Annotated in this window: 235 protein-coding genes, 5 tRNA genes and 1 pseudogene (1 of these 241 cut by a window edge); 137 read left to right on the top strand and 104 right to left on the bottom strand. The window is 57.6% G+C overall.

The genetic code is table 11. From position 1 onward, the window contains the following. Positions 1-145 (bottom strand): annotated as a pseudogene (locus tag A7976_RS14845) (class 1 fructose-bisphosphatase); the annotation flags it as partial. A 201-nt stretch (positions 146-346) separates the two neighbouring features. On the opposite strand from A7976_RS14845, the gene A7976_RS08765 reads away from it, so the two are divergent. Continuing rightward, positions 347-1,114, top strand: a complete 768-nt coding sequence (locus tag A7976_RS08765; RefSeq protein ID WP_082878058.1) for a VacJ family lipoprotein — start codon at positions 347-349, stop codon at positions 1,112-1,114. 60 nt (positions 1,115-1,174) lie between these two features. On the opposite strand, the gene pmbA is transcribed toward A7976_RS08765, so the two are convergent. Next, positions 1,175-2,470, bottom strand: a complete 1,296-nt coding sequence (pmbA, locus tag A7976_RS08770; RefSeq protein ID WP_082878059.1) for a metalloprotease PmbA — start codon at positions 2,468-2,470, stop codon at positions 1,175-1,177. An 84-nt stretch (positions 2,471-2,554) separates the two neighbouring features. On the opposite strand from pmbA, the gene yjgA reads away from it, so the two are divergent. Next, positions 2,555-3,058, top strand: coding sequence for a ribosome biogenesis factor YjgA (gene yjgA / locus A7976_RS08775; RefSeq protein WP_067110314.1), 504 nt, complete (start codon positions 2,555-2,557; stop codon positions 3,056-3,058). A 52-nt stretch (positions 3,059-3,110) separates the two neighbouring features. Here yjgA and A7976_RS08780 read toward each other — a convergent pair whose 3' ends face one another. After that, a complete protein-coding gene (locus A7976_RS08780; RefSeq protein ID WP_067110317.1) occupies positions 3,111-3,848 on the bottom strand; it encodes a PDZ domain-containing protein in 738 nt (245 codons plus the stop codon). An 83-nt stretch (positions 3,849-3,931) separates the two neighbouring features. On the opposite strand from A7976_RS08780, the gene mog reads away from it, so the two are divergent. The 11 genes from mog to A7976_RS08835 all read left to right on the top strand — a co-directional run bounded on the left by mog (position 3,932) and on the right by A7976_RS08835 (position 14,191). Next, positions 3,932-4,522, top strand: coding sequence for a molybdopterin adenylyltransferase (gene mog / locus A7976_RS08785; protein ID WP_067110320.1), 591 nt, complete (start codon positions 3,932-3,934; stop codon positions 4,520-4,522). An 82-nt stretch (positions 4,523-4,604) separates the two neighbouring features. After that, positions 4,605-5,561: a thiamine-phosphate kinase gene (gene thiL / locus A7976_RS08790; protein ID WP_067110323.1), complete on the top strand. Its 957-nt coding sequence runs from the start codon at positions 4,605-4,607 to the stop codon at positions 5,559-5,561. Next, positions 5,545-6,033 (top strand): phosphatidylglycerophosphatase A, encoded by a 489-nt coding sequence (locus tag A7976_RS08795; protein WP_082878062.1) that lies wholly within the window; start codon positions 5,545-5,547, stop codon positions 6,031-6,033. Before thiL ends, A7976_RS08795 begins: the two co-directional genes overlap by 17 nt. Continuing rightward, complete coding sequence (locus A7976_RS08800; protein ID WP_067110329.1) at positions 6,012-6,509, top strand: CinA family protein; 498 nt, start codon at positions 6,012-6,014, stop codon at positions 6,507-6,509. Before A7976_RS08795 ends, A7976_RS08800 begins: the two co-directional genes overlap by 22 nt. A gap of 97 nt (positions 6,510-6,606) precedes the next feature. Beyond that, a complete protein-coding gene (locus tag A7976_RS08805) occupies positions 6,607-7,704 on the top strand; it encodes a tetratricopeptide repeat protein (RefSeq protein ID WP_067110333.1) in 1,098 nt (365 codons plus the stop codon). Then, positions 7,694-8,473 (top strand): J domain-containing protein, encoded by a 780-nt coding sequence (locus A7976_RS08810; protein ID WP_205633485.1) that lies wholly within the window; start codon positions 7,694-7,696, stop codon positions 8,471-8,473. Before A7976_RS08805 ends, A7976_RS08810 begins: the two co-directional genes overlap by 11 nt. Before the next feature lie 91 nt (positions 8,474-8,564). After that, a complete protein-coding gene (gene recA, locus A7976_RS08815) occupies positions 8,565-9,599 on the top strand; it encodes a recombinase RecA (protein ID WP_067110336.1) in 1,035 nt (344 codons plus the stop codon). Next, complete coding sequence (recX, locus tag A7976_RS08820; RefSeq protein WP_067110339.1) at positions 9,580-10,029, top strand: recombination regulator RecX; 450 nt, start codon at positions 9,580-9,582, stop codon at positions 10,027-10,029. The genes recA and recX overlap by 20 nt, the downstream gene beginning before the upstream one ends. Positions 10,030-10,071: 42 nt before the next feature. Then, on the top strand, positions 10,072-12,696 hold the full coding sequence (gene alaS / locus A7976_RS08825; protein WP_067110342.1) for an alanine--tRNA ligase: 2,625 nt from the start codon (positions 10,072-10,074) through the stop codon (positions 12,694-12,696). A gap of 114 nt (positions 12,697-12,810) precedes the next feature. After that, complete coding sequence (locus A7976_RS08830) at positions 12,811-14,040, top strand: aspartate kinase (protein WP_067110345.1); 1,230 nt, start codon at positions 12,811-12,813, stop codon at positions 14,038-14,040. A gap of 57 nt (positions 14,041-14,097) precedes the next feature. Beyond that, positions 14,098-14,191: transfer RNA gene (locus A7976_RS08835), tRNA-Ser, on the top strand. Positions 14,192-14,290: 99 nt separating this feature from the next. Here A7976_RS08835 and A7976_RS08840 read toward each other — a convergent pair. From A7976_RS08840 to A7976_RS08870, 7 genes are all read right to left on the bottom strand, one after another. After that, complete coding sequence (locus tag A7976_RS08840; RefSeq protein ID WP_067110347.1) at positions 14,291-14,653, bottom strand: hypothetical protein; 363 nt, start codon at positions 14,651-14,653, stop codon at positions 14,291-14,293. Between the two features lie 68 nt (positions 14,654-14,721). Next, positions 14,722-15,948, bottom strand: coding sequence for a DUF3095 domain-containing protein (locus A7976_RS08845; RefSeq protein WP_067110350.1), 1,227 nt, complete (start codon positions 15,946-15,948; stop codon positions 14,722-14,724). Next, positions 15,949-16,365, bottom strand: coding sequence for an alternative ribosome rescue aminoacyl-tRNA hydrolase ArfB (gene arfB / locus A7976_RS08850; protein WP_067110353.1), 417 nt, complete (start codon positions 16,363-16,365; stop codon positions 15,949-15,951). 16 nt (positions 16,366-16,381) lie between these two features. Continuing rightward, entirely contained in the window at positions 16,382-18,343 is a 1,962-nt protein-coding gene (locus A7976_RS08855) for an ATP-dependent DNA helicase (protein ID WP_067110356.1), read from the bottom strand. A gap of 44 nt (positions 18,344-18,387) precedes the next feature. Then, entirely contained in the window at positions 18,388-18,576 is a 189-nt protein-coding gene (locus A7976_RS08860; protein WP_067110358.1) for a DUF1289 domain-containing protein, read from the bottom strand. A gap of 2 nt (positions 18,577-18,578) precedes the next feature. Next, complete coding sequence (gene recN, locus A7976_RS08865; RefSeq protein WP_067110361.1) at positions 18,579-20,234, bottom strand: DNA repair protein RecN; 1,656 nt, start codon at positions 20,232-20,234, stop codon at positions 18,579-18,581. Positions 20,235-20,245: 11 nt separating this feature from the next. Further along, entirely contained in the window at positions 20,246-21,109 is an 864-nt protein-coding gene (locus tag A7976_RS08870; RefSeq protein ID WP_067111085.1) for an NAD kinase, read from the bottom strand. Between the two features lie 263 nt (positions 21,110-21,372). Here A7976_RS08870 and hrcA point away from each other — a divergent pair, with 263 nt between their 5' ends. Genes hrcA through A7976_RS08905 form a run of 7 tightly spaced genes read left to right on the top strand, consistent with a single transcriptional unit; the run spans position 21,373 to position 28,360 of the window. Further along, the gene (hrcA, locus tag A7976_RS08875) at positions 21,373-22,392 is read left to right on the top strand and encodes a heat-inducible transcriptional repressor HrcA (RefSeq protein WP_205633486.1); all 1,020 of its coding nucleotides are present in this window, start codon (positions 21,373-21,375) and stop codon (positions 22,390-22,392) included. Positions 22,393-22,404: 12 nt separating this feature from the next. Continuing rightward, entirely contained in the window at positions 22,405-23,505 is a 1,101-nt protein-coding gene (gene hemH, locus A7976_RS08880) for a ferrochelatase (RefSeq protein ID WP_067110363.1), read from the top strand. Between the two features lie 52 nt (positions 23,506-23,557). Then, positions 23,558-24,526 carry an ADP-glyceromanno-heptose 6-epimerase gene (gene rfaD, locus A7976_RS08885; protein ID WP_067110366.1) on the top strand — a complete coding sequence of 323 codons (969 nt, stop codon included), beginning with the start codon at positions 23,558-23,560 and terminating at the stop codon, positions 24,524-24,526. Positions 24,527-24,534: 8 nt separating this feature from the next. After that, positions 24,535-25,098: a D-sedoheptulose 7-phosphate isomerase gene (gene gmhA / locus A7976_RS08890; RefSeq protein ID WP_067110368.1), complete on the top strand. Its 564-nt coding sequence runs from the start codon at positions 24,535-24,537 to the stop codon at positions 25,096-25,098. Positions 25,099-25,100: 2 nt separating this feature from the next. Beyond that, positions 25,101-26,567, top strand: coding sequence for a bifunctional D-glycero-beta-D-manno-heptose-7-phosphate kinase/D-glycero-beta-D-manno-heptose 1-phosphate adenylyltransferase HldE (hldE, locus tag A7976_RS08895; protein ID WP_067110371.1), 1,467 nt, complete (start codon positions 25,101-25,103; stop codon positions 26,565-26,567). Positions 26,568-26,576: 9 nt separating this feature from the next. Continuing rightward, positions 26,577-27,593 (top strand): lipopolysaccharide heptosyltransferase II, encoded by a 1,017-nt coding sequence (gene waaF, locus A7976_RS08900; protein ID WP_067110374.1) that lies wholly within the window; start codon positions 26,577-26,579, stop codon positions 27,591-27,593. Next, positions 27,590-28,360, top strand: a complete 771-nt coding sequence (locus A7976_RS08905) for a lipopolysaccharide kinase InaA family protein (protein ID WP_067110377.1) — start codon at positions 27,590-27,592, stop codon at positions 28,358-28,360. The genes waaF and A7976_RS08905 overlap by 4 nt, the downstream gene beginning before the upstream one ends. A 6-nt stretch (positions 28,361-28,366) precedes the next feature. Here A7976_RS08905 and A7976_RS08910 read toward each other — a convergent pair whose 3' ends face one another. Continuing rightward, positions 28,367-29,338, bottom strand: coding sequence for a glycosyltransferase family 9 protein (locus tag A7976_RS08910; RefSeq protein ID WP_067110380.1), 972 nt, complete (start codon positions 29,336-29,338; stop codon positions 28,367-28,369). Between the two features lie 113 nt (positions 29,339-29,451). Between A7976_RS08910 and galE the strand changes: the two genes are divergently transcribed. After that, a complete protein-coding gene (gene galE / locus A7976_RS08915) occupies positions 29,452-30,459 on the top strand; it encodes a UDP-glucose 4-epimerase GalE (RefSeq protein ID WP_067110384.1) in 1,008 nt (335 codons plus the stop codon). Between the two features lie 4 nt (positions 30,460-30,463). Here galE and A7976_RS08920 read toward each other — a convergent pair whose 3' ends face one another. Genes A7976_RS08920 through A7976_RS08955 form a run of 8 tightly spaced genes read right to left on the bottom strand, consistent with a single transcriptional unit; the run spans position 30,464 to position 39,759 of the window. Beyond that, positions 30,464-31,621 carry a hypothetical protein gene (locus A7976_RS08920; protein WP_067110387.1) on the bottom strand — a complete coding sequence of 386 codons (1,158 nt, stop codon included), beginning with the start codon at positions 31,619-31,621 and terminating at the stop codon, positions 30,464-30,466. A gap of 6 nt (positions 31,622-31,627) precedes the next feature. Beyond that, complete coding sequence (locus A7976_RS08925; RefSeq protein WP_067110389.1) at positions 31,628-32,875, bottom strand: capsule biosynthesis protein; 1,248 nt, start codon at positions 32,873-32,875, stop codon at positions 31,628-31,630. Continuing rightward, the gene (locus A7976_RS08930) at positions 32,872-34,002 is read right to left on the bottom strand and encodes a glycosyltransferase (RefSeq protein WP_088178408.1); all 1,131 of its coding nucleotides are present in this window, start codon (positions 34,000-34,002) and stop codon (positions 32,872-32,874) included. Before A7976_RS08930 ends, A7976_RS08925 begins: the two co-directional genes overlap by 4 nt. Then, complete coding sequence (locus tag A7976_RS08935; RefSeq protein WP_067110392.1) at positions 33,999-34,556, bottom strand: hypothetical protein; 558 nt, start codon at positions 34,554-34,556, stop codon at positions 33,999-34,001. The genes A7976_RS08930 and A7976_RS08935 overlap by 4 nt, the downstream gene beginning before the upstream one ends. A 28-nt stretch (positions 34,557-34,584) precedes the next feature. Beyond that, positions 34,585-36,312 (bottom strand): carbamoyltransferase, encoded by a 1,728-nt coding sequence (locus tag A7976_RS08940; protein WP_067110395.1) that lies wholly within the window; start codon positions 36,310-36,312, stop codon positions 34,585-34,587. A gap of 9 nt (positions 36,313-36,321) precedes the next feature. Then, positions 36,322-37,794, bottom strand: coding sequence for a lipopolysaccharide kinase InaA family protein (locus A7976_RS08945; protein ID WP_082878064.1), 1,473 nt, complete (start codon positions 37,792-37,794; stop codon positions 36,322-36,324). Next, positions 37,787-38,620: a lipopolysaccharide core heptose(I) kinase RfaP gene (gene rfaP, locus A7976_RS08950; protein ID WP_088178409.1), complete on the bottom strand. Its 834-nt coding sequence runs from the start codon at positions 38,618-38,620 to the stop codon at positions 37,787-37,789. Before rfaP ends, A7976_RS08945 begins: the two co-directional genes overlap by 8 nt. Then, a complete protein-coding gene (locus A7976_RS08955; protein ID WP_067110401.1) occupies positions 38,617-39,759 on the bottom strand; it encodes a glycosyltransferase family 4 protein in 1,143 nt (380 codons plus the stop codon). The genes rfaP and A7976_RS08955 overlap by 4 nt, the downstream gene beginning before the upstream one ends. 223 nt (positions 39,760-39,982) lie before the next feature. Between A7976_RS08955 and A7976_RS08960 the strand changes: the two genes are divergently transcribed. Beyond that, on the top strand, positions 39,983-41,305 hold the full coding sequence (locus A7976_RS08960) for a UDP-glucose/GDP-mannose dehydrogenase family protein (protein WP_067110404.1): 1,323 nt from the start codon (positions 39,983-39,985) through the stop codon (positions 41,303-41,305). Between the two features lie 8 nt (positions 41,306-41,313). On the opposite strand, the gene A7976_RS08965 is transcribed toward A7976_RS08960, so the two are convergent. After that, positions 41,314-42,333 (bottom strand): NAD-dependent epimerase, encoded by a 1,020-nt coding sequence (locus tag A7976_RS08965; protein WP_067110407.1) that lies wholly within the window; start codon positions 42,331-42,333, stop codon positions 41,314-41,316. Between the two features lie 136 nt (positions 42,334-42,469). On the opposite strand from A7976_RS08965, the gene waaC reads away from it, so the two are divergent. The 4 genes from waaC to dnaJ all read left to right on the top strand — a co-directional run bounded on the left by waaC (position 42,470) and on the right by dnaJ (position 47,586). After that, on the top strand, positions 42,470-43,447 hold the full coding sequence (gene waaC, locus A7976_RS08970; RefSeq protein WP_067110409.1) for a lipopolysaccharide heptosyltransferase I: 978 nt from the start codon (positions 42,470-42,472) through the stop codon (positions 43,445-43,447). Positions 43,448-43,853: 406 nt separating this feature from the next. Further along, positions 43,854-44,390, top strand: coding sequence for a nucleotide exchange factor GrpE (gene grpE / locus A7976_RS08975; RefSeq protein ID WP_067110411.1), 537 nt, complete (start codon positions 43,854-43,856; stop codon positions 44,388-44,390). 75 nt (positions 44,391-44,465) lie between these two features. Next, the gene (gene dnaK / locus A7976_RS08980) at positions 44,466-46,391 is read left to right on the top strand and encodes a molecular chaperone DnaK (protein ID WP_067110413.1); all 1,926 of its coding nucleotides are present in this window, start codon (positions 44,466-44,468) and stop codon (positions 46,389-46,391) included. A gap of 73 nt (positions 46,392-46,464) precedes the next feature. Continuing rightward, positions 46,465-47,586 (top strand): molecular chaperone DnaJ, encoded by a 1,122-nt coding sequence (dnaJ, locus tag A7976_RS08985; RefSeq protein ID WP_067110416.1) that lies wholly within the window; start codon positions 46,465-46,467, stop codon positions 47,584-47,586. A 103-nt stretch (positions 47,587-47,689) separates the two neighbouring features. On the opposite strand, the gene A7976_RS08990 is transcribed toward dnaJ, so the two are convergent. The 3 genes from A7976_RS08990 to gloA all read right to left on the bottom strand — a co-directional run bounded on the left by A7976_RS08990 (position 47,690) and on the right by gloA (position 48,762). Next, a complete protein-coding gene (locus A7976_RS08990; RefSeq protein ID WP_067110419.1) occupies positions 47,690-47,923 on the bottom strand; it encodes a hypothetical protein in 234 nt (77 codons plus the stop codon). 210 nt (positions 47,924-48,133) lie between these two features. After that, positions 48,134-48,325 (bottom strand): hypothetical protein, encoded by a 192-nt coding sequence (locus tag A7976_RS08995; RefSeq protein WP_067110423.1) that lies wholly within the window; start codon positions 48,323-48,325, stop codon positions 48,134-48,136. A gap of 41 nt (positions 48,326-48,366) precedes the next feature. Then, positions 48,367-48,762 carry a lactoylglutathione lyase gene (gene gloA / locus A7976_RS09000; RefSeq protein ID WP_067110426.1) on the bottom strand — a complete coding sequence of 132 codons (396 nt, stop codon included), beginning with the start codon at positions 48,760-48,762 and terminating at the stop codon, positions 48,367-48,369. A gap of 61 nt (positions 48,763-48,823) precedes the next feature. Between gloA and A7976_RS09005 the strand changes: the two genes are divergently transcribed. Then, complete coding sequence (locus A7976_RS09005; RefSeq protein WP_067110428.1) at positions 48,824-49,588, top strand: zinc-dependent peptidase; 765 nt, start codon at positions 48,824-48,826, stop codon at positions 49,586-49,588. On the opposite strand, the gene A7976_RS09010 is transcribed toward A7976_RS09005, so the two are convergent. From A7976_RS09010 to A7976_RS09030, 5 genes are read right to left on the bottom strand one after another with little or no spacing between them, the layout of a single operon-like run. Further along, positions 49,589-49,846, bottom strand: a complete 258-nt coding sequence (locus tag A7976_RS09010) for a YfhL family 4Fe-4S dicluster ferredoxin (RefSeq protein ID WP_067110431.1) — start codon at positions 49,844-49,846, stop codon at positions 49,589-49,591. It lies immediately after the preceding gene. A gap of 14 nt (positions 49,847-49,860) precedes the next feature. Continuing rightward, positions 49,861-50,346 (bottom strand): pantetheine-phosphate adenylyltransferase, encoded by a 486-nt coding sequence (coaD, locus tag A7976_RS09015; RefSeq protein ID WP_067111096.1) that lies wholly within the window; start codon positions 50,344-50,346, stop codon positions 49,861-49,863. After that, complete coding sequence (rsmD, locus tag A7976_RS09020) at positions 50,343-50,891, bottom strand: 16S rRNA (guanine(966)-N(2))-methyltransferase RsmD (RefSeq protein WP_082878066.1); 549 nt, start codon at positions 50,889-50,891, stop codon at positions 50,343-50,345. Before rsmD ends, coaD begins: the two co-directional genes overlap by 4 nt. Further along, positions 50,872-52,176 (bottom strand): pitrilysin family protein, encoded by a 1,305-nt coding sequence (locus tag A7976_RS09025; protein ID WP_067111099.1) that lies wholly within the window; start codon positions 52,174-52,176, stop codon positions 50,872-50,874. Before A7976_RS09025 ends, rsmD begins: the two co-directional genes overlap by 20 nt. Positions 52,177-52,216: 40 nt before the next feature. After that, on the bottom strand, positions 52,217-53,509 hold the full coding sequence (locus A7976_RS09030) for a pitrilysin family protein (protein ID WP_067111105.1): 1,293 nt from the start codon (positions 53,507-53,509) through the stop codon (positions 52,217-52,219). A 195-nt stretch (positions 53,510-53,704) separates the two neighbouring features. Between A7976_RS09030 and ftsY the strand changes: the two genes are divergently transcribed. Genes ftsY through ftsX form a run of 3 tightly spaced genes read left to right on the top strand, consistent with a single transcriptional unit; the run spans position 53,705 to position 56,219 of the window. Further along, positions 53,705-54,664, top strand: a complete 960-nt coding sequence (gene ftsY / locus A7976_RS09035; protein ID WP_067110434.1) for a signal recognition particle-docking protein FtsY — start codon at positions 53,705-53,707, stop codon at positions 54,662-54,664. Beyond that, a complete protein-coding gene (ftsE, locus tag A7976_RS09040; RefSeq protein WP_067110448.1) occupies positions 54,661-55,311 on the top strand; it encodes a cell division ATP-binding protein FtsE in 651 nt (216 codons plus the stop codon). The genes ftsY and ftsE overlap by 4 nt, the downstream gene beginning before the upstream one ends. Then, the gene (gene ftsX / locus A7976_RS09045) at positions 55,308-56,219 is read left to right on the top strand and encodes a permease-like cell division protein FtsX (protein WP_067110451.1); all 912 of its coding nucleotides are present in this window, start codon (positions 55,308-55,310) and stop codon (positions 56,217-56,219) included. Before ftsE ends, ftsX begins: the two co-directional genes overlap by 4 nt. Before the next feature lie 34 nt (positions 56,220-56,253). Here the strand turns inward: ftsX and A7976_RS09050 are convergent, their stop codons facing one another. The 7 genes from A7976_RS09050 to A7976_RS09080 all read right to left on the bottom strand — a co-directional run bounded on the left by A7976_RS09050 (position 56,254) and on the right by A7976_RS09080 (position 62,304). Then, positions 56,254-57,177, bottom strand: coding sequence for a LysR family transcriptional regulator (locus A7976_RS09050; protein ID WP_067110454.1), 924 nt, complete (start codon positions 57,175-57,177; stop codon positions 56,254-56,256). Positions 57,178-57,292: 115 nt separating this feature from the next. After that, positions 57,293-58,327: an N-acetyl-gamma-glutamyl-phosphate reductase gene (argC, locus tag A7976_RS09055; RefSeq protein WP_067110456.1), complete on the bottom strand. Its 1,035-nt coding sequence runs from the start codon at positions 58,325-58,327 to the stop codon at positions 57,293-57,295. After that, complete coding sequence (locus A7976_RS09060) at positions 58,314-58,907, bottom strand: hypothetical protein (RefSeq protein ID WP_131801012.1); 594 nt, start codon at positions 58,905-58,907, stop codon at positions 58,314-58,316. Before A7976_RS09060 ends, argC begins: the two co-directional genes overlap by 14 nt. Beyond that, on the bottom strand, positions 58,904-59,536 hold the full coding sequence (locus A7976_RS09065; RefSeq protein ID WP_067110459.1) for an SCO family protein: 633 nt from the start codon (positions 59,534-59,536) through the stop codon (positions 58,904-58,906). The genes A7976_RS09060 and A7976_RS09065 overlap by 4 nt, the downstream gene beginning before the upstream one ends. Next, on the bottom strand, positions 59,533-60,165 hold the full coding sequence (locus A7976_RS09070; protein ID WP_205633487.1) for a cytochrome c: 633 nt from the start codon (positions 60,163-60,165) through the stop codon (positions 59,533-59,535). The genes A7976_RS09065 and A7976_RS09070 overlap by 4 nt, the downstream gene beginning before the upstream one ends. Beyond that, the gene (locus A7976_RS09075) at positions 60,166-60,804 is read right to left on the bottom strand and encodes a cbb3-type cytochrome c oxidase subunit II (RefSeq protein ID WP_067110461.1); all 639 of its coding nucleotides are present in this window, start codon (positions 60,802-60,804) and stop codon (positions 60,166-60,168) included. A gap of 3 nt (positions 60,805-60,807) precedes the next feature. Then, positions 60,808-62,304, bottom strand: coding sequence for a cbb3-type cytochrome c oxidase subunit I (locus A7976_RS09080; RefSeq protein ID WP_240483844.1), 1,497 nt, complete (start codon positions 62,302-62,304; stop codon positions 60,808-60,810). Between the two features lie 252 nt (positions 62,305-62,556). On the opposite strand from A7976_RS09080, the gene A7976_RS15170 reads away from it, so the two are divergent. Next, a complete protein-coding gene (locus A7976_RS15170; RefSeq protein ID WP_165601731.1) occupies positions 62,557-62,715 on the top strand; it encodes a hypothetical protein in 159 nt (52 codons plus the stop codon). A gap of 436 nt (positions 62,716-63,151) precedes the next feature. Here the strand turns inward: A7976_RS15170 and A7976_RS09085 are convergent, their stop codons facing one another. The 3 genes from A7976_RS09085 to A7976_RS09090 form a co-directional block, all read right to left on the bottom strand. Next, positions 63,152-63,544, bottom strand: coding sequence for a hemerythrin domain-containing protein (locus A7976_RS09085; RefSeq protein ID WP_067111114.1), 393 nt, complete (start codon positions 63,542-63,544; stop codon positions 63,152-63,154). Between the two features lie 124 nt (positions 63,545-63,668). Further along, positions 63,669-64,100 carry a DUF2231 domain-containing protein gene (locus tag A7976_RS14850; RefSeq protein WP_082878068.1) on the bottom strand — a complete coding sequence of 144 codons (432 nt, stop codon included), beginning with the start codon at positions 64,098-64,100 and terminating at the stop codon, positions 63,669-63,671. After that, positions 64,101-64,445 carry a hypothetical protein gene (locus tag A7976_RS09090; RefSeq protein WP_067110471.1) on the bottom strand — a complete coding sequence of 115 codons (345 nt, stop codon included), beginning with the start codon at positions 64,443-64,445 and terminating at the stop codon, positions 64,101-64,103. Positions 64,446-64,560: 115 nt separating this feature from the next. Between A7976_RS09090 and A7976_RS09095 the strand changes: the two genes are divergently transcribed. After that, on the top strand, positions 64,561-65,199 hold the full coding sequence (locus A7976_RS09095) for a metalloregulator ArsR/SmtB family transcription factor (RefSeq protein WP_067110475.1): 639 nt from the start codon (positions 64,561-64,563) through the stop codon (positions 65,197-65,199). Between the two features lie 69 nt (positions 65,200-65,268). On the opposite strand, the gene A7976_RS09100 is transcribed toward A7976_RS09095, so the two are convergent. Together A7976_RS09100 and A7976_RS09105 are read right to left on the bottom strand one after the other, a co-directional pair. Then, positions 65,269-65,742, bottom strand: coding sequence for a nuclear transport factor 2 family protein (locus A7976_RS09100; protein WP_067111117.1), 474 nt, complete (start codon positions 65,740-65,742; stop codon positions 65,269-65,271). A gap of 108 nt (positions 65,743-65,850) precedes the next feature. Beyond that, positions 65,851-66,498 (bottom strand): hypothetical protein, encoded by a 648-nt coding sequence (locus A7976_RS09105; protein WP_067110478.1) that lies wholly within the window; start codon positions 66,496-66,498, stop codon positions 65,851-65,853. A 284-nt stretch (positions 66,499-66,782) separates the two neighbouring features. Here A7976_RS09105 and A7976_RS09115 point away from each other — a divergent pair, with 284 nt between their 5' ends. Together A7976_RS09115 and rpoH are read left to right on the top strand one after the other, a co-directional pair. Then, the gene (locus A7976_RS09115) at positions 66,783-67,445 is read left to right on the top strand and encodes a cytochrome b/b6 domain-containing protein (protein WP_067110496.1); all 663 of its coding nucleotides are present in this window, start codon (positions 66,783-66,785) and stop codon (positions 67,443-67,445) included. A 240-nt stretch (positions 67,446-67,685) separates the two neighbouring features. Next, entirely contained in the window at positions 67,686-68,543 is an 858-nt protein-coding gene (rpoH, locus tag A7976_RS09120) for an RNA polymerase sigma factor RpoH (RefSeq protein WP_082878069.1), read from the top strand. A gap of 196 nt (positions 68,544-68,739) precedes the next feature. On the opposite strand, the gene ccoS is transcribed toward rpoH, so the two are convergent. Then, entirely contained in the window at positions 68,740-68,943 is a 204-nt protein-coding gene (gene ccoS, locus A7976_RS09125) for a cbb3-type cytochrome oxidase assembly protein CcoS (RefSeq protein WP_082878070.1), read from the bottom strand. Continuing rightward, positions 68,940-70,904: a dynamin family protein gene (locus A7976_RS09130; RefSeq protein ID WP_067110499.1), complete on the bottom strand. Its 1,965-nt coding sequence runs from the start codon at positions 70,902-70,904 to the stop codon at positions 68,940-68,942. Before A7976_RS09130 ends, ccoS begins: the two co-directional genes overlap by 4 nt. A 159-nt stretch (positions 70,905-71,063) precedes the next feature. Here A7976_RS09130 and A7976_RS09135 point away from each other — a divergent pair, with 159 nt between their 5' ends. The 4 genes from A7976_RS09135 to ubiB are packed head-to-tail and all read left to right on the top strand — an operon-like array spanning position 71,064 to position 74,282. Next, positions 71,064-71,444, top strand: coding sequence for a gamma-butyrobetaine hydroxylase-like domain-containing protein (locus tag A7976_RS09135; RefSeq protein ID WP_067111126.1), 381 nt, complete (start codon positions 71,064-71,066; stop codon positions 71,442-71,444). Continuing rightward, positions 71,441-72,178 (top strand): bifunctional demethylmenaquinone methyltransferase/2-methoxy-6-polyprenyl-1,4-benzoquinol methylase UbiE, encoded by a 738-nt coding sequence (ubiE, locus tag A7976_RS09140; protein WP_067110505.1) that lies wholly within the window; start codon positions 71,441-71,443, stop codon positions 72,176-72,178. The genes A7976_RS09135 and ubiE overlap by 4 nt, the downstream gene beginning before the upstream one ends. Beyond that, positions 72,175-72,744, top strand: coding sequence for an SCP2 domain-containing protein (locus A7976_RS09145; protein ID WP_082878071.1), 570 nt, complete (start codon positions 72,175-72,177; stop codon positions 72,742-72,744). The genes ubiE and A7976_RS09145 overlap by 4 nt, the downstream gene beginning before the upstream one ends. After that, a complete protein-coding gene (gene ubiB / locus A7976_RS09150) occupies positions 72,744-74,282 on the top strand; it encodes a ubiquinone biosynthesis regulatory protein kinase UbiB (RefSeq protein ID WP_067110512.1) in 1,539 nt (512 codons plus the stop codon). Before A7976_RS09145 ends, ubiB begins: the two co-directional genes overlap by 1 nt. Here the strand turns inward: ubiB and A7976_RS09155 are convergent. Then, positions 74,257-75,084: an HDOD domain-containing protein gene (locus A7976_RS09155; RefSeq protein ID WP_067110514.1), complete on the bottom strand. Its 828-nt coding sequence runs from the start codon at positions 75,082-75,084 to the stop codon at positions 74,257-74,259. The two genes, ubiB and A7976_RS09155, sit on opposite strands and share 26 nt — an antisense overlap. 121 nt (positions 75,085-75,205) lie before the next feature. Here A7976_RS09155 and A7976_RS09160 point away from each other — a divergent pair, with 121 nt between their 5' ends. After that, positions 75,206-76,648 (top strand): sodium:solute symporter family protein, encoded by a 1,443-nt coding sequence (locus tag A7976_RS09160; protein WP_067110517.1) that lies wholly within the window; start codon positions 75,206-75,208, stop codon positions 76,646-76,648. Between the two features lie 59 nt (positions 76,649-76,707). Here the strand turns inward: A7976_RS09160 and mutM are convergent, their stop codons facing one another. From mutM to A7976_RS09185, 5 genes are all read right to left on the bottom strand, one after another. Next, the gene (mutM, locus tag A7976_RS09165; RefSeq protein ID WP_067110519.1) at positions 76,708-77,520 is read right to left on the bottom strand and encodes a bifunctional DNA-formamidopyrimidine glycosylase/DNA-(apurinic or apyrimidinic site) lyase; all 813 of its coding nucleotides are present in this window, start codon (positions 77,518-77,520) and stop codon (positions 76,708-76,710) included. A 270-nt stretch (positions 77,521-77,790) separates the two neighbouring features. Next, a complete protein-coding gene (locus A7976_RS09170; protein ID WP_067110522.1) occupies positions 77,791-78,666 on the bottom strand; it encodes a DUF4340 domain-containing protein in 876 nt (291 codons plus the stop codon). Beyond that, positions 78,663-80,012, bottom strand: coding sequence for a Gldg family protein (locus A7976_RS09175; protein WP_067111129.1), 1,350 nt, complete (start codon positions 80,010-80,012; stop codon positions 78,663-78,665). Before A7976_RS09175 ends, A7976_RS09170 begins: the two co-directional genes overlap by 4 nt. A 16-nt stretch (positions 80,013-80,028) precedes the next feature. Beyond that, entirely contained in the window at positions 80,029-80,772 is a 744-nt protein-coding gene (locus A7976_RS09180) for an ABC transporter permease (RefSeq protein WP_067111132.1), read from the bottom strand. Positions 80,773-80,774: 2 nt separating this feature from the next. Next, complete coding sequence (locus tag A7976_RS09185; RefSeq protein ID WP_067110525.1) at positions 80,775-81,710, bottom strand: ABC transporter ATP-binding protein; 936 nt, start codon at positions 81,708-81,710, stop codon at positions 80,775-80,777. 192 nt (positions 81,711-81,902) lie between these two features. Here A7976_RS09185 and A7976_RS09190 point away from each other — a divergent pair, with 192 nt between their 5' ends. From A7976_RS09190 to A7976_RS09240, 11 genes are all read left to right on the top strand, one after another. Next, entirely contained in the window at positions 81,903-83,588 is a 1,686-nt protein-coding gene (locus A7976_RS09190) for a tetratricopeptide repeat protein (protein ID WP_067110538.1), read from the top strand. Then, positions 83,585-84,190 carry a lipoprotein insertase outer membrane protein LolB gene (gene lolB / locus A7976_RS09195; protein ID WP_067110541.1) on the top strand — a complete coding sequence of 202 codons (606 nt, stop codon included), beginning with the start codon at positions 83,585-83,587 and terminating at the stop codon, positions 84,188-84,190. Before A7976_RS09190 ends, lolB begins: the two co-directional genes overlap by 4 nt. Next, the gene (ispE, locus tag A7976_RS09200; RefSeq protein ID WP_067110544.1) at positions 84,187-85,029 is read left to right on the top strand and encodes a 4-(cytidine 5'-diphospho)-2-C-methyl-D-erythritol kinase; all 843 of its coding nucleotides are present in this window, start codon (positions 84,187-84,189) and stop codon (positions 85,027-85,029) included. The genes lolB and ispE overlap by 4 nt, the downstream gene beginning before the upstream one ends. Before the next feature lie 6 nt (positions 85,030-85,035). Continuing rightward, positions 85,036-85,112 (top strand) — tRNA-Gln (locus A7976_RS09205). A 77-nt stretch (positions 85,113-85,189) separates the two neighbouring features. Then, a complete protein-coding gene (locus A7976_RS09210; protein WP_067110547.1) occupies positions 85,190-86,125 on the top strand; it encodes a ribose-phosphate pyrophosphokinase in 936 nt (311 codons plus the stop codon). 84 nt (positions 86,126-86,209) lie between these two features. Beyond that, complete coding sequence (locus A7976_RS09215) at positions 86,210-86,827, top strand: 50S ribosomal protein L25/general stress protein Ctc (protein WP_067110548.1); 618 nt, start codon at positions 86,210-86,212, stop codon at positions 86,825-86,827. Positions 86,828-86,901: 74 nt separating this feature from the next. Beyond that, on the top strand, positions 86,902-87,486 hold the full coding sequence (gene pth / locus A7976_RS09220) for an aminoacyl-tRNA hydrolase (RefSeq protein ID WP_067110556.1): 585 nt from the start codon (positions 86,902-86,904) through the stop codon (positions 87,484-87,486). Between the two features lie 4 nt (positions 87,487-87,490). Continuing rightward, positions 87,491-88,576: a redox-regulated ATPase YchF gene (gene ychF, locus A7976_RS09225; RefSeq protein WP_067110558.1), complete on the top strand. Its 1,086-nt coding sequence runs from the start codon at positions 87,491-87,493 to the stop codon at positions 88,574-88,576. A 118-nt stretch (positions 88,577-88,694) separates the two neighbouring features. Further along, positions 88,695-88,771: transfer RNA gene (locus tag A7976_RS09230), tRNA-Met, on the top strand. Between the two features lie 216 nt (positions 88,772-88,987). Further along, positions 88,988-91,102 (top strand): 5-histidylcysteine sulfoxide synthase, encoded by a 2,115-nt coding sequence (ovoA, locus tag A7976_RS09235; protein ID WP_067110561.1) that lies wholly within the window; start codon positions 88,988-88,990, stop codon positions 91,100-91,102. After that, positions 91,099-92,259, top strand: coding sequence for a MalY/PatB family protein (locus tag A7976_RS09240; RefSeq protein WP_067110564.1), 1,161 nt, complete (start codon positions 91,099-91,101; stop codon positions 92,257-92,259). Before ovoA ends, A7976_RS09240 begins: the two co-directional genes overlap by 4 nt. Positions 92,260-92,277: 18 nt before the next feature. Here A7976_RS09240 and A7976_RS09245 read toward each other — a convergent pair whose 3' ends face one another. The 6 genes from A7976_RS09245 to A7976_RS09270 form a co-directional block, all read right to left on the bottom strand. After that, a complete protein-coding gene (locus A7976_RS09245) occupies positions 92,278-92,919 on the bottom strand; it encodes an FMN-binding negative transcriptional regulator (RefSeq protein WP_067110567.1) in 642 nt (213 codons plus the stop codon). A 38-nt stretch (positions 92,920-92,957) separates the two neighbouring features. Further along, the gene (locus tag A7976_RS09250; RefSeq protein ID WP_067110569.1) at positions 92,958-93,284 is read right to left on the bottom strand and encodes an antibiotic biosynthesis monooxygenase; all 327 of its coding nucleotides are present in this window, start codon (positions 93,282-93,284) and stop codon (positions 92,958-92,960) included. A gap of 186 nt (positions 93,285-93,470) precedes the next feature. Then, positions 93,471-93,956: a VOC family protein gene (locus tag A7976_RS09255; protein ID WP_205633488.1), complete on the bottom strand. Its 486-nt coding sequence runs from the start codon at positions 93,954-93,956 to the stop codon at positions 93,471-93,473. 76 nt (positions 93,957-94,032) lie between these two features. Beyond that, positions 94,033-95,136 carry a DNA topoisomerase IB gene (locus A7976_RS09260; protein ID WP_067110574.1) on the bottom strand — a complete coding sequence of 368 codons (1,104 nt, stop codon included), beginning with the start codon at positions 95,134-95,136 and terminating at the stop codon, positions 94,033-94,035. A 6-nt stretch (positions 95,137-95,142) separates the two neighbouring features. Further along, positions 95,143-96,669, bottom strand: coding sequence for an FAD-dependent oxidoreductase (locus tag A7976_RS09265; protein ID WP_067110578.1), 1,527 nt, complete (start codon positions 96,667-96,669; stop codon positions 95,143-95,145). A gap of 149 nt (positions 96,670-96,818) precedes the next feature. Next, the gene (locus tag A7976_RS09270; RefSeq protein WP_067110581.1) at positions 96,819-97,274 is read right to left on the bottom strand and encodes an SRPBCC family protein; all 456 of its coding nucleotides are present in this window, start codon (positions 97,272-97,274) and stop codon (positions 96,819-96,821) included. 212 nt (positions 97,275-97,486) lie between these two features. Here A7976_RS09270 and A7976_RS09275 point away from each other — a divergent pair, with 212 nt between their 5' ends. From A7976_RS09275 to A7976_RS09300, 6 genes are all read left to right on the top strand, one after another. Continuing rightward, positions 97,487-97,957, top strand: coding sequence for an Rrf2 family transcriptional regulator (locus tag A7976_RS09275; protein WP_067110583.1), 471 nt, complete (start codon positions 97,487-97,489; stop codon positions 97,955-97,957). 81 nt (positions 97,958-98,038) lie between these two features. Then, positions 98,039-99,025 carry a serine/threonine protein kinase gene (locus A7976_RS09280; RefSeq protein WP_067111136.1) on the top strand — a complete coding sequence of 329 codons (987 nt, stop codon included), beginning with the start codon at positions 98,039-98,041 and terminating at the stop codon, positions 99,023-99,025. A 25-nt stretch (positions 99,026-99,050) separates the two neighbouring features. After that, positions 99,051-99,476 (top strand): GNAT family N-acetyltransferase, encoded by a 426-nt coding sequence (locus A7976_RS09285; RefSeq protein WP_067110586.1) that lies wholly within the window; start codon positions 99,051-99,053, stop codon positions 99,474-99,476. Further along, a complete protein-coding gene (locus A7976_RS09290) occupies positions 99,473-100,009 on the top strand; it encodes a DinB family protein (RefSeq protein WP_067110588.1) in 537 nt (178 codons plus the stop codon). The genes A7976_RS09285 and A7976_RS09290 overlap by 4 nt, the downstream gene beginning before the upstream one ends. Positions 100,010-100,023: 14 nt before the next feature. Further along, on the top strand, positions 100,024-100,719 hold the full coding sequence (locus A7976_RS09295; protein ID WP_067110596.1) for an SDR family oxidoreductase: 696 nt from the start codon (positions 100,024-100,026) through the stop codon (positions 100,717-100,719). Positions 100,720-100,906: 187 nt separating this feature from the next. After that, entirely contained in the window at positions 100,907-101,977 is a 1,071-nt protein-coding gene (locus A7976_RS09300) for a cytochrome D1 domain-containing protein (RefSeq protein ID WP_067110598.1), read from the top strand. Between the two features lie 119 nt (positions 101,978-102,096). Here the strand turns inward: A7976_RS09300 and A7976_RS09305 are convergent, their stop codons facing one another. Continuing rightward, on the bottom strand, positions 102,097-102,303 hold the full coding sequence (locus tag A7976_RS09305; protein WP_067110601.1) for a DUF6494 family protein: 207 nt from the start codon (positions 102,301-102,303) through the stop codon (positions 102,097-102,099). Between the two features lie 42 nt (positions 102,304-102,345). Continuing rightward, positions 102,346-102,951: a Yip1 family protein gene (locus tag A7976_RS09310; RefSeq protein ID WP_067110604.1), complete on the bottom strand. Its 606-nt coding sequence runs from the start codon at positions 102,949-102,951 to the stop codon at positions 102,346-102,348. A gap of 308 nt (positions 102,952-103,259) precedes the next feature. Here A7976_RS09310 and A7976_RS09315 point away from each other — a divergent pair, with 308 nt between their 5' ends. The 5 genes from A7976_RS09315 to A7976_RS09335 are packed head-to-tail and all read left to right on the top strand — an operon-like array spanning position 103,260 to position 107,963. After that, a complete protein-coding gene (locus A7976_RS09315; RefSeq protein ID WP_067110608.1) occupies positions 103,260-103,745 on the top strand; it encodes a DUF2244 domain-containing protein in 486 nt (161 codons plus the stop codon). A gap of 12 nt (positions 103,746-103,757) precedes the next feature. Next, a complete protein-coding gene (coxB, locus tag A7976_RS09320) occupies positions 103,758-104,948 on the top strand; it encodes a cytochrome c oxidase subunit II (protein WP_082878075.1) in 1,191 nt (396 codons plus the stop codon). A gap of 11 nt (positions 104,949-104,959) precedes the next feature. Continuing rightward, on the top strand, positions 104,960-106,534 hold the full coding sequence (gene ctaD, locus A7976_RS09325) for a cytochrome c oxidase subunit I (RefSeq protein ID WP_067110610.1): 1,575 nt from the start codon (positions 104,960-104,962) through the stop codon (positions 106,532-106,534). A gap of 21 nt (positions 106,535-106,555) precedes the next feature. Further along, entirely contained in the window at positions 106,556-107,401 is an 846-nt protein-coding gene (locus A7976_RS09330) for a cytochrome c oxidase subunit 3 (protein WP_067110613.1), read from the top strand. A 40-nt stretch (positions 107,402-107,441) separates the two neighbouring features. Then, positions 107,442-107,963, top strand: coding sequence for a hypothetical protein (locus A7976_RS09335; protein ID WP_067110616.1), 522 nt, complete (start codon positions 107,442-107,444; stop codon positions 107,961-107,963). A gap of 48 nt (positions 107,964-108,011) precedes the next feature. Here the strand turns inward: A7976_RS09335 and A7976_RS09340 are convergent, their stop codons facing one another. Then, positions 108,012-108,674: a TetR/AcrR family transcriptional regulator gene (locus tag A7976_RS09340; RefSeq protein WP_067110619.1), complete on the bottom strand. Its 663-nt coding sequence runs from the start codon at positions 108,672-108,674 to the stop codon at positions 108,012-108,014. A gap of 130 nt (positions 108,675-108,804) precedes the next feature. On the opposite strand from A7976_RS09340, the gene A7976_RS09345 reads away from it, so the two are divergent. From A7976_RS09345 to A7976_RS09395, 11 genes are all read left to right on the top strand, one after another. Further along, positions 108,805-109,548, top strand: coding sequence for an SDR family oxidoreductase (locus A7976_RS09345; RefSeq protein ID WP_067110621.1), 744 nt, complete (start codon positions 108,805-108,807; stop codon positions 109,546-109,548). 69 nt (positions 109,549-109,617) lie between these two features. Next, entirely contained in the window at positions 109,618-109,860 is a 243-nt protein-coding gene (locus A7976_RS09350) for a DUF2798 domain-containing protein (RefSeq protein WP_067110624.1), read from the top strand. Between the two features lie 63 nt (positions 109,861-109,923). After that, positions 109,924-111,000 carry a glycine cleavage system aminomethyltransferase GcvT gene (gcvT, locus tag A7976_RS09355; protein WP_067110627.1) on the top strand — a complete coding sequence of 359 codons (1,077 nt, stop codon included), beginning with the start codon at positions 109,924-109,926 and terminating at the stop codon, positions 110,998-111,000. Between the two features lie 78 nt (positions 111,001-111,078). Further along, positions 111,079-111,462, top strand: coding sequence for a glycine cleavage system protein GcvH (gene gcvH, locus A7976_RS09360; RefSeq protein ID WP_067110629.1), 384 nt, complete (start codon positions 111,079-111,081; stop codon positions 111,460-111,462). A gap of 282 nt (positions 111,463-111,744) precedes the next feature. Beyond that, positions 111,745-113,112, top strand: coding sequence for an aminomethyl-transferring glycine dehydrogenase subunit GcvPA (gcvPA, locus tag A7976_RS09365; protein WP_067110632.1), 1,368 nt, complete (start codon positions 111,745-111,747; stop codon positions 113,110-113,112). Continuing rightward, the gene (gene gcvPB / locus A7976_RS09370) at positions 113,106-114,548 is read left to right on the top strand and encodes an aminomethyl-transferring glycine dehydrogenase subunit GcvPB (RefSeq protein ID WP_067110634.1); all 1,443 of its coding nucleotides are present in this window, start codon (positions 113,106-113,108) and stop codon (positions 114,546-114,548) included. Before gcvPA ends, gcvPB begins: the two co-directional genes overlap by 7 nt. Positions 114,549-114,666: 118 nt before the next feature. Continuing rightward, positions 114,667-114,963: an acylphosphatase gene (locus A7976_RS09375; RefSeq protein WP_067110636.1), complete on the top strand. Its 297-nt coding sequence runs from the start codon at positions 114,667-114,669 to the stop codon at positions 114,961-114,963. Between the two features lie 39 nt (positions 114,964-115,002). Beyond that, positions 115,003-115,329: a DUF2004 domain-containing protein gene (locus A7976_RS09380; protein ID WP_067110638.1), complete on the top strand. Its 327-nt coding sequence runs from the start codon at positions 115,003-115,005 to the stop codon at positions 115,327-115,329. A gap of 619 nt (positions 115,330-115,948) precedes the next feature. Then, the gene (fusA, locus tag A7976_RS09385) at positions 115,949-118,030 is read left to right on the top strand and encodes an elongation factor G (protein WP_067110641.1); all 2,082 of its coding nucleotides are present in this window, start codon (positions 115,949-115,951) and stop codon (positions 118,028-118,030) included. A gap of 93 nt (positions 118,031-118,123) precedes the next feature. Continuing rightward, on the top strand, positions 118,124-119,545 hold the full coding sequence (locus A7976_RS09390; RefSeq protein WP_205633489.1) for a multicopper oxidase domain-containing protein: 1,422 nt from the start codon (positions 118,124-118,126) through the stop codon (positions 119,543-119,545). Further along, positions 119,542-119,964 (top strand): hypothetical protein, encoded by a 423-nt coding sequence (locus A7976_RS09395; RefSeq protein ID WP_067110646.1) that lies wholly within the window; start codon positions 119,542-119,544, stop codon positions 119,962-119,964. The genes A7976_RS09390 and A7976_RS09395 overlap by 4 nt, the downstream gene beginning before the upstream one ends. A gap of 83 nt (positions 119,965-120,047) precedes the next feature. Here A7976_RS09395 and A7976_RS09400 read toward each other — a convergent pair whose 3' ends face one another. Together A7976_RS09400 and fae are read right to left on the bottom strand one after the other, a co-directional pair. Continuing rightward, complete coding sequence (locus tag A7976_RS09400) at positions 120,048-120,539, bottom strand: hypothetical protein (protein WP_067110649.1); 492 nt, start codon at positions 120,537-120,539, stop codon at positions 120,048-120,050. Between the two features lie 154 nt (positions 120,540-120,693). Then, complete coding sequence (gene fae, locus A7976_RS09405) at positions 120,694-121,251, bottom strand: formaldehyde-activating enzyme (RefSeq protein WP_067110651.1); 558 nt, start codon at positions 121,249-121,251, stop codon at positions 120,694-120,696. A 223-nt stretch (positions 121,252-121,474) separates the two neighbouring features. Between fae and nuoI the strand changes: the two genes are divergently transcribed. Next, positions 121,475-121,963, top strand: a complete 489-nt coding sequence (nuoI, locus tag A7976_RS09410) for an NADH-quinone oxidoreductase subunit NuoI (protein ID WP_067110654.1) — start codon at positions 121,475-121,477, stop codon at positions 121,961-121,963. A 9-nt stretch (positions 121,964-121,972) separates the two neighbouring features. Here the strand turns inward: nuoI and A7976_RS09415 are convergent, their stop codons facing one another. The 8 genes from A7976_RS09415 to A7976_RS09450 are packed head-to-tail and all read right to left on the bottom strand — an operon-like array spanning position 121,973 to position 128,416. Beyond that, positions 121,973-122,290, bottom strand: a complete 318-nt coding sequence (locus A7976_RS09415; RefSeq protein WP_067110656.1) for a non-heme iron oxygenase ferredoxin subunit — start codon at positions 122,288-122,290, stop codon at positions 121,973-121,975. Between the two features lie 30 nt (positions 122,291-122,320). After that, positions 122,321-122,674: an SUF system Fe-S cluster assembly protein gene (locus A7976_RS09420; protein WP_088178412.1), complete on the bottom strand. Its 354-nt coding sequence runs from the start codon at positions 122,672-122,674 to the stop codon at positions 122,321-122,323. A 3-nt stretch (positions 122,675-122,677) separates the two neighbouring features. Beyond that, positions 122,678-123,118, bottom strand: coding sequence for a Fe-S cluster assembly sulfur transfer protein SufU (gene sufU / locus A7976_RS09425; RefSeq protein ID WP_067110659.1), 441 nt, complete (start codon positions 123,116-123,118; stop codon positions 122,678-122,680). Next, positions 123,115-124,365, bottom strand: coding sequence for a cysteine desulfurase (locus A7976_RS09430; RefSeq protein ID WP_067110662.1), 1,251 nt, complete (start codon positions 124,363-124,365; stop codon positions 123,115-123,117). The genes sufU and A7976_RS09430 overlap by 4 nt, the downstream gene beginning before the upstream one ends. 24 nt (positions 124,366-124,389) lie before the next feature. Beyond that, the gene (sufD, locus tag A7976_RS09435) at positions 124,390-125,706 is read right to left on the bottom strand and encodes a Fe-S cluster assembly protein SufD (RefSeq protein WP_067110665.1); all 1,317 of its coding nucleotides are present in this window, start codon (positions 125,704-125,706) and stop codon (positions 124,390-124,392) included. Then, positions 125,707-126,471: a Fe-S cluster assembly ATPase SufC gene (gene sufC / locus A7976_RS09440; RefSeq protein ID WP_067110667.1), complete on the bottom strand. Its 765-nt coding sequence runs from the start codon at positions 126,469-126,471 to the stop codon at positions 125,707-125,709. It lies immediately after the preceding gene. A gap of 12 nt (positions 126,472-126,483) precedes the next feature. Next, a complete protein-coding gene (gene sufB, locus A7976_RS09445) occupies positions 126,484-127,932 on the bottom strand; it encodes a Fe-S cluster assembly protein SufB (RefSeq protein ID WP_067110670.1) in 1,449 nt (482 codons plus the stop codon). Beyond that, a complete protein-coding gene (locus tag A7976_RS09450) occupies positions 127,904-128,416 on the bottom strand; it encodes an SUF system Fe-S cluster assembly regulator (RefSeq protein WP_067110671.1) in 513 nt (170 codons plus the stop codon). Before A7976_RS09450 ends, sufB begins: the two co-directional genes overlap by 29 nt. A 140-nt stretch (positions 128,417-128,556) precedes the next feature. Here A7976_RS09450 and A7976_RS09455 point away from each other — a divergent pair, with 140 nt between their 5' ends. After that, positions 128,557-128,919, top strand: coding sequence for a 4a-hydroxytetrahydrobiopterin dehydratase (locus A7976_RS09455; RefSeq protein WP_067110674.1), 363 nt, complete (start codon positions 128,557-128,559; stop codon positions 128,917-128,919). 136 nt (positions 128,920-129,055) lie between these two features. Here A7976_RS09455 and A7976_RS09460 read toward each other — a convergent pair whose 3' ends face one another. Next, complete coding sequence (locus tag A7976_RS09460; protein ID WP_067110676.1) at positions 129,056-129,301, bottom strand: hypothetical protein; 246 nt, start codon at positions 129,299-129,301, stop codon at positions 129,056-129,058. Positions 129,302-129,380: 79 nt separating this feature from the next. After that, a complete protein-coding gene (locus tag A7976_RS09465) occupies positions 129,381-129,872 on the bottom strand; it encodes a hypothetical protein (protein ID WP_131801013.1) in 492 nt (163 codons plus the stop codon). Between the two features lie 299 nt (positions 129,873-130,171). Between A7976_RS09465 and ompR the strand changes: the two genes are divergently transcribed. Both ompR and A7976_RS09475 read left to right on the top strand, forming a co-directional pair. Further along, positions 130,172-130,897, top strand: a complete 726-nt coding sequence (gene ompR / locus A7976_RS09470) for a two-component system response regulator OmpR (protein ID WP_067110682.1) — start codon at positions 130,172-130,174, stop codon at positions 130,895-130,897. Then, positions 130,894-132,195: an ATP-binding protein gene (locus tag A7976_RS09475; protein ID WP_240483845.1), complete on the top strand. Its 1,302-nt coding sequence runs from the start codon at positions 130,894-130,896 to the stop codon at positions 132,193-132,195. Before ompR ends, A7976_RS09475 begins: the two co-directional genes overlap by 4 nt. Before the next feature lie 23 nt (positions 132,196-132,218). Here the strand turns inward: A7976_RS09475 and cysG are convergent, their stop codons facing one another. Beyond that, a complete protein-coding gene (gene cysG / locus A7976_RS09480) occupies positions 132,219-133,610 on the bottom strand; it encodes a siroheme synthase CysG (protein ID WP_067110684.1) in 1,392 nt (463 codons plus the stop codon). A 136-nt stretch (positions 133,611-133,746) separates the two neighbouring features. On the opposite strand from cysG, the gene miaB reads away from it, so the two are divergent. From miaB to A7976_RS09505, 5 genes are all read left to right on the top strand, one after another. Further along, on the top strand, positions 133,747-135,081 hold the full coding sequence (gene miaB / locus A7976_RS09485) for a tRNA (N6-isopentenyl adenosine(37)-C2)-methylthiotransferase MiaB (RefSeq protein ID WP_067110687.1): 1,335 nt from the start codon (positions 133,747-133,749) through the stop codon (positions 135,079-135,081). A 4-nt stretch (positions 135,082-135,085) separates the two neighbouring features. Then, on the top strand, positions 135,086-136,036 hold the full coding sequence (locus tag A7976_RS09490) for a PhoH family protein (RefSeq protein WP_067111148.1): 951 nt from the start codon (positions 135,086-135,088) through the stop codon (positions 136,034-136,036). Further along, the gene (gene ybeY / locus A7976_RS09495) at positions 136,029-136,511 is read left to right on the top strand and encodes an rRNA maturation RNase YbeY (RefSeq protein WP_067110688.1); all 483 of its coding nucleotides are present in this window, start codon (positions 136,029-136,031) and stop codon (positions 136,509-136,511) included. Before A7976_RS09490 ends, ybeY begins: the two co-directional genes overlap by 8 nt. Then, positions 136,501-137,346, top strand: coding sequence for an HlyC/CorC family transporter (locus A7976_RS09500; RefSeq protein ID WP_067110691.1), 846 nt, complete (start codon positions 136,501-136,503; stop codon positions 137,344-137,346). Before ybeY ends, A7976_RS09500 begins: the two co-directional genes overlap by 11 nt. 89 nt (positions 137,347-137,435) lie before the next feature. Further along, a complete protein-coding gene (locus tag A7976_RS09505) occupies positions 137,436-137,798 on the top strand; it encodes a hypothetical protein (RefSeq protein WP_067110693.1) in 363 nt (120 codons plus the stop codon). A 3-nt stretch (positions 137,799-137,801) separates the two neighbouring features. On the opposite strand, the gene mscL is transcribed toward A7976_RS09505, so the two are convergent. Continuing rightward, positions 137,802-138,248 (bottom strand): large conductance mechanosensitive channel protein MscL, encoded by a 447-nt coding sequence (mscL, locus tag A7976_RS09510; protein WP_067110696.1) that lies wholly within the window; start codon positions 138,246-138,248, stop codon positions 137,802-137,804. Positions 138,249-138,393: 145 nt separating this feature from the next. Between mscL and A7976_RS09515 the strand changes: the two genes are divergently transcribed. The 7 genes from A7976_RS09515 to A7976_RS09545 are packed head-to-tail and all read left to right on the top strand — an operon-like array spanning position 138,394 to position 145,889. Next, positions 138,394-139,245 carry a radical SAM protein gene (locus A7976_RS09515; protein ID WP_067110699.1) on the top strand — a complete coding sequence of 284 codons (852 nt, stop codon included), beginning with the start codon at positions 138,394-138,396 and terminating at the stop codon, positions 139,243-139,245. A 50-nt stretch (positions 139,246-139,295) separates the two neighbouring features. Further along, entirely contained in the window at positions 139,296-140,771 is a 1,476-nt protein-coding gene (lnt, locus tag A7976_RS09520; protein ID WP_067111151.1) for an apolipoprotein N-acyltransferase, read from the top strand. Positions 140,772-140,809: 38 nt separating this feature from the next. Then, entirely contained in the window at positions 140,810-141,727 is a 918-nt protein-coding gene (gene glyQ, locus A7976_RS09525; RefSeq protein WP_067110702.1) for a glycine--tRNA ligase subunit alpha, read from the top strand. 2 nt (positions 141,728-141,729) lie between these two features. Then, entirely contained in the window at positions 141,730-143,832 is a 2,103-nt protein-coding gene (glyS, locus tag A7976_RS09530) for a glycine--tRNA ligase subunit beta (protein WP_067110705.1), read from the top strand. Positions 143,833-143,869: 37 nt separating this feature from the next. Beyond that, on the top strand, positions 143,870-144,427 hold the full coding sequence (gmhB, locus tag A7976_RS09535; RefSeq protein ID WP_067110708.1) for a D-glycero-beta-D-manno-heptose 1,7-bisphosphate 7-phosphatase: 558 nt from the start codon (positions 143,870-143,872) through the stop codon (positions 144,425-144,427). A 44-nt stretch (positions 144,428-144,471) separates the two neighbouring features. Next, entirely contained in the window at positions 144,472-145,182 is a 711-nt protein-coding gene (locus A7976_RS09540; RefSeq protein WP_067110710.1) for a 1-acyl-sn-glycerol-3-phosphate acyltransferase, read from the top strand. Then, positions 145,179-145,889: a M48 family metallopeptidase gene (locus tag A7976_RS09545; protein ID WP_067110713.1), complete on the top strand. Its 711-nt coding sequence runs from the start codon at positions 145,179-145,181 to the stop codon at positions 145,887-145,889. The genes A7976_RS09540 and A7976_RS09545 overlap by 4 nt, the downstream gene beginning before the upstream one ends. Positions 145,890-146,440: 551 nt before the next feature. On the opposite strand, the gene A7976_RS09550 is transcribed toward A7976_RS09545, so the two are convergent. The 10 genes from A7976_RS09550 to A7976_RS09595 all read right to left on the bottom strand — a co-directional run bounded on the left by A7976_RS09550 (position 146,441) and on the right by A7976_RS09595 (position 157,021). Then, positions 146,441-148,858 (bottom strand): heavy metal translocating P-type ATPase, encoded by a 2,418-nt coding sequence (locus tag A7976_RS09550; protein ID WP_067110716.1) that lies wholly within the window; start codon positions 148,856-148,858, stop codon positions 146,441-146,443. A 17-nt stretch (positions 148,859-148,875) separates the two neighbouring features. After that, complete coding sequence (locus A7976_RS09555) at positions 148,876-149,649, bottom strand: FixH family protein (RefSeq protein WP_067111155.1); 774 nt, start codon at positions 149,647-149,649, stop codon at positions 148,876-148,878. A 14-nt stretch (positions 149,650-149,663) separates the two neighbouring features. Then, positions 149,664-151,091: a cytochrome c oxidase accessory protein CcoG gene (gene ccoG / locus A7976_RS09560; RefSeq protein WP_067110718.1), complete on the bottom strand. Its 1,428-nt coding sequence runs from the start codon at positions 151,089-151,091 to the stop codon at positions 149,664-149,666. A 112-nt stretch (positions 151,092-151,203) separates the two neighbouring features. Further along, positions 151,204-152,136 (bottom strand): cytochrome-c oxidase, cbb3-type subunit III, encoded by a 933-nt coding sequence (gene ccoP / locus A7976_RS09565; protein WP_067110721.1) that lies wholly within the window; start codon positions 152,134-152,136, stop codon positions 151,204-151,206. Positions 152,137-152,138: 2 nt separating this feature from the next. Next, complete coding sequence (locus A7976_RS09570; RefSeq protein WP_067110724.1) at positions 152,139-152,321, bottom strand: cbb3-type cytochrome c oxidase subunit 3; 183 nt, start codon at positions 152,319-152,321, stop codon at positions 152,139-152,141. A 12-nt stretch (positions 152,322-152,333) separates the two neighbouring features. Continuing rightward, complete coding sequence (gene ccoO / locus A7976_RS09575; RefSeq protein ID WP_067110726.1) at positions 152,334-153,086, bottom strand: cytochrome-c oxidase, cbb3-type subunit II; 753 nt, start codon at positions 153,084-153,086, stop codon at positions 152,334-152,336. Positions 153,087-153,112: 26 nt separating this feature from the next. After that, positions 153,113-154,546: a cytochrome-c oxidase, cbb3-type subunit I gene (ccoN, locus tag A7976_RS09580; protein WP_067110729.1), complete on the bottom strand. Its 1,434-nt coding sequence runs from the start codon at positions 154,544-154,546 to the stop codon at positions 153,113-153,115. 70 nt (positions 154,547-154,616) lie between these two features. Continuing rightward, entirely contained in the window at positions 154,617-155,195 is a 579-nt protein-coding gene (locus A7976_RS09585; protein ID WP_067110732.1) for an SCO family protein, read from the bottom strand. Positions 155,196-155,338: 143 nt separating this feature from the next. Next, on the bottom strand, positions 155,339-156,022 hold the full coding sequence (locus A7976_RS09590) for an OmpW family protein (RefSeq protein WP_067110734.1): 684 nt from the start codon (positions 156,020-156,022) through the stop codon (positions 155,339-155,341). Positions 156,023-156,169: 147 nt separating this feature from the next. Next, a complete protein-coding gene (locus tag A7976_RS09595) occupies positions 156,170-157,021 on the bottom strand; it encodes a PfkB family carbohydrate kinase (protein WP_067110737.1) in 852 nt (283 codons plus the stop codon). Between the two features lie 91 nt (positions 157,022-157,112). On the opposite strand from A7976_RS09595, the gene A7976_RS09600 reads away from it, so the two are divergent. Both A7976_RS09600 and A7976_RS09605 read left to right on the top strand, forming a co-directional pair. Beyond that, on the top strand, positions 157,113-158,027 hold the full coding sequence (locus tag A7976_RS09600) for a branched-chain amino acid transaminase (protein WP_067111158.1): 915 nt from the start codon (positions 157,113-157,115) through the stop codon (positions 158,025-158,027). Between the two features lie 9 nt (positions 158,028-158,036). Then, positions 158,037-158,228, top strand: a complete 192-nt coding sequence (locus tag A7976_RS09605) for a zinc-finger domain-containing protein (protein ID WP_067110740.1) — start codon at positions 158,037-158,039, stop codon at positions 158,226-158,228. Positions 158,229-158,236: 8 nt separating this feature from the next. Here A7976_RS09605 and murI read toward each other — a convergent pair whose 3' ends face one another. Both murI and A7976_RS09615 read right to left on the bottom strand, forming a co-directional pair. Continuing rightward, positions 158,237-159,025: a glutamate racemase gene (gene murI / locus A7976_RS09610; RefSeq protein ID WP_067110742.1), complete on the bottom strand. Its 789-nt coding sequence runs from the start codon at positions 159,023-159,025 to the stop codon at positions 158,237-158,239. After that, positions 159,022-159,570 (bottom strand): YaeQ family protein, encoded by a 549-nt coding sequence (locus A7976_RS09615; protein ID WP_067110745.1) that lies wholly within the window; start codon positions 159,568-159,570, stop codon positions 159,022-159,024. The genes murI and A7976_RS09615 overlap by 4 nt, the downstream gene beginning before the upstream one ends. 140 nt (positions 159,571-159,710) lie before the next feature. Here A7976_RS09615 and A7976_RS09620 point away from each other — a divergent pair, with 140 nt between their 5' ends. After that, complete coding sequence (locus A7976_RS09620) at positions 159,711-160,250, top strand: cob(I)yrinic acid a,c-diamide adenosyltransferase (RefSeq protein ID WP_067110748.1); 540 nt, start codon at positions 159,711-159,713, stop codon at positions 160,248-160,250. A gap of 19 nt (positions 160,251-160,269) precedes the next feature. Here the strand turns inward: A7976_RS09620 and A7976_RS09625 are convergent, their stop codons facing one another. Genes A7976_RS09625 through queA form a run of 3 tightly spaced genes read right to left on the bottom strand, consistent with a single transcriptional unit; the run spans position 160,270 to position 163,035 of the window. Beyond that, positions 160,270-161,361: a tetratricopeptide repeat protein gene (locus A7976_RS09625; protein WP_067110750.1), complete on the bottom strand. Its 1,092-nt coding sequence runs from the start codon at positions 161,359-161,361 to the stop codon at positions 160,270-160,272. A gap of 29 nt (positions 161,362-161,390) precedes the next feature. Beyond that, on the bottom strand, positions 161,391-161,993 hold the full coding sequence (locus A7976_RS09630; RefSeq protein WP_240483846.1) for a histidine phosphatase family protein: 603 nt from the start codon (positions 161,991-161,993) through the stop codon (positions 161,391-161,393). Further along, positions 161,986-163,035: a tRNA preQ1(34) S-adenosylmethionine ribosyltransferase-isomerase QueA gene (gene queA / locus A7976_RS09635; protein ID WP_067110753.1), complete on the bottom strand. Its 1,050-nt coding sequence runs from the start codon at positions 163,033-163,035 to the stop codon at positions 161,986-161,988. The genes A7976_RS09630 and queA overlap by 8 nt, the downstream gene beginning before the upstream one ends. Before the next feature lie 41 nt (positions 163,036-163,076). On the opposite strand from queA, the gene A7976_RS09640 reads away from it, so the two are divergent. From A7976_RS09640 to A7976_RS09665, 6 genes are all read left to right on the top strand, one after another. Next, positions 163,077-163,163: transfer RNA gene (locus A7976_RS09640), tRNA-Leu, on the top strand. A 292-nt stretch (positions 163,164-163,455) separates the two neighbouring features. Continuing rightward, positions 163,456-163,917 (top strand): DUF2244 domain-containing protein, encoded by a 462-nt coding sequence (locus A7976_RS09645; protein ID WP_067110755.1) that lies wholly within the window; start codon positions 163,456-163,458, stop codon positions 163,915-163,917. Positions 163,918-163,940: 23 nt separating this feature from the next. Further along, on the top strand, positions 163,941-165,110 hold the full coding sequence (gene coxB, locus A7976_RS09650; protein WP_067110758.1) for a cytochrome c oxidase subunit II: 1,170 nt from the start codon (positions 163,941-163,943) through the stop codon (positions 165,108-165,110). A 20-nt stretch (positions 165,111-165,130) separates the two neighbouring features. Further along, a complete protein-coding gene (gene ctaD / locus A7976_RS09655; protein WP_067110761.1) occupies positions 165,131-166,717 on the top strand; it encodes a cytochrome c oxidase subunit I in 1,587 nt (528 codons plus the stop codon). 167 nt (positions 166,718-166,884) lie between these two features. After that, positions 166,885-167,433 (top strand): cytochrome c oxidase assembly protein, encoded by a 549-nt coding sequence (locus A7976_RS09660; RefSeq protein WP_088178414.1) that lies wholly within the window; start codon positions 166,885-166,887, stop codon positions 167,431-167,433. Between the two features lie 71 nt (positions 167,434-167,504). Beyond that, on the top strand, positions 167,505-168,413 hold the full coding sequence (locus A7976_RS09665; protein ID WP_067110768.1) for a cytochrome c oxidase subunit 3: 909 nt from the start codon (positions 167,505-167,507) through the stop codon (positions 168,411-168,413). 63 nt (positions 168,414-168,476) lie between these two features. Here A7976_RS09665 and A7976_RS09670 read toward each other — a convergent pair whose 3' ends face one another. Beyond that, the gene (locus A7976_RS09670; protein ID WP_067110771.1) at positions 168,477-168,680 is read right to left on the bottom strand and encodes a twin transmembrane helix small protein; all 204 of its coding nucleotides are present in this window, start codon (positions 168,678-168,680) and stop codon (positions 168,477-168,479) included. 63 nt (positions 168,681-168,743) lie between these two features. Between A7976_RS09670 and A7976_RS09675 the strand changes: the two genes are divergently transcribed. The 5 genes from A7976_RS09675 to A7976_RS09695 all read left to right on the top strand — a co-directional run bounded on the left by A7976_RS09675 (position 168,744) and on the right by A7976_RS09695 (position 173,152). Beyond that, complete coding sequence (locus tag A7976_RS09675; protein WP_240483847.1) at positions 168,744-169,460, top strand: SURF1 family protein; 717 nt, start codon at positions 168,744-168,746, stop codon at positions 169,458-169,460. A 36-nt stretch (positions 169,461-169,496) separates the two neighbouring features. Continuing rightward, complete coding sequence (locus tag A7976_RS09680) at positions 169,497-170,060, top strand: hypothetical protein (protein WP_082878078.1); 564 nt, start codon at positions 169,497-169,499, stop codon at positions 170,058-170,060. After that, positions 170,060-171,046, top strand: coding sequence for a heme A synthase (locus A7976_RS09685; protein ID WP_067110779.1), 987 nt, complete (start codon positions 170,060-170,062; stop codon positions 171,044-171,046). Before A7976_RS09680 ends, A7976_RS09685 begins: the two co-directional genes overlap by 1 nt. A gap of 6 nt (positions 171,047-171,052) precedes the next feature. Next, positions 171,053-171,967, top strand: a complete 915-nt coding sequence (cyoE, locus tag A7976_RS09690; protein WP_067110782.1) for a heme o synthase — start codon at positions 171,053-171,055, stop codon at positions 171,965-171,967. A 171-nt stretch (positions 171,968-172,138) separates the two neighbouring features. Further along, positions 172,139-173,152: an alcohol dehydrogenase gene (locus A7976_RS09695; RefSeq protein WP_088178415.1), complete on the top strand. Its 1,014-nt coding sequence runs from the start codon at positions 172,139-172,141 to the stop codon at positions 173,150-173,152. 51 nt (positions 173,153-173,203) lie between these two features. Here the strand turns inward: A7976_RS09695 and A7976_RS09700 are convergent, their stop codons facing one another. The 3 genes from A7976_RS09700 to ffh form a co-directional block, all read right to left on the bottom strand. Next, a complete protein-coding gene (locus tag A7976_RS09700) occupies positions 173,204-173,728 on the bottom strand; it encodes a DUF3617 domain-containing protein (protein WP_067110785.1) in 525 nt (174 codons plus the stop codon). 679 nt (positions 173,729-174,407) lie between these two features. Next, positions 174,408-174,482, bottom strand: a tRNA-Lys gene (locus tag A7976_RS09705). Between the two features lie 47 nt (positions 174,483-174,529). After that, on the bottom strand, positions 174,530-175,882 hold the full coding sequence (gene ffh / locus A7976_RS09710) for a signal recognition particle protein (RefSeq protein WP_067110787.1): 1,353 nt from the start codon (positions 175,880-175,882) through the stop codon (positions 174,530-174,532). Positions 175,883-175,974: 92 nt separating this feature from the next. On the opposite strand from ffh, the gene A7976_RS09715 reads away from it, so the two are divergent. Further along, the gene (locus tag A7976_RS09715) at positions 175,975-176,781 is read left to right on the top strand and encodes an inner membrane protein YpjD (RefSeq protein ID WP_067110790.1); all 807 of its coding nucleotides are present in this window, start codon (positions 175,975-175,977) and stop codon (positions 176,779-176,781) included. A 94-nt stretch (positions 176,782-176,875) separates the two neighbouring features. Here A7976_RS09715 and A7976_RS09720 read toward each other — a convergent pair whose 3' ends face one another. Then, positions 176,876-177,541 carry an HAD family phosphatase gene (locus A7976_RS09720; protein ID WP_067110794.1) on the bottom strand — a complete coding sequence of 222 codons (666 nt, stop codon included), beginning with the start codon at positions 177,539-177,541 and terminating at the stop codon, positions 176,876-176,878. Positions 177,542-177,609: 68 nt separating this feature from the next. Here A7976_RS09720 and A7976_RS09725 point away from each other — a divergent pair, with 68 nt between their 5' ends. Beyond that, positions 177,610-178,278 carry an energy-coupling factor ABC transporter permease gene (locus A7976_RS09725; protein ID WP_067110796.1) on the top strand — a complete coding sequence of 223 codons (669 nt, stop codon included), beginning with the start codon at positions 177,610-177,612 and terminating at the stop codon, positions 178,276-178,278. A gap of 76 nt (positions 178,279-178,354) precedes the next feature. Here the strand turns inward: A7976_RS09725 and A7976_RS09730 are convergent, their stop codons facing one another. Together A7976_RS09730 and pssA are read right to left on the bottom strand one after the other, a co-directional pair. Continuing rightward, positions 178,355-179,890, bottom strand: coding sequence for a 2-isopropylmalate synthase (locus A7976_RS09730; RefSeq protein WP_067110797.1), 1,536 nt, complete (start codon positions 179,888-179,890; stop codon positions 178,355-178,357). 260 nt (positions 179,891-180,150) lie between these two features. Then, positions 180,151-180,936 carry a CDP-diacylglycerol--serine O-phosphatidyltransferase gene (pssA, locus tag A7976_RS09735; RefSeq protein WP_067110800.1) on the bottom strand — a complete coding sequence of 262 codons (786 nt, stop codon included), beginning with the start codon at positions 180,934-180,936 and terminating at the stop codon, positions 180,151-180,153. A 135-nt stretch (positions 180,937-181,071) separates the two neighbouring features. Here pssA and tgt point away from each other — a divergent pair, with 135 nt between their 5' ends. The 8 genes from tgt to A7976_RS09775 all read left to right on the top strand — a co-directional run bounded on the left by tgt (position 181,072) and on the right by A7976_RS09775 (position 190,319). Then, on the top strand, positions 181,072-182,169 hold the full coding sequence (gene tgt, locus A7976_RS09740) for a tRNA guanosine(34) transglycosylase Tgt (RefSeq protein WP_067110803.1): 1,098 nt from the start codon (positions 181,072-181,074) through the stop codon (positions 182,167-182,169). Positions 182,170-182,234: 65 nt separating this feature from the next. Next, entirely contained in the window at positions 182,235-182,555 is a 321-nt protein-coding gene (yajC, locus tag A7976_RS09745; RefSeq protein ID WP_067110806.1) for a preprotein translocase subunit YajC, read from the top strand. A gap of 21 nt (positions 182,556-182,576) precedes the next feature. Then, positions 182,577-184,406, top strand: a complete 1,830-nt coding sequence (gene secD / locus A7976_RS09750; RefSeq protein ID WP_067110809.1) for a protein translocase subunit SecD — start codon at positions 182,577-182,579, stop codon at positions 184,404-184,406. A gap of 9 nt (positions 184,407-184,415) precedes the next feature. Next, positions 184,416-185,348: a protein translocase subunit SecF gene (gene secF, locus A7976_RS09755; protein WP_067110811.1), complete on the top strand. Its 933-nt coding sequence runs from the start codon at positions 184,416-184,418 to the stop codon at positions 185,346-185,348. A 56-nt stretch (positions 185,349-185,404) separates the two neighbouring features. Further along, a complete protein-coding gene (locus A7976_RS09760) occupies positions 185,405-186,664 on the top strand; it encodes an HlyC/CorC family transporter (RefSeq protein ID WP_067110813.1) in 1,260 nt (419 codons plus the stop codon). 100 nt (positions 186,665-186,764) lie between these two features. Further along, entirely contained in the window at positions 186,765-187,070 is a 306-nt protein-coding gene (gene clpS / locus A7976_RS09765) for an ATP-dependent Clp protease adapter ClpS (protein ID WP_067110816.1), read from the top strand. Positions 187,071-187,148: 78 nt separating this feature from the next. Further along, positions 187,149-189,437, top strand: a complete 2,289-nt coding sequence (gene clpA / locus A7976_RS09770; protein ID WP_067110818.1) for an ATP-dependent Clp protease ATP-binding subunit ClpA — start codon at positions 187,149-187,151, stop codon at positions 189,435-189,437. A gap of 147 nt (positions 189,438-189,584) precedes the next feature. Continuing rightward, the gene (locus tag A7976_RS09775) at positions 189,585-190,319 is read left to right on the top strand and encodes a hypothetical protein (protein ID WP_067110821.1); all 735 of its coding nucleotides are present in this window, start codon (positions 189,585-189,587) and stop codon (positions 190,317-190,319) included. 6 nt (positions 190,320-190,325) lie between these two features. Here A7976_RS09775 and A7976_RS09780 read toward each other — a convergent pair whose 3' ends face one another. Beyond that, on the bottom strand, positions 190,326-191,336 hold the full coding sequence (locus A7976_RS09780) for a quinone-dependent dihydroorotate dehydrogenase (protein ID WP_067110823.1): 1,011 nt from the start codon (positions 191,334-191,336) through the stop codon (positions 190,326-190,328). Beyond that, entirely contained in the window at positions 191,336-192,706 is a 1,371-nt protein-coding gene (gene cysS, locus A7976_RS09785; protein ID WP_067110826.1) for a cysteine--tRNA ligase, read from the bottom strand. The genes A7976_RS09780 and cysS overlap by 1 nt, the downstream gene beginning before the upstream one ends. 107 nt (positions 192,707-192,813) lie before the next feature. On the opposite strand from cysS, the gene A7976_RS09790 reads away from it, so the two are divergent. The 5 genes from A7976_RS09790 to A7976_RS09810 are packed head-to-tail and all read left to right on the top strand — an operon-like array spanning position 192,814 to position 197,020. Continuing rightward, a complete protein-coding gene (locus A7976_RS09790; protein WP_067110829.1) occupies positions 192,814-193,878 on the top strand; it encodes a tetratricopeptide repeat protein in 1,065 nt (354 codons plus the stop codon). 44 nt (positions 193,879-193,922) lie between these two features. Then, positions 193,923-195,122, top strand: a complete 1,200-nt coding sequence (locus A7976_RS09795) for a L,D-transpeptidase family protein (RefSeq protein WP_067110832.1) — start codon at positions 193,923-193,925, stop codon at positions 195,120-195,122. Between the two features lie 29 nt (positions 195,123-195,151). Beyond that, positions 195,152-195,802 carry a peptidylprolyl isomerase gene (locus A7976_RS09800; RefSeq protein WP_082878079.1) on the top strand — a complete coding sequence of 217 codons (651 nt, stop codon included), beginning with the start codon at positions 195,152-195,154 and terminating at the stop codon, positions 195,800-195,802. Beyond that, positions 195,795-196,286 carry a peptidylprolyl isomerase gene (locus tag A7976_RS09805; protein ID WP_067110835.1) on the top strand — a complete coding sequence of 164 codons (492 nt, stop codon included), beginning with the start codon at positions 195,795-195,797 and terminating at the stop codon, positions 196,284-196,286. Before A7976_RS09800 ends, A7976_RS09805 begins: the two co-directional genes overlap by 8 nt. Further along, positions 196,283-197,020, top strand: coding sequence for a UDP-2,3-diacylglucosamine diphosphatase (locus A7976_RS09810; protein ID WP_067111168.1), 738 nt, complete (start codon positions 196,283-196,285; stop codon positions 197,018-197,020). Before A7976_RS09805 ends, A7976_RS09810 begins: the two co-directional genes overlap by 4 nt. Positions 197,021-197,097: 77 nt before the next feature. On the opposite strand, the gene A7976_RS09815 is transcribed toward A7976_RS09810, so the two are convergent. After that, the gene (locus A7976_RS09815) at positions 197,098-197,868 is read right to left on the bottom strand and encodes a tetratricopeptide repeat protein (RefSeq protein WP_067110837.1); all 771 of its coding nucleotides are present in this window, start codon (positions 197,866-197,868) and stop codon (positions 197,098-197,100) included. Between the two features lie 185 nt (positions 197,869-198,053). Between A7976_RS09815 and A7976_RS09820 the strand changes: the two genes are divergently transcribed. The 4 genes from A7976_RS09820 to A7976_RS09835 all read left to right on the top strand — a co-directional run bounded on the left by A7976_RS09820 (position 198,054) and on the right by A7976_RS09835 (position 203,310). Beyond that, complete coding sequence (locus A7976_RS09820) at positions 198,054-198,470, top strand: BON domain-containing protein (RefSeq protein WP_082878081.1); 417 nt, start codon at positions 198,054-198,056, stop codon at positions 198,468-198,470. 206 nt (positions 198,471-198,676) lie between these two features. After that, positions 198,677-198,967, top strand: a complete 291-nt coding sequence (gene groES, locus A7976_RS09825) for a co-chaperone GroES (protein ID WP_067110843.1) — start codon at positions 198,677-198,679, stop codon at positions 198,965-198,967. Between the two features lie 33 nt (positions 198,968-199,000). Beyond that, positions 199,001-200,638, top strand: coding sequence for a chaperonin GroEL (gene groL, locus A7976_RS09830; RefSeq protein ID WP_067110845.1), 1,638 nt, complete (start codon positions 199,001-199,003; stop codon positions 200,636-200,638). Positions 200,639-201,126: 488 nt separating this feature from the next. Next, the gene (locus tag A7976_RS09835; RefSeq protein ID WP_067110848.1) at positions 201,127-203,310 is read left to right on the top strand and encodes a UvrD-helicase domain-containing protein; all 2,184 of its coding nucleotides are present in this window, start codon (positions 201,127-201,129) and stop codon (positions 203,308-203,310) included. A 64-nt stretch (positions 203,311-203,374) separates the two neighbouring features. Here the strand turns inward: A7976_RS09835 and A7976_RS09840 are convergent, their stop codons facing one another. The 4 genes from A7976_RS09840 to A7976_RS09855 form a co-directional block, all read right to left on the bottom strand. Then, entirely contained in the window at positions 203,375-204,124 is a 750-nt protein-coding gene (locus A7976_RS09840) for a BPSS1780 family membrane protein (protein ID WP_067110851.1), read from the bottom strand. A gap of 18 nt (positions 204,125-204,142) precedes the next feature. Beyond that, positions 204,143-205,093 carry a homoserine kinase gene (locus A7976_RS09845; protein ID WP_067110856.1) on the bottom strand — a complete coding sequence of 317 codons (951 nt, stop codon included), beginning with the start codon at positions 205,091-205,093 and terminating at the stop codon, positions 204,143-204,145. Positions 205,094-205,130: 37 nt separating this feature from the next. Next, positions 205,131-205,472, bottom strand: a complete 342-nt coding sequence (locus tag A7976_RS09850) for a DUF2782 domain-containing protein (RefSeq protein WP_067110859.1) — start codon at positions 205,470-205,472, stop codon at positions 205,131-205,133. A 97-nt stretch (positions 205,473-205,569) separates the two neighbouring features. Then, positions 205,570-206,298: a TIGR00730 family Rossman fold protein gene (locus tag A7976_RS09855; RefSeq protein WP_067110862.1), complete on the bottom strand. Its 729-nt coding sequence runs from the start codon at positions 206,296-206,298 to the stop codon at positions 205,570-205,572. 16 nt (positions 206,299-206,314) lie between these two features. Here A7976_RS09855 and polA point away from each other — a divergent pair, with 16 nt between their 5' ends. The 8 genes from polA to A7976_RS09885 all read left to right on the top strand — a co-directional run bounded on the left by polA (position 206,315) and on the right by A7976_RS09885 (position 213,753). Then, positions 206,315-209,047, top strand: coding sequence for a DNA polymerase I (gene polA, locus A7976_RS09860; RefSeq protein WP_067110865.1), 2,733 nt, complete (start codon positions 206,315-206,317; stop codon positions 209,045-209,047). A gap of 242 nt (positions 209,048-209,289) precedes the next feature. Then, positions 209,290-209,673: a hypothetical protein gene (locus tag A7976_RS15065; protein ID WP_131801014.1), complete on the top strand. Its 384-nt coding sequence runs from the start codon at positions 209,290-209,292 to the stop codon at positions 209,671-209,673. Between the two features lie 120 nt (positions 209,674-209,793). Further along, positions 209,794-210,255, top strand: coding sequence for a DUF4265 domain-containing protein (locus tag A7976_RS09865; RefSeq protein ID WP_067110868.1), 462 nt, complete (start codon positions 209,794-209,796; stop codon positions 210,253-210,255). A 64-nt stretch (positions 210,256-210,319) separates the two neighbouring features. Next, the gene (locus A7976_RS09870) at positions 210,320-210,697 is read left to right on the top strand and encodes a hypothetical protein (RefSeq protein ID WP_067110870.1); all 378 of its coding nucleotides are present in this window, start codon (positions 210,320-210,322) and stop codon (positions 210,695-210,697) included. 74 nt (positions 210,698-210,771) lie between these two features. Continuing rightward, complete coding sequence (locus A7976_RS15070) at positions 210,772-211,140, top strand: hypothetical protein (RefSeq protein WP_131801015.1); 369 nt, start codon at positions 210,772-210,774, stop codon at positions 211,138-211,140. Between the two features lie 174 nt (positions 211,141-211,314). After that, positions 211,315-211,899 carry a carbonic anhydrase gene (locus A7976_RS09875; RefSeq protein ID WP_067110872.1) on the top strand — a complete coding sequence of 195 codons (585 nt, stop codon included), beginning with the start codon at positions 211,315-211,317 and terminating at the stop codon, positions 211,897-211,899. A 169-nt stretch (positions 211,900-212,068) separates the two neighbouring features. Continuing rightward, positions 212,069-212,635, top strand: coding sequence for a YigZ family protein (locus tag A7976_RS09880; protein WP_067110875.1), 567 nt, complete (start codon positions 212,069-212,071; stop codon positions 212,633-212,635). Between the two features lie 149 nt (positions 212,636-212,784). Then, positions 212,785-213,753: a 1-phosphofructokinase family hexose kinase gene (locus tag A7976_RS09885; protein ID WP_067110878.1), complete on the top strand. Its 969-nt coding sequence runs from the start codon at positions 212,785-212,787 to the stop codon at positions 213,751-213,753. Between the two features lie 25 nt (positions 213,754-213,778). Here the strand turns inward: A7976_RS09885 and A7976_RS09890 are convergent, their stop codons facing one another. From A7976_RS09890 to edd, 4 genes are all read right to left on the bottom strand, one after another. Then, positions 213,779-214,288, bottom strand: a complete 510-nt coding sequence (locus A7976_RS09890) for a DUF1456 family protein (protein WP_240483848.1) — start codon at positions 214,286-214,288, stop codon at positions 213,779-213,781. Beyond that, positions 214,276-214,788: a M48 family metallopeptidase gene (locus tag A7976_RS09895; RefSeq protein WP_067110884.1), complete on the bottom strand. Its 513-nt coding sequence runs from the start codon at positions 214,786-214,788 to the stop codon at positions 214,276-214,278. Before A7976_RS09895 ends, A7976_RS09890 begins: the two co-directional genes overlap by 13 nt. 100 nt (positions 214,789-214,888) lie before the next feature. Beyond that, positions 214,889-215,512 (bottom strand): bifunctional 4-hydroxy-2-oxoglutarate aldolase/2-dehydro-3-deoxy-phosphogluconate aldolase, encoded by a 624-nt coding sequence (gene eda, locus A7976_RS09900; RefSeq protein ID WP_371440613.1) that lies wholly within the window; start codon positions 215,510-215,512, stop codon positions 214,889-214,891. 11 nt (positions 215,513-215,523) lie between these two features. Beyond that, positions 215,524-217,341, bottom strand: a complete 1,818-nt coding sequence (gene edd, locus A7976_RS09905) for a phosphogluconate dehydratase (RefSeq protein WP_067110890.1) — start codon at positions 217,339-217,341, stop codon at positions 215,524-215,526. A 207-nt stretch (positions 217,342-217,548) separates the two neighbouring features. On the opposite strand from edd, the gene dusB reads away from it, so the two are divergent. The 8 genes from dusB to A7976_RS09945 all read left to right on the top strand — a co-directional run. Next, positions 217,549-218,577 (top strand): tRNA dihydrouridine synthase DusB, encoded by a 1,029-nt coding sequence (dusB, locus tag A7976_RS09910; protein ID WP_067110893.1) that lies wholly within the window; start codon positions 217,549-217,551, stop codon positions 218,575-218,577. Next, complete coding sequence (locus A7976_RS09915; RefSeq protein ID WP_067110896.1) at positions 218,574-218,810, top strand: helix-turn-helix domain-containing protein; 237 nt, start codon at positions 218,574-218,576, stop codon at positions 218,808-218,810. Before dusB ends, A7976_RS09915 begins: the two co-directional genes overlap by 4 nt. A 48-nt stretch (positions 218,811-218,858) precedes the next feature. Continuing rightward, positions 218,859-220,427: a bifunctional phosphoribosylaminoimidazolecarboxamide formyltransferase/IMP cyclohydrolase gene (gene purH, locus A7976_RS09920; RefSeq protein ID WP_088178416.1), complete on the top strand. Its 1,569-nt coding sequence runs from the start codon at positions 218,859-218,861 to the stop codon at positions 220,425-220,427. Between the two features lie 86 nt (positions 220,428-220,513). Then, the gene (gene purD / locus A7976_RS09925; protein WP_067110899.1) at positions 220,514-221,779 is read left to right on the top strand and encodes a phosphoribosylamine--glycine ligase; all 1,266 of its coding nucleotides are present in this window, start codon (positions 220,514-220,516) and stop codon (positions 221,777-221,779) included. 21 nt (positions 221,780-221,800) lie between these two features. Next, complete coding sequence (locus A7976_RS09930; RefSeq protein ID WP_067110901.1) at positions 221,801-222,343, top strand: L-threonylcarbamoyladenylate synthase; 543 nt, start codon at positions 221,801-221,803, stop codon at positions 222,341-222,343. 129 nt (positions 222,344-222,472) lie between these two features. Further along, positions 222,473-223,372: an oxygen-dependent coproporphyrinogen oxidase gene (hemF, locus tag A7976_RS09935; protein ID WP_067111176.1), complete on the top strand. Its 900-nt coding sequence runs from the start codon at positions 222,473-222,475 to the stop codon at positions 223,370-223,372. 57 nt (positions 223,373-223,429) lie between these two features. Next, entirely contained in the window at positions 223,430-224,782 is a 1,353-nt protein-coding gene (locus A7976_RS09940; RefSeq protein WP_067110902.1) for a sodium:alanine symporter family protein, read from the top strand. Between the two features lie 56 nt (positions 224,783-224,838). Further along, positions 224,839-226,114, top strand: the 5' portion of a protein-coding gene (locus A7976_RS09945; RefSeq protein ID WP_067110903.1) for a sodium-dependent transporter. Its footprint extends 83 nt past the window's final position; 1,276 of the gene's 1,359 nt are visible here — the first part of the coding sequence; the start codon lies at positions 224,839-224,841; the stop codon falls past the right edge of the window.

A 226,114-nucleotide genomic window follows, 5' to 3' on the forward strand; every position in this document is an offset into this window, starting at 1 on the left:
GCAGCGCGCCCGTGTTCACCTGGTTGGCGATCTTCTTGCAGGCGGTGACGACGTCGTTCAAGAGCAGCGTGAATTCGCCCGTGGCGCCGGAAAAACGCCGCTGTTCTTCGATGATGAATTGGGTGAGGGTCAGTCCGCTCATGATGATCTTTCCGAATAGAATTTAAACGAAGATGGCAGGGCCACAAGGGATGTCACATATTTGCCACAGAATTCTAGCACGCTGCGGCGGAGACCCCGAAAGGGCTGGACAATTCCACTACCCTTCCATTAAAGTTCACGCTAATTGTAAAGCGGCGTGAAGACCGCCTCCCCCCGCATTAAAATAATTACTCAGAGGTTACGCATGCGTATGAATGGCACCAAGGGTTTACTCGCTGGCATCTTGTTAGCCGGCATGCTTGGCGGATGCGCCACGCAAGGCAACAAGGATCCGCTGGAAAGCATGAACCGCGGTATCTACAAGTTCAACGACACCGTAGACAAGGCTGCCATCAAGCCCGTTGCCGGCGCATACAAAGCCGTCGTCCCGAGCCCGCTGCGCACCGGTGTAAACAACTTCTTCACCAACCTTGGCACCGTGGTCACGCTCGTCAACGATCTGCTCCAGTTCAAGCTCGATAAGGCGATGACCGACGCCGGCCGTCTGGCGATTAACAGCACCTTCGGTATCGCTGGCCTGATCGATGTCGCTTCGATGGACAATATTGAAAAAAATAATGAGGATTTCGGCCAGACGCTCGCCTACTGGGGCTGGAAAGACAGCACCTACCTCGTTCTGCCGTTCCTTGGCCCGAGCACGCTGCGCGATACTGGCGGCCTGATAGTCGATACCGCATTCATCGATCCGATCTATTACATTGAAGATGTTCCGGCACGCAACTCGGCAATAGCGCTCAAGTTCGTCGATCGTCGTTCGCAATACCTGCCGGCCAGCGATCTTCTGGACGAAGCCGCGCTCGATCCTTACGCATTCATGCGCGATGCCTACATGCAACGCCGCAATAGCCAGATTCTTGATGGCGATGTGCCCCATGAGGAATGGGACGACACGGAAATGGATGACGAACCGGCCCAACCGGCACCGGCTGTAGCCAGCGCCGAAGCTAGGTAACAGCTTCCGCATCAACAAAAAAGCCCCGCAATGCGGGGCTTTTTTGTTTCAACCGACGGGTTACTCGCCAGCGACGGTCATGCGCTCTATCAGTATCGACCCTGTCTGCCTAGAACCCTGAACCAGGATATCGCTGCCCACTGCAACAACTTCCCGGAACATGTCCTTCAGATTGCCGGCGATCGTGATCTCTTCCACCGGGTACTGGATCTGGCCGTTTTCCACCCAGAAACCCGCCGCGCCACGGGAGTAATCGCCGGTCACCGGATTGATGCCATGCCCCAGCAACTCGGTCACCAACAAACCTGTTCCCATCGTCCGCAGCAATGCTTCGAAATTCTGATCGCCACTCTTCAGGATGAGGTTATGGTTGCCGCCCGCATTGCCGGTAGTCGTCATGCCGAGCTTGCGTGCCGAATAGCTGGAAAGCATGTAACCCTGCAGTATGCCGTCCACGACCAGGTCGCGCGATTGCGTCGCGACGCCTTCATTATCGAACGGTGCGCTAGCCAGACCGCGCAGCAGGTGGGGACGCTCGCTGATCACGATCTGCGGCGCGAATACTTGCTGGCCGAGACTATCCAGCAGGAATGAAGATTTGCGATAGAGGTTGCCGCCGGATACTGCGGATACAAAATGCGACAGCAGCCCGGAAGCAATGCTGGCTTCAAACAGCACAGGCACCTGCGCGGTTTTGAGGCGTTGCGCGCCGAGTCGTCGCGCCGTGCGCTCGCCGGCCTTGCGGCCGACCAGTTCGGCGGATTCGAGGTCTGCGGCGGCGCGAGCCGAGGTATACCAGTAGTCGCGCTGCATGCTGTCGCCCTGTTCGGCGATGACCGAGCAGCTCACTGAATGGCGCGAAGTGAAATAGCCGTTGTTGAAGCCGTTGCTGTTGGCGTAGGAAAACAATCCGCCGTAAGTGGAAACGCTCGCCCCTTCGGAATTGTTGATGCGGCTGTCCGCCGCCAGTGCCGCACCTTCACAGCGTCTTGCGAGGAGGATGGCTTCGTCGACCGAAATATCCCAGGGATGATATAGATCCAGGTCAGGAATGTCCTGCGCCAGCAGGGCAGGATCGGCCAGGCCGCAAAACTCGTCATGCGCGGTATAACGCGCGATACTGCACGCCGCCGCAACCGTATCCTTCAGCGCCTGCACCGACAGGTCGGAAGTATTCGCATGGCCGCGCCGCTTTCCGAAATACACCGTCACCGATATGCCCTTGTCGCGGTTGTATTCGATGGTTTCCACCTCATCCAGCCGAACCGAGACATTCTGGCCGATGCCCATGCTGATTTCCGCTTCGGCAGCGGTTGCGCCTGCGGCGGCGGCCAATTGCAGCACATCCGCGCTCATCTGCTGCAGATCATCCAGGGAATGGCTAAAACGGGGGTCGCTCACGGAAAAGGCCTTAGCAAAAAGCTGCTATCATACCGCAGCATGAACAAGTCAGATGAAACCACGGATCAGGAACCCATCAGCAAAACCCAGCGCAAGGCGGCAATGCAGGAATTGCAGTCGCTGGGCGAAGAGCTGATCGAACTCAACAACGGACAACTGGCGCAGCTCGATTTGCCCGAAGCGCTGCTGGATGCCGTCAAACAGGCCCAACGCATTACGTCAAACAGCGCCATTGCCCGTCAGCGGCAATATATCGGCCGCCTGATGCGCGAAATCGATACCGCGCCCATCTCCGCGATGCTGGATAAATGGAAAGGCACGAATCGGGAAGAAAACGCGCATTTTCATCAACTGGAAAAACTGCGCGCCCGCCTGCTGGATGACGACAACGCCCTTTCCGAATACCTGGCCGACCACCCGGAGGCCGATAGTCAGCAGATCCGCACTTTGATCCGCAACGCGCGCAAGGAAGCCGCTGCCGGCAAGCCGCCGAAAAGTAGCCGCGAACTCTTTAAGCTGCTGCGCGAATACAGCAATCACTAAGAGCTCGTTTCATTTGGACTCAACGCGAGGGATGTATCCAATTGAAACGGCTCTAATGTGCGTTCAGCGTGACCATCTGATGCTGCTCGGCGCCCATGCGGACAAAGACCACATCGGTTTTCTGGCCGGCATAGCGCTGCGCCGCCTGGGATAGCAACTCCGGCTTGTCGAGCTGCATTTCACCCAGGCGCAGCAGAGTGTCGCCTTTCTGCAGCCCCGCCGCCGCAGCCGGCGAGCCCTTGATGACGGCGATCACTTCCAGCCCCTGCGCCGGCACGCCCTCTTCCTGCACCTGCTTGACATGCACTCCGAGCAGCGGCGTCGGCAGTTTGGTCCAGAAGGAGGCAAAATAATTGTAGAACTTGTTGTCGGCTGACTTGGCGGCTTCTTCCTGGGCCTCATTGTCCGGCTTGTTCAACTTGTCCCTGGCCTGATCCAGCTTGACGCTGGCCGGGGTTTCGCCCGATCGGGCAGTGTATACAAGCGCCAGATCGGCATTGATCTTCCGCGCCTGTTCAGTCAACTTTTCCGGCGGCACGTCGGCGGCTTCAAACGAGGAATAGCCCAGCAAGTCATAGCCGTCTTCCAGCAAGGTCTGATAATCCGCGACGCGATCCTGCCCGCGAAAAACCTGGGGCTCGCCCGCAAGGCTCGCCTTGGGCGAGGCCATGCGAGTCTTGTAATTTTTGGTATAGGGATTGAGGGCTGGCTCGTCTTGTGGCTCCGCCAGGCTTGCCGGAGCGTACACGGTCAACAGAAAAATAAGCAATAAAGGCAGTGAGCGGCGCATGAGTTTTCCTCTTTCGACATCCGTTATCCGGCATCTGAATGGTATGATAAATCCTCTTAAACGCAGCTTCTGTGACAGCATCCATGACTGAAAAATTCATCAAGATCGGACTGGTATCCATCAGTGACCGCGCTTCTTCCGGCGCTTACGAGGACCAGGGCATTCCCGCATTGAAGGAATGGCTGGGATTGGCGCTGAAAACTCCGTGGGAACACGTCGCGCGCATCATTCCCGACGAACAGGATGAAATCGAGGCCACGCTGTGCGATCTGGTGGATCAGGAAGCATGTTCGCTGGTATTGACCACTGGCGGCACCGGTCCCGCCTTGCGCGACGTCACGCCGGAGGCGACGCTGGCCATCGCCGACAAGGTGATGCCCGGCTTTGGTGAGCAAATGCGCCAGATCAGCCTGCAATTCGTGCCGACCGCCATTCTCTCGCGCCAGGTCGCCGTCATTCGCAAGCAGAGCCTGATCATCAACCTCCCCGGCCAACCGAAATCCATACGCGAAACGCTGGAAGGATTGAAGGATGCCGATGACAAACAACGGGTACATGGCATTTTCGCGGCCGTACCGTACTGCCTGGACCTGATAGGCGCGCCTTACATCGAAACGAACGAGGCTGTGACCAAGGCTTTCCGGCCAAAATCGGCGCAAAAACCACAGGCATGACCTCCCTCCGTAGCGCAGGCCTCCTGCCTGCAACACCCGATTCAATATTGACGATGCAGGCGAAGACGCCTGCGCTGCGGGCATGAGCTCCGAATTCAACCTGATCGAACGCTTTTTCACCAAACCCACGCCGCAAGCAGTGCTGGGCGTCGGCGACGATGCCGCGCTGCTGGCGGCAAGTCCGGACATGGAGCTGGCGGTATCCACCGACATGCTGGTTTCAGGCACGCACTTCTTTCCCGATGCCGACCCGCGCAAGCTCGGCTGGAAAACCCTGGCCGTGAATGTTTCGGACATGGCCGCGATGGGCGCCCGGCCGCGATGGGCCACGCTGGCCATCGCGCTGCCGCATGCCGATGAACCCTGGCTTTCCGCCTTCGCCAGCGGCTTTTTTGCTTGCGCCAGGGAATTCGGCGTCGATCTCGTCGGCGGCGATACCACGCGCGGCCCCCTCAATCTTTCGGTCACGATCTTTGGCGAGATTCCGCGCGGGCAGGCCTTGCGACGCAACGGCGCGCAGCCTGACGACGATATCTGGGTTTCCGGTACGCTGGGCGGCGCGGCGTTGGCACTGGCCGCATTGCAAGGCAATACCGCACTCGACGAAGACGATCTTGCCTCTTGCCGCCGCCTGCTCGATACGCCGCAGCCGCGTGTTGAACTCGGGATGGCTCTGCGCGGTATCGCGAATAGCGCCCTGGACATCTCCGATGGCCTGATCGGCGATCTCGGCCATATTCTCGAACGTTCCAATGTCGGCGCAGAGCTCTGCTTCGATGCGCTGCCGGCGCATACGGTGCTTGAGTCGCATCTTGCAGATGAATGGGCGCAACGCTGTCTGCTTTCCGGCGGCGACGATTATGAATTGTGCTTCACCGCTCCACGGGCGCGGCACGATGATATCAAGGCCCTGGAAGACAGACTGGGGCTAAAGCTGAGCCGCATAGGAAAAATTACTGCCGATTCAGGATTGCAGATGCTCGATGCAGCCGGGCAAACCATGCCGAAACCGGAGAGCGGCTATGACCACTTTGCCTGATCGCCGCTTTCTGCTGCAGCATCCAGCCCATCTGCTGGCTTTGGGCTTTGGCAGCGGGCTTGCGCGCATTGCGCCCGGCACGCTCGGCACTGTCGTCGCCTTCCCGCTTTTCTACGGCATGATGGCACTACCGACCGCCTTTCACCTGCCGTTGATTGCCCTGCTCTTTGTGGCCGGCATTCCCATTTGCGCCCGAACCAGCCAGGCCCTCGGCGTAGAAGATCACGGCGGCATCGTCTGGGATGAAATCGTCGCGATGCTGCTGGTGCTGGAATTCACACCGCGCACCTGGCCGTGGTGGCTGGCCGCATTCGTGCTGTTCCGCCTGTTCGATATCTGGAAGCCCTTCCCCATCCGTCTGTGCGACACCCGGCTGAAAGGCGGCTTCGGCGTGATGTTCGACGACCTGCTGGCGGCTATTTATACCCTCCTGACGCTTTATGCACTGCAATGGCTGACGATCCACTTGTAACCCTCGCGGCACAACTCGGCACCACGCTCACCCAGCGCGGCTGGATGATGGCGCTGGCCGAATCGTGTACCGGCGGCATGGCGGCGCAATACGTCACCGCCGTACCCGGCAGTTCTTCGTGCTTCGAGCGCGGATTCGTCACCTACAGCAATAGCGCCAAGATCGAACAGCTCGACGTCCGCCCGGAAACCCTGGAGCGCTACGGCGCCGTCAGCGAAGAAACCGCGCGCGAAATGGCGAAGGGCGCGCTCAACCATAGCCATACGCAGCTCACCGGCGCCATTACCGGCGTCGCCGGACCGGACGGCGGCACGCCGGACAAGCCGGTCGGCATGGTCTGTTTTGCCTGGGCCGGGCCGGATGGGTCGCTGCATAGCGAAACACACTATTTTCCGGGCGATCGCGATGCAATACGTCGCCAGTCGGTGGAAACCATCTTCCAAGGGCTGCTCAGGCTGGCAAATGGTTCTACTTGACCGCGCTCCCCGGCTCGCCTGTAAAATCGACGCCATGCTTCGCCTGAATTCAGCTCTCCACTCCCCGCAAGCTCGTTTCCGCTTGCAGTCCTGACCGATGTACGAGCAACTCCCCGCCAGAACCTCCATTCGCCACGATCTGGCGCTGCCGTCGGATGACGACAGCCTGATCGCGCGCGGGTTGGCGGCACTGCGCGCCAACCGGGAAGCCTTCGACGACGAGATATACAGCAAGGCCCGAGCGCAATTCCTCGAAATCGCCCGGCCACTGCTGCTGCGTAACCTGGCCTACAACGATTTCGTCAAAATCTTTTTCCGGGATGTGATCGAAAAATTCGGCGACGGCGTCAAGCCCTACGCGATCCGTTTCACCAAGGAATGCGAAGCCGGATTCACTCAACGCGACAAAAATCAGCAACAGCGCAGGAAACCGTCCAATCTCGTCAACAGCACCGACCGCGCCAGGCAAGACGAACGTTATCGCGTGGCACGCGCAGTGTTCGACCGCGAAACGGCATTCGGCAACTGGCAGCTGGGGAATTCGGCCATCGCCTCGGCCCTGGCCGCGTTCCGGCAATTGGCGGACGAGCAATACGAACAGGCCTATTATCCGCTTTCGGTACTGATACGCGCCGGACGCAGGGGCGATGAAGACCTTGCCCAGTCGCAGCATCTGGCACAACTGGCTTTCGAATGGAGTCTCGCCCGACAGACTGACCACGATGCGGAGCGCTGGTGCGACCTGGGCGACATGTACAAAAACGGCCATGGCGTTGCGCAGGATTTCAAGCAGGCCGAAGCCTGGTATCGCAAGGCGGCCGAACTGGGCGACCGGCGCGGCCAGTGGGCGCTAGGCCTGTGCATTTACGATTGCGACGGTTATGCCAGCCGCAATGACGAAGCATTGGAATGGATGGGCTGCGCCGCCGCGCAGGGCGGGCCTTTCCTGCAATGCTGGCTGGGCGATTTCTACCGCATGAACGGACGCTTCGAGGAAGCCTTGCACTGGTATGGGCACGCCGCCGCGCAGGACGACAAGGAAGGCCTGTTCAAGCTGGGCACGATGTACGAGGAAGGCAACGGCGTGCCGCAGGACGGCGACGCTGCTGCTTTCTGGTACCGCAAGGCCGCGAAGCAAGGTCACGCGGAAGCGCAATGGCAGCTCGGCCAGATACTGGAATACGATGGCTACTGAATCCGGCGAAAATATGCTGGCACTGCCCGAGGAGCAGGAGCTCTATCGCCTGGCTGCGGAACAGGCCGAACTCGAAGAGCAGGTCGCCCAGGCCGAACTGGCGCTCGAAATCGCCAAGACCGACACTGAGCGCTTCCGGCATCGTTATTACGAAGCTGTCGGTCGTCTCTATGCCGAGCTGGACGAACTCGACGCGCAACTCGCTTACGAACGCATGCTGCGTGCGCCCGGCGACCCCGTCGCCCAGACCCAGGCCCAAACCGCGCAGGCCCGCGCGGAGAAATCCGCAGAAGAAGCCGGGCTGGTCGGGGCGCGTCCCGAACCGCCTCCCGACACCTCCGCGGAATTGAAGCAGCTTTACCGCAAAGCGACCCGGCTGATGCATCCCGACCGCGCCACGACCGAATCCGAGCGCCTGCGCCGAACGGAGCTGATGTCGCGCGTCAATCGCGCTTACGAACGCGGCGACATGCGCGCCATCGAGAAACTGATCGTGGAATTCGGCCACGACCCGGAGGCCATCGAAGGCGAAGACGTGGCTTCGCGCATCGTGAAAACCATACGCCGTATCGCCCAGTTGCGCCGCCGCCTCGGCGAAGCGCAGCGCGAGCTGAAAGCACAGCAGCAAACCAGCACGTTCAAACTCAAGAAGACCATAGACACCGCCGAGGCCATGGGCGGCGACCCGCTCGGCGACCTGGCGCGGCAACTGGCGCAGTCCATCGCCGAACGGCGGATACAGCTGGCAATCGCAAGGCAGCGGGCTTAGGCATTGAATCCCATTTCAAAGGGCTTTCCGTCCTTACCTTACCTGCTGATTTATGAAATAATTCAGGATTTTTCAGAGCAGAGGATTCGAGATGGACGAGAATAAGAGCAAGGCGCTGGCGGCGGCCCTGTCACAGATCGAAAAACAGTTCGGCAAAGGCTCGATCATGCGCATGGGCGACGGCAATATCGCGCCCGATCTGGAAGTTGTCTCGACCGGCTCGCTCGGCCTCGACCTGGCGCTCGGCGTTGGCGGCCTGCCGCGCGGCCGTATCGTTGAAATCTACGGCCCGGAATCCTCCGGCAAAACCACGCTGACCCTGCAAGTCATCGCCGAAATGCAAAAGCTCGGCGGCGTCGCGGCCTTTATCGATGCCGAACACGCGCTCGACCCGCAATACGCGCAAAAGCTGGGCGTCAACGTCGGCGACTTGCTGATTTCCCAACCCGACACCGGTGAACAGGCACTGGAAATCTGCGACATGCTGGTGCGCTCCGGCTCGGTGGACGTCGTCGTGGTCGACTCCGTCGCCGCGCTGACGCCCAAGGCCGAAATCGAAGGCGAAATGGGCGACTCGCACATGGGCCTGCAAGCTCGCCTGATGTCGCAAGCGTTGCGCAAGCTGACCGCCAACATCAAGCGCGCCAACACGCTGGTGATCTTCATCAATCAGATCCGCATGAAGATCGGCGTGATGTTCGGCAACCCGGAAACTACCACTGGCGGCAATGCGCTCAAGTTCTATGCCTCGGTGCGCCTCGACATCCGCCGCACCGGCGCGATCAAGAAGGGCGACGAAGTCATCGGCTCCGAAACCCGCGTCAAAGTCGTCAAGAACAAAGTCGCACCGCCTTTCAAGCAAGCGGAATTCGACATTCTCTACGGCGAAGGCATCTCGCTCGAAGGCGAAATCATCGAGATGGGCGTCAACCTGAAACTGGTCGAGAAGTCAGGTGCCTGGTATAGCTACAAGGGCGAAAAAATCGGCCAGGGCAAGGATAATTCCCGCGAATATCTGAAAGAACACCCGGAAGTCGCCAAGGAAATCGAAGCCAAGATTCGCGCGCACTCGAACACGGCCGTCGTCGCGCCGGTAGCGCTGGTGGATGAGGAAAGCGACGCCTAGCCTGCGCGAACGCGCGCTGGGTTATCTCACCCGGCGCGAGTATTCGCGTCAGGAGTTGCATCGCAAGCTGCTGCCCTACGCCGGAGAAGAAGACCTCGACGGCCTGCTGGACGAGTTCAGCAAGCGCGGCTGGATTTCCGATGCGCGCTATGTCGACCAGATGGTGCATGCGCGCAAGGGCAAATACGGCAGCCTGAAAGTGGCGCACGAATTGCGTGCGCAAGGCGTTGCCGAAGAACTGGTCGACAAGGCAGTAACAGAAGTACGCAAGGAAGAACTGGAAACCGCCCGCAATTTATGGCGCAAGAAGTTCGGCGCCCAGCCCGACAGCCGCGAGGAATGGGCAAAGCAGGCGAGATTCCTGCAAAGCCGGGGCTTCGGCATGGACACGATCAAGGCCGTGCTGCGCGGCGAACCGGATGACGAGTAAGACTTTGCAGGCGATAACGCCTGCGCAACATTAAAGACACAGATGAACAGCAAACAGATCCGACAGGCATTTCTCGACTTTTTCGCCTCCAAGGGCCATACCGTCGTGGCGTCCAGTTCGCTGGTGCCGGCGGGCGACCCCACCCTGCTTTTCACCAACGCGGGCATGAACCAGTTCAAGGACGTCTTCCTCGGCTTCGACAAGCGCCCTTACACCCGCGCCGCATCCAGCCAGAAATGCGTACGCGCCGGCGGCAAGCATAACGACCTCGAAAACGTCGGTTACACCGCGCGCCACCACACATTCTTTGAAATGCTGGGCAACTTCAGCTTCGGCGACTACTTCAAGCGCGACGCGATCCATTACGCCTGGGAATTGCTCACCGTCGTATTCAAGATTCCCGCCGACAAACTCACCGTCACGGTCTACGCCGAGGACGACGAAGCCTACGATATCTGGGCGAACGAGATCGGCGTACCGAAAGAGCGCATCATCCGCATCGGCGACAACAAGGGCGCGCGCTACGCCTCCGACAACTTCTGGATGATGGGCGACACCGGCCCCTGTGGCCCCTGCACCGAAATCTTCTACGATCACGGCGCGCACATCCCCGGCGGGCCTCCCGGCAGCCCGGATGAAGACGGCGACCGCTTCATCGAGATCTGGAACAACGTGTTCATGCAGTTCAACCGCGACGAAGCCGGCGTGATGCATCCGCTGCCCAAGCCCTCGGTCGATACCGGCATGGGCCTGGAGCGTATTGCCGCCGTGCTGCAGGGCGTACACGCCAACTACGAGATCGACCTGTTCCAGAGCCTGATCAAGGCCGCCGCGCGCGAAACCAATACCGCCGACCTCGACAGCCCATCGCTGAAAGTGCTGGCCGACCATATCCGCGCCTGCTCCTTCCTCATTGCCGACGGCGTGATCCCCGGCAACGAAGGCCGCGGCTACGTGCTGCGCCGCATCATCCGCCGCGCGATCCGCCACGGCTACAAGCTGGGCGCGCGCGCCGCGTTCTTCCACAAGATGGTGCCGGACCTGGTAGCCGAGATGGGCGAAGCCTATCCCGAGCTCAAGGCCGGCGAAAAACGCGTCATGGATATGCTGCGTCAGGAAGAGGAACGCTTCTTCGAGACCATCGAAAACGGCATGGCGATCCTGGAAGCCGAACTGGCTGCAATGGGCACCACCGGCAGTACCGTATTCAACGGCGAAACCGCATTCAAGCTGCATGACACCTATGGCTTCCCGCTGGACCTCACCGCCGATATCTGCCGCGAGCGGAATGTCACGGTCGATTCCGCCGCATTCGACGCCGCGATGGCACGGCAGAAGGAACAGGCCCGCGCTGCCGGCAAGTTCAAGATGGCGGCCAACCTGGAATACAGCGGCCTGCCGACCACCTTCCACGGCTACGAAAAACTGGAAGCCGCCGCCAGCGTACTGGCGCTGTACAAGGACGGCATCGCCGTCGACGGACTGGACGAGGGCGACCTCGGCGTGGTGGTGCTCGATCACACGCCGTTCTATGCCGAATCCGGCGGCCAGGTCGGCGACCGCGGCGAGCTGCGCGGCGATAACGGCATTTTTGCGGTGGAAGACACCCAAAAAGTCCAGGCCACCGTGTTCGGCCATCATGGCGTGCTGAAGACCGGCAAATTGGCCGTCGGCAACCCGGTCAGCGCCCGCGTCGATACGCAGGCGCGCGCCGCGACTATGCGCAACCACTCCGCCACCCACCTGATGCACAAGGCGCTGCGCGAAGTGCTGGGCGAACACGTGCAGCAAAAGGGCTCGCTGGTCGATGCCGACAAGACCCGTTTCGACTTCGTCCACAACGCGCCGATGACCGACGAGGAAATCCGCCAGGTCGAACAGATCGTCAACGCCGAAATCCTTGCCAACGTCGAAACGCAGGCGCGCGTGATGGATATCGAATCGGCGCAGAAAACCGGCGCGATGATGCTGTTCGGCGAAAAATACGGCGATGAAGTGCGCGTGCTGGATATTGGCTCTTCACGCGAGTTGTGCGGTGGTACGCATGTCTCGCGTACCGGCGATATTGGCCTGTTCATGATCATTTCCGAATCCGGCGTTGCCGCAGGCGTGCGTCGCGTGGAAGCCACTACCGGCGAAGGCGCGCTGAAACTGGTACAGGCGCAGCAAATGCTGCTGGCCCAGGCCGCCAGCGAATTCAAGGCGCCGGTGCACGAGCTTCCGGCCAAGATTGCGCAGGTAATGGACAACGTCAAGGCACTCGAAAAAGAACTGGCGCGGCTTAAATCGAAACTGGCCGCCAGCCAGGGCGACGACCTCGCCGGCCAGGCAATGGATATTGCAGGCATCAAGGTACTGGCCGCGATGCTGGATGGCGCAGATGCCACTGCATTGCGCGAGACCATGGACAAGCTGAAAGACAAGCTGAAATCCGCCGCCATCGTGCTGGCCTCCGTCAGCGACGGCAAGGTCAGCCTGGCCGCCGGCGTCACCGCCGATCAAACCGGCAAGATCAAGGCCGGCGAACTGGTTAACTTCGTCGCCCAGCAGGTAGGTGGCAAAGGCGGCGGCAAGCCGGATATGGCAATGGCAGGCGGCACCGATGCAAGTAAATTACCGCAGGCACTGGCCAGTGTTTCTGGCTGGGTCGGCGAAAAACTGAATTAACCACGGAGAACACAGAGGCCACGGAAGAAGCACCCTTGTTCGAATCTGGATGGATGATTTTTTCTCCGTGTCCTCCGTGCGCTCTGTGGTGAAAGATTTTTTGAAGGAATTTGCATGGCATTAATCGTACAGAAATACGGCGGCACTTCCGTCGCCAATCCGGAACGCATCCGCAACGTGGCGAGCCGCGTCGCACGCTACAAGGCGCTCGGCCACCAGGTCGTGGTGGTGGTCTCGGCGATGTCGGGCGAAACCAACCGGCTGATCGGTCTCGCCAAAGAGATCATGCCGGATCCCGATCCGCGCGAACTGGACGCGATGGTTGCGACCGGCGAGCAGGTGACGATCGCGCTGACCGCGATGGCGCTGATGGACATGGGCATCAAGGCCAAGAGCTATACCGGCGCCCAAGTGCGCATCCTGACCGACGATGCGTTCAACAAGGCGCGCATCCTGAACATTGACGAAGACAAGATTCGCAACGACCTCAACACCGGCCATGTGGTCGTGGTCGCCGGTTTCCAGGGCGTGGATGAGCAAGGCAATATCACCACACTGGGCCGCGGCGGTTCGGACACCACCGGCGTTGCGCTGGCGGCGGCATTGAAGGCCGACGAATGCCAGATCTACACCGACGTGGACGGCGTTTACACTACCGACCCGCGCATCGTGCCCGAGGCGCGCCGCCTGAAATCCATCACCTTCGAGGAAATGCTGGAAATGGCCAGCCTCGGCTCCAAGGTGCTGCAGATCCGCTCAGTCGAGTTCGCCGGCAAATACAAGGTCAAACTGCGCGTGCTTTCCAGCTTCGAGGAAGAAGGCGAAGGCACGCTGATTACATTCGAGGAAGAAGACAACATGGAACAACCCATCATCTCCGGCATCGCCTTCAACCGCGACGAGGCCAAGATCACCGTGCTCGGCGTGCCCGATCGCCCCGGCATCGCCTACCAGATCCTGGGACCGATTGCCGACGCCAACATCGACGTGGACATGATTATCCAGAACGTCGGCGCCGACAGCACCACCGACTTCACCTTCACCGTGCACAAGAACGAGCTCAACAAGGCGCTCGCCATCCTGCGCGATAAAGTCCAGGGGCATATCGGCGCACGCGAGATCACCGGCGACGACAAGATCGCCAAGGTATCGGTGGTCGGCGTCGGCATGCGCTCGCACGTTGGCATCGCCAGCGAGATGTTCCGCACGCTAGCTGAAGAAGGCATCAATATCCAGATGATCTCGACCTCCGAGATCAAGATTTCCGTCGTGATCGACGAAAAATACCTGGAATTGGCCGTGCGCGTTCTGCACAAGGCTTACGAGCTGGAAAACGCCGCATAAAATCGCAATCCGCGTTTGATTTTGGGGCGGAAGAAGGGTATTCTTACGCCCGTTCGCGGAGAGATGGCCGAGTGGTCGAAGGCACTTCCCTGCTAAGGAAGCATACGGGCTTAAATCTGTATCGAGGGTTCGAATCCCTCTCTCTCCGCCACCTGTTTCAGCAAAAGCGCCTTTTTGAGGCGCTTTTTTGTTGTCCGCAAAAAACCCGCCGAAGCGGGTGATCGAATTTATATCACTAAGCTTTGATGACCTACTTCGTCGAGTCGGTCACACATTTCTTGGTAAAGCTGTTCTTGGCAGCACCGGAAAGCTTCTTCTCCGCCGCTTTCGATTCGCAAGCCATTTGCGCATTGGAAACCATCGTGTCGTTTACGCATTTCCTGGTGAAACTGGTTTTGGCCGCACCCGAAAGCTTCTTTTCCGCAGCTTTGCCATCGCAGACCTTCATCGCCTCGTTCGTTTTTGCGTCCCGCTCGCACTTCTGCATGAAACTGTTCTTGGCCGCGCCGGCCAGTTTCTTTTCAGCCGCCCTGGCTTCGCAAGCGCCATCCGCCGCAAAAGCCGTCTGGCTGAACAGCAAGGCCGCCATCAAGGCAAATATCGTTTTCATCATCGTTCCTCCTTTTCTTCTGTTCAGGGAAAACTACACCGGGACTATATACCGAAGAGCTTACACAGGCATTACGGAATGATACCTGCGCGCAAAACCGTGTCCAGGCGTTGCTTCAACTCCCGTGCTGCCAGCGCATAGCCGCCGTCGCTGCCATCCACGAAATGGAGGTGATTGCCGGTGTAGGACTGCACGATGCAGGTCACCAGCGCTTCGCGCGATTTTTGCATCCCGTACACCAGCCGCCGTTCGCGGTACTCCTCTTCAAGAAACGCCTGCAATCTGGCTGCCTGGCTTTCGCTGCCGTCCATGATCATGCGTAGCATGCCGTCAAATTTCCGGAAGTCAGAATTCTGCACAAGCTCGTCGCGGTAATGGCTCCATTTGACCGACTCGGTATCAATGTTGCGCGCAAAGAATATGCGGCCAGCAAGGTTTTGCAGCAGCATGCGCATCAGATAAGCGAGGCGTTTTCGCCAGCCAGCGCCTGCCGAACGAACGCGCCACTCGTGCGTCAGCAAGCGGGGGTTGAACGTGAGCCGCATGCGATCGCTGCGCAGGGGATGGTAATGCGCCACATCGCCATAAATTTTCTGGATCTCCTGCAGCAGACGCTGGTAAGTCGCGAGATTAGCATCGGCATCCGGCGAAATCGCCGCCACCAGCAGTGAAAGCTTGTGATCGTAAAAACTGGGCACGCCCTGCCAGCGGCATTCGAATCCTTCGAAACTGGCCTTGGCAGGCCCTTCATTCTCGACCACTTTCAACGCGCCCGGCATACCGTACTGCTTGACGCGCCCTTCCGCCTCCTCCCACCCGCGGCCGGATAAAGCGGGCTGCGTCACATGCGGCGACAACCGGACTTTTGCCATCCTCACCCAGTATCCTTGCTGCGTCAGTTCGCTCACCTGCACCAAGCCCACGCGCAAATCCAGGCCGAAACTTGTACGCGCAAGCCGCTGGGCGCCGCGCAACGCGCAAATCACCCGCTCGCGCAGCATTTCCGGAATCGCGAAAGTGGCGCCGTCGCCGCCAAATATAAATGGCAGATCGATACCGCGATCGACATTCGTCACCGCCGCGATGCAGGCAACCCCCACGGTATTGACCTTCTTGTAGGCTCCGGATTCGATGGCTTGCGTCGACTCGGCGACATCGGCAATCGCAATCCACCAATCGCCTGGAAGAGCGACATGCAGACGCCCTTCCGTGGCTTCGGCAAAAGAAGCGAGCGACGCAAGATCGTGATAGAAATTAACCGACGCGTGGCCGGACGGCGAAGAGCCGGCCAACGGCATTTATGATTCCTCCACCTTGCCGCGCAACGCCTTGATACGCCCACGCTGAACTTTTCCCTCGACCCGTTTGCGCTGCGAACTGCGCGTGGGCCGCGTGGCCCGGCGCTGGGCAGGCACTATAGCTGCCTTGTGCACCAACGCATGCAAACGCGCGATTGCATCCTCGCGGTTCAGTTCCTGGCTACGATAGCGCTGCGCCTTGATGATCACCTCTCCATCCGCAGTGATGCGGTGATCGCGCATGACAAGCAAACGCTCTTTTACTGCATCGGGTAGAGACGAAGCACGAATATCGAAACGCAAATGGATTGCACTGGAGACTTTGTTGACGTTCTGCCCACCCGCACCTTGCGCGCGGATGGCGGTGATTTCGATTTCGTTATCGGGAATCAGGTAGTCGGATGACATAGCGTGCATCTTGCCATGGCCAGCTTCACTCTGCCGAGTTCTGCCCTTCGGCAAGTTCGGCGCAATCAGTAGCGAAAAACATCTCTACATCCGCCACATCCCGCGTCCGCCTCATCGGCGGCAAGCTCTGCCAGATTCTCCGTCCATAATGCTTTTCCACTATCCGTGGATCGCAAATCATCAGCACCCCGCGATCCGTCTCGTCGCGGATCAGCCGTCCAGCGCCCTGTTTGAGGGTAATCACCGAATACGGCAATTGATATTCCATGAAGGCGTTCTTGCCCTCGGCATTCATCTTGTCGATGCGCGCCGCCAAGACCGGATCGTCCGGCGGCGCGAAAGGAAGCTTGTCGATCACGACCAGCGATAAAGCCTCGCCGCGCACGTCCACGCCTTCCCAGAAACTCTGCGAGCCCACCAGCACGGCATTGCCCAGCTTGCGGAAGCGATCCAGCAATTCGGTGCGCGAGGTGTCGCCCTGCATCAGCAGAGGATAATCGAGGCCATCGCGCTCGAAAGCATCCTTGAGCAGCGCGCAGATCTCGCGCATTGCCCGCAGGCTGGTGCACAGCACAAATGCACGTCCGCGGCTGGCCTTGATTGCGGGCAATGCCGTCGCGGCAACCGATGCGATATAGCCCGGGCTGTTAGGCGCGGGCATGCCCTGCGGCACATACAGCACCGATTGCGCCGGGTAATCGAAGGGGCTGTCCCAGCGTGCGGTAATCGCCTCCGGCAAACCCATCTGGCCGAGGTAATGGCCGAAATCGCTTTTGACGGCGAGCGTTGCGGAAGTGAATATCCAGGCACGCGGGTGCCCCTCCATCTGTTTGCCGAAGATTTCGGCGATGGAAAGCGGCGTCGCATGCAACTGGACCGACTGGGTAAATACTTCTACCCAGCGCACGAGATTGGGGTCGGTTCCCGCACGCCAGCTTTTCACCTGGGCTTCTAGCGCCAGCGCGCGCTGCCAGCAGTTTTCCAGCGCCGGGTCGCGTTCCGCCTGGGTTTCCAGCACGGCGGCCAGCGCCTTGAGTTTTTCCGCCATGAGGTCAAACGCATCATTGAAACCGTTGCGCTCCAGCGCTTTCTGCACCGGCATGCGCACACCATCCAGGCCGAACACCAGGCGGAAATCGCGCACGGCTTTTTCCAGCGCGGCAGTCGCCTCCGGCAACGCGACGCAATCCTTGGCAGTCGTCAGATATTCGGCGTGGGCATCGCGCGCCAAGTCCATGAGTTGCGTGGTCGAAACATCTTCGCCGAAGAACAGCCCGGCGGTTTCCGGCAGTTGGTGGGCTTCGTCGAAGATCACCGTATTGGCGGCTGGGAGCAGCTCGGAAACGCCTTCGTCGCGCAGCATTACATCGGCAAAAAACAGGTGATGATTGACCACCACCACATCTGCAGCGAGCGCTCGCTTACGCGCTTCCATGACGAAGCATTCCTTGTAAAAGGCGCATTCCTGCCCAATACAGTTGTCGCGCGTGGAGGTCACCGCCGGCCAGATGGTCGCCGTCTCGGGCACTGCCGAAAGCTCGCTTTTATCGCCCGTGGCGCTGCGCTCGGCAAAGCTGCGGATAAGGTGAATATACTGCGCATCGTCGCGGTTGAGGAAACGCCCTTCGTTGGCGGCACGCTCCAGATGAAAGTGACAGACGTAATTGGCCCGGCCCTTCAGCATCGCCACCGTGACCGGGACTTTCAGCGCATCGCGCACCGCCGGCAAGTCGCGGTTGAACAATTGGTCCTGCAAGGTCTTGGTGCCGGTGGAAATGATGACCTTGCCGCCGGACAGCAAGGCGGGAACGAGGTAAGCGAAAGTTTTTCCCGTGCCGGTGCCGGCCTCGGCCACCAGGACGCTGCACTTGTCGATGGCATCGGCGATGGCCTGTGCCATCTCCACCTGCTGCACGCGCCTGCGGTAACCGGGAATGGTCTCGGCCAATGCGCCTTCAGCGGAAAAAATATGAGTAAGGTCGGACAAGGAGAAATTGGGAAAACGGTAAGTAATGGTCGCTAAACAGGAGTTCAGTCGAAACTGACACTCTCCGCCAAGCGTCGTTCAAGTACCTGCAGCAACTGCCGCTTTTGCTCGTCCGGCATCTTGGACCAAGCGGCAATTTCGTCGCGCGTGCGCAGGCAGCCCGAGCACACTCCGGCCTCGCTATCCATGCGGCAGACCCCGATGCACGGAGATGACAGACCAGGATCAGACATTTTCAGACTCCAAGCATTTCCGCCGCATGGCGGCGCGTTGTTTCCGTAATTTCCATGCCGCCCAGCATGCGGGCAACTTCCTCGATGCGCTCGATCGGATCCAGCGGCTCGATGCGGCTCAGCGTGCTGCCGTGGGCGGCGGACTTGCTGACGCGCAAATGGCGCACGCCCTGCGCGGCGACCTGCGGCAGGTGAGTAATCACCAACACCTGACGCGAAGCTCCAAGTGACTTCAGCAACTGGCCGACTACCTCGGCCACGCCGCCGCCGATGCCGACATCCACTTCGTCGAAAATCATCGTCGGCGTCGCGCCTTGCTGCGCGGTAATCACACGGATGGCCAGACTGATACGCGACAGTTCGCCGCCTGAAGCCACTTTTGCCAGCGCGCGCGGCGGCACGCCAGCATGGCCGGCGACGAGAAATTCCACCTGCTCCAATCCGTGCGCGCCACCTTCGGGTAACGGCTCCAGCGCCACGGCGAAGCTGCCGCCGGATAGAGCGAGACGCTGCATTTCGGCACTGACCAGCTTGCCCAGCCGGGCGACGGCCTTTTGGCGGCCAGCGCTCAGTTCAGTGGCAAGTTTCATGTATTGCTCATGTGCGGCCGACTCTTCCCGCGCCAACGCGCCATTATCACCCACGCCGTCCAGCTCCGTCATGCGCTCCTGCCATTTGACCAGCAGCTCCGGCAGCTCTTCCGGCCGCACGCGGTGTTTGCGCGCGGCGGCATGGACGGCCTGGATACGGGATTCGACCTCGTTCAGCCGCTCCGGGTCGAGCTCGGCGCGACTGAGGTATTTCTTCAGGAAGCGGTCCGCTTCCTCGATCTGGATCGCTGCGGCATCCAGACTGTCCAGCGCTTCCTGCATCGCCGGGTCGTATTCGCTCAATTCCTGTAGTTTGTGCTGCGCGACGTGCAGCTGACGCAGCACAGAAGCTTCGTTCTCTGCCAGCAGTTCGCGGCATTCCTCGCCACCGGCGAGCAGGCTCGCGGCGTGCGCAAGGCGGCTGTGCTCCTGCTGCAAGGTTTCCCACTCTTCCGCCGACGGGTTGAGTTGGGCGAGTTCGCGCACCTGGTCGCGCAGTTCGGTGAGCTCTTCGGCGTAGGCGGCTGCGTTGCGCTCCATTTCGCTGCGTTTTTCATGCAATTCTCGCCAGCATTTGTGAGCGATCACTACCTGTGCCGCCAAAGCGGAAACACCGCCGAAGTCGTCGAGCAGCGCGCGTTGGCTTGCAGTTTTCAGCAGTGAGTGATGCGCATGCTGGCTGTAGATATCGACCATGAAATCGCCAGCCTCGCGCAATTGCTGCATGGTGGCGTTGAAACCGTTGATGAACGCACGCGAGCGGCCATCGGCATAAACGATGCGACGCATGAGGCAGATGCCGTCATCCCCGGCCAGTTCATGGTCCTTGAGCCAGGCATGCAGTTGCGGCAAGTCGGTCACGGAAAATTCGGCGCTGATTTCGGCTTTCTCGCAGCCTAGTCTTACCAGCCCCGACTCTCCTCGCTCGCCCAATGCCAGCGACAAGGCATCGATCAGGATGGACTTGCCTGCGCCGGTTTCGCCGGTAAGGACGGTAAATCCCGCGTCAAACTCAAGATCGAGCCGGTCGACGATAACGAAATCACGTAAGGAAAGCGAACGCAGCATAGTTCCGGCGTTTATCCCCAATGCAGCTTTTCGCGCAGCATCGCGTAGTGGCTATGACCGCGCGGATGCAGCAGGGTGACGGTCTTGTCCAGGCGTTGCACTACGACCTTGTCACCGGGATGCAGGTCGGAATGCAGTTGCCCGTCGAAATGCACGCGGGCGTCGTCGGCGTGCAGCAAGGTGATTTCGACCTTGCTGGCGCTGTTGATCGCGAAAGGCCGGTTGGACAGGGTATGGGGACAGATCGGCACCAGCGCGATCGCTTCCAATGTCGGGTGCAGGATGGGGCCGCCGGCCGACAAGGCATAGGCGGTGGTGCCGGTAGGCGTCGACAGGATCAAACCATCGGAACGCTGGCGATGGACAAACTCCCCATCGATGGTCAATTCCAGTTCGATCAGACGCACCGTGGCAGCCTTGCTGACCACCACGTCATTGAGCGCGCGGCCTTCGCTTAGAACGGCGCCATCGCGCATGATGCAGGCGCCCAGAAGCATGCGCTGTTCTTGCACGTATTCGCCGTCGAGTATGCTCTCTACGGTTTGCAGCATGGATTCGGTCGTGAGGTCGGCAAGAAAACCGAAGCGGCCGCGATTGACACCGACCAGCGGGATGCCGTGATCCACCAGGCTGCGCGCCACGGTCAGCATGGTACCGTCGCCGCCGAGCACAACGGCCAGCCCCGCATGCGCGCCGATATCAGCCATCGCCACCTTGCGGTAACCCTGGATATCGAAAAATGCCGCGGTATTATCCTCGATCAGTACGCCAACCCCGCGCTCGCTCAAAAAGTGCGCCAGCGCCAGCACGTATTCGCGTATTTCGGGATTGGTGATCTTGCCGATCAGGGCAATATGGTGAAATGCATCCTTCATGGCCGCATTAAACCACAGAAGCACCCCTCGAAAAAGATTTGCCGCAGCAGCGGAACTCGAATGCATCGCGGCGATTCCAAGATACGCTCATTGAATGATCGAATTCCTCATATGCCGGCTGCATCAATGAATGGAAACACCTTGCGGCGCATTGCCCGGCATCGGGTCTTGCCTCATAATTCGGGCATGATGCATTCCGCTCCGTACTCCGTGACCACGTTCCTTTTCGCTGCTGCATTTTCAAGCCGCGCCCACTGATAGCCATGCTGGAAAAACGCGCCCAAGTTCTGCTGAAAACCCTGATCGAGCACTACATCAGCGGCGGCCAGCCGGTGGGGTCACGCACGCTGTCAAAATGCTCGGGGCTCGATCTCAGCCCCGCCAGCATCCGCAATGTAATGTCGGACCTGGAAGAGCTGGGCTTCATCACCAGCCCGCACACCTCGGCCGGACGCATTCCCACGCATCGCGGCTACCGCTTGTTCGTCGATACGCTACTCACCGTACAACCCTTGCGCCAGGATGAAATCCTGCGACTCGAACACCGCCTTTCTTCGCCCGACCCGCAGGAGCTGATTTCCTCGGCGGCCAGCGTGCTGTCCAATCTGACGCAATTCGCCGGCCTGGTGATGATCCCCAAGCGCAAAGGCATTGCCTTCCGCCAGCTTGAGTTCCTTCCGCTATCGGACAAACGCATACTGCTGATCATCGTCACGACTGACGGCAATGTGCAAAACCGTATCATTATCGCCGACCGCAATTACAGCCCTTCCGAATTGACGCAGGCGGCCAACTTCTTCAACCAGAACTACACCGGCCAGACCTTCGAGGAGGTCCAGCGCAAGCTGCACGACGAACTGCGCCAGATGCAATCGGACATGACCCGACTGATGACTGCCGCGCTCGAAGCAAGCAACAAGGCGCTGGCAGACGACCACGACGACGTCGTCATTTCCGGCGAGCGCAATCTGCTGCAGGTAGACGATCTTTCGACCAACGTCACCTCGCTGCGCAAACTGTTTGAAGTTTTCGAGCGCCGCACCACGCTGCTGCAGCTGCTGGACACCAGCCAGAAAGCGGCCGGCGTGAATATCTTCATTGGCGGCGAATCCGGCCAGGTGCCGCTGGACGAATGCAGCGTGGTCACCGCTCCTTATGAAGTCGATGGCCAAGTGGTTGGCACACTGGGCGTGATCGGTCCGACGCGCATGGCTTACGAGCGCGTGATTCCCATTGTGGACATCACCGCAAAACTGCTTTCCAACGCACTATCCAATCACTAGCTAGCAAAATCAATGGCCAAATTTCTCCCCGAACCGCCTCACCAGCACGGCTCGCCCGCGCGCATCGGCATCCTGCTGCTTAACCTCGGCACACCGGATGCGCCCACGGCCAAGGCATTACGCCCTTATCTGAAACAGTTTCTCAGCGATCCGCGCGTCGTTGAAATCCCGCGCGTCGTCTGGTGGCCCATCCTCAACGGCATCATCCTGAATACCCGCCCGGCCAAATCGGCCGAAAAGTACGCACAAATCTGGACGAACGAAGGCTCGCCGCTGCTGGTGCATACCCAGCGCCAGGCGAAAATGCTGCAAGGCTATCTAGGCACGCGCGGCGTTTCCGTCGAAGTCGAGTTCGGCATGCGCTACGGGAACCCTTCCGTCGGCTCCGCGCTGGAAAAACTGCGCGCGCGCAACTGCGACCGCATCCTGGTAATTCCGCTTTATCCGCAATACGCCGCCAGCAGTACCGCCTCGGCCCTGGATGCGGTGTGGCAGGAGTTGCAGCGCATGCGCAACATGCCGGAAATCCGCTCGGTAAGGCACTACCATGACGACCCCGGCTATATTGCATCGCTGGCCGCCAGCGTACGCGAATACTGGATGCGCCACGGTCGCCCGGACAAACTGATCATGAGCTTCCACGGCATTCCGCGCCGCTCGCTGACCTTGGGCGATCCTTATCACTGCGAATGCCAAAAGACCGGCCGCCTGCTGGCGGAAGCGCTGCATCTGGAGAAAAGCCAGTACCAGATCTGCTTCCAGTCGCGCTTCGGCCGGGCAGAATGGCTGAAACCCTACTTCGCGCCGACGCTGGAAGAACTGGGCAAGGCGCGCGTCAAGCGCGTGGACGTCATCTGCCCGGGTTTTGCCGGCGACTGCCTGGAAACGCTGGAAGAAATCGGAATGGAAGGCAAGGCCACATTCCTGGCGGCTGGCGGCAGCGAATATAACTACATCCCCGCGCTTAACGAGCGCAATGACTGGCTGCACGCGCTGAGCGACATCGCCGCACGCCATCTGCAAGGCTGGCTGGACGAAGCGCCGTCTGCCGAAAAGAAAGCCGAACTCGAACTTTCGTACCAGCGCGCGCTGGCCATGGGCGCGAAGCAATGAGCGCGTGCCATGCCTTTGCTATACTAACGTTTTGCATGAGACACTCCGCACCATGATCGTCATTACCGGCGGCGCAGGCATGATAGGCAGCATGATTGCCTGGCAACTCAACCAGGAAGGTCGCGACGACCTGCTTATCGTCGATCGCCAGAAACACTCCGACCAATGGCAAAACCTCTGCCATCGCCGCTACGAGGAATACCTCGACAAGGAAGAGCTGCTGCCCTGGCTCGAAGCCGGTGCGGAGCTGGATGCCGTGATCCACATGGGCGCCATCAGCGCCACTACCGAGCGCGACTGGAACCGTCTGCTGGAAGACAACATCCGTTATAGCCAAGGGCTGTGGCAGTGGTGCACCGACAACGGCGTGCCCTTTCTGTATGCCAGTTCTGCGGCCACCTACGGCGGTGGCGAGCAAGGCTACGACGACATGAACGTCGATAGCCTGCGCCCGCTCAATGCCTACGGTTATTCGAAGCACTTTTTCGACCAATGGGCGCAGCGTCAGGCCGATGCAGGCAACGCGCCGCCGCTGTGGGCCGGTTTCAAGTTCTTCAATGTCTACGGCCCCAATGAATATCACAAGGAACGCATGGCGAGTGTGGCTTTCCACAGCTTCAACCAATACCGCGATACCGGCACCGTAAAGCTGTTCAAGAGCGACCGCCCGAACGTGGAAGACGGCATGCAGCTACGCGACTTCGTCTATGTGAAGGACGCCGCCAGCGTGGTGACATGGTTCCTGCAAGGCCGGGGCGAGAGCGGCATCTATAATGTGGGCACCGGCCAGGCGCGCGCGTTCAAGGATCTGGCAACGGCCGTCATGACCAGCGCCGGCGGCACGCCCAACATCACCTGGATAGCCATGCCGGACGACCTCAAAGGCAAGTACCAGTACTACACTCAGGCCAGCATGGAAAAACTGCGCGCCATCGGCTATGACAAGCCCTTTCACACATTGGAAGAAGGCGTGCGCGACTACGTGCAGAATTACCTGATGCAGCCCGACCCCTATTGTTAGGAACCATCGTGAACAGCCAAGACACTATCCGCGCCCAATTGACCGAACACCAGTCGGTCATCGCACAACTCGAATCGCTGATACCCGTGATCGCACAGGCCGGAGAGCGCATGCGCCAATGTCTGAAGGACGGCGGCAAGATCCTGCTGATGGGCAACGGCGGCAGCGCGGCGGACAGCCAGCATATCGCGGCCGAAATCGTCGGGCGCTACAAGAAGGAACGCAAGGGCATGCCGTCGATTGCGCTGACGACCGACACCTCCATCCTGACCTCCGTCGGCAACGATTACGGCTTCAACTTCATCTTCTCCCGCCAGGTGGAAGCGCTGTGCTACGAGAAGGACATCGTCATTGGCCTCTCGACCTCCGGCAACAGCGCCAACGTGGTCGCCGGCATCGAGAAAGCCCGCGAAATCGGCGCCTACACCATCGGCATGACCGGCGCCAAGGGCGGAAAACTGGCTGAACTGTGCGACCTGAACCTGGCGATGCCGTCCACCGACACGCCGCGCATCCAGGAAGCACACATCATGATCGGCCACATTCTGTGCGACCTGATTGAGGCAGACTGAGCTTGCAGCACCACCTGATCGAAGTCGTAAAAAGCGGTTTCGCCGCAAAGGATGCCTGGGCGCTGGTTATCGGCGACCTGATGCTGGATCGCTATCTGTGGGGCGAGGTCGAGCGCATTTCTCCGGAAGCGCCAGTCCCCGTCGTGCTTCTCAAGAATGAAACCGAATGCGCCGGCGGCGCAGCCAACGTCGCGGCCAATCTGGCTGGGCTGGACATCGCGACGCGGTTGATCGGCTTCATTGGCGACGATGACAATGGCGTCCGCTTGCAACGCGCCATCGGCGACCTCGGCGTCAATGCCGATGGCTTGCTACGCGCCGAACGCCACCCGACCATCGCCAAGACACGCATCATCGGCGGACATCAACAGATGATGCGGCTGGATCAGGAAGATCGTGCGCAATACTCCGAAGCCGACATGCAAAACCTGCTGGCCGCCACGCACCGGCAGCTGTCGGAACGCCCGGCCGTCGTGGTGCTTTCCGATTACGCCAAAGGCGTGCTCACGCCCCGGCTTTGCCAGGCAGTGATTACCGAAGCCCGGGCGCTCGGCATCCCCGTGCTGGTTGACCCCAAAGGCCGTGATTACTCGAAATACCGCGGCGCGACCGCATTGACCCCGAACAAGCGCGAAGCCGCCGACGCTTGCGGCGTGAGCATTCATGACAACGAAGCGCTGCTGACAGCTGCAGCCACGATGCGGGAAAACCTGCAGCTCGACTTTCTTGCGCTGACACGCGGCGAAGAAGGCGTTTCGCTGATCGAACACAATCATTCCCTGCACATTCCGGCAACCGCGAAACAGGTTTTTGACGTCTCAGGCGCCGGCGATACGGTTATCTCGACACTGGCTGCCGGCCTCGTCGCAGGACTGGAACGCAAGGAAGCCCTGCATCTCGCCAATCTCGCTGCCGGTGTTGTGGTCGGGAAGGTTGGCACCGCGCCGATCAAGCTCGCCGAATTGCTGCACGAACTGACATTGGAAGATTCCACGCAACAGGCCGACAAGGTATGCGACCTCAATACCCTGTTGTTACGCGTCGCCGGCTGGCGTGCTGCCGGCCAGCGTATCGTGTTCACCAACGGTTGCTTCGACCTGCTGCACGCCGGACACGTCACCTATCTTGAAGGCGCCAGCAAGCTGGGCAATCGCCTCATCGTCGGACTGAATACCGACCGCTCGGTTTCCGCACTCAAGGGCCCTACCCGACCGGTCATCCACGAAGCCGACCGCGCGCGCGTGATGGCCGCACTGGAATCCGTGGATGCAGTCGTGCTGTTCGATGAAGATACGCCTCTGAATCTGATCCGCGCCATCAAACCCGACGTGCTGGCCAAAGGCAGCGACTACACCGAGGACCAGGTCGTCGGCGGTGAGGATGTCAAATCCTGGGGCGGGCGCGTGGCGCTGGTCGATCTCGTCCCCGGCCGCAGTACAACAAAAATCATCGGCAAGCTCGCCGGTTAAGCGATTCCAATGGCGGAACAGGTTCTGGTCATCGGCCCCTCCTGGGTGGGGGACATGATTCTCGCGCAGAATCTGTTCAAACTGCTGAAGCAGGAGCGTCCCGGCGTGCAGATCGATGTTGCCGCACCTGCCTGGACCTTGCCCTTGCTGGAACGCATGCCGGAAGTACGCAAGGGCATCCCCTTGCCCTTCCGCCATGGCAAGTTCGACCTGATTGCGCGCATCCGCATCGGTCGCGAGTTGCGCAGCAAGCATTACGACCAGGCCATTCTGCTCACCAACTCCCTGAAGTCAGCCATCCTGCCTTTCTTTGCGAATATTCCGCAACGCACCGGCTTTCTCGGTGAATTTCGTTACATTTTGCTGAACGACATCCGGCCGCTGGACAAGGCACGACTCCCGAAAACTGTAGATCGTTTTGCGGCACTGGGTTTGGGAGTCAATGATACGACTCCGGTATTGCCCGAGCCGACATTGGTCGCATCGCGCGAAAACGCTTACGCCGCACTGGATAAACTTGACCGAGCCGTACCGCAAGGCCCTGTGCTCGCCTTGTGTCCGGGCGCCGAATATGGCCCGGCGAAGCGCTGGCCGGCCGAATACTTTGCGGAAGTAGCCACATGGGCACTGGCAGAAAACTGGGAAGTCTGGCTGTTCGGCTCCGGCAAGGACGTCGAAGTCACCCAGAAAATCAACGAACTCACCGGGCATCGCTGCCTCGACCTCGGCGGCAGAACGTCGCTGGCGGAAGCCATCGATCTGATGGCGCTCAGCACGGTGGCCATCACCAACGACTCCGGCCTGATGCACGTCGCGGCGGCACTCGATCTACCGCTGATCGCGCTGTTCGGCTCCTCCGATCCGCACCACACGCCCCCGATGAGCGACCAAGCTGACATCCTTTATCTCAATCTGTCATGCAGCCCATGTTTTAAACGCGAATGTCCGCTGGGGCACTTCAAATGCATGCGCGATATGAAGCCGCAGAACGTGATAGGCCGTTTGCAGGCCTTGTCGAAGGTATGACGCACGATTACGTCAATTCCGAATGGCGCCAGACGCTGGAGGCCAACGGGATGGAAAGCTTTGAGCAGATTTGGCCGGTGGGCGGCGATGCCTGGTTCGAGCCGCCCAATCATGCGCGTGGCGGCTGGAGCGGCGTCACGCGGCAAGTGTTGATCATGCCGAACGGAGATCAGGTTGGTATTTTCGTGAAGCGACAAGAAAACCATGCCTACCGCTCCTGGCGCCATTTTTTTCGCCTGGCGGCAACGCTGGAGCGCGAACTCCGCAATTGCCGGCGCTTCTGCGAACTCGGCATCCCGTCCATGGAGCCAATCTACTATGCAGAACGCAAAGTTGACGGCAAACTGCGCGCCATCCTTATCACGCGTGAACTGGAAGGTTATCACTCTCTAGACAGCGCCGAGTACCGGCCGATCCGACAGGTGGCGCGCGCTGAACGTCAACACCTGATCGCAAGCCTCGCCGGCATTATCCGCCAGATGCATGCGCACCGTTTCCAGCACACCTGCCTGTATCCCAAGCACTTGTTTGTGAAGAAAAATCCTGACGGCTCCTTGGATGCGCGCTTTATCGATCTCGAAAAAACACGTTGGTTGCCCTTTAGGCGCCGGATCGCGACCCGCGACCTGGATTCGCTGCAGCGCCACGCGGAAGGCTGGAGTCGCACCGACTGCTTGCGGCTTTTTCTGGCTTATCGGCAGGAAAAGAAGCTCAGCCCGGCGTCGAAAAGATTGCTACGGACAATACTTGGCAAGCGCAAGCGCTAGATCGCTTCAGACAGTCGGCACATTGCGCGGATAAGCCACGATCAGCGCGAAAGCGGCATCTACCACTTCGGGCACCGTAATCTCTGCCATTTCCGTTTTCTTGATCAACGTATGCTGTGGTCTGACCGGGTACGGGCCTGTCAGCACATGATTGGTCGGACCGAACAACCCGACGATAGACACATCGGACGCGGCTGCGACATGGAACACGCCGCAATCGTGTGCGATGAACAAATCGACGCGTTGCATCAGGCTGTGCAGGTCGGCCACCGAGGTCTTGCCGACCAGGTTGATCGTTCCAGGCACTTCATGCTCGAACTGCCTGGCCAGGAAGGACTCGTTGCGCGTGCCAGTAATGATGATGCGCACCTTGGGGTTGGCCGCCATCAGTGCCTTGCTCAGCTTGATGTATTCATCCACCGGCCACAGCTTCTTGTCGTCGGCACGTTTGGAATAGAAGAATTTCCAGCCGTGTAGCTTGGTGGTGCCGCAACCGAGATGGATGGTAATCAGCAGGTTGTCCGAAGCAATGACAGCATCCTTCAGCAAAGCTGTAGCCAGATCCGGCGTTGAGTGAATGAAATAAAGTCTGTCTTCATCCGCCACCTCGCGCTGCAGTAGCCCGCCCATGAACTGCAGCAACTGCTCCGCGTGATGGCTATTGCCCGATAGATTGCCGATGGTCGTCATTTGTGTCTGCGCGTCACCCAGCTTCTTTTTTGCATTGGCGTTCAGGCAGATCACCCTGTCGTATCCTTTCGCCAGTTTGTCGAACGCACGGCTACTGTCGAGGACGAAGACTTCGCCTATGCTGGGATTCCCGTCGAATACCTCTGCGCACAATTTATTCAGCGCAACCACATCGATACGTGCTTGCGGCAAATGCTTCTTCAGAAAGCGAATCGCGGGCGTACAGAAAATGTTGTTGCCGGTACTGTTGGAAGTGAGGATCAGGATTTTTTCGGATGGCGAATTCATGGGTGAAAACATTTGATGGATAATCAGCCGCCGATTATAGCGTAAGCCTATTGGTTGACTTGCGCTCAACAGGGATAATAACAACCAACTCCATCAAAGTATTGCAAACAAACATGATCCTCGTCACCGGCGGCACAGGCTATATCGGCTCTCACACTGTAGTGGAACTGCTCTCAGCGGGCCACGAAGTCGTCATTCTCGATAATCTCTCCAACAGCCAGCGGGAAGTGTTGGACAAGATTGAGCAGATCACCGGAAAACAACCTGAATTTGTCGAAGGCGACATACGTGATAGCAGCTTGGTGAATAATTTGTTCGAACGCCACCATTTCAGTGCCGTGATCCATTTTGCTGGCCTGAAAGCCGTCGGCGAATCCGTTTCCAAACCACTGGAATACTACGAGAACAACGTCTATGGCAGCATGGTGCTATTCCGTGCCATGGCCAAGCATGGCGTCAAGCATCTGGTATTCAGCTCCTCGGCAACCGTATATGGAGATCCGGCATCCCTGCCGGTTAAAGAAGATGCACCGCTACAGGCGACCAACCCTTATGGCCGCACCAAGCTGATGATCGAAGAGATGCTTGCGGATATTGCTCTGGCCGATCCCGATTGGCACATTGCCATATTGCGTTATTTCAATCCGATAGGTGCGCACAAGAGTGGACTGATCGGCGAAGCGCCGAATGGCATTCCCAACAATCTCCTGCCTTATGTTGCGCAAGTAGCAACTGGAATATTGGAATACCTTTCCGTATTCGGCAATGATTATTCCACGCCGGACGGCACTGGCGTACGCGACTTCATTCACGTCGTCGATCTCGCGCTAGGTCACCTCAAGGCTCTGGATTTCCTCAAGCTCCACCCCGGCCTGCATGCATACAACCTTGGCACCGGCCAGGGATACAGCGTGCTGGAAATTGTCAGTGCATTCGAAAAAGCATCTGGGAAAGCGGTGTCTTATCGCATCGTCGAACGACGCCCCGGCGATATTGCAAGCTGCTATGCAAATGCCGACAAAGCCTTCACGGAACTGGGATGGAAAGCCGAGCGTGGACTCAATCAGATGTGCGCCGACGCATGGCGCTGGCAATGCCATTACAGCAGGCTGAATCGCTGAACCATTACGTCTTCGTAGGGCATCTCGCGATGAGATAACGATCCACCTGCTCACGCCTGATCTGGATGACTGTCAGCAGTATCGGAATCCAGAAGTAGGCCCAGAATGCCTTGGGCGGCCCGAGCAACCATCCGGTATTCGTCATCAAACCCCCAATACCGATCATGGACAGCAGGAACCATGGAGACTTCAACTTGACGCCGTCGCGCACGTAAAAGAAAACAAAAATTCCTATCAAGGTCAGTCCGACCAGTCCGTCGTTGTACAAAATTCCGAGCGGCAAATTATGTGTATGGGTGAACTGACCGATGAACCTGTAACCATCCTGACCACAACCGAGTACGATTCCGCAAGTATCGACCAAACGGTACCAGGCATCGGCCCAAATCTCTGGCCGGTAGCTCATGCCACGCTGGCTAAGCATCTGGTCGGCGCCGGCCAGATAGCCGATCAGAAGCACGCCCAGCAGCGCCAGAAACCCCACTGCCCACAACCTGCGCATGAGAACGTACACCGCCATGAACATGCCGAAACCCATCAATGCAGAGCGCGATTGAAACACGGATGCCGATAGCAACACCGCGATGGACAGAACGAGCAATCCGATCAGCAGATAAGGCTTGGCAAGCGCGATAAGCCGTGGCTCCATGACTGTCAGCCAGATAAAAACCATACCGCAGGTAATGAACAGCGCGGTATTGTTCGGGTCCATACGCCGACCGAAAAGATGATCGTAACGAATCCAGTTTCCCGTCTGCTGCCATATCCAGAGCCATTCGGAGGTTGCATACAACAAAGCAAAAACACCGAACCAGGCAAACACTTTATATACACGCTCCGCCCCCCATTCGCTCCGTTCGACCATCACGCAACAAGCAAGGAAAGCCACCATGAACACCCACAACCTGATTTCTGCCACCTCCCGGATATTGAGCAGTTGAATCGCGGCCAGAGGCAACAGCAACAGGCCGAATGCCTTGAAAAACGCCGGCAGGGCAGCAGGGCGCCATAGCAGCCAGGCAAGACCGGGAAGCATCAGTCCGATATAAAACACCGATTTGGGGGAGACTGGCACAAAGAAGCTGAGATTGAAAAGCAGAAATAAGCCTGCCATCAGCCGATAGGGAAGACCCACCAGATTATTGTTATTTGAGGAATTCATATACTTCTAGATGGTCGTTTCGATGCGCTCTGTATGCGCCTCGGGAGGAAGCCCTGCCAGCAACCGCTCCAGGTTATGGATGTTGTGCTGAAGCCCGTTTGTGCCCGAAGCAAGATGAAATTCTGCAAATGCCGCTGAGCGCTGCCGCGCCAAAGCATAGTCCTGCTCGAGCGACTGGATGCCTTGCTCCAAAGCCTCCATACTTGCGATCTGCCCACCAAAAAACCGGCCCTGCGAAAGAATGTCCTGCGCATCTCCGCAATTGACGAAAAGTACCGGTCGCGCCGACAGGGCCGCCTCGATCACGGCATTGGACATAATATTGATCACGATGGATGCCATGCCCAGCGCCTGCGCCAGCGTGCACTCCCGAGGCAACACACGCACATTCGGCAGGCGATGCTCGGTCTCGCCCCAGAACTCCTTGCGGCTGCGCGGGTGTGCTTTCACCAGCACTTGGTATGCGGGGTGACGTTCGGACCAGTCGCGCAAAAGCACATACGTAGCCTGATAGCCCGACACCTTCTCCTTGTCCGGACCCAGCCCGAGCACCAGCACCGTCTTGAGAGCGGGATCAGGGTCTGGTAGTGCGTAGCTCTCGTCGATCATGTGCGAGCCAGCAAGCACAGCCTCAGTATCGCCGAAACGCAGTTTGCGTGCCTGCAAGGCTTCCAGAGAGCTGCGCCCGAACAGAAAGTAATAATCATAGTCGTTCATTCCAAGACGACGCGAAGCCTCAACCGTCGTCGAATGCGCCAGTTGCACCAGCAGGCGCCCTTCTGCGTTTAGTGCAAGCCTGAGAAAAGGGGAATAAAAACTGCCGTTCCGGTCATTAAGCAATATCTTCGGCTGATACTTCGCTACCAGCCAGGTCGCGTGGGCGGCATAAACGAAATACCGCAAAGGCACAGCATATGATGGGCGCTTGAGCTGCCGGGATGCGAGCAGATCGTGCATTTCAGGCAATGCCGTCTCAATCAGTCTATGCCCGCGACTCTGCAAGGCTGCGGTGAACGACTTCTTGCGTTGCAGGAGAATGACTCGCGAAGAGGATTGCAGGAGCAGGAAATCGCAGGGTTCGGATTCAATGGATGAGGCCAAACGCCACTTTGCAATCAACCCATACCACGTCTCAATCATCGCGTCGCGTAGAAATCTCAGCGCACTTCCTGTCCAGCCATGTCCCTCGCGTAACACCTGCCAGCGATAACGGTCGAGCGCACGCGCTTTTTCAGCCCAGGAATTGCCTATCACTCTGGTTGCTCCGCCTCGATCATGCGCTGCAACGGGAAAGACCAGAATCTCCGGCGAGCAGCATCATCGGTAAAATCTCTCTTGATCCGCTCCAGCATGCGTATTTTCAGTCCATCGAAATCCGCACCATTGCGTGAAGCTGCAATGAGCACTTTCGCCAGCACATCGGCGTTACCCAGCGGAAACAGTTGGCCAACGCCTTCCGCAACTTCGCGGCCACCTCCGCAATTCGAGCAGATCAGCGGCACCCCTGCCGCCATCGCTTCCAGCAGCACCATACCGAAGGGTTCGTGATTGGAAGTAAGCGCAAAAATGTCGAATGCCCTGAAATATCGCCGCGCTTCCGGCACCTTGCCGAGAAAGCGCACACTCTGCTCGAGTCCGAGGTCGCAAGCCTGCTCTTTCAATGGCTGCTCGAGCGGGCCAGTCCCCATGATGGCAAGCAGGCTTCCCTGTGGTAGCAGTGGCAGCGCACGAGCGAACCCGCGCAACAACGTCGCTTGATCTTTGTCTGGGTGCAGGCGTCCGACGTTCCCGACGATCCAGGCGTCGTCCGGAAGCCCAAGTTGTGCCCGAGCCTCGCTACGTGAAAGCAGCCCCTGTTGGGCAGCCGCAATGTCGACCCGGTTGTATAGCGTCTCGATACGCTCCGCGGGCCAGCCTGGCAGGCGTTTTCGCATGTCATCGCGGACAGCATTCGATACACCGATCAGGAATAACCGGTTCCTGAAAAGATTGGCGAATAATCTACGGGACCGTCGTTTGTAGTCGTCGAAAGCATGATGGATACTGATGACCGGCAATCGCGTGGCGAGCAGCGCTACGTAGGTCGGCTTGGCACGGTGCGCAATACAGAAGCGCACGTCGCGCTTGGCGACGATCTGTCTGAAACGTTTAATTGCGGCCAGCTTGAGGCCATGCACCTGCTTACTGGTAAAATCAAGGAAGATCACCTCGTCCGATGCTGATCCGTGTATCACTTCGTCGCTGGACTTGCCGGTTAGGTAAACCGTTGTGACCTTGTACGGCGTGTCACGGAACAGCGCGGCATATTGCCGTGCGCAATCGAGAAAAGGCGCATCGTAGCTATGGCAGAACTGAATGACGCGCGGATCGCTCTTGTTCACAAGCGCCCCTCCCGCAAAGACCACACATCGAATAAGCGCGCTGCTTTGCTGGAAAAAGATTTCTCGCTGCACAACCGCAGGCGGGCAGTCTCTCGATACGTCCGCAGAAACAGTTCCCAACCCTCTTTTCCGAATACCAGCCGATCCGGCGCAAGACGGCACAGATGCCGGAAATTCCGCCGTGCAGTGCAGCTCAAAGCGAAAGGTTGGATGCTGAGGTCGGCGATGTCGATCAACCCCAACGAACCTTCCGGACGCAAAGTTTTGCCGGGCAAAGGCTGGTAGAGCACCGCCGAATGAATGCGATCAGAAGAATGGTACAGCTGACGGATCGTGACGGTAGGAATGCCGAGCGCCCGCAGCCGCTCGGCATTGCGACAGAAACTGCGCACATGCGAATAGAGGCGTACACTGCTGACCAGACGCTTGACTCGGAACAGTTTAAGGATGTCGCCGTTTGGCATGCACAGCACCTTGAGGCCATGCGCATCCTGCTCCAGCACCTCAGCGCCCGTTTTCAGCCGCTCGAACTCGTCCACGGTCAGGAGATCCATCCAGTCAAAAAAACGGGTTTGTGCAATCTCAGACCTTGCTGATCAGTATGTCTTCCATGATGAGATATTGCAGGTCCGAACCGAAAAACATGTTGAGTGCATCGGTCGGGGAGCAGATCATGGGTTCGCCACGGCGGTTGAGCGACGTGTTGAGCACTACGCCATTACCGGTAAGTTTTTCCAGTTCCAGCATCAGGTCGTAGTAGCGCGGGTTGTACTCGCGCTTCAATACTTGCGCGCGCGAGGTGCCGTCCTCGTGCACGACTTCCGGCACGCGAGATTTCCATTCTTCAGCCACTTCAAAGGTGAAGGTCATGAACGGCGCGGGATGGTCGGTCTGCAACATGCTCGGACCGACGGTATCCAGCATGCTGGGGCAGAAGGGACGCCAGCGTTCGCGGAACTTGATCTGCTCGTTGATGCGGTCGGCCACGCCAGGAACGCTCGGGCAGCCCACGATAGAGCGTCCGCCGAGTGCACGCGGACCGAACTCCATGCGCCCCTGGAACCAGGCGACGGGATGGCCGTCGGCCAGCAACCGGGCGATGTGCGCCGGAACATCGGCGATTTTCTGCCAATTCGGGTTTGAAGGATGTTTCGCGCAGGCCGCGATTACTTCCTCGTTGCTATAGCTGGGGCCGAGGTAGACATGCTCCATTTTCTCAACCGGCACGCCGCGCTGCACCGAGACATAGGAGGCCGCGCCCACGGCCGTGCCGGAATCGCCGGAAGCCGGCTGCACGAAGAGCTCCTTCAGTTCGGGACGCGCGATGATCTTCTGGTTCAGCTTGACGTTGAGCGCACCGCCGCCGGCGAAGGCCAGCTTGCCGGTTTCGCGCAGAATATCGCCGAGGTAGTAATCCATCATTTCCAGCGCCAACTTCTCAAACAGCGCTTGCATGCTGGCAGCGTAATGGACGTAAGGATCGTCGGCGATGTCGCCCTCGCGCATCGGCCCCAGCCACTCGATCAGCCGGGGCGAGAAATAGTAGCCCTTGCCCTTTTCCTTGTAGCGGCGGAAGCCGATCACGTTGGCGTAGTCGGTATTGATGACCAGCTCGCCGTTCTCAAATTTTGCAAGACGTGAAAAATCGTATTTCGCGGCGTCGCCATAAGGGGCCATGCCCATGACCTTGTACTCGCCATCCAGCATTTCGAACCCGAGGTATTCGGTCAGCGCGCCGTATAGCCCGCCCAGCGAATCCGGGTCGTAGAATTCCTTGATTTTGTGGATCTTGCCGTTTTCGCCGTAGCCGAAGAAGGTGGTCGCGTACTCGCCCTTGCCATCGATGCCCATGATCGCGGTTTTTTCGGTGAAGCCAGAGCAATGGTAGGCACTGGAGGCATGCGTCAGGTGATGCTCAACCGGGACGATCTCAATCTTTTTGAGATCGAAGCCGAGTTGTTGCAGACACCACTGGATGCGCTTCTTGTAGCGGTAGAAGCGGCGGTTACCGGCAAAGATCGCATCGAAGCCGCGATCCGGTGCGTACCAATAGCGGGTGGCGTAGTGCCAGCGCGCCTTGCTGCCGAACAGGGGAATGGGCGCATAGGGAATCGCGACCGCATCGACCTGCGACGGTTTGATACCTGCAAAATCCAGGCAGAACTTGGCCGATTCGTAAGGCATACGATTCTTGGCATGCTTGTCCCGAACGAAGCGTTCCTCTTCCGCAGCAGCCACCAGTTTCCCGTCGATATACAGCGCGGCGGAAGGATCGTGCGTCAATGCACCGGATAATCCCAGAATAATCATTTGTACTCGCTAGTGTCGTGTTTGGGCGATGCCGGCCATTTTCAATACCGGATCGTTTCCATACGCAGTCATCAGTGCGGATTCCAGCATCCGCAAAATATCCGGCGCATTGTGCCAGTTTTTCAGAAACCGCCGCAAATCGCGTGCATGCCGGCGGCGAAACCACAGCTCGCAGCCATGTTGTTTCATCGTGTCCAGGTCGAGCAGCAGCGGTTTTCCATCTACCAGTTTCAGATTGGTGGCCTTCATGTCGCCGTGCTCGATTTTCAATAAATAAAGCTTGTAAAGCAGCGCGGCTACATCCGCCGCAATTTCCTGTTTACGCGTATCGGGCAGGCCGGAATCGGCGAAGACCTCGGTGATATCAGGCCCTGTCACATAATCGGTCAGGCAATATCCCTGACGGCGAAACGGGCCCCACCGCCGCTCTATCAATGCCAACGGCGCCGGCGTGGCAATTTCGAAGGCACGCAACAAATGCGCGTTCGACCATGAAATGCTGGCTCGGGTTTTGCGCAATGCGCGGTTCAGGCCATGCCAAAAATTCTTGATATTGTACCGCTTGATGACGATCTGCCGCTTGCCGGCTTGCACCAGCCCAACGGTGCAGGTGTTGCCGTTCTTCAGGCGTTGGCAGTCTGGCGCATCCAGAAAGACATCCGTCGCTTCGATGACCTGCTGCAAATCGTCATCCTGCTGATTTCTGACGACGGCCAGAAACCGGTTAAAACGTTTTTCGACGCGAACCTCGCTGCAATCCCGCAGTACCTTGCTATACACATTTTTCTGCGCCAAGGTGCGTCGCAATGCTTGAACCTGGCTATGCAGCGCATCCGAAGGAAGAGCATTTTGCGACCAACCTCGTTCTTCCGTGTAAATTCGCAGCAGTTCGGGAATACGCACGTCGTCCAGCACATCGAATTTCGAGAGCAGCAAGGCCAGATTCGTCATGGCTGGCCGGCGCGGGATGGGGTGGCGATGAATGCGGATGCCGTCGCCGTCGAGGGTGTAAATGCCGGTATCGGTACACAGAAAATTACGCGGGTAAAGATCGGTTTGCACCAAGCCGGCCGCATGATGCCGCGCCAGCGTCCTCACCAATGCATCGGCAAGCAGATTGCGCTGCTGCGTACCGGCATCCTGCCACACAGCCTCCGCGTTCTGGCTTTCAGCCACATAGGCATAAATCAACGCAATCCCCGACTGACCGGCGATATTACCTTCATGCAACAACTCCGGCGCAAGCAACTGGTGCGAGATCAGCGCCCTGGCACCATTTGCGTCGCGCTCGGCATAACGCCGCGCGCCATTTCCGATGAACAGCTTGGCAAACACCGCCTGCCCTTGCCACACGCCTCGGCACACCAAGCGCCGGCCGGAAATACGACGTACGACCTCTAGGCAATGCAAGGCCGACGTCCCTTCCAGGGGAACATCGAAATTCGAACCGCCTTCGCGACTGATACGCTGCAAATCAGGCATTGCGGTCGAAGGGCGTCACCGGCCAGCGGCCATGGAGCTTGTGGTACAGCCTGCGTGCTCGACGGTCGACCTTGTCCCAGAAGACAGATTCGTTGCGAAGCATCTCGCGCAACTTGATACCGCGATACAGTCTGAGAAAACGCAAGCAATCGCGGCGCGTCAACCCGATGTCCAGCGCGGAAAAATACAGCGCGGCCATGTCCTTCATGCGTGCCGATGACGGAATAGCAGAGCGCACCTGCATGCGATGCAGGTCGATCAAATAAAGATGAATGTCGCCTGTCGCCAAGCGGTGATTGTCGAGACACAAATGACAAATATAGAAATCGCGGTGATTGAGCCCATGGTCGTGTATGCCCCGGGCGATCTCTGCTACGCGGCGCAGCAGTTTGCGTTTCAATAATAACGGCGGCGGGTTCATCGGCCAGTCGCGGCAGTAATCTTCCAGCGAAACGATATCGCCGAGGTCTTCGGTAATGATGAACGAGCGCAATCTTGCGGGGCTCAACCCGCGGCACCCATAAGCCACGGCGGGTGTAGTGGCGATGCCAAGTTCGTTCAGCCTGTGGATTGCCCGCCATTCGGTGGAGGCACTCACGATAGGCAACCGGAATGTCAGCAAATTCTTGAAAATCTCGCGCCAACCCACGCCGTCGTGCAATTTGGCGAAATAAGACTTTCCGTCAAGCTCGAAGCGCAAGGTACGGCGACCAGGCATGTCACGATATACCTGGCCTTGCAGCTGCATCACGCGTTCGAACGGCTCTCCATCGCCGATTTTCGTTGCGATTTCCTGCGGCAGGACCAATATGTTGCACCCGATCACGCAACCGACTCCTGCTTGCGCCGCGCAAAATTCTGCAGCATCACTGCTTCTGCACTGCCGTCGTTAGCCGCCATGAGGGCACGAGCATAGTGCAAACCGCGCTCGCGCCACTCCGGCTGCTGTACCGAAGTCAGCATGCTCGCCAACTGCTTATTGAAGGCTATCTGATCGAAAGGCGAATTCGCAAGTGCGCCTGCCTCTGACTGCGTGATATGAAAAGCATAGCCGCAGACATCGCTCGCCAACACTGGCAAACCCGAAGCCATGGCTTCGAGCAGTACCAGTCCGGTATTTTCTCGATAGGCGGGGTGCACCAGCAAATCGGCCGCCTGCATCAAGCGCGGCACATCGTTACGGCCGGCAACGATATGCACCTGCGCGGCAACGCCGGATCGCTCCGCCATTTTTTGGAAAAGACAGGGGTTATCCTGACCGACAGCCAGCAATCGTGTGCGAGACCTCAAATCTTGCGGTAGCGCTGCCAACGCCAGAATCGCTCGATCCAGCCCTTTGGTCTTGAATCCGGAGCCGACCAGCAGCAGCAAGCGATCATCAACTTCGAAACCGAATTCGGCACGCACCTCGGCCCGCATTAAAGTACGATCACCCAGTGCAAAACGCTCCGAAGAAATGACGGGGGGCAGCAAGTGAAAACGCGCTTCGGGCGTTGCATACCAGCGCTGGAAGACTGTCTTTTCGTTGAGCGACAGCAAAAGAATTTCGCACTTGGCCCTTGAAGAAAACACCGCTCTTTCGCATTCGGCAAAAAAACGGTAGCGACCGGTCAATCTGTAAAACCATCCGCGCTCAGCATGGGATCGCTCGATAAAACAAGGGTCGGCTGCGAAGTAAACATCCAAACCCGGCATGCGGTTAAACCCCATGACAAGATCAAAATGCGCCGCCGAGATTTCTGCCTGGGCTCGACGAATGAAGTCTTGGTAGCGACGATGATTCGTCCACCCTTGCCCCTTGACCACATGCACATGAATACCATCCGCCGATGGCGGGCCTTGCCAGGACAGGGTGTACACATGCACCTCGTGGCCTCGCTTCACGCATTCGTGGGCAATGCGCATCATGTCGCGCTGGGCGCCGCCAAACGGGAAGTATTTGAAAATAACGAAGGCGAACTTCATGGAGGTTGTGTTCTGGAAAAGGATGAATTGTATGCGAAAATACGGGCCAACCCATATGAAGCACTTAAACCCGGTAATTTAAAATCCGTTCGGACCATTCAAAAACAGACACTTATTCGGCAAACTCGAGCTCAACGGCCTCTGGCGCGGCATGCGCCAAAGTCCGGATTTCATGTCTGCCTTGCTGCATTCAATACATTATTGATCAGGAGACAAAAACATCATGAAAATAAGCGTCATCGGCACCGGCTATGTTGGCCTCGTGACCGGCACCTGTCTGGCAGAGGTTGGCAACGACGTATTATGTCTCGACCTCGACTTGCGCAAGATCGAGACTCTGAATAACGGCGGAATTCCCATCCATGAACCCGGCCTGCTTGAAATGGTGCAGCGCAACGTCGCCGCCGGTCGGTTGCGGTTTACTACCAACGTGGAAGAAAGCGTGGCCTGGGGTCAGGTGCAATTCATTGCGGTAGGTACGCCGCCGGATGAGGACGGTTCCGCCGACTTGCAATATGTCACCGCCGCCGCACGCAGCATCGCCAGGCACATGACCGAATTCAAGGCAGTGGTCGACAAGAGTACGGTGCCGGTCGGCACGGCGGACAAAGTCAAAGCCGCCATGGCGGAAGAACTGAAGGCCCGTGGATCTGACATTCCTTTTGCCGTTGCCTCCAACCCCGAGTTCCTGAAGGAAGGTGCGGCGGTCGAGGACTTCATGCGTCCGGACCGGATTATCGTGGGTGCCGAAGATGAGCGCGCGATTGCGCTTTTGCGCGAAATTTACGCCCCCTTCAACCGCAACCGCGACCGCATGGTGCTGATGGACATCCGCAGTGCCGAACTCACCAAGTACGCCGCAAACTGCATGCTGGCGACGCGCATTTCCTTCATGAACGAGCTTGCCAACCTGGCCGACAAGCTGGGTGCCGACATCGAACAGGTCCGCCTCGGCATCGGCTCCGACCCGCGCATCGGCTATCACTTTCTCTACCCCGGCTGTGGCTATGGCGGCTCCTGCTTTCCCAAGGACGTGCAGGCGCTGATCCGTACAGCCGAATCCATCGGACAACCGCTGAAAGTTCTGAATGCGGTGGAAGAAGCCAATAACATCCAGAAAGGCGTATTGCTGGAAAAAATCGCCGCGCGCTTCGGCCCGGATCTCAAGGGCAAGCATTTCGCGCTGTGGGGGCTGGCGTTCAAACCCAATACCGACGATATGCGCGAAGCATCCAGCCGCATCCTTATCCAGGGGCTGTGGGAGTTAGGCGCCACCGTCGCGGCCTATGACCCGGTCGCGATGGACGAATCCCGCCGCATTTTCGGCGACGATGCCCGCCTGCGTTACGCGGACAATCCCATGGCGGCGCTTGAGGGCGCGGATGCGCTGGCGATTGTCACCGAATGGAAGGAATTCCGCGCGCCGGACTTTGCCCGGGTCAAGGCCACGCTAAAAACGCCGGCGATCTTCGACGGGCGCAACATGTATACGCCCGACATCGTCAAATCGTACGGCCTGGAGTATTCCGCGATAGGCCGTCGCTAAAGTAAGAATCACCGGCTGGCATCGATGCTGTAAAAGGCCTGATACCAGTCGGTAAACTGCTTCAAACCGTCTTCAATGCTGGTCGCCGGCTTGAAACCGACATCGCGCATCAAGTCATCCACATCGGCATAAGTCGCCGGCACGTCACCGGGCTGCATCGGCAGAAAATTCTTGGCGGCGGTTTTCCCGAGATTGCGCTCCAGCACCTCGATCATGTGCATCAGTTTTACCGGGTTATTGTTGCCGATGTTGTAAAGCTTGTAGGGCGCCTTGCTCGATCCCGGGTCCGGCGCGCCCCCTCTCCAGCCCGGATCGCCTTGCGGCACCTTGTCCAGCGCGCGCATCACGCCTTCGACGATGTCATCTATATAAGTGAAGTCGCGCTGCATGTCACCATGGTTGAAAACATTGATGGCACGGCCTTCAAGGATATCCCGGGTAAAGGAAAAGTAAGCCATGTCCGGCCGGCCCCAAGGGCCATAAACGGTAAAGAACCGGAGCCCGGTAGTCGGTATGCCATAGAGATGGCTGTAGGTATGGGCCATCAGTTCGTTGGCCTTTTTGCTGGCGGCATACAGGCTGACCGGGTGATCGACATTGTCATGCACCGAAAACGGCATGCGCGTATTGGCGCCATACACCGAGCTGGACGAGGCATACACCAGATGCTCCACCTCATGATGGCGGCAGCCTTCCAGGATATTGACGAAGCCGAGCAGATTGGAATCGACATAGGCGTAAGGATTCTTGAGCGAATAACGCACGCCGGCCTGAGCCGCAAGATTGACGACACGCTGCGGCCTGTACTTTAAAAACACTTCCTCCATCGCCGCGCGATCATGCAGGCCGATCCGGATTTCGGTGAAGCCGGGATGATGCCTGATGCGCTCCAGCCTGGCCTCTTTCAGCCGCACGTCGTAATAATCGTTGACGTTATCGATGCCGATAATCTCATCGCCGCGCTCCAGCAAGCGAATGGCGAGCGCGTTACCGATGAATCCGGCCGTGCCGGTGACGAGCACCTTCATGAGGTTTCTCCGCTTTCAATTAAACCTAGGAGCCAATTTTCGACATATTCGGCATAGTTTGTCCAAATAGCAATGGCCTGAGCAGGCCACTCAAGAGCAAGAGACAACGCCGAATCTATGCGAAAATGCGCACGCCATGCCTAGAATCCTGCTCGTCAAAACCTCATCCATGGGCGATCTCGTGCACAACATGCCGATGATTGCCGACATCCGCGCACATTTTCCGGAGGCCGTGATTGATTGGGTCACCGAGGAAAGTTTTGTCGAGATCGCACGTATGAATACGCATATAAACCGCATCATCCCGGTCAATATGCGGCGCTGGAAGCGCAATCTCTGGCAATGGCAAACCTGGCACGACTTTTCCGCATTCAAACGCACTCTGCAATCCTTTGACTACGATGCCATTCTCGACACTCAGGGCTTGCTGAAAAGTGCGATGATCTGCCATTGGGCGAACGGCCCTTCCCACGGGCAAGACAAGCATACCGCCCGGGAAAGCATCGCCGCACGCATTTACACGCACGCTTACGATATCCCACGCGATATGCATGCAGTCGTGCGCAATCGGCTCTTGGCGGCCAAGGCGCTGAGCTATGTATTGCCTCAAACGCCTCCTGAATATAACCTGAACCCGCCCAAAGCGGTGTTGCCATTATCCTCCTCAGCCCCATATGCCATAGTGCTGCATGGCACCTCACGCGATGAGAAACTGTGGCCAGAAATGCACTGGATCGATTTTTGCAATCGTATCGCGGGTGAATATCCACCGATTCTGCTGCCGTGGGGTAACGATACCGAACGGCAGCGGGCAGAACGTATCGCATCGCAAATCCCTCACGCTATAGTGCTGCCACGTCTGAATCTTACTCAACTGGCCCAGTTGATACAGAAATCAAAGGCTGTCATTGGGCTGGACACCGGACTGATGCATCTTGGCGTGGGCTTAGGGATTCCGACTCTTGCCATTTTCTGCAACACCAATCTCTCCCAGGTCGGCCCCTACCCTCCCCAAGGCTGCCGTGTACTGGCAATAGGAGGCGACGGAATAACGCCGACTGTCCATGAGGCGCTGGCAGGTCTCCGGGCATTAGAGGCTACAAACCATGCTTAGAGCCATTGCATGGAAATTTCCTAATAATTTTTAAAGACAGCCTCATTTTTGCCGATAAATCAGGCATGAAGAGCGCAGAATCAACCATCATTCTCGAAAGTCAGTACGCCAGTGCCACCCTCGCGCAAAGCAGTGTCGGCGCATTGTATTCGGCCAACGCAAGCACCCCGTTTTCTGTTAATCGACTGGCAACCAGAATCTCGGCCAGGTTCGCAGCAGCGGCATTTACCTTTATGAGAACGGCACTGCCGGAACGCTGCAGCAAGTTGACTTAACCGTTTAACGCTCATCTCCAGAGTAAAAACGGCCTCCGACGCCCGCGTCCAAAAATTCTTCCGGCGCGGGCTTGTTTTTTCTCATGCTGCCCCCATGTTCCCCCGTATCGAAAACTATCGAGGAAATTTTCATGTCGAAAAAAGAGCAAAATCCGCAACCCGAGCAAGAGCAGCACCATGCCGATGTCGAGCATGAAATTGAAGTGATGCCCGGCTTGGAAGAGATGCTCAAGGAAGCCGAGCGCAAGGCACAGGAGCACTACGACGCCTGGATGTATGCCAAGGCCGAATCCGAAAACATTCGCCGCCGCGCCCTTGAAGATATCGACAAGGCACGCAAGTTTGCACTGGAAAAATTCTCCTCCGAATTGCTGGCGGTAAAAGATAGTCTCGAGGCCGCCCTCAATGTCGAAAGCGCCACGATCGAGAGTTACAAGAGTGGTGTCGAATTGACGCTGAAGCAGCTCTCCAGCGTATTCGAGAAATTCAATGTCGCAGAAGTACACCCAGCCGGTGAAAAATTCGATCCGCACAAGCATCAGGCCATCAGCATGGTGGAAGCCGAAGCCGAGCCGAACACCGTTGTCCAGGTGCTGCAAAAGGGCTACACCCTGCATGATCGCGTGCTTCGCCCGGCTCTGGTCATGGTAGCGAAGCCCAAGGCTTGAAATCGGCGGAACCATCCCCATTTCTGAAACATCGGTTCACCGAATTCTTGAAAATATTTATTGAGGAAAGACACAATGGGAAAAATTATCGGTATTGACCTGGGTACGACCAACTCCTGCGTCGCCGTCATGGAAGGCGGCAAGCCGCGCGTGATCGAGAACGCCGAAGGCGCTCGCACCACCCCATCCATCATCGCTTATCAGGACGACGGCGAGATCCTGGCCGGCGCACCGGCCAAACGCCAGGCCGTCACCAATCCGAAGCACACCTTGTACGCCGTCAAACGCCTGATCGGCCGCCGCTTCGAAGAAAAGGAAGTGCAGAAGGACATCGACCTGATGCCTTACACCATCGTCAAGGCCGATAACGGCGATGCCTGGGTCGAAGTCAACAGCAAGAAGATGGCCCCGCCGCAAATCTCCGCCGAAGTGCTGCGCAAGATGAAGAAGACCGCCGAGGATTACCTGGGCGAAGAAGTCACCGAAGCCGTGATTACCGTACCGGCTTACTTCAACGACTCCCAGCGCCAAGCCACCAAGGACGCCGGCCGTATCGCCGGCCTGGAAGTGAAGCGCATCATCAACGAACCGACTGCGGCCGCGCTGGCTTTCGGCATGGACAAGCAGGAAGGCGATCGCAAGATCGCGGTGTATGACCTGGGCGGCGGCACGTTCGACATCTCCATCATCGAAATCGCCGAGCTCGACGGCGAACACCAGTTCGAAGTGCTCTCCACCAACGGCGACACCTTCCTCGGCGGCGAAGACTTCGACAACCGCCTGATCGACTATCTCGCCGACGAGTTCAAGAAGGAAAACGGCCTCGACCTGCGCAACGACCTACTGGCCAAGCAGCGCCTGAAGGAAGCTGCAGAAAAGGCCAAGATCGAGCTCTCTTCCGCGCAACAGACCGAAGTCAATCTGCCCTACATCACCGCTGACGCGACCGGTCCGAAGCACCTGGTAGTCAAGATCACCCGCGCCAAGTTCGAATCGCTGGTCGAAGACCTGATCGAGCGCACCATCGCGCCGTGCCGAACCGCGATCAAGGACGCCGGCGTCAAGATCGACGACATCACCGACGTGATCCTGGTCGGCGGCCAGACCCGCATGCCCAAGGTGCAAGAGAAGGTTAAGGAAATCTTCGGCAAGGAACCGCGCAAGGACGTGAACCCGGACGAAGCCGTGGCTGTTGGCGCCGCGATCCAGGGCGGCGTGCTGCAAGGCGAAGTGAAGGACGTGCTGTTGCTGGACGTGACCCCACTTTCCCTGGGTATCGAAACCCTGGGCGGCGTGATGACCAAGCTGATCCAGAAGAACACCACGATCCCGACCAAGGCGAGCCAAGTGTTCTCGACCGCCGAGGACAACCAGTCCGCCGTGACCATCCAGGTGCTGCAGGGCGAACGTGAAATGGCTGCCGGCAACAAGAGCCTGGGCCAGTTCAACCTGTCCGACATCCCGCCTGCACCGCGCGGCATGCCGCAGATTGAAGTCACCTTCGACATCGACGCCAATGGTATCCTGCACGTCTCGGCCAAGGACAAGGCGACCGGCAAGGAAAACAAGATCACCATCAAGGCCAACTCCGGCCTGTCGGAAGAGGAAATCCAGCGCATGGAGGCCGATGCCGCCGCGCATGCCGAGGAAGACCACAAGCTGCGCGAGCTGGTTGACGCCCGCAATGCCGCCGACGGCATGGTACACAGCGTGAAGAAATCGCTGTCCGAGCACGGCGACAAGCTGGATGCCGACGAAAAGGCCAAGATCGAATCCGCGATTACCGAAGTCGAGGAAGCGCTGAAGGGCGACGACAAGGATGCCATCGAAGCCAAGACCAATGCGCTGATGGAAGCATCGCACAAGCTGGCCGAAAAGGTTTACGCGCAGCAACAACCGGAAGGCGGCACTGAATCCGCCGGCGGCGCGCAATCCGAGAAAGCCGCCGACGACAATATCGTCGATGCGGAATTCGAAGAAGTCAAAAACGACAAGCAGTAATCGACCAACCCAACGGGAGCGGGGAATGGACAGGAATCTCGCGAATCCTTCCATTCCCCGTCATGCTTAGAGAATGGCAAAAAAAGACTTTTACGAAGTACTGGGCGTCAACCGCGACGCATCGGACGACGAGCTCAAGAAAGCCTATCGCAAACTCGCGATGAAACACCATCCGGACCGCAATCCGGATAACCCCAAGGCCGAGGAGCACTTCAAGGAAGCCAAGGAGGCATACGAAATTCTTTCGGATAGCCAGAAACGTGCAGCCTACGATCAATACGGCCATGCCGGCGTCGATCAGCAGGCGGGCATGGGCGGCGGCGGTCAGGGCTTCGGCAACTTCTCCGACGCATTCGGCGATATCTTCGGCGATATCTTCGGCGGCGGTGGCGGCGGTCGTCGCTCCAATGTCTATCGCGGTGCAGATCTCCGTTACAACATGGAAATCTCGCTGGAAGAAGCGGCGCGCGGCACCGAAACCAAGATTCGCATTCCCGTCATGGCCGAATGCGAAACCTGCCATGGCTCCGGCGCACGCCCCGGCACCAAGCCCGTTACCTGTACCACCTGCGGCGGCCATGGCCAGGTACGCATGCAACAAGGCTTTTTCTCCATCCAGCAGACCTGCCCCAAGTGTCACGGCAGCGGCAAGATGGTGAAGGACCCCTGCCCCACCTGCCACGGCGACGGCCGGGTCAAGCAGCACAAAACGCTGTCGGTCAAAATCCCCGCCGGCGTGGATGAGGGCGATCGCATTCGCCTGTCGGGTGAAGGCGAAGCCGGCGTCAACGGCGGTCCTCCGGGCGACTTGTATGTCGTCGTGCATTTGAAGGAACACACTATCTTCAAGCGCGACGGCGGCGACCTGCATTGCGAAATGCCGATCAGCTTCAGCACGGCAGCCCTGGGCGGCGAAATCGAAATCCCAACGCTCGACGGCCACGCCAAGGTGAAGATTCCCGCCGAAACGCAAACCGGCGCCGTCTTCCGCCTGCGCGGCAAAGGCATCAAGGCGCTACGCAGCAGCGAACACGGCGACCTGATGTGCCACGTCGCAGTGGAAACCCCGGTGAAACTGACCGAACGGCAGAAGGAAATTCTGCGCGAACTGGAGGAAATCAACCAGTTGGACGCACAGAAACATAGTCCCAAGGCCAAGTCGTGGATGGAGAAGGTGAAGGACTTTTTTCAGTAACTCCTACAACTCAAGAGTATTAAAGAAAGCCCGCATCAGCGGGCTTTCTTGTATGCAATTCGGGTGACGGAGCAGGCAGAGAAATCGAGCCGTACTAACTCAGTTAGGCACGATCGCACAGATCATTCACGCCCTCTTGTTCGGCGCAATGGTCGCAGCAGAACATTCGACCGCTCTTCTCCAGACCGTGGCCGATGATGCGCACGCCACAGTGCTCGCAGGTAGGCGCCAGTGCATGAATGGCACATTCAAAGCTGTCGAACGTATGGGTCTTGCCTTGCAGCAAAACCTCAAAGGATTTGTCGTAGTCGTTTCCGCACGCCTCGCATTTAGCCATGGTGAACCTCCTAATTGGACCGTTACCCCTTACTTTAATATTTTCAGCGACGAGTGAATCGCTGTCCGTGCGCCGGCGTACATATGACAGGTGTATGCCACATCATTCGCGTGGAGCAGGTTTCCCATACCGCATACAACGCGACTTCAGGCGATACGACACAAAAAAGCCGGCAATCGCCGGCTTTCCTATTCCATTCTTCACGCAAACTCAACGACAAATGCCCACATAATCCCCATGCTTCAAATGCGCATCTACTGCGGAATCCCCCACATAAAGCGTCTTCTTGCCCTTGTGGCACACCGGTGTCTTGTTATCCTGCTGCGGCTCCGCTGGGACAATCACGCAACCAGCCACCAAGCCAAACAAAGCCACTGCGGAAGCATATTTGATTACCGTCATTTCGATCTCCGAAATAAATTATTGATGTTGGCCGCCGAAACTTAATATCCGGCAGTACCTTTCTGTATGAACTCGATCTTGTAGCCATCCGGATCCTGGATGAACGCGATCACCGTCGTGCCGTGCATCATCGGCCCGGCCTCGCGGATCACCTTGCCGCCTGCCGCCTTGACCTTGTCGCACGCCTGATAAGCGTCTTCGACCTCGATGGCGATGTGGCCGAACGCATTGCCGTGATCGTAGCTTTCGGTACCCCAGTTATGGGTCAGCTCAAGCACGGTATGATCGCGCTCGCCGCCATAGCCGACAAAAGCCAGTGTAAACTTGCCGTCGGGATAGTCTTCCCGGCGCAGCACCTGCATGCCGAGGATTTCGGTGTAGAACTTGATCGAGCGGTCCAGGTCTCCGACGCGGAGCATGGTATGAAGAATGCGCATGGATTTTTCTCCTTTGTTCCCAGTTGCATGGATGTTCGTATTATCCCCGTAAAATAGCGTCATGGGCATCTTCAAAAACTGGCTGCGCAAACGCACCCTCGCACGACATGCTATTCCGCCATCCGCCTGGCTGGCGGCGGTCAATGGCTTGCCGCTGCTTGCCGGACTGGACGCACAGGCGCTGGAGCGCTTGCGCGCTCTGGCCAGCCTGTTTCTGCGTGAGAAAAGCCTGGAGCCGGTGCAAGGGCTGGCACTCACGGAAGCAATGCGCATACACCTCGCCGCGCAAGCCTCGCTCCCCATTCTGAATCTCGGTATCGACTGGTACGGCGGCTGGAAATCCATTGTCCTGTATCCGGGCGAGTTCGCCACACGCCAGGAGTGGACGGATGAATATGGTCTCGTCCATTCCAGGCGCGAAATCCGTATCGGCGAAGCCTGGCAGCGCGGGCCGGTAGTATTGTCCTGGGCGGATGTCGCTGCCTCGGGCGGATGTGAAGGCTATAACGCGGTGATCCACGAGCTGGCGCATAAGCTGGACTACAGCAGCGGCAGCGTCAATGGCTGTCCGGCATTGCATGATGGCATGCGCGTGCGGAACTGGCGGGCGGCGTTCGAGCCGGCCTATGAGGATTTACGCAAACGCGTCGACCGCGGCGAGGATACCGCACTCGATCCATACGGGACAGTAGCGCCGGAAGAGTTTTTTGCGGTGATGAGCGAACATTTTTTCGAAACGCCGAGCTTGCTGAAACGCGAATATCCGGCGGTGTATGAACAACTGAGATTGTTCTACCGGCAAGATCCGGCAGAACGTCTTGGATGATTACTTCTTGCCGCTACCCACCAGCCGCAAATACTTCGCCATCAACTGGTCGTGCGTCTCGCGCACGTCCGGATTGAACGGAATGCAATCGATGGGGCAGACTTCCTGGCACTGCGGCTTGTCGTAATGCCCAACGCATTCGGTGCACTTGTCCGGGTTGATCTCGTAGATTTCCTCGCCTTGCGAAATGGCGCTGTTCGGGCATTCAGGCTCGCATACATCGCAATTGATGCATTCATCGGTAATCATTAAAGCCATAGTTCAAAACTCCATCAGCGGTTGCGCATCTTGCGCTGCAACGATTCCTGCACCAGCGGCGAAACAAACTGGGATACGTCGCCACCCAGCACCGCAATTTCCCGCACCAGGCTGGCGGAAATGAACATGTACTGCTCCGCCGGTGTGAGGAATAAGGTTTCGACTTCGGGATAGAGTTTGCGGTTCATTCCCGCCAGTTGAAATTCGTATTCAAAATCGGATACCGCACGCAGGCCGCGCACTACCACGCTGGCACCCTGCTCCCGCACAAACTGCATCAGCAGGCCGGAAAAACCCATCACGCGCACATTGGGACAATCGGCGAGAACTGCCGTCGCCAGCTCGACGCGCTCCGGCAAGTTAAAAAATGACTTCTTGGAGGTGTTGTCCGCCACCGCCACCACCACTTCGGAAAACAGGCCCGCGGCGCGGCGGACAATATCCTCATGGCCGCTGGTCAGCGGGTCGAAAGTACCGGGATAGACGGCTTTTGAATTCATGGATGACATTTTAACAGGTGATAGTGCACGCTACCCGCCTTACCGTGCTTGTAGACTTGCCAATCCGGTCCATCCTGCAATGGTGATTCAGATTCGGCATAAACAACCCCATCGGGAGCCAGGTGCGGCGCCAGCAGCGGCAGGAGCTTTTCCAGCCAGCCCTGACCGAATGGCGGATCGAGGAAAATCACGTCGAACGGCTGCGTATCCTGAGCCAGGAATTGCAAGGCATCCATGCGGAGCAAGCGCACCTGGCCGGCTTTCAGCAATGCGGCATTGTCAGCCAATGCACGATGCACCGCCGGATTCTGCTCCACCATCGTCACTGAGGCCGCATAACGCGAGGCCGCTTCGAACCCGAGCGCTCCGCTGCCGGCAAACAAATCCAGGCAAGCCTTGCCGTGCAGCTCCTGTCCCAGCCAATTGAATAGGGTTTGGCGCACACGATCAGGCGTCGGACGCAGCCCGAGCGCATCCGGAAAACGCAGCATGCGGCTGCGCCATTCCCCGGCGTTGATGCGGACCTTATTTGCCGTTGCCGCCAACGATCACCGTCACCATGTTCTGCGGCTTGACGCGCCGCGCAAATGCATCCTTGATCTGCGCCGTGGTCACCTTGGCGACTTCCTTGTTGAAGTCATCGAGGTAGGTCAGCGGCAAGCCATAGAAGCCGATCACCGCCAGGTAATCCAGGATCTTGCCATTGCTGTCGATACGCAACGGGAATCCGCCGATGATATTGTCCTTGGCCGCTTTCAGCTCCTTGGGCGTAGGGCCGGACTGGATGAATTTATCCAGCGTTTCGCGCACCACCTTGAGCGCGGCATCGGTCTGTTCGCGCTTGGTCTGCAAGCCGATCTGGAACGGCCCCGCTTCGCGCATCGGCATGAAGTAGCTGTAAACACTGTAGGCCAGCCCGCGCTTCTCGCGCACTTCTTCCGTCAGCAGCGACACGAAACCGCCGCCGCCCAGAATGTAGTTGCCGACATAGAGTGGGAAATAATCGGGATCGCCACGCTTTACGCCGGGATAACCGAGCAGGATGTGCGATTGCGCGGCAGGATGCGAAATACGCGTTTCAACCGGGGCGCTCGGCAATGGCACAGGCGGAATCGCCGCTGCGGCTGCGCCTTCCGGCAGTCCGGAAGCCAACTGCTCGGCAATTGCTTCGGCCTGAGCACGAGTCACATCACCGATGATGGCGACTACCGCATTACCTCGCGTGTAGTGACTGCGATGAAAGGCGATCAAGTCGTCGCGTGTGATTTTTTCGACGGTTTCCGGCTCCATCATTTCGTCCAGCGCGTAGGGATGGCTGCCGAACAGAGCCTTGGAAAATGCCTTGCCGGAAATGCTCTCCGGCTGGGTGGCGGCTTCGCGCAGGCCAGCGATGGCGCGCGCTTTTTCGCGTTCGAGCACGGCTGCCGGAAAGTCAGGCTTTTGCAATAGCGTGGCGAGCAGTTCAAGCGCCGCGACACGCTCCCGCTCACTCGACAAGGTACGCAATTTGAGGCCCGCACGGTCCAGGTCGAACTCGCCGCCAGGCTGTGCGCCTATATCGGCAAAACGGTTGGAAATCTGGTCGTCGGTCAGCCCGCCCGCGCCGAGCGAAAGCATGCCCTGCGTCAGCCCCGCCACTCCAGCTTTTTCGGGCGTATCGAAGCTGCTGCCGGCAGCAAAATTGATACTCACGTCGAGGATGGGCAAGTCGTGGTTTTCCACGAAATACACCTTGGCGCCGGAAGCGCTTTGCCAATGCTGGATAGGCAGTGCCGCCTGCGCGGCCGCAGACATGGCCAGCGCAATAATCCCGAAAAACAGTCTAGTCATCGCATCCACTATGTTCTTGTTGGAAATTCCCCACGAAAAATTAGTGCACATGCGGCACCTCCGGGGCTTGCGGCTTGTTTTCGTCTATCGGCTGCGGATCGAGGACGGCAACCGTCAACTGATCGTCAACCAGATATTTATTGGCGACGGCTTTGACCTGCTCGGCCGTCACGGCCTGCAAGCGCTTCGGGAACTCGTCAAGATCGCGCCATGAAAATCCGGTGCTTTCCAGCATGCCGATCTGCATGGCCTGGTAGAACATCGAGTCGCGCTGATACACATCGGCCGCGATCACCTGCGCCTTGACGCGCTGCAATTCGTCCTCGGTAATTCCATCTTCCTTCAGCTGCTCGATCTGGCTGCGAATCGCGAGTTCAAGATCCTCCACTGAGTGGCCTTCGCTCGGGGTACCGTCGAATTCGAACAAGGCCGGGCCGCGATTGACCGCGTCGTAACCGGCACCGACATTGACGGCGATACGCTCGCGGCGCACCAACTCTCGGTTAAGGCGGGATGCCGGGTTGCCATCCAGCACGCCGGCGAGGATTTCCAGTGCATACGGCTCCCAGTCGTCGGCCTTGCTCAGCGATGGGGCATGGTAGGCCATTGCAATATAAGGCAGCTTGGCCGGCGCCTTGACCGTCACTCGCCGCTCACCCTTCTGCTCAGGCTCAACTTGCGGCTTGCGCTCGGGCAGCTTGCGCGCCTTCAGCGGGCCGAAGTATTTCTTCGCGAGACGGAAAACTTCCTGCGGCTTGACGTCGCCTACCACCACCAGCGTGGCATTGTTGGGCGCATACCAGCGCTTATACCAGTCGCGGGCGTCCTGGGCATTCATGTTTACGAGATCGTTCATCCAGCCAATGACCGGGCGGGCGTAAGGATGCGCCTGCAAGGTTGCAGCCATCAACTGCTCGCCGACCAGCGCCTGCGGCTTGTCATCGGTGCGCCAGCGGCGCTCTTCCATGACCACCTGGATTTCCTTGGCAAACTCCTTGTCGGTCATGTTGAGATTGACCATGCGGTCGGATTCCAGCTTCATGGAAAGCTCAAGGTGAGATTTTTCCAGTTGCTGGAAGTACACGGTGTAATCGCGGCTGGTAAAGGCGTTTTCCTTGCCGCCTGCCGCCGCGACGATGCGCGAAAACTGGCCGGCCGGGACTTTTTTGGTGCCCTTGAACATCATGTGTTCCAGTACGTGCGCCACGCCGGTCGTACCGTTGAACTCATCCACGCTTCCCGCCCGGTACCACACTTGAGACACCACGACAGGTGAACGGTGGTCTTCCTGCACCACCACCTTGAAGCCATTGGGAAGTTTCATTTCCTGCATATTTCCGGCAAACGCCGCCGCCGGCAGGAATGCCAGCAGGATCAACCACCATCGAATCAGCACGTTCAGTTCTCCGTTTTTTGTCGATTATACCTTCTGCACAGCTCAGTCTCGGCACTGCGCAGGCTTTATGACTGAGTATCCGTCCTCAAGTTCTGATTAGCGCGCAACTCCCATTCCGAATAAAATAGCCACATGCTTAATTTCTTCAAAAAGAACAAGGACGAATCCCCTTCCCCTGAACCCAAGGCCAGTTGGGCCGAACGGCTCAAGCAAGGGCTCACTCGCACCCGCACCCAGCTGGGCAACCAGCTCGGCGGACTATTCGGCGGCGGCAAGATCGACGAAGAGGTCTACGAGGAACTCGAATCCATCCTGCTCACTGCCGATGTCGGCGTCGGTGCAACGCAAGCGCTGCTCGAACAGGTGCGTACCACGGTCAAACGCCAACATCTGACTGATACCACGCAATTGCGCGAGGCGTTGCAACAAGCCCTGATCGGGTTGCTCGAGCCTTTGGCGCAGCCGCTGGATACCGGCACACACAAGCCCTACGTGATCATGCTGGCCGGCGTCAACGGCGCCGGCAAGACCACGACCATAGGCAAGCTTGCCTGGCGATTGCAGGCCGAAGGCAAATCCGTGCTGATCGCCGCCGGCGACACCTTCCGTGCCGCCGCCCGCGAGCAACTCGCCGAATGGGGCGAGCGCAATCAGGTGCAAGTCATCTCGCAAACCGGCGGCGATCCGGCTGCGGTGATTTTCGATGCGGTCAACGCCGCCAAGGCGCGCGGCATCGATGTCGTGCTGGCCGATACCGCCGGACGCCTGCCGACCCAGCTCAACCTGATGGAAGAAATCCGCAAGGTGAAGCGCGTGATCGACAAGGCCTATCCCGGCGCCCCACACGAAATACTGCTGGTGCTGGACGCCAACACCGGGCAGAACGCCATCGCACAGGTCAAGGCTTTCGACGATGCGCTCGGCGTCACCGGGCTAGCATTGACCAAACTGGACGGCACCGCGCGCGGCGGGGTGATTGCTGCCATCGCCAAGGAGCGGCCGATTCCGATTCGCTTCATCGGGGTTGGCGAACAACTCGACGATTTGCAGCCATTCGATGCGAAGGAATTCGTGGAGGCGCTGTTCTCGTGATCAAGTTCGACCGTGTCGGCAAGCTGTATCCAGGTGGTTACGAAGCGTTGAAAAACCTCTCCTTCGAAATCGAAAAAGGCGAGCTGGTGTTCGTCACCGGCCATTCCGGTGCCGGCAAAAGCACACTCTTGAAACTCATTGCCGCGCTGGAGCGCCCCACCGCCGGCACCGTGCTGATCGGCAACCAGAATGTCAGCAAGCTGCGCCGGGCAGCCGTGCCATTCCTGCGGCGCAAATTCGGGCTGGTGTTCCAGGATCACAAGCTGCTTTACGACCGCACGGTGTTCGATAACGTCGCCTTGCCGCTGCACATCAATGGCGTCGTCGGCCATGAGGCCGGCAAGCGCATTCGCGCCGCATTGGACAAGGTTGGCCTGCTGAGCCGCGAAAAAGCAATGCCGATTACGCTGTCCGGCGGCGAGCAGCAGCGGCTCGCCATCGCCCGCGCAGTTGTCAGTCGGCCGGCGATTCTGATCGCGGACGAACCGACGGCCAACCTCGACGAAACCTATGCATCTGAAATCATGAAGCTTTTCCACTCCTTTCATCAGGTCGGTGTCACCGTATTGATCGCTACGCATGACGCGCATGGCAGCACGGAATTCGGCGGGCGTACGCTGCATCTGGCGCAGGGAGAACTACGATGATCGGCCAAATGCTTGCGCAGCATCGTCTGGCCTTTTCGCTGGTTACCGCCCGCATGCGCCGCGCACCCTTGGCATTGCTGATGATGATTGCGGTCATCGGCGTCACGCTGTCGCTGCCGGCAATGCTTTACGTCGCGCTGGAAAACCTCCAGCGCCTCGCCGGCGGCTTCCAGACCGCGCCGCAAATCAGCCTTTTCCTCGCGATGAGCGCACCGGAGGATCAGAAAAAAGAAATCGACGCCCGTCTGGATAAGCACGATGGCATTGCGACGTACCGCTTCGTCAGCCGCGACGAGGCATGGCAGAAAATGCAGCAGAGCACGGGGCTGGCGGAGATTACCGGCGGGCTGGAGCAGAACCCGCTTCCCGACGCCTACGTCATTGAGACCAAGACCGGCGATCCCGCCGCCATAGAACGGCTGCAGCAGGAAATACAGCAATGGCCGGGCGTGGAGCATGCGCAACTCGATGCCGTCTGGATCAAGCGTTTGCATGGTCTGCTGGAACTCGGCAACAAACTGGTGCTGGTCATCGCCGGATTGCTGGGTTTCGCGCTGCTGATCATCACCGGCAACAGCATACGCCTGCAAATTGCCACCCAGCGCGAGGAAATCGAACTGAGCCGCCTGATCGGCGCGACCGACCGTTTCATCCGCCGCCCATTTCTATACGCCGGTACGCTTTATGGCATCGGCGGCGGCCTGTCGGCTTTGCTGATCCTGGTTGGCGCGGTCTGGCTGTTCAACGAGTCAGTCGCCGAACTCGCTCGACTGTATGCATCGGACTTTCGGCTATTGATGCCGACCGCCGATGTCAGCCTCGCGCTGGTAGGCGGCTCGGCACTGCTGGGCTGGATAGGCTCCTACGTCGCCGTGAATCGTGCGCTAGCCGACATTGAGCGCTATTAGCGCCGTAGGCGTCATCGCTTATACCGGCTCATTGTCACGGAATCTGGGATCTGGTTTGCACCAGATCGCTGCTCTCGAAAAGCTCGGCAATCCAGTCAATGAACGCCCGGACTTTGGTGGAAAGATGCCGGTTCTGCGGATACAGGGCATATATCGGCAAATCTTCGGAGAGATAGGTGCCGAGAACAATAACGAGTTTCCCCGATGCAATGCAGTCCTGCACCATGAAGGTAGGCAGCTGGACAATGCCAGCGCCTGCCAGCGCAGCCGCTGCACATGCATCCCCGTCGTTAAGCATCAGCCGGCGGCGGCCGGAGACCAGGGTTTTGCTGCCGTCCTTGGAAAAATCGAATTCGAAAACCTTGGCGGTTTTTGAAGAAAAATAATGCACGCCCATGTGGCGTTCGATATCCGCCGGCGTCTCGGGCATGCCGAACTCCGCCACATAAGCCGGACTGGCGCAGGTAACAAATTTGAGCGACCCCACCCTTCGCGCCACCAGCGAGAGATCGGTAATCTCGCCGCCCCGGATCACGCAATCGACACCCTCCTCCAACAGATCGACCGGCCTGTCGTTGCAGCCAACTTCCAAATCGATCTCTGGATACCGACGGAAAAAATCCGCCAACGCCGGAATGATGATGCGCCGGCCAATCGACCCAGGCACATCCACGCGCAGCCGTCCTTTCGGGCTCGCCGTCGCCTGGCTGACCAGCGATTCAGTTTCCTCGAGTTCTTGCAGCAATCGCACGGCGCGCTCGTAGTAGGCGGCGCCGTCGGTAGTAACACTGACGCGCCGGGTCGTCCGGTTGAGCAATTTGACGCGCAACCGCGATTCCAGCGCCAGCACCTGCGCCGAAACCGTGGTTTTAGGCAGGCTCAGTGAAAGCGCCGCCTTGGTGAAGCTCGCCAGTTCCACAACCCGGGTAAACGCAAGCATGGCATCAAAGCGGTCCATTTAGCCAACCCCTATTGTTCAATCTTATTGGACAGAATTGCTAATGATAGCGCTTTTATACATATTTAATGCATAAGTGGAGTTTTGCAGTGCAATCCTGAAGGGCCAAGACCCGTCATGGCAACAAAGGAATTTCCTTCAATCCGGCGCCTTCATCGAAACCAAACATGATGTTCATATTCTGAATAGCTTGCCCTGCAGCACCTTTAACCAAATTATCAATGACGGACATCACTACTACGGTCTCATTCCCCTCCCTTGAATGCACAGCGATGCCGCATCTGTTCGATCCACGCACACCACGAGTTTCCGGATGGGAACCACATGGAAGGACATCGACGAAAGCTTCGTTTTTATACGCATTCTCGAATAGCATTTGCAAATCCACATGCTTATTTAACCTTGCATAAAGCGTGGCATGAATACCCCGAATGGCAGGCATCAAGTGCGGAATAAAAGTTAGTTTGACCGCGTTATTGCACATGGCAGTTAGCCCTTGGCAAATTTCCGGCAGATGGCGATGGCCTGAGACGCTGTATGCTCTGAAGTTGTCCGAAACCTCCGGAAACAGTAACTGCTTTTCTTTTTTCCGGCCACCGCCGCTGGCACCTGAGACCGCATCCGCAATCAGCGTATCCGCATCCACAACCCCGGCCTGCAATAACGGCTTGAAGCCTAATTGAATTGCGGTTGGAAAGCAGCCGGGGTTGGCGACAATTTGCGCCTTTCTGATCGAGTCTCGGTTTAGCTCCGATAGGCCATAAATGGCTTCGGAAACCAAGGCAGGGCAGGCATGCGGCATGCCATAGGATTTTTCCCATACTGGAATGTCCTGGATGCGAAAATCCGCGGACAAATCGATGATCCTTGCCCCCGAACCCAGCAACGCAGGAATCTGCCGCATGGCCGTACCATGGGGTGTCGCAAAGAAAATGACATCACAGGCACTGAGATCGGCACTCTCCGGATCGACAAACACCAGGTCGACATGATTTCGAAGATTCGGAAACAGGTCGCTCACTGGACAGCCTGATTCACTTCGCGAGGTGGTCATTACGACCCTTGCTCGCGGATGCCGACAAAGAATTCTTAATAGTTCCGCACCGGTATAACCGGACCCGCCTACGATCCCTACATCAATCGATCGCATTTCGTTGATTCATTTCGTTTGCATTGGTCTGGAGATATGTGTCGGCGCCCCAAAGACACAGCACTGCAATCGCAAGAAATATAAGCCCTAAACCCGTATCAGACTGCTGTTCGCTGAGATAAGCTGCGCAGAGTTGCCTGGGTGCATCTCGATATAAAAATCCGGCCGTCAACGTCATCCAGACCCAGTTCAAGACAAAAAATGCCTTCAATACGGGGATCGACTTTTTCCAAGCCGCCCCCAGAAGGAGCCCGGCGAATAGCAGGCTGGCCACTTTGACAGTAGCGATATCCCAATTCAGGACTGCGAGATCAAGTGCCGAAGGGAACATCCAGTACGAGGTGATCAAAAAAGACGCGAGCAATGCCGTCACGCCGTCTCGATTCCATGGAGCCAGCATGCGACCAAGCGTGTTATCGCATATGCGGGCTGCCAGCCAACCGATGCAGAACAATCCCGGCAACTCCAGCACCATATGGCGAGCCATTGATTCCTCCAGCCATGGCCGAAGCAATCCAAGCGCAGCCAGTAAAATCCCTGGAACAAAAAGAGCTAAAGGGGCTGTGAGATATTTGTTCATCCATGGAGTGATTCTGCTAATGCCGTAGCGGGCTCATCCATAGCGTAAGCGCCTGCCAATCTTCCTTGCCGATCGACCAGAAAAATGGCGGCATTATGCGCATAACCACCCAAACCATCTGGCAATACCGTAATTTCAAATGCTCTAAGCAGCGACGCCAGGTCAGACCTGTCGGCGACAGTAGCGAATTTCCATATGTCCTGATCGGCCTTCATGGTGTCCGCATACCGCCTCAAAACAGCCGGTGTGTCGCGCGCCGGATCGAAGCTCAACGTCAACAGCTTGATATGGCTGCTCCATCCATTGTCCTGAATCAACTTTTCAAGATGCAGTTGATCGATGGCTCCGGCCCGGCATATCGTGCGACAGTTTGTATAGATGAAGGTGATGAGCGTAACTTGTCTGCCGTCCGGGTTGGAACGGCCTATTTGCGCCAGGCTCAATGTTTCACCCGAACTGTCGATGAGTTTGATATCCGGCAACGGTTTAGGGAATTGCTTCAGGTCCAGACGGCGGGCCTCCTCGGTAGTCACGGCTCTAAAATTTCTCGTAACGCTGGCAAAAGCCGCTAGCGCCAATACGACGATCAACAGGCAGGCAAAACCGGTTTTATGATTGGCGAGACTCATGGCGCGGGAGAGCCCGGAAGGAAGTCGATGAATGTTTTGATTTCGTCGGTACCAGTCCATGGTGCCGAGCGCGTCGCCGATGCCGCCCTGCCAGTAGCGACAACCTCAGCGGCGATGGGCTGCGCCTTATTCCCCCATTGGCTTCGTACATGAGTCAATACCGCAGCCATTTCACTGTCGCTCAATTGGCTTCCGAAGGCTGGCATCGAACCTTGATAGGTTTTTCCAAGAACCTCAACCTTCCCCGAAAGCCCATGCAATAGAATCTGGCTTAACACCTTTTCATCGCCCAGTACCCACTCGGAACCCGCCAGTGGAGGAAAAACTCCCGAAAGCCCTTGGCCGTTCGCTTGGTGGCAGGCTTGGCAATTGGCCGTGAACAATTGCATGCCATTTGCAGTATCTTTTGACGCAACCACATCGGCTTTCACCAGGGTCTCAGGATCGCGTCCATCGCCCAGAGAAGCGACACCATCGGGCCGCTGCGTAAAAATGTATCCTGCACTCCATAGCGCCAACCCCAGCACGAGACCCACAACTACGCGGGGAACAGGGTTCGTCTGTTCGAGCGGTTCTATGTTTTCCTTGTTATTTGCATGTAATGGTTTCATTTTTTCAAGCGCTTTCAATTAATCGTTGGTAGGGACGCGAGCTTTTCTCAGGGCGGCCAATTTGGCCTCTTCAGGCGTCAATACCGGGTAGTTGTGCTTCATGCCAGTGAGATAGGCCACCAGGTTCAAAGCTTCTTCGCCAGCCACGACAACCTTGCCGTCTGGAATGGCTCCTTCCGGCAAGGAAACAACACGGTCACCCTTGGTCGTCTCGGCTTTGTTCTTGATCTCAAACAGATATGGGAATCCTGGCATCACGCTCCCGGGAACATACAGCCGCGGCTGGTAAAGATGCCCCAGATGCCAATCTTCGCTAGGCTGACGCTCGCCAATGTTGAAAAGATCGGGGCCGGTACGCATGGTCCCGAGAAGAGGCGGCGAGTCATAGTGATAATCCGCGGCGACGGATGCCCGTCCCCAGCCACGCTGGGCATCGGCAATACCGGCACCTGTGGTGCTCGGTTGTTGCGTATGGCATGCAATGCAGCCATTGGCAATATAGGCATTTCTGCCTCGCGCCTGCCCCGGGCTATAAGGTTTCAGCGCTTCTGGCGCGGGGACATCCTTCAACTGCAGGAAAGGCAGAGCTACCAGGGCGCAGGTTGCAAATGACAGTGTCACCATGGATCCGGCAATCAGTTTCAGGCTATTTTCCATGGCTCAACCTTCCGTCGTCAGACTCAGTTTTTGAAATGGCTTGGTTGATAAGGCAAAGACCACCATGCTGGCAAAATGAAAGGCAAAAACCAGATGTCCTGCGACCATCAAAGAGCCTCCCAGAGAACGGCCTTTCAACCATGGCAGAGTCACGGTTACGGAATCCATAAAGGGTTTGGAAGCATCCTGTAACGCAAGACCCTGTAGTACCCCAGCAGTCATTAAAGAAATCATGTAAACGCTGAACCCTGCGACGACCAGCCAGAAATGCCAGCTGATCAGTTTTGGGTAGGGCCACGAAAACTTCAGAATCTGCGGTAATACGAAATAGATACCCCCGAAAATCACCATCGAAACGAACCCGTACATTCCAAGGTGCGCGTGCGCAACAGTGAAATGGGTAAAGTGCGTCACAGCGTTGAAGGAGCGCAACGCCTCAAACGATCCCTGGACCGATGCAAGCGTGTACATCATCGCCCCGAAGACAATGAATCTCAGCGTCGGGGAATGCTTCAGTGCCTGGAAATGCCCCTTCAGCGTCAAATGCTGGTTAAGGGAGAAGGCAACCACGGGAATCAGCATCATCATGCTTTGCACAATGGAAAGAGTGAGCAACCATTCCGGAACAGGGCCGCCTATGAGGTGATGGGCTCCAACCTGTCCGTAAAAGAAAGCCAGCGTCCAGAATCCAAGCAAAGACAGGTTATAGGAATGCACCGGCCGCCCGATCACTTTAGGCAGGAAGTAGTAAACGGCGGCAATGGACAAAGGGGTATAAAAAAGCCCCAGTACGTTGTGCGCAAACCACCAATTCGTCGTGGCTTGCTCAATTCCGAAATGAACGCCCGGCATCTTTGCTACGATGTACAACACGGGAAACCAGAACAATGCCGCACCGATGTACCACACGGACACATAAAGGTGATGCACCTTATGCGTGAATAATGTGAAGACCATCGACAATCCGATCATCATGCCGCCTAAGGCAAACAAAACGCCGACCTGCCAGGGAATTTCAAGCCACTCCATCCCCGCGTTTTTCCCATTGGCGATCGCCGCGATGCCTGCTATCAAGGCAATATTCCAGATTACCGCGCCCGCAATGGCGAATCTCCCTCCCACCAGCGGCGCACGAAGAAGCCGCGGCAGCATCCACATCGCCAAACCCAGCACCCCAAGCGGTGCCCAACCGTATGCAACAAGATTGAGATGAATGGTTCGCATCACACCAAACGTGAGCGCCAGAGAATGCGTCAGGAAATCAGGATTGTGCAGCTTGTATGAGCTGACCAGCCCTGCCAGCGATGCGAAAACGAGCCAGAAAACCGCGCTGCCAAACAAAACAAAACACGGAAGCGTACTCGAATGATCATGGGGACGATTAGCAATATCGCTGTGACTTATGTTGCGTCGGCCAGTCTGAATATTAAGGGTGTCGATTTCATGGGGGTCGGCAGCAGGGTCATGGTAGTGACCGATGTCATCTGGGGTGAAGATCACTTTAGACCCCGAGGTTTCCACATCGAATAAGCCTTTACGTAGAGACCATATGAAGACAAATAACCCGGCTATGGATAATATGAAAGTGGCCAGGAGCAAACTCGTAGGATTCATTGATAGTTACCTGTGCTAGATACGGCGAATTGGATGGATCTCTTGGTAGCGCTATGTCGGATGTTTGCCAATACTCAACAACCAGCGATAGCTGCTTTGAAACAAGCAGCGCTTTATGGGTTATTGGAGTGTTGAGGAATGAGTGATACCGATCATTTCGCGCTGCATGACGCCAATGATCATTGGTGCCTGACCATAGCTGTTGGACCAACAGTTCATCGTGTTCCAGCATTCATTGCCACAGACAATGAATATTTCGATATATCGCCAATCTTGATTTTCATTCCAAAGGCATAAGCGAATAAATCGTCGTTGAACTGCCCGACATAAATCACTTCCACCTGACGAAATGCAGTATGCAATTAAATTATTTTTATGGAAAATGAATTAATTTGCCATTTAATATTAATATTTTTGATATTAATAGAAATCAGCATGCGGGACATTGATGTGGCCGTATTTTTCTGAATTGTTCGAACTGGAGGATTTATAGCGATTACGAATGATCGCTTGCGCCTAATCAGAAGAGTGATGGGTTGTCGCTGGAAAAACTCTCGCCCAGCTTGATCGCCTCCGGCACCGCTGTCGTCAAGTACTGTCTTACTAATGGGCGATAAAAAAGAAGAATGTAGGGATTATTGGGATATTAGTGGCCTAATCTCCACCATTCCCGGAATCTATTCAAAGCTTAAATTTACGATCTGTGGATCATAAATCCCCAAAGCCTATCAGATCACTCAAGATGCAATATCTTTTCGGCGACATTGAAGAGCTCCCTCTCCTCAAATCTGACATGGGCAATTAAGAGGGCTCCAAAGGCTGCAAGCTCGGCCGGGGGTTTCTCGGTATTTATCGTGGTTATCATTTCCCTGAGCGCCGCATGATCCTTCAACGCGCGTTTAACCAACTCGGCTGCCCCCGCCAGTTCCATCCGCGGAAACAAATCTTTCTCTTCAAGGTTGAAATGAGGCTCCAATTCATTACGGAATGCCCGATTTAATTTTTCACACACCGCCGCGATACTTTCCTTGTCACCGGATTCAGCGGCGCGAATAAATGCCGTGCCGAGGGATAGGGCCGAATGGTGTTCCCGAGATAGAGGTTTTAGAAATTCGCTCCGCTTCATCTTCAAATTATCTTCAAATACCTACGCGACAGTACCAGGATACAACATGGCAATAGAGATAAAGCTTATGAATTAATAGTGAAAGCCACCATACAAATATGTGGAATCCAAGAGTGGGTAAATACTATGCTTTCTTTACCCCGACTCCATTTTCATAAACCAGTTTTCCTCCATACCACCCGGAACAAAAAAGTGAGATCAATCCAAGTCCCGAAAGTATTAACTCGATGGAGCCTGGCGCACCTAGCTGTTGAAAACTATCTACTCGCAAGAAAAGACTTGTCCCGTATAGAGTACATGTCACAAGGACTAGCTGCATGTGCGTATTAACTACGCGAAGCACCTTATCGTCATCCGTCACTTTTCTTAATTCGAAAACTCCGGAAATCATTGCGGCAATAGCTGCAATTGTTCCTATGGTGAGCATCCATCCAGATGCCCACCACATGCACTCCCCCAACCAGATACTTGCAAAATCACCCAGCGTTGTGAGTGTCCAGCAAACAATCGGGAAATGAACAATCGCCGGATGAATGGGGTGAGTCATTCGTTGCATTTAAATACCCAGCAAAACAGTCAGTAGTATCAAAAAACCGATTACCGCAAGGCTTGCATGAATAATGACGAAGCCTTTTGGAGCGATTTTTTCCCGGATATGATAGGAGGCCAGATAAAAGCCGCCCAAGGCAGCCATGATGAGCAACGCAAGGGAAGCCGTTACGCGTGATCCCCCTGTTCCATGAATGGCCTCAATGATAAGCAGGATCAAACCTGCAGCCCCTGCCGAGGCATGCAGCAGAGAGATCGTCCATGAAGCAAACTTGCCACCAAGCACCTTTGATGCAAGGATTAACCCGCCCACAGCGGTAATCGCAAAAAGTAGAATAGCGGATATCAACACAAAAATTTCTCCTTAACTTAACAATCGAGAATGCAGTGTAAATATATTAATTATCTTTATCAATATAAATATTGAATAAGTGACATTACAAATTTTAATTTGGTAGAATACGAACATGTCTGCTTTATCAAACATAGGTCAACGACAGCAACTCCTGCTCAAGGCGTTGTTGCATAGCCCCAAGGGATTGACTGTCGATCAACTGGCTCAAGAGCTCTCCATTTCAAGAAATGCCGTTCATCAACATCTGGCAAGCCTTGAAGGCCAGCGCTATGTAGAAAACTCCTTGCAATCGAGCACGGGAGGCCGGCCAGGGAGAATTTACAAGCTCTCGGCAATTGGACAAGAGCTTTTCCCCAGGCACTATTCGTTATTCTCCAGACTTCTTTTGCAGTTGGTTCAGCAAAAGCTTGGAGATGCGACGCTGAAAGAATGCATGTCCAGCCTGGGTGAGCAGTTGGCGTCCGAATACAAGACTCGAGTCCAGAACAAGGGGTCGACGGCTGATCAGATCCGCGAAGTCAAACTGATTATGTCTGAGTTAGGCTATGAAACCCAACTCGGCGCAGATGAAGCGAATCCTTTGGAAATCGTTGCAAGCAACTGTGTTTTTCATCAGCTGGCAGCAGATTGCAAAGAGGTTTGCGAACTGGATTTATCCCTAATGGCTTCTTTGCTGGATGCAAGCATCGAACATAAGGAATGCATGGTCAGAGGCGGAGAGTGTTGCCGGTTTGGTGTATCGATAAAATAAACTCGCCTCCCCGGCCATGGTGGAGTTGGCCGCAAAGCGCATCTCTCCGCCTGGAGAACAGCAACACTCTTAAAGCCCTAATTCTGCCAATCCTGGATGATCGTCGGGACGACGACCGAGAGGCCAGAAAAACTTACGCTCCGAAGCGCTTATAGGAAGGTCATTGATGCTGGCGTATCGCTTCTGCATCAACCCTTGGCCATTAAACTCCCAGTTTTCATTGCCATAAGAGCGAAACCACTGTCCCGAATCGTCATGCCACTCATAAGCGAACCTGACCGCGATGCGATTGTCTGAGTAGGCCCACAGCTCCTTGATCAGCCGGTAATCCAGCTCGTTTATCCATTTACGCCGCAGAAACTGGCCAATTTGCTCGCGACCGACGGGAAATTCGGCACGGTTGCGCCACTCCGTATCCTTGCTATAGCCGAGTACTACAAGCTGGAGATCTCGGGTATTCCATGCATCCTCAGCAAGACGCACTTTTATCGAAGCCGTCTCTTTCGTAAACGGGGGAATCGGGGGTTTAATTTCCACAAACATGTCCTCATTCTGGTTGTCGACAGCCCGGCAATCCAAGCGGAACCAGACTCAACTGAAAATCAATCCTCCAAGAACAATCTTGTCTTTGGAGGATTTCCGAATACGGCTTTAGAACTTATCTGGGAACTGTTTCGCCAAGGCTCCCGTCAAGGCATCTGCGATGACATACATGTGATCCTTCATCGCACTCCATGTCCTGGCTTCTTCTGCGTACTGTTTGGCCTTGATTTGTTGAATTTGCTGGACGTGATGTCCACCGTGGGCCAACAGCAAGCTTTTCAGGGTTTCGAAAGGCAAATTCGGGTTCGCGCCGCTGAGAAAGGTTGCGATCTCGTCCACATTACTCGTTAATACCTTCATGGCCGCATCCTGCTTTGACTTGCTGCCTTCAGTCGTTGCATCGAGGTATTGCTTAACGGCTCCATAATGCCCTGCCAGCAGTTTAAAGAGCTTTTCCGAGGCGGCTTTTCCATAAAACGGCTCGATGGAAGCGGCAATTTGTTTGGCGTTGGCCACGACTCCCTGTTCAGCGGCGCTTGCGCCTGCTTTATTGCCACGCAGCGTTTCAACCACTACGTTACGAACCCAGAACGCGTGCCCTACCCATAAGTCCCTCAGAACGGCATTTGTCTGTACTGTTTTCGTTGCTTCAGGAATGTTTGCATGACCTTCGTGCGCATAACTGGGCACTGCCATGGCAAACAATAAAGTGGAACAAACGGCTGCTACATAGGGTTTTAATTTAGGGAAGTTCATTTTTATCTCCAGGAAATTGAGGGGAGAACCCAGAATGCCCCTGGAGGAATACTTTGTCAACTTTAATATGTTATATGTAATTTATATTGCATTAGTCGGCCACAATTTCGTTGAGTGCGGCCTATCGCTTATAATGCATAGTCTGTTCCAATGCATGCGCCTCCCGACAACCTCACAAAAGGCTGCGGTAAACCGCGCATGGGTTCAGGACTAATCCACGCCACAAGCGTTTTTACAATTACTGAGGCTCGGCAATCCCGGGTTTCGTGTATTTGGAGCTACAAATGCAGAACAAAATCAAAGTATGGCCGCTTTCAGTGCGTACGCTGCACTGGGGATTGGCTGCTTCCTTCGCGGTCGCTTTCTACACCCGACACCTGGAACTGATGCGAGACATCCACGTCCTGGCTGGATATGGCGCTGGAGCCATCCTGGCCACCCGATGGCTGATTGGTTTCATTGCTCGGGATCACTCCGGTTTCCGTCGCTTTCCGCTTAATATCAAGCAGGCCGCAATTTATCTTTACGGTCTTTTCTCAGGAGAAGCAAAGCGGTATATCGGCCATAATCCGGCAGGAGCCGTGGCTATTTACCTAATGCTTTCATTGGGGATATTGTCCGTAGTGACTGGATATATGTCGTTTAACGATATCGCCTTGCCATTTCTCGGCGATTTGGTCACGATCAAGGAGGCACATGAGGCGCTCGCCAATGTATGGACGATTACCATTGTGGTCCACGTTGCCGGTGTCGTCGTGGCCAGCCTTGCTCACCGCGAGAATTTGGTGGCCGCCATGATCACTGGAGACAAACTTCGTCAGATTCAACACCGGCAATCCGATCTCATTGGCGAAGTTTCAGTCACCCTTTTAAAGGCGGTGATTTACGTGATTGACATTGTCATGCGTGCCATAGGACGCAAAGGTGTCATCCTGCACTGCTCTTAACACAAGGCCCTTGATCAGGATGAGATCAGGGGCTTAATCATTCCCCGTATCCCATCCATCCGAATGCTCGACATCAAGACTGAATCTCTACAAAAGCCATGTAGCCCCTCTTTCACAACCTGATTTCCGGTGCATTAAAAAAGAAGCCACGCAAGGTGGCTGAGGGCAAGAACTTTTAGTCGCTAGCACTCTCCAATTGTGAGTGCTAAAATGGTTTCGAACCCAGGAGGTTAAAACGCAATGAGTTATTCCCTGTCTTTACCGATGCCATCGGCGGTTGAAAGTATTGATCGTTACATGCAAACGATCCGCTCTTTTCCTGTGCTCAGCGCAGAAGAAGAGTACGACTACGCCACCCGCCTGCAACGTGACAACGATCTGGAAGCAGCCAAGCAGTTGATTCTTTCGCATCTGCGGCTCGTGGCCAGCATCGCACGCGGCTACTCAGGCTATGGCCTGCCGCAGGCCGACCTGATTCAGGAAGGCAATATCGGTCTGATGAAGGCGGTGCGCCGCTTTGACCCGGAACGCGGCGTTCGGCTGGTTTCGTTTGCCGTGCACTGGATCAAGGCTGAAATCCACGAATTCATTCTGCGCAACTGGCGCCTGGTCAAGGTGGCCACCACCAAGGCGCAGCGTAAACTGTTCTTTAACCTGCGCAGCATGAAAACCCATAGCGGCAGCCTGCATCCCGATGAAGTGCTGGAAATTGCGCGCGAATTGAAGGTTAAACCGGAAGAAGTCATCGAAATGGAATCCCGCATGGGTGGCCAGGACATCGCGCTGGAATCCCACGGCGAGGATGACGGCGAAGAAAGCTGGAGTCCGATTGCCTATCTCGAAGACCACCGCCCCGAACCGTCGGAAATGCTGGCCGAACAGCAAATCGAAGTGTTGCAAACCGTTGGCCTGGAAACCGCATTGAACAGCCTGGATGATCGCAGCCGCCGTATTGTCGAGGCACGCTGGCTAAAGGACGATGGCAGCGCCACGCTGCACGAACTGGCGGCCGAATATGGCGTTTCTGCCGAGCGGATTCGCCAGATTGAACAAAAAGCCATGCAGAAAATGAAGGGGATTATCGGCGCAACGATGTAATCGCTGCCAGGTTTTACCCATTAAAAAAGGCTGCGTTTGCAGCCTTTTTATTTATTCGCACGATGGCGTCATCAAGCCAGAATCACGGAGAAGAACGCAATCCAGGACCAGGCAATCAAACCAACGATGACGGTCATCGGCAGGTTTTCCCAAGTAAAAAAACGCATTTCCAAATTCCCCAATTGAAATAAAGATATTACTGTCTTATTTTATTCGTTTCATCATCCGATTTCAAGCGTTGAAATGGGATCATCGGATCATCGTCATCCATCAATATCCGCTGGGCCGGACCTTCAAGGTCGTCAAACTGCCCCGTCTTGATCGCCCATAGCACGCCAACTGCAGCAAAGCCCACGAAAACAAGCGTCAAGCCGAAGAGAAAGAGAAGATTTCCGGTCATGCTGCCAACACCTCGGGAGCCGGACTTTCCTCAAAGGCCAGCGCATTACCAATGTGCTGACGAATCACCTTGAGATCGGCAATCTGGTTGCGGATGCCCTGCTCGAAACTTTCCAGCTCGGCGATGCGATCTTCCAGCGTGTCCGTCGCCTTATAGATGCGCTTGATACTTTCCATGCGACGGCGCAATTGCAATTGCTGCTCGCGAACTTGCGACTCCATCGGCGCCATGACGGCTTTTAGCCAATTCTCGACGTCTCGGTTGGCGATTTCATACACATTCACCACGCGATTCGCCATCGTCTCGAAGAATTTCGTGGTAAGCGTCATTTTCTCGTTCACGATCATATTCAAGGCCGTATCGAATTGCTCTTTGTAGGCACGTTCCAGCTTGCCAAGTTCCTTCTGATAGCGCGCCGTGGAGAAATTAGGCGCATTGACCGGCGCCGTGCCGTGCTCCTGCGCATATTTCTGGTACATGGCGTCCATCATGCTCTTGATTTCAGATATCTGCCGGTCGGAACTGGCCATGCGCTCATTAATATCCTTGAAAAAACCTTCCATCGCGGCACGAATACTCTTGGTGAAGTTGGCCGCCACCATCGCATGGCGCGTCTTGGCGACCTCCATGCGCAACCGCTCCATGCCCAGATAGGCAAACAGCGTATTGGTATGCTGCGAAAACACGCTGCGCAAGGCCTGGAAACGCTGCAAGCCGCGCTCGAAGCTCTCCTTGTCGGCCTTGACCTTGTTCATCATGTGTTCTACCACATCGGCGTTCTTGCCACGTAGACCCTTCAACTCCGCCAATTGTTCCGAAAGTCCTTGAAGCCGCGACTGCAGGATAAGACCGGAATTGGCGATCAGGTCTTCGATCTCGCTTTCGGTATTGTCGCGCACGATTTCCTTCTTGGAAGGAATCAGCTCGTCAGACAAGGCTTTCTGCAATTCAGGAAGGCGGCTCTTGACCAGCAGCCCTTCATCATTGTTCACTTTGGCCAGCAGGCCCTTCTGTGCCGAAACCGGAAAAATCTGGCTGGAATCGAGGTCCAGCAACTCGGCGCTAACCTTGATCTGCTTGGCGATTTCCTTCTCGACTTCGCGCTCGCTTTTCAGCTCGTCCCACAAACCGTCAATCTTGTTAAGCACGGCCATGCGGCCCTTCTGCTTCCAGCGCGTGCCGCTGATGTACTGGCGCCAGACGTCGCTCTCCGACTTGGTCACTCCCGTATCGGCCGCAAGAATGAAAAGCACCGCATGTGCATTCGGCAGCATGTTGAGCGTCAGTTCGGGTTCGGTGCCGATGGCATTCAGCCCCGGCGTATCCAGGATGACGAGGCCTTGCTCAAGCAAAGGATGCGGGAAGTTGATGATCGCGTAACGCCAGCACGGAATATCGATCGTGCCGTCCTCGTTGAGATTCATCGCATCGTCGGGATTATTCGGGTCGTAAAGTTCATAGCGCTGCGCTTCCTCGACCGAAACGCGTTTGGTGCGGCTCACCTCCTTGAAGGCATCGACCATGCTGTCGCTGGAATTGACGTCGAACTCGAACACCGTCCATTCGGCGGGGAAACGCTTGAATTCCGTGGTGGTGGTATCGGTACCGCGCGTTTCGATGGGCAGCAGCCGCAAGGAAGTGGGCTTGTCGGATTCGAACAGAAGTTCGGTAGGACACATGGTCGTGCGGCCCGCACTCGAAGGCAGCAGCCGCTGACCATAATCGGCAAAGAAAATCGCGTTGATCAGCTCGGATTTGCCCCGCGAGAACTCGGCTACGAAAGCCACATTCAGCTTGTCCTCATGCAGGCGATCCAGTAAGTGCTGGACACGCAGATCGACCTGCGCATCATTCAACTCCTGCTCATTCAGCCAACTGCGGTAATCGCAGATGGTATCGATCAGCGCCTTGCGCCATGTGCTGTATGCAGCAAACTGATCGGCAAGCTTGTTTTCAACCATGTATGTTCTCGCCTGAATACCCCGCTGCTACTCTAGCATGATTCATAAATTAATCAAAAAATCAGGCGGGTATATGCGATGCGGCGGCCCGAACGCAAGCTCCTGATGAAACCGCGATTCTGCTATCATTTTGACTTAGTCAAATCATATGCCACGAACATGACCGGCCTCACATCCAGCACTCCACGCCCGACCGATATTCGCCTTCACCAAGCCTCCCGCAAACTGGAAATCGTGTTCGACGACGGCGCGCACTTTCATCTGTCCTGCGAATTCCTGCGGGTCTATTCCCCTTCTGCTGAAGTGCGCGGCCACGGCGCCGGGCAGGAAGTGCTGCAGGTGGGTAAAGAAGACGTCAACATTGTCAACATCGAGCCGGTCGGCCAATACGCAGTCAAGCTGAGCTTTTCCGACGGGCATAGCACCGGGCTGTACTCCTGGGATTATCTTTACGATCTCGGCGCCCGCCAGGCCGAACTGTGGCAAACCTATCTCGCGCGGCTTGCCGCCGCCGGCATCCAGCATAAGGATCAGGCATGAGCGAAAACACCACGCACTTCGGCTTCAAGACCGTTGCCGAATCCGAAAAAGCACACAAGGTTGGCGAAGTTTTCCATTCCGTCGCCAGCCGTTACGATTTGATGAACGATGTCATGTCCGCCGGGCTGCATCGGCTCTGGAAGCGCTTTACCATTGAATCCAGCGGCGTGCTGCCGGGTAACCGCGTGCTGGATATCGCTGGCGGCAGCGGCGACCTTTCCCGCCTGTTCGCCAAAAAGGTCGGCAAGCTGGGCAAGGTAATCCTGACAGACATAAACGCCTCCATGCTTTCGGTCGGCCGCGACCGCATGCTGGATGAAGGCCTGGCAGTGCCCGCTGCGCAATGCGATGCGGAAAAGTTGCCGTTCCCCGACAATTATTTCGATTGTGTTTCGGTTGCATTCGGCCTGCGCAACATGACGCACAAGGATCTCGCACTGAAGGAAATGCTGCGCGTGCTCAAACCCGGCGGCAGGCTGCTGGTGCTGGAGTTTTCACACGTCTGGAAACCGCTGCAACCGGCTTACGATGCCTACTCTTTCAAGCTTCTGCCGGTGATGGGCAAGCTGCTGGCAAGTGACGCGGATAGCTATCGTTACCTCGCCGAATCCATCCGCATGCACCCCGATCAGGAAACCCTGAAGCAGATGATGCTGGATGCCGGGTTCGATAAGGTGGATTACCACAACCTGACCGCCGGCGTCGTCGCGCTGCACAAGGGCGTCAAATATTGAAGCTGACTGCCGATGCACTCAATCATCTTCTGCGCCAGAACGCCTGGGCGAGCGAGCAGCTTCGCCCCTACGCCGGAAAAATCGTCCGCATTTCCATGCCGCCTCTCGGCGCTACGCTGGCGATAGACCGTGCCGGCGAATTCTCCACTGCCCCGCATGATGCCGAGATCGATGCTGAAATCGGCCTGACTCCAGGCGCGGCCCTGCGCATGCTGCTGGAACCCGACGCCGCGAGCGGTCTCGCCACCTTGCAGGGCGACGCCGAGTTGGCCGCAGCAGTCGGCAAAGTTCTGCACGGACTGCGCTGGGATGCCGAGGAAGACCTGAGCCGCATCGTCGGCGACATCCCAGCCCACGAACTGAGCCAGGCCGGCGCGCGCATTCGGCAGGAAATTGCGCGCCAAGCCATGTCCATGGCCGGCATGCTTTCCGAATTCTGGCTGGAAGAGCAGCCGCAGATTGCCAAAAAGCGTCATCTGGATAATTTCTCCAGGGACGTCGACGCCTTGCGCGACGACGTCGAGCGCTTCGCCAAACGGTTGGAGCGGTTGGAGAAAAACATCTGATGCGTTTTCTGCGGTTGTTCAAAATCATCTTCGTCAGCCTGCGCTTCGGGCTGGACGAGCTCATATTCAGCCACGCCCGGCTGCGCGGCCTGCAAGCATTGACGCGCGGCCTGTTCTTCTGGCGCCGCTTCGATCAGCCGCGCGGAGTACGATTGCGCCTGGCATTGGAAAATCTTGGGCCCATCTTCGTCAAATTCGGCCAGATGCTTTCTACGCGCCGCGACCTGATTCCGCTCGATATCGCGGACGAATTGGCCAAGCTGCAGGACAGCGTGCCGCCGTTTTCCGCGCCGCAAGTGCAAGCCGTTTTACAGCAGGCTTATGGTGCGCAGGCGACGGAAATATTCGCCAGCTTCGACCCGACGCCCGTCGCCAGTGCCTCGGTTGCGCAAGTCCACTTTGCCACTTTGCCAGATGGTCGCCCGGTCGCCGTCAAGATACTCCGCCCGGGAATCGACGCCGTGATCGACAAGGACCTGGCGTTACTCGACGTCGCGGCGATGCTGCTGGAAAATCTGTCGTCCGACGGCAAACGCCTGCGCCCGCGCGAGGTAGTCGCGGAGTTCGGCCGGCATATCCATAACGAACTCGACCTGATGCTGGAAGCCGCGAATTGCAGCCAGTTGCGGCGCAATTTTTCCGATGGCCGATTGCTGCTGGTACCGGAAGTATATTGGGATGCGTGCCGCGAACAAGTCATGGTGATGGAGCGCATGACCGGCACGCCGATCAGCCAGGTAGCGCGTTTGCGCGAGCTCGGCGTGGACATTCCCCGGCTTGCGCGCAATGGCGTCGAAATCTTTTTCACGCAGGTCTTCCGCGACAGTTTCTTTCATGCCGACATGCACCCCGGCAACATTCTGGTTGAGAATGATGGGCGTTATGTCGCGCTCGATTTCGGCATCATGGGAACGCTAAGCGATACGGATAAACAGTATCTGGCGCGGAATTTCCTGGCGTTTTTCCGGCGCGACTACCGCGAAGTCGCCCGCGCGCACATCGAATCAGGCTGGGCACCGAAAGACACCCCGCAAGACGAATTCGAAACCGCGATTCGCGCCGTGTGCGAGCCAATATTCGACAAGCCGCTCAAGGACATCTCCTTCGGGCGCGTGTTATTGCGGCTGTTCCAGACCTCGCGCCGCTTCGGGGTGGTCATCCAGCCGCAGCTGGTGATGTTGCAAAAGACATTGCTGAATATCGAAGGCCTGGGACGCGAACTCGACCCGGAACTGGATCTGTGGAAAACGGCCAAGCCCTATCTGGAACAATGGATGAGCGAACAGATGGGCTGGCGCAGCATCATCGAGAATTTCCGCGCAGAAGCGCCGCACTGGGGAAAAATACTGCCGCAGTTGCCGCGCCTGGTGCATGAAAACCTGTCGCGCAACGACATGGCTATTCTGACGGAAAAAATGGAAGCGCTCGCAACGGAGCAGAAACGCCGCAACCACCTGCTTTTCTGGGCAACCTCCGCGCTGGTACTGCTTGCCCTGCTGCAGCTTGCAGGCTTTATGCTGTTGATGGGCTGGGGCTAGCACCCACCATTGCCATAACCTTCTCCGGATCGACCCGCAATAACGCCGCGATGTCGCGATAATCGTCCGGCAGTGCCGCATCATCCCAGCCATTGGCGGAATGGCGCGCCAGATTGAGTGCCAGCATCACGTTGCGCACCCGCGTATTCTGCGAGTGTGCCGGATCCATCAGCGTCAGCAGTAACTCCGGCAGTTTCCATTCAAGGGCAAGAGCATGCTGCAACTCGATGCCCTTGAACCCCAGCACCTCCTGTTGAACCGCCGCACTGCGTAAACTTTTATCGGCCTCCTGCATCGCATGGATTTTCAGCATCGCGTCCGGATTGAAGCACCACATCAGCATTTCGGAAAGATAGCTCAGTAGCGCCGCGATGCGGACTTCTTCGGCATGCAGGTCGTGCAGCAGCAGTGCCCAGTCAAAGGCGTAGCGCGAGGCGCGTTGCGCACGACGCACGGTACGCAGGAGATTGGTCAATGCAGCAAGATGACCGTGCAGTACATCCTCTACCCGCGGTTCAGGTCTGATTTCGCGAAAAAAGGCATTGAAGCCCATCATCATGATGCCCTGCTCCACCTGCACGAGTTCCTGCGTATGGCTGCGTCTGTGCGCCTGCAGGAATCGCAGCAGTTTGACCGTCATCATGGGATCGCTGGTAATCACGTGTGCAACGCTGCGCGCATTGAGATTTTCTTCGTCGGCATGCATGCGCTCCAGCTCGCGCGCCGTATGCTTCAACACGGGCAATTCGGCATTGCTCAAGTAAGCTACCCACCCGGCCAGATTCTGTGGTTGCTGCACCATTGTTTTTCTCCAGCAAAAGCTTTTCGGCCGATTGTAGCACCACTATTATTTAGTAGATCGTTTGCTAGAATAGCCGCGATTCAAACGCATTCTTTCAATCAAAAATTTTAAGGATAAAACCTTGCTGCTCGGATTCGTCATTCTCTATCTGGTCATTTCCATCGGCATCGGCGTCTATGCTGCGACGCGCGTCCACAATACCCGCGATTACGTGACTGCCGGTCGCAGCCTGCCGCTGGTCATGGTGATTGCGATGGTGTTTGCCACATGGTTCGGCGCAGAAACGGTGTTAGGCATTCCTGCGACCTTCCTCGAAGAGGACCTCGGCGGCCTGATTTCCGACCCTTTCGGCGCATCGCTCTGCCTGGTGTTATTCGGCCTGTTTTTCGCCCGGCCGCTGTACCGGATGAATTTACTGACCATCGGCGACTTCTACCGTAAAAAATATAATCGTTTTGTTGAAGTGGTAGTCTCGATCGCCATTGCACTGTCTTATCTCGGCTGGGTTTCAGCGCAGGTGACGGCACTCGGGTTGGTATTCAACGTGCTTTCCGATGGCAGCATTACACAAGCGCAGGGCATCCTGATCGGCGCTGCGGTCGTGCTGCTATATACCTTGTATGGTGGCATGTGGTCGGTTGCGCTGACGACCTTTTTCCAGATGATCATCATCGTGCTGGGATTGTTCTGGATCGCCTACCTGGTATCGGATATGGCAGGCGGAGTCGGCACGGTGGTCGCGCATGCGCAATCTGCGGGAAAATTCAACTTCTGGCCAAAGTTGAATACCGTCGCGATGATTGCTTTCATTTCGGGGCTGCTCACGATGGGTTTCGGCTCCATTCCGCAGCAGGACGTTTTCCAGCGCGCGAATGCATCGCAAAACGAAAAGGTTGCGGTCTGGGGCTCAGTGCTTGGTGGCGTGTCCTATTTTCTGTTTGCCGCAGTGCCGCTTTTTCTTGCCTATGCCGCAACGCTGATCGATCCGAACATGGTGACCGGCCTGCTAGCCAAAGGCGATTCCCAGCATATCCTGCCTTCACTGGTTGTCGGCCATCTGCCGCTGTATGCCCAGGTTATCTTTTACGGAGCCCTGCTCTCGGTCATCATGAGCACTGCCTCCGGCACATTGCTCGCACCATCCGTCACGATTTCGGAAAACATTCTGAAAGGCTTCATGAACCGGCTGGATGACAAACATTTTCTGTGGGTTACACGCGGCGTTGTCGCCGCCTTTAGCATCTGCGTAACGATTTATGCCCTGTGGTCGCTCGAAACCGAGACGGGCATTCATCAAATGGTAGAAAACGCTTATAAAGTTACGCTGGTAATTGGATTTACGCCGCTTGTGGCAGGCCTGTACTGGAAGCGCGCCAGCGCCCAAGGCGCCATACTGGCAATTCTGCTGGGAACATTGACCTGGATTCCCATGGAAATTTTCATGCCCGAAGGCGAAGGCATGATCCCGCCTCAGTTTGCCGGTTTCCTGATGAGCGTGCTTGGTATGTTGATTGGCTCGCTGATGCCAAAAATGTGGTTGGCACATCGACACTCCGGCAACTAATACTGGATTCTAAGTCGACCACGTAGCGCGGACGGGGAATCCCTGCATTGGAAAATCGCCTATCGCTGGCAACGCGGGCAATAAAACGTCGAGCGCTGCCCTTGCCTGATCATCGCGATAGGCGTACCGCAAACCTTGCAGGGTTCCCCGGTGCGCCCATAGACGAAATATTCCTGCTGGAAATACCCCGGATTGCCGTCCGCGCCAAAGAAATTCCGCAGACTGCTGCCACCGGCCTTGATGGCGTCCGCCAGAGTCGCCTTGATTTCCTGCACCAGCCGTTCGCAACGTGCCACGCTGAGTTTGTTGGCGGCCGTTTTTGGATTGATGCCTGCGCGGAATAGCGATTCGCTGGCATAGATATTCCCCACGCCGACTACCAGTTTTCCATCCATTACTACCTGCTTGATCGCTGCCGTGCGCGTGCGAATATTCCGATGCAGCCACTCGCCATTGAAGGTATCGAGCAAAGGCTCCACGCCGAGACTGCCTAGAATGGGATGCAGCAAAGGGTCTTCAGCCCACAACACTGCGCCGAAACGGCGCGGGTCGCGCAGGCGGACCAGCGCACCGTTATCCAGCACCAGATCAAAGTGATCGTGCTTCTCCGGCAGCTCGTTTCCGATCAGATGGCACAGCCTGCCGGACATGCCGAGATGCAGGATTAGCGTACCGTGATCGAAATGAATTAACAGGTATTTAGCGCGGCGCGACAAGCTGCGTATGGGTTTTCCCACCAGCAGCTCTTGCAGATTGGCAGGAACCGGCCAGCGCAATGCTGCGTTGCGCACGACCACCGCGGCGACGGTACGTCCCGCCAGCGGGCGTTCGAGGCCACGCAGCGTGGTCTCGACCTCCGGCAATTCAGGCATTCTAGAGCCTCCTTCAATAGGTTTCATACTCCGCGCAGCTTGCCTGCGGGATGCAGTGCAAGGCGCGGGCTGCGCCGTGGAGCCATTCTCCACAAGCAGCCTGCCACGCCGCAATGCGCCTGCAGGCAAGCTGCCCTCCGGGTTGAGTCAGGACGCGGCGTCTGCCGCGTTGCACCGCTTGCCAAGGGAGTGACCCTTGGCTGCACGGCACGCCTTGCATCCATCCGCGCCCTGACTCAACGCGAAGTATGAAACCTATTGAAGGAGGCTCTAATGCGCGCCGACCGGCGGATTAAGCAGGGAAAATCCGAGATCGGGCGGGAAATGGTAGAGCATGCCTTCATCGGGTCGCGCCAGCAGCATCTCGGGCGATTCGAGTTGCTTGTCGACATGAATGCGCTTGCCATTCTTGAGGATGATTTCGAAGTAAGGATAAACCGTCTTGCTATCGACCCGGTAAGGCTCGACGGAGTTGGCACTTAGCGTCTTCCAGCCATCGCCAAACCACTCATCCAGCTCAGCGCGGACGGGCTTGGCGCCCGGAATGGAAACCTTCCATTCGCTGCCCTTGCGCTCCAGACGCAGGCCGGTCGCTTCCCATTGTTCCAGGTGCGAGAAATCGAAGCCGACCACTTCTTCACCCGGCCCCAGCAGTTTTTTGTCCAGCAGTTCAACCACCTGGGTTGCGGCCGCGTCCGAATAAGACGTTGAAATCAGGTAGACCGAGTTTCCAAAGGCCACATACTGCTGGCCATTGACGGGATTGAACGTGCCGAACAGCAATTCCTTGTCGTCCAGCTTCAGCCGTAGCGAGGGGTGATCCAGACCGAAACGCGCAAGATCGGAAGTATCGAACTTGTCGACACTGTCTGCATTGAGCACGGCGAGTATCCGGTTGACCGCCTGTTCGCCTGCACGCGCCGCATATGGCTGCACCAGGAACCAGTTGCCGTCGCGCTTTTCCAGCACCACCGGCTTTTTGGCGGAAAACTCGATTTCAACCTTGCGGACATCCGCCTGGCTGAGCTCGGAAACCTTCACCGAATTGGGCGATTCCTCTTCCTTTTTCGGATTCAGATAGAGGAACAGCGCGAGGCCTGCAATGACGACCAGCAGGCCAAGATTGACGAGCCAGCGCGATTTCATCGTGTGCGTCTCCGGCGCCAGATCACAATGCCGGCAACCAGCAAGGCCAGCGGCAGCAGGATGACAAAGCCGCCGAAAATCAGGATGCCTTCCGTCGCCGTGTAGGTCACCGTCACGTCCTTGAGCGGCTTGGGCTGAATGCTGATCAGTTGATCATCGCCAGCCAGCCAGTTGACCATGTTGATGCCGAGGTCGAGATTGCCGCCGTTAGCGACAAAGGAGTTCGCAAGGAAATTGCCGTTGCCGACCACGACCACGCGCTGGGTAATGTTCTCCGCCTTGCGCTGCATCGCTACCGCGATGTTTACCGGACCGGGCACGTCGGTCTTGTCGTCGAAGCTGATCTTGCCATCGAGCTTGCCGGTTTCCAGCCAGCCGTTATGCGCCACCGAAATCAGGCGAGTCACTTCCCAGTCGCCGGTCTGGTCATTGACATCGACCGCGCGCGCCTCGGGGAAAGCCGTCAGCAACGTGAATTCCTTGGTAATGGGGTGCTCGGTGTATTGACGGCCGATGACGGTACGCGGATCGACACCGTTCTGCGACGAGGTCGGATCGACCGCGACGCCGGGGGTCAGCACCAAACCAAGATACTCGGCCAGCGGCTGCAGGCCATGCAGCGACTCCTGATCGATCATCCACAACAGATTGCCGCCAGTGGCGACGTAATGCACGATCTTCTTCACCTCGGCTTCGGTCACATCGACCTGCGGCCCGGCAATCACCAGCATTGCGCCGTTGCGCGGCACTTCCTGTGCAATCGTCAGGTCCGGATTGGCCAGCTTGAAACCCTTGGTGCCCAACTGATGACCGAACTCGCCCAGATCGAAATTCTTTTCGCCGATCAGGCTGCGCTCGCCGTGACCGTCGAGATACATTACGGCACGGGATTGCGAGCGTTGCAAACGCACCAGCACGTTGGTCAGGTCGCGCTCGGTGTAATTCGGCACCAGATTTTCGGTGCGCTTCTGGAATTCCACCACCAGTTCGCCATCCTTGCGGATGCCGGCTTCCTGGGCGCGTTTCGGCTCCTTGGTGGAGTTGACGAACGTCAGGTTGATATCGGATTTGGCACGCTGATAACGGGCAATAAAGTCGTGTATGGTCTTCTTGCGCTCGGGATCGTCGTTTTCAACGAAGGCGGTGATGTTGACCGGCCCTTTCATCTTCTTGACCACGTTGGCACTGCCTTCTGTCAGCAGATTGCGCGCGGCTTGCGTGACATCGCGCTCGATGCTGTATTCGCGTGTCAAATAGCCCAGCATTCCGACCAGCGCAAGAAAGAGAACGACGAACAGCCAATTCTGTACGAACAGCTGGAAACGGATTTTACGATTGATCTTCATCTTGAATTCTTTCCCGTTATCCGCGCAGCCGGTCGGCATCGAGGCGGCGCACGGTCAGCACCAGGAACGTCGTTATGAACAATGCGAAGTAGGCGATATCGGTCGTGCTCAGGACGCCTGTCGCCAGCGGCTCGAAATGGCGCATTAACGAGAGGTAATTGAGCGGGCTTTCCGGATCGGCGGCGAAATTGTCGATGATCACCAGCCCCAGCAGGGCGATAAAGCTCAGGATCGCCGCGATAATGGGCTGCTGCGTCAGACTGGACATGAATATTCCCAACGCGGCGAAAGACGCTGCCATCAGCCACAACCCCAGGGCATTGGTAAGGAGATGCGCAATATCGAGATCGGTGGCCACATTCATCGATAACGCCATCATCAGCACCATGACGGTGACGATGCTGATGAATGTCATCAGGCCGACGAATTTGCCAAATACGATTTCGAACAGAGAAACCGGAGAGGAGAACAGAAACACCATGGTGTGGTTTTTGCGCTCTTCGGCGATCTGACGCATGGTCAGCAGCGGCACAGCCGTCAGCAGCACCAACACGGCGACTCCGAACACCTGCGGCATCACGAAAGCGGTAAAGCCGATGCGCTGCTCGGGCAGCATCGAGCCCTGCATCGCCTCGAAATAGCGGCCGACGGAATTGGTAAAGAACAGCCCCAGCAGCAATTGCAGCAACGCCAGGATCACCCAGGCCATCGGGGACGCAAACAGGCTGCGTAGCTCCTTGCCTGCAATGGTCAAAATCATCTTCATGCTAACGCCTCTTCCTGTTGGGTCAAATGCAGGAACACATCTTCGAGCGATGTCACGTCCGGGGCGATCTGATACAAGCCCCAGTCACCTGCCACGGATGCCTGCACAATGGCTTCCGGAACGCCGGCAGCGCCATCGGAAAACTGCACGCGCAGCAGGCCTTCGGCCTCTTCGACCGCCGCCACGCCGGGCAGTGCCAGCAGCGCGTCGTTCGCCGGCGGACGGCGCAAGCCGACACACAATCGATTGCTTTCTCGACTACGTTTCAAGGCTTCGATCTCGCCGCTGAATACCAGCTTGCCCTGATGAATGATCTGGACGCGGTCGCAGACCATTTCGACCTCGGGAAGAATATGGGTGGACAGCACTACGCTGTGCTCGCCGCCCAATTCCTTGATCAGCGCGCGGATGTCGCGAATCTGAATCGGATCGAGGCCGCGCGTCGGCTCGTCCAGCACCACCACCATCGGGTGATGGATGATCGCCTGGGCGATGCCCACGCGCTGCTGGTAGCCGGTTGAAAGGTTTTCGCACAGGCGCTTGCCCATTTCGGTGAGGCCCGTGCGCTCCTTGGCCTGCTCGACCGCACGTTGCACCTTGGCGCGTGGGATGCCGTGAATACGGGCGGCCAGCGCCAGCATTTCGTCAACGGTCAATTCGCGATAGAGCGGCGGCGTTTCCGGCAAATAGCCGATCAGCGCCTTGGCTTCCTTGGGGTTTTCGATCATGTCGATGCCGCAAATCTTGACGGTGCCCGCAGTGGGCGCCAGATTGCCGGTAAGCATCTTCATCGTGGTGGATTTGCCCGCGCCATTCGGGCCTAGAAATCCGAGCACTTCGCCCTTGTTCAGGGTGAAATTCACATCGCTGACGACAGCACGGCCTCCATAGGCTCGCGTCAGATCGCTAGCCTCGACGGTAACAGTATTCATAGGATTGAACGTCCGGATTCGTGAAGTAAGCTGCAAAACTTATAAAAAACGCCTGACAGTTGTCAAGCGTTGCACTGATTGGAAAATCCATATAAACAAGCTATATTGAGCAGGCATTATGGATGAACTTGGTTGGCCTGTCACGGACTAACCAAGCATCCATACAACAGGTAACGGACCCGGCTTCAACCCATGAAAAATTCACCGCATTCGCTGAGGCGCGCCTCACTCGCCCTTGCAATTCTTTTTGCCAGCCTGGGCGCCCAGGCGCAGGAAGCCGCACCCCCTCCGACAGAAGGGCTAACCAGTGAATTCATTTTCAAATATCTGGTTGGCGAAGTCGCCGGGCAGCGCGGCGATATCGCGCTGGCAAGCTCAGTCTTCTTCGAATTGGCAAAATCCACCCGCGACCCGCGCCTGGCCGAACGTGCCGCCCGCGCGGCCGTATATGGCAACCAGCAGCAACTTGCCATCCGTTCTGCCGGGCTGTGGGCCGAACTGGACCCCGATTCCGTCGAAGCCCAGCAGGCCATGGCGCAACTGCTGCTGAGCACCGGCAACCTCGAAGACGCGCGTCCATTCCTTGAAAAACTGCTGGTCGCAAACGATACGCGCGCCAACGGATTTCTCTACCTCAATGGCGTGCTTTCGCGCCACCCGGACAAGGATGCCGCGCTTGCCCTAGTTCAGGACCTGGCCGCTCCCTACCCCAAACAAGCCGAGGCCAAATTCGCGGTGGCGCACATGGCGTTCAATGCCGGACAGAACGAGCTAGCCCTGCAAGAGCTCGGCGCCGCAGAAACGTTGCGCCCGGGCTGGGAGTCCGCAGCGGCACTCCATGGCGAGATTCTCCTGCGCGAATCGCCGGACAAGGCGCTCGCGTTTTTCCATAGCTTCCTTGAAAAATACCCCGAGACCAGCAATATCCGCCTGACCTATGCCAAGCTGCTGGTCAACGAGAAAAAACTCGACGAAGCCCGCACCCAGTTCACCAAGCTCGCTGATGCCGTCCAGGAAAATCCGGAAATGGCCGTGGTGGTCGGTCTCCTTGCCGGCCAGCTCGGCGATTACGCGCAAGCCGACAAATATTTCAAGCAAGCGCTGGAGCACAATTACAAGGAGCCCGAGCAGCTCTACCTGTATCTGGGCCAATCCGCGGAGAAGCAAAAACGCAACGATCAAGCCTATGAGTGGTACAAGCAGGTTACGAGCGACGAACTGCGGTTCGATGCCCAACTGCGCATCGCCTCCTTGCTTGCCAGCGAGAAAAAACTTCCCGAAGCGCGCAAGATGCTGCAAGCCTTGCCCAACCTGACCAGCGAACAGCAAGCGGTGGCCCTGCAAGTGGAAGCAAACCTGCTGGTGCAGGAAAAGCAGTATGCCGAGGCCTACGCCATTCTCGATCGTGCCATCAACACGCTGCCAAACACGCCGGAAATGATTTACGACTTCGCGATGCTGGCGGAGAAAGTGCTGCGTTTCGATGTCATGGAGCAGCAGTTGCGCAAACTGATCACGCTCAAGCCGGACTTCGCACAAGCCTACAATGCCCTGGGCTACACCCTGGCCGACCGCAACGAGCGCCTCGACGAAGCCGCGGGCCTGATCGAAAAGGCGCTTGCCCTCAGCCCGGACGACCACTACATCCTCGACAGCATGGGATGGGTGCAATACCGGCGCGGCATGCTGAATGAGGCTGCGGATTATTTGCGCCGCGCTTATTCCGAAAAGACCGACCCCGAAATCGCGGCGCACCTCGGTGAAGTGCTGTGGCAACAAGGCAAACGCGATGAAGCAGTAAAAACCTGGGAAGAAGCGCTGCGCGCCCATCCCGACAACGAGGTACTGCTCAACACGACGAAGAAATTCCGTCAGTGAGTTTTTTCCGTTACTTTCTACTGGCGGCCGCCTTGTCGCTGGCCGGTTGTGCCAGCTTGCCTCCGCCAACGCCTACCGACCCGGAAGCGCAGGCCAGGCATCTGCGTAACCTTGAGCAGATCGGCGCATTCAGCCTTTCCGGCCGCATGGCGGTCCAGACCGAGAAGCGCGGATTCTCAGGCTCCCTGCGCTGGAAACATACCGAGGACGGCGATCATTTCGCGCTTTACTCCCCTCTCGGGGCCCAGGTCGCGGATATCCAATCCAACGGCGGCGGCGTAACGCTGGTTACCAATGACCGTAAAACCTATCAGGCAGACAACGCGGAAACCCTGCTGCAACAGACCATGGGCTGGAGTCTGCCGCTGACCGGCCTGTCGGACTGGATCGTCGGCCGTCCCACTTCCAGCAGTTACGAGACCATCGTGCGGGACGCACAGGGCCGGCTGTCGCGCCTAAAACAGGACGGTTGGGATATCGAATACTCCGCCTACCAGACGGTGGAAGGCACCGACCTGCCAAGCAAGGTGTTGCTGAGAAGTCCGCAGCTCGACCTCAAGCTGCTTATCGATCAGTGGGGAACGCTGGCGCGCGAACCATGACAGACCAGTTTCACGCTTTTCCAGCCCCGGCCAAGGTCAATCTTTTTCTGCATATCACGGGACGGCGTGCCGACGGTTACCACTTGTTGCAATCCGTATTCCGCCTGATCGACAAAAGCGATGTCCTGCATTTGCGCCCTACCGATGACGGCGTAATCCGTCGCATGCAAGACATCCCCGGCGTTCCCGAAGAAAATGACCTATGCGTTCGCGCGGCACGCCTGCTGCAGAAACATTCCGATTGCCGGCAAGGCGTCGATATCCGGCTGGAGAAAAATCTGCCCATGGGCGGAGGGTTGGGCGGTGGCAGTTCCGATGCAGCCACCGTGCTGCTGGCGCTGAACCGCTTGTGGAATCTGGATTTGCCGCGCGAGGAGCTTCTGGCGCTGGGCCTGCAGCTTGGTGCCGATGTTCCGATTTTCATCTTCGGCAAAAATGCCTGGGCGGAAGGCATCGGCGAACAATTGCAGTCAATTTCGCTGCCTGACGCCTGGTACGTGGTGCTTACTCCGGACGTGCATGTATCGACCGCGGAGATATTTTCCAGTCAGGAATTGACAAGGGACACGATTACCGCGAAAATGGCGGCCTTTTTCAAGGGCTACGGTCACAACGACCTGGAACCCGTAGTGTGCCGACACTATCCCGCAGTTGAAAGCTGTCTTGCCTGGCTAAAGAAATTTGGCGATGCGAGAATGAGCGGGTCCGGCGCCAGCGTATTTCTGGAAGTGGAAAGTGAAGCCGAAGCACAGCGCATATTCGCGCTGAAACCCGAAAATTTTTGCGGGTTCGTCGCGCAGGGGTTGGATAAACATCCTTTGCACGATTTTGCAGATTGAGATTATTGGGGAGTCGCCAAGCTGGTTAAGGCACCGGATTTTGATTCCGGCATGCGAAGGTTCGAATCCTTCCTCCCCAGCCACTAATAAAATAGCGTGTAGCCTTACACGCTATTTCTTTTTTGAGAGTAAAGGAACCGCGGTCTTGGCTAACGGCGACATGATGGTTTTTACCGGCAATGCCAATCCCAAGCTTGCCGAAGAAGTAGTCGCTCATCTCAACATCAGCCTGGGCCGTGCCACCGTCGGTCGCTTCAGCGACGGCGAAGTGATGGTCGAACTACTGGAAAACGTACGCGGCAAGGACGTGTTCATCCTGCAGTCCACCAGCGCGCCGACCAATGACAACCTGATGGAAGTCATGGTCATGGCAGACGCCCTGCGCCGTTCCTCCGCCGCCCGTATTACCGCCGCCATTCCTTACTTCGGCTACTCGCGCCAGGATCGCCGCCCGCGCTCCGCCCGTGTCGCGATTACCGCCAAGATCGTCGCCAACATGCTGACCAGCGTCGGCGTCGACCGCGTGCTGACGATGGATTTGCACTCCGACCAGATTCAGGGCTTTTTCGATATCCCGGTCGATAACATTTACGCTTCCCCCATCCTGCTGGGTGACGTGTGGAAGCACAATTACAGCAACCTCGTGGTGGTTTCGCCCGACGTCGGCGGCGTGGTTCGTGCCCGCGCGCTTGCAAAACAACTGAGCTCCGACCTCGCCATCATCGACAAACGCCGCCCGAAGCCGAACGTCGCCAAGGTCATGAACATCATCGGCGAGGTCGAAGGCCGCACCTGCGTCATCATGGACGACATGGTGGATACCGCCAACACCCTCTGCGAAGCCGCCAACGCGCTCAAGGAGCAAGGCGCAGTCAAGGTAGTCGCCTACTGTACGCATCCGGTGCTTTCCGGCTCGGCCGTCGAGCGCATCACCAATTCGCGCCTGGACGAGCTGGTGGTTACCAATACGATTCCGCTGCGCTCCGATGCCGCCTCAAGCTCGAAAATTCGCCAGCTCAGTACCGCTGAAATTCTGGCGGAAACGATACGTCGCATCAGCCGCGAGGATTCGGTCAGTTCGCTGTTCATGGAATAAGAATTCTGCTGCCAGCCGTTTGGCTGGCGGCGAATAAGAGTTGCCTGGTCGCGGGCAGCCTTTTCAACTACTAGGAGTTTCAACATGCAAATCGAAATCAATGCCAAGAAGCGCGAAGCGCAAGGTACGGGTGCGAGCCGCCGTCTGCGTCGTTCAGGCAACGTTCCCGGCATCGTTTACGGTGGCGGCAAGGACGCTGTCAACGTCGAGCTCAATCACAAGGAACTGTTCCTGCAATTCCGCCACGAAGCTTTCCACGCTTCCATCCTGAACCTGAACCTGGATGGCAAGAAGGAACAAGTGCTGCTGCGCGACTACCAGATGCACCCGGTCCGCAATGAAATCCAGCACATCGACTTTCAACGCGTCAGCGCTACCGAAAAGATCCACGTGAAGGTACCGTTCCACTTCATCAACGCCGAAGTTGCTCCGGGCGTGAAGCTGGCACACGGCATCGTCACCCACGTGATGACCGAAGCCGACGTGAACTGCCTGCCGAAAAACTTGCCTGAGTTCATCGAAGTCGACCTGGCAACCCTGGAAGCCGGCCACTCCATCCACTTGTCCGAACTGAAGCTGCCCAAGGGCGTGGAATTCGTACAACTGGCACACGGCGAAGATGCTGCCGTGGCATCCATTCCGGTGCCGCGCGGTGGCGTAGTTGCCGAAGAGGGCGAAGAAGAGGCTCCGGCTGCAGAGTAAGCCGGTCTCGGCATGAAAACAACGCGCGTTGCGGAATCCCGGACGCGCGTTTTTTATTGATGGAACGCTAACGCATGAATGGCATCCGGCTGTTTGTCGGTCTGGGCAATCCCGGGCCGCAATATGAAGCGACCCGGCATAACGCCGGATTCTGGTGGATAGACGAAGTCTGTCGTGCCACGGGCAGCCGTTTGTCCGTCGAAGCAAAATTTTTTGGCTTGGCAGGCCGGATAAAATCGGGCGCACATGAAGCCTGGCTGCTTGCGCCGACCACCTTCATGAACGCCAGCGGCCGCTCCGTTGCGGCATTGGCCCGTTTTTACAAGATCGCGCCGGAAGAAATCCTCGTGATTCACGATGAGCTTGACCTGGCACCCGGCACCGCCAAGATCAAGAAAGGCGGCGGCAACGGCGGGCATAACGGGCTCAAGGATATTTCCGCCCATCTCGGCACGCCGGATTACTGGCGCCTGCGCCTCGGCATCGGCCATCCCGGCGAGAAAAGCGCGGTGGTCAACTTCGTGCTGCATGAGCCTTCGCGCGACGAAGCCAACCTGATCCAGGACACCATCGACCAAAGCGTGAAACTGCTGCCATTGCTGCTGGAAGGCAGCATGGAAGCAGCCATGCTTAAATTGCATACCAAACCAAAGGGTTAATACTATGAAGTGCGGAATCGTCGGACTCCCGAATGTCGGCAAGTCCACCCTGTTCAACGCCATCACCCGTGCCGGCATCGAAGCGGCCAATTATCCTTTTTGCACCATCGAGCCCAATGTGGGCATCGTTGAAGTGCCGGATGCGCGCCTCGACGCGCTGGCCAAAATCGTCAATCCGCAGAAACTGCAGCATGCCATTGTCGAATTCGTCGACATCGCGGGCCTGGTGGCTGGCGCCTCCAAGGGTGAAGGCCTGGGCAACAAGTTCCTCGCCAACATCCGCGAAACCGACGCCATCGCCCACGTGGTGCGCTGCTTCGACGACGGCAATATCGTGCATGTCGCCGGCAAGGTCGATCCGCTGGCCGACGTGGAAGTGATCAATACCGAACTCGCGCTGGCCGACATGGAAACCGTGGAAAAAGCCAACGCCCGCGAAAGCAAGAAAGCCAAGTCCGGCGACAAGGAAGCCATCGTACTTTGCGCATTGCTGGATAAAGTCCAGAAACACCTGGATCAGGGCCAGCCGGTGCGCACCATGGGCCTGGACGAGGATCAGCTCTTCCTGCTGAAGCCGCTATGCCTGCTGACCGTCAAGCCGGTCATGTATCTCGCCAACGTCGAGGAAAACGGCTTCGAGAACAACCCCCTGCTCGCCAAGGTCGAGGAAATGGGCAAAAAGGAAGGCGCGCCCGTCGTTGCCATCTGCGCCAAGATCGAATCCGAAATCGCCGACCTGGAAGACGAAGACAAGGCGATGTTCCTGGCTGAAATGGGCCTGGAAGAACCCGGCCTCAATCGCGTCATCCGCGCCACTTACGACCTGCTCGGCCTGCAAACCTATTTCACTGCCGGCGTAAAGGAAGTCCGCGCCTGGACGATTCATAAAGGCGACACCGCCCCGCAGGCCGCCGGCGTCATCCACACCGACTTCGAAAAAGGCTTCATCCGCGCCCAGACCATCGCTTACGCCGACTTTGTCACTTGCGGCGGCGAGCAAGGCGCCAAGGAAGCTGGCAAGATGCGCTCGGAAGGCAAGGAATACGTCGTGCAGGACGGCGACGTGATGAACTTCCTGTTCAACGTCTGATTTTCCTGGCAAAAACTTCGGGCGCAAGAATCCGCCTTTGCAGCGGAATGCCGAGACAACGCAATCTGCTTTGACAATCGGCCCGTTAAAAAATAAAATGTCGGACTTTGCTGGATCCGGTGATGTAGCTCAGCTGGTTAGAGCGACGGATTCATAATCCGTAGGTCGAGGGTTCAAGTCCCCCCATCACCACCAATAAAAAACGGCTCCCAGAAATGGGGGCCGTTTTCATTTGTGAATCAATATAGCCTTCTCATCTGAACTAATCCGTCAGCTCACTCGCAATCATCTCAGCCTGCTTCAAGACTGTTTCCGAGGTTGAGACCGCATTAATCGCGACTTCTACATGACATCGTCATCAGCATGATGTTTAATCGAACCATTACCGCTATCGATTGACTATGTTTGACCATGAGAACCCTTTTTAACCGCACGCCTTTACTTAACGGCTCCGATGCCGAGCGCAAACGACAGGAAATCCGCGAATACTTTCATGCAACATGCGACCGCTACGAGCAGCTCTTTGAAACGCTCGCCAGCGACGAGGCTTTTTACCGCAAGTCGATTTCGCTGCGCCATCCGCTGATTTTCTATTTCGGCCATACCGCGACGTTTTTCATCAACAAGCTCGTGCTGGCCGGGTTGGTTCCGCAGCGCCTCAATCCCGATTTCGAATCGATGTTCGCTATCGGCGTCGATGAAATGAGCTGGGACGATCTCGACGAGACCAATTACAAATGGCCGACAGTCGCCGAAGTGCGCGCTTACCGCGCTGAAATGCGGCGCGTGATCGATGAGGTGATCGCAAATACGCCGCTCGTGCTGCCCATAGATTGGGATCATCGGTGGTGGCCCATATTGATGGGTATCGAGCACGAGCGCATCCATCTTGAAACCTCGTCTGTGCTGATCCGGCAACATGCCCTGCATTACGTGAAACCGCACCCGGAGTGGCAGCCTTGCCGTATCAGCGGCGAAGCGCCGCGCAACGATGTCGTTAGTATCCCCGCCGGGCAGGTCAAGCTCGGCAAGCCGGCGTCGGACCAGACTTACGGCTGGGACAACGAATACGGCAGTCATGAAGCGGAAGTCCCGGCGTTCCAGGCCAGCCGCTATCTGGTAAGCAACCGCGAATATCTCGGCTTTGTCGAAGCAGGCGGTTACGGCAATGACAGTTACTGGGAAGACGAAGGCCGCCACTGGAAGGAATTCACCAAGGCGCAGCACCCCACTTTCTGGGTGCCCGACGGCAGCGCCTGGAGGTTGCGTTTGATGACGGAAGAAGTCGCGATGCCGTGGGATTGGCCGGCGGAAGTGAATTATCACGAGGCCAAGGCCTTCTGTAACTGGAAGAAAGCCGAAACCGGGCAACCCGTGCGGTTGCCGATCGAAGATGAGTGGTATCGCCTGCATGAAGTTGCCGGGCTTGCAGAAATCCCAGCCGATCGACCTGCTACGGCCAACCTGCATCTCGACCATTACGCCTCGTCCTGCCCGGTAACCGAATTCCGTCACGGCGAACTGTACGATGTTGTCGGCAACGTGTGGCAATGGACGGAAACGTCGATTTACCCGTTCGACGGCTTCAAGGTGCATCCGCTCTACGACGATTTCACGGTGCCCACCTACGACAATCGCCACAACCTGATGAAGGGCGGCTCATGGGTTTCGTGCGGCAATGAAGCACTGAAAAGCGCACGTTACGCATTTCGTCGCCACTTTTTCCAGCATGCCGGATTCCGCTATGTGATTTCCGAGTATGACGCACCCGAAGCGATGCCTGCCTCGCATTACGAAACCGACAAGATGCTGTCGGAATACGCCGAATTCCATTACGGCGATACTTATTACAACGTACCGAACTTCTCGAAAGCATTGAGCGAAATCGCCATCGCGGCCATGCAGGACAAACCGGCTCGCCGTGCGCTGGATCTCGGCTGCGCTGCCGGACGCGCCACCTTTGAATTGGCAAAGCATTTCGAGCACGTCACCGGCATCGATTTCTCGGCGCGCTTCATCGGCTTGGGCGTGCAACTCGCGCAGCAGGGCGTGCTGCGCTATACCCTCGCCGATGAAGGCGAGCTGGTGTTCTACAAGGAGCGCCGTCTCGCCGATCTCGGCCTCGACGGCGTGCGCGACAAGGTGGAGTTTTTCCAGGGCGATGCCTGCAACCTGAAACCGCATTTCTCCGGTTACGACCTCATCCTCGCCGCCAACCTGATCGACCGCCTCTACAGTCCGCGCAAATTTCTCGGTAGCGTGCACGAACGGCTCAACCTCGGCGGCCTGCTGCTGATTGCCTCGCCCTATACCTGGCTGGAAGAACACACTCCGCGCGAAGAGTGGATAGGCGGATTCAAGCAGTCTGGCGAAAACCTGAGCACGCTCGACGGGCTGAAAATCGAACTCGGCCCGCATTTCCGGCTGGTACAAGGTCCGCTGGAGGTGCCCTTCGTGATTCGCGAAACACGCCGCAAATTCCAGCACACCATTTCCGAAGTCACGGTGTGGGAGAAAGTGCGTTGAGTTTCGATTTCGACCGCGTGATTCCGCGGGAAGGTACCAGCGCGCTCAAATATGACGGCCGGACAGCCTATTTCGGCACCAGCGACGTGCAGCCGCTGTGGGTGGCCGACATGGATTTTGCCGCACCCGAAGCTGTTACCCATGCACTGATAGCACGCGCCACGCATCCCATCTATGGTTACACCCTGCCGCCAGAGAGCGTGTACGACGCGCTGATCGGCTGGATGAAAAAGCGCCATGCGTGGGTTATCGAACGCGAATGGATCGTGCTCGTGCCCGGCGTGGTGCCCTCGCTCAATGCCGTGGCGATGGCACTGACGGAGCCGGACGAAGGCGTTATCGTGCAGCCGCCGGTGTACTTCCCCTTCTTTTCCGCCGCCACCAAGACCGGGCGGCGGCTCGTGCAGAATCCGCTCAAGCTCGACAACGGGCGCTACAGCATCGATTTCGAGCACCTGGAGCAATGCGCGCAGGAGGCCAGGCTGCTGCTGCTCTGCTCGCCGCACAACCCGGTCGGCCGCGTGTGGCAGCGGGAAGAACTCACGCAGGTGCTCGACATTGCCCGCCGCCACGACCTCACGGTACTCGCCGACGAAATCCACGCCGACCTGATCTATCCGGAATACCGGCACCGTGCTCTCGCCACGCTAACCGATGACACAGCGAATATCGTCACCGCCGTTGCCCCGAGCAAAACCTTCAATATCCCCGGCCTCGGCCTTTCCGCGTTGATCATTCCCGACTCCGCGCGCCGGACCAGGATCAACCAGGTGCTGGACATGGTGCATATGACCGCCGGCAATCCTTTCAGCCTTACCGCCTTCGAAGCTGCCTACCGCGAAGGCGCGCCGTGGCTGGAAAGCCTGATGGCATACCTGCAGAAAACCCGCGACGAAGCAGCACGCTACATTGAACTGGAGCTGCCGCGAATCAAGCTGATCCCGGCGGAAGGTACTTACCTGCTTTGGCTGGACTGCCGCGAACTCGGCATGCGCGACGACGAACTGAAACGCTTCATGATCCACGAAGCCGGCCTGGGGCTCTCCCCCGGCATCGCCTTTGGCATGGGCGGATCGGGATTCATGCGCATGAATATCGGCGCGCCACGAAGCCTGGTGATGGAAGCGTTGGAAAAATTGAAAGCAGCGCTTCGGTAAGTGTCTGGCGTTTAGCCCTTAGCGCCCATGGTTGATGCCCTCGACCAGAGCAGCCATTTCCAAAGCCTCCTCGCTACCGCTGGCCCGCAAGCCCTGAATGACGCCGGCCTGGTTCTCGGCAGGCTGGTTTTGGCTCGTTTTCCATTTGCCGGACAGGCGGGTGATCACGATCTCGATACCGACAACGCCACCCATCATTTTTTCTATGAAATCGGAAGGCGCATCCGCGAGGTGCCACGGCTCGGCAAACGCGGCCTCGTTATGCGCCGTGAGCGATTCGAGGTGATCACGCAACCACGCGGCATCGTCGATGACACGAAGCGTACCGTAGGCATGTGCCACCACGTAGTTCCAGGTGGGGACGACCTTTCCCGTTTCTGCTTTGATCGGGTACCACGATGGCGTGATGTAAGCGCTGGGGCCGTGGAAGATTGCCAAGGCCTCAACGCCCTTGGCGATATCGCTCCAGATCGGGTTGGCACGGGCTACATGGCCGCGCAAAGTACCGAACGGGCCGGGTTGCTCGGACAGATGCAACGGAATGTGATTGGCATTGAGCCCGCCCGAAGAAAGCGTGACCAGGCTGGCAAAAGGGCGCGAGCGTATGAACTGGTGCAGAACATCAACTCTCGGCTCATCGAATTGCTTGGGTATGTACATGTGAATGCGCGCTATGTTGGAAGGGAAAAGCGAAAAAATTAACCCGCCTTGGCTATAGGCAAGCTCGTCAGCCTGGCATCGCCATAGGTCTTGATAACCTCGGAAATAATCACTTGATAGCCATCCAGCCAATTTTCCTGAGCGGCTTTCGCCTCCAGATGCTTGGGATGCGTCACCAAAGTTTGCAGCGCCTCCAGAGTTTCCCAATAGTAGACATTCGAAACCAGCCCGGTAGTTGGGTTCTCCCAAGCCTCTTCGCCCAGATATCCGGGAATTTCCTTTGCCGCCTCTGCAATGGCCTGATCAAGACGATAGAAGTCATTGTCATATTGCTTCTTGGCAAAGATGAATGTCGATGAATACATTCTTGCGGTGTCTCCGGCGAGGGGTGGTAAATGGCTAGTTTGCCATCAAGCGCACGCTTTAGGGCGTCCGCTTGACTGAATTGCTGGCTGCAGGCAAGTGAAGCTTGCCGGATGATGTCAGCCAAATGGAAGATTAGTCGGCTGTTCGATCAATGAAATGGCCGGCCATGGCTGAGCCCTTGAGCGTCAGCCGCGCCGGGCCGCTTCGATCGCCGCGATGTCGATCTTTCTCATTTGCATCATCGCCTCGAAAGCGCGCTTGGCTGCGGCGCGATCGGGATCGGCGATTGCGTCAGTGAGCGCGCGCGGCGTGATTTGCCACGACAGGCCCCACTTGTCCTTACACCAGCCGCAGGCGCTTTCCTGACCGCCGTTGCCTACGATCGCATTCCACAAGCGGTCGGTTTCGGCTTGGTCGTCAGTCGCAACCTGGAATGAAAAAGACTCGTTGTGCTTGAACGCCGGACCGCCATTCAGACCGAGACAAGGGATGCCGATTACGGTGAATTCGACCGTCAAGACATCGCCCTGCTTGCCCGCCGGATAGTCGCCGGGGGCATGAAGGACCTTTCCTACTGCGCTATCCGGGAACGTCTCGGCGTAGAACCTTGCTGCATCCAGGGCGGCGCCTTCGTACCAGAGACAGATCGTATTCTTGGGGACCATTTTCATTCTCCATTCGTAACCGTTAAGTACATCCTATCCTCGCAAGCTTACACGTGAGCCGACCAATAGGGCGAGGTCTGGACTATGTGGCCGCTTGACGCATCAACGCATGCTGCAATAACTCCAGCGTAAACGCTTCTTCCTTATCGATGAGCGTTTGCATTTCGTTTCCCTTCTTCTCCATCAACTCATGCAAATCCCCATTTGCATAAGCCTCCAGCACCGTCGGATGCACATAGCATTTCCTGCAGATCGTCGGCGTATTTCCGAGCTTGTTTGCGGCAGTTTCGATAGCTTCGCGGGTCTTCTGCTTAGCTTCCGCGAGGGTTTCGGCGGGGCCGAGCGCCTTGAGGGCGATGACGGTCTGGACGGTGCCGGACCAGGTGCGGAAATCCTTGGCGGTGTAGTTTTCGCCGGTGATGGTTTTGAGGTAATCGTTGACGTCGGCGGAGCCGATGGAGTGGCGCGCGCCTTCGCTGTCGACGTATTGAAAGAGCTCCTGCCCCGGCAACTCGCGCATGCGGCGGACGATGCGCGCAAGGCGCGGTTCGCTAATGCGGATGTTGTGCGAAATGCCGCTTTTACCTTTGAAATTGAATTCGATGGCGGCGCCGTCGATGGTGACGTGGCGGTTTCTTAGCGTAGTGAGGCCGAAGGATTTGTTGGCCTGGGCGTACTCTTCGTTGCCAACGCGGATCATGGTGACGTCGAGCAGGCGGATGATGGTGGCGATGACTTTTTCGCGGCTCAAACCGGGACGGCGGATGTCTTCTTCCAGCCGGGCGCGGGTGGCGGATAACTGCGTGGCGAAGGCTACCATGCGTTCGTACTTGGCTTCGTCCCGCACTTCGCGCCAATTCTTGTGATAGCGGTATTGCTTGCGGCCGCGTGCATCGCGGCCGGTGGCTTGCAGATGGCCGTTTTTATCGCGGCAGATCCATACATCCGTCCAGGCGGGTGGGATAGCAAGTGATTTGATGCGGGCGAGCTCGGCGGGGTCTTTTAGTGGATTGCCAGCGGCATCCAGATATCGAAAGCCGCTTCTCGTCCGCTTGCGGTTGAAGCCCGGAGCGCTGTCGGCAACGTAGCGCAATCCTCCTGCCTCTGCCGCCAGCACCCGCTCTGCCATGAGCGACGCATCTGCAGCAGCCGGTTCCGGTTCGATGTCGACAATGGCATCGGACATGTAACTCTATGCGGCTTTTTCGCGTGGCTTGACTGCCGCGAGCGGCGTTGTGGCCGGGCCGTGCATGACCTCACCATCGATGCCGAAGCGGGAGCCGTGGCACGGACAATCCCAGGATTTCTCGGTGGAATTCCAGGAAACCTCGCAACCCAGGTGCGTGCAGACAGCCGAGACGGCGTGCAGAACCCCTTCCTCATCACGATACACGGCTTGCTTGCCGAAGCCGGCCTTCACGATAGCACCTTCTCCCGGCGGGATTGCATCCGCGGAGTTGGCATCGGCGCCGGTGATCCATTTGCCGTATTGCGCCACGACATTAGCCTGTTCGCGCAGAAATTGCGCCGTGCCGTGGATGACCATGCGCGAGGGCGAATACAGCTCCGCCCACGGAGTGGGGCGGCCCATGATGAGATCGGTGATGAGCATGGCGCCGGCGGTGCAATGCGTCATGCCGTTGCCGGAGTCGCCGGTGATGATGTACACGTTTTTTTCGTTCGGGTTTTTCCCGAGGAATGCCATGCCGTCTGCAGGCTCCATCACCGTGCCGGACCACTGGTACTCGATCTGTTTCGCCATGGGAAAACGTTCGCGCGTCCATTGCTCGATGGCGGTGAAGCGACTTTCCGGCGATCCGTCCTGGCCGCTTTTATGGTCCGCGCCGCCGACGATGAGAATGTCGTCTGCAGAATTTTCCGGGGATTCCAGCCGGATGTAATAGTAAGGATCGCCGTCGTCCCACAACAGCAGACGCGGCACCGAACCGCGCGGCACGGCGATACCCAGCACATAAGTGCGGTAAGCGGATTGCTTGGTATGCATGACGACATGGTTGTTGAAAGGCGTATTGGTGGCGACTACGACATCCCGGGCGCGCACGTTGGCGCTGCCGGTGGTGACGATGCGCGCATCGCGCTCGTTATCGATCTGGAGCGCCCGCGTGCGGATGTAAATCTTGCCGCCGAGGCGCTCGATGGCCGCACACAAGCCTTGAAGGTAATGCAAGGGATGGAACTGCGCGAGGTTGTGGAATTGGATGCATGGGCCGGTATCGAACGGGAGTTCCGGCACATGTTCCAGCATCTCCACCGAAGCGCCGGCGCGCAAGGCTGCCTCCGACTCCTTCCGGAGATTGCTAGCACCGGCGTGATTCAGTGAAAACAGATAGCCTTCGAGCCGTTCAAAACTGCACTGTATGCCTTCCTCGCGCACGATCGCCTCGACGCGGTCGGTGGCCTTGGCGAAGCTGTCGACCACAAGCCGCGCGGCTTCGGCGCCGAAGACTTCTTCGATCCAATAATAGCGGTCGTCCGGCGGTGCGAAATGCGCTGTCGTGCGCCCGGTTTCGCCGCTGCCGATGTCGTCGGCCTCGATGAGCACGACCGACTTGCCTTCCTTGGCCAGCAAGTAGGCTGCGGTCAGTCCGGCGATGCCGCCACCGACAACGCAAACGTCGGCGGCGGCATCCTGTTCAAGGGAAGTGAAAATTGCTGGTTGCGTCGTCGCCATCCATACTGAGGTCGATCCATGTCGCATGTGATCTCCTTATCGGGCTTGCAATTGATAGCAAACCCATTTTGCGCCAGCCAGTTTGGGTCGGGCACGCGAGGTTGGATGAGCGAGCGAGACCTCCGCACCGCCACAACCCAAACTGGCACTGCACAATACCGGTATGCGCCTAACGATCAGGAGGGACGAATCGTGCCTCTCCAACCTCCCGTTTCACTGCCGCGGGACTCAAGGAATTCTTTGAATCGTTCCAGGTCGCCTTCGAGACGATGGGAGACCAGGCCGACGGCATCGCCAGCGTTTTCCATCATTCCTTCCGGGTCGTAATCCATTTGCAGCATGACGCGAGTTGAACCGTCGTTCAGTTTGTGAAAGCTGACAACACCGGCATTCTGGCTGCCGTCCAGGCTGCGCCATGCGATGCGCTGATCAGGAATCTGCTCGGTGATCTCGGCATCCCACTCCACATCCTTGCCGGCAATTTCGGCGCACCAGTGGAGGTGTGCATCGTCCATCTGACGCACTTCCTTCACGCCCTCCATGAAAGCCGGAAACTCTTCGAACTGTGTCCACTGGTTGTAGACGGAAGTTACGGGGGCGTTGATATCAATGGATTTTTGCAATGTAGACATGATCTTCCTCCAGTCAGTTTTGGCTTGTTTGCGATGATTTAAATTCGATGTAGCAAGTTAAAAATTCTAGGTTGATCACCTCGTGTTTTACGTCGGAAACGTCTGATTTGACTGTAGGAAGCGCGCGATAAAAACACCTGAAATAAGTGCTTGGGCTAGCGAGGGTTTTCCTATAAAATCAAAAGCGGACATAAATATCCTGAGTTCTTAATATGTTGCTTTCACATACCAGCCAATACGCCATACAGTCCCTGGTTTATATCGCGCTTCACGGCGACGATGGGCCATTGCTGAGCCGCGAGATTGCTGCGCGGCTGGGCGTGCCTTCTGCCTATCTGGCCAAAATCCTGCAATCGCTTTGCAAGGGCGGCCTGCTCATTTCCCATCGCGGTCGATTGGGCGGGTTCAGCTTGTCCGAATCCCCGGACAAAATGAGTTTGATGCGCGTGATCAACATTACCGAAGGCGCGGGCTTCACCAAGGAATGCCTGCTCGGGCTCAAGGTATGCAGCGACGAAACCGCCTGCCCGATGCATCCGATCTGGAAGCCGATCAAGGAACGCATCATGCAAATGATGGAAAGCCAGAATCTCACGACGGTGGCGGACGCGGTGCGCGAGGGAAAATACCGGCTGACCGATCTGCCGGGTTCGCTTTGCCCCGAAATGGAAACGGTCAAATAAGCCGCTGCGGCGCTTTCGAGCCGGCAAAACCGGCCTCCACTTCTTGACGCGGCCCGGCCCGCCACCTTGTAGAATATGGGCATGGCCGATCATCCAACACCTTTTTCCGAGCTTACGCCCGACTTCATCCTGAACGCACTGGAAAGCCTGCATCTGCGCTGCGATGGCAGGCTGCTGGCGCTCAACAGTTACGAAAACCGCGTCTATCAAGTCGGGATGGAAGACGCGCCGCCTTTCGTGGCGAAATTTTATCGGCCTTTCCGCTGGAGCGATGCGGCGATCCAGGAAGAGCACGACTTCTCGCAAGCCCTTGCAGCGCAAGAGATTCCCGTTGTTCCGCCATTGGAGCTGGCCGGAAGAACGCTGCATCATTTCAACGATTTTCGTTTTGCCGTATTTCCGAGGCGCGGCGGACGCGCGCCGGAGTTAGGCGATCCTGATACGCTCGAATGGCTGGGGCGTTTCATCGGCCGTATCCATGCGATCGGCGCTACCTCCGATTTTGTGCAACGGCCGACCCTGGATATTGAAAGCTTCGGCGTGGAACCGCGCGAGTATCTGCTCACCCACGGATTTATCCCGGCCGATCTGGATGCAGCCTATCGCAGCGTATCCGCCCAGGCGCTGGAAGGCGTGCGCCACTGCTTCGACCGCGCCGGCGATATCCGTCGTATCCGGCTGCACGGCGATTGCCACCCCGGCAACATACTATGGACGGATGACGGCCCGCACTTTGTCGATTTCGACGATTGCCGCATGGGGCCGGCCATCCAGGATTTATGGATGCTGCTTTCGGGAGAGCACGGCGACATGGTGCGCCAGCTTTCCGACCTGCTCGCCGGTTATGAGGATTTTCATGAATTCGATCCGCGCGAGCTGCATCTGGTCGAAGCCTTGCGCACCCTGCGCCTCATTCATTACTCCGCGTGGCTCGCGCGCCGCTGGGACGACCCGGCTTTCCCGAAAAACTTTCCCTGGTTCAACACCCAGCACTACTGGCAGGATCGCATCCTGGAATTGCGCGAGCAGATCGCACTGATGGACGAACCACCGCTGTGGCCGGGATAATCGATTAAAAACAACAGGAACGCGCATGAATATCCGTACCGCCATCACCGAATCCGAGATTCGCGCCTGCTACCCTGCAATGCGCGAATTGCGACCGCATCTGAGCGAGGAGGTGTTTGTCTCGCAAGTACAGCGCCAGATGCAGAACCACGGCTACGTGCTGATCTATATTGCCGCAGAGGGAGAAGTCATGGCGGCCGCCGGTTATCGCGTCGCGGAATTTCTTGCCTGGGGCAAGGCGTGTTATCTCGACGATCTCGTCACACTTGAGTCAGCGCGCAAGCATGGCTACGGCGGCATGCTGCTGGATTGGCTGATGAACAAGGCCGAAGAGCTCGGCTGCCGGCAATTCCATCTCGATTCCGGCGTGCAGCGCCATGACGCGCACCGGCTATACCTCGGCCGCAAGATGCAGATCACTTCGCATCATTTTGCGAAAGCGCTGGCATGAACGATTGCAAGCAAGTCATCCTGCTGGCCGCGTATAACGCATGGATGAATACCAAGGTTTTCGAGGCTGCCAGTCGCCTGCCGCATGAGGAAGTCGTACAGGATCGCGGCGCGTTTTTCGGCTCGATACTCGGCACGTTGAATCATATCGCCGTGGCCGACACCATCTGGTTGCGGCGTTTTTCGATCCTTTCCGCCGAGCAGGCCGCTCTCAAGCCTCTCGACGACATGCCGATTCCCACCGCGCTGAATACCGTATTGTTCAGTGAACTTGCAGGGCTGATAGCCTATCGAAAAAGACTGGACGGCATGATCAACGCCTGGGCAGCAACGCTGACGGATGCGGACTTATCGCGTGAACTGCGTTATGCCAGCCTGAAGGGCATCGCGTCCAACAAGCGTCTGGGCGCCGCGCTCATGCATTTCTTCAATCATCAGACGCACCACCGCGGCCAGGCCACGACCCTGCTACACCAGGCAGGGCAGGATGTCGGGATAACCGACCTGATCGCGCTCATATCCGACACAGACTGAATACTGGAGAACACATGTTTACCTTATTGATCACCGGCGCCAATCGCGGCCTCGGACTTGAATTCGCCAAGCAATATGCCACCGCCGGCTGGCGCGTACTGGCCTGCTGCCGCGCACCGGAAAATGCCGACAAACTGCAGGCGCTGGCGGACGCGGCGCAAGGGCGGGTGACGCTGCATGCACTCGATGTAGCAGACCTGAGCGCCATCGATGATCTGGCGCAGCAGCTCCGCGGCACGCCTATCGACCTCATCATCAACAATGCCGGCATATATCCGGATCGCACCGGCGGCTTCGGGCAACTCGATTACGACGCATGGATGATGGCTTTCCTCGTCAATACAATGGCACCGATGAAAATCACCGAGGCCTTCATTTCCAATCTTGAGTCGGGCAAGGGCAAAACCGTCGCCACGGTCAGCAGCAAGATGGGCAGCCTGGACGACAACACCAGCGGCGGCTGTTATCTCTATCGCTCCAGCAAGGCCGCGGTCAACATGGTGATGAAAAGCCTGTCGCTCGACCTTGAATCGCGTGGCATACGCGCGGTGATTCTGCATCCCGGCTGGGTGCAGACCGACATGGGCGGCGCGAACGCGCTGATCACTGCCGAGACCAGCGTTGCCGGCATGCGCAAGGTGCTGGATCATGCAACGGCCGATGACTCCGGCCGCTTTATCGGCTACGACGGCATCGAAATCGCTTGGTAACCAAGGGCATCCGGTTAGTGCAGCCGGAGCCGCCTGCGGCTTGCACCCGACGGCTTTCTGGTCCAGAATCCCCCGGCCCTTTCGGGGAACCTTTTACCCCTGATCGATTCTCAACACCAGGTACATGGCGCCGGGCTTGGAAGCGTTCATGGTCTGTGGCAACCCCTTCAATACGGAGATTATCTGCATGAAACATCCGCAAAATAAATACAAGATTACTGCTGCATTACTGTTCGCCCTGGGCATGGGCAGCACATCCGCAATGGCCGGCGACAAAGGCGTGGCCTATGTTTCCAACCAGGACGGCGGCGTGACGATCATCGATCTTGCTACCATGGAAACCAAAGGTTCCCTCGATATCGGCGCCAAGGGCCCGCGCGGCATTGGCGTCACGAGCGACGGCAAATTTCTCGTCACCGCCAACCGCGACGACGGCAATATCTCCGTCATCGATCTTGCTGCCGGCAAGGTCGTGAAGCATATTCCCATCGGCAAGAATCCCGAATTCGTACGTGTATTGGGCGACAAGGTGTATATCTCCTATGAACCCAGCTCCAAGGGCGGCCCGCCCCCGAAACCTGGTGCCGCGCCTGTGGAAGACGATGACGACGACGAGGAAAAGATTCCGGCCAAGATTTCGGTCGTCGATCTGAAGCAAGGCAAGGTTGTGCAGGAAATCACCGGCGGCCCGGAAACCGAAGGCATCGAGTTTTCCAAGGATGGCAAGAAACTGGTGATCACCAACGAAGCCGACAACACCATAACCGTACACGATATCCAATCCGGCAAGCTGCTGAAGACGATCCATACGCATAAGTACGGCGATCGCCCGCGCGGCATCAAGGTTTCGCCGGATGGCTCCTTCTATGTTTCCACGCTGGAATACGGCAACAAGTTCATGGTGCTGGACAAGAACTTCAATCCGGTGAAGACGGTTAATACCGGCAAGACGCCTTACGGCATTTCGTTCGACCCCGAAGGCAAGAATATCTATGTCGCCGCTTCCAAGGAAAAGACCATGGAAGTATATAACGCCAAGACTTTCAAGAAAGTGAAGAGCGTGACCACCGGCGACCGTTGCTGGCACTTCAGCTTCACCCCCGACAAGCAGAACGTGTTGCTCGCCTGCGGCAAGTCCGATGAAGTGCTGGTGATCGATACCCAAAAACTGGAAGTCACCAAACGCATCGGCGACAAGCAAATGCCTTGGGGGATTGTGACGTACCCGAAATCAGCCGGCACGCTGGATAAGCCCTGATCGATAGCCCGGCTTGGCTCCCAGGCCGGGCATGTAGCGCAGGCGTCCTCGCCTGCATCAGCCCATGTGTCTACGGGGAATGCAGGCGAGGACGCCTGCGCTACGAAAATCAGCCTGGATTACTCCAGGCTGATTTCACCATCAAAGCTGACGTTGAGATTCAACTCCCCTATCATCAGCGTCATTTTTGCCGGCAGTTTCTCATAGCCTTTGAGCTGCCCGCTGGAAATAGCGGCGGTAACGGCCTTTTCAATTTCGTGCTGCGAATGCACGCCGACCATCTTGAGATACTTGCGTATGCTCATGTTGAAAGTTTCTTCGTTCATGTCGATATCCTTTCATCTTAAAGGATGGCGTGCGCTCAGCTGTCACGCCAATAGCGGCATGGAATATTGCAGATTCTGGATACTGCCCCAGACCACCAGCGTGCACACCATCAGAAAGCCCAAGGCCACCGTGCCGGCGATCAGCACCGCGCCGAATACAAGCGTGGCATGTCCTTGCTCCTTCATCCTGAATACAACCGGAATGCCGTAATACAGCAGCCCAGCCGTCGCCATCAGCGCCATGGCAATGACAACCACGTTGACAAGGGCGTTCGGAACGAGCAGAAAAATCGGCGCCATCCATAACGGTGTTGGAGCCACGGCCGCAATGATGAACGAATCTTTGAAGGACGGATGAATTTCACCCAGTTCGCCCAACTGCCGGATCAACGTCGCCATGACAGGCACCACCGCCAATTCCACCAGAAAAAACACCATACCGATCAGTAACAGCTTGGAGGAGTTCATGCTCGGGAAAAACTGGCCGCCGTATTTGCCGCCCGCCAGGAAAAGCATCAATGGGGGGATCAGCGAAAACGGAATGACATGCAGGAAAAAGATGCTGGATATCGTGGGCTTGCTGCGCACCAGACGGCTCCAGCCCTTGGCAGGTGTTGCAAATAGCGAGAACAGGGTTAACGGATTCATTTATGTCTCCTCCTAATTCATTGCGAAGTCGCCTGAAAATGCAGCGAGGAAGACGTGATATCGGCGCTTGCAACCCGTGCGCATGACACTGACGGAGCTTCTCACCACATTCAAAAACAGCTTACAAGAGCTTGTTTTGATGCTCAGTTTACTATTTCGCCCTGCGTTGTACAGTGTTTTTAAAAGAGTTGCCACTCACCAAATATCATACTAACATTGTCGGGTATTGAGCTGTTTCAACAGGCTCTTACGGGGTGTAGCACGAGTACTAGCGAAGAACTTCTTTGCTGTAGAAAGTGAGGCACGACATGGTCGATGTCAGCGGTTCGACATCATCAGTGCACTACTCCATCACCGCCAGGCCAAATTGTTCATTGTCCCCGGCAGGCACTCTTTGCGCCTTCTGCATCATCGCTTTTGTCACGCTGGCGGTCGCGCTGGCTTTCACCTTACTCGGCGCATGGCCCATCCTGCCTTTTGCCGGCCTTGAACTGCTCATCCTCTGGTTCTGCTTCCGCCATATCTGGCGGCATGCCCATGATTACGAACGCCTCACCATAGACGACCACAAGGTCATCGTCGAAAAGCACGATCCTACGTGCGACAGCCATGTCGAGCTGAACGGCTACTGGGCTGCCGTCGTCCTGGAGTTCATGCCCGATGGCGACTGCCGCCGGCTTGCATTGCGCTCACACGGCAAGGAAATCGAATTCGGAAGACTACTCAATAGCGAAGAAAAACTCGATCTCGGGCGAGTGCTGCAATCCCGCCTGGGTTCTTACCCGACGACATGAAAGGATAAAAATATGCCCTGCAATATCCGATCAGCTCTACCAACAATAACGATCAGCTTATCCGCCACTTCGGCATATGCAGACTTCCGATTCAACCTTCAACCCGCAGTAACTCCGATTGCTACGGAAATCTATGATCTTCACAACCTGATCCTGCTGGTTTGCCTGGCGATCTTCATTGTCGTGTTCGGTGTGATGTTCTATGCGCTGTACAAGCATCGAAAATCGGTCGGGCATTCGCCAGCGCAATTCAGTCACAACACCAAGCTGGAAGTCGTCTGGACCATCATTCCGTTTTTCATCCTGGTCGGCATGGCCTACCCCACAACCCAGACTATCTTGCGAATGAAAACCGTCGAAAACACCGACATGAGCATCAAGGTGACGGGGCGCCAGTGGTATTGGGAATATGAATACATGGACGCGGGCGTCAACTACGTCAGCAATCTCGCCACCCCGCGCGATCAGATCGACAACAAGGCGGCAAAAACCCCGCATTACCTGCTGGAAGTCGACCAGCCGATGGTCGTTCCCACCGGCAAGAAAGTCCGGCTGCTGCTGACGGCTTCGGATGTGATCCATTCATGGTGGATTCCGGCTTTCGGCGTCAAGCAGGATGCGATACCCGGTTTTATCAATGAAGCCTGGTTCCAGGTGGATAAACCCGGCATTTATCGCGGCCAGTGCGCCGAGCTGTGCGGTGTCGGCCACGGCTTCATGCCCATCGTCGTCGAGGCCAAGCCGCAGGAGGAATACGACGCATGGCTCAAGAATCAAAAAGCCCAGCTTGCCGCGACCGCGGAAGCAGCGACCAAGGATTACACGCTGGACGAATTGAAGACACGCGGCGAAACCATTTTCAATTCCCGCTGCGCCGCTTGCCACCAGGCCAACGGGCAGGGTATTCCGGGCGTATTTCCGCCGTTGGTCGGAGGCGCGGCATTCGCCAACCAGGACACCCTCAAACGCCTTGCGGAACGGGGGTTCGCGAAAGACGGCAAGATTGTGCTGGGGCCGAAAGACAAGCATCTGGACATCGTGATGCACGGCATCCCCGGCACGGCTATGCAAGGGCTAGGCGCACAAATGACGGATCTGGAAGTGGCAGCCGTGATCACTTACGAACGCAATAGCTGGGGCAACAAGACGGGCGATATGCTTCAGCCCAAGGAAGTCGCCGCAGTACGCAAATCAAAAGGATAAGGAGAGGACGAATGGCTACGACGACCCTGCACGATGCGCATCACGACGCACATCCGACCGGCGTGATGCGCTGGCTGACTTCCACCAACCATAAGGATATCGGTACGCTGTACCTCTGGTTCAGCTTCATCATGTTCCTGTTTGCCGGCGGACTGGCGATGCTGATCCGCGCGGAACTGTTTCAGCCCGGACTGCAATTCTTCCAGCCCAATCTGTTCAATCAGTTCACCACCATGCACGGCCTGATCATGATTTTCGGCGCGATCATGCCGGCCTTCGTCGGCTTCGCCAACTGGCAGATTCCGATGATGATAGGTGCGCCGGACATGGCTTTCCCCCGGCTCAACAACTGGAGTTTCTGGCTGCTGCCGGCGGCGGCCTCGCTGCTGCTGATGTCCTTCCTGATGCCCGGCGGAGCGGCTGCGGGCGGCTGGACAATGTATCCGCCACTGTTTATCCAGGGCGGCATGTCGTATGACATGACGATATTTGCGATACATATCATGGGGCTATCATCGATCATCGGTTCGATCAATATCATCACTACCATACTCAACATGCGCACTCCGGGCATGACGATGATGAAAATGCCGATTTTCGTGTGGACCTGGCTGATTACCGCCTTCCTGCTGCTTTCGGCCATGCCGGTGCTGGCTTCGGCGGTTACCATGCTGCTCACCGACCGTCATTTCGGCACGTATTTCTTCAATGCGGCCGGCGGCGGCGACCCGGTGATGTTCCAGCACATTTTCTGGTTCTTCGGGCATCCTGAGGTGTACATCATGATCCTGCCTGCGTTCGGCATCCTGTCGAGCATCATCCCGACCTTCTCGCGCAAGCCGCTCTTCGGCTACGACTCGATGGTGTATGCCACGGCCGCCATCGCGCTGCTGTCTTTCCTCGTCTGGGCGCACCACATGTTCACCGTGGGCATGCCGGCGGCTTCGCAGCTGTTCTTCATGTATGCCACGATGCTGATCGCGATCCCAACCGGGGTAAAGGTATTCAACTGGACGGCGACGATGTGGCGCGGATCGATCACCTTCGAAACGCCCATGCTGTTTGCCATTGCCGTGGTCTGCCTGTTCACCATCGGCGGATTCAGCGGCCTGGTGCTGGCGATCGTGCCGGTGGATATCCAGTTGCAGGACACTTATTACGTCGTCGCGCATTTCCATTACGTGCTGTTTTCCGGCGCGGCGATGAGCATCATGGCGGGCGTGTACTACTGGCTGCCAAAATGGACCGGCCACATGTACGACGAGCGGCTGGGCAAGATCCATTTCTGGCTGACGACCATTGCGTTCAACGTCACGTTCTTTCCGATGCATTTCATCGGCCTGGCCGGCATGCCGCGCCGCATTCCCGATTATGCGTTGCAATTTGCCGAATTCAACATGCTGCAATCGATAGGCTCTTTTGTGCTGGGCGCGAGCCAGCTGCTATTCCTGTATACGGTCATCAAGTGCATACGCGGCGGAGCAACCGCGGGAGACCGACCATGGGAAGGCGCGGACAGTCTGGAGTGGACGCTCACATCGCCGCCGCCTTATCACTCGTTCCAAACCGCACCGGCGTTCAAATAACGAATAACGGAAGGATTTGTAATGGAAACCATCGAACATGTAGATACCGAGCGCTATTACGTTCCGGCGCCATCCTGGTGGCCGCTCATCGGCTCGATTGCCCTGCTCCTGCTGGCGTCCGGTTTTGTCGTCCTGCTACAGAACAATACTTTCGGCGCCTACGTGATGATCGCCGGCGCACTGATTCTCGTCACCATGCTGTTCGGATGGTTCGGGACAGTCATACGCGAGAGCATCGGGGGCTTGTTCAACGATCAGGTCGATACTTCCTACCGCTGGGGTATGGGCTGGTTCATTTTCTCTGAAGTGATGTTCTTCGGAGCATTGTTCGGCGCCCTCTTCTACTCACGCATCATTACCATCCCGGAATTGGGCGATACCGATCTGCTATGGCCGGGTTTCGACGCCGTCTGGCCCAGCGCCGGACCGGGGGTAAAAGAAGCATTCGCGCCGATGGGAGCCTGGGGCATCCCCGCCATCAATACGCTGATTTTGCTTAGCTCCGGCGCAACCATTACCTGGGCGCACTGGGGTTTGAAAAACAACAACCGCACCCAGCTCAAGGCCGGCCTGATACTCACCATCCTGCTCGGCGCACTTTTCATCGGCCTGCAGATACATGAGTACTCTACCGCCACCTTTACCTTCAAGACCGGCATCTACGGCGCCACCTTTTATATCCTGACAGGATTCCACGGCGCGCACGTCACCCTAGGAGCCATCATGCTCTCGGTCATTCTTGCCCGGGTTTATGCCGGCCATTTCACGCCAGAACGCCACTTTGCCTTCGAAGCGGTGTCCTGGTACTGGCATTTTGTCGATGTAGTCTGGCTATTGCTGTTCGTCTTCGTTTACTGGCTGGTTTAGCCAACCCTGATGTTTTTCATACAACGAAAGGGACTGGAAAATGAATCGCAGACTTTATTTCATGCTTCCGGATACCGAGAGCGCACACGCGATGATGAATGATTTGCTCCTCGCGCGCGTCAACGCTAACCGTATCCATTTTCTTGCAAAACCTGGCGTGGAGATCGGCGACCTGCCCGAAGCATCCATTGTCGAACGCACCGACTTTCTCGAAGGCTGGGAAATCGGTACGCTTCTCGGCGGTGTGTTTGGCTTGGTGGCCGGGCTGCTGGCGGTATGGATTCCTCCTTGGCCGTTCGAAAATCCGGTGCCGCTGCTCGCCATCCCCATTTGCATTGTCGTTGGCCTGATTTCCGGCGGCCTGTGGACCGGGATGGTCGCGAGCGCCATTCCCGATCACCGGCTGAAACCTTTCGAAGGAGAAATCGCGAAAGGCAAGGTATTGATGATGGTGCTGATACCGTTCCATCGCGTCGAGGAAATCCGGGCGCTAGTCGTCAAGAAACACCCGGAGGCCGTTTATGACGGGACATGGCCTTCGGAGCATGTGATTTTTCCGTAACGCTCAGGGAGAAACTGCCGGATGCGTGCCCCCCACGCATCCGGTACTTCAGGCGCTCGATTCAAGCACCTGGGGTTGGCTTGCCCCAGCCCCGCCCCGTTCGACGACGGGCCAATGCTTCAACACTCTGCCTACGACTTCCAGAAGCTCGCCCTTGCTCGCGCCACTCGTCGCCTGCACAGACATCCCTTGATGGATAGTCGCCACATATTTGGCTAATTCCGCAGGGCTCTCATCCGCCGGTAAATCATCTTCTGCCCTGGCCCGTTCAAAACGCTGCTGCAGGCCATCCTCGTAGGCGCTTCGTCGCGCCCTTAATTCCTGTTGAATCAATTCCGCGCCTTCGCCGCAGGTCAACGCGCCCTGGATCACCATGCACCCTCGCGGGTTCTGATCGTGCGTCAGAAATTCTGCCGACATAGTCAGCAGCTTCTCCACCACCCGGTATGCCGTCGGCTCGCTCAAGGCTTCACCGATATACGCCACCGGTCCGGCAAGATATTTCTGAACCACTTTCCGGAACAATTCCTCCTTGCCGCCGAAGGCTCCGTACAGACTCGGTTTGTTGATGCCCATGGCTGCCGTGAGCGCGGCCATCGACGAACCTTCGTAGCCGTGCGACCAAAATACGTGCATTGCTTTGTTCAATGCTTCGTCGTGATCAAACGCGGGTGGGCGGCCCCGTTGCCTGACTATTTTAGAAGTGTTCATGGCATGCCATTCATGGTTGGACATTAATATCATACTACTCGGTAAATAAATTGTTGACAACCTTCTGAGTGCCGCCTAATATTAATTTACCAATCGGTACATATAAACCAAACATCTGGAGAGTATCAACATGAATACACATGACGAAAAAGTAGCCTTCGTTAGCGGCGCCAATCGCGGCATCGGCTTTGAAACCGCCAAAGGGCTGGGTGAAGCGGGCATTACCGTGGTCATCGGGGTGCGTGACATCGCCAAAGGCAATGCTGCGGTCGAACAATTGCAAGGCCTTGGAATAAAGGCAGAAGCGATCCACTACGACGCGGCCCAGCCTGGCTCGGAGAATGCCGTGTTCGATCATCTGGCAAATCGTTACGGCAAGCTCGATATCCTGGTCAACAACGCCGGGATACTCAAGGAACAGCTCGTCGGCGGCAACAACAGCAGCTCCGTCGAGCAGGAAGTGCTCAAGGAGACGTTTCAGACCAACCTTTTTTCGGTCATTGCCCTCACGCAGAAACTGCTGCCTCTGCTACGCAAGGCGAAAGCCGGCCGTATCGTCAATCTTTCCAGCATCCTGGCATCGTTGACGCTGCACAGCATGCCCGAATCGCCCATAGATCCTGCCAAGGGCTTTGCCTACAACGCCTCCAAAACCGCGCTCAACGCCTACACTATCCATCTGGCACATGAGCTCAAGGACACACCGATCAAGGTAAATTCCGCCCATCCGGGATGGGTTAAAACCGAACTCGGCGGCGCGAATGCGCCGATGGAAGTCGCAGATAGCGGCAAAACCAGCGTGCGTCTGGCCACTCTGGACGCAGCAGGACCGAGCGGCGGATTCTTCCACGAGTCCGAAACGCTGCCCTGGTAACAATGAGTGCGCATGCATGCCCTGATCATGTCATCAGGGCTTGCTTGTACTAGTCTTATGGAGTCATGAATGAAGGCAAAAATACCGTATCGGTATCGCAACATCCTGTTCGCGTTGATCATGTCCGGCACGACTTCGTTAATTGTTTCCGCCATCATCATTTTTACCCATGCGCACACCAACGGAAGATTCATCGCCACCTGGCTCTTGGCGTTCTCGACCGCATGGCCTATCGTATTTGCGGCAATACTCGTCATTGCGCCACAGGTGCACAGGCTGCTGGACGTGATAGTTGATGAAGCAAGGAAATGATTGAACCCTTCCATTTGCAGCCGGTCTCGTACAATGATCCTTCATTAGCGCACAGGACCCGGCATGACAAAAACAACGCCATTCAATTCCGCGCATCATCTTCTGAATGCCCGCATGGTCGATTTTCATGGCTGGGAGATGCCGCTACATTACGGTTCGCAGATCGAGGAACATCACGCCGTGCGGCGCGATTGCGGGATGTTCGATATTTCGCATATGTGCGCGATCGACGCCATCGGATTGGATGCCAAGCCATTTATGCAACGGCTGCTGGCCAATGACGTCGAGAAATTGCGGGCGGGCAAGGCGCTCTATAGCTGCATGCTGAACGAAGCCGGCGGCGTGCTGGACGACCTGATCGCCTATTACCTTGGCGGCGGGCGCTACCGCATTGTGGTGAATGCCGCCACAGCCGAGAAAGATATCGACTGGATGAAGGCCTGCGCAGCCGGCTGGAAAATGCAGCTGGCGCTAACGCCGCGCTGTGATCTTGCGATGCTGGCAGTACAAGGACCGAATGCCCGCGAAACCGTGTGGCAAGCATTGCCGGATATCCGCGACGCCACCACCGCAATGGCGCCTTTTCATGCGCAGCAAGTGGGTGATTACTTCGTCGCGCGCACAGGCTACACGGGCGAGGATGGATTCGAACTCACTTTTTCTGCCCAGCATGCAGAAACGCTCTGGCAGCGCCTGCTCGAACTGGGCGTGCGGCCTTGCGGATTGGGGGCACGCGACACCCTGCGTCTGGAAGCAGGCATGAATCTCTATGGTCAGGATATGGACGAGTCGGTTTCGCCGCTGGATGCCGGGCTGGGCTGGACGGTGGTATTCGATACAGCCCGCGAATTCGTAGGACGAAGCGCACTGCTTTCCCGGCCAAGGCAGTCGCAGTTTCTCGGATTGGTACTCGACGGCGGCGGGGTGCTGCGCCCCCAGCAGAAAGTGTTTACCGCCACCGGCGAAGGCCTGATCACCAGCGGTACTTTCTCGCCGACCATGGAAAAATCCATCGCACTGGCACGGCTGCCGCTCGACTCCACGATGGGCGACACGGTTGAAGTGGAAATTCGCGGCAAACGTCACAGTGCCCACATCGTGAAACCGCCGTTCGTACGCAACGGCAGGATTTTGGTCTAAACTTCCAGTCATGCAGGGCGGATAATCGCAGCGTTATCTACTCTACGGAAAAAACCGTAACGTCAGGAACAACAACCCATGTCCAATATTCCAGCCGATCTCAAATACGCCAAAACCCATGAGTGGTCACGCCTGGAGGCTGATGGCACAGTCACCGTCGGCATCACCGATCATGCGCAATATCTGCTCGGCGACCTGGTGTTCATCGAGCTGCCGGAACCCGGAAAGCAAGTAAGCGCAGGCAAGGAAATCGCCGTTGTCGAATCGGTGAAAGCGGCCTCGGATATCTACGCGCCGCTTTCCGGCACGATCAGTGCAGTCAATCAGGATGCCGCCGACATGCCGGAACGAGTGAATAATGATGCCTACGCTACCTGGCTGTTCAAGATACAGCCGGACAACGCGGCAGACCTCGACCAGTTGCTCGATGCGGCCGGCTACCAACAGGAAATCGGCGAATAGTAGCCTAGAGAGCCTGTTTCAGCAGGAAACGACTGATGCGATATGACACAAAGGCGATGGATGCAAGGCGCACCGCGCAGCCAATGGCCGCCCATTGGCAAGCGGTGCAACGCCGCAGACGCGCTTTTGTGTCATACCCCGGAGGGGCAGCACTGCCTTGCGCGCAGAGCGTTGTTGCTCGCCACTTATTTGGAATAACCAAACCGCGCGGCTCACGCCTAGCTCTTCACGCAAGGCAGTGCTGTCGCACAGCCGTTTCCTGCTGAAACAGGCTCTCCATCGATGCCGTTCATTCCGCACACGCCTGACGACATCGCCCAAATGCTCAGCGCGATCGGCGTCGAGCGCATCGCCGATCTTTTCGATGAAATCCCTGCCGAGCTGCTGAACGGCGATCTCGGCGCAATTCCACCCGGCCTCAATGAAATGCAGGTCACGCGCCTGATGCAGGAGCGCGCCGCCTATGACGGCGGACAGCTCAGCTTCATCGGCGCGGGAGCCTACGAACATCACATCCCCGCTGCCGTCTGGCAGATTGCGACGCGCGGCGAATTCTATTCCGCCTATACGCCCTATCAGGCCGAAGCCAGCCAAGGCACGCTGCAGCTGCTGTACGAATGGCAGACGATGATGGCTTCGCTCACCGGCATGGAGGTTTCCAATGCTAGTTTGTACGACGGCGCGAGCGCAGTAGCCGAGGCGGTGCTGATGGCGGTCCGCGTCAACAAGGCCGGCGTGCATCGCGTGCTGGTGCCGGCGAATCTCCATCCACTCTATCGCGCGGCATTGCGCACCCTGCTCTCGCCGCAGAAAATCGCCATTGCCGAGATCGCATTCGACCCCGCCACCGGCCGCATCGACCAGACCGCACTGGAAGCCGCCGGCCACGAGCCTTTCGCGGCGCTGATAATCAACCAGCCCAATTTCTTCGGCGTGCTGGAATCGCCCGATGCGCTGATCAACTGGGCACACGACAAGGGTGCGCTGGTCGTCGGCGTATCCAATCCACTCGCGCTGGCGCTAATCAAACCGCCCGGCGAATGGGGAGCAGGCGGCGCCGATATCGCCTGCGGCGAGGCGCAGCCGTTCGGCATTCCGCTGACCAGCGGCGGGCCCTATGTGGGGTATCTCTGCTGCAAGCAAAGCCTGGTGCGCCAGATGCCCGGGCGCCTGGTCGGGCGCACGGTCGACCTCGACGGCAAGCCCGGTTTCACGCTGACACTGCAGGCGCGGGAACAGCACATCCGCCGCGCCAAGGCCACCTCCAACATCTGCACCAATCAGGGCTTGATGGTTACGGCAGCCACCATCCATCTCGCATTGCTAGGCGCGCAAGGCATCGAAGCAGTGGCAGCAGCCAGCCATGACAATACCCGAGTCTTAATCGACAAGCTCACTGCCATACACGGCATAGCGCGCATTTTCGACGCGCCGTACTTTCATGAGGCGGCGATTCGCCTGCCTTGTCCTGTGGCGCCGGTTCTGGAAAAACTGCGTCAGCACAATATCCTCGGCGGCCTCGATCTGGCCCCGTACTACCCCGACCTCGGCAATGCGCTTCTGGTCTGCACCACCGAAACCAAGACCGAGGATGACCTAAACATCTACGCCGATATTCTCCGCTCGGTGCTGGAGGAGCTGGCATGCTGATCTTTGAACATTCACGCCACGGACGCGCCAACGCGGCGCAGCTCGCATCCAGGCAGCATGTATCCGATCTTCCGGAAGAGTTGCGCCGCACCTCGCGGCCATTGCTGCCGGAAGTCTCCGAACTCGACGCGGTGCGGCATTACACGCGCTTGAGCCAGCAGAATTTTTCCATCGACACGCACTTCTACCCGCTCGGCTCGTGCACGATGAAATACAACCCGCGCGCGGCCAATGCGCTGGCGATGCTGCCGGGTTTTATCGGACGCCATCCGCTGGCACCTGACGACACCGGACAAGGTTACCTTGCTTGTCTGTGGGAATTGCAGGAAATGCTCGCCGAAGTGACCGGCATGGCCGCCGTCAGCCTGGCACCGATGGCCGGCGCACAGGGCGAATTGGCGGGCATCGCGATGATCCACGCCTATCATGCGGCTCGCAACGACACTGCACGCAACGAAATCATCGTGCCAGACGCCGCGCACGGCACCAACCCGGCGACCGCGACGATGTGCGGCTACAACATCCGCGAAATCCCCACCGATGCCAACGGCGACGTCGACCTCGAAGCGCTGAAGGCCACCTGCGGACCGCAGACAGCCGGGCTAATGCTGACCAATCCTTCCACCTTGGGCGTGTTCGAACGCAGCATCGGCGAAATCGCGCGCATCATGCACCAGGCCGGTGGCCTGCTGTATTACGACGGCGCCAACCTCAATGCGATCCTGGGCAAGGTGAAACCCGGCGACATGGGTTTCGACGTCATCCACATGAATCTGCACAAGACCTTCTCCACGCCGCACGGCGGCGGCGGGCCGGGCGCAGGCGCGGTCGGCGTGAGCAAGCGGCTGGAACCTTTCCTGCCGGTGCCGGTGGTCGCGCGCGAAGAAAATCATTACCGCTGGCTCACGGAAAAAGACCGGCCGCAAAGCATCGGCCGGCTATCGGCCTTCATGGGCAATGCCGGCGTGCTGTTGCGCGCCTATGTATACGCCCGTATGCTGGGCCGCACCGGCATGCAGCGCGTTGCGGAATTCGCCGCGCTCAATGCCAATTACCTGATGGACCGCCTGCGCGCATCCGGCTTCGAACTGGCCTTCCCCACGCGCCGCGCCAGCCATGAGTTCATTATCACGTTGCAAAAGCTGAAGGAAGAAACCGGCGTCAGTGCGATGGACGTCGCCAAGCGTCTGCTGGACAAGGGCTTTCACGCCCCCACCGCCTACTTCCCCTTGCTGGTGCCGGAATGCCTGTTGATCGAGCCGACCGAAACCGAGTCGAAGGAAACGCTGGATGCCTTTGTGGAAGCCATGCGTGAGATCATGGCAGAAGCCCGCACCGTTCCCGATTTACTCAAAACGGCACCGCACACTATGCCGGTATGCCGCCTGGATGACGTCAAGGCCGCGCGCGAGCCGGATCTGGTATGGAAGGCCTAGCACCCACGCTCCAGTTTCCCGGGCACTCCTTCCGTAGCGCAGGCGTTCCCGCCTGTATCCCCCCGATCCTCATGGTTTGTTGCAGGCGAGGACGCCTGCGCTACAAAGTCTGCGCCGTATGAGTCAGCAAGGCAGCATCCTTATAGCCAAACTGCTGCGCATCCACGGCCAAGTGCAAGGTGTTGGTTACCGCGAGTCGATGCGGCGTGAAGCGGAGCGATTACATTTGTACGGCTGGGTACGCAACCGCCGCGACGGCACGGTAGAAGCGTTGGTCTGCGGTGAAGCCAACCAAGTCGAACGGATCGTGGAATGGGTCAAACAGGGGCCGCGCTTTGCCACAGTGGACCGGGTGGAAATAAGCGAGGCTGAAATCACGACCAGCGGCAGGTTTGAAATAGTATTCACCGAATGATTGGATGCCTACTTCATGTTAGGCAGACAAGGATCATCAATGACCATAGTTGAATCTGAGAAGCGGCAGAAGCTTGCTCTTGAAGCTATCAAACAAGCGTTTGGTACGGAATCCGGCGAAGACAACGTCAATTTGTTTGTCGAGCATCACATCGAGGAACTTCCGCAGAACTACTGGCAACAATATCTTGGCGGTGACACGCCAGAACCCGCGGCAGTAGTCGACCTGCTTCAACTTCGCTCGTCTTGGGGTCAAAACGACATCGAATACTTTGACTTCACTCTCCCCGGTGAGGTGACCGACTACGTCGTCTCGGTGCATTTCGATAGTTCAGGCGATGTTGATGGCGTATCGATGGAGAGCTGACGTGCAATATCTGCCTAACAACTCCTTGCAGCGAACCGCCTTCGGCGGCCGCAAAAGTCAGGCGTAAGCGGCACACCATGCCTCCGCGATACTTCATAGCCCTACTGGCCGTTTTCCTGATCGGCGTCACCATTGGCGGCTACGTTTTCTCGCGCAGCCTGCCCCGATCATTTCTGACGATAACCGAATGTGAGCAGCAATGCTTGCGCCCAAGTGAGCTGGCCGGCTTATTGGTTTCTGCCGGCATACAGCGCATGCCAGCCGCACTTCCGCGAGTCGAGTACGAATCGGACAAATGCATCGCCATTGCCCATCCATCGCCTCAAACCCGTATCCATCTCGTACTTTTCCCGAAGCGGGACATCAAGAATATTGGCGCCTTGTCGGTCGGCGATGCGCCCTACGTGCTGGATTGCTTTGCCATGGTTCGCGAGATCAGCCAACGCACCCAGATAAACACTATCGGCTACTCACCAATGGCCCGGCACGTCAGCATGTGGCGTATCTGCATTTCCATTTCATGGCAAGGTAAGAGGCGCAAAGCGCAATACCACGCAAGCCGAAATCGGTTTTATACTGATTGCTCGGGGTTACCCTTGATTGCATGGAGGTTGTCGGCATGGCTACCACCCGCATTCCGCTGGATCGCGTACGCAACATCGGCATCATCGCGCACATCGATGCGGGGAAAACCACGGTCACCGAGCGCATCCTGTTTTATACCGGACGCACCCATCATATCGGCTCGGTGGACGACGGCAACACGGTCACCGACTGGATGGCGCAGGAGCGCGAGCGCGGCATCACCATCGTATCGGCCGCCATCACCACCGACTGGCGCGACCATCGCATCAACCTGATCGACACCCCCGGCCACATTGACTTCACCGCCGAAGTACAGCGCTCGCTGCGCGTGCTGGACGGCGGCATCGTGGTATTCGATGCAGTGCATGGCGTAGAACCGCAGAGCGAAACAGTGTGGCGGCAGGCGGATCGCTTTCGCGTGCCACGCATTTGCCTCGTCAACAAGATGGACCGGCCCGGCGCCGATTTCGACCATGCGCTGCAAACGATAGAACAGCGCCTTGGGGCGAACGCCGTGGCGGTGCAGCTGCCCATTGGCCGCGAACGCGAATTCGAGGGTGTGATCGACCTGCTGCGCATGCAGGCCATCTACTGGCCGGAGGAAAGCGGCGTGCAGCCGGAAATCCGCGACATTCCAGATGCCTATCGCGAGGCAGCGGAAGCCGCGTGGACGAGATTAATCGAAAAAGTCGCCGAAACCGACGACGCGCTGCTCGAGCTCTACCTGCAAGGCGAGACACCGACCACCGAGCAGCTCATTGCCGCGCTGCGTAGCGCCACCATTGCAAACAACCTGTTTCCGGTATTCTGCGGCGCGGCCTTGCGCAACAAGGGCATCCAGCCGGTGCTGGACGGCATCATCGACTACCTGCCTTCGCCGCTGGATATCGGACAGGTCGCCGTAACCGACCCCGCTACCCACGCTGAAACCTTCCGCCAGCCGGACGATGACGAACCCTTGGCAGCGCTAGTGTTCAAGATCGTGCGCGACCCGTATGTCGGCCATCTGACTTACTTCCGGGTTTATTCCGGACGGCTGCATTCCGGCCAGCAGGTTTATAACGCCACGCGCGACCGCCCGGAACGTATCGGCCGGCTGGTGCGCATGTATGCCGACCGCCGTGAGGACATCGAGGAAGTGCACGCGGGCGACATCGTCGCAGCGCTGGGCATGAAAACGGCGCAGACCGGCGATACGCTGTGCGCCCCGGAACAGCCGGTGCTGCTGGAGCGCATCGCCTTCCCCGAGCCGGTGATCCGTGTCTCGGTCGAACCGAAAACCAGCGCCGACCAGGACAAGCTCACCGACGCATTGCGCTATCTGGCGGAAGAAGACCCGACATTCAAGGTGACGGTGGACGAAGACACCGGCCAGACCATCATGGCCGGCATGGGCGAACTGCACCTGGAAATCCTCGCCGACCGCATCAAGCGCGAATACGGCGTGCAGGCCAACCTCGGCCGACCGCGTGTGGCTTACCGCGAAACCATCACGAAAGCGGTGCCCAAGGTGGAGGGACGCTACATCCGCCAGACCGGTGGGCACGGCCAGTATGGCCACGTGGTCGTGGAACTGCGTCCGGCCGAGCCGGGGACCGGCATCCGCTTCGAAAACGCGATCACCGGCGGCGCCATCCCGCGCGAATTCATCCCCGCCATCGAACAGGGCTTCATCGAGGCGGCCGAAAACGGTGCCGTGGCGGGCTATCCGGCTACGGACATGACGATACGCCTCGTTGACGGCTCCACCCACCACGTCGACTCCAGCGAGATCGCCTATCGGAACGCTGCCATCGCCGCCTTCCGGGAAGGCATGCCGCAGGGCGCGCCCATTCTGCTCGAACCGTATTCCAGGATCGAAATCGTGGTGCCGTCCGAATACCAGGGCGCCGTTGCCGCGCAGTTATCCGCCCGACGTTGCGAAATCGAAAACTCGGAATCCCGACCCGGCGGCGTGCAAGCGATACGCGGCATGGCGCCTCTGGCAGAAATGTTCGGCTACGCCACAGATTTGCGCTCCGCCACGCAGGGGCGCGGGCTGTTTACGCTGGAATTCGACCACTACGCGCCGGTGCCGACGACGGTGGCGAAAGAGGTATTGGCAGGAAGGCTGTAACGCAGGCGAGACCGCCTGCTCCCGGTTTTACAATCAAGAACAACGACAAGGGAGAAATACATCATGAGAACCATATCGAGCTCACGCTCATGCATGTTAATCGCCGCAGCACTGCTTCTTGCCTCCTGCGACCGGCAGACGCCCCAGGCTGACCCCTACGATCAGAGCAAAATGGATCTGCATCTAGTGCCGGCCAAGTTAACGGACGAGCGTCATCAAGGCGCCTTCGCGGAAGGCAATGCGCTGAGCATGGGCGCGGAACTCAAGCCGCTCGACCCCGCGCCGGTCAAAACAATTCGGCTGGACACCACACACAAGATCATTGACATCGCGCCGGGCGTGAAATTCAGCGCCTGGACCTTCGGCGACCAGGTACCGGCGCCGACCATACGCGCACGTGTCGGCGACAAGATCAAATTCAGCATGAGCAATCGCAGCGACGAGCCGGTGCCCGGCGTGCAGTTGACGGCGGCGCCGATGATGCATTCCATGGATTTCCACGCAGCCATGGTCTCTCCGCAGGACAAATACCGCTCCATCGCCCCCGGGCAGACCATTGAGTTCGAATTCACGCTCAACTATCCGGGCATTTTCATGTACCACTGCGGCACGCCGATGATCCTGGAGCATATTGCCTCGGGCATGTATGGCGCCTTGGTGGTCGAGCCGCGTGACGGCTATCCGACCAAGGTCAACCGCGAATACGTGATTATCCAGAGCGAGTTCTACGCCAAGCCCGACCCTTCCGGGCGCAAGGTCGATACTGCGCCGCTTTATGTGCTGGACGGCGACCGTTTGCGCGTCTCGCAGCCGACCCATATCGTGTTCAACGGCACCCACAACGGCATGGTGAAGCACCCCCTGCCGGCCAAGCCCGGCGAGCGCGTCCGTCTGTATGTGCTCAATGTCGGCCCCAGCAAGACCTCCAGCTTTCATGTCGTCGGCACCATCTTCGACCGCGTCTGGATCGAAGGCAATCCGGACAACCAGTTTCGCGGCATGCAGACGGTACTGCTCGGTTCTTCCAATAGCGCCGTCGTTGAATTCGTGATCCCCGAAGAAGGCTCCTACATCATGGTCGACCACCATTTCGCCAATGCCTCGCAAGGCGCAATCGGGCTCATCTCCACCACAGCTGCGGCTCAGGAGAAAGACATCGAACACCATAATATTCCGGCCTCGGCCACCCCCACCGATCCGGACGCGGCGCAGGGCAAGCTCGACTTCGAAAGCAAGTGCCTCGCCTGCCATACGGTGGGCGGTGGCGACAAAGTCGGCCCCGATCTCGCCGGCGTTACAAAGCGACGCAGTGACGACTGGCTCGCCCGCTGGCTCAAGGAGCCCGAAAAAATGCTGGAGATCGATGCCGACGCCAAAGCCATGCTGAAGCAATTCAACAACCTGCCGATGCCCAACCAGAACCTGACCGACAAGGAAATCAGCCGGTACATCCAGTACTTCCACTGGATAGATACACAACCGGCGGGCACAGCCAAAATTGCGGAGACGCATTGAGCATCTTCACGCCCTTTGCCGCTCTTCTGATGCTGGCCCTGCACAGCACTGCCATCCTCGCCTGTGGCCACTGCGTCGAGGACAAGATCGCAGCGGTGTACGACCATGCCAATGTGATGCAGGCGCTGGAACGAAAACACCCTATCGCCTTCTTCGCCATCGACGGACCTCTTGCCGATGGCACCGGGCGGACGCTGGAAACGCTTGCAGAATCGGTTACCGGCGTGGACAAGGGCAGCACACGCGTTTCGATGGAGTCCGCGGCGATGGCCGTGGCCTTCAATCCCGAGCGAACAACTTTCGCGAAAGTGCAAAAAGCGCTGGAACGAAAATTCAGCGGCAAGAAATTGACGTTGCAACCATTACGCATCATGGATAAGCCGGCGCAATTGAAGCCGGCCAGCCAACGCCAGGATTGATTCGATAAAAAGAAAGGCCGCGAACCTCTCGGATCGCGGCCTCCCGAGCTGCGGCGTCTGCCTGCAGCTCTCCCCCGGGCGGCTCAATGCTTGTCGTTGCCTTTTCCCGGCCCTCTGTCGTGGCCTTTACCTCCCTTGTCATGTTTCATTCCATGGTCGCCATGATCGCGGCCCCCATGGTCGCGGTCGCCCCTGGAGTGCTTGGACCCGCCGCCATGATGGCGCTCGCGATATTCCGGCACATACACGTCGTTGTACCAATGATCCTGCACGAAATACACCGGACGTCCGCAAGCGTTGTACTGGCCGCAATAGCTGCGCCATTTCTTCGCGTGCCCCGGAGGCACATGCAAATAAATCGGCTCGTACGCCACACCTACCGGCCGTACGATGATCGGCTCCGGATAAACCAGTACCGGTCGAGGAAAATCGCCGATATCGATACGTCCGTAAAAGCCCGGCTGGCCAACCGTAACGGAAACGCCGACATCGGCGGCCGAAGCGGGCATGCCAACAAAAGCGGACACCGCGAACAAAGCGCCTGCCAGAAATTTCTTGCGGTTATGACCTTTCATATTTGATCCTTTTTCGATGAGGTAATGAAATAACGGATAATTGCTCTTTTTGGATGACAAACGCTTACCGACCCGTTTGCAGGGCCATCAAGGCAAGCTGTCATTCGCTATCACAACTGCATCGGTGCCTCCCCAATCAAATTAAACCCCGTAATCAATGCAAGGCCCCCATCGCCTGTATCGCGGCGTTCGGGTAGTCGTGTGCGGCAAACGGGTGATGCGCCGTCGATTCCTTCGCAATCACCTCGGTCGGCAGCGGCAAGCCCTCGACTGCACGCCGAATAGCGAGTTTGGTTGCTTCGTAGTTCCAGTCCTGGATCTTGGCATCGTCTACTGCATCCCAGTGAATGAATACGCCGACGCAGACAAACAGGTCGTTGGCTTCGTCGATCGGGATGATGCCCTCCTTGACGCTGTCGGCGACCGCTTCTGCCACGCCGCATTGGGCAGGGCCGAACATCTGCACGGCCTGCTTGGCGTTTTTGATATCCACCTTGTTGAACATTACGGTGGGCGGTTTGGCCATCATGTTGGGTGCCAGAACGGCGAGCAGTGCATTGTCGCCGCGTTTCTGGTTGGTAAGAGCGATACAAAATGCCGTTTCGGCGCCGCTACCGCGCGGGCCGATGATCAGATCGACGTGAGCGACTTCATTTCCGTCTCCCACCAGCGCCTCTCCGATCATAACTTTATTGATTTTGGCTGTTTCCATGGTTTCACCTCCTTTCCATCAAACACAGCCCATGCCGCGCAAAGAATGCGATATGAGCGTGCGAAAGCTGCAAAACCAGGACTATTTTTTAGAACGCTAATTTAGCGGCAAGTTCTGATTGCCGCGTAGGACGCCGCCGACGGCAGCAGGATGAAAATATTATCGGCCGGGTGCGGCAGGAATTAAATCAACCTTGATGGGTCGAAATGTTCAGAGGTTATCGATGCGCTATCTCCGAGAACTTTTCAATACCTGGTTTCTGACCGAACTGCTGCGCGGCATGGGTGTGACCGGAAGAAGTTTTTTCCGGCGCAAGGTCACCGTGCAGTATCCGGAAGAAAAAACCCCGCTTTCGCCACGATTCCGCGGCCTGCATGCGTTGCGCCGCTACCCCAATGGCGAGGAGCGCTGCATTGCCTGCAAGCTGTGCGAGGCAGTCTGCCCCGCAATGTGCATCACCATCGACTCGGAAGAGCGGCCCGATGGCACGCGCCGCACGACGCGCTACGATATCGACCTTTTCAAATGCATCTATTGCGGCTTTTGCGAAGAAGCCTGCCCGACAGACGCGATTGTAATGACGCGCTACTTCGAATTCCATATGGAAGAGCGCAATCAGGCCGTCATCGACAAAAACGGCTTGTTGAAACACGGAGACAAGTTCGAACGGCAGATCGCCGCCGACCGGGCGCAGGACGCACCCTATCGCTGAATGGCGAGGCTACACGCCCTCGGCATCCACTTCCACCCAGCCGTCGGTAACGCGCACGGGAAATGTCCGCAGATTTTCGATCGCGGGCGGCGCCAGTACCGCTCCGGTCACCACCGAAAATCGCGCTCCGTGCAACGGGCAAACGATCTCTTCGCCTTCCAGCTTGCCCTCGGAAAGTTCGGCGTACTCATGGGTGCAGGTATTCTCGATCGCGTAGTAGCGCCCGTCGAGGTTGACCACGAGAATGGGAAAGTCGTCAGTGTCGATCTTGCGGCAAGTGCCGGGCAAGAATTCATCCACTGCCGCCACATCAATCCAGTCGCTCATGCGCTTCTCCTTTTCTGCAAAGCCTGTGCTTCAAAGCATGCCAAGTTGCAATCGCGCGGCCTCGGTCATGTTGTCCCGGCTCCATGGCGGATCCCACACCAGCTCCACATTCGCGGCGCTGACGCCGCCCACGCATAGCAACGCCTCCTTCACGGTACCGGGAAAGCTTTGCGCGACCGGACAATTGGGCGCGGTCAGCGTCATGCGCACATGCACTTCTCCCTGGGGCGAGATAGCGAGATCGTAGATCAGGCCGAGATCATAGATATTCACCGGGATTTCCGGGTCGTAAATGCTGCGCAAAACATCGATGACGCGCGCCTTGAGCTCATCGCCGGTAGCCGGTTTTTCCTGCTGATCCATGAGTGTTTTCCAATCGAGCATGACTTACTCCGTCGTCACCGGAACGCGCTGGTTTTCCAGCGCTGCCAGCAAGGTATGCCAGGCCAGCGTCGCGCATTTGACGCGTGACGGAAATTCACGCACGCCTGCCAGCGCTTCCAGCTTGCCCAGGCCTTCCGGCTCGCCAGTGCCGGTTACCAGCTGCTGAAACTCTTCCATCAGGCGCATCGCCTCTACTTCGTCCTTACCTTTCAGGACTTCCGTCATCAAGGAGGCAGAAGCGGTTGAAATGGCGCAACCGGAACCTTCGAAATGCACATCGCGAATGATGCCGTCTTCGACCTGCAAATGGAGTTTCACGTGGTCGCCGCACAAGGGATTGTGGCCCTCCGCATCGCGATTCGCGGAAGGCAGCGGGCCATAATTTCGCGGCGAACGGTAGTGGTCGAAAATGACTTCCTGGTAGAGATCGCGTAGTTCGTTCATCGCTTGAATAGCTCCACTGCGCGCTGCAAGCCCGCTGCCAGCGCGTCGGCTTCTTCCTGCGTGTTGTAAAGCGCGAACGAGGCCCGCGCGGTGGCCGCCACGCCGAAACGCTGCATCAACGGCATCGCGCAATGATGGCCGGCGCGGATGGCGATGCCCTGGCGGTCGAGAATAGTGCCGATATCGTGGGCGTGCACGCCCTCCAACAGGAAGGAGAGAATGGCGGTTTTTTCCTTTGCCGTGCCGATCAGGCGTATACCGGGGATTGTTTCGACAACGCGCGTGGCATGGTCCAGCACTTCGTGCTCGTAGGCGGCGATCGTTTCCAGCCCTATCCCGGACAGGTAATCCAGCGCGGCCCCGAGACCGATGGCCCCCGCCACGTTCGGCGTGCCGGCCTCGAATTTGTAAGGCAGCACGTTGTACTCGGTATGCTCGAAAGCCACCGTGCGTATCATGTCGCCGCCGCCCTGGTAAGGCGGCATTTCTTCCAGCAGCAAGGCCTTGCCATACAGCACGCCTATGCCCATGGGCGCATAGATCTTGTGGCCCGAAAACGCATAGAAATCGCAGCCCAGCGCCTGCACGTCGACCGGCAGATGCGCAATGGCCTGCGCGCCATCCAGCAATACCGGTACGCCATGGGCATGCGCCTTGGCGATCATCGCCCGTACCGGATTGATGGTGCCGAGTGCATTGGAGACATGCGCCAGAGCCACCAGCTTTGTACGTTCATTCAGCAATTTTTCGTAGGCGTCGATATCCAGTTCACCAGCATCGCTGACCGGAATCACGCGCAATACCGCGCCGGTTTGCTGACATACCATCTGCCACGGCACGATGTTGGAGTGGTGTTCGAGCGCGGAAATAATGATCTCGTCGCCTTCACGCAAGCGCGGTCTGGCATAGCTTTGTGCGACGAGATTGATTGCCTCCGTGGTGCCGCGCACAAAAACGATTTCATCCGGACGGGCGGCATTAATGAAGCGCTGCACCTTTATTCGCGCCCCTTCGTAAGCGTCCGTCGCACGCTGGCTCAGCATATGCACACCGCGATGCACGTTGGCATTATCCTCGCTGTAATAACGCGCCTCGGCGTCAATGACCGCCTGCGGCTTCTGCGTCGTGGCGGCATTGTCCAGATAGACCAGAGGCTTGCCGTGAATCTCGCTTTCCAGGATAGGAAAATCGGCTCGCCAGCGCTCTACTCGCATTTCGTCCATCGTCGGTATTTCAACAAGCTTCATCACGCAAGCTCCTTTTGGGCTTCGTTAAAGACTCAGGTTCTCCCCTTGCGGCAAACGATCGAGCACCAGACCCTCGATACGGTTGCGCAGGGTAGGATTTTCGATTTTCTCGATGATGTCGTTGGCAAAGCCATACATCAGCATCGATTTCGCCAGATTGGCGTCTATGCCGCGCGAACACAGGTAGAACAAGGCATCGTCATCCAGCTGACCCACCGTCGCACCGTGCGTGCATTTCACATCATCGGCGAATATCTCCAGTTGCGGCTTGGTGTCGACTTCCGCCTGGCGGGACAACAGCAAATTATGGTTGGACTGGTCGGCATCTGTTCTGACGGCGCCCGGATGCACAATCACCTTGCCGTTGAACACACCGCTCGATGCCCCGTCGAGGATGCCGCGATAGGCCTCGCGGCTGGTTCCGTCGGGCGCCAGGTGGTCGATGCGGGTATGGTGATCCATGTGTTGCTTGTCATCCAGCAGATACAGACCGTTCATGGTGCAATGGCAATGAGGGCCGAGCAGGCGCGATGTAATATCATTGCGCCCGAGGTGGCCTCCCAGTGCGTAGGAATGCGATGCAAACCGGCTATCCGCCTGCTGATCGGCATGAATGCCGGCGATATGCACGGCTGCCGGCCCTTCCTGCAACAGCTTGTAATGCCGGATATCGGCCGCGGCACCCAGGTTGAGCTCGGTTACCGCATCGGTGAAGTTGTGCGAGTCCAGCGTGCCCATGTAGTGCTCGATAATCGTCGCGCGCGCACCGGCACCGGCCAGCACGATATTGCGCGGATAAATGGCGACGCCGTGGCCGCTGGCGATGAACAACAGATAGATCGGTCCATCCACGACGGTATTCGGCGGCAGGGAAATAACGGCGCCGTCGGTTGCAAAAGCATTGTTGAGCGCGCCGAACACGGTGTGCTCTTCGCCCTCGAAATAAGGCCGCAGCAATTCGTCTCCATCCTCAAGCCGTTGTGCAAGGCTGCCCAGATGAACGCCTTCCGGCAATTCGCCCATGGCCGACAATTCTTCCGAAAAATGCCCGTTCACGAACACCATCAGGTGCGTGCCTTCCTGCGCCAGCGACCAGGCATGCAGCGCTGCTTCGGAAGAAGGATCGGGCGGAATATCGTCGGGGGCCAGTGAGGCACGGCGCGTGAGCACGGAAACGTCGGTATATTTCCACTCCTCGTCGCGGCGCGTCGGGAAACCCTGCGCGGAAAAACGTGCAAACGCTTGCTGACGCGCCCGAATCACCCAGGGCACATCGTGGCCGGCGAGCCCCGTGGGGACGCGCTCCAGCTCATCGCTATGCGTGATTTCCATGACGTTCATTCAAGCCACCTGCCTTGCCCCGTTTTTGGCCTCGACCCAGCCATAGCCATGCAGCTCCAGTTCCCGCGCCAGTTCCGGCCCGCCGGATTTGACGATACGGCCTTGTGACAGCACATGCACATAATCCGGCACGATGTAATCCAGCAGGCGCTGATAGTGGGTCACCACCACAATCGCCCGCTCCGGCCCGCGCATCGCGTTGACGCCGTCCGCGACCGTCTTGAGCGCATCGATATCCAGCCCGGAGTCGGTTTCGTCCAGTATGGCCAGCAGCGGCTCCAGCACGGCCAGCTGCAATACCTCGTTGCGCTTTTTCTCGCCGCCGGAGAACCCCTGGTTCACGGCGCGCGTGAGAAAAGCTTCATCCATGCCCAGTCGTTTCATCCGTTCGCGCACCAGCCCGAGAAAATCCATCGCATCCACTTCGGGCAGACCGCGCTCCCGGCGGATCGCGTTGAGTGAGGTCTTGAGAAACAGCGCGATGCTGACGCCCGGGATTTCCACCGGATACTGGAACGCCAGGAACACACCTTCCCGCGCGCGCGCTTCGGGCGGCATGGCGAGCAGATCGTGGTCGAGGTAGGTAACCGATCCTTGCGTCACCTGATAGCCTTCACGCCCGGCCAGCACCTGTGCCAGCGTGCTCTTGCCGGAACCGTTGGGGCCCATGATGGCATGCACTTCGCCGGCGCGGACATGCAGATCAATGCCGTGCAGGATTTCCTTGCCGTTCACGCTTGCATGCAGATTCTTGACTAGCAGCATTGCATTCCTCCTTTATCCGGTACTGCCTTCCAGGCTGACGCCCAGCAGTTTTTGCGCTTCCACCGCGAATTCCATTGGCAGTTCCTTGAAAACCTCCTTGCAGAATCCGCTGACGATCATCGACACCGCATCTTCCGGAGCGATGCCGCGTTGCGTGCAATAAAACAGCTGATCCTCGCCGATGCGCGAAGTGGAAGCCTCGTGCTCGACTTTCGCCGTGGGATTCTTCACTTCGATGTAAGGGAAGGTATGTGCGCCGCAGTGGCTGCCCAGCAGCAGCGAATCGCATTGGGTATAGTTGCGCGCGCCTTCCGCGCCGGTCAACACCTTGATCTGGCCGCGGTAGGTATTCTGGCCGCGGCCGGCCGAAATACCTTTCGAGATCACCGTACTGCGGGTATTACGCCCGAGATGGATCATCTTGGTGCCGGTATCCGCCTGCTGGTAATGGTTGGTCAGCGCCACCGAATAGAACTCGCCGATGGCGTTGTCGCCGCGCAGGATCACGCTGGGGTATTTCCAGGTGATGGCCGAGCCGGTTTCGACTTGCGTCCAGGAAATATGCGAATTCGCACCGCGGCAATCGCCACGCTTGGTGACGAAGTTATAGATGCCGCCCTTGCCCTCCTTGTCGCCCGGATACCAGTTTTGCACCGTCGCGTACTTGATACGCGCGCCTTCCAACGCCACCAGCTCGACTACCGCCGCGTGCAATTGGTTTTCGTCGCGCATCGGCGCAGTACAGCCTTCCAGATAGCTCACATAAGCATCCTTGTCGGCGATGATCAGCGTGCGCTCGAACTGGCCGGTATTTTTCGCGTTGATGCGGAAATAGGTAGACAGTTCCATCGGGCAGCGCACCCCGGGCGGGATATAGCAGAACGAACCGTCGCTGAACACTGCGGCATTGAGCGCGGCATAAAAATTATCGGTGTGCGGCACGACGCTGCCGAGATATTGACGGACCAGATCGGGGTGATTCTGCACCGCTTCGGAAAACGGACAGAAGACGATACCGAGCTCGGCCAGCTTTTCGCGAAAAGTCGTCGCCACCGAAACGCTATCGAATACCGCATCCACCGCTACGCCGGCCAGCATGGCCTGCTCCTTCAGTGGAATGCCGAGGCGCTCATAGGTGCGCAGCAATTCGGGGTCCACGTCATCCAGGCTACGCGGCCCGGATTTATCCGATTTCGGTGCGGAATAGTAGACGATATCCTGATAATTGATGGCCGGATGATGCACGTTGGCCCACTCTGGTTCCTTCATCGTCAGCCAATGCCGATAGGCTTTCAGGCGCCATTCCAGCATAAAATCGGGCTCGTTCTTTTTGGCCGAGATCAGCCGGATGATGTCTTCGTTGAGGCCAGGCGGGACCGTGTCGGTTTCGAGCAGCGTATAGAAACCGTGCCGGTATTCGCGGCCGATCAATTCATCCAGTGACTTGGTTGCGGTGTTCATGAAGCGCCTCCATTGATTCGTTCATGCTGTCGGGTGATGTGGTTCCTTCAATATGCTTGCGCCAGGAGATGGCTTGCGGCTCCGGCAATATCAGATCGTTCAACTTCACGTCTGCCAGGATGCCGCGTATCGACTGGCTGATTCGTTGCCAGTTGGCTCGCACCGAGCACGTCGATTCGCGTGTGCATAAACCGGGCGTACTGCCGCATTCCGTCAGCCCCATCGGCGCGCCCTCGATAGCATCGATAATGTCTGCCACCGAGATGCTCTGCGGAGATCGAGACAAGCTATATCCGCCCATTGCTCCGCGCCGCGATACGAGCAATCCGGCATGCGTCATCAGCTTGAGCAATTTGCTCACCGTAGGCTGCTCCAGGCCAATGGCATGGGAAATTTCACCCGCGCTGATCAAACGCTCGGGCTGCTTTGCGATGTAGCTCATCACAACCGTTCCGTAGTCAGCCAGCTTGCTCATGCGCAACATGCAAAATCCTCCTTCAGCAAATTGGACTGAATTGGTCCTGTATGGTTCAACACAGAGAAGAACCCAGGCGGCAAGCCATGGTCATATTGTTCAGAACAGATTAAATCGTTGAGGGGAGTTGCAACAGAGGACACATCGTCATGCTTGAAACTGAATTGACCGACAAGAAATGCACCCCTTGCCAGGGCGGCATCCCACCGCTCAAGCGCAATGAAGCAGAAGCCTATCTAGATCGCGTTCAGGGCTGGGAATTGCAGGACAACGCCACCAAGCTGAAACGGACTTTCGCTTTCATGAATTTCATGGATGCGCTGGAGTTTGCACGCAAGGTGGGCGAACTGTGCGAAGCGGAAGGGCATCACCCCGATCTCGCCTTGGGCTGGGGCTATTGCCGCGTGGTATTCCAGACCCACAAAATCAATGGCCTGCACGAGAATGACTTCATCATGGCCGCCAAGGTGAACGAGCTGGCCAATAGACAGGAATTTCTCAAGGCTGCATGACTTGCCGGGCTGAAATGCTTGGCAAGAGAAACCGACGAGTTCCCTAATCGGTTTTGCAACCCGGTCTTTCTATGACAGGGAAGTACGTCCGCGCCTGTGTCACCAGTCATGAGGCCCAACAGCAAAAGGTGACGCCTCAGTCGCCACCTCCGCCATCGCTGCCGCCAGAAGAGTCGGGGCCGTTCCAATCGCCGCTGGCACCGCCACCGCCGAAGGCGCCGCCGCCCCCGCTAAAAGGCTCGGACGAAGTACCTGAATATTCGCTGTCGTCGACATAGCCATCCGCGCCTGAATAAGCATCACGAGTTCGCCGCGGGCGCCTTCTTTGCAGCAAGTACCAGACAAGTGCCAGCCCTGCCACCAGCAACAGAAATGCAGTCATGAGCAATGCCCAACAAGGATGTCGAGGAAGTGTGCCTCAAATTAAGCAGGCGCAGCAACATGCGCCTGAGGCGTAATAACTATTGGGATTTGGTGGAGCGGGAATCGGTGCCGGGATTATCCACGCGCGCGGTTTCGCGCCTCTCCATCGCTGCGCGGTCGCGTGCAGCCTGTATTTCCTCGCGGGTGACGATGTTATCGCCGTTGGTGTCGATCTGGTCGAATTGGCGCGCCAGACGCGGCATGCGCAATTGAGCCTCGCTGCGTGAGATGGAGCCGACGCCACTTTTATCGGCATTATTCAGGCGCTCCTGCATGCGGTCGTGCATCAGACGGCGGCGTTCGGCCAGTTGCTCGCCATCGGGATAAGCCTGGCGAGAATAGCTGTCGAGCACTTCACGCAGGCGCTTGCGGGCTTCCGGAGGGAGTTTTTCTTCGAGTACCTGGCGGTCTTCCACCTGGTCTTCATTGGCAGATCGGGAAGAATTCGAGGGCAAATTCAGAGGGTCCGTCCACGCTGAACGGGTAAACACAAGCAATGCCAGACATGCCAACAGTGAAGGTTTTTTCATGCAGCCTTTAATTGCTACTTGTCAGTTGTGAATATTTTCGGGCGGGGAGGGGCACAACCTCACCGCCCGAACATGCGCAACAGCAGCACTTTTCGTCATCGCTCCAACCGGGAGCGGATAACTCTTTTTAACTACGGAGACCTTGTGGAGATCAAGGTGTGATCAGAATATCGTCAGGATGTAACCAGGATATTTCCGTCTCCGGAAAATTTGTAACGATTTGTAACAAACTAGAAAGATTGCAATAGTTTTGTTACCAAAATCGTGATCAGACTTATTTTCAGCGCTACCATAGCGCCATGCAAAAAAGAATCCTCATCGTGGATGACGACCAGCGCCTGCGCGAGCTGCTGATGCGCTACCTTACCGAGCAGGGCTACGAGGTTCAATCGGCAAGCGACGCGTCCAGCATGGATGCGCTGCTTGCGGATAACCAGTATCAAATAATGGTACTCGATTTAATGCTGCCTGGCGAGGATGGATTGGCAATCTGCCGTCGCCTGCGCGGCAGTGGCAACAATATGCCGGTCATCATGCTCACCGCGCGCGGCGACGAGGTGGATCGTATCGTCGGCCTCGAAATGGGCGCGGACGACTACCTGCCCAAGCCGTTCAACCCGCGCGAATTGCTCGCCCGCATCAACGCGGTACTGCGCCGTCACAAGTCGCAAGCCGCCCATGCGGCACATCATGAAAACATTGCATCCACCATTCAATTCGGCGAATTCGTGTTCGATCCTGCCGCCCGCAGCCTGCTGCGTAATGGCAGCCCCATCGCGATCACCAGCGGTGAATTCGCGCTACTCAATGCCCTGGCAAGTCACCCACGCCAACCGTTGTCGCGCGACCGCCTGATGGAACTGGCGCGAGGGCGCGAACTGGATGCCTTCGACCGCAGCGTGGATGTACAGGTGTCGCGTCTGCGCAAACTGATCGAGAGCGATCCTGCGCAACCTCGCTTCATCCAGACAGTGTGGGGCTACGGCTACGTTTTCGTCCCGGATGGCGGATCCCCCACGACATGAGCTTCATGCCCCGCACGCTGCTGGCGCGGATCATGCTGCTGATTGCTTTCCTCCTGATGGCGGGACAATATGCGGCGTTTCGCCTGTTCGAATACGTTGAACGTGAACCGCGCGCCTCGGCCGCGGCCTTGCAAGCGGTCAGCATCGCCAATCTGACTCGCGCCGCCCTGCTGGCCGCACATGAAGACCGCCGCCTGCAACTGCTGACCGAGCTTTCGCAAACCGAAGGCGTGCGGGTTTATCCCATCGAAATCTTCGAAATCGTAGAGCCCTTGCCCGACGACCCGCTGCTCCGGCTGATTGCACACAAAATTATCCAGCAAATGGGTGCCGGCACCGTGGTCAGCATCAACCATCTCGGCCTGCCCGGCCTGTGGGTCAGCTTCTCCATCGACGACGAGGATTTCTGGGTCGTGATCCCCAAGATCCGCACCGAGCGGCCAGCGCCCTGGCAATGGGTGGAATGGGCTGCGCTGATGCTGGTTCTCTCGTTGGCGGGCGCTTACTTTATCGCCGCACGCATCAATCGCCCGCTCCATCTGCTGGCCAAGGCCGCCGACCAGGTGGCACGGGGGCAAACAGCCGACCGGCTGCCTGAATATGGGGTGCAGGAATTACAACGCGTGAGCCACACCTTCAACGAAATGACCGAAGCGCTGGCACGCCTGGATGCAGAGCGGACCTTGCTGCTGGCGGGCGTATCGCATGACCTGCGCACGCCTTTGGCGCGATTGCGGCTGTCCGTTGAAATGCTGTCGGCATCCGACTCGCTCAAGGCTGGCATGATCCAGGATATCGAGGACATGGACGGCATCATCCGGCAGTTCCTCGATTTCGTACGCGGGCTGGAAGGTGAAATGGAGCAAAAGGAAGATCTCAATGCACTGATCGAATCGACGGCCGACCGCTACGCGCGCAGCGGCCATACGCTGCATCTCAACCTCGGCCCGTTGCCGGAGCTGATGCTGCGTCCGCTGGCGATGCAGCGTCTGTTGGGCAATCTCATCGACAATGCATTCGCCTACGGCGGCAAGAAGGTCGAACTCATGACGCGCCAGCAAAACGGCACCATTGCATTGAGCGTTCTGGACAACGGTCCGGGAATTCCCGCAGAGGACATGGAAAGAGTATTGCGCCCTTTCGAACGGCTGGATTCCGCTCGCGGCCAGGAGGGCGGAAGCGGGTTGGGGCTTGCCATCGCCGACCGCATCGCGCGCCTGCATGGAGGCCATCTTTCGCTCCATAACCGCGACAGCGGTGGCCTGGAAGTGCGAATCACCCTGTCCCGTAAAAGCTGAGCCCGACCGCGAGGGCGGTTACATCAGTCGCCTTCGGGCTCGAACCAGTTCAGCTTGCCGCGCAAGCTGACCACGGTACCGATGATCGTCAGGCAAGGCGCATGCAAGCCGGCCGCCTCAACCTCGTGCGCAAGGCCGGCCAGATCAGACACCACCACACGCTGCTGCGGCAATGTGCCCTGCTGCACCACTGCCGCAGGCGTCGAAGCCGGCAAGCCATGGGCCACCAGCTGGCGGCAAATCTCGGGCAGGCCCACCAGCCCCATGTAGATCACGATGGTCTGGCGAGGCCGCGCCAGTACCGGCCAGTCCAGGTCGACCGTACCGTCGCGCAGATGCCCGGTCGCGAAAACGCAGGACTGGGCATGGTCACGGTGCGTGAGCGGAATGCCGGCATAGCTGGCCACCCCGGACGCAGCGGTAATACCGGGCACGACCTGGAAAGGAATGCCGTTTTCCATCAAGGTTTCGATTTCTTCGCCGCCGCGACCGAAAATGAACGGATCGCCGCCTTTGAGGCGCAGCACGCGCTTTCCCTCTTTTGCCAAACGCACCAGTAGCTGATTGATATCTTCCTGTGGCAGAGTGTGCTGGTCGCGCTGCTTTCCCACATAAATACGTTCGGCATCACGGCGCACCAGCTCCATGACCGGCTGGCTCACCAGCTTGTCATACACGACTACATCGCACTGCTGCATCAAGCGCAATGCCCGAAACGTCAGCAGATCGGGATCACCTGGCCCGCCGCCGACAAGATATACCTCGCCGCGGTGGATTACGTCCGACGCTCCCTCCAGCACGGCGTGCAACTCCTGGCGAGCGGCTTGCTCCTGCCCGGAAAATACACGCTCGGCAATCGGGCCTTGAAATACGCTTTCCCAGAAGATACGGCGTTGCTGGGAAGTCTGAAAACGCGCCTTCACCTTGTCGCGAAATTCGCCCGCCAGTTGCGCCAGCCGGCCATACGATGCCGGGATCAGCGTTTCGAGACGCGCACGCACCAGCCGCGCCAGTACCGGCGCCTTGCCGCCGCTGGAAACCGCGATCACGATCGGTGATCGGTCTACCACCGAAGGAACGACAAAGGTGCAAAGCTCGGGTGCATCGACGACATTCACCGGAATATTGCGGGCCTGCGCTGCGATGGAAACCTGACGATTCACCTCTTCGTCATCGGTCGCGGCAATCACCAGTTGCGCGCCATCCAGCTGCGGCGGCTCAAACCGTGCGGCGACGTGGATGACCTTGCCCTGCGCATGCCAGTCGGACAGCTCCGGACACAGTTCGGGTGACACAACGGTAACGTTAGCGTCTGCCTTGAGCAGCATGCCTATCTTGCGCAATGCCACTTCGCCGCCGCCGATGACCACGCTGGCACGGCCGCGCAAATTCATGAATATAGGTAAATAGTCCATCCATACATTTTACCCTGTCTACCTCAAACCCGCGTTGCCATCCTCGCTTGCGTTAACTATAATGGCGCCTTACTCGACTGTTTTATAGAGACATTTTGCAACTCACCAACCCCTTGCGCAGATCGGCGAACCGGCCATGAGCGCAACCAAAAAAGTATTTATCAAAACCTTCGGCTGCCAGATGAACGAGTACGACTCGTCGCGAATGGCGGACCTGATGCAGGCCACGGAAGGCATGCAGCAAACCGAGAATCCCGAAGAAGCCGACCTCATCCTGATCAACACCTGCTCGGTGCGCGAGAAACCGCAGGAGAAGGTGTTCAGTCAGCTCGGCCACTACCGGCAGTTGAAGCAGAACAATCCCAACCTCGTAATCGGCGTCGGCGGCTGCGTGGCCAGCCAGGAAGGCCAGGCCATCGTCGACCGCGCGCCTTATGTGGACATCGTATTCGGCCCGCAAACCCTGCACCGTTTGCCAGAATTGATCGCCGAAAAGCGCAATTCCGGGCGCTCGCAAGTGGACATCCGCTTTCCGGAAATCGAAAAATTCGACCGCCTGCCGCCGCCGCGCGTCGAAGGCGCCACCGCCTTCCTGTCGATCATGGAAGGCTGCAGTAAGTACTGCACTTTCTGCGTAGTGCCCTACACCCGCGGCGAAGAAGTCTCGCGCCCGTTCGACGACGTGCTGCTTGAAGCCGCGCAACTGGCGCAGCAAGGCGTGAAGGAACTGACCCTGCTGGGACAGAACGTGAACGGTTATCGCGGCACGATGGAGAATGGCGAAATCGCCGATCTCGCGCTTCTGCTCGAATATCTGCATGAAATCCCCGGCATCGAGCGCCTGCGCTACACCACCTCGCACCCGAACGAAATGAGTCCGGCACTGATCGAGGCGTTCGCCAGGCTGCCCAAGCTGGTGTCGCACCTGCACTTGCCGGTTCAAGCCGGTTCCGATCGGATACTGGCAGCCATGAAGCGCAACTACACCGGGCTGCAATACAAATCCATCATCCGCAAATTGCGCGCCGCGCGGCCCGATCTGCACCTGTCGTCGGACTTCATCATCGGCTTCCCCGGCGAAACCGATGCTGACTTCGAAGCGACGATGAAACTGATCGAGGATGTCGGATTCGACTACAGTTTCAGCTTCATCTACAGCCCGCGCCCCGGCACCGGCGCCGCCTATCTGTCTGACGATACGCCGCAGGAAGTGAAACAGGCGCGGCTGGAACGCCTGCAGGCCTTGATCGAAAAAATGGGCTTTGAAAATAGCCAGAAAATGGTCGGCACCATGCAGCGCGTGTTGATCGAAAGCACATCCCGCAAGGATGCAAACCAGCTGGCTGGCCGCACCGACAACAATCGCATCGTCAATTTCGACGGCCCGGCCGAGCTGATCAACAGCTTTGCCACAGTACGTATCACTGAAGCGATGCCGCATAGCTTGCGCGGCGAGCTGGTCAATGGATAGCGCCTTGGAAATCGACTTTACCCCCGAAGACAATCTTCGCCTGGCAAACCTTTGCGGCGTGCTGGACGAAAACCTGAAACAGATCGAAGACGCACTCGAAGTCGGCATTGCCCGGCGCGGTGCGAATTTCAAGCTTTCCGGCGACACGACCAATATTCGCCTGGCTTCGCAACTGCTGCAGGATTTTTACGGTCGAGCCAGAAAACCGATCAGCCTGGAAGACGTCCAGCTCGGCCTGGTGGAAGTTGGCAAGCTCAATCCGGAATCCATTGCGACCGCCGCGATGCCGGTGCTGATGACGCGCCGCTCCGACCTGCATGGCCGCACGCCGCGCCAGATCGAATATCTCCAGCAAATTCAGGAGTTCGACATCACCTTCGGCATCGGCCCGGCCGGCACAGGCAAAACCTACCTCGCCGTTGCCAGCGCCGTGGATGCGCTGACGCGCGACCGCGTGAAACGCATCGTGCTGGTACGCCCCGCGGTGGAAGCCGGCGAGCGGCTGGGCTTTTTGCCCGGCGATCTCGCACAGAAGGTCGACCCCTATCTGCGCCCGCTGTACGACGCGCTTTACGACCTGATGGGCTTCGACACCGTACACAAGATGTTCGAGCGCAACGCGATCGAAGTCGCCCCGCTCGCCTATATGCGCGGCCGCACGCTGAACCAGAGCTTCATTATTCTCGATGAAGCGCAGAACACCACGCCGGAGCAGATGAAGATGTTCCTGACGCGTATCGGTTTCGGCACCAAATCCGTCATTACCGGCGACGTGACGCAGATTGACCTCGCCCGCGGCCAGAAGAGCGGCCTGGTGGAAGCGCAGAAGGTGCTGAAGGACGTGCGCGGCATCGCGATGACCCAATTCCTGTCGGACGACGTGGTGCGCCATCCGCTGGTGCAGAAAATCATCAACGCCTACGAGCGTTATGAGCAGGGCCAGACACATGAGTAGTCCTGCCGCGAAAAAACCCAGGCTCGAATTGGCCGTGCAATATGCAGTAAAGCCCGAAAACGCCCCGACACGCGCCCAATTCAGGAAATGGGCGCTTGCTGGGCTGGAAGAAGACGCCGAAGTCGCGCTGCGCCTGGTCGATGAAGCCGAAGGCCGCGAACTTAACCGCGACTATCGCGGCAAGGATTACGCCACCAACGTGCTTACCTTCCCACTCGCTGATGAGCCGGTACTGATGGGCGATATCGTCCTGTGCCATGCCGTGATCGAAAAAGAGGCGCTGGAGCAAGACAAGCCGCTTGAGGCCCATTACGCGCATCTCACCGTACACGGCGTGCTGCACTTGCAGGGCTATGACCACGAAACCGATGAAGAGGCCTCCGTGATGGAATCTCTTGAAACACAAATCATCACAAAACTGGGCTATGCTGACCCTTATCATATTGAAAAGGAAGCCATAACACATGGCGGATGACAGTAGTAAACACACCTGGCTGGAACGTATTTCGCACCTGCTTCTGCGGGAGCCGGAAGACCGCGAACAACTGGTAGAACTCCTCCATTCTTCTTACGAACGCAACCTGCTCGATGCAGACGCCCTCTCGATGATCGAGGGCGTGCTTCAAGTTTCTGAAATGCAGGTGCGCGACATCATGATCCCGCGCTCGCAGATGGATGTGATCGACATTACCGATCCGCCCGAAAAATTCATCCCTTTCGTCATTGAAACCGCGCACTCGCGCTTTCCCGTGATTGGCGAAAACAAGGACGACATCCTCGGCATCCTGCTCGCCAAGGACTTGCTGCGCTACTACGCAGGCGAAGACTTCGAAGTGCGCGACATGCTGCGCCCGGCGGTGTTCATCCCCGAATCCAAGCGCCTCAATGTGTTGCTCAAGGAATTTCGCGGCAACCGCAACCATATCGCCATCGTCGTCGACGAATACGGCGGCGTGGCCGGCATGGTGACCATTGAAGACGTGCTGGAGCAGATTGTCGGCGATATCGAGGACGAGTACGACTACGACGAAACCGAGGACAATATCTTCCGCGATGCCAGCGGCCGGTTCCGCGTCAAGGCGCTCACCGAAATCACCGATTTCAACGAGGCCCTGGGCGTGGAATTCAGCGATGAGGAGTTTTCGACTATCGGCGGCCTGGTGGTAAGCAAATTCGGTCATTTACCCAAACGCGCGGAGCAGGTGGTTTTCGATGGATTCAGGTTCACCGTACTGCGCGCTGATAGTCGGCGCGTGCATTCGCTGCTGGTCGAACACATCGAGGAAACCCCTGCGGCAGCAGAAGCCTGATATATAACGTTTTCCCCACAGGCCAGAGGGAACTTTCCTGATGCGGAATCCTCCTATCAAGGACATTGCACTCTTTCCGGGAGCAGACCATGAGAGTCCTTACCGCAGCATTTCTCGCCAGCCTGTCCGGCGTAGCCATGGCAGGCGGCGATGAAATTCCCTTGAGTGAACATGAATTCGTTGCGCACATCCAAACCGCCAACAAAGCCCAGATTATCGAGCACCTGGGCGAGCCGGCCCGCGTCGTTGATGTGAAAGATGACGAAACCGGCGAGGTCATGGGTTCCATCTGGCATTACCACTATCTGAACACCGCCGTAAACGGCGATTACTACAAGACAACCGAACTTGATTTCGTGGGGGACCAGGTGGTTACGGTTGTTTTCAGCACGATGGATGACGACGGTTCGGGAGAGCCGACCGCCGTCGATCCTGAGATTATTCAACAGTAATTTTTAAAGCTCTGAAGTACAGTTGGGGCACCGCTTCGCCTTGATCGGGATTGCAGTAAAGCAATAGGGGCAATCCTTGGTTGCAGGCTCGGCCGGTGCCTCTTCTTCTGCAGCTTTGAGTTTGTTCACCGCACGCACCAGCATGAACACCGCAAATGCGACGATGGTAAAACTTACGATGGCATTGATGAACACTCCGTAATTCAGCGTCACCGCCCCCGCCTTCTTAGCCGCATCCAGCGAAGCATAAGGTTCGGGCGTCGCTCCTTCCTTCAGCACCAGAAAGAGGTTGGCAAAATCGACATTGCCAAGCAACAAACCGATGGGCGGCATGATCAAATCATCCACCAGGGATTTGACAATGGCACCAAATGCCGCGCCGATAATGATACCGACCGCCATATCCACCACATTGCCACGCATGGCAAACTTTTTGAACTCCGTGAACATTGAAACCTCCCTCATGTGCCAGAAAAAAATGATAACAATGCAACCCGCGCATAACGCAGAGTTTTGCATCCCTTTCGATTAATATATTCGCTTGATCAGGATTTAAATTACTCCAAATTTTGCGTTTTGCACAAGCGATGCCGTCATGAACACACCCAAGCCGCAACTCGACACCACGGATCACGACCGCGACAGCGCCGGCATGACCTATGTCTATCCGGTTGTCTCGCGGCGCGCGCACGGCATCTCCATCGGCATCAACCTCAATCCGAACAACGCCTGCAACTGGCGCTGCATCTACTGCCAGGTACCCGACCTCACGCGCGGTGCAGCCCCTGAAGTCGACCTGGCGCAGCTTGAGCGCGAATTGCGTCAGATGCTGAACGACGTGCTGAACGGCAGCTTCATGCAGGAACGTGTGCCAGAGGAAAGGCGCCGCCTGAAAGACATCGCGTTCTCCGGCAATGGCGAGCCGACCAGCTCTCACGAATTCGCACAGTCCATCGTCATCGCAGATCGTGTCATGCGCGACCTCGATCTCGCGGGAGAAATCCGCCTGCGCCTGATCACCAACGGCAGTCTGATAGAGAAACCCGGCGTGCTCGACGCCATCGCCCATCTCGGCAAATGCAATGGCGAAGTCTGGTTCAAGGTAGACGCAGCCACACAAGAAGGCATCGCCCGCATCAACGATGTCCGCCTCAACCCGCAAGGAGTGCTCGAACGGCTGCGGCTGTGCGCGCAACAATGCCCGACATGGGTACAGACCTGCATTTTCGCGCTCGACGGCGAGCCGCCGCAAGACCACGAAATCGAAGCCTATCTCGATCTGCTGCGGCAAGCGGCCGATGTCATCGCCGGTGTTCATCTTTACGGCCTGGCGCGCCCATCGATGCAACCCGAAGCACCGCGCTTGTCTCGCCTGACGGAAACCTGGATGAATACGCTCGCAGGCCGCATAAGGCAACTTGGCCTGATCGTAAACGTCAGCCCTTGAACACGCATTTCCGGGATAATGGGGCTATCAAAAACAACACCGCCTTAACCGTGCACAAACTCCTTGCAACACCTTTCCGCCAGCGTCTGGCGGCATTCGGACTGGGTGCGTTGGCCGTGCTGGGCTACGCGCCGTTTTACCTCTACCCCATTCCCATCCTGACGCTGGCCGGGCTGTTCATGCTCTGGCACAAGGCCGAATCTCCCAAGCAGATATTCCAACTCGGCTATTTCTACGGCCTGGGATTGTTTGGCGCCGGCGTTTCATGGATTTACGTCAGCCTGCATGATTTCGGCGGCATGCCGATGCCGGCAGCGGTCTTCGCGACAGCGGCATATTGCGCGTTTCTGGCGCTGTTTCCGGCGACTGCCGGATGGGTGAGCGCACGCTTCGTTCATCTTCGCGCCTATGCCATGCCCTTCGCCTGGGTGTTGATGGAGTGGGTGCTCAACTGGATTTTTACCGGCTTTCCATGGATGACCCTGGGCTATTCGCAAGTGCCCTACAGCCCGCTGGCCGGACTGGCGCCCATTGTTGGGGTGTTCGGAATTTCGCTGGCAGCCGCAGCAAGTGCTGCGATTGTGGCCGGTTTATTGGGCGGAGCTAGCCGGCGGCCGTTGCTGATTGCGCTGTTTTCTTTCTGGGTCGGCGGCAGCGGGCTGAAGCAGATCGCCTGGAGCACGCCCGTCGGTGCGCCTGTCACGGTCAGCCTGCTGCAAGGCAATGTTTCGCAGGACATGAAATGGCAGCCGGAGGAAATCCGCAACACGCTGCGCACTTACCTGAGCCTCGCCCGGCAATACCCTGCGCAACTGGTCGTACTGCCGGAAACCGCATTGCCGCTGCTGTGGCATCAGGTGCCGCAGGACTATCTGCAAGCGCTGGCCGAGCCCGCCAAGGCGTTAGGCGGCGACACGCTCGTTGGCGCGCCAGAGGCAGTTGGCGATGAATATTTCAACAGCATGTTCAGCGTAGGCAACGCGCCCACGCAGAAGTACAGCAAATTCCATCTAGTGCCATTCGGCGAATTCATTCCATTCAAAGCGGCGCTGGGCTGGATTTACAACGATTTGCTGCACATTCCGCTCTCCGATCTTTCGTCCGGCCCCAAATATCAGCAACCGCTTGCCATCGCCGGGCAGAAAGTCGCCGTCAATATCTGCTACGAAGATGTCTTCGGCGAGGAGATCATCCGCCAGCTACCCGCTGCGACGCTGTTGGTCAACGCCAGCAACGATGCGTGGTACGGCCGTTCGCTGGCGGCGCACCAGCATTTGCAGATATCGCAGACGCGCGCGATGGAAACCGCCCGCATGATGCTGCGCGCCACCAATACCGGCGCTACCGCCATCGTCGCACCCAATGGAATGATCGTCGCCGAAGCGCCGCATTTCACCACGACAGCCCTCACCGGCATGGCGCAGGGCTATACCGGCACGACGCCCTACGTGCGATTCGGCAACTGGCCGGCGGTGACGCTGATCGTGCTGGCATTCGGGCTTTTGTGGGGGCGCAAAAAGAAGTAAAATCAAGCCCTTTTGCAAAACAAGAACAGCCACCTCCAATGCTGACTTTCCAACAGATCATACTCACCCTGCAACAATACTGGGACAAGCAAGGCTGCGCCCTGCTGCAACCCTATGACATGGAAGTCGGGGCCGGCACCAGCCACACCGCGACCTTTCTCCGCGCGCTCGGCCCCGAGCCGTGGAAAGCCGCCTACGTGCAGCCCAGCCGCCGCCCCAAGGATGGCCGCTACGGCGAGAATCCGAACCGCTTGCAGCATTACTACCAATTTCAGGTGGTGCTGAAGCCGGCACCGGCCAATATCCTCGAACTCTACCTCGGCTCGCTCGAAGCGCTGGGTTTCGACCTGCGCAAGAACGACATCCGCTTCGTCGAAGACGACTGGGAAAATCCCACGCTGGGCGCATGGGGCCTGGGTTGGGAAGTCTGGCTGAACGGCATGGAAGTCACGCAATTCACCTATTTCCAGCAAGTCGGTGGCATCAACTGCCGTCCGATCACCGGCGAGATCACTTACGGTCTAGAACGTCTGGCGATGTATCTGCAAAGTGTGGACAACGTGTTCGACCTCGATTGGACCGAGGGCCTCAAATACCGCGACGTCTACCACCAGAACGAAGTCGAGCAATCCGCCTACAACTTCGAGCATAGCGATGTCGATTTCCTGCTCGGCGCCTTCGGCAGTCACGAGAAAGAAGCGCAATACCTGATGGAACAGCAACTGGCGCTGCCCGCCTACGAGCAAGTGCTCAAGGCCGCGCACACCTTCAACCTGCTGGATGCCCGCGGCGCGATTTCCGTCACCGAGCGCGCCGCTTACATCGGCCGTATCCGCAACCTGGCACGCAGCGTCGCGCAGGCCTATCTGGAAAGCCGCGCGCGGCTCGGATTCCCGATGGCGCCCAGAAACTGGGCCGATGAAGTACTGGCGCAAATGGACAAGAAAGCCGCATGAGCATGAGTATCCGCAATCTATTGGTCGAATTGTTTGTCGAAGAGCTGCCGCCCAAGGCCCTGAAAAAGCTGGGCGAAGAATTTGCCGCGAAGCTGTTTGAGAGCCTGAAAGCGCAAGGTCTCGCGAGCGATCAATCCGCTGTCACTCCATTCGCCTCTCCCCGTCGCTTGGCGGCCCATGTCACCGACGTCGCAGCACAAGCCGCCGACAAGCCGGTCTCGCAAAAACTGATGCCGGCAAGCGTCGGTCTGGATGCCAACGGCCAGGCAACACCCGCCTTGCTCAAGAAACTGGCTGCGGTAGGCGCCGACGCGGCCGTTGTGTCGCAACTCAAGCGCGAATACGACGGCAAGACCGACGTGCTGTTCCTCGATGTCATCATGCCCGGCGCAAAACTGGCCGACGGCCTGCAAAAAGCGCTGGACGAAGCGCTGGCCAAACTGCCGATTCCTAAGGTGATGACCTATCAGCTGGACGACGGCTGGAGCAATGTCAACTTCGTGCGTCCAGCGCACGGCCTGGTGGCCCTTCACGGCGACGACGTGGTGCCCATCGCCACGCTGGGCCTGGCTTCGAGCAACATGACGCAAGGCCATCGCTTCGAGGCGACGCATCATCCGGTACGCCTGAAGAATGCCGACACCTACGCGACGCAACTGGCCACCGAAGGCGCCGTGATCGCCGGCTTCGATGCGCGCCGCGCTGAAATCGTACGCCAGCTGACCGAAGCCGCCGCGAAGGAAGGGCTCGCCCCCATCGAGGACGACGCGCTGCTGGACGAAGTCACCGCGCTAGTCGAACGCCCCAATGTGCTGCTCGGCCAGTTCGAGGAAGCCTTCCTCGAAGTGCCGCAGGAATGCCTGATCCTGACGATGAAGGCCAACCAGAAATACTTTCCGCTACTGGACGGCAACGGCAAGCTGACCAACAAGTTCCTGATCGTCTCCAACATTCGTCCGGTCGACACCAGCGCGGTGATTGGCGGCAACGAGCGCGTGGTGCGCCCGCGCCTCGCCGACGCCAAGTTCTTCTTCGATCAGGACCGTAAAAAGACGCTGGAGTCGCGCGTCGCCGGGCTGGACAAGGTGGTTTACCACAACAAGCTAGGCACGCAGGGCGAACGCATGGAGCGCGTGCGCAAGATCGCTCGCGCCATCGCCCAGCAGATTGGCGACGACGCGCTGGCGGCTTCCGCCGACCAGGCCGCGCAACTGGCGAAAACCGACTTGCTGACTGACATGGTCGGCGAATTTCCGGAGCTGCAAGGCATCATGGGCGCTTACTACGCCCGTCACGACGGCCTGTCGGAAGACGTCGCCGATGCGATCGAAGACCACTACAAGCCGCGCTTTGCCGGCGATGCATTGCCGCGCAACGCCACCGGTACCGCCGTCGCTCTGGCGGATAAACTGGAAACGCTGGTCGGCCTGTTCGGCATCGGGCAGATTCCCACCGGCGACAAGGATCCGTTTGCCCTGCGCCGCCACGCGCTGGGCGTGATCCGCATCCTGATCGACAAGCAACTGCCGCTGTCGCTGGATACGCTGCTGCAACATGCTGCCGAAGCGTTCGGCGACAAGATCCAGAACCCGACGGCCCAACTTACGGACTTCATCTTCGAACGTCTGGCCGGCAACCTGCGCGAGCAAGGTTACACGCCGCAGGAAGTGGACGCCGTTATCGCCCTCCATCCGCAAGTACTGCAAGACATCGCGCAACGCCTCGAAGCCGTGCGCGCATTCTCCACGCTGCCCGAGGCCGAAAGCCTCGCTGCCGCGAACAAGCGCGTCGGCAATATCCTGAAAAAAGCCGAAGGCACGGTGGAGGCGAAGGTGAACGCCGCATTGCTGAAGGAAACCGCCGAATCTGCACTGCATCAAGCATTGTCGGCAGTCGCACCCCAAGCTGACGCCGCGTTCGAAAAAGGTGACTACACCGCCTCGCTGCAAGCCCTGGCCGCGCTCAAGGCGCCCGTGGACGACTTTTTCGACAATGTGATGGTGAACGCCGACGACCCGACCCTGCGCGCCAATCGCCTGGGCCTGCTGGCGACGCTGCACCAGGCCATGAATCGCGTAGCTGATCTTTCCAGGCTGGCAGCGTAAACTTGAGGCTTATTTTCGCAGGCAAGCGACCCCAGGCATGAAACTCGTCATTCTCGACCGCGACGGCGTCATCAATTACGACAGCCCGCAATTCATCAAGAGCCCGGACGAATGGAAACCCATCCCCGGCAGTCTGGAAGCCATTGCCCAATTGAATCAGGCCGGTTTTCGCGTGGCGTTGGCAACCAACCAGTCCGGCATCAGCCGCGGCCTGTTCGACATGACGACGCTGAACGCTATCCACGACAAGATGCATCGCGCGCTGGGGCAATTCGGCGGCCGCATCGACGCATTGTTCTACTGCCCGCACGCGGCGGACGACAACTGCAACTGCCGCAAACCCAAGCCCGGCATGATGGAAGAAATATCCCGCCGCTTTTCGGAAGACCTGCGCGGCGTGCCCAGCGTGGGCGATTCGTTGCGCGACCTGCAAGCCAGCGTCGCGGTCGGCGCGCAGCCTATCCTGGTGCGCACCGGCAAGGGCGAAAAAACACTCGAAACCGGCAATCTGCCCGAGGGCACCTGGGTCTGCGCCGATCTCGCCGAAGCGGTACAGCGCATCATCTACGAGCGAACTCCGTGGGGCATCAGTTGATTGCTGTCGGGTTTTCTGCCGTTTTATTCCTGTAATCGCCCTTCATGATACGACTGCGTTCGCTGATTTTTAATCTGGGCATGTGGCTGACGATTCCGCCTTTCGCGTTGCTGGCTATCCTGCTGATTCCCCTTCCCGCCGTCACCCGCAGCCGCATTGTCGGCGGCTGGGCGCATTTCATCATGTGGTGGCTGAAATTGACCTGCAGCCTGGAATACCGCGTCATCGGGCGCGAGAACATCCCCGGCCATCCGTGCGTGGTGCTCGCCAAGCATCAATCGGCATGGGAAACCATCGCCTTTCAGACCATCTTTCCGCCGCAAATCTGGGTGCTGAAGCGCGAACTGCTGTGGCTGCCCTTTTTCGGCTGGGCGCTGGCCGCACTCTCCGCCATCGCCATCGACCGCTCCGCCGGCCGCGAAGCACTAAAGCAACTGGTCAGCCAAGGCAAGAAGCGCCTGCAACGCGGCCTGTGGGTCGTGATCTTTCCGGAAGGCACCCGCATCGCACCGGGCGAACGCGGCAAATACCACATCGGCGGCGCATGGCTCGCGACACATACGAACGCCACGGTCGTCCCGGTCGCCCATAACGCTGGCGAGTTCTGGCGCAAAAACAGCCTGCTCAAGCGAGCAGGAATTATCACTGTCAGCATCGGCAAGCCCATCGACGCCACCGGCATGAAAACAGACGAGCTGAACAAAAAAGTCGAAGAATGGATCGAGGCTGAAATGCCCCGACTGAATACCCTGTGAGCGAACGGCAACTCAAACTCGCCAACGGACACAGCATCCCCTATCTCCTCAAAGTCAGCGCCCGCCGCCGCACCATCGGACTGCAGATCGACGAGAAAGGCCTCACGGTTCACATCCCCAAGCGAGTTCCGCAGCACACCGTGGAAAGCCTGCTGCTGGACAAATCCGACTGGATCACCCGCAAACTCGCCAAATGGCAAGACCGCCCGGCCGCCATGGAATGGCAGGATGGCGCAACTCTGCGCTATTTAGGTCAGGAAATTCGACTGTCCCTGCGCCAGGACACAAAGAGCCGCGCCGCAGACTTCGACGGCAGCCGCCTCCACCTTGCCCTGCCCAACCCAAATGACGCCCAAGCTGTGCAACGCAAAGTCGTCCAATGGCTCGCCAGGCAATCTCGCCCGGACTTCACGCGACGCATCGAGCTGCTCGCCGCCAAGCTGGGCGTGCCCACTCCACCCTTGTATCTCTCCAGCGCCAGAACCCGCTGGGGAAGCTGCAATTCACGTGGCGAAATACGTCTGAACTGGCGCCTGATCCAGGCACCGCCGCATATCATCCATTACGTGGTCGCGCATGAACTGGCGCATTTGAAGGAGATGAACCATAGTCCGAAATTCTGGGCTTGGGTGAAGAAGCTGTGCCCGGACTATGAGGCCGCACGGAAGGAGTTAAAAGAGATTTCGGCGGAGTTACATTTGGTTTGACAGAAAACGCTCATAATTACTTGCCCTCATTGAAACGTGAAAGCATTTAACATGAATCGAAATATTACACATTCCCTTGTTCTGATATGTATTTCATTTATCAGCGCGGGTTGTTACAAAAGTGAGCCTGTCACAGCAGATAATGTGCGCCAAGCCATTGCGAATTCTGATGACTTTCAGAAATACGAAGACCGTTTTGTCAGTTCCACACTTTTACTCGTAAATTCTGGGACATGCAATTTAGGTGAGTTACAAGAGCAAGGTGGATGGTATAAATCTGTTATCAACCATAAAAACCAGCCCGTCTACTTCACCTATTGCGGTGGACTTCACAGAGATAACAGGCTTTACCTCAATATTGAATCCGGAAACACTTTTAGGTAAGCCCGAACTCGTGTAAGGCGGATGGGCGCAGTGTTCTGTCATATGGGAACGCCTAACCCTGCCTCCAGCGGATAACGCCTTCTCATCTGCCATACGAAACCGAATGCAGAAAGCCAGAAAATACCAGCTTCCCCCCACTCTAGCCCTTTCCCCGAGAGGGAATAAAATCAGCGTAACCGCAGCGCATTCAGCACCACCACCAGCGAACTCACCGACATCCCCAACGCCGCCAGCCACGGTGAAATGAATCCGGTGGCCGCAAACGGAATTGCCAGCAGGTTATAGCCGAGCGCCCAGCCGAAATTCTGCTTGATGACGCTCATGCCGAAACGGCTTGTCGTCACGGCATGTTCGATTTCCAGCAGATTTTCCGTCAGCAACACGATATCGCCACTGGTGCGCGCCATTTGCGTGCCGCTGCCCATGGCAATCGACACCTGGGCTCCGGCCAGCACTGGCGCGTCGTTGATGCCGTCGCCGACCATCGCGACGATTTCACCGCCCTGTTGCAGTTTTTGCAATGCAGCCAGCTTTTGCTCCGGCCCGAGGTCGGCCTGCCAGTCATCGACACCCAGAACCTGCGCGTGATGGGCAACGGCGTCGGCCGAGTCGCCGCTGAGTATGGACACGCGCAAACCGCGCTGACGCAGTTGCGAGATCATTTCGACGGCCTGCGGGCGCAGTGTGTCGGCAATCACGAAGGCGGCCAGCACTCTCTCGCTATCGCTAAGCCAAACCAGCGTCGCGCCCGGCGGGATGTCATCCGCGTCCAGCCGGCATTGCGTCGAGAGCATGGGGTTCACAGCCGCATTCCCCACCAGATAACGCTGCCCGGCTATCGTCCCGGCAACGCCCTTGCCCGGCAGATTTTCGCTGTCCGTCACCACCGGCAAGGTTCGCCCTTGGGCGGCTTGCAGAAAACTTTGCGCCAACGGGTGTTCCGAGGCTTGCTCCAGGCTTGCCGCCAACAGCAGATACTCTTCAGCGGATTTGCCACCGATGGCGATAGTTTGCAGCAGCACCGGTTTACCCAGGGTCAACGTACCCGTTTTGTCGAATACGAAATGCGTTGCGCGAGCCAGGGTTTCGAGCGCATGGCCGCGCGTGAGCAGCACGCCGCGTTTGACCAGGTGCGATCCGGCGGCGGCAAATGCCGCAGGAGCTGCCAGCGACAAGGCGCAAGGACAACTGATCACGAGCACCGCCAGCATGATTTCGAAAGCGCGCGCAGGATCGATGCGCCACCAGAACCAGCCGACAGTTGCCACCAGCAAAAGAAGGATATAAGTAAACCAGCTTGCCAGACGGTCGGCCATTTGTGCCAGCCGGGGTTTTTGTGCCTGGGCGCGATCCAGCAGCCGGGCGATGCCGGCCAGCACGGTTTGCTCGCCGACGCCGCTGACGCGGATCAGCAGCGGGCTTTCGTAGTTGATGCTGCCGGCATAAACACGGTCGCCGGGCGACTTAGGCAAGGGGCGGCTTTCGCCCGTGAGCAGCGATTCATCGGCGTTGCTCTCACCCTCTTCCACCACGCCGTCTGCAGCTATGGTTTCGCCCGGCTTGGCGAGGATCAGTTCGCCGATGGAGAGTTCGTGCACTGCCACCAACTCATGTTGCTGATCGGCGCCGACGCGTGTCGCCATGGCCGGCACCAGGCGCAGCAGGTTTTCGGCGGCTTCGACGGATTTCTCGCGCGCGTTGCGCTCCAGAAAGCGCGCGCCAAGCAGAAAGAAAACCAGCATGGTGATGGTGTCGTAATACACCACACCTTCGCCCGCCATCGTCGCCCAGACGCTGCCGAAGAATCCCGCCAGCACACCCAGCGTAATTGGGGTATCCATGTTGACCTGGCGATGCATGAGCGCCCGCCACGCCGATTGATAGAATGGCCACGCCGAGTACAGGATGGCGGGGACTGTGAGCAGCAGGCTGAACCAGCGGAGCAGCTCGCGGGTAGCGAGTTCCATGCCCTGTACGTCGCCTGCGTAGAGCGCGACCGCGAGCATCATCACCTGTCCCGAGGAAATCCCGGCCACCGCCAGCCGCCGAATATCGCCCTTGCGCCTTTCCTGACGGCGCTCTTCCTGCTGCTGTGCATTGAAGGGATGGGCCTGGTATCCCAGCTTGCGGATTTCGGCGAGGATGGCGGAAAGCTTGACCTGCGATTCGTCCCAGCTGATGCGGGCGCGGTGGGAGGCGTAGTTGACACTCACTTCGTGCACGCCTGGAATCTGCTTCAGATGACGCTCGTTCAACCAGATGCAGGCGGCGCAGGTAATGCCTTCGAGAATCAGCGAAGCCTGCTTGAGATGCTCGCCCGTTTCAAGAACAAAGCTTTTCTGCACTTCGGGATGATCGTACAGGTCGAGCTTGCGCAGCTCTTCCGGAACCAGTTCCTCGACGCTTTGCGGCATCTCTGTGCGGTAACGGTAATAATCCTCCAGACCGTTTTCGACAATGGATTCGGCCACGGCCTGACAGCCGTGGCAGCAAAGCTCGCGCGTCTCGGCAAGGATGACGGCATGAAACGGGCTGGCCTCGGGAACAGGCAGGCCGCAGTGGTAACAGGCGGTGTCCGCGCTCATTCTATATGCCAGGCCGCTCAGGATGGATCGTTAACCAGCAGCGACTTCTTGGTGTGATAGACGTCCTTGCCGCGCTCGATATGGATTTCCACTACCCAGCGTCCAGCGTCGGACAGCATGGCTTCGCCCTGATAGATACCTGCGCCAGCCGGTTGCAAGCGCATCGTGCGGTCATCCTTGCTGTTCGCCATGCGCCAGAAGCCGAGCATCACGCGGTCGGCGGCTATCGGTTGGCCCTGGGCGTCGCGCAAGGTCAGCTTCAGCGTTTGGCGGACCCCGCCTTTCAGGTCATCCAGGCCTTCCATTTCAACTTGCCATCCAAGATGGCGTTGCTGCTCGATTTGCTGCTGGTGAGGCTCATAGAGCTTATTGCGGTCATGCGGAATCACGCCCGGAAAGACGGTATGCACTTGCTGCTGATCCTCGCTGGGCAGGATCAGACTTGTCACCCAGTCTGGCAGACCATGCGTGGCAACGGAGAGCAGGGCCGCATTCAGGATCGCCAGCATGATGAAAAAGGCGATGATGAGCTTGGGCGCCCAATGCATTTTTTCTTTTTTCTTCCAGGTGATGCTGAACACTCCCAATACGGCCGCAGTCGCCATGAATACCACCAGATGAATGGCGAGCACATCGCCGTCTTGCGGATGGCTGACGCCGTACCCGAGATAGCCAAGAAAAGGCAATAATCCTGCGAGAATGGCGCTCCAGTAGCTGGAAAGATTCAATTTTCTTCCGATGATGAAAATGAACACTACAGCCAGCAAGCCACCAAACAAGGTTTGGGTCATCGACATCTGCATGGTTACTTGCCCTCCCCGCCAATGAATCCGACCTTGCGCACAATCGGTTCCTTCGGAGCGGAATTGGGCGTCACCATGAACTCGAACTCGTGCGTATGCTCAGCCGTCTCTTCCGGCAAATCCACCTTGGCATTGAGCAGCAGATCCTTGCCGGCGCGGACACGTATCGTCGTCACCGCGCCCAGATCCAGTGCGCTGGCCGGGATGCCACGCACCTCGACCTTGTAGGTTTCTTCGAGCTCGGTCTTGTTAACGATATGCACCTGATAACGGTTACGCACGCTTCCGTCCGCGAGCTTGACGAAGAGCGGCTGGCGTATCTTTTCCACGCGCACCTCGGCATCGCTGCGTGTGCCGATGTTGTACGTGAGCGCACCGATCATGAGTAACAGTGCCACGGCGTAACCGAGCACTTTCAAGCGCTTCCACTCCAGGTGAGGCCTGGTGGGCGTTTCGCTCTTCAGATTCCGTTCGGAATCGTAGCGGATCAGGCCACGCGGGAAGCCAACCGAATCCATGATGTTGTTGCAGGCATCGATACACAGGCCGCAGGAAATACATTGATATTGCAGGCCGTTGCGGATATCGATGCCGGTCGGGCAGACTTGCACGCAGAAGCCACAGTCGATGCAGTCGCCATGCCCCTTGGCCTGGCGCTCTTCGCGGGCGCGCAAACCTTCTTTCGGCAGCGCACGTCCGGCGGTACCTTCACCACGGCGGGTATCGTAGCTGACGGCCAGCGTATCCTGCTCATACATCACGCTCTGGAAGCGGGAGTAAGGACAGATGTAATTGCAGATTTGCTCGCGTGCAATGCCGCCCGCGACATAGGTGGTGATGGTCAGCGTAATGACGGTGATATAGGCAGCATCGGCCGCCTGGCCGGTAAAGAAATCATGCAGCAACTGCGGAGCGTAGGCGAAATAGGCGGCAAAAGTGATGCCGGTCCAGAACGAAACCAGGAGCATGAAGAAGTGCGACGAACCGACCTTGAGGATTTTCTCAACATTCCATGGCTGTTTGTATAAACGCATGCGTGCCGGGCGCTCGCCCTGGATCATGTGTTCGATCAGCATGAACATATCGGTCCACAGCGTCTGGAAGCAGAAATAGCCGCACCACGCACGGCCAACCAGGCCGGTCACGAAAAACAGCAGCGTCGCCGCGATGAACAGCAGCATCGACAGCCAGAAAATGTCCTGTGGATACACCACGAGGTCGAAGATATAAAAACGTTTGGACATCAGATCGAACAGAATGGCCTGATCGGCCGAACTGGCGCGATTCCACTGCACCCACGGCAACGCAAAAAATACCGTATAGGCCAGCACGAGGATACCCGTCTTGAAGCTACGGAATTTTCCCTCTACCGAACGAACAAAAATCGGGATGCGCTTCTGGTAAAGATGGACTTCTGATTCTGTTGCCATTGAGTTACCTATATTTGCTAACCGGGTATTCCGAATCACAAAAGAGAAAGGCCCACGTATGCAACGCGAGCCCTTCGTAAATGTTACCTACGGCGTTTGTATCAACGTCTTGCTACTTGCCGCCGCCCAGGCTGTCGTGGACATAGACCGTCAACAGCTTGATCTGTTCCGGCTTCAGGCGGCCGCCCCAAGCGGGCATCACACCGCGAGACAGGCCGCCGGTGATCACCTTCTTGACCTCTTCCACCTTGCCGGCTGCGTCTTGCTGTGCCGGCACATTCGCCCACAGCCAGATCTTGTCGGTCAGGTTGGCGGAGCCCATGTCCTGATTACCCTTCGCGTCAGGCCCGTGGCAGACGAAACATCCCACGCCCGGGTTCTTGAACAGCTCGGCACCGGCCGCAGCAGCAGCGGTATCGACCTTTTCGCCGGAGAGGCTCAGCACGTAGTTTGCCAACTGCGTGATTTGCTCTTCCTTCAGCATATCCTTGAATGGAGGCATGAAGCCCGTACGGCCGCCAGTCAGGGTCTGATGGATCTTTTCGTAAGTACCACCGAAGATCCAGCTGTCGTCCGTCAGGTTGGGTGAGAAGGTGACCTTGCCCTGGCCGCCCGACATATGGCACGGCGCGCAATTGTCGGAGAACAGCGTCTTGCCTGCGGAATTGACGAACTGCATCAGTTCCGCGTCCTTGGCAACATCTTCATACGGCGTGGCTGCCACTTTGTCGAACCACTGCTTCTGCCTTGCTTCGGCTTCGTTGGTTTCAGCCATCAGCTTGGAGCGCATGTTCCAGTGCGTTTCCTTCTGCACTTCCTTGCCGTCCACGGTCCTGGCGGTGTACTTGATCGTGTTCACCCCTTCGACGCCCTTGGTGTAGGACTTGCCGATTGGCCAGGCCGGATACATGATCCAGTAGATTACCGAAAAGATGACAGTGAGATAGAACGTCCACAGCCACCATCTCGGCAACGGATTGGTCAGTTCCTGCAGATCGTCGTCCCAGACGTGACCCGTAGTATTTTTAGTCGTTTGTTGCCCCATGATTAATTTCCCTTCACATCCTGATGTTCGTCGAGGAACGGCATGTTCTTGTAGCTCTCGAGCCTGGCTCCGCGCTGCCTGCTACCGAAAACGTAGAACAGGACTGCACAGAAGACAGTGAAGAAAATCACCAATGCGAGAGGCTTGGTGTTCTCGAACTGCGTAAACCACATCAACCATTCCATAGTCTGCTTCTCCTAGCGGAATTTGGCGAAATAGTCGTCGTCGAACTGCTTGAAGTCGACCATCGTGCCCAGGACCTGCAAGTAGGCAACCAGAGCATCCATCTCGGTAACATCGCTCTTGTTGTTATCGAAATTGCCCGTACCGGCCTGCTTGATCAGATTTTCTTCTCCCTTTTCGATACGCAGCGTGTTGGCGACATCTTCACCGAAGGTGTCGACATTGCGCTTGTACTCGGCCTCATTGCTGGAGTAGGGAACACCTACCATGCGCAGAGCAGACATACGCTGCGTGACGTTGGAGTAGTCCAGCCTGTTTTCCAGCAGCCATGGGTAGTTAGGCATCACGGACTCGGGCACCATGGAACGCGGAGCGTTCAAATGCTGCACATGCCAGTCGTTCGAATACTTGCCGCCCACGCGCGCCAGGTCGGGGCCGGTACGCTTGGAACCCCATTGGAACGGATGGTCGTACTTGGACTCCGCAGCCAGTGAGTAATGCCCGTAACGCAGGGCTTCGTCGCGGAACGGACGAATCATCTGCGAGTGGCAGGTATAGCAGCCTTCGCGGACATAGATGTCGCGACCAAGCTGCTCGAGCGGCGTGTAAGGACGAACCATGTCCTTGCCGTCGGCAGTCTTGACGACTTCCACCGTATCCTTGATGAAGAACAGCGGAATGATTTCAACCAGGCCACCGGCGCTGATCGCCAGCATGGTCAACACCACCATCAGGCCGATATTACGTTCAATTTTGTCATGTTTCATGTTAGCTCCAACCTCTCTCTATCCGGTTATGCCGCAGCCGTAGCGATGCTTGCAGCGACATTGGCATTTCCCTTGCGGATGGTCCTGAACATGTTGTAGCACATGATCACCATGCCGGTCAGGAAGAAGGCTCCGCCGAGCGCGCGCATCACATAGAAGGGGAACATCGCGGCCACGGTTTCGACAAACGAGTACTGCAGGTTGCCGAAGTCGTCGAAGGCGCGCCACATCAGACCCTGCATGATGCCGGAGATCCACATCGCGACGATGTACAGCAGGATGCCGATGGTCGCCAGCCAGAAATGGACGTTGATAAGCTTGGGATTATGAATCTGCGTATTCCACAGACGGGGCACCAGGTGGTACATCGCGCCGAAGGTGATCATTGCCACCCAGCCCAGCGCGCCGGAGTGCACGTGACCCACCGTCCAGTCGGTATAGTGCGACAGCGCGTTCACGTCCTTGAGGGACATCATCGGACCTTCGAAAGTCGACATGCCGTAGAAGGATAGCGAAACGATCAGGAAGCGCATGATCGGGTCGGTGCGCAGTTTTTCCCATGCGCCGGACAGTGTCATGATGCCGTTGATCATGCCGCCCCAGGAAGGCAGCAGCAGCATGATGGAGAACGTTGCGGCCAGAGTCGAAGTCCAGTCCGGAATCGCGGTCCAATGCAGATGGTGCGAACCTGCCCACATGTACAGAAAGATCAGTGCCCAGAAGTGAATGATGGACAGACGATAGGAGTAGACCGGCCGGCCGGCTTGCTTGGGCACGAAGTAGTACATCATGCCGAGGAAAGCTGCGGTGAGGAAGAAGCCCACGGCGTTGTGACCGTACCACCATTGCGTCATGGCATCCTGCGCGCCGGAGAACAGGCTGTAGGAACCTGTAAGGCTGTACGGGATGGCCAGGTTATTGAAAATATGCAGCAGTGCGGTTGCCAGGATGAAGGCAAGATAGAACCAGTTGGCCACATAGATATGCGGCTGTTTGCGCTTCATGATGGTGCCGATGAAAACGGCAGCATAGGCGACCCAGACCACAGCGATCAGGACGTCCACAGGCCAGGCCATTTCGGCATATTCGCGGCCCTGGCTGTAACCCATGACATGGCCGAGTGCGGCCAGGACGATAATCGCCTGCCAGCCCCAGAAAGTAAAATTGGCCAAGCCATCGCCAAACAGGCGAGCCTGACAGGTGCGCTGCACTACATAGTACGAGGTGGCGAAAAGAGCGCTACCGCCGAAGCCGAAAATCACGGCGCCGGTGTGTACCGGACGCAGTCGACCAAATGTGATATACGGAGTATCCAAATTCAAAAACGGAAATGCCAGTTCGGAAGCGATATACACCCCGACCAGCATGCCGACCGCACCCCAGACCAGCGTCATGATGGTGAACTTGCGAACAATATCGTAGTTATATTGCTCGTTCGTCACGACATTCGTCGTAGCCATTAACTCTCTCCTCATTAATACAAAACTTCAACCCGAAAACCGCTCTTTAACGCTTCCAACCCAACACCGTTTACATCAACTGCTTTAAATCGCTGGCAATGTCCTGCGGTTTTTGCCCGTGATTCATGAACAACCTCAGCGCACCTTTTTTATCGAACACATAGATGCCGGCGCTATGATCTATGGTGTAACCGCCCTTCCCACCCGAAGCCTGCTTCTTGTAAAACAGCTTGAAATCCTTCGCCACCCGCTCTGTCGTGGCCAGATCTCCGTAGAGACCGATAAAACTTTCGTCAAACGAAGGCACGTATTGCGCCAGCACCTCCCGCGTGTCCCGCTCGGGGTCCAGCGTCACAAACAGCACCTGCACCTCGGAACGCTTGCCTTGAAGCAGCTTCAACGCCTTGGACAAATCATCCATCGTGGTCGGGCAAACATCCGGGCAATGGGTATACCCGAAAAACAGCGCCACCACCTTGCCCCTGAAGTCCGCCAGCGTCCGGGGAGCGCCATGGTGGTCCGTGAGGGCCAGTGCGTTGCCGAATTCCGCTCCGCTGATGTCAGTCCCGACAAACCTTGGCGCTTCGGCCGCCTGCCGATTGCAAGCGACCAGGCACAGGCACAGCAATAACCACAACCAGCTTCGCATGTTCACGCCTCATGAATGGGGGCGATATTCTACCACGCAGTAGCATGCAGATTGCATATCTATCTACCTGATAGAAAACCCCTTTTCCTACTCGGGAAAGGGGAGAATCAAATCAGGTATGAAAAATCAATCTTTAGACCCGTTTAGAACTTCTTGCCGAAGCCGACGGCAAACACCCACGGGTCGATGTCCAGGCTGTCGATCTTCTGCTTGGGGAATAGTCCATTGCCATGACTGAAGTGAACATCGGTATCAATCCAGAGCTTCTTCACGTCCGCATTGATCTGCCAGCCGTCCTTCAGGTTGATGTCCACACCGGCCTGCAGGGCAGGACCCCAGCTATTGCGATCCACGTCAATATCGCCGCCAACCGGGTGGCTCAAATTCTTGTCCAGGAAGCGCGTGTAATTCACGCCTATACCCACGTAAGGGTCGATCATCTGGTCCGGATTAAAGTGCCATTGCACGGTCAAGGTCGGCGGCAGTAGATTCACTTCGCCAAGATTTGCATCCAATGAAGGAGTAGGAACACCATTAATCGCACGCTTGGTCAGGTTAACGTCATGCTTGGAACCTGTTGCCAGAATCAGTTCCAGCGCAATATTCTTGGTCACATAATAAGAAATATCGAGTTCGGGAATAGTATTACTATCGACGGTCAGTTCGCCGGTCAGAGTGGCCCCAGGAGCATCGGCGCGCAAATTACTATCCTCATCGGGACTGATGTGAGCAGCGCGCAGACGCACCACCCAATCCCCCTGCTCAGCCATCGCAACCGCAGGTGCAAACGACGCAGCAATCAAAACTGCCAATAATGTTTTTTTCATTTTAAAGCCCCTCGTTTCAGTCAACAATTAAGGAATTAAGGATATTCATATCTTTAATTTCATTCTACTGTGGCTAGAAATTATTTCAATATCTATCTGGAGCTTTTTATCTTAAATATAAGAAATGTGGTTTTTTTGCAACAAGGTTTAAAGATCGAAGCCATGAATACCGCATTTACGGCCCGCTAGCGCACACGCCTGAGCAAGAGCCCGATCAAGCGGCTCAGCCTTGGTGATGGCATCGAGCATGCCGGCGTTAAAGGTATCGCCGGCACCCAGGGTATCGACAACCTCAGTCAACCTGATTGCGGGAGCGTGACAAACCGGGCCGCCCGGCATCGAGCCAAAAGCCCCCGCCTCGCCCCAGGCAACCACCACGGTTGCCTGCGGAGCGCATCCCGACATCCAATGCAAAAAATCCCGCGGCGCCTCATGGCCGTGATGCAGGGCAAATCCTCGCGAGCAAATAAGCAAGTCGGGAAAACCGAAAAGCGCCTCCAGACCTGCGCGCGGTTTTTCCAGTTCAAGCGATATCGGAAGCGCAGGAGCCCGGTTACGGGCATCGGCCATCATGTCGGCCAACGCCGCAATATTGCGGCCTTCGAAATGCAGCCAGTCGTATCCCGCGATATCGACACCCAGCAACTCCTGGGCAGCGAGTTCCGGCAAATCCCGATAATGCACAATGCTGCGATTGCCTGTATCCAGATAAATACTGGAAGTTGGCGGCCGTCCCGGCAAGCGCGGACATTGTGCGTATGTCACGCCATGCGCGGAAAGGTCGCGCTCGATGACGGCCGTTTCAGGCGCATCGGCCAGCACACCCAAAAACTCGACCTGATGGCCGAGCCGGCTCAGCACAACCGCCGTATTCGCCGCATTGCCGCCGCGACAGATACGCAAGGAACGCGCACGCATTTCTTCGTCCGGGCCGGGGTGATGGTCCAGCCCGAACACCAGATCGAGCGTAGCCGTTCCGACCAATAATATACGTGCCATCCGCGCCGCCTTCCCTGTTCAAGTGTCGTTGATTCCGTTTACAATTAAAGCTTTTACGTTCCGGAGATACAAGATGGCTATGGCCAAAACGATGGCCGACCGTGATGGTCTGATTTGGTATGACGGCAAGATGGTGCCGTGGCGTGACGCCACCACCCACGTCCTGACCCACACCCTGCACTACGGCATGGGCGTTTTTGAAGGCGTGCGCGCATACAAAACAGAAAAAGGCACGGCCATTTTCCGTCTCAAGGAACATACCGACCGCCTTTTCCGCTCGGCCCATATCCTCGGCATGAAAATGCCGTTCGACAAGGCCACCCTGATGGAAGCGCAAAAAGCCGCCGTGCGCGAGAATAATCTGGAATCCGGTTATCTGCGTCCGATGGCATTTTACGGTGCCGAAGCCATGGGCATTTCCGCCAAGACCCTTTCCACGCACGTGATCGTGGCCGCGTGGGCTTGGGGCGCATACCTCGGCAAGGAAGCGCTGGAGAACGGTATCCGCGTCAAGACCTCCTCTTTCGCTCGCCATCACGTGAATATCACCATGTGCAAGGCCAAGGCCAACGGCAATTACATGAACTCCATCCTGGCGCACCAGGAAGCAGCCCAGGACGGTTACGACGAGGCCTTGCTGCTGGATGTGGACGGTTTCGTGGCCGAAGGTTCCGGTGAAAACGTCTTCATCATCCGCAACGGCAAGTTGTACACCCCAGATCTCACCAGCGCGCTGGAAGGCATCACGCGCGATACGATTATCCAGCTGGCCGACGAAATGGGCCTGCAGATTATCGAGAAGCGTATCACCCGCGACGAAGTCTATTCCGCCGACGAAGCCTTCTTCACCGGCACTGCCGCCGAAGTCACACCGATCCGCGAACTGGACAACCGTGCCATCGGCAACGGCACGCGCGGCCCGATTACCGAAAAGCTGCAATCCAACTTCTTTGATGCGGTCATGGGGCGTTCGCCTCGCCATCAAAGCTGGCTGACACTGGTTTAAGGAAACGCGATGGCTAACGACGGACGCGAAATCGAAATCTCGGCCAAGGATTTGCCGCTGCATTGCCCGACCGACGAAGTCGCGCTGTGGTGTTCGCACCCGCGCGTCTTCCTCGATATTGCCGAAACGGGCAGGGCAATGTGTCCTTATTGCGGCACCCGCTATCGGTTAAAAGCCGGCGAAGTCGTCGGCCACCACTAACGAAGCTGTCAGGTCGGCAATGGCTCCACCATTGCCGTCTTCCATAGTGCTTCCATCACCCTCCGGCCCTGGGCCAAATCCCCGCTCGTCCACAACCTGATCTGACCAGACGTAAGGCTTCGTGTAGCCAAACCGGCCTCTTCGATACGTCGCCGGACCTGCCGCGCCACGGCTGCGCCGGTATCGATCAGAGCCACCCCTCCGTCCACAAGTTCTTCGATCAACGGCTTCAGAAAAGGATAATGCGTGCAGCCGAGCACCAGCGTATCCGCTCCTTCGGCCAGCAGCGGCTCGATATAGTGCGACAACAATTCACGCGTTTCCGACGTATCGAGTTCGCCGCGCTCCACGCATTCCACCAGCCCAGGGCAACCTTGCGTCACCACGCGGACATTCTTGCCATAACTCTCCAGCAAGGCCGCGAATTGTGCACTCTTGAGCGTCCCCGTGGTTGCCAGCACGCCCACTACCCCGCTACGCGTTGCCGTCACGGCTGGTTTGACCGCCGGCTCCATGCCGATCACCGGCAATTGATAGCGCTCGCGCAGCAAACCGATAGCTGCCGCCGTCGCGGTATTACAGGCTACGACAATCGCCTTGGCGCCCCGCCCGACCAGAAATTCGGTCAAGGCCGTGGAGCGCGCCTGTATTTCCCTGGGAGATTTGCCGCCATACGGCGCATGCGCGGAATCGGCGACATACAGCAGGTTTTCGTGCGGAAGCTCCTCCTGGATATGGCGCAGTACCGACAAACCACCGACGCCGGAATCGAAGATACCAATAGGCGCGTCGTTCATCTTTCCTGAGGGCTCATCAAGATGGTCATCTCGATCGGTACCATGCCGCCATCTCCGCCCAGCCACACGTCGCCGTCCTGCACCGTGCATTGCAATTGCATGCCGCGCTCGGCCAATTCGGCCAAAGCCTGCGTCGTCGCAGACGCGAGACTCACCACGGTAAGATTGCGTAAACGCGCCAATTTCGGGTTGACCTGATTCCACCAGATATTGGCGGCATGCCCATACGTATACACAAATACCCGATCGGCTCGGCCGCAGGCCTTGAGAATGCGTTTCTCGTCGGGCTGCCCGACTTCGATCCAAAGCTCGATGGCGCCGGTAAGATCCTTCTGCCAGATATCCGGCTCGTCCGTATCGCTCAACCCCTTGGCGAATACCAGCGCCTCGTGCGCATGCCGTGCAAAGGCCAATACGCGCACCATCATGCGTTCGTCGGTTTCCGACGGGTGGCGCGCAATGGTCAAACCATGGTTGTGGTAGTAATGACGATCCATGTCGGCAATCTGCAGATCGGCTTTGAAAATAGTGGCATTAAGGGCCATAAAAACCTGTATAAATTGAGTGAGGGTTTACACCCTAAAGTCGGCGAAGTGTAGCGGAATCGCTCATGGGAAGAAACCATTGCGGCTGCGGCCAATCCTGGAAGCCGTTACAATCCCGACATTCACGAGAGGAAGACTTCATGGGCAATCGCCTCAGTAAAATCAGCACACGTACGGGCGACGACGGCAGCACCGGCCTGGGCGACGGGACGCGTACGCGCAAGGACTCGCTGCGCGTGGCAGTGATGGGCGATGTGGATGAATTGAACTCGCACATAGGCGTGCTATTGACAGAAACCTTGCCGGAAAATATCCAACAGCAACTTGGGCTGATTCAGCATGACCTGTTCGACCTGGGCGGCGAATTGTGCATTCCGGGCAACGCGATGCTGAACCCCGAGCGTGTCGCCGCACTGGATGAATTATTGCGGACGCTCAACGCAGAACTTGCGCCACTGAAGGAGTTCATCCTGCCCGGTGGAACCCGAGCCGCGGCTTTGGCGCATGTGGCACGTACCGTGTGCCGACGCGCGGAACGCAGCCTGGTTGCATTGAAATTGCAGGAAGCTGTTTCGGATGATGCCTTGCGCTACCTCAACCGGCTTTCCGACCTGATGTTCGTTATTGCGCGAACGCTGAATCTCGGCTCAGGCCAAGGCGATGTTCTCTGGCAAAGATGAGCGTAAGGAACTCAAGCCCTTAGCCCTTCCATTCCTCTTCGCCATCCTTCCGGCCAGTATCGGACACCGGCTCCATGAAAGGCTGCTCCGTATCGCGCACGCGGAGTTTTTTCTCGAATTCGACAGCCTCGCCGTGACCTTGCGCCGCAGCGGCCTGATACCAGCGTCTTGCCTCGTCCAGATTTTTGACGACGGTATCGCCATACTGGTATAGCTGGCCCATACGATATTGAGCCGGGGCATAGCCCATTTCCGCCGACTTCAGGAAATATTCGACCGCCCGCATTTTGTCCGGCGCATCCACGCCTTCGTTGCGCTCATAGCGCAAACCAACCTCGTATTGCGCCTCGGCAATGCCGTGCGCACCTGCACGCTTGAACCATTCGATGGCGATTCGGTAATCCTGCGGGAAATCATGGCCAAAAGCGCCTGTCAGATAGAACTTCGCCAGCTTGAATTGCGCTTCGGGCACGCCCTGCTCAGCCGCCAGCAGCAGCCACCGGTCCGCGCTTTTGACATCGCGCGCGACACCTTCACCATGCTCATACATTTCACTCAGGACAAACAAGGCAGCAGGATAGTGCTTTTCGGCCGCCTTGGTCATCAAGGATGCCGCTTTCGCCGAATTCCATAGCGATGAATTCTTGTCGCGATACAACATGGCAAGCCGATACTGCGCCTCGGCATTGCCGGCATCTGCCGCATCGCGCAGCCAGAAAACGGCGTTCTGCTCGTTTCTCTCCAGACCATCGCCACTGAGGCAGCAACGTCCCATTTCCAGGGCCGCGCGCGGATCGCCGCTCTTCGCCGCGCGCTCGATCAAATGGAGTGCAGCCTCGTCGTCGCGGGGCCCGCCCAAGGCTTGTCGCATCATCATTCCGATGTCGTACTGGGCCGCTATATTGCCTTTTTCAGCAGCCTCAAGCAGCAGTTGCCGGGCTCGCACATAATCGAAATCGACACCCAGTCCTTTTCTGTAACCGATGCCTGCGTTATAGAGGAGCTCCGCTTCGCTGGCCGTCGATAGTGCCTTACCCCGCCGCATGCGCATCCATAGATAAACGCCCACGGCAGGCAAAACCAGCACGAGCAAGACCAGCCAGAAATTCATCAAAGCCTCCCCCGATTAACTATCGATGCCTACAGTTTCCCTGCGTGAAATAGCAATGTCGGCAGCATTACACCTTCCGACCACTCCACTTGAATACGGCTCAAGGCCGCATTTTCGATACTAATGCGATAACCATTTTCTGGCGAGAGGCCAATCGCATGAGCGATGACCATGCGCATCATTCCCGCATGTCCGACCACCAGCACATGACATCCGCGATACCTGTCCAAAATATCGCGCCATGCCTCGCCCACGCGCCGATGAAACTCCGTCAGCGGCTCCGCGCCTTCAGGCGCATGTGCTACCGGGCTCTGCTTGAAGCGCAGGATCCGTTCCGGATCGGCAGCGCATATTTCCGCGGCCGTCCGTCCCTCCCATTCGCCGAAAGCCGCTTCCTTGAAGCGGTCGTCGCGCTCAACCTCAACTCCAAGTTTCTCCCCCAAGGCATCTGCAAATGCGGCACATCGCTGCAAAGGCGAGGTGACGATATGCTGCCACCCGCGAAATTCGCCTGCCGCATCCCACATCTGCTGCCAGCCTTTCTCGCTCAGCGGGTCATCGGTTTGCCCGCGATAGCGGCGTCCGCCGACTGGCTCGCCATGGCGCATCAGATCGATGATGGTCTTACTCACCGGCGACTTCCGGAAGATTTTGCCGATCGATCAGCATCGCGTCGCCGTAACTGAAGAAGCGGTAGCGCTCCTGCACGGCATGCCGGTAGGCCTCGCGGATATGCGCCATTCCGCCGAATGCCGAAACTAGCATCAGCAGCGTAGTGCGCGGAAGATGGAAATTGGTCAGCAAGCGATCCACCACGCGGAAACGGTAGCCCGGCGTGATGAAAATATCGGTATCGCCGCCCCCTACCGCCATTTCCCCCTGACGCGCGGCACTTTCCAGCGCCCGCATTGCCGTTGTGCCCACGGCAATTACCTTGCCTCCGCGCTGCCGTGTCCGCGCAATACTATCCACAGTGGCCTGTGGTATCTCATACCACTCGCTGTGCATCTTGTGCTCGGCAACGTCTTCCACCCGTATCGGCTGAAAGGTTCCGGCTCCCACATGCAGAGTAACGAAAGCTTTTTCGATGCCGCATTCCGCAAGCGTCTGCATCACATCTTCGTCGAAATGCAGCCCGGCAGTCGGTGCTGCAACCGCGCCGGGATTACGCGCATATACCGTCTGATAGCGTTCATCGTCATCGCTATCGGCTGCGTGCGTAATGTATGGCGGCAATGGCAGTTTCCCGTAGCGCTCGAGCAATTCGGCAAGCGGAGTTTCGCCAGGAAACTTCAACTCATAAAGATCATCCTGCCGCGACAGCACTTCCACCTCGATGGCTTCAGCAAGGATCAAGCGCCCCCCAGGCTTGGGTGCATGCGAGGCCCGCACGTGCGCCAGGGCTCGATGCGCATCGAGCATGCGCTCCACCAGTACCTCGACTTTGCCTCCGCTCTCCTTGCGTCCGTTCAGCCGCGCCTTGATGACGCGCGTATCGTTGAATACCAGCAAATCACCAGCCGCAAGTAATGACGGCAATTCGCCGAACATGCGGTCATGCAGTGCGCCGCTGTTGCCGTCCAGGCACAATAAGCGGCTGCCGCTTCGCTTGGCAGCCGGGAACTGCGCAATCAGTTCGGAAGGCAGTTCAAAATCAAAATCGCTGGTACGCATGAAACTCCGTGAATAATTCGCTATAATGCCGGGTCCCACAAGCCGGGATGGCGGAATCGGTAGACGCAGCGGATTCAAAATCCGCCGCTGGTAACAGTGTGGGGGTTCGAGTCCCCCTCCCGGCACCAAATTTTCTCAAGCGCAGGCATCCTGCCTCGCACATCACCCGAAAGCCTATTCGGGACAGCGCGCATTTTACCGCAACGCCTTGCTTTTCCTGCCTTGCAGGCGCGCCTCTCTTGCGTTTATATCTTGCTACATTCCATTCATATTAATAAGGACATTAATATCCTTTTAAGACAGCAAGTTAGCTTGTCACGAAATTTTCTTTATGCTAAGTTGCGTTTGACCTGCGGCGAATTGTCGCATTTATTTTATCGAGCACGAATGTAATACAAGCAGTTTGCCGGAGGGAAATCGATGGCAACATCGATTGTAGATTACAAGATTGTTGCACGACCGAATAACTCTCTGTCTCCCAAAAAGACAGTCAACATCGTCGCGTTACTCGCTTTATTCTCCCTTTCAGTAGCAATTGCTTTTGGATTCGCCGGCGCATGGATGGTTTTTCCGTTCGCCGGATTGGAATTGCTTGCGCTGGCGTATGCCTTCTATTTCATCCATTGTCATGCGGATGACTATGAAAGCATCACCATCTCGGGCGATCGCCTGGCAATAGAAAAGCACTACTACAAAAATACCAGCCAGGTTGTTTTCCACCGCTATTGGGCGCGGGTGGTTTTACGCGAAACACCGAGCGGTGAGCATCGTTTGTGGCTCCGTTCGCATGGCAAGGAAGTGGAAGTCGGGCATTTCATGAACAACCGGCAACGGTTGGCTCTGGCACGGCAACTGCAAATGCGGACTGGAGCGTTCCACTAAAGGCGAGATTCAAGGGAGCGAGAATGGCATTTCAATTTCTAAAAAAGGCCGGGATGGGATTGATGTTGGCAGTGTGGTCTCTGGCCGCACACGCCGAATATGCATGGAATTTCCCCAAACCCGTCACACCAATGGCAGCCGATACGCTGCTAGTACACAATAAGTTCATGGTCATCATCATGGTGATCTTCGTTGTGGTGCTGGGCATCATGATCTATTCGATCATCAGGCACCGCAAAAGCGTAGGCCACAAAGCCGCCGACTTTACCGGCCCCAGCACCCGCTCCCAGGTCATCTGGACGCTGGTACCGTTTGCCATTCTGCTCTACATCGATTTCATCCTGATGGGCATTCCCGCTTACCACAGCGTGGTCCTGATGGAAGACACCAAAAACGACTCCGAAATGGTGATCAAGGTCACCGGCAGTCAGTGGCGCTGGCAATACGAATACATGGATGGCGAAGCGCAGGGCATCAAGTTCGTCAGCAATATGACCACTCCCCAGGAGCAGATCCAGAACAAGACGGAAAAGGGCGAGCACTACCTGCTGGAAGTAGACAACCATGTCGTGCTGCCGGTCGACAAGAAAGTGCGCATCCTGCTGACCTCGAACGATGTGATTCATACCTGGTGGGTACCTGCCTTCGGCGCCGCGCGCGACGCGATTCCGGGCTTCCTGCGCGAGACCTGGGTCAAGATCGAGGAACCAGGCACCTACCGCGGCCAGTGCAAGGAACTCTGCGGCAAGGGGCATGGCTTCATGCCCGTGGTCGTCGATGCTGTCCCGGAAGAGCAATTCAAGGAATGGGTCGCTTCCAAGAAGACCGAAATGTCAGCTGCTTCAGCCGGCGCCGACAAGGAATGGAGCAAGGACGAGTTGCTCACCCAGGGTAAAGCCGTCTACGAGAAAAACTGCGCCGTCTGTCACCAGCCGGGCGGTCAAGGGATGCCTCCGGCATTTCCGGCGCTCACCGGCAGCAAGATCGTCACTGCGCCCAACTTCGACGCCGATGGCAAGCTGATGAAAGACAGTCATATCGACCGCGTCTTCAACGGCAAAGGCATGATGCCGGCCTGGAAGGGTACGCTGAGCGACACCGACATCGCGGCGGTCATCAGCTACGAGCGCAACGCACTCGGCAACAGCATGGGCGACCTGGTACAACCGTCCCAGATCAAAGCACTGCGTTAATCAGGTACGAGGAGAGACACATGAGTACAGCAACAGCGGCACATCATCATGATGATCACCCGACGGGGATCATGCGCTGGTTGACCACGACCAACCACAAGGACATCGGCACGATGTACCTGACTTTCTCGCTCATCATGTTCCTGGTGGGCGGATCGATGATTCTTGCGGTTCGTGCAGAACTGTTCCAGCCCGGCCTGCAATTGATGCAGCCGGAATTCTTCAATCAGCTGATCGGCGTGCATGCACTGGTGATGATTTTTGCCGCGCTGATGCCGGCCGCCACCGGCTTCGCCAACTGGATGCTGCCGCTGCAACTCGGCGCACCCGACATGGCGCTGCCCCGCCTCAACAACTGGGGCTTCTGGCTGCTGCCGCCCGCCGCCATCCTGCTGACTGCGCCCTTCATCCTCGCGCTGTTCGGCATCGGCGACGGTGCGATCGCCACCGGCTGGACGTTCTATACGCCGCTGTCGGTACAAGGCGGCATTGGCGTCGACTTTGCCATCTTCGCGGTGCACTTGCTGGGGATTTCCTCGGTGATGGGTTCAATCAATGTCCTGGTCACCATTTTCAACATGCGCGCGCCCGGCATGACGCTGATGAAGATGCCGCTGTTCGCATGGGGATGGATGATTACCGCTTTCCTGCTGATTGCGACCATTCCGGTTCTGGCTGGCGCCGTGACCATGCTGCTGACCGATCGCCACTTTGGCACGCACTTCTTCGATGCGGCCGGCGGCGGCGACCCCATCCTGTTCCAGCACCTGTTCTGGTTCTTCGGTCACCCCGAGGTCTATATCCTGCTGCTGCCGGTCTGGGGCCTGATTCCGCATATCCTGTCCGCATTCTCCCGTAAGCCCACCTACGGCTACAAGGCGCAAATCTATTCTTTCTGGGCCATCGGCATTCTCTCGGTCGTGGTCTGGGCGCATCACTTCTTCACCGTCGGCCTGCCGATTCCGGCCCTGCTGTACTTCATGTACAGCACGATGGCGATCTCGCTGCCGCTCGCTGTGCTGTTTTTCTGCTGGATTGCGACCATGTGGAAGGGTTCGATGACCTTCGAAACCCCGATGCTGTTTGCCACCGGCTGGATCATACTGTTCGGTATCGGCGGCTTGACCGGCCTGATCCTGGCGGACGTCGCAGCGGATGCGCAATACCATCACTCCTACTTCGTGGTGGCGCACTTCCACTACACGCTGTTCGCCGGCGGCATCATGGGCATCATGGCGGGCGTGTACTACTGGCTGCCAAAGATGACCGGCCACATGTACAGCGAAACGCTGGGCAAGCTGCATTTCTGGCTGACCGCCATCGCTTTCAATGTGACCTTCATCCCGCAGTTTTTCCTGGGGCTGGCCGGCATGCCGCGCCGTATTCCGGATTACGCGCTGCAGTTTTCGGAGTTCAACATGATCTCTACGATCGGCGCATTCACGCTTGGCCTGTCGCAACTGATCATGGTGTACAACATCGTGCGCTGCGTACGCGGTGGCAAGAAGGCAGAAGCCAAGGTGTGGGAAGGTGCTGAAGGCCTGGAATGGACGCTGCCATCGCCGCCGCCTTACCACAGCTTCACCGAACAACCGGTCATCAAGTAATTCGATGACCCGCATTCTGGCCCGGGATGAAAATGCCGGGCCAGACATAGGAACGCAATGGACCAAACGAGTGATAAAAAACGCCGCGGCAATATACGCATCGCCATCTGTCTCGGCGCATTTGTTCTGCTCTGGTATGTAATATCAATGTTTGCGGTACTGAAATCTTGATCGATCAGGAAAAAAGAGCCGCCGATAACAAGCGGCTGGCCTGGAAATTGATGTGGGTGGTAGCTGGCGCGGTGTTGTTTGCCTTCGCGCTGGTTCCTCTCTACAACGTTTTCTGCGACTTGACGGGCCTCAACGGAAAGACCGAAGGCCTGCCCGCCGCAGTGCAGAAAACGATGAAGGTGGACGAGTCACGCTGGGTGACAGTGGAATTCACCAGCAGCGTGATGCCTGGACTGGCATGGAATTTCTATCCGACGCAAACCAGCATGAAGGTGCGCCCGGGACAGATCATGCTGGCAACGTTCGAAGCCAAAAACATGACCAACGAAACGGTCGTAGGCCAGGCGATACCGAGCGTAAGCCCGTCTCAGGCTACCTTCCATTTCAAGAAGATCGAGTGTTTCTGCTTTGAGCGGCAAGAGCTCAAGGCAGGCGAGTCCAAGGAAATGCCGCTCCGCTTTTACGTGAGCCCGGACCTGCCGAAAGATATACGTACCGTGACATTGTCGTACGCGTTTTTCCATGCCGTTCCGACGGAAAACTAGGGAGAGCCGCGCATCGGTATGGTGAGATGCGCGGCAAAAATGAACATTAAAACACCGTAGAGGAGTTTTGCATGACCACGCAGACACACGAAGGCCATTATTTTGTGCCCAATCCCAGCATTTATCCGGCCATTCTTTCGACCGGGATACTCCTGCTGGTGGCCGGCTTCATTCTCAGCATTACGCCGGACAGAGACCAAACCCTGGCATACCTTGCCACTCCCGGCAAAGGAATGATGCTGGCAGGCTTCCTGGCCATCATTTATGTCTTGTTCGGCTGGTTCGGCAAGATCGTCGGCGAAAGCGAAGGCGGCAAGTACAAGAAATGGGAAGACCGCTCTTTCCGCATAGGCATGATCGTCTTTATCGCCTCAGAAGTGGCCTTCTTTGCTGCCTTCTTCGGCGCATTGTTTTACATGCGCGTCATCTCGGTTCCCGAAATCGCCAACTTCGATCCGCAATTCACGCCTTACAAGGATTTCCTCGGCACATGGCCGTCTGCAGGTCCCGGCGGTACGGTCCTGGGCACCGAATATAAGGTACCGCAATTCACCCCGATGGGTGCATGGGGCATTCCCGCCATCAATACGCTGCTGCTGCTGACCTCCGGTGCAACGGTTACCTGGGCGCACTGGGGCCTGCTGAACAGCAATCGCCGTCAACTGATCATCGGCCTGATGATGACCGTTGCATTGGGTATCGCCTTCCTCTTCCTGCAAGGTTATGAATATCACCATGCCTATAGCGAACTCGGCCTGACCCTGGGCAGCGGCGCTTACGGTGCAACCTTCTTCATGTTGACCGGCTTCCACGGTTTCCATGTCACGCTGGGGACCATCATGCTGATCGTAATCCTGGCGCGCAGCATGAAAGGCCATTTCACTGCGGATCATCACTTCGGTTTCGAAGGGGTCGCCTGGTATTGGCACTTTGTTGACGTGGTCTGGCTGCTGCTCTTTGTATTGGTGTACTGGCTGTAAACGACAAATAAAAAGCGATGCCCGAAGGCATCGCTTTTTACAAAGTCGGGATACTTCTATTTATTAAGGGTGAGGCTGTCCGATAATGCCTGTGTAATACCCGATCATCAACAGCAGGAACAAACCCAGGGAAAGCGAGATACGCATGGTCAAGGCTTTCACCGTGCGTTTTCCCTGACCTTTGTCTTTAATCAGATAAAACAGAGCGGAAAACAGACTGCCGATGATCAGCAGTAACGCAGCAATGATGAATACTTTCAGCAACATGACAGCCTCCGCTTTTGATAATGCGTTCGATTATGGAGCGCACCCCGGTATAAAGCAATTGCCTTGAAATACCGTTTCCGCCCACGCCTATTGCCCGCCTTGGCGACTCTCGTGTTCGTCGCACTGTTTATTCGCCTGGGACTCTGGCAACTGCATAAGGCCGAAGCCAAACAGGAATTGCAGGCGCAACTTGACCGTCACCTGACCGAGGCGCCGATCGCCCTGCCGAGCGAAATCACCACCCCGGAAGACTGGCGCTATCGCCGCGTCAAAGTACAAGGCACTTACGACATCCGATACCAGATCCTGCTCGACAATCAGGTTGAAAATGGCGCCGCCGGCTATCACGTGATCACGCCGCTGCATATTGCAGGCACTGAAAAATACATCCTGGTCAATCGCGGCTGGATTCCGGCCCCGGCCGAACACAGCGTCGTGCCGAGCACAAGCACACCGACAGAACCGCAGGAAGTCACCGGCAGTCTGTGGCTGCCTTCGACCAAGATCTTCGCACTCGAAGCGCCTGCTAGTAGCGGCGCGTGGCAACCTGTCTGGCAAAACATGGACATGGAGCGCTACCTGAAATCCGTACCGCTCAAACTCTACCCACTGGTCGTCCGCCTCGACCCCGACAGCCCGGCCGGTGGATTCGTGCGCAACTGGCCGCGTCCGGCCGAACGCATCGAAACGAACCTGGGCTATGCTTACCAATGGTTCGGTTTTGCCGCAACACTGATTGCGATTTACCTGGTTCTCAGTTTCAAGAAAGTCGAGCAATAAATGGAAGAAAATAAACAACAACGCTCAGGTCGGCGCATGCTCGTCTTCCTCGTCGTATTGTTCGCGCTGCCCATATTGGCCGTGCTGGGCATGTACCAATTGGATTATCGTCCAGGTGGCTCGAGTCACGGCGAACTGATTTCCCCGCCGAAGGCGTTGCAACTTTCAACCTTGCAGGATGTGCGAGACAAGCCCTTCGGCGCGGAGCAATGGACGAAAAAATGGAATATCGTCTACGTATCCGATTCCGGCTGCGAGGCTGAATGCCGGAAGCAGGTGCATTTGCTGCGCCAGATACATGTGTCGCTCAACAAGGAAATCGACCGCGTGCAGCGCTTTCTTATCGTACCTACCGCCGCTGACTCTGCCGAACTCGCCGCCCTGCAAACGCAATATCCCGATCTCATCATTCTGGCCGGCGATCAAGCCGCCCCGCTCGCGCAGCAATTCGATCTGCCCGACCAGCCGGCAGGCACCTCCGGCCGCGTTTATTTCGTCGACCCACTTGGCAACTTGATCATGAGCTATCCCGCAGGCTACGATCCCAAAGGCCTGCGCGAGGACATGACAAGACTTCTGAAATACTCCTGGGTGGGCTGATGAAACTGTTTGATCGACTGGTACTGGCCGCCGTACTCCTGACCTTCTGCGTGGTCGTACTGGGCGCTTACGTGCGCCTTTCAGACGCCGGTCTTGGTTGCCCCGACTGGCCCGGCTGCTACGGGCACCTCACTGTCCCGCAAAGCGAATCCGCCCTTGCTCACGTCGAAAAGGCTTTCCCGGATAAACCCTTGGAAACGCACAAGGCCTGGAAGGAAATGGTGCACCGCTATTTTGCCGGCACGCTGGGCCTGCTGATTCTGGCAATCTTCATCACCGCCTGGCGCAACCGCCGCCGGCTGCCTACCGTATTGCCGACCATCCTGCTGTTGGTTGTCACTTTCCAGGCGGCACTCGGCATGTGGACGGTGACGCTGTTGTTGAAGCCAGTGATTGTCAGCGCTCACCTGCTGGGCGGCATGACCACGCTCGCCTTGCTGACCTGGCTCGCGCACCGGCGCTTCGGTTCCATGCCGTCGATATACGGTGCCAACTTCAACGCCCTGCGCCCCTGGGCGCGCATCGGACTGCTCATTCTCGCAGTGCAAATCTTCCTTGGCGGCTGGACCAGCTCGAATTACGCCGCTCTCGCCTGCACCGATTTCCCGACTTGCCAGGGCGGCCTGTTCCCCGTTATGGACTTCGCCAACGCCTTCCACATGATCCGCGAACTGGGTGAAACCGCCAATGGCGAACAACTCTCGCTCGCGGCATTGACCGCCATACACTGGGTGCACCGCCTTGGCGCACTCATCACCTTTTTGTATCTCGGCTGGTTGGCTATCAAAACCATGAGGACGCCTCGTCTCGGCGATCTCGGCATTGCGATTGCCGGCCTGCTCGTGGTGCAAATTACGCTGGGCATCAGCAACATCATGTTCAGGCTGCCGCTGCCGGTAGCGGTCGCGCACAACGCGGTCGCCGCTTTGTTGCTAATCTCGTTGGTGGTGTTAAACTCGAAAACGACTATGAAGTCGGGGAGGTAACGTGTTATGAGCGCTGTTTTGGCTATCAGACTTCAACGTATCGGAATCAGTTTCCAAAGCTTTTTCCTGATGTGCAAACCTCGGGTGACGGCTCTTATTGTCTTCACCGCGATGATAGGCATGTTCCTCGCCTCGCCCGGCATGATCCCGCTGGATCTTCTGCTGAATGCCACCCTCGGCATCGCCCTCGCTTCCGGCGCCGCTGCTGCATTCAATTGCCTCATCGAACAGAAAATCGATGCCGTCATGGCTCGCACCCGTGCACGCCCGCTCCCAACCGGCCAGGTCACCTCGGTGCAAACTGCCATCTTCGCCACGCTGGTCGGCGCGCTCGGCCTCGCGATTCTCTACTACAACGTCAACCCGTTAACGATGTGGCTTACCCTTGCCACCTTCGTCGGCTACGCTGTCATCTATACCGTATTCCTGAAGCCCGCCACGCCGCTCAACATCGTCATCGGCGGCGCCTCCGGCGCAATGCCGCCGATATTGGGCTGGGCTGCGGTCAATAATGTGGTATCACCGGAATCGCTGATCCTCTTTCTCATTATCTTCGCCTGGACCCCACCGCATTTCTGGGCGCTGGCCCTCTACCGCCGCGAAGAATACGCAAAATCCGGTCTGCCCATGCTTCCGGTGACGCACGGCGAGAAGTTCACCCAGTTGCACATCCTGCTGTACACCATCATTCTGGTGGCGGTGACACTGATGCCTTACGGCAGTGGCATGAGTGGCTGGCTGTACCTCGCAATTTCCACCGTGTTGAATGCGATCTTCATGGCCTATGCGATCGGCCTGTATCGCAAATATAGTGACCAACTGGCACGAAAGACCTTCAAATATTCGATACTGTATCTGACGCTACTGTTTGCGGCGCTGCTGGCGGATCATTATTTGATACCCACGCCCGCGTTAGGATAAAAATCAACGGCTGCCATGGCAGCCGCTTTCATTGCGCTCTAAGGATCAAGCACGCCATGCGCTTAGACCGTCTTGATGATTTCAACCGCAGAAGCAGCGCCTTCTAAACTCCGTGAAAAGCTAGCCGCATTACCGGCAACTCAAGCGTCACTGATATGAAAGGAGCACAGGATGAAAATGATTGCGATGGCCGTCCCTCAAGCTGGGGCCAAACTTGAGCGCGTCGAACGTGAAATCCCTTCGCCTGGCGCAGGCGAGCTTCTGCTAAGGGTTCACGCCTGTGGCGTGTGCCACAGCGATGCGATGATTATCCAAGGGCATTGGCCGGGACTGCAATATCCACGCATCCCGGGGCACGAGGTCATTGGTACGATCGAGTCCCTGGGGCCGAACGTCCGCGGCTGGTCGATTGGTGACCGCGCCGGCGTAGGCTGGTTCGGCGGCGCTTGCGGACACTGCGAACATTGCCGCCGCGGCAACCAGTTCGCTTGTAAAAGCGGCGCGGCCGTGACGGGAGGCACCCGCGACGGCGGATATGCCACCCACATGCTCGCGGACGCTTCAGCGGTAGCGCACGTCCCCACGGAACTTGACCAAGTCGAAGCGGCGCCGCTGTTGTGCGCAGGCATCACCACTTTCAACGCGCTGCGCAATTGCGGGGCGCAGCCCGGCGACCTCGTCGCGATCCATGGCGTCGGCGGCCTCGGCCATCTGGGGATCCAGTTCTCGGCGCGCTTCGGCTTCAGAACCGTAGCGGTCAACCGCGGCCGCGATAAAGAAGCGCTGGCCCGCTCGCTTGGCGCGCATGCGTATATCGACAGCGACGCCGGCGATGTGGCCGAGGCATTACAGAAATTGGGCGGCGCCAAAGCCATCATTGCCACCGTCACCAATGCCGACGCAATGCAAGCCATCGTCGGCGGTCTCGGGCCCAATGGCACGATGATGGTCATTGGCGCAGTAGGCGCCTTCCCGGTCAATACGCTGGACCTGCTCGGAAAGCGCGCGGCAGTGAAAGGGTGGTATTCAGGCGTCGCAACCGATTCCGAAGACACGCTGGCTTTCAGCCAGCTTCACGGCATCCATTCCACGAATGAAATATTTCCGCTTGAGCAAGCGCAAGCGGCTTATGATCGGATGATGAGCGGCAAGGCGCGTTTCCGGGTAGTGCTCAAGATGGACTGAAACGCGGTTGATTGAAAAAACGTAACCGTTCTAAACGGAACGGTTACGTGGCTACATCGGCTTGACCGTTCCGCAGCTTGCATCGACCCAGCGACCGCTAATATCGGCGTATTCATTGACGGGGACGCCTTGGGCCTCGCCATCAAAATGCGTCCGGCCGGAGAAGCTCTCCGAACTCGTGATCGTCCCTTCCGCGTTACCCTTACCTTTCAATTCGGGACCGGAACAAGCAAAGTCCAAACGGTACTTGTTGCCATCACGGGTCGCGTTTCTGGTTTCGCATCCCAATTCACTTTGATAAAAAATGGGGAATTTTTGCTGCTCTGCCATTTCCTGGGTAATACATACCTTGGAAGTCGCCTCGCCCATCTGGATCTGCGGCATCTCCACCCCATACTGCTCGGCAAGATCCTGCAGCTCTCGCATGCGTTCCGGCGAAATCTGCGGCGCCAACCATAACAGGTCCGACGAGGTGGTTATTTGCCATAGGCCTGGGCGCAGGTTGTCCTCCGTGACATTTGCCGCTGACACCATGAACGAAGAAGCGCCGATAAGAAAAAAAAGGACGCAGCGCATGGAGTCTCCCAATGAAATTGCTATTGCATTCATTTCTAAGAATGCCTGCACACAGGTAAGTTCGAAATGACTGGTGGGATATGGCGTTTAGCACGCCCGACAAGAACAGAATAGCCTTCGCGCTCAGGCAGGCAGGCCGCGGTATATGGAACGCCGCTCCTTGACGCGCCTATCCCCTCTTCCGAAATTGCGGGAAGACCTGCGTCTATCCTCGGTTTGCTGTCGCCTGTCTTTTGCTCTTCTATCCTGAGTACTACTTTGGCCAAATAGGCTTGTGATTAATGCAATAATAAAAAGATAGACAAGCAATCCACCGGCTGCCCATAGAATTTCCACACTCCCCCCGAATCCCCAATGTTCATTGGATGAAGTTCAACCCTTATTGCCTTCTTTAATCCAGCTGGTGCTCGGATACCCACAACTTCGCAAACACCATGCCATAGTCAATTTTTTATACCAAACAATTGGTTGCAGGAAATGTTTGCGATTAGCCAGTGGTACCGTGTAAAAGAATCTGACACTCCACCTGAAGCTTGCCTATTTCTTTGGAGGCCTGTGCAGACATGTACATAAGCGCAATAGCCGATGCTGGCTCGACAACCAGTACGGAACTTGCGGGTTATTTCTGAAGTGACGCTGTAAATGAAAACGGCTCACATCGCTGTGAGCCGTATCATTTTGGTGGGTCGGGTGGGGGTCGAACCCACGGCCAACGGATTAAAAGTCCGCTGCTCTACCACTGAGCTACCGACCCAGAAGGGGCGCCATTATCGCGGAAAGCGGCACCCCGGTCAACGAAAACTAGCGCATTCCGGGAAAACGGCCTTGCATGGCGCGCATCATCTTGGTCATGCCACCCTTGGAAAACATCTTCATCATCTTCTGCATTTCCTCGAACTGGTTGAGCAGGCGGTTGACGTCCTGCACCTGAACGCCCGCCCCGGCGGCGATGCGGCGTTTGCGCGAGGCTTTCAGCAGATCCGGCTTGCGGCGCTCTTGCGGAGTCATGGAGTTGATGATGCCTTCGATGCGGCGCAAGGCCTTGTCGCCGACTTCGGGGTTGACGTTGTTGGCCATGTTGGCGAGTTGCGCGGGCATCTTGTCCATCAGCGCCCCCATGCCGCCCATCTTGCGCATTTGCAGCATTTGATTCTTGAAGTCTTCGAGATCAAAGCTCTTGCCGGACTTGACCTTGTCGGCCAGCTTTTTCGCTTCGTCGATATCGACGTTTTTCTGCGCTTGCTCGATCAGGCTGAGCACGTCGCCCATGCCGAGGATGCGCGAGGCCATGCGCTCGGGATGGAAAGGTTCGAGGCCGTCGACTTTTTCGCTGACGCCGACGAACTTGATCGGGCGGCCGGTAATCTGGCGCACCGACAGGGCGGCACCGCCGCGTGCGTCGCCGTCCAGCTTGGTAAGCACGATGCCAGTCAGCGGCAAGGTTTCGTTGAAGGCGCGTGCGGTATTGACCGCATCCTGGCCCTGCATCGCGTCCACCACGAACAACGTTTCGATGGGGTTGAGCAAGGCATGGAGATTCTTGATCTCGGCCATCATCGCTTCGTCAATGGCGAGGCGGCCGGCGGTGTCGAAGATCATCACGTCATGGAAATGGCGGCGTGCGTAATCCAGCGCGTTGCGGGCGATGTCTTCGGGCTTTTGAGCGGCGTTGGAGTCGAAGCAATCGATGCCGAGCTGCTCGGCCAGCGTGCGCAATTGTTCGATAGCTGCCGGCCGGTAGACGTCGGCGCTGACCAGCAGAACTTTCTTTTTCTGCTCCTTGAGCAGGCGGGCCAGCTTGGCCGAAGTCGTGGTTTTACCGGAGCCTTGCAGGCCGGCCATGAGGATGATCGCGGGCGGAACGCTGGCAAGGTTGAGTGCGGCGTTGTGTTCGCCCATGAGCTTGGCCAGCTCATCATGGACGACCTGGATCACAGCCTGACCCGGCGTCAGGCTTTGCAGCACTTCGCGGCCTTGGGCGCGCTCCTTGACGTGGGCGATGAAGTCCTTGACTACGGGCAAGGCAACGTCGGCCTCAAGCAGTGCCATGCGCACTTCGCGCATCGCATCCTGGATGTTTTCTTCGGTCAGTCGCGCTTGTCCGCGCAGGGTTTTGACGACTTGCTGGAGCCGTCCGGTCAGATTTTCTAGCATGGATATTCCTGCTGATATGTCAGAAGTCACGGCGTTTCTGCTACCAGACGCTCGTGATATAGTGACGCAAAGACAGGAATTTTAACCGAAGAATGCTGGACTTACTCCCTAATTTACTGGTCGCCGGCTTTTATGCCGCCGTGGCTTTCGATTTCTGGCGCAACGGGAAAGCAAAATCCTCCGCCGATCATGCTCCCTGGCATCATGTTGCCATCGCCATCGGCCTCCTGCTGCATGGCGTCCTGCTGTCCAAATCGCTCTTCGCCGGCGGGTTCAACCTGGGCCTGACCAATGCACTCTCGGCGATTTTCTGGCTGACGGTGCTGATTTATTGGATCGCCGACTTCAAGCGCGAACTGCACAGCCTGCAAGCCTTCGTGCTGCCCCCGGCGGCAGTGTTCGTCATTTTGCAAAAGCTGTTCCCGGAAACGCACATGCTGCCATATGCCGATCAACCGGCCTTCATGTGGCATCTGGTGATCGCGATGCTGGCCTATAGCCTCTTCACCTTCGCCGCGCTGCACGCGCTACTGATGGCCGTGGCAGAACGCCATTTGCATCGCAAGCCCACGCTGATCCGCCTGCCCGAATTTCCGCCGTTGATTCCAATGGAAAAGCTGCTGTTCCGCATTATCACGCTGGGGTTCGCGTTGCTGACGCTGACGCTGGTGAGCGGTATCGTGTTTTCCGAGCAGCTGTTTCACCAAGCGCTCAAACTCAATCACAAGAACGTTTTCACGATCATTTCCTGGCTGGTTTTTGCTGCCTTGCTGATCGGCCGCCGTCAATATGGATGGCGCGGCAAGACGGCCATCCGCTGGACATTGAGCGGCTTCGGGATCTTGTTGCTGGCGTATATCGGCAGCAAGTTTGTGCTGGAAGTCGTGCTGGGTCGTTGACGTTCGTCATTCCGGGTTTGACCCGGAATCCAGTCTCTATATAAACCGACGTGCCGACCACGCTACTGGATACCGGTCTTTGCCGGCATGACAATCAATTACGCAGGCTGATAATCGGCCACTTCGCTTCTTCGGCGTAAGCGCGCAAAACCGGGTCTGGATCCACTGCAACCGGGTGATCGACCACCTTCAATAGCGGCAAATCGTTCAGCGAATCACTGTAAAACCACGTCTCATCAAAATCGGCCAGACCTTTTTCGCGCTCATGCAGCCATGCATGCAAACGCGTGACCTTGCCTTCCTTGAAACTCGGCACGCCGCTGACCCGCCCGGTAAATTCGCCATCGATTTCCTCGGGGATAGTCGCGATCAAGTTTTCGATACCGAACTCGTGTGCGATCGGTGCTGTCACAAAACCATTGGTCGCCGTAATCACCATCATCAGATCGCCAGCCTGGCGATGTTTTTCCACCAGTGCACGGGCTTTGTCGGTCATCATGCCGCGGACTTTGATTTCCATGTATTTCTGATGCCAGGCGTCGAGTTGACTGCGCGGGTGCTGCGACAGGGGTTTTAGCTGGAACTCCAGGAAGGCGTGGATATCCAGCGTGCCATTCTTGTAGTCGTCATAGAACTTGGCATTGCGCGCCTGATGAAGCTGGCGATCAAGTACGCCTTGCGAAATCAGGAATTCCGCCCACTCGAAATCGCTGTCACCAGCCAGCAGGGTATTGTCCAGATCAAACAGTGCGAGGCGCAATCGTGTTCTCCAACCATTTTAAAAGGCGTAAAGTTTAGCGCAGACCGTGCGGTTTTACCCGTTTCATCATGAATTTTCCAGACATTCTGCTTCCTTCCACACTGCTCTGGGTCGCCAATGGCCTGGCGCTAAGTGTAATTGCATTGGCGGTGCGCCTTGCTCCCTGGCGCATGCTGCAACGCCCAGACCTGCTGAATGTGTGCATGGGCGCGGCGGTCGCTCTGATGCTGGTCTGGAGCATCAAGGCCGGGGTCAGACCCGGGCTTGATTTTCATCTGCTGGGCTGCACCCTTCTTACTTTGATGTTCGGACCATGGCTGGCGCTGACGGTTCTCGCGATCGTCTTGCTGGCAGTCACATTGTCCGGCGCAGCGGGATGGGCCAGTCTCGGCATCAATTTCCTGCTGATGGCCACGCTGCCAGTGCTGTTGAGCCATGCAATTTTCCGGATTGCAGACGCGCGCCTGCCTAACCACTTATTCGTGTATATCTTCGTCAATGCCTTTTTCGGCGCCGGTCTGGCAATGTTTTCCTGCGGCCTTGCGGCAGTGGCGGTGTTGAGCAGTGCAGGCGCTTACTCCAGTAGTTACCTCAATACTCAGTATTTGCCTTACTTCATCCTCATGGGCTGGTCGGAGGCCATGCTGACCGGGATGCTGATAACCTTGCTGGTAGTTTACCGACCCGGCTGGGTTTACACCTTCAACGACGAGCGCTACCTGAAGACGAAGCCCTGACAAGCAATCCAGGCAGCAAAACCAGCAAAATAAAAAGGGCCGCTCGGAGGCGGCCCTTGGCTATAACAAGACCAGCCTAAACCTGGGGATGCGCGCGCTCCAGTTTGGAATGCAACTTGTTAAGGGCATTGAGATACGCCTTGGCCGAAGCGATGACGATATCGGTATCCGCTCCCTGGCCATTGACGATACGTCCGCCCTTGGATAGACGGACGGTCACCTCGCCCTGCGCATCGGTGCCGGTGGTGATGTTGTTCACCGAGTACAGCAGCAACTCGGCGCCGCTTTCCGCAATACGCTCAACAGCCTTGAACGAGGCATCGACCGGGCCACCGCCGTCAGCTTCGGCGCTCCGTTCAACGCTGTTATCCAGCACCGTGATCCTGGCATGTGGCGTCTCTCCGGTCTGCGAACAGACATTGAGATAAACCAGCTTGTAGTTCTCGCCAGCTTCGCTGACGATCTCGTCGCTGACCAGCGCCTGCAAGTCTTCGTCGAAAATCTCGGACTTTTTGTCCGCCAATTCCTTGAAGCGCGCAAACGCGGCATTCAGCGCATCCTCGCTATCCAATTCGATTCCGAGTTCCTTCAAACGAGTGCGGAACGCATTGCGACCGGAAAGCTTGCCCAAGGTAAGCTTGTTGGCATTCCAGCCCACATCTTCCGCGCGCATGATTTCATAGGTTTCGCGATGCTTGAGCACGCCGTCCTGATGAATGCCGGATTCGTGCGCAAACGCGTTCGCGCCGACGATGGCCTTGTTGGGCTGCACCGGATAGCCGGTAATCGATGAGACCAGTTTGGAAGTCGGCACGATCTGCGTGGTATCAACGCGGCTGTCGCAAGTGAAAATATCCTTGCGGGTCTTCACCGCCATTACGATTTCTTCGAGCGATGCATTGCCCGCGCGTTCTCCCAAACCATTGATGGTGCATTCCACTTGCCGCGCACCGTTCATCACGGCGGCCAGCGAGTTGGCAACCGCCATGCCGAGGTCGTTATGGCAGTGCGTGGACCAGATCACCTTGTCGGAATTCGGCACGCGCTCGATCAATTGCTTGATGCGCTCGCCCCACAATGCGGGGATCGAATAGCCCACGGTATCCGGCACGTTAATGGTCTTGGCACCCGCCTGGATGACCGCGTCGAACACGCGCACAAGGAAATCCATTTCGGAACGCACCGCGTCTTCTGCGGAAAACTCCACATCGTCGGTATATTCCTTCGCCCACTTCACCGCCTGCACCGCGCGCTCGACGACCTGATCGGGTGTCATGCGCAGTTTGTTCTCCATGTGGATCGGGCTGGTCGCAATGAATGTGTGAATGCGACCCTTCCTGGCCGGCTTGATCGCCTCACCCGCACGACGCACGTCGTTCTCGCTGGCACGCGCCAGCGAGCACACGATAGATTCCTTGATAATGCCGGCAATGCTGTGAATCGCATCGAAATCACCCGGACTTGCCGCAGCGAAGCCGGCTTCGATGATATCCACCCCGAGCTTTTCCAGCTGGCGCGCGATGCGGAGTTTTTCTTCCTTGGTCATCGCCGCGCCGGGGCTTTGCTCGCCGTCGCGCAAGGTGGTGTCGAATATGATTAATTTGTCCTGCATGGTCTTGCTCCATTCTTCTTAACGGAAGCCATGAATTCCTGAAAGCTTTCCGGAGGCTGCTGCCTCATAAATATCTGCACTCGCATGGTAACGGAATGTACCGTGCGCACCTGTAAAACCTGATTGGAGGATAAAGTATTTAGCGCGCGACGCGCAGCAGCAGGCCGGCCAGTAGGAGGCCGTAATGCGGGAGGGCTAAGATGCTGTAGCGATTGAAAAACATGGTAAAAGAATATAACTTTTTTTATAGGCAGGTGCAACTATGCGGCGTTTTTACGAACTCTCCGCATCACCCAACCCACATACCCGGATAAACCATACACGACAAACAGCATGAAAAGCACTTCCGGCGGGCTATAGGAAACCAGCACGAAAGCCAAGACGATCAGCAGGATAACCACAAAGGGAACGCTCTTGCGCAGGTTGAAATCCTTGCCGCTGAAGTAGCGCAAATCGCTGACCATGGTGAGTCCTGCGAACACGGTAAAGCCCCAAGCGACCCATTTCATATGAAGCCAGCCGAAGAAAATATCCGATCCACTGACGCCATTTTCGTATGAAACCCATACCAGACCAGCCAGGAGCGCAGCGGCGGAGGGACTGGGTAAGCCCTGGAAATAGCGTTTGTCGGACTCATCCAGTTTGGTATTGAAGCGCGCGAGTCGCAGTGCGGCACCGGCACAATAGATAAATGCTGCAATCCAGCCCAGCTTGCCCATTGGTTTCAGTGCCCATACATACAGCACCAGCGCCGGGGCAACACCGAATGAAACCATGTCGGAAAGGCTGTCATACTCTGCCCCAAATGCGCTCTGCGTATGCGTGAGACGCGCCACCCGGCCATCCAGCCCATCCAGCACCATCGCAAGAAAGATTGCGACCGCCGCATGCTCATAGCGACCACCCATCGCCTGCACCACGGCATAGAAACCTGCGAACAGAGCGCCGGTGGTGAAAAGATTGGGAAGGAGGTAGATGCTGCGCTCTCGCAGTCTGGGGTCGATCAATGGACGAGGATGGCGCGGCGGTACGGGTTGATTAGCCATTCGGGGGAGCCTTGCTGAGAATTCGGTTTGGATAAGTATAACAACAAAGCCTCGCCAGACAATCGGCCATTGCCTGATCGAGCAGAGCCTTATGGCCGATTTCGACGGCCTCTTATGGTAGTATGCCGCCCCATCATGCTCTATTCCGTCACCCATACCGACGGCGCCGCCCGCCGCGGCACGCTCACTCTCGCCCACGGTGTTGTCCAGACGCCGGCCTTCATGCCTGTCGGCACTTACGGTACGGTCAAAACGATGTCGCCGGACGAAATCCGCGATATCGGCGCGCACATCGTGCTGGGCAATACCTTTCATTTGTGGCTGCGCCCGGGGCTTGAGGTCATCGAAGCACACGGAGGGTTGCACCGTTTCATGGGCTGGGACGGCCCTATTCTCACCGACTCCGGCGGTTTCCAGGTCTGGAGCCTGGGCGCGTTGCGCAAGATCACCGAAGAAGGCGTCAAATTCCGCTCGCCCATCAATGGCGACTTGTGTTTTCTGACACCGGAAGAGTCGATGCGCATTCAGAAAGTGCTGAACTCCGACATCGTGATGATTTTCGACGAATGTACCCCTTATCCGGCGACCTGGACGCAGGCGCGCGACTCGATGGAGCTATCGCTGCGCTGGGCGGAGCGCAGCAAGAAAGCACATGAAGGCAATGCGAACGCACTGTTCGGCATTATCCAGGGCGGCATGTATGAAGACCTGCGCGATATTTCGCTCAAGGGTCTGAGCGATATCGGCTTCGACGGCTACGCCATCGGCGGCCTCTCCGTGGGCGAACCGAAGGAAGACATGCTGCGCATACTCGACCATCTGCCGCAGCGCATGCCGGCCGACAAGCCGCGTTACCTGATGGGGGTGGGCACGCCGGAGGATCTGGTGGATGCCGTGCAGCGCGGCGTGGACATGTTCGACTGCGTGATGCCGACCCGCAACGCACGCAACGGCTGGCTGTTCACCCGCAACGGCGACATCAAGTTGAAGAACGCGCGCTACAAGACCGACACCGCTCCGCTCGATCCGGAATGCACCTGCTACACCTGCCGTCATTTCACCCGCGCCTACCTGCACCATTTGCATCGCGTCGGCGAGATTCTCGGCAGCCGTCTCAACACCATCCATAACCTGCATTATTACCAGGAATTGATGGCGGGGCTGCGTGCGGCCATCGAACAAGGCCAGCTCGCCAGTTTTGCCGACGAATTCAGACGTCGCCGGCAGGCATGAGAATGGATCATCCAGCTTTGTGCTAGAATTTTTTGCTTTTAGTCAGTCATTAAAAGGACTTAATCGTGTTTATCAGCAACGCTTACGCCGCAGCCCCTGCGGCAGCCACCCCGGACTGGACTAGCTTCCTCCCTTTAATTGTTATTTTCGTGCTGTTCTGGTTCATGCTCATCCGCCCGCAGATGAAGCAGGCCAAGGAACAACGCAAGATGATCGAAGCGCTGCAAAAGGGCGATGAGGTCGTGACCACCGGCGGCGTAGCAGGCAAGATCGTCAAGGTCGGCGACAGTTTCGTCGCACTTGAAATCGCTCCTGAAGTCGTCGTCCAGGTACAGAAGCACACTGTGCAGACCCTGCTGCCCAAGGGCACGCTCAAGTCTCTCTAAGAAAATCACCGGGACTACCCCATGAACCGCTATCCGCTCTGGAAGTACATCCTTATTCTTGCCTCGCTGCTGTTCGGTATGCTGTATGCGTTACCGAACTTCTTCGGAGAAGCTCCCGCCGTCCAGGTTTCGCCGGCGAAGAGCACTCTCAAGGTGGAGCCAGCCTTGCTGGAGCAGGTCGAATCCACGCTTAAAGCAGAAAACATCACCGTCGACGGCCTGTTCCTCGACGACAAGGGCATCAAGGTCCGCTTCGCAACCCCCGACGCGCAGATCAAGGCCAAGGATGTCCTTACCGAGCGACTGGGCAAGGATTACGTGGTGGCGCTCAATCTGGTTTCCCGCTCGCCGGAATGGCTGCATAACATCGGCGCCCTGCCGATGTATCTCGGCCTGGACCTCCGCGGCGGCGTGCACTTCCTGCTGCAAGTAGATATGAAGGGCGCGGTGGACAAAGCCGTCGAGCGTTATGTGGGCGACCTGCGTACCACCATGCGCGAAAGCCGTATTCCTTATCTCGGCGTCGTTCGCGAAGGGCAATCGGTGCAGGTGAAGTTCCGTAATAGCGCGGACAAGGCCAAGGCGGAAGCCGAAATCCGCAAGAATTATCCCGATCTGCTGCTCAAGGAATCCTCCGATGGCGAGAGCAGTGTCCTGATCGCTTCGCTGGATATGCCGGCGCAAAAGCGTATCCAGGAATTCGCGCTCAAGCAGAACATGCAGACGCTGCACAACCGCGTCAACGAACTGGGCGTTGCCGAACCCATCATCCAGCAGCAAGGCATGGACCGCATCGTGGTGCAATTGCCGGGCGTGCAGGATACCGCCAAGGCCAAGGAAATCCTCGGCCGCACGGCAACGCTGGAAATTCGCATGGTGGATGACGAGAAGAGCGTGCCTGCCACGCTGGACGCTGCCGCCAAGGGCCAAGTGCCGTTCGGCGACGAATACTATGTCGACCGCGACGGCCGCCCATTGCTGATCAAGAAAAGCGTGGTATTGACCGGCGACTACATTACTGACGCCGGCCCCGGCCTCGATCAGCAATCCGGCGGCTCGGTGGTGCACGTGACGCTGGATGGTCGCGGCGCGCGCATCTTCAAGCAGGTGACACGTGAAAACGTCGGCAAGCGCATGGCGATCCTGCTGGTCGAGAAAGGCCAGGCGGAAGTGATCACCGCGCCGGTGATCCAGGAAGAAATCGGCGGCGGACGCGTGCAGATCAGCGGCATGGCCAACGTGCAGGAAGCGACCGACGTTTCGCTGCTGCTGCGCGCCGGCGCGCTGGCAGCGCCGATGGACATCATCGAGGAACGCACCGTCGGGCCAAGCATGGGGGAGGAAAACATCTATCGCGGCGTTCACTCCACGCTGTGGGGCTTTGCCGCAATTTCCGTGATGATGATCCTGTACTACATGGTTTTCGGCACAATTTCGGTATTCGCGCTGGGTGCCAATCTGTTGCTGCTGGTCGCGATCCTGTCGCTGCTGCAAGCCACCCTGACACTGCCCGGTCTCGCCGCTATCGCGCTGACGCTCGGCATGGCGATTGACGCCAACGTGCTGATCAACGAACGGATCCGCGAGGAAATGCGCAACGGCAGCTCGCCGCAGGCATCGATACACGCCGGCTACGACCGCGCCTTCGGCACGATTCTCGACTCCAACATCACCACGATGATTGCCGGCCTCGCTCTCTTCATGTTCGGCACCGGTCCGGTGAAGGGCTTTGCCGTGGTACACGTCCTCGGGATCATGACTTCAATGTTTACCGCGGTCGTAGTTTCGCGCGCCGTGGTCAACCTGGTCTATGGCTATCGTCGCAAGATCAACAAGCTGGCGATCGGCTAAGGAAAACGTATGGAACTCTTCCGCATCAAAAAAGACATCCCGTTCATGAGCTATGGACGCCTCACGACGTCCATCTCGCTGATTACTTTCCTGCTTTCGGTGTTCTTCCTCGCCCACAAGGGCCTCGCGCTTGGCGTGGACTTCACCGGCGGCACGGTCATGGAAATCAGCTACCCGCAAGCAGCTGACATCGGCAAGATCCGCAGCGCCATCGACGGCATCGGGCTGAAAGACGCCACCGTACAGAATTTCGGCACCAGCCGCGACGTGCTGATCCGTCTGCCGATCAAGGAAGGCCTCTCCACGGCGCAGCTCTCGGAGCAAGTCATCGGCGTACTGCGCCAGGACAATGCCCGTGTAGAACTGCATCGCGTCGAATTCGTCGGACCGCAGGTAGGGCAAGAGCTCTACGAGAACGGCGCACTGGCGATGCTGCTGGTGTGTTTCGGCATCATGGCCTACCTCGCGATGCGTTTCGAATGGCGCTTCGCGCTGGCTGCGGTGATCGCCAACATGCACGACGTGGTGATCATTCTCGGCTTCTTTGCCTTCTTCCAGTGGGAGTTCAACCTGACTGTGCTGGCCGCCGTGCTGGCGGTGCTGGGCTACTCGGTCAACGAATCGGTAGTGGTCTTCGACCGGGTACGCGAAAACTTCCGCAAGATGCGCAAGGCCGGCGTGGCCGAGGTCATCGACAACGCCATTACCCGTACAATGTCCCGCACCATCATCACCCATGCGATGACGCAAACCGTGGTGTGCTCGATGCTGTTCTTCGGTGGCGAGGTGCTGCACAACTTCGCGCTGGCGCTGACCATCGGCATCTTGTTCGGCATCTACTCTTCGGTGCTGGTCGCAAGCCCCATCGTGATGTGGCTAGGAATCTCCCGTGAAGACCTGATCAAGCCGGAAAAGAAGGAAACAGCGGACGCCTTGCCTTGACAAGGCTCCGCCCTTGCGCGGAAACTTGGCGCTTCATTTAAGCAGACATACACTCCTTGGACGACATTCCTTTATCGTGGCAGCTCGGCGCTCTCGCCGGGCTGCTACTGATCGGCGCTTTCTTTTCGATCGCCGAAACCAGCCTCATGTCTCTCAATCGCTACCGATTGAGGCATCTTGCCAACGCCGGGCATCGCGGCGCTCGTCTCGCCAGCGGATTGCTGGCCAAAACCGACAAACTGCTGGGCGTGATCCTGCTCGGCAACAACTTCGCCAATGCCGCCTCCGCAACCCTGGTCACGGTGATCAGCGTACGCTTGTTCGGAGACGGCCAGGCCGTGCTGGCTGGCGGCACGCTGGCGGTGACATTCGCCATCCTTGTCTTCGGCGAAATTTCGCCCAAGGTCATTGCCGCCACCTATCCCGAAAAGCTGGCTTTTGCATGCAGCTATTTTCTGTATCCCTTGCTGAAGGTCGCCTACCCGGTTGTATGGTTCGTCAACCTGTTTGTCAGCGGCTTCCTCAAACTGCTCCGCATCAAAACCGACTTCAGCGATACCGCGCATGCCATCAGCATGGAAGAATTGCGCACTATCGTTTCAGAGTCGGGCAAATTCATCCCGAAAAAGCACCGTAGCATCCTGCTCAACCTGTTCGACCTGGAGAAAGCCACCGTCGACGATGTGATGACGGCGCATACGCAAATCGAAGCCGTGGATTTCGATGCACCCCTCGAAACGATCTTGCAGCAGATTGCGACCAGTCACCATACGCGCATGCTGGTACGGCAAGGGCCGAACGAAGAAATCATCGGCGTGATTCATATCCGCAAGGTCATGCATCAGGTGCAGAGCGGGCAACTCGATCTCGACCTTCTGCGCGAAATCGTCGCCGAGCCTTACTATGTGCCTTGCGGAACGCCGCTTTATACCCAGCTCCAGCAATTCCAGGAAAAACAGCAACGCCTGGCGCTGGTGGTAGATGAATATGGCGAGCTCAAAGGCCTGGTGACGCTGGAAGACATTCTCGAAGAAATCGTCGGCGACTTCACCACGCAATCGCCATCTTTCGGCGGCGCCTTCCACGAACAACCTGACGGCAGCTGGCTGGTGGATGGCGGCGTACAATTGCGCAGCCTCAATCGCAAGCTGGGGCTCGGTTTCCCGCTGGATGGCCCCAAGACATTGAACGGCCTTGTGCTGGAGCATTTCGAGGATATTCCTGAACCCGGCACCAGCTTCAGGATAGGCGGTCATACGCTGGAAATCATACAAACGCATGAGCGCATTGTAAAAAGCGTTCGCATTTACCCCTAGCTCAGGTATAGCCAATAGATTTTCTTCATCGAAAATTCTTTTGATAGCCTGTTCTGGCTACTTGAAAAAATCCGGTTTAGGCTCACAATAAGAACACGCTATGGCGAAGACTCACGAAAGTACCGTTGTAGATAGCACGGCAACCCGACAGAAACCTCCACCTCTGTATAAGGTGCTGTTGCTGAACGACGATTACACGCCCATGGAATTCGTTGTGGTGGTTCTGCAGCAGTTTTTTTCCAAAAGCCGCGAACAGGCCACTCAAATAATGCTCAAAGTACATAACGAGGGCATTGGATTGTGCGGCATCTATCCGCACGGCATTGCCGAAACCAAGGTCAACCAGGTCACCGCATTCGCCAGGGAGCATCAGCACCCCTTGCAATGCATCATGGAACAAGAATGAAGGCTTCCTGAAAAATCGGGCACAGGAAGCCGGCAACAAGCAGTACAACCGGTCATTGGTATTTAGAGGTGCCTTAAAATGATTGCGCAGGAACTGGAAGTATCCTTACATATGGCGTTCATGGACGCGCGTCAGAAGCGTCATGAGCTGATCACGGTCGAGCACCTTCTGCTCGCGATGATCGACAATCCCACTGCGGCGCAAGTCCTGCGCGCGTGCGGGGCCGACCTCGAAATCCTGCGTCGCGAACTGACCAACTACATCGAAGAACATACGCCCACCGTCACCGGCAGCGATGAAGTCGATACGCAGCCGACACTGGGTTTCCAGCGCGTGATCCAACGTGCCATCCTGCATGTCCAATCCTCCGGCAAGAAGGAAGTAACCGGCGCCAATGTGCTGGTCGCGATATTCGGCGAAAAGGATTCGCACGCGGTATTCTTCCTCCACCAGATGGGCGTCACCCGTTTGGATGTGGTGAATTTCATTTCCCACGGTATTACCAAGGTCGCCGAGAATACCACCGCCAAACGCGCCGAAACCGAACAGGAAGTGGAAGGCGAAGCCTCTTCCACCGGTGCTCTGGAAAACTTTACACAAAACCTTAATTCGCTGGTACTGGCCGGCCGCATCGACCCCTTGATCGGCCGCGGCCCCGAACTTGAGCGCGTGGTGCAGACCCTGTGCCGTCGTCGCAAGAACAATCCTTTGCTGGTCGGCGAAGCCGGCGTCGGCAAGACTGCGATTGCAGAAGGTCTGGCCCGGCGCATTGTGGAAGGCAGCGTTCCGGAAGTCCTGAGCAACGCGACCATCTATTCGCTGGACATGGGTGCCCTGCTGGCCGGCACCAAGTATCGCGGCGACTTCGAGCAGCGTCTGAAGGCTGTGCTCAAGAAGCTCTCGGACAATCCCAATGCGATCCTCTTCATCGACGAAATCCATACACTGATCGGCGCGGGAGCTGCAAGCGGCGGCACTCTGGATGCTTCCAACCTGCTGAAGCCCGCACTATCCAACGGCACCCTGAAGTGCATAGGCGCGACCACCTATCAGGAATATCGCGGCGTGTTCGAGAAGGATCATGCGCTGTCGCGTCGCTTCCAGAAAGTAGACGTTTCGGAGCCGAGCATCGCCGAAACCGTCGAAATCCTGAAGGGCCTGAAATCCCGTTTCGAAGCGCATCACAGCGTCAAATACACGTCCGCTGCGTTGAATACAGCTGCCGAGCTTTCCGCGAAATACATCAATGATCGCCATTTGCCCGACAAGGCTATCGACGTCATCGATGAAGCCGGCGCCGCTCAGCGCATCCTGCCGAAATCCAAGCAAAAGAAGGTGATCGGCAATAGGGAAATCGAGGATATCATCGCCAAGATTGCGCGCATCCCTCCGCAGAATATCTCGTCTGATGATCGTAATGCGCTGAAAACACTGGATCGCGACCTCAAGGCTGTGGTTTTCGGCCAGGACAAAGCGATCGATGCCTTGTCCGCCGCCATCAAAATGGCGCGGAGTGGCCTGGGCAATGCGCAAAAGCCCATCGGCTCCTTCCTGTTCTCTGGCCCGACCGGCGTCGGTAAAACCGAGGTCGCCCGTCAGCTGGCCTACACGCTGGGTATCGAACTGGTGCGTTTCGACATGTCCGAATACATGGAACGTCACGCCGTCTCCCGCCTCATCGGCGCACCTCCGGGCTATGTTGGTTTCGAGCAGGGCGGCCTGATGACGGAAGCGATCACCAAGCATCCCTATTCCGTATTGCTGCTGGATGAAATCGAGAAGGCGCACCCGGATATCTTCAATATCCTGCTGCAAGTCATGGACCACGGCACGCTGACCGACAACAATGGCCGCAAGGCGGATTTCCGCAATGTAACCATTATCATGACGACCAATGCTGGCGCGGAATCATTGTCTAAGTCCAGCATGGGATTCACCCAGTCAGTCAGCAGCGGTGACGAAATGGGGGAAATCAAGCGGCTCTTCACGCCGGAATTCCGCAATCGGCTGGATGCCATCGTGTCATTCGGTGCACTGGATCACGACGTCATCATGCGCGTAGTCGAGAAATTCCTGATGCAACTGGAAGATCAGTTGCACGAGAAAAAGGTAGATGTGACATTCACCGATACCTTGAAGGAGTATCTTGCCAAGACCGGTTTCGACCCGCAAATGGGTGCACGTCCGATGGCCCGCCTGATCCAGGACACAATTCGTCGCGCACTGGCTGACGAGCTGTTGTTCGGCCGCCTGTCGCACGGCGGCAGCGTCACCGTTGATATCGATACGAATGAGAAAGTCGTGCTGATATTCGACGAGGACTCTGGCGACGCCAAACCAGAACTCGCCGTCAACGAAGCCCAGTAATCAGGTTCTCGGGGATGGCACGCGCCATCCCCGAGAACCATCTCATCTTTGCCGGGACCCGGCATCGTCCACTCGATCATCGATTGTCGCACTGGCGATTTTTGCCAGGCATGGCTATGATGCCCTTTCATCGAAAGGGGGAAAGTCATGCCTATCCTGATCGTACTCACCGTTGCGGTGCAGGCGTTCTTCATCTATCACGTCATACGCACGGGCCGCCCCTCGTGGTGGGCATATGTCATTCTTTCCTTCCCCGTGGGCGGAAGCCTCATTTACTATTTTGTCGAGATTTTCCCCAACTCTCGCGAGCATCGCAAAGCGCGCAGAACCGTCCTCGACCTCGTGCGGACCATCCAACCCGACGCCGAATTGAAACGTCGCGCGGAAGAGCTGGAAATATGCGGCAGCATGGATAACAAGATGGCGTTGGCCGAAGAATGCGAAGCGGCGGGCATGTACGACGAGTCGGCCAATCTTTACAAAAGCTGCCTGACAAGGGCCTACTGCAATGATCCACTGATTATTTTCAAGTTGGCCAACGCGCAATTGATACGCGAACAACCGGATGAGACCGAGCGATTGCTATGCCAGCTCGAAACCGCTCACCCCGCGTTCAAGCCGCAGGAAGTCAAGCTCCTGCGGGCACGCTTGCTTGAGAAAACAGACACTTCAGCCGCCTTGGCGCTCTATGAGGAATTGACCCCGGTTTATACCGGCCTTGAAGCGAAATGCCGCCATGCGTCGCTGTTGCAATCGCTCGGCCATCAATCGCAAGCAGACGGCATGTTCGAAGAGGTGATACATCACGCCAAACGCTTCAAGATCAACCATGAAGCCGAGCAAGAATGGGTGCGCTTCGCGAAAGATAGCCTGAAAGAGTAAAGCTGGTTAGCCAAGTGCGGCGCAAGCTTCCTTGACAAGTATCGGTCCGCGATAGATCAGGCCGGTATACACCTGAACCAGGCTGGCGCCGGCATCGACTTTCTCCCGCGCATCCTCACCGGTCAGTATGCCGCCGACGCCGATAATGGGGATTTCGCCTTTCAAGGCAAGGCTCAACTGCTTGACCACCGCCGTGGATTTCGTCCGTGCCGGCGCGCCCGAAAGTCCACCCGTTTCCTCGGCATTTTCCATCCCTTCGACACCCTCGCGCGAAAGCGTGGTGTTGGTGGCAATTACGCCATCGAAGCGATATTGCAGCAGCAAATCAGCGATCTCGACCACTTGCTCGGCGGTCAGATCCGGGGCGATCTTCAGTACTATCGGGGCATAACGTCCATATTGCTGAGCCAGTTTTTCCTGCTCCGCCTTCAACGCCGAAAGCAGGTTTTCCAGCGCTTCCTTTTCCTGCAACTGGCGCAGATTCTTGGTATTGGGCGAGGAAATGTTGACCGTCACGTAACTGGCATGGGCGTAAACCTTGCGCAGGCAGATCAGGTAATCGTCCACCGCACGTTCGTTGGGTGTATCGAAATTCTTGCCGATATTGATGCCGAGTATGCCGCGATAGCGGGCGTTTTTCACATTCTCGGCCAGCGCATCCACGCCTTCGTTATTGAAACCGAAGCGGTTAACGATGGCTTGTGCCGCGGGAATGCGGAACAGGCGCGGCTGGGGATTGCCCGGCTGCGGACGCGGCGTTACGGTGCCGACTTCGATGAAACCGAAACCGAGTGTCGCCAGCACATCGATGTAGGCACCGTTCTTGTCCAGACCGGCCGCAAGGCCAATCGGATTCGGGAAATCCAGCCCCATGACGCGGCGAGTGCGACACACCGGAGGTTTTGGTAGCAGCCCGCTTAACTTCAGCCGATTCACGACTTGCAGGGAATCCAGCGTCAGGTGATGCGCACGTTCCGCATCCAGCCGGAATAGCAATGGCTTCAGCAGGCTATACATTACGCACTCCGCCAGATCGTGCCTTGCGGCGTATCTTCGAGCACCACGCCGTTATCCAGCAACTCCTTGCGAATACGATCGGCTTCGGCGAAGTTTCTGGTTGCCTTGGCTGCCGCGCGTTCCGCAATCAGCGCTTCGATTTGATCCGGTGCCAACGCACCAGCTGTACTTGCACCTTGCAGAAATTCCTCGGGCGGACGCTGCAACAAGCCCAGCACTCCGGCCAGGGTCTTCAGGCGCGCAGCAGCGTTTACGTCGCGGCTGCGGTTCACCTCGTTTGCCAGATCGAACAGCACCGCCATGGCTTCCGGCGTATTGAAGTCATCATCCATCGCGGTCTGGAAGCGCGCCATCTGCGGGTCGTTCCAATTCAGCGTAGCGGCATCCACTTCGATTCCGCGCAATGCGGTATACAGGCGAGTGAGCGCCTGCTTCGCGTCATTAAGATGCGCGTCGGAGTAATTGAGCGGACTGCGGTAATGCGCGCGCAGGATGAAAAAGCGCAGCACTTCCGGATCGTATTTGGTCAGCACTTCGCGGATGGTGAAGAAATTACCCAGCGATTTGGACATCTTCTCTTCGTCCACGCGGACGAAGCCGTTGTGCATCCAGTAATTCACATAGGTGCAATCATGCGCGCCTTCGGATTGAGCAATTTCGTTCTCGTGATGCGGGAACTGCAAATCCTGCCCGCCACCGTGAATATCGAAATGATGGCCCAGATGATGATCGCTCATCGCCGAGCATTCGATATGCCAGCCGGGACGGCCAGGGCCCCATGGGGACTCCCATGCGGGCTCGCCCGGCTTGGCGGATTTCCATAAAACGAAGTCCAGCGGATCGCGTTTGTAAGCATCCACTTCGACGCGCTCTCCGGCTCGCAGGTCTTCGAGCGATTTTCCCGAGAGTTTGCCGTAGCCATTGAAACCGCGCACGGCATAAAACACATCCCCGTTGTCTGCGCGGTAGGCGAGGCCTTTTTCGACCAGCACGGCAATCATGTTCAGCATGTCGGCGATATGCTGCGTCGCACGCGGTTCGAGATCGGGCTTCTTCACACCGAGCGCCGCCGCGTCCTCGTCCATCGCGCGGATGAAGCGTTCAGTCAGTTCCCCGATGGACTCGTTGTTTTCCGCGGCACGCTTGATGATCTTGTCGTCAATATCGGTAATGTTGCGCACGTAGGTGAGATCGAGCCCGGAGGCCCGCAGCCAGCGCGCCACCATGTCGAAAACCACCATGACGCGCGCATGGCCCAAGTGACAGAAATCGTATACTGTCATGCCGCACACGTACATGCGTACCTTACCGGGAGTGATCGGGTGGAATTCTTCTTTTTCGCGGGCGATGGAGTTGTAGATCTTCAGCATGGAATCAAGGCGTTTTGTTGGTCTCGGAAGGCTCGAAACTGTTGGAGATTGGAAGCGGAAATTGATAGAATTTGGCCGCTAAATAACCGGGCAAAGTATATACCATAATGCACTCCCGCGCCCTTCTCGCCTTGACGGCTCTCCTGCTCGCTTTCCTCGCGCCCCAGGCGCATTCCGAGCCGGACGAGCTGCAAAAAATTTCGCAATTGATCGGCCGCAACCAGCATGTTGAAGCCGAAAAAAACCTCGAACGCTATCTTGCAGCGCATCCTGGCGATGTCCGCGGAACATTCATAAAAGGTATATTGCTTGGCGAGCAGAAGAAAACTGCAGAGGCCATTCGCCTCTACAACGACCTCATCAAACAGAACCCCACCTGGCCCGAGCCCTACAACAACCTGGCAGTACTTTATGCCAGCCAGGGGCAATTCGAACGGGCACGGCAAACATTGGAAACAGCGTTGCGTACCCATCCAAGCTACGCAGCCGTGCATGACAATTTGAGCGGCATCTATGCAGCAATGGCATCCGAGGCCTACGGCAAGGCTCTGAAAACCGACGATACATCGATCCGCCCCCAACCTCGCCTCGCCATGGTCGGCCTGCCGTATGCAGAAAAACAGGCATTGGCAATGGCTGCGAACACGCAGCCGACAACTCCTGCTCCAATCAAGGCAGCGGCGCCTGCCCCCGTTGCAAAACCGGTACTCGCCGCCTCGGCTCCGGCGGCGCCCCTTCAAACAGCTCTTACTCCCGTTGCCGCGCCCATGGCAAAACCTGAAGCCCAGCCGATCGCTCCCTCGCCAAAGGCAGCAAAAGAGCCCGTCGCCGACGATCCAGCCGCACGGATCGAGGCTACGATCAAAGGTTGGGCCAAAGCGTGGTCGCGTCAGGACGTGGACCGGTATCTCGACTATTACGCCGGCAACTTCAAGACCCCCAAGGGAGAAAGCCGTCGCGCCTGGGAACAGACTCGCCGCTCGCGCATCAACAGCCCGGAATCCATCACTGTCGATATCGCCAATCTCAAGATAGAGAATGACGGCAATCACGCCAAGGTACGATTCAAGCAGAACTACCGCGCCGACAGAATTTCAAAACGCACCAACAAGACGCTGATCCTGAACAGGAGCGGCAACCGCTGGCTGATCGTGGAGGAACTCGCGCGGTGAATCCTCCGGCGAGAAGCAGCAGGCAACGCACGCTTGCTCTAACCATGGGGCTGATGCTGTTTGCCGCGCCATCCTGGAATGCCACGGCGGTGAATGCGGACGGCAACTTGCCGGCAGGATTTCACCAAACTTCCTTTGGTAAAACCCGCAACGTGGAGGGCCTTCTGGCGCAAAGCCTGCTTCAAATCACGCGCGGGCAAACCGACGCCGCGCTGGCTACCATCAACAGCCTGCTGAACATCGCCCCCAACTTCAAATTGGCGCATCTTGTCCGGGGCGACCTGCTGATGGCGCGTTCGCGCGAGTTGGTGAGCTTCGGCAGCATCAACAATGCCCCGCAAGGCACTATTGTCGACTTCCAGGAAGAAGCACGCGTACGCTTGCAACGTTATCTTGCGCAACACGATGTACAGCATGTACCGGAATACCTGTGGCGCCTTGACCCGGAATTTGCGCACGCCATCGTGGTCGATATCGCGAAATCGCGCCTCTACCTGTACAGCAACGACAACGGCACACCGCGCTACATGGCCGATTACTACATTACCGTCGGCAAGAATGGCGTCGGCAAGCAGAAAGAGGGAGACAAGCGCACGCCCGAAGGCATCTATTTCGCCGGCAAGCAATTGCAGCGGAAACTGCCGGATTTTTACGGCAGCGGCGCATTTCCACTCAATTATCCCAACGAATGGGACTTGCGACAGGGCAAGGACGGCCACGGCATCTGGCTGCACGGCACGCCCGGCGATACGTATAGCCGCCCCCCTCGCGCCAGCGACGGCTGCATTGTGCTCTCCAATCCCGACCTCGATGCATTGAAGCCTTATCTCAAAAACGGTAGTACACCGGTCATCATCGCACGCGATGCGCAGTTGGTCTCGAATACGCAACTGACTTCGCAAAAAGCCGATCTGCTGCGCGAAATGGAAAACTGGCGCAAAGCCTGGGAAGCACAGGAAACCGAGCGCTATCTGGGTTTCTACTCCAGGGACTTCTTTACCAAAAATAGCGACTTCGACGACTGGGCAGCAGAAAAACGTCGTAAGCAGACCACTGCGGCTCCTACTGAAATCACGCTATCCAACATCAGCGTGTTCCGTTATCCTAACGATCAGCAAGAAATGGTCGTCGTCAATTTTGAGCAGCAATATAAAAGCAATAATCTGAACGACCGCATGCGGAAGCGCCAATACTGGGTGCTCGAAAACAAGCGCTGGAAGATTTTGTACGAAGGTGCAAGCTGACCCTTCTGCGCATCAGCGGAGGAGAAATCATGAAGAAATTCGCTTTATCGTTCCTGTTTTGGCTGTTCATCAGCCATCCCGCACTCGCGGCCAACCCCCAGATTGAGTTCCAGACCAACATGGGGAGTATCGTCGTGGAGCTATATCCGGACAAGGCTCCGAAAACCGTCGAGAATTTCCTGACTTACGTAAAAAGCGGGTTTTACGAAGGTACGATTTTCCATCGTGTGATTGATAAATTCATCATTCAGGGCGGTGGGCTGACATCGGACATGCGCTCCAAGCAAACCTTACCGCCTGTCACGAGCGAAGCCAATAACGGGCTGCGCAACGAGCCCGGCTCCCTGGCGATGGCGCGCGCGTTCAACCCCGATTCCGCAACGGCGCAGTTCTTCATCAACCTCGACGACAACAAGATGCTCAATTACTACCGCCCCGAACCGTCCCTGATGGGATATACCGTATTCGGCAAGGTTATCCGTGGCATGGACATCGCGCAGAAAATCGGCCGCATTCCGACACAAGCGTTCGGCAAGCTTTCCGACGTGCCGCAGGAAACCATCGTCATCGAAAAGGCAGCACTGCTGGAAACCCCTATAATTGCGGAAGAGTCCAACAGGACCGGCGAGGCACTGCCCGCAACACAGAAATCATCGAAAAAAGGAAAGAAACGTGGTTAAACTTCACACCAATTTTGGCGTCATCACCCTGGAACTGGATGCGGAAAAGGCTCCTGTCACCGTTGCCAATTTTCTTGAGTATGTCGACAGCGGCTTTTACAACAACACTGTATTTCATCGCGTGATTGACGGCTTCATGATCCAGGGCGGCGGTTTCGAGCCCGGTATGTCGCAAAAGAGCACCAATGCCTCGATCAAGAATGAAGCCGACAATGGCCTGAAGAACAAGGCTTACACCATCGCCATGGCCCGCACGCCAGATCCGCATTCGGCGAGCAGCCAGTTTTTCATTAACGTGGCAGACAACGACTTCCTCAATTTCTCCTCCCCGACATCGCAAGGCTGGGGCTATTGCGTGTTCGGCAAGGTGACCGATGGCACCGACGTCGTCGACAAGATTCGTCAGGTCAAAACCGGCAACAAGGCCGGCCATCAGGACGTGCCCGCCGAGGATGTCGTGATCGAGCGCGCCGAGCAGTGCTGAACGGCACCGCCCCTACACTCTTCATATCCGACCTGCACCTCTGCACTTCGCGTCCGCGCATCACCGCCCTGCTGCTGAAGTTTCTTTCCGGCATGGCGCGTGGTGCGCGGGCGCTGTATGTGCTGGGTGATTTGTTTGAATACTGGGCCGGCGACGACGACCTCGCCGACCCGTTTCATCAGGAAATCTGCGACGCATTCCGGGCGCTTGCCGAAAGCGGCACGCCGGTGGCGCTGATACATGGCAACCGCGACTTTCTGCTGGCAGAGAAATTTGCGCATGCATCCGGCATGGCTATTCTGAACGACCCGCACTTGATCGAGTTGTATGGGCAGCGCGTCTTGCTGTCCCATGGCGACCTGCTGTGCACCGATGATATCGAATATCAGAAATTCCGGCTTCAGGTCCGCAATGCAGATTGGCAACAGACTTTTCTCTCTCAGCCTCTTGCAGCACGCAAGACACAAATTGAGGCCCTGCGCATGCGCAGCGAATCCGAGAAATCCCACAAGGCGGAAGCGATCATGGACGTGAATGCAGATGCCGTCGTCGAAATGCTGCGCCGCTACGATCATCCCGAACTGCTGATCCATGGACACACACATCGGCCCGGCATGCATGTCATCGAGGACAACGGCCGCATTACCACGCGCTGGGTGCTGGGAGACTGGTACGAGACCGGCAATTACCTGCGCGTTTCGGGTGACGGCTGCGAAGCCATTACTCTCGCGTAGACTTCCTAGCGCAGGCAGATACGCCTGCATTAACTCATGTGAAGTGGGATATGCAGGCGAGAACGCCTGCACCAGGGCTATTGCGGCTTTTTCACTTCCGGCTTCACTGGCGTTTTCGGTTTCGCGGGCGCCTTGGGATGGGTCGCAGCCCTCTTCGGACTGATGGTTTTTTTGCCTGCCGTACTGGATTTCTGCCTGGCAGCCAGACTGACGCCCTGCTTGCGCAGCCACCAGTTGCTGGCGAATTCCTGCGCAACGACCTTTTCTTCTGGCATTAGCAATGCTTCGGTCTTGTCGCGCATTTCAACGGCAGCTTGCTCCATCGCGGGGTCGGCCGCGTCCTGTTGTGCCATCGTTGCGGCAATGTCGTACCACATATAGGCGCGCACGAGATCGCGCGGGCTGCCCTCACCATTGGCGTACATATTGCCCAGCATCAACTGCCCCGGCGCATCGCCAGACTCGGCCAGGCGTTGCGCCCAGAGCAGCGCTTCATCATGGTCGACCGCGACGTCATAGCCGTTGTACAACTTCACCGCCAACAGACGTTGCGCATCCGGCTGCCCGTTTTTCGCCGCGCGCCGCAGCCAGTTCAGCGCCTCGGTATTGTTCTTGGGTGCATTCCTACCGTAATTGAAACGCGACCCCAGCTCGAACTGGGCCCATGCATCATTGGCATTGGCACGCCGCACCAGCTCCGGCAGTTTAAGCTGCTCATATCTGGCGAGTTTCTCTGCAGCATTGGACGGCATCCCGCCGGCAGCCACAGCTGCAATGGAGACCGTCGCGCCCAGCATCAAAGCCAGGAGTCGAGGCACATGCTTGCGGAGACGCAGCGAATAATCCATATCGGAGCCATTATAAACATTATGTCGGACTCGCCGCGTCATCCTATTCCTACACTCTAATCATACAAACTGAATGCAACCAAACCCCTGAGTCAATTTCCTATGAATTATTGCAATCAGTCCGCAGTAGCTGCATCCGTGGCCGTCATCCAGGACTGACTTTTACTCGGAAGGAGACTCGAAAGATGAAATCGACATTACTCAGGAAACTTTTATGCGCCCTCGCCATTTCGCTCATGCCTTTCCTTGCATTCGCCGGCGGCACCAATACCCAATCAGATCCATCGACCGGCTATGAAAAAGCTCCCGACAAAAGTACTCAGCAGGGCGATATGGGCACGGGCGTTGGCACCGAAGATAGTGCCGCTCCACAGGAGCGAGTGAGCGACTCCGAATTGACCAAGAATGTCGAAAAGGCGCTCAAAAACGAAGCGCAATTGAAAAATCTCGATATCGACGTCGAAGTCAATGACGGCGTGGTCACGCTCTCGGGCGATGCCAAGGACGTGCGCTTCCAAGGCCGGGCCGCCAAGGTTGCCAGCAGCGTGAAGGGCGTCAAGTCCGTACAGAACAATCTCACCATTAACGGTAAATCGAAGTAATTCTTCCCGGCCATGCGTCGTCCCGACGCATGGCCGTTTCTCTCTCCGCTTTGAATATTCGGCATTTTTTGCCGTTTCACAAAACTATCTCTTGAAATCTCGATAAGCAGTCCCTATCATTAGCACTCGAAAGACATGAGTGCTAACAGCGCTCGGTCTCACCCAAAAATCCGTTTTACCGATTAATCAAAAAGGAGAACTCCACGATGAAAATTCGTCCTTTGCATGACCGCGTAATCGTCAAGCGCCTGGAAGAAGAACGCACGACCGCCTCTGGCATTGTCATCCCCGACACCGCAGCCGAAAAACCCGACCAAGGCGAAATCATCGCCGTTGGCAATGGCAAGGTGCTGGAAGACGGCTCCGTACGCGCCCTGGAAGTCAAGGTCGGCGACAAGGTTCTGTTCGGCAAGTATGCCGGCCAGACCGTCAAGGTTGCCGGCGAAGAGCTTCTGGTCATGCGCGAAGAAGACATCATGGGCGTGGTCGAAGCCTGATCGCACAATAAAGAGATTTAGGAGAATTCAATAATGGCTGCTAAAGACGTACGTTTCGGCGATGAAGTTCGCCAAAAAATGACCAATGGCGTGAATGTTCTCGCCAACGCAGTAAAAGTGACGCTGGGCCCCAAGGGCCGCAACGTCGTGCTGGAGCGCTCTTTCGGCGCCCCGACCATCACCAAGGACGGCGTATCCGTTGCCAAGGAAATCGAACTGAAAGACAAGTTCGAGAACATGGGCGCACAAATGGTCAAGGAAGTGGCTTCCAAGACTTCCGACATCGCAGGTGACGGCACCACCACCGCTACCGTGCTGGCACAAGCTATCATCCGCGAAGGCATGAAGTCCGTGGCCGCCGGCATGAACCCGATGGACCTGAAGCGCGGTATCGACAAGGCTGTCGAAGTGGCCGTTTCCGAACTGAAGAACCTGTCCAAGCCTTGCACCACCAGCAAGGAAATCGCACAAGTCGGTTCCATCTCCGCCAATTCCGATTCTTCCATCGGCCAAATCATTGCTGACGCAATGGACAAGGTCGGCAAGGAAGGCGTGATCACCGTTGAAGACGGTTCCGGCCTTTCCAACGAACTGGATGTCGTCGAAGGCATGCAATTCGACCGCGGTTACCTGTCTCCGTACTTCATCAACAACCAGGACCGTCAAATCGCTCTGCTGGAAAACCCGTTCGTGCTGCTGTACGACAAGAAGGTTTCCAACATTCGCGATCTGCTGCCGACCCTGGAACAAGTTGCCAAGGCTGGCCGTCCGCTGCTGATCATCGCTGAAGACATTGAAGGCGAAGCTCTGGCGACCCTGGTGGTCAACAACATCCGCGGCATCCTGAAGACCTGCGCCGTCAAGGCTCCTGGTTTCGGCGACCGTCGCAAGGCCATGCTGGAAGACATCGCCATCCTGACCGGCGGTACCGTGATTGCTGAAGAACTCGGCCTGAAGCTGGAAAACGTGACCCTGAACGACCTCGGCCAAGCCAAGCGTATCGAAGTGGGCAAGGAAAACACCATCATCATCGACGGTGCCGGCGTTGAGACCAACATCAAGAGCCGTATCGAGCAAATCAAGAAGCAAGTCGAAGAAGCCTCCAGCGACTACGACCGCGAAAAACTGCAAGAGCGCGTTGCCAAGCTGGCAGGCGGCGTTGCCGTGATCAAGGTGGGTGCAACCACCGAAATCGAGATGAAGGAAAAGAAGGCCCGCGTCGAGGATGCACTGCACGCTACCCGCGCTGCGGTTGAAGAAGGCATCGTCGCCGGCGGCGGCGTGGCTCTGCTGCGCACGCGTGCCGCGATCTCCAAGATCAAGGGCGACAACCACGACCAGGACGCCGGCGTGAAGATCGTGCTGCGCGCGATCGAAGAGCCACTGCGTCAGATCGTTTCCAACGCCGGCGTGGAACCGTCCGTCGTCGTCAACAACGTTGCTGAAGGTACGGGCAACTACGGCTTCAATGCTGCCAACGAAACCTATGGCGACATGGTTGAAATGGGCGTGCTGGATCCGACCAAGGTGACCCGTTCCGCTCTGCAGAACGCGGCTTCCGTTGCTGGTCTGATGCTGACCACCGACTGCATGGTTGCAGAACTGCCTAAGGAAGACGGCCCGGCAATGCCGGGTGGTATGGGCGGCATGGGCGGCATGGACATGATGTAATTGTCTGCCCGACGGGATTGCGGTGCCGAAAGGTGCCGCACCTCGTAAGCACACAACAGAAATCCCCGCCAAAAGCGGGGATTTCTGTTTATGGATCAACGCATTAAATAACAGCGGTTTTTTTTGTTGTCGAATCTTTAATATTGGGAATATACTTCCCTACCTGCATTCCAAGGTTTTTTGCCTGACACAAACGACAGGCAAAAAAAGGCCCCGGCTAAAGGGGATAAAACCGGGGCACAAGATGCCTTATTGGGATAAGGCGCCCGCTCAGGGAGGAGAAGCGGGAGACGCATAAAACGTCTAACGGATAAGATTAGGCCAGAACAACTTAGTTCCCGCTGATAACAAGAAAATTTTTGATGCGTGCAGCCGATGGGTGCACGCATTTTTTATTTGAGCCAGTTGGATGGATTTGATCCTTTGACTGCACTGCAGCCAAAGAGGATGAGATTTACAGCCAGCGACTCTCCAAGATACGGTACGCCATGACAGACCTCCTCGATGGACTCAACGACAAGCAACTGGAAGCCGTCACCCTGCCTTACCAGTCGGCACTGATCCTCGCCGGCGCCGGCAGCGGCAAGACCCGCGTGCTTACCACGCGTATCGCCTGGCTGATCCAGACCGGTCAGGTCAGCCCCAACGGGCTGCTTGCGGTCACCTTTACCAACAAGGCAGCCAAGGAGATGCTGTCGCGCCTGTCCGGCATGCTGCCAATCAATACGCGCGGCATGTGGGTCGGTACTTTCCATGGCCTGTGCAACCGCTTCCTGCGCTCACATCACCGCGAAGCACGTCTGCCGGCACTGTTCCAGATTCTCGATACCGCCGACCAGCTTTCCGCAATCAAGCGCGTGATGAAGGCCATGAACGTCGACGACGAGAAATTCCCGCCCAAGCAGGTGCAGCACTACATCAACGGCGCCAAGGAAGAAGGCATGCGCGCCGAGCACATGGATGCCTACGACAAGCATTCCGAAATGATGCGCGACATCTACTCCGAATACGACGCGCAATGCCAGCGCGAGGGCGTGGTCGATTTCTCCGAACTGCTGCTGCGCTGCTATGAAGTGCTATCCCGGGAAACCGCCTTGCGCGAGCACTATCAGCAGCGGTTCCGCTATGTGCTGGTGGACGAGTTCCAGGATACCAATCGCCTGCAATACCTGTGGCTCAAACTGCTGGCGGGCAAGGACAACTGCGTATTCGCCGTGGGCGACGACGATCAGTCCATCTATGCCTTCCGCGGCGCGCGTGTCGGCAACATGCTGGATTTCGAGCAGGATTTTTCCGTCCAGAACATCATCAAGCTGGAACAGAACTACCGCTCGCACAGCAATATTCTCGATGCCGCCAACGCGATCATCACGCACAACCGCAACCGCCTGGGCAAAAATCTCTGGACCTCGTCCGGCGCCGGCGAGCCGGTGCGCGTGTACGACGCCTATAACGATCAGGAAGAAGCGCGTTTCGTCGTCGAAGAAGTGAAAATGCTGCACGCCGAAGGCCAGGCATTGGGCGACATGGCTCTGCTATACCGTTCCAACGCCCAGTCCCGCGTGCTTGAGCATGCGCTGTTCACCGCCGGCCTGCCCTATCGCGTGTACGGCGGCCTGCGCTTTTTCGAGCGTGCGGAAATCAAGCATGCACTCGCTTACCTCCGTTTGCTCGCCAACCCGGCAGACGACACCGCGCTGTTGCGCGTGATCAATTTCCCCACGCGTGGCATCGGCGCGCGCAGCCTGGAGCAATTGCAGGAATCGGCGCAACAGAGCAAAAGCAGCCTGTGGCAAGCTGCAGTGGAAAAAGCGGGCTCCGCACCCAAGCCGGGCCGGGGTATCGAAGGTTTCGTCACCCTCGTCCGCCTGCTGCAGGAGGCCTGCATCGGACTGACCTTGCCCGAAATGATAGACCAGGTCACGACGCTTTCAGGCCTGCGCCAGCATTATCAAAACGAAAAGGAAGGCGAAGACCGCATTGCCAACCTGGACGAACTGGTCAATGCCGCCGTCGCTTTTGTGCAGGAGCACGGCGATACCGATTTTTCAGATACTACCGCCGAGGGAGTCTCACCCGAGGCCAACCGCCAGCAACAACTGCTCGCGGCATTCCTGACGTTTGCCAGCCTTGAGGCCGGCGAGCACCAGGCCGACCCGGGCCGGGATGCCTTGCAACTGATGACGGTGCATGCCGCCAAGGGGCTGGAATTCAGTACCGTATTCATCGGCGGGCTGGAAGAAGGCCTGTTTCCGCATGAACAAAGCATGTACGAGGCCAATGGGCTGGAAGAAGAACGTCGTTTGATGTACGTAGCGGTGACCCGTGCGCGCCGCCGGCTTTACCTCAGCCATACACAAAGCCGCATGCTGCACGGACAGGTACGCTACAACATCCCATCGCGCTTCCTGGATGAGATTCCGGAGGAGTTGCTGAAGCGGATGAATTCACGCTCCGAACCGAAAGTTGCCGCATCTACTTACGCTCCGGCGCGCAGCCAGAGTGCCAATTACCCGTGGCGCGTCGGCCAGGCGGTCGCCCACCAGAAATTCGGCCAAGGGGTAGTGGTCAGCTATGAAGGCAATGCGGACGACCTGCGGGTGCAGGTCAATTTCGGAAATGCCGGAATGAAATGGCTCGCGCTGGAATACGCAAAACTGACCCCTGTGTAAACTGGATTTATCTGCAGGACGATCAAATCATTATTTGCGTGGGCAAGCAACTTGCCCACGCAGCTTAATTCTCCGTCAGCACCTCATCCACACCCAGCGTATCGATATTGAAAATATCCTTGTAGCTCACATAAAGCGAAGCGGTCATGGTCGGAATCATGATCAACAAGCCGAGCCCCAGCGGAATCATCGCCAGCACCAGCAGTACGGCAGAAATCACCCCGTAAACCAGGAACGGCATGATATTGCGCAGGCAAGCGAAGAAACTCAGCTTCATCGCATCGACGGCTTTCATGTCATGAAACAGCACAAGTGCCGGTGCAAACCAGTACGCCATGATAAGTGGCAGCATCGCGCCAAGGATGATCAGCAGCGCCAGCGCCGGAGTAGCGCCCGCTTCCGCATCGACCGGCGGGCGACCTTCGGCCATATGGCCTGAAAACAGGCCGCTCATGGTATCAGCACCAAAAAAGATAAAGACGATGCCGACAATCACGATGGCGCCCACCAGATAAATGCCGCCTACCGTCACCAGTTGCGCAGTGTTGGTTTTGAAGCCCGCGAACAGGTGATTGATCTCCAGTTCCTCATCCATTTCCAGCGCCCGGCAGCCGAGCATGAAACCGGCCATGAATACCGGCGCCAGCAGGTTGAGCACAATCGGGCCGACCAGCGGAACGATGGACAACCCCATCGCGACGAGAAGATAAATGAAAAACAGCGCGATCCAGATTACCGGATTCTGCCTGAACAACCCGAAACCGCCGACTATCCAGTTCCAGGCATTGCCCGCTTTGACTTGACGTGCTTCCATGACCCCAACCCCTTTTAATTAGACCCAAATGGCTCGCAGCGCTTCCCGCTGGCGAATGCGATCGGCGAGAATGCGCCGGAAATGCCCCGGATCCTTGGCATGCGTGATTTCACCTTCACGCGGATGGTGCAGATCATAGAGCCGCGACAGCCAGAAGCGCAATGCCGCGGCGCGCAGCAATGTCGGCCAGGCCTCGTGCTCCGCTGAAGTGAGCGGACGCTCCGCATGGTACGCCGCGAGCATGGCGCGCAGGCGTTTTTCATCCAGAGCCCCCGCCTCATCCACGCACCAATCATTGACGGTAATCGCCAGATCGTATGCCAGTACGTCATTGCAGGCGTAGTAGAAATCGATGAGACCGGTCAGCTCCGTGCCGTCGAACAGCACATTATCGCGAAACATGTCGCCGTGGATTACGCCGCGCGGCAAATCACAAGAGCGGAACTCGACCTGGTGCGCGATTTCGTCTTTCAGCATGGCCTGGTCGGCCGCATCCATGAATGGCAACACGAATTCGGCGGTGACTTTCCACCAATGCGGTCCGCGCGGATTCTCCATCGTGGCATCGAACGACTGCCCTGCCAGATGCATCCGCGCCAACACGCGACCCATTGCGGCGCAATGCCCGACCTCCGGCGTTTCCAGCGAACTTCCGCGCAGGCAGCTTACCAGCGCGGCCGGCTTGCCATGCAATTCGCCCAGATACTGGCCTGCGTCATTGGCGACAGGATGCGGACAAGGAATGCCATGATCCGCGAGGTGTGCCATCAAATCGAGAAAATACGGCAGCTCATCGGCGGAATTCCGCTCGAACAGCGTCAACACGTAGCGGCCCGACTCGGTGGTCACGAAGTAATTGGTGTTGGTAATGCCGGACGCGATCCCCTTGAGATCGAGCAGCTTGCCAAGAGAATAGTGCTGCAGCCAGGCTGTCAGCTGCTCGGAAGAGACGGAGGTATATACGGACATAACGTGACAGAGGGCCTAACGGCCCTCTTCGAATTGATTAAAAGCGGAAAATCACCCACTGCGGGATAGAGAGCGATTCGGAAGGGCCATCCTTGCGTACCCATCCACCATCGGCAGTCTCCTTGAGAAGGTAGTACGGCACACCGTGCGAAGGGGTCACTTTCATCATGTACAACTCGCCGCCCATCCGGTATTCCTCGATGGTTTCCTCGCCGCGCTTGATGATGGTCACCTGCGGTTCGGAAGCGGGGTCCGGCTCGTAGCCTGGCGGAGGCGGAGGCGGCTCGGGCAAGGGCTCCAGCTGCGGCGGATTGTCTGCCGCAAGAGCCACCAGCGGGGCGCAAAAAGCCAGTAAGATCAGACTACGCAGGCAAGACATGATGACCTCTCGTTCTTCGGTGTTTTCGCGTCGAATTCTAGCAGAACGTCGGGGGCTGCGGAAAACAATCCGGCCCTTTTTGGGACAGCCGCCACACTCAAAGATTCAGCTGAATCTCGCGCTCCACCGGCGACGGTTCGAAACCGCGCGATTCGTAATACTTGAAGATTGCCTCGACCACCTGCTTGGGATCGTCGATCACCTGCATCAGGTCCATGTCTTCGGGGCTGATCATGCCTTCCGGCACCATTACATTGCGGAACCAGTCGAGCATGCCTCGCCAGAACGGCTCGCATACAAGGATGATGGGGATGCGACGCGTCTTGCCGGTCTGCACCAGCGTCAGCGCTTCCATGAGTTCATCCATTGTGCCGAAACCGCCCGGCATCACCACATACGCCACTGCAAACTTGACGAACATCACCTTGCGCGCGAAAAAATGCTGGAAGGTCTGGCTGATATCCTGATAGGCGTTCGCGTTTTGCTCGTGCGGCAGCTGGATATTGAGCCCGACGCTGGGCGACTTGCCGTAGTAGGCGCCCTTGTTGGCGGCCTCCATGATGCCGGGGCCGCCGCCGGAAATCACACTGAAGCCGGCGTTGGACAATTGACGCGAGATTTCCTCGGTCAGCTGGTAATAGGGATGGTCGGAAGGCGTACGTGCGCTGCCAAAAACGGACACCGCCGGGCTGATTTCCTTCAAGCGTTCCGTGGCCTCGACGAATTCTGCCATAATCTCGAACACGCGCCAGGACTCGCGCGCCGGATGCTCGCGATTGAGCACCTCGACGTCGGTGACCTTGGGAAGCTTATCTGCGACTGACATTCGGAACTCCCGCTTAATGAAAACTTTATTGTTGGTAGACGGATCGTCTTACCTTTATCGTGCATTCCATGCCTTGCCCGACCTGCGCAACCGGCACCACGAACCCACGGGGGCCATCTACGGCGTGCTCAACATGCTGCGCCGCCTGCATAAGGATTACCCAGCCGATTATAGCGCCTGCGTCTTCGATGCCAAGGGGAAAACCTTCCGGGACGACATTTATGCCGAATACAAGGCGCATCGCCCACCGATGCCTGATGACCTGTCCTGCCAGATCGCGGCATTGCATGAAGCCATCGAGGGCATGGGCTGGCCTATCCTGATGGTGGATAACATGGAAGCCGACGACGTCATCGGCGCACTGGCGAAACAGGCCGAAGCCGCGGGCATGCGCACTGTTATTTCCACTGGCGACAAGGACATCGCGCAACTGGTGAATCCGAATGTCACCCTGGTCAACACCATGACCAACGAGATCCTCGATGAAGCCGGCGTGGAACGAAAGTTCGGCTTGCCCCCGTCATTGATCGTCGATTACCTGACACTGGTCGGCGATGCGGTAGACAACGTGCCCGGCGTGGAAAAAGTCGGCCCCAAGACCGCCGTAAAATGGCTGACCCAATATGGCACGCTGGATAACCTGGTCGAACATGCCAACGAAATTACCGGCGTGGTCGGCGAAAACCTGCGCAAGGCTTTGCCCTGGCTTCCAACCGCTCGTCAACTGATCACTATCAAGTGCGATGTGCAATTGCCGATGGGGCTGCATGATCTGACGCACCGGGAGCAGAACAAGAGCAAGCTCGCCGAACTGTATGAACGACTCGAATTCAAGTCCTGGCTACGCGAACTCACCGCCGGCGACGCCCCGCCGCCGCCCGAACCCGGCCAGCCACACCCGTCCGCGCTGCAGATGGGGCTGGAACTGGGCAGCGTGGTCAAGACCCGCAATTACGAAACCATCCTGACCGAAGAAGCCTTGCAGCGCTGGCTCAACAAGATCGCGAATGCCGCACTGGTCTGCTTCGACACGGAAACCACTAGCCTCGACCCGCTTGCCGCACGCATCGTCGGGATGTCCTTCGCCACTGACGGCGGGGAAGCCGCATATTTGCCGCTGACGCACGACTATGCCGGCGTACCGCAGCAACTGCCATTCGACGCCACCTTGGCGCGCGTGAAACCGCTGCTGGAAAGCCCGGCCGTGCTCAAGGTCGGGCAGAACCTCAAATACGACAAGCATGTACTCGCCAACCACGGCATAGCACTCAACGGCATCGCCCACGACACGCTGCTGCAAAGCTACGTGCTGGAAAGCCATCGCCAGCGCAATATGGACGACCTCGCGCTGCGCCATCTCGGCGTGCGCACGATCACCTTCGAAGAGGTCGCCGGCAAGGGCGCCAAGCAGGTCGGCTTCAATCAGGTCGCGCTGGAACAGGCGTCGGAATATGCGGCCGAGGATGCGGACATTACGCTGCAACTGCACCAGACGCTGTTCCCGCAACTGCAGTGCGACAAGAAGCTGGAGTTCGTCTATCGCGAGATCGAAATGCCGGTGATGGAAATCCTGTTCCGCATGGAGCGCACCGGCGTACTCATCGATGGGAAGATGCTGCAAGCGCAAAGCCACGAACTCGGCCATAAGCTGATCACGCTGGAACAGCAGGCGCACGCGCTCGCCGGGCAGCCGTTCAACCTCGGCTCGCCCAAGCAACTGCAGGAAATCCTGTTCGGCAAGCTCGGCATCAAGCCGCTCAAGAAAACCCCGAGCGGTACGCCTTCGACCGACGAAGACGTGCTGCAGGAACTGGCGCTGGATCATCCATTGCCCAAGGTGCTGCTGGAATACCGCGGCCTGTCCAAGCTGAAATCGACCTATACCGACAAGCTGCCCAAGATGGTCAACCCCGTCACCGGTCGCGTGCACACCAACTACAGCCAGGCTGTTGCGATCACCGGCCGCCTGGCAAGCAATGATCCCAACCTTCAGAATATTCCGGTCCGCACGGCCGAAGGTCGCCGCATTCGCGAAGCGTTCATTGCCCCGCCCGGCCATGTGATCGTCTCTGCCGACTACTCGCAGGTCGAGCTGCGCATCATGGCGCATTTGTCACAGGATGAAGGCTTGCTCAAGGCCTTCGCCGCCGGCGAAGATATTCACCGCGCAACTGCATCCGAAATCTTCGGCTGCACGCGCGAAGAAGTCAGCAGCGAGCAGCGCCGCTACGCCAAGGTCATCAATTTCGGCCTAATCTACGGCATGTCCGCCTTCGGCCTCGCCAGCAATCTCAACATCGAGCGTTCCGCCGCGCAGAGCTACATCGAACGCTATTTCGCCCGCTACCCCGGCGTGCGCCGCTACATGGACGAGACCCGCATGCTCGCCCGCCAGCAAGGCTACGTCGAAACCATCTTCGGCCGCCGGCTATGGGTGCCCGAAATCAACAGCCCCAACGGCATGCGCCGCCAAGGCGCCGAACGCGCCGCGATCAACGCCCCGATGCAGGGAACGGCCGCCGACCTCATCAAGCTGGCGATGATCGCTGTCGAGAAATGGCTGCTGGATCAGAAGATCGGTACCAGGATGGTGATGCAGGTACACGACGAATTGGTACTGGAAGTCCCTGAGTCGGAACTGGAGCTAATCAAAATGGAATTGCCGCGATTGATGGGCGGGGTGGCAAGGCTGGACGTGCCATTGGAAGTGGAAACCGGCGTAGGGCCGAACTGGGAAAGTGCGCATTAAACGGAAGACCCCTGTTCGACTACGGTTGTGAAGTACAAAACAATAGCTTTTGAGCCTTCAAACGCTTAACTAAAGGGTGACGTGCTAAAACTGCCGCCAGTCACGGAAAATGTCGCGAATAAAATTGTTAACTTATTGCTAATAAACTGGATTCAATAAAATTGAAATTTTTATCCACCTGTCCTGATAAAATTTTAAGTATTTTATTGGGGTCTACTTTACGTTAGGCGGAATTGCCCATCATGCTTATGGTAGTTTTTCGTCTACTTTGGCCAGCCCTAATCATTGAGGCTGCTCTTGTAGCATTAAATTGGTTTGTGCTGCCGACACGGGTGTTATGGATGCATTACGCATTTCTTTTTGTATCCTTGGCTGTGCTGCCATTTTTTGTTGGTTGGCGTTTGCGAGCCATTAATATGTCGCCTACACGTTGTGCACTCTGGGGGCCAGTTATTTCCCTCGTTTCGCTTTTGGGGGCGGCAATTGCAGCTACGCTTGGCCGTACTAGTTGGGGCGAATACTTGGCCTTTTTTATTGTCACGGCCTTTATAGTTGTTGGCCCACAAATTTTGTTTTCATTTCTAGGGGCGAAATATGGCAACTCTTTATTCCGTACTACCGCCTAACCCCTCGGTCAAGCGGGACTGGCCGAAATACTGCTTCTTTGCGGTTGTCGGCAATTTGATCCTGACAGGCTCCGGCTACCACTCCGGGCGGCCAGCCCCTTACCTCAAACGTTATGCCTCATGAGCAATGACCCGATAGCCAAAGTCTTGTTTCGCGTCCCGGACGATGAGGGTAGCGCAACAGTCGAGATGCTTTGGACCATCCCGCTTGGGGACGAGCGATACAAATTGGACAACTCGCCTTTTTATGCGTACGGCGTCTCGTGGCAGGACACTGTCTTTGCGCCTGTCGACGCACAAGAGGGCTTGCCCACGTTCCAGTCCGTTGTCGCAAAGTCCGGCAATCGCACAGTCCGGATCATCCTTGACCCGCCCGTTTCTCCTGGCAATACCTCGGATCAGGTGCTCCAAGGTCTAGTCGCGCTCGGCTGCAGCTACGAGGGCGCCAATCCCGGGTACATGTCGGTCAACATTCCGCCTGGCATAGAGTTGCAACAGGTGTGCTCGTACCTCGTCCAACAGGATGCGCAGTGGGAGCATGCAGATCCAACGTATGAGTCACTGTTCCCGGATGAGGCATAACAATTCATTCAAGCCGAAGCCGCTTCGCGGCTCGGCTTAATTCAGGCGTTAGGTTGCAGAGCTCATGACCCTCAGACAGCGTCGACTCATCTGGAGTTGGATTGCAGGCTGTGCGTTGCTTCTCCTTGCCACGACATTTCACTGGATCGGCTGGCTCTTGGTGCCATTCGCCGCATGGGGAAGGGCTACAGCAAACATTGGTTCGGAATCGGAGGCGGCAGGCCGCTCCCGTCTGGCGGAAATCTTAGCGGAGTATCCTCTACTGAAAGTCTGGTTCGGGGCCTGCGCTATCACATTCTTCTTAGGAGCCGTCTACGTGATCCGCGAAGGAATAAACCTGTTCGACACCTTCGGCTCCATTGCGATTCCATTCGCTGTCCTTATTGCGCCGCTCGTGTTCGTTCTGGAGCGTGAGCGGTTCGAGGAGTTTGGGGAGAACTAGCGTGCAACCTAACCCATCCATCAAGCGGGACGCGCTTAAGCGCGCCCCTTATGTCAAACGTTAGGCTTATAAACGTGAATTCAATTGCAGCTTGCTCACTTGGGTGCTTGTGTTTTATTTCATCTCTAGGCGCATATGCTGAAGGCTTTCAGTCCTATGAAGCTGGTACATATCCAATTCGTGCACGTATTGAAGTAATCAATAAAACCATCACGGATATTGAGTCGAGCCTGAAGGCTGCTGATTTATCGCCAAAAGAAAAAGAACTCCTTGATGAATGTTTGCGACAGTACGCGACGGAAAAGAAACAGCTTGAGGCAGATTTGGAAGCCGGGCGAAAATTAAATCAGTCAGGCTTGGTAAATTACCTCTCCGCAGATACTGAGCAAGAGTGTGCCAGCCTAACTCATCATTCAAGCGGGACGCCTAACGGCGCCCCTTAATTCAGACGTTAAGCGTTTTTGACATGGTTCGTACTGGGCACAGATAAATCACAACGCTCGCCAATCATTCCCAAATCAGCGGTCTAACTCATTGCGGCAGGCGTGTCATACCGATATGCCGCGCGACCCCACCGCAAAAACCTGCCTTCACAAGGTGCAAAGGAGGTGAGTCCCATGAGCAACATTCAGAATGAAGTATTGGCAGCAAACACCGAATACGCTGCAGATTTCGGCGACAAGGGAAATCTGCCGCTGCCACCGGCCCGCCGTTTCGCAATCCTTACCTGCATGGACGCCCGTCTCGACCCGGCCAAATACGCTGGCCTCGCCGAAGGCGACGCCCACGTGATCCGCAACGCTGGCGGCCGGGCGAGCGACGATGCGATACGCTCGCTGGTCATTTCTTACAAACTGCTGGGCACGCGAGAATGGTTTGTGATCCACCACACGAATTGCGGAATGGAATTATTCACCAACGACATCATGCGCGATCTGCTGGCGAACAGTTTAAAGGCGGCAACGCTGGGCCACAGCGGCTGGCACAATCCGGGCGAAGGCCCTGGTTCCCCAGAGGGCGGCTACATCAACTGGCTGACATTTTCCGATAATTCCCGAAGTGTGGTGGAGGACGTCATGCGTATCCGCAACCATCCGCTGGTACCGAATGACATTCCGATCTATGGCTATATCTATGATGTGAAAACCGGAAAGCTTGTGGAGGTGCCGGAAGCCATGACAGCTGGCAAGGCGACGAAGTAGACGAGCAGAACGACGCGCTTACATATAGCGGAACATCAGAGCCTTTTCGGCAATCGCCATGCCTGTGGCGCACAGTCGAAATCGCGGCATAGTTCCGGTAGACTGCGATACTTTCGCTACAGGCTGCTCGCCCCGGTAGCGCTCGCGATTTTCAAAACGGTTTCTTCATTTGCAACGCATACTCCAGCCCGGCCAGGCCGACCAGACCATCAATAAATCCCGCTTCATCGCCGCCGCCGAATATTGCGCCGACGAACGCGCGGTGATGCTGATGCTGCGCCGCCTCGCCACCCAGCACTCCCACGCGCATCACCTCGCCTTCGCCTACAAAATCCGCAGCGATGAAGGCATCCTGCAGCGCTTTCATGATGCCGGCGAGCCATCCGGCACTGCGGGGAAGCCCATCATGCAATACTTGGAAGGGCACGATCTGATCAATGCCTGCGTAGCTGTGGTGCGCTATTACGGCGGCATCAATCTCGGCACCGGCGGCCTTGCCCGCGCCTACGGCGGCACGGCCAAACTCGCCATCGACGCGGCAAAACTGGGGGCATTTGTCGAAATGCGCCAGATTCGCGTGGTGCTGGACTACGCCAAACTGGATGGTTTTACTCGCGAGCTGACAAAACTGCACGGTGAAATTCTGGACAAGGATTTCGGCGAGCGCGTAACTGTCGTTGCCTCCCTTCCTGCCGATCAGGCGCCAGCCTTGCTCGGACGCTACGGAGAGAAATAAACTGCCTTATCGTCCATCAAGATTTTTTTACTGATTGGTTTTCCGCGTCCGGAATGTGTATATTTGCATTTCAAAACACATGCCCGCCACAAGCGTAGGCAATAAAAACAGCAGCTCTCTATCCAGAATATAAAAATGTCGAGGGGAACATGGGTACGGCCAATGCTGAAAACGAAACGCTCTTGCCAATTTCCGTACTTTGTCTTAACCCTGCCGTAGATGTCACCTACGAACTTCCTCATCTCATCGCCAACCAGAAAACCTACGCCACGAGCACCCGTTACGATCCGGGAGGCAATGGCATCAACGTTGGCCGGGCGTTAAGGCGGCTGCATACGCCCGCCGAAACGTTCTGCGTTATCGGCGGAGAAATGGGCGAGTTTCTCAAGCGCATGCTGGCCCGGCAATTGCACAAGGTCTTTTATGAGGAAGTGGATGGCGAGACGCGCATCAACGGCACCGTCCTCGAGCGCGAGAGCGATACGCAATATGAAGTCAGCGGTATCGGCCCCGTGCTTTCGCCTGAACATCTGGAGCATTTGATAGAAAACTTCGTGCAGGCCACAGGTCAGGGTATGGCCGTCATTACCGGCTCCATCCAGCCGAATGTCTCGGTCGAACTTTACGCGGAGCTTGCCGCGCGGGTCCGGCAGCAAGGAGGAACGGCGATCGTGGATGCCCCGGTCAAGCTGTTGCGTCACGCAATTGAAGGGAAGCCCTTCTTGATCAAGCCCAATCTGTTCGAACTCGAATCGCTGCTCAACAAGCCTTTGACCGGCATCGATGCAGTCGCCGCTGCAGCGCGCCGCATTCAGCAATCAGGCGTGGATTATGTCTGCGTTTCCATGGGACCGGACGATGCCTTGCTGGTGGGGCCGGATAATACCTACCTTGCCTCGGTTCCCGATGTCGTGGTCAGTGCGACCGTCGGCGCCGGCGATGCGATGGTGGCGGGTCTGACCGCCGCGTTTGCCAGAAATGCACCCGCGCATGAGGCCTTGCGGCAAGGTGTCGCCTGCGGTACCGGCACTGTCCAGCATCCGGGCACGGAGCTGTTTTCAGCGGAGGATATCGAACATCTGGTCCCACAGATCGAGATACACACGCTGGACAGGTGATTGCCGCATTCTCCTGAAAAAGTTATCAGCGACCGCGCAGCTTGAAGGTCAACCCTTTCAGGAAATTCCGGAGTATCTGGTCGCCGCATTCGCGGTAATTCTTGTGTCCCTTTTTCCGGAACAATGCGCTCAGTTCCGGCCTTGATAGAGGGAAACCTGCCAGTTCAAGAATGGCAAGCATGTCGTCCTCCTTCAAAATGAAGGCCACGCGGAGCTTCTTGAGGATATCGTTATTGTTTAGCCGTCCAGTAAATGATGCTTCGGGCGCCTGCTCGTTTTTTCCACGTTGGTGGACAATCAGCCCCTCGAGGAAATGTGCCATCGCGGCATCGCTGCACTCGAGATAGCCCTCCTCGTCTTCCCTTTTGAGAAAACACGCGATATCGGCGCGTGTAACCTCAAGCCCGGCAAGCTCGAATATATCAACGAGAGCGGGATCGCCCAGGTCCATGGCATAGCGCAGGCTGCGCAAAACATCGTTATTGGTCACTGCAACTCCGGTCGAATGGGTAAAAGCCCGGCTCAATCCTGCCACAATGGCGTCTTGAACAGGTCCAGGTAAGTGAGGTAAAGCCTGAGATCGAACTCGATCTGGTGATAATCGGGCTCCATCGCCAGGCATAGCTTGTAAAACGACTTGTCATGGTCCTTGACCTTCAAATGCGCAAGCTCGTGCACCACGATCATTTTCAGGAATGGCGGCGGAACCTCCTTGAACAAGGGTGCCACGCGGATTTCATGCTTGGATTTGAGGCGGCTGCCTTGCACTCTGGATATTGAAGTGTGCAAACCCAGCGCATGCTGGACGATCTGTATCTTGTTGTCGAACAGAACTTTGCTGATCGGCTCGGCGTTGCGCAGATATTCGTTCTTGAGCTCCGTCACATAGCCATAGAGCGCCTTGTCGGTCTTGACGCCGTGCGATCCCGAATACCGGCGCGACAACGCTTCCGCCAACCGGTTTTGCGCGACCAGCTGCCTCACCTGCTGCAGGGTAGCTTCGGAGTATCCTGCCAGATATTTCAACTCTTGCATGAGCACAGCCCTGCCAAAAAGAAAAACCTGCCGGAGCGAAGCTCCGACAGGCTTGAGCGCTTAACTGGCTCGGGTAAAAGCGCCCGAGCGCCGTTTCAGATCAACGTGCCAGCTTGCAGGCTTCGCTCGCCATCTCGGTGATTCTGGACCATTCGCCACGCGCCATTACGTCAGCCGGTGTCAGCCAGGAACCGCCGACCACGACCACATTGGGCAGTGCCAGCAGCGTCGGGGCATTTTCCAGGGAGACACCGCCGGTCGGGCAGAACTTGATGTCGGTGAACGGGCCGGCCCAAGCCTTCAGCAGGTTGGGACCTCCCGCTTGCATTGCTGGGAAGAATTTCAGCTCGGTGAAGCCGTCCTCCTGCGCGATCATGATTTCGCTGCCGGTAGCAACGCCCGGCAACAGCGGCAGGCCGATATCCTGGCAAGTCTTGCCGACGGTAGTGGTGTAACCGGGGCTCACGCCGAAACGCGCGCCGGCGGCAAGAGCTGCCTTGGCATCGGCGGCGCTGCGGATGGTACCGGCACCGATCACGGCTTCCGGTACTTCTGCGGCAATCGCGCGCATGCAGTCCAGTGCAACCGAAGTGCGCAATGTGATTTCCAGCATGCGGATGCCGCCGGCCACCAGGGCTTTCGCCATCGGTACCGCGTGCGCGACGTCGTTCAGCACGATTACCGGGATCACCGATGCGTCCAGCATGACCTGCAATGCGGTCAGTTTTTCATTGTTTACAGCCAAGTACAGGCTCCTTCTTCAGCGGAAGTTACGTTATGGCGCAGGCCGGAGAACAGCTCGCGGCCGATGCCCATGGAGTTTGCAGAGCGTTGCGCCTGCGGCATGCGTGCCGGTTCGCGCGCGGCCCATTCGGTCGCATCGATCAATACGTTCAACTCGCCGTTGATCGCGTCGAGACGGATCAGGTCGCCGTCACGCACCTTGGCCAGCGGGCCGCCGGCAGCTGCTTCCGGAGACACATGGATCGCAGCCGGGATCTTGCCCGAAGCGCCGCTCATGCGGCCGTCGGTCACCAGTGCTACGTCAAAGCCCTTGCTTTGCAGCGCCTTGAGCGGCGGTGTCAGCTTGTGCAGTTCTGGCATGCCGTTGGCATGCGGGCCTTGCCAGCGCACCACGCAGATCACGTCGTGATCGAGTTCGCCGGCGGCAAACGCGGCCAGCAGCGCCTCCTGGGAATCGAACACCTTGGCCGGGGCCTCGATGATGTGCAGGTCGGTCGGCACCGCGGAAATCTTGATCACGCTGCGGCCGAGGTTGCCGCGCATTACCTTGATGCCGCCGTTCTGGCTGAATGGCGCGGTCGCGGGGCGCACCACGGAATCATCCGGAGTCGGGCCGGCCACATTCCACACCAGCTTGTTGTTTTCCATCGCCGGGATACCGGTGAACTCGCGCATGCCGTTGGGACGCACGGTCAGCACATCTTCGTGCATCAGGCCGTTGTCCAGCATTTCGCGGATCACATAACCGGGGCCGCCCGCCTCCTGGAAAGCGTTCACATCGGCTTCGCCGTTCGGATAGACGCGCGCCACCAGCGGCACCACGTCGGACAGCGAGCAGAAATCGTCCCAGTTGATCGAAATGCCTGCAGCACGCGCAACGGCAACCCAGTGGATCAGATGGTTGGTGGAGCCGCCTGTTGCCAGCAGCGCAACCATGGCATTGACGATGCAACGCTCGTCGACCAAACGGCCGATTGGCGTGAATGCCTGCCCCTTGGTAATGCCCAGCACGGTACGCAACGCTTCGCGGGTGAGTTCTTCGCGGAAGCTGTTGCCCGGGTTGATGAAGGCGGAACCCGGAACGTGCAAGCCCATCGCTTCCAGCAACATCTGGTTGCTGTTAGCGGTGCCGTAGAAAGTACAGGTGCCCTGGCCGTGATAAGCCTTGGATTCGGTTTCCAGCAGCTCCTTGCGGCCAACCTTGCCTTCGGCGGCGAGCACGCGCATATGGGATTTTTCGCTGTTGGCGAGGCCGGTGGTCATCGGGCCGGCCGGCACGAACACGGTCGGCAGATGACCGAAATGCAGCGCGCCGATCAAGAGACCGGGAACAATCTTGTCACATACGCCCAGCATCAGCGCGGCGTCAAACACGTCGTGGCTCAGAGATACCGCGGTGGACATCGCGATCACGTCGCGGCTGAACAGGGAGAGTTCCATGCCCGGCATGCCTTGAGTGATTCCGTCACACATGGCCGGCACGCCGCCGGCGACCTGCGCGGTCGCGCCGTGCTTGCGCGCCTCGGTCTTGATGACGTCGGGGAAATGCTGGTACGGCGCATGGGCCGAAAGCATGTCGTTGTAGGCGGTGACGATGCCCACATTGGGCGCGCGCTCCATGACTACCTTGAACTTGTCGTCGGAAGGCATCGCGGCGAAAGAGTGCGCCACATTGGCACAACCCATGCGCTCGACACCGGGCTTGCGCTGCGCCAGCGCATCGATTTGCGCCAGATAAGCCTTGCGGGTGTCGGCACTACGCTCGATGATGCGCTCGGTGACAGCTGCGACCGTGGAGTTTAGTTTCATTATGGTATAGACGTGCTCAAAAATTAAACACGTAATCCTACCGCAAATCGGGCCAAAATCCCAGCCGCCCGTCGCCCTTGAGTCGGAAAGGTGCCGAACGGATGGGACCGCAAATCTCTCAGGAACATGGAAATTTCGCCTTTTCCTGACTGTGGTTTGCATATAAAATGAGCACCTTTCGCTTGCGCCAGGAAGTCTTACAGCCTCATGCAAATCGGCCCATACAGCCTCAAGAACAACCTGATCGTCGCCCCGATGGCCGGCGTGACGGATCGTCCTTTCCGCCAGTTGTGCAAACGACTGGGCGCAGGCATGGCAGTAAGCGAGATGGTGACTTCCAATTCACTGCTGTACGGCAGCGAGAAAACGCTGCGCCGGGCGAATCACGAAGGCGAAGTCGAACCGATTTCCGTGCAGATCGCCGGCTCCGACCCCAGGATGATGGCCGAAGCGGCGCGTCATAACGTCGACAACGGTGCCCAGATCATCGACATCAACATGGGTTGCCCCGCCAAGAAGATCTGCAACGTGCTGGCCGGTTCCGCGCTGTTGCGCGACGAGCCGCTGGTGGCGCAAATCCTGGAAGCGGTGGTCAAGGCGGTGCCGGAAGTGCCGGTCACGCTGAAGACGCGCCTGGGCTGGGACAAGGCCAACCGCAACGTACCCCTGATCGCGCGCATCGCCGAGGAAAGCGGCATCCAGGCCCTCGCCATCCACGGTCGCACTCGCGCCTGCATGTACACCGGCAACGCGCAATACGACCTGATCGCCGAGGTAAAATCCCGTGCCGGCATTCCCATTATCGCCAACGGCGACATCACCACTCCGGAGAAAGCCAAGCTGGTGCTGGATCAGACTGGTGCCGACGCCGTGATGATCGGCCGCGCGGCACAGGGCCGTCCCTGGATTTTCCGCGAGATCGAACATTTCCTGAAAACCGGCACGCATCTGCCGCAACCGGAAGTCGCCGAAATCCACGACGTACTGCTGGATCATTTGCTTGACCTCTATGCTTTCTACGGCGAAGAAACCGGCGTGCGCGTCGCGCGCAAGCATATTTCCTGGTATACCAAGGGGCTGGTCGGCTCGGCCAATTTCCGCCACATGATGAACCAGCTGCCGACCGTCAAAGATCAGATGCTGGCCGTCAATGATTTCTTCGGCGAATTGCGCGCGCAGGATATGCGCTTGCGCTATGAAGAAGAATCCGACGAAGCGGAGGCTCTTGCAGCATGATCGTCGATAACGACCTGGCCGCCTGCGTACGCGGCGCGCTCGAAGCCTACTTCAAGGATCTCGATGGCGAGCCGCCGCATGCCGTATACGACATGCTGCTGGGCTGCGTCGAGAAACCGATGCTGGAATACGTGCTCAACCACGCCGGCGGCAACCAGAGCAAGGCCGCGGAAATTCTCGGCCTCAACCGCAACACCTTGCGGAAAAAGCTCAAGCAGTACGACATTCAGTAGTTCCACCTCTTCTCTTCATCCGCTGTTTATTCTTTTTCCTTTGAAATCATGACTATTATCAAGCGCGCACTGATCAGCGTTTCCGACAAGCAAGGCATTGTCGAGTTTGCCCAGACCCTCAACCGTCTCGGCGTCGAAATCCTCTCCACAGGCGGTACCGCCAAGCTGTTCCGCGAAAAGAACGTCCCCGTTACCGAGGTGAGCGATTACACCGGATTCCCGGAGATGCTGGACGGCCGCGTCAAGACACTGCATCCCAAGGTGCACGGCGGCATTCTCGGGCGCCGCGATTTGCCCGAGCACGTGGCTGCGATGAAGGAAGCGAATATTCCGAATATCGACATGGTAGTCGTCAACCTCTACCCGTTCCGCGAGACCATCGCCAACCCGGATTGCACGCTGGAAGACGCCATCGAGAACATCGACATCGGCGGTCCGACCATGGTGCGCGCAGCAGCCAAGAATTACGGCCATGTCGCCATCGTCACCGACCCGGCGGACTATACCCGCCTGACGCGCGAACTCGAATCCAGCGGCGGCGCCGTCGGCGCCGAAACCCGCCTGGCACTCGCCAAAAAGGCGTTTTCGCATACGGCCGAATACGATGGCGCGATCAGCAATTACCTGACCGCCCTCGGCCCCAAGGGCGAAAAAAACGCCTTCCCGGAGCGTTTCAACGCGCAATTCAGCAAGGTGCTGGATCTGCGCTACGGCGAAAATCCGCATCAGGACGCCGCGTTCTATCGCGACGCCACCGTGCCGGAAGGCGCGCTGGCGAGTTTCACCCAATTGCAGGGCAAAGAACTCTCCTACAACAACATCGCCGACGCCGATGCCGCATGGGAATGCGTCAAGACTTTCGACGTACCGGCCTGCGTGATCGTCAAGCACGCCAATCCGTGCGGCGTGGCGATTGATGCCAACCTGCTCGGCGCCTACGAGAAGGCCTTCAAGACTGACTCGACCTCCGCCTTCGGCGGCATCATCGCCTTCAACGGCGAAGTCGGCATCGACGTGGTCAACGCGATGAACGAGCGCAAGCACTTCGTCGAAGTGCTGATCGCCCCGTCCTTCACCGCTGAAGCCAAAACCGCGCTAGCCGCCAAGACCAACCTGCGCGTGCTGGCGGTGCCCCTCGGCAACGGCAATAACGCCCTCGAATACAAGCGTGTCGGCGGCGGCCTGCTGCTGCAGACGCCGGATGCGCTGAATGTCGGCCCGGAACAGCTCAAGGTGGTCACCAGAAAGCAACCTACCCCGCAGCAACTGCAAGACCTGCTGTTTGCCTGGCGAGTGGCCAAGTTCGTCAAGTCCAACGCGATTGTCTTCTGCGGCAACGGCATGACGCTAGGTGTCGGCGCCGGCCAGATGAGCCGGGTGGACAGCACCCGCATCGCCGCGATCAAGGCCACGAATGCCGGACTGTCGCTCAAGGAATCGGCAGTCGCATCCGATGCGTTCTTCCCGTTCCGTGATGGCGTGGACGTTCTGGCCGAAGCCGGCGCGGTATGCGTGATCCAGCCGGGCGGCAGCGTGCGTGACGAGGAAGTCATTGCAGCAGCTGACGAGCATGGACTGGCGATGGTACTGACGGGCGTGCGACACTTCCGTCACTAAAATCTTGAACCACGGAGAGCACGGAGAACACAGAGGTTATTGTGGCTCCGTGTTCTCCGTGATCTCCGTGGTGAAAAGGATTTGAAATGAAAGTATTGGTGATTGGTAACGGCGGACGCGAACATGCGCTGGCGTGGAAACTGTCGCAAAACCCGAAAGTGAGCCGTGTTTACGTCGCTCCCGGAAATGCCGGCACGGCACTCGACCCCGATATGCAGAATGTCGCGATCACGTCGATTCCCGACCTGGTAAAGTTTGCCGAGGACGAGCACATCGCGCTGACGGTCGTCGGACCGGAGGCGCCGCTGTCGCAGGGAGTGGTCGATACCTTTCGCGTCGCCGGCCTGAAAATTTTCGGGCCGACCAGGGCCGCCGCGCAGTTGGAATCCTCCAAGGATTTCGCCAAGGCTTTCATGCAGCGCCACGGCATTCCAACCGCTGCCTACGCGACATTTTCCGATGCCGCCGCCGCGCATGATTACGTCAAGGCACAAGGTGCGCCCATCGTGATCAAGGCGGATGGATTGGCTGCCGGCAAGGGCGTCGTGGTCGCAATGAGCGAAACCGAGGCGCATGACGCCATCGACATGATGCTGGCCGACAACAAGCTCGGCGCAGCCGGCGCGCGCGTCGTGATTGAAGAGTTCCTCGAAGGCGAGGAAGCCAGCTTCATCGTGATGTGCGACGGCGAGCACATACTGCCGCTCGCCACCAGCCAGGACCACAAGCGATTGCTGGACGGCGACCAGGGCCCGAACACCGGTGGCATGGGCGCTTATTCGCCCGCCCCCATCGTAACGCCCGAAATGCATGCCCGCGTCATGCGCGAAATCATCCGCCCGACCATCCAGGGCATGGCGAAAGACGGCATCCGTTACACCGGCTTCCTGTATGCCGGCTTGATGATAGACAAGAACGGCGTGCCGAAAACGCTGGAATTCAACTGCCGCATGGGCGACCCCGAAACCCAGCCCATCATGCTGCGCCTGAAAAGCGACCTGGTCGGGCTGGTCGAGCACGCTGTCAACGGCACACTGGACAAGGCCGAAGCGGACTGGGATCGCCGTACCGCGCTGGGCGTCGTCATGGCTTCAGCCGGCTATCCCGATACCCCGCGCAAGGGTGACGCCATCACCGGCCTGCCCCAGGGCCTGCAGGACGCGCACGTCTTTCACGCCGGCACGACGATGGAAAACGGCCAGCCGGTCACCAGCGGCGGACGCGTGCTGTGCGTCACGGCCCTGGGCGATACCGTCAAGCAGGCCCAGAGCCGCGCTTACGCCATTGCCGAAGGCATCTATTTCGAAGGCAGCCAGATGCGGCGCGACATCGGCTGGCGCGCCGTCAAGTAATTCGCGTGAACACGCCCTGACATGGACGCATGGCGCATCCGCAAGCATCTGCAGCGTGGAGGCGTCATCGCGTACCCGACGGAATCCTGCTATGGGCTGGGCTGCGACCCAATGAATCCACATGCGGTCAAGCGCGTGCTGAAACTGAAAAAGCGCAGCCCTTCCAAGGGGCTGATCCTGATCGCCGCGCACCCGCGGCAATTACGTCCTTTTCTTGCCGACCTGACTCCCGAGCTTGCAAATCGCATGCGCTCACGCTGGCCAGGGCCGCATACCTGGCTGGTTCCAGCCTCCCGCGACTGCCCGACAAGCCTGCGCGGCGCGCATGACTCCGTTGCAGTGCGCGTAACCGCCCATCGCGGAGCCGCCGGCTTGTGCCGCGCGGCGAAAATGGCGCTCGTATCGACCAGTGCCAACCTGAGCGGAGGCAAGCCGGCCAAGACAGCAGCAGAATGCCGACGCCTGTTCGGCAAGCGCGTACTGGTGATACCGGGGCCGATAGGGGCACGCCGGCGGCCTTCGACGATACAAGACCTGCTGACCGGGAAAATTATCAGGAAATAATGCGCCTTTATCGCGGCGAGAAATCTGTAGCGCAGGCGTCCTCGCCTGCATCGCCCATGGCTGCTTTTCCGATTTGCAGGCGAGACGCCTGCGCTACAATTGCCGCCAGACATATTGGAAGACGACATCATGAACACCCATCTCATCCTCGACTACCTGACCAACCTCCAGCATCGCATTGTCGAATCGCTGGAACTGGTCGACGGCAAGAATTTCCTGAACGACTCCTGGCAGCGCCCGGAAGGCGGCGGCGGGATCAGTTGCGTGATCGAGGAAGGGAATGTCTTTGAACGCGGCGGCGTCAATTTTTCGCATGTGACCGGTGACCGCCTGCCTCCGTTGGCCAGCGCCAATCGCCCGGAACTGGCGGGACGCGGCTTTGAGGCAATGGGCGTATCGCTGGTATTGCATCCGCGCAATCCCTACGCTCCAACGGTGCATATGAACGTGCGCTGCTTCATCGCCACAAAACCCGGCGAGGAGCCGATCTGGTGGTTCGGCGGCGGCATGGATCTGACGCCGTATTACGGCTTTGAAGAAGACGCGATCCATTTCCACCGCACCTGCCGCCAGGCGCTCGACCCGTTCGGCACCGAGCTTTACCCACGCTTCAAGCACTGGTGCGACGAATACTTCTACCTCAAGCATCGCAAGGAACCGCGCGGTATTGGCGGCATTTTCTTTGACGATTTCAGCGAGCCCGGCTTCGAACAGAGCTTGGCGATGGTGAAAAGCGTGGGCGACTCCTTCCTGAATGCTTACCTTCCCGTCCTGCAACGCCGCAAGGACACGCCTTACGGCGAGCGCGAGCGCGACTTTCAGGCCTACCGGCGCGGTCGTTATGTCGAATTCAACCTGGTGTTCGACCGCGGCACCCTCTTCGGCCTGCAATCGGGCGGCCGCACCGAATCCATCCTGATGTCGCTGCCGCCCATCGTCAAATGGCGCTATGACTGGCGACCGGAAGCCGGATCGGCGGAAGCCCGGCTATACACGGAGTTTCTGACCGGCAAAGATTGGCTGGCATAACTTCCGTCAAGTTTCTGTCATAATTCGCGCGGGGATAATTAACAGGGAGACAAGCGCATGAACGCCGTGGAAACACTGATGGCCACATTATCCGGATGGGTCTGGGGGCCGCCGATGCTGACCCTGCTGGTAGGTACCGGGCTCTATCTGACCGTGCTGCTGAAAGGCATGCAGTTCCGCGCGCTGCCCTTGGCGTTTCGCCTGATTTTCCGCAAGGATCACCATCACGAGGGCGATATCAGCCATTTTGCCGCGCTGATGACGGCGCTGGCGGCGACTGTCGGCATCGGCAACATCGTCGGCGTCGCCACGGCGATTACGCTCGGCGGCCCCGGCGCCGTGTTCTGGATGTGGATGACCGGCCTGGTCGGCATGGCGACCAAGTATTCCGAGGCTGTGCTGGCGATCAAATACCGCGAAAAAGGCGAGTACGGCATGCGCGGCGGGCCGATGTATTATCTCGCGAAAGGTGCCGGCCTGCCCTGGCTGGGCACGTTGTTCGCCGTATTCACTGCACTCGCGGCTTTCGGCATCGGCAACATGACGCAGGCGAATGCCACCGCCAAGATTTTCGAGAGCACCTTTCATATCGACACGCTCGCTACCGGCCTCGTACTCATGGTGCTGACGGCACTGGTCATCCTCGGCGGCATTCGCTCTATCGGCAAATTTACTTCGTTCCTTGTACCGTTCATGATTCTCGGCTACGTGGGCACCTCATTGGTTACCCTGGCGCTCAACGCTGCCGAAATTCCCGCCGCACTCGGCCTGATTTTCTATCATGCATTCAATCCGGCAGCAGCTACAGGTGGATTCGCCGGCGCCACCATCGCTGCTGCCATGCGCTTTGGTATCGCGCGCGGCGTATTTTCCAATGAATCCGGGCTGGGCTCGGCACCGATTGCAGCGGCGGCAGCACGCACCAGCGATCCGGTAAAGCAGGCGCTGGTAAGCATGACGCAGACTTTCATCGATACACTTGTGGTGTGCTCGATGACAGCGCTAGTCATCCTGACCGCGACCCCCTGGACACAGGGCGTCGGCGCCGAGCAACTGACCAGCGCCAGCATGGCCGAAACGCTGGGCAGCGCGGGTGAGGTACTGGTCGCATTGTCGATCGCGCTATTCGCCTACTCCACCCTCATCGGCTGGAATTATTACGGTGAAAAAGCCATCGAATATCTGTTCGGCTCGCGCTCCATCCGCATCTATCGCATCTTCTTCATCGCGGCGGTGATTGTCGGCGCAACCACCAGCCTGGAATTCGTCTGGAACTTCTCCGATCTGATGAACGGCATGATGGCGATTCCCAACCTGATCGGGCTGTTGCTGCTGTCCAAGGTCATCAAGGCAGAAACAGAACGCTATTTCAACGGTAAACCGCAGGAAATTGTGGCGGAACAAAGATAAACCCGACTGGAAAACTCTTGTAGCGCGGGTGTCCACCCGCGCATAAGGAGGGCAACATGACGCAAGTCACGCACCGCAGTCACTGGACCAACCGCTGGACATTCATTCTGGCGACAGCCGGGTCGGCCATCGGCCTCGGCAATATCTGGAAATTCCCCTACATGACCGGCGTCAACGGCGGCAGCGCCTTTGTGCTGGTATTTCTCGCCTGCATCGCGCTGGTCGGCATTCCGCTGATGATGTGCGAAATCATGCTGGGACGCCGCGCCCAGCGTAACCCGGTGGACGGCATGCTGGCATTGGCGGCGGAAGCCAATGCGGCTGGCATATGGAAATGGGTGGGTATCATGGGGCTGATCGCCGGTCTCCTGATCTTGGGTTTTTACAGCGTGATTGCCGGCTGGATATTGGATTACGTAGTGCGCGCGGCCAGCGGTATGTTCAAGGGCATGGACGGCAAGCTGGCGCAGGAGCATTTCGCCGCATTCCTGGCGACCCCGCTGGAGCTGATTCTGTGGCATACGCTATTCATCGCGATGACCATGGGCGTGGTGGCGCGCGGGGTCAATGCAGGGCTGGAGCAGGCCAACAAGATTTTGATGCCGGCCTTGTTCGCCATACTGCTGGTGCTGCTCGGCTACAGCATGGCGGTAGGCAATTTTGCCGACTCGGCCAGGTTTATGTTCACACCGGATTTTTCCAAGGTGACGCCGGGGGCCGTGCTGTCGGCGCTCGGCCATGCATTTTTTTCGCTTAGCCTGGGCATGGGCGCCGTGATGGTTTACGGTTCCTACCTGCAGCCGCATATTTCCATCGCCCGCACCACGATGTATGTCGCCATCGCCGATACCGCTGTTGGCTTGCTGGTCGGGCTGGCAATCTTCTCGCTGGTGTTCGCCAACGGGCTGGAGCCGGCGGCCGGCCCGGGGTTGATCTTCCAGACCCTGCCCATTGCCTTCGGCAGCATGCCGGCGGGCAGTCTGATGGGAACGCTGTTTTTCGTTCTGGTCGCTTTCGCCGCCTGGACATCGGCCATTTCGCTGGTGGAACCGGCCATTGCCTGGATTACCGAAAACACGCCCATCACACGTAAGCGCGCCGCTTTGATGATCGCGATGGTCGATTGGCTGCTCGGCATCGCCGTTGTGCTCTCGTTCAACGAATGGAAAGACGTGAAGCTGCTGTTCGGCCTGAATATTTTCGACACTCTGGACAAGCTCACTACCAACATCATGCTTCCTCTTGGCGGGCTACTGATGGCGATATTCGCGGGTTGGGTAATGCAAACGCGCCATGTGCGGGAAGAACTCGGGATTGCCGTACGGGCTTATG

The organism is Methylobacillus sp. MM3, from assembly GCF_001645185.1.
Classification (GTDB): domain Bacteria; phylum Pseudomonadota; class Gammaproteobacteria; order Burkholderiales; family Methylophilaceae; genus MM2.

What these genes read in the sequence shown, in the direction of transcription:
- A7976_RS08905 (WP_067110377.1), top strand. Translation starts at nt 27,590, where the DNA reads ATGACGCACGATTACGTCAATTCCGAATGGCGCCAGACGCTGGAGGCC.
- ovoA (WP_067110561.1), top strand. Translation starts at nt 88,988, where the DNA reads ATGAGAACCCTTTTTAACCGCACGCCTTTACTTAACGGCTCCGATGCC.
- yjgA (WP_067110314.1), top strand. Translation starts at nt 2,555, where the DNA reads ATGAACAAGTCAGATGAAACCACGGATCAGGAACCCATCAGCAAAACC.
- ccoG (WP_067110718.1), bottom strand. Translation starts at nt 151,091, where the DNA reads ATGGCAACAGAATCAGAAGTCCATCTTTACCAGAAGCGCATCCCGATT.
- coxB (WP_082878075.1), top strand. Translation starts at nt 103,758, where the DNA reads ATGCCCTGCAATATCCGATCAGCTCTACCAACAATAACGATCAGCTTA.
- secD (WP_067110809.1), top strand. Translation starts at nt 182,577, where the DNA reads ATGAACCGCTATCCGCTCTGGAAGTACATCCTTATTCTTGCCTCGCTG.
- A7976_RS09275 (WP_067110583.1), top strand. Translation starts at nt 97,487, where the DNA reads ATGTTGCTTTCACATACCAGCCAATACGCCATACAGTCCCTGGTTTAT.
- dnaK (WP_067110413.1), top strand. Translation starts at nt 44,466, where the DNA reads ATGGGAAAAATTATCGGTATTGACCTGGGTACGACCAACTCCTGCGTC.
- A7976_RS09940 (WP_067110902.1), top strand. Translation starts at nt 223,430, where the DNA reads ATGAACGCCGTGGAAACACTGATGGCCACATTATCCGGATGGGTCTGG.
- secF (WP_067110811.1), top strand. Translation starts at nt 184,416, where the DNA reads ATGGAACTCTTCCGCATCAAAAAAGACATCCCGTTCATGAGCTATGGA.
- A7976_RS14850 (WP_082878068.1), bottom strand. Translation starts at nt 64,100, where the DNA reads ATGCAACGAATGACTCACCCCATTCATCCGGCGATTGTTCATTTCCCG.
- A7976_RS09180 (WP_067111132.1), bottom strand. Translation starts at nt 80,772, where the DNA reads ATGATTTTGACCATTGCAGGCAAGGAGCTACGCAGCCTGTTTGCGTCC.
- A7976_RS09400 (WP_067110649.1), bottom strand. Translation starts at nt 120,539, where the DNA reads ATGAAAGGTCATAACCGCAAGAAATTTCTGGCAGGCGCTTTGTTCGCG.
- A7976_RS08780 (WP_067110317.1), bottom strand. Translation starts at nt 3,848, where the DNA reads ATGCGCCGCTCACTGCCTTTATTGCTTATTTTTCTGTTGACCGTGTAC.
- A7976_RS09005 (WP_067110428.1), top strand. Translation starts at nt 48,824, where the DNA reads ATGGGCATCTTCAAAAACTGGCTGCGCAAACGCACCCTCGCACGACAT.
- sufC (WP_067110667.1), bottom strand. Translation starts at nt 126,471, where the DNA reads ATGCTGCTAGTCAAGAATCTGCATGCAAGCGTGAACGGCAAGGAAATC.
- A7976_RS09465 (WP_131801013.1), bottom strand. Translation starts at nt 129,872, where the DNA reads ATGAAAAAACCTTCACTGTTGGCATGTCTGGCATTGCTTGTGTTTACC.
- glyS (WP_067110705.1), top strand. Translation starts at nt 141,730, where the DNA reads ATGAGTATCCGCAATCTATTGGTCGAATTGTTTGTCGAAGAGCTGCCG.
- A7976_RS09285 (WP_067110586.1), top strand. Translation starts at nt 99,051, where the DNA reads ATGAATATCCGTACCGCCATCACCGAATCCGAGATTCGCGCCTGCTAC.
- fusA (WP_067110641.1), top strand. Translation starts at nt 115,949, where the DNA reads ATGGCTACCACCCGCATTCCGCTGGATCGCGTACGCAACATCGGCATC.
- A7976_RS09010 (WP_067110431.1), bottom strand. Translation starts at nt 49,846, where the DNA reads ATGGCTTTAATGATTACCGATGAATGCATCAATTGCGATGTATGCGAG.
- recX (WP_067110339.1), top strand. Translation starts at nt 9,580, where the DNA reads ATGAGGAAAGCGACGCCTAGCCTGCGCGAACGCGCGCTGGGTTATCTC.
- ubiB (WP_067110512.1), top strand. Translation starts at nt 72,744, where the DNA reads ATGCGTTTTCTGCGGTTGTTCAAAATCATCTTCGTCAGCCTGCGCTTC.
- gloA (WP_067110426.1), bottom strand. Translation starts at nt 48,762, where the DNA reads ATGCGCATTCTTCATACCATGCTCCGCGTCGGAGACCTGGACCGCTCG.
- A7976_RS09345 (WP_067110621.1), top strand. Translation starts at nt 108,805, where the DNA reads ATGAATACACATGACGAAAAAGTAGCCTTCGTTAGCGGCGCCAATCGC.
- ccoS (WP_082878070.1), bottom strand. Translation starts at nt 68,943, where the DNA reads ATGACCGGAAATCTTCTCTTTCTCTTCGGCTTGACGCTTGTTTTCGTG.
- A7976_RS09105 (WP_067110478.1), bottom strand. Translation starts at nt 66,498, where the DNA reads ATGAACTTCCCTAAATTAAAACCCTATGTAGCAGCCGTTTGTTCCACT.
- hemH (WP_067110363.1), top strand. Translation starts at nt 22,405, where the DNA reads ATGGCCAAATTTCTCCCCGAACCGCCTCACCAGCACGGCTCGCCCGCG.
- A7976_RS09865 (WP_067110868.1), top strand. Translation starts at nt 209,794, where the DNA reads ATGAGCAATGACCCGATAGCCAAAGTCTTGTTTCGCGTCCCGGACGAT.
- waaC (WP_067110409.1), top strand. Translation starts at nt 42,470, where the DNA reads ATGCCTAGAATCCTGCTCGTCAAAACCTCATCCATGGGCGATCTCGTG.
- A7976_RS09310 (WP_067110604.1), bottom strand. Translation starts at nt 102,951, where the DNA reads ATGAATCCGTTAACCCTGTTCTCGCTATTTGCAACACCTGCCAAGGGC.
- A7976_RS09850 (WP_067110859.1), bottom strand. Translation starts at nt 205,472, where the DNA reads ATGTCTTGCCTGCGTAGTCTGATCTTACTGGCTTTTTGCGCCCCGCTG.
- A7976_RS09455 (WP_067110674.1), top strand. Translation starts at nt 128,557, where the DNA reads ATGCTTGAAACTGAATTGACCGACAAGAAATGCACCCCTTGCCAGGGC.
- miaB (WP_067110687.1), top strand. Translation starts at nt 133,747, where the DNA reads ATGAGCGCAACCAAAAAAGTATTTATCAAAACCTTCGGCTGCCAGATG.
- pmbA (WP_082878059.1), bottom strand. Translation starts at nt 2,470, where the DNA reads ATGAGCGCGGATGTGCTGCAATTGGCCGCCGCCGCAGGCGCAACCGCT.
- mutM (WP_067110519.1), bottom strand. Translation starts at nt 77,520, where the DNA reads ATGCCTGAATTGCCGGAGGTCGAGACCACGCTGCGTGGCCTCGAACGC.
- A7976_RS09265 (WP_067110578.1), bottom strand. Translation starts at nt 96,669, where the DNA reads ATGCGACATGGATCGACCTCAGTATGGATGGCGACGACGCAACCAGCA.
- A7976_RS08830 (WP_067110345.1), top strand. Translation starts at nt 12,811, where the DNA reads ATGGCATTAATCGTACAGAAATACGGCGGCACTTCCGTCGCCAATCCG.
- purH (WP_088178416.1), top strand. Translation starts at nt 218,859, where the DNA reads ATGACTATTATCAAGCGCGCACTGATCAGCGTTTCCGACAAGCAAGGC.
- gcvPB (WP_067110634.1), top strand. Translation starts at nt 113,106, where the DNA reads ATGCTGATCTTTGAACATTCACGCCACGGACGCGCCAACGCGGCGCAG.
- cysG (WP_067110684.1), bottom strand. Translation starts at nt 133,610, where the DNA reads ATGGACTATTTACCTATATTCATGAATTTGCGCGGCCGTGCCAGCGTG.
- A7976_RS09305 (WP_067110601.1), bottom strand. Translation starts at nt 102,303, where the DNA reads ATGAACGAAGAAACTTTCAACATGAGCATACGCAAGTATCTCAAGATG.
- A7976_RS08960 (WP_067110404.1), top strand. Translation starts at nt 39,983, where the DNA reads ATGAAAATAAGCGTCATCGGCACCGGCTATGTTGGCCTCGTGACCGGC.
- A7976_RS09835 (WP_067110848.1), top strand. Translation starts at nt 201,127, where the DNA reads ATGACAGACCTCCTCGATGGACTCAACGACAAGCAACTGGAAGCCGTC.
- A7976_RS09335 (WP_067110616.1), top strand. Translation starts at nt 107,442, where the DNA reads ATGAATCGCAGACTTTATTTCATGCTTCCGGATACCGAGAGCGCACAC.
- ctaD (WP_067110610.1), top strand. Translation starts at nt 104,960, where the DNA reads ATGGCTACGACGACCCTGCACGATGCGCATCACGACGCACATCCGACC.
- A7976_RS09210 (WP_067110547.1), top strand. Translation starts at nt 85,190, where the DNA reads ATGATGGTTTTTACCGGCAATGCCAATCCCAAGCTTGCCGAAGAAGTA.
- A7976_RS09420 (WP_088178412.1), bottom strand. Translation starts at nt 122,674, where the DNA reads ATGCTCGATTGGAAAACACTCATGGATCAGCAGGAAAAACCGGCTACC.
- A7976_RS09505 (WP_067110693.1), top strand. Translation starts at nt 137,436, where the DNA reads ATGAGAGTCCTTACCGCAGCATTTCTCGCCAGCCTGTCCGGCGTAGCC.
- A7976_RS08935 (WP_067110392.1), bottom strand. Translation starts at nt 34,556, where the DNA reads ATGGATCTCCTGACCGTGGACGAGTTCGAGCGGCTGAAAACGGGCGCT.
- A7976_RS09795 (WP_067110832.1), top strand. Translation starts at nt 193,923, where the DNA reads ATGGGGCTGATGCTGTTTGCCGCGCCATCCTGGAATGCCACGGCGGTG.
- A7976_RS09050 (WP_067110454.1), bottom strand. Translation starts at nt 57,177, where the DNA reads ATGGACCGCTTTGATGCCATGCTTGCGTTTACCCGGGTTGTGGAACTG.
- A7976_RS09605 (WP_067110740.1), top strand. Translation starts at nt 158,037, where the DNA reads ATGGCTAACGACGGACGCGAAATCGAAATCTCGGCCAAGGATTTGCCG.
- A7976_RS08920 (WP_067110387.1), bottom strand. Translation starts at nt 31,621, where the DNA reads ATGAATTCCTCAAATAACAATAATCTGGTGGGTCTTCCCTATCGGCTG.
- A7976_RS09375 (WP_067110636.1), top strand. Translation starts at nt 114,667, where the DNA reads ATGAGTCAGCAAGGCAGCATCCTTATAGCCAAACTGCTGCGCATCCAC.
- ftsX (WP_067110451.1), top strand. Translation starts at nt 55,308, where the DNA reads ATGATCGGCCAAATGCTTGCGCAGCATCGTCTGGCCTTTTCGCTGGTT.
- A7976_RS08805 (WP_067110333.1), top strand. Translation starts at nt 6,607, where the DNA reads ATGTACGAGCAACTCCCCGCCAGAACCTCCATTCGCCACGATCTGGCG.
- A7976_RS09715 (WP_067110790.1), top strand. Translation starts at nt 175,975, where the DNA reads ATGCTGGACTTACTCCCTAATTTACTGGTCGCCGGCTTTTATGCCGCC.
- dusB (WP_067110893.1), top strand. Translation starts at nt 217,549, where the DNA reads ATGCAAATCGGCCCATACAGCCTCAAGAACAACCTGATCGTCGCCCCG.
- glyQ (WP_067110702.1), top strand. Translation starts at nt 140,810, where the DNA reads ATGCTGACTTTCCAACAGATCATACTCACCCTGCAACAATACTGGGAC.
- recA (WP_067110336.1), top strand. Translation starts at nt 8,565, where the DNA reads ATGGACGAGAATAAGAGCAAGGCGCTGGCGGCGGCCCTGTCACAGATC.
- rfaD (WP_067110366.1), top strand. Translation starts at nt 23,558, where the DNA reads ATGATCGTCATTACCGGCGGCGCAGGCATGATAGGCAGCATGATTGCC.
- A7976_RS09075 (WP_067110461.1), bottom strand. Translation starts at nt 60,804, where the DNA reads ATGGAAAATAGCCTGAAACTGATTGCCGGATCCATGGTGACACTGTCA.
- groL (WP_067110845.1), top strand. Translation starts at nt 199,001, where the DNA reads ATGGCTGCTAAAGACGTACGTTTCGGCGATGAAGTTCGCCAAAAAATG.
- A7976_RS09270 (WP_067110581.1), bottom strand. Translation starts at nt 97,274, where the DNA reads ATGTCTACATTGCAAAAATCCATTGATATCAACGCCCCCGTAACTTCC.
- A7976_RS08840 (WP_067110347.1), bottom strand. Translation starts at nt 14,653, where the DNA reads ATGATGAAAACGATATTTGCCTTGATGGCGGCCTTGCTGTTCAGCCAG.
- A7976_RS09700 (WP_067110785.1), bottom strand. Translation starts at nt 173,728, where the DNA reads ATGCGCTGCGTCCTTTTTTTTCTTATCGGCGCTTCTTCGTTCATGGTG.
- waaF (WP_067110374.1), top strand. Translation starts at nt 26,577, where the DNA reads ATGGCGGAACAGGTTCTGGTCATCGGCCCCTCCTGGGTGGGGGACATG.
- A7976_RS09350 (WP_067110624.1), top strand. Translation starts at nt 109,618, where the DNA reads ATGAAGGCAAAAATACCGTATCGGTATCGCAACATCCTGTTCGCGTTG.
- A7976_RS09380 (WP_067110638.1), top strand. Translation starts at nt 115,003, where the DNA reads ATGACCATAGTTGAATCTGAGAAGCGGCAGAAGCTTGCTCTTGAAGCT.
- A7976_RS09450 (WP_067110671.1), bottom strand. Translation starts at nt 128,416, where the DNA reads ATGTTGCGCATGAGCAAGCTGGCTGACTACGGAACGGTTGTGATGAGC.
- A7976_RS08990 (WP_067110419.1), bottom strand. Translation starts at nt 47,923, where the DNA reads ATGGCTAAATGCGAGGCGTGCGGAAACGACTACGACAAATCCTTTGAG.
- A7976_RS09665 (WP_067110768.1), top strand. Translation starts at nt 167,505, where the DNA reads ATGACCACGCAGACACACGAAGGCCATTATTTTGTGCCCAATCCCAGC.
- A7976_RS09820 (WP_082878081.1), top strand. Translation starts at nt 198,054, where the DNA reads ATGAAATCGACATTACTCAGGAAACTTTTATGCGCCCTCGCCATTTCG.
- A7976_RS09870 (WP_067110870.1), top strand. Translation starts at nt 210,320, where the DNA reads ATGACCCTCAGACAGCGTCGACTCATCTGGAGTTGGATTGCAGGCTGT.
- mscL (WP_067110696.1), bottom strand. Translation starts at nt 138,248, where the DNA reads ATGTTCACGGAGTTCAAAAAGTTTGCCATGCGTGGCAATGTGGTGGAT.
- A7976_RS08765 (WP_082878058.1), top strand. Translation starts at nt 347, where the DNA reads ATGCGTATGAATGGCACCAAGGGTTTACTCGCTGGCATCTTGTTAGCC.
- purD (WP_067110899.1), top strand. Translation starts at nt 220,514, where the DNA reads ATGAAAGTATTGGTGATTGGTAACGGCGGACGCGAACATGCGCTGGCG.
- A7976_RS09600 (WP_067111158.1), top strand. Translation starts at nt 157,113, where the DNA reads ATGGCCGACCGTGATGGTCTGATTTGGTATGACGGCAAGATGGTGCCG.
- A7976_RS09475 (WP_240483845.1), top strand. Translation starts at nt 130,894, where the DNA reads ATGAGCTTCATGCCCCGCACGCTGCTGGCGCGGATCATGCTGCTGATT.
- A7976_RS08870 (WP_067111085.1), bottom strand. Translation starts at nt 21,109, where the DNA reads ATGAAGGATGCATTTCACCATATTGCCCTGATCGGCAAGATCACCAAT.
- A7976_RS08845 (WP_067110350.1), bottom strand. Translation starts at nt 15,948, where the DNA reads ATGCCGTTGGCCGGCTCTTCGCCGTCCGGCCACGCGTCGGTTAATTTC.
- gcvT (WP_067110627.1), top strand. Translation starts at nt 109,924, where the DNA reads ATGACAAAAACAACGCCATTCAATTCCGCGCATCATCTTCTGAATGCC.
- A7976_RS09115 (WP_067110496.1), top strand. Translation starts at nt 66,783, where the DNA reads ATGCAGAACAAAATCAAAGTATGGCCGCTTTCAGTGCGTACGCTGCAC.
- A7976_RS08800 (WP_067110329.1), top strand. Translation starts at nt 6,012, where the DNA reads ATGGCTGACGATCCACTTGTAACCCTCGCGGCACAACTCGGCACCACG.
- gcvH (WP_067110629.1), top strand. Translation starts at nt 111,079, where the DNA reads ATGTCCAATATTCCAGCCGATCTCAAATACGCCAAAACCCATGAGTGG.
- groES (WP_067110843.1), top strand. Translation starts at nt 198,677, where the DNA reads ATGAAAATTCGTCCTTTGCATGACCGCGTAATCGTCAAGCGCCTGGAA.
- sufD (WP_067110665.1), bottom strand. Translation starts at nt 125,706, where the DNA reads ATGAACGTCATGGAAATCACGCATAGCGATGAGCTGGAGCGCGTCCCC.
- A7976_RS09315 (WP_067110608.1), top strand. Translation starts at nt 103,260, where the DNA reads ATGGTCGATGTCAGCGGTTCGACATCATCAGTGCACTACTCCATCACC.
- ispE (WP_067110544.1), top strand. Translation starts at nt 84,187, where the DNA reads ATGACAGACCAGTTTCACGCTTTTCCAGCCCCGGCCAAGGTCAATCTT.
- A7976_RS09135 (WP_067111126.1), top strand. Translation starts at nt 71,064, where the DNA reads ATGACCGGCCTCACATCCAGCACTCCACGCCCGACCGATATTCGCCTT.
- ffh (WP_067110787.1), bottom strand. Translation starts at nt 175,882, where the DNA reads ATGCTAGAAAATCTGACCGGACGGCTCCAGCAAGTCGTCAAAACCCTG.
- pth (WP_067110556.1), top strand. Translation starts at nt 86,902, where the DNA reads ATGAATGGCATCCGGCTGTTTGTCGGTCTGGGCAATCCCGGGCCGCAA.
- A7976_RS09215 (WP_067110548.1), top strand. Translation starts at nt 86,210, where the DNA reads ATGCAAATCGAAATCAATGCCAAGAAGCGCGAAGCGCAAGGTACGGGT.
- A7976_RS09280 (WP_067111136.1), top strand. Translation starts at nt 98,039, where the DNA reads ATGGCCGATCATCCAACACCTTTTTCCGAGCTTACGCCCGACTTCATC.
- tgt (WP_067110803.1), top strand. Translation starts at nt 181,072, where the DNA reads ATGCTCTATTCCGTCACCCATACCGACGGCGCCGCCCGCCGCGGCACG.
- ccoP (WP_067110721.1), bottom strand. Translation starts at nt 152,136, where the DNA reads ATGGGGCAACAAACGACTAAAAATACTACGGGTCACGTCTGGGACGAC.
- A7976_RS09255 (WP_205633488.1), bottom strand. Translation starts at nt 93,956, where the DNA reads ATGAAAATGGTCCCCAAGAATACGATCTGTCTCTGGTACGAAGGCGCC.
- sufU (WP_067110659.1), bottom strand. Translation starts at nt 123,118, where the DNA reads ATGAACGAACTACGCGATCTCTACCAGGAAGTCATTTTCGACCACTAC.
- ompR (WP_067110682.1), top strand. Translation starts at nt 130,172, where the DNA reads ATGCAAAAAAGAATCCTCATCGTGGATGACGACCAGCGCCTGCGCGAG.
- hemF (WP_067111176.1), top strand. Translation starts at nt 222,473, where the DNA reads ATGAACACCCATCTCATCCTCGACTACCTGACCAACCTCCAGCATCGC.
- A7976_RS09175 (WP_067111129.1), bottom strand. Translation starts at nt 80,012, where the DNA reads ATGAAGATCAATCGTAAAATCCGTTTCCAGCTGTTCGTACAGAATTGG.
- A7976_RS09645 (WP_067110755.1), top strand. Translation starts at nt 163,456, where the DNA reads ATGGCAACATCGATTGTAGATTACAAGATTGTTGCACGACCGAATAAC.
- dnaJ (WP_067110416.1), top strand. Translation starts at nt 46,465, where the DNA reads ATGGCAAAAAAAGACTTTTACGAAGTACTGGGCGTCAACCGCGACGCA.
- A7976_RS08910 (WP_067110380.1), bottom strand. Translation starts at nt 29,338, where the DNA reads ATGAATTCGCCATCCGAAAAAATCCTGATCCTCACTTCCAACAGTACC.
- A7976_RS09295 (WP_067110596.1), top strand. Translation starts at nt 100,024, where the DNA reads ATGTTTACCTTATTGATCACCGGCGCCAATCGCGGCCTCGGACTTGAA.
- A7976_RS08860 (WP_067110358.1), bottom strand. Translation starts at nt 18,576, where the DNA reads ATGTCTGATCCTGGTCTGTCATCTCCGTGCATCGGGGTCTGCCGCATG.
- ccoN (WP_067110729.1), bottom strand. Translation starts at nt 154,546, where the DNA reads ATGGCTACGACGAATGTCGTGACGAACGAGCAATATAACTACGATATT.
- rpoH (WP_082878069.1), top strand. Translation starts at nt 67,686, where the DNA reads ATGAGTTATTCCCTGTCTTTACCGATGCCATCGGCGGTTGAAAGTATT.
- A7976_RS09065 (WP_067110459.1), bottom strand. Translation starts at nt 59,536, where the DNA reads ATGAGTCTCGCCAATCATAAAACCGGTTTTGCCTGCCTGTTGATCGTC.
- queA (WP_067110753.1), bottom strand. Translation starts at nt 163,035, where the DNA reads ATGCGTACCAGCGATTTTGATTTTGAACTGCCTTCCGAACTGATTGCG.
- A7976_RS08810 (WP_205633485.1), top strand. Translation starts at nt 7,694, where the DNA reads ATGGCTACTGAATCCGGCGAAAATATGCTGGCACTGCCCGAGGAGCAG.
- A7976_RS09555 (WP_067111155.1), bottom strand. Translation starts at nt 149,649, where the DNA reads ATGACCCAAACCTTGTTTGGTGGCTTGCTGGCTGTAGTGTTCATTTTC.
- A7976_RS08995 (WP_067110423.1), bottom strand. Translation starts at nt 48,325, where the DNA reads ATGACGGTAATCAAATATGCTTCCGCAGTGGCTTTGTTTGGCTTGGTG.
- A7976_RS09885 (WP_067110878.1), top strand. Translation starts at nt 212,785, where the DNA reads ATGGGTACGGCCAATGCTGAAAACGAAACGCTCTTGCCAATTTCCGTA.
- A7976_RS09540 (WP_067110710.1), top strand. Translation starts at nt 144,472, where the DNA reads ATGATACGACTGCGTTCGCTGATTTTTAATCTGGGCATGTGGCTGACG.
- A7976_RS09290 (WP_067110588.1), top strand. Translation starts at nt 99,473, where the DNA reads ATGAACGATTGCAAGCAAGTCATCCTGCTGGCCGCGTATAACGCATGG.
- A7976_RS09590 (WP_067110734.1), bottom strand. Translation starts at nt 156,022, where the DNA reads ATGAAAAAAACATTATTGGCAGTTTTGATTGCTGCGTCGTTTGCACCT.
- alaS (WP_067110342.1), top strand. Translation starts at nt 10,072, where the DNA reads ATGAACAGCAAACAGATCCGACAGGCATTTCTCGACTTTTTCGCCTCC.
- A7976_RS15065 (WP_131801014.1), top strand. Translation starts at nt 209,290, where the DNA reads ATGCTTATGGTAGTTTTTCGTCTACTTTGGCCAGCCCTAATCATTGAG.
- A7976_RS09550 (WP_067110716.1), bottom strand. Translation starts at nt 148,858, where the DNA reads ATGAGCGCGGACACCGCCTGTTACCACTGCGGCCTGCCTGTTCCCGAG.
- ychF (WP_067110558.1), top strand. Translation starts at nt 87,491, where the DNA reads ATGAAGTGCGGAATCGTCGGACTCCCGAATGTCGGCAAGTCCACCCTG.
- A7976_RS15170 (WP_165601731.1), top strand. Translation starts at nt 62,557, where the DNA reads ATGAGTGATACCGATCATTTCGCGCTGCATGACGCCAATGATCATTGG.
- A7976_RS09095 (WP_067110475.1), top strand. Translation starts at nt 64,561, where the DNA reads ATGTCTGCTTTATCAAACATAGGTCAACGACAGCAACTCCTGCTCAAG.
- A7976_RS09185 (WP_067110525.1), bottom strand. Translation starts at nt 81,710, where the DNA reads ATGAATACTGTTACCGTCGAGGCTAGCGATCTGACGCGAGCCTATGGA.
- A7976_RS09030 (WP_067111105.1), bottom strand. Translation starts at nt 53,509, where the DNA reads ATGCAGGAAATGAAACTTCCCAATGGCTTCAAGGTGGTGGTGCAGGAA.
- A7976_RS09340 (WP_067110619.1), bottom strand. Translation starts at nt 108,674, where the DNA reads ATGAACACTTCTAAAATAGTCAGGCAACGGGGCCGCCCACCCGCGTTT.
- clpS (WP_067110816.1), top strand. Translation starts at nt 186,765, where the DNA reads ATGGCGAAGACTCACGAAAGTACCGTTGTAGATAGCACGGCAACCCGA.
- A7976_RS09625 (WP_067110750.1), bottom strand. Translation starts at nt 161,361, where the DNA reads ATGAATTTCTGGCTGGTCTTGCTCGTGCTGGTTTTGCCTGCCGTGGGC.
- cyoE (WP_067110782.1), top strand. Translation starts at nt 171,053, where the DNA reads ATGAGCGCTGTTTTGGCTATCAGACTTCAACGTATCGGAATCAGTTTC.
- A7976_RS09845 (WP_067110856.1), bottom strand. Translation starts at nt 205,093, where the DNA reads ATGTCCGTATATACCTCCGTCTCTTCCGAGCAGCTGACAGCCTGGCTG.
- A7976_RS09245 (WP_067110567.1), bottom strand. Translation starts at nt 92,919, where the DNA reads ATGTACATACCCAAGCAATTCGATGAGCCGAGAGTTGATGTTCTGCAC.
- gcvPA (WP_067110632.1), top strand. Translation starts at nt 111,745, where the DNA reads ATGCCGTTCATTCCGCACACGCCTGACGACATCGCCCAAATGCTCAGC.
- A7976_RS09895 (WP_067110884.1), bottom strand. Translation starts at nt 214,788, where the DNA reads ATGCAAGAGTTGAAATATCTGGCAGGATACTCCGAAGCTACCCTGCAG.
- pssA (WP_067110800.1), bottom strand. Translation starts at nt 180,936, where the DNA reads ATGGCTAATCAACCCGTACCGCCGCGCCATCCTCGTCCATTGATCGAC.
- A7976_RS09695 (WP_088178415.1), top strand. Translation starts at nt 172,139, where the DNA reads ATGAAAATGATTGCGATGGCCGTCCCTCAAGCTGGGGCCAAACTTGAG.
- A7976_RS09570 (WP_067110724.1), bottom strand. Translation starts at nt 152,321, where the DNA reads ATGGAATGGTTGATGTGGTTTACGCAGTTCGAGAACACCAAGCCTCTC.
- A7976_RS09130 (WP_067110499.1), bottom strand. Translation starts at nt 70,904, where the DNA reads ATGGTTGAAAACAAGCTTGCCGATCAGTTTGCTGCATACAGCACATGG.
- grpE (WP_067110411.1), top strand. Translation starts at nt 43,854, where the DNA reads ATGTCGAAAAAAGAGCAAAATCCGCAACCCGAGCAAGAGCAGCACCAT.
- coaD (WP_067111096.1), bottom strand. Translation starts at nt 50,346, where the DNA reads ATGAATTCAAAAGCCGTCTATCCCGGTACTTTCGACCCGCTGACCAGC.
- A7976_RS09515 (WP_067110699.1), top strand. Translation starts at nt 138,394, where the DNA reads ATGAACACACCCAAGCCGCAACTCGACACCACGGATCACGACCGCGAC.
- A7976_RS09190 (WP_067110538.1), top strand. Translation starts at nt 81,903, where the DNA reads ATGAAAAATTCACCGCATTCGCTGAGGCGCGCCTCACTCGCCCTTGCA.
- ybeY (WP_067110688.1), top strand. Translation starts at nt 136,029, where the DNA reads ATGAGTAGTCCTGCCGCGAAAAAACCCAGGCTCGAATTGGCCGTGCAA.
- A7976_RS09875 (WP_067110872.1), top strand. Translation starts at nt 211,315, where the DNA reads ATGAGCAACATTCAGAATGAAGTATTGGCAGCAAACACCGAATACGCT.
- A7976_RS09025 (WP_067111099.1), bottom strand. Translation starts at nt 52,176, where the DNA reads ATGACTAGACTGTTTTTCGGGATTATTGCGCTGGCCATGTCTGCGGCC.
- mog (WP_067110320.1), top strand. Translation starts at nt 3,932, where the DNA reads ATGACTGAAAAATTCATCAAGATCGGACTGGTATCCATCAGTGACCGC.
- arfB (WP_067110353.1), bottom strand. Translation starts at nt 16,365, where the DNA reads ATGCACGCTATGTCATCCGACTACCTGATTCCCGATAACGAAATCGAA.
- A7976_RS09685 (WP_067110779.1), top strand. Translation starts at nt 170,060, where the DNA reads ATGAAACTGTTTGATCGACTGGTACTGGCCGCCGTACTCCTGACCTTC.
- A7976_RS09330 (WP_067110613.1), top strand. Translation starts at nt 106,556, where the DNA reads ATGGAAACCATCGAACATGTAGATACCGAGCGCTATTACGTTCCGGCG.
- A7976_RS09260 (WP_067110574.1), bottom strand. Translation starts at nt 95,136, where the DNA reads ATGTCCGATGCCATTGTCGACATCGAACCGGAACCGGCTGCTGCAGAT.
- A7976_RS09060 (WP_131801012.1), bottom strand. Translation starts at nt 58,907, where the DNA reads ATGAACAAATATCTCACAGCCCCTTTAGCTCTTTTTGTTCCAGGGATT.
- gmhB (WP_067110708.1), top strand. Translation starts at nt 143,870, where the DNA reads ATGAAACTCGTCATTCTCGACCGCGACGGCGTCATCAATTACGACAGC.
- polA (WP_067110865.1), top strand. Translation starts at nt 206,315, where the DNA reads ATGAAAACTTTATTGTTGGTAGACGGATCGTCTTACCTTTATCGTGCA.
- hrcA (WP_205633486.1), top strand. Translation starts at nt 21,373, where the DNA reads ATGCTGGAAAAACGCGCCCAAGTTCTGCTGAAAACCCTGATCGAGCAC.
- A7976_RS09595 (WP_067110737.1), bottom strand. Translation starts at nt 157,021, where the DNA reads ATGGCACGTATATTATTGGTCGGAACGGCTACGCTCGATCTGGTGTTC.
- A7976_RS08795 (WP_082878062.1), top strand. Translation starts at nt 5,545, where the DNA reads ATGACCACTTTGCCTGATCGCCGCTTTCTGCTGCAGCATCCAGCCCAT.
- clpA (WP_067110818.1), top strand. Translation starts at nt 187,149, where the DNA reads ATGATTGCGCAGGAACTGGAAGTATCCTTACATATGGCGTTCATGGAC.
- A7976_RS08940 (WP_067110395.1), bottom strand. Translation starts at nt 36,312, where the DNA reads ATGATTATTCTGGGATTATCCGGTGCATTGACGCACGATCCTTCCGCC.
- A7976_RS09390 (WP_205633489.1), top strand. Translation starts at nt 118,124, where the DNA reads ATGTTAATCGCCGCAGCACTGCTTCTTGCCTCCTGCGACCGGCAGACG.
- sufB (WP_067110670.1), bottom strand. Translation starts at nt 127,932, where the DNA reads ATGAACACCGCAACCAAGTCACTGGATGAATTGATCGGCCGCGAATAC.
- A7976_RS09780 (WP_067110823.1), bottom strand. Translation starts at nt 191,336, where the DNA reads ATGTATAGCCTGCTGAAGCCATTGCTATTCCGGCTGGATGCGGAACGT.
- ftsY (WP_067110434.1), top strand. Translation starts at nt 53,705, where the DNA reads ATGCTTAATTTCTTCAAAAAGAACAAGGACGAATCCCCTTCCCCTGAA.
- A7976_RS09800 (WP_082878079.1), top strand. Translation starts at nt 195,152, where the DNA reads ATGAAGAAATTCGCTTTATCGTTCCTGTTTTGGCTGTTCATCAGCCAT.
- fae (WP_067110651.1), bottom strand. Translation starts at nt 121,251, where the DNA reads ATGGAAACAGCCAAAATCAATAAAGTTATGATCGGAGAGGCGCTGGTG.
- A7976_RS09815 (WP_067110837.1), bottom strand. Translation starts at nt 197,868, where the DNA reads ATGGATTATTCGCTGCGTCTCCGCAAGCATGTGCCTCGACTCCTGGCT.
- A7976_RS09680 (WP_082878078.1), top strand. Translation starts at nt 169,497, where the DNA reads ATGCTCGTCTTCCTCGTCGTATTGTTCGCGCTGCCCATATTGGCCGTG.
- A7976_RS09615 (WP_067110745.1), bottom strand. Translation starts at nt 159,570, where the DNA reads ATGGCCCTTAATGCCACTATTTTCAAAGCCGATCTGCAGATTGCCGAC.
- A7976_RS09790 (WP_067110829.1), top strand. Translation starts at nt 192,814, where the DNA reads ATGCACTCCCGCGCCCTTCTCGCCTTGACGGCTCTCCTGCTCGCTTTC.
- coxB (WP_067110758.1), top strand. Translation starts at nt 163,941, where the DNA reads ATGGCATTTCAATTTCTAAAAAAGGCCGGGATGGGATTGATGTTGGCA.
- ctaD (WP_067110761.1), top strand. Translation starts at nt 165,131, where the DNA reads ATGAGTACAGCAACAGCGGCACATCATCATGATGATCACCCGACGGGG.
- A7976_RS08965 (WP_067110407.1), bottom strand. Translation starts at nt 42,333, where the DNA reads ATGAAGGTGCTCGTCACCGGCACGGCCGGATTCATCGGTAACGCGCTC.
- A7976_RS09415 (WP_067110656.1), bottom strand. Translation starts at nt 122,290, where the DNA reads ATGAGCGACTGGATTGATGTGGCGGCAGTGGATGAATTCTTGCCCGGC.
- A7976_RS09725 (WP_067110796.1), top strand. Translation starts at nt 177,610, where the DNA reads ATGAATTTTCCAGACATTCTGCTTCCTTCCACACTGCTCTGGGTCGCC.
- argC (WP_067110456.1), bottom strand. Translation starts at nt 58,327, where the DNA reads ATGCGATCGATTGATGTAGGGATCGTAGGCGGGTCCGGTTATACCGGT.
- A7976_RS09085 (WP_067111114.1), bottom strand. Translation starts at nt 63,544, where the DNA reads ATGAAGCGGAGCGAATTTCTAAAACCTCTATCTCGGGAACACCATTCG.
- ccoO (WP_067110726.1), bottom strand. Translation starts at nt 153,086, where the DNA reads ATGAAACATGACAAAATTGAACGTAATATCGGCCTGATGGTGGTGTTG.
- A7976_RS09430 (WP_067110662.1), bottom strand. Translation starts at nt 124,365, where the DNA reads ATGAAGCTTGTTGAAATACCGACGATGGACGAAATGCGAGTAGAGCGC.
- A7976_RS09670 (WP_067110771.1), bottom strand. Translation starts at nt 168,680, where the DNA reads ATGTTGCTGAAAGTATTCATCATTGCTGCGTTACTGCTGATCATCGGC.
- thiL (WP_067110323.1), top strand. Translation starts at nt 4,605, where the DNA reads ATGAGCTCCGAATTCAACCTGATCGAACGCTTTTTCACCAAACCCACG.
- murI (WP_067110742.1), bottom strand. Translation starts at nt 159,025, where the DNA reads ATGAACGACGCGCCTATTGGTATCTTCGATTCCGGCGTCGGTGGTTTG.
- A7976_RS09930 (WP_067110901.1), top strand. Translation starts at nt 221,801, where the DNA reads ATGGACGCATGGCGCATCCGCAAGCATCTGCAGCGTGGAGGCGTCATC.
- A7976_RS09730 (WP_067110797.1), bottom strand. Translation starts at nt 179,890, where the DNA reads ATGCAGGACAAATTAATCATATTCGACACCACCTTGCGCGACGGCGAG.
- A7976_RS09855 (WP_067110862.1), bottom strand. Translation starts at nt 206,298, where the DNA reads ATGTCAGTCGCAGATAAGCTTCCCAAGGTCACCGACGTCGAGGTGCTC.
- recN (WP_067110361.1), bottom strand. Translation starts at nt 20,234, where the DNA reads ATGCTGCGTTCGCTTTCCTTACGTGATTTCGTTATCGTCGACCGGCTC.
- ubiE (WP_067110505.1), top strand. Translation starts at nt 71,441, where the DNA reads ATGAGCGAAAACACCACGCACTTCGGCTTCAAGACCGTTGCCGAATCC.
- A7976_RS09155 (WP_067110514.1), bottom strand. Translation starts at nt 75,084, where the DNA reads ATGGTGCAGCAACCACAGAATCTGGCCGGGTGGGTAGCTTACTTGAGC.
- cysS (WP_067110826.1), bottom strand. Translation starts at nt 192,706, where the DNA reads ATGCTGAAGATCTACAACTCCATCGCCCGCGAAAAAGAAGAATTCCAC.
- A7976_RS09585 (WP_067110732.1), bottom strand. Translation starts at nt 155,195, where the DNA reads ATGCGAAGCTGGTTGTGGTTATTGCTGTGCCTGTGCCTGGTCGCTTGC.
- edd (WP_067110890.1), bottom strand. Translation starts at nt 217,341, where the DNA reads ATGAAACTAAACTCCACGGTCGCAGCTGTCACCGAGCGCATCATCGAG.
- galE (WP_067110384.1), top strand. Translation starts at nt 29,452, where the DNA reads ATGATCCTCGTCACCGGCGGCACAGGCTATATCGGCTCTCACACTGTA.
- A7976_RS09620 (WP_067110748.1), top strand. Translation starts at nt 159,711, where the DNA reads ATGGGCAATCGCCTCAGTAAAATCAGCACACGTACGGGCGACGACGGC.
- A7976_RS09915 (WP_067110896.1), top strand. Translation starts at nt 218,574, where the DNA reads ATGATCGTCGATAACGACCTGGCCGCCTGCGTACGCGGCGCGCTCGAA.
- nuoI (WP_067110654.1), top strand. Translation starts at nt 121,475, where the DNA reads ATGCGCTATCTCCGAGAACTTTTCAATACCTGGTTTCTGACCGAACTG.
- A7976_RS08955 (WP_067110401.1), bottom strand. Translation starts at nt 39,759, where the DNA reads ATGAAGTTCGCCTTCGTTATTTTCAAATACTTCCCGTTTGGCGGCGCC.
- A7976_RS09100 (WP_067111117.1), bottom strand. Translation starts at nt 65,742, where the DNA reads ATGTTTGTGGAAATTAAACCCCCGATTCCCCCGTTTACGAAAGAGACG.
- A7976_RS09775 (WP_067110821.1), top strand. Translation starts at nt 189,585, where the DNA reads ATGCCTATCCTGATCGTACTCACCGTTGCGGTGCAGGCGTTCTTCATC.
- A7976_RS09250 (WP_067110569.1), bottom strand. Translation starts at nt 93,284, where the DNA reads ATGTATTCATCGACATTCATCTTTGCCAAGAAGCAATATGACAATGAC.
- A7976_RS09300 (WP_067110598.1), top strand. Translation starts at nt 100,907, where the DNA reads ATGAAACATCCGCAAAATAAATACAAGATTACTGCTGCATTACTGTTC.
- A7976_RS09500 (WP_067110691.1), top strand. Translation starts at nt 136,501, where the DNA reads ATGGCGGATGACAGTAGTAAACACACCTGGCTGGAACGTATTTCGCAC.
- A7976_RS09840 (WP_067110851.1), bottom strand. Translation starts at nt 204,124, where the DNA reads ATGGAAGCACGTCAAGTCAAAGCGGGCAATGCCTGGAACTGGATAGTC.
- A7976_RS08945 (WP_082878064.1), bottom strand. Translation starts at nt 37,794, where the DNA reads ATGCCTGATTTGCAGCGTATCAGTCGCGAAGGCGGTTCGAATTTCGAT.
- A7976_RS09170 (WP_067110522.1), bottom strand. Translation starts at nt 78,666, where the DNA reads ATGAAATCGCGCTGGCTCGTCAATCTTGGCCTGCTGGTCGTCATTGCA.
- A7976_RS09460 (WP_067110676.1), bottom strand. Translation starts at nt 129,301, where the DNA reads ATGACTGCATTTCTGTTGCTGGTGGCAGGGCTGGCACTTGTCTGGTAC.